The sequence below is a fragment of the Proteus sp. G2609 genome, assembly GCF_963896135.1.
GTDB lineage: Bacteria > Pseudomonadota > Gammaproteobacteria > Enterobacterales > Enterobacteriaceae > Proteus > Proteus mirabilis.
Genome location: NZ_CAWQNB010000003.1, coordinates 1 through 181,716 on the forward strand (window position 1 = coordinate 1; position 181,716 = coordinate 181,716).

Annotated in this window: 153 protein-coding genes, 1 tRNA gene, 1 other RNA gene and 1 pseudogene; 74 read left to right on the top strand and 82 right to left on the bottom strand. The window is 38.8% G+C overall.

All coding sequences use genetic code 11. From position 1 onward, the window contains the following. Positions 1-249 precede the first annotated feature (249 nt). On the top strand, positions 250-816 hold the full coding sequence (gene mrpI, locus AACV01_RS00435) for a phase variation DNA invertase MrpI (RefSeq protein WP_004247323.1): 567 nt from the start codon (positions 250-252) through the stop codon (positions 814-816). 564 nt (positions 817-1,380) lie between these two features. On the opposite strand, the gene AACV01_RS00440 is transcribed toward mrpI, so the two are convergent. The 8 genes from AACV01_RS00440 to AACV01_RS00475 all read right to left on the bottom strand — a co-directional run bounded on the left by AACV01_RS00440 (position 1,381) and on the right by AACV01_RS00475 (position 8,435). Then, positions 1,381-1,701: a helix-turn-helix domain-containing protein gene (locus tag AACV01_RS00440; protein ID WP_004244929.1), complete on the bottom strand. Its 321-nt coding sequence runs from the start codon at positions 1,699-1,701 to the stop codon at positions 1,381-1,383. A 20-nt stretch (positions 1,702-1,721) separates the two neighbouring features. Continuing rightward, positions 1,722-2,570 (bottom strand): MrpH family fimbial adhesin, encoded by an 849-nt coding sequence (locus tag AACV01_RS00445; protein WP_004247322.1) that lies wholly within the window; start codon positions 2,568-2,570, stop codon positions 1,722-1,724. A gap of 18 nt (positions 2,571-2,588) precedes the next feature. After that, a complete protein-coding gene (locus tag AACV01_RS00450) occupies positions 2,589-3,125 on the bottom strand; it encodes a fimbrial protein (protein ID WP_161682283.1) in 537 nt (178 codons plus the stop codon). Positions 3,126-3,135: 10 nt separating this feature from the next. Further along, the gene (locus AACV01_RS00455) at positions 3,136-3,654 is read right to left on the bottom strand and encodes a fimbrial protein (protein ID WP_004244936.1); all 519 of its coding nucleotides are present in this window, start codon (positions 3,652-3,654) and stop codon (positions 3,136-3,138) included. 13 nt (positions 3,655-3,667) lie between these two features. Further along, positions 3,668-4,222: a fimbrial protein gene (locus tag AACV01_RS00460; RefSeq protein WP_046334381.1), complete on the bottom strand. Its 555-nt coding sequence runs from the start codon at positions 4,220-4,222 to the stop codon at positions 3,668-3,670. Between the two features lie 11 nt (positions 4,223-4,233). After that, positions 4,234-4,992 carry a fimbria/pilus periplasmic chaperone gene (locus AACV01_RS00465; RefSeq protein ID WP_081042229.1) on the bottom strand — a complete coding sequence of 253 codons (759 nt, stop codon included), beginning with the start codon at positions 4,990-4,992 and terminating at the stop codon, positions 4,234-4,236. A 48-nt stretch (positions 4,993-5,040) separates the two neighbouring features. Further along, positions 5,041-7,668, bottom strand: coding sequence for an outer membrane usher protein (locus tag AACV01_RS00470; protein WP_004244939.1), 2,628 nt, complete (start codon positions 7,666-7,668; stop codon positions 5,041-5,043). 239 nt (positions 7,669-7,907) lie between these two features. Beyond that, a complete protein-coding gene (locus AACV01_RS00475) occupies positions 7,908-8,435 on the bottom strand; it encodes a fimbrial protein (RefSeq protein ID WP_004244940.1) in 528 nt (175 codons plus the stop codon). A gap of 1,247 nt (positions 8,436-9,682) precedes the next feature. Here AACV01_RS00475 and rnz point away from each other — a divergent pair. Next, on the top strand, positions 9,683-10,600 hold the full coding sequence (gene rnz / locus AACV01_RS00480) for a ribonuclease Z (RefSeq protein WP_023843513.1): 918 nt from the start codon (positions 9,683-9,685) through the stop codon (positions 10,598-10,600). 82 nt (positions 10,601-10,682) lie between these two features. Here rnz and AACV01_RS00485 read toward each other — a convergent pair whose 3' ends face one another. Further along, a complete protein-coding gene (locus AACV01_RS00485; protein ID WP_017628305.1) occupies positions 10,683-11,357 on the bottom strand; it encodes a DUF421 domain-containing protein in 675 nt (224 codons plus the stop codon). A gap of 279 nt (positions 11,358-11,636) precedes the next feature. On the opposite strand from AACV01_RS00485, the gene AACV01_RS00490 reads away from it, so the two are divergent. Together AACV01_RS00490 and betT are read left to right on the top strand one after the other, a co-directional pair. After that, entirely contained in the window at positions 11,637-12,272 is a 636-nt protein-coding gene (locus AACV01_RS00490) for a lipoprotein (RefSeq protein ID WP_020945264.1), read from the top strand. A 368-nt stretch (positions 12,273-12,640) separates the two neighbouring features. Continuing rightward, positions 12,641-14,644, top strand: a complete 2,004-nt coding sequence (gene betT, locus AACV01_RS00495; RefSeq protein ID WP_004244946.1) for a choline BCCT transporter BetT — start codon at positions 12,641-12,643, stop codon at positions 14,642-14,644. 70 nt (positions 14,645-14,714) lie between these two features. On the opposite strand, the gene hpaR is transcribed toward betT, so the two are convergent. Both hpaR and AACV01_RS00505 read right to left on the bottom strand, forming a co-directional pair. Next, positions 14,715-15,152, bottom strand: coding sequence for a homoprotocatechuate degradation operon regulator HpaR (gene hpaR, locus AACV01_RS00500; protein ID WP_004244947.1), 438 nt, complete (start codon positions 15,150-15,152; stop codon positions 14,715-14,717). A gap of 277 nt (positions 15,153-15,429) precedes the next feature. Next, positions 15,430-15,621 (bottom strand): hypothetical protein, encoded by a 192-nt coding sequence (locus AACV01_RS00505; protein WP_004244948.1) that lies wholly within the window; start codon positions 15,619-15,621, stop codon positions 15,430-15,432. Between the two features lie 107 nt (positions 15,622-15,728). On the opposite strand from AACV01_RS00505, the gene hpaC reads away from it, so the two are divergent. From hpaC to AACV01_RS00520, 3 genes are all read left to right on the top strand, one after another. Next, a complete protein-coding gene (gene hpaC, locus AACV01_RS00510) occupies positions 15,729-16,247 on the top strand; it encodes a 4-hydroxyphenylacetate 3-monooxygenase, reductase component (RefSeq protein ID WP_004244949.1) in 519 nt (172 codons plus the stop codon). 623 nt (positions 16,248-16,870) lie between these two features. After that, a complete protein-coding gene (gene dtpB, locus AACV01_RS00515) occupies positions 16,871-18,349 on the top strand; it encodes a dipeptide/tripeptide permease DtpB (RefSeq protein ID WP_004244950.1) in 1,479 nt (492 codons plus the stop codon). 262 nt (positions 18,350-18,611) lie between these two features. Further along, positions 18,612-18,824 carry a TM2 domain-containing protein gene (locus AACV01_RS00520; protein ID WP_004244951.1) on the top strand — a complete coding sequence of 71 codons (213 nt, stop codon included), beginning with the start codon at positions 18,612-18,614 and terminating at the stop codon, positions 18,822-18,824. 90 nt (positions 18,825-18,914) lie between these two features. On the opposite strand, the gene fbaA is transcribed toward AACV01_RS00520, so the two are convergent. The 12 genes from fbaA to AACV01_RS00580 all read right to left on the bottom strand — a co-directional run bounded on the left by fbaA (position 18,915) and on the right by AACV01_RS00580 (position 35,336). Next, entirely contained in the window at positions 18,915-19,994 is a 1,080-nt protein-coding gene (gene fbaA / locus AACV01_RS00525) for a class II fructose-bisphosphate aldolase (RefSeq protein ID WP_046334617.1), read from the bottom strand. A 64-nt stretch (positions 19,995-20,058) separates the two neighbouring features. Further along, on the bottom strand, positions 20,059-21,222 hold the full coding sequence (gene pgk / locus AACV01_RS00530; RefSeq protein ID WP_004247314.1) for a phosphoglycerate kinase: 1,164 nt from the start codon (positions 21,220-21,222) through the stop codon (positions 20,059-20,061). A gap of 102 nt (positions 21,223-21,324) precedes the next feature. Next, on the bottom strand, positions 21,325-22,344 hold the full coding sequence (gene epd / locus AACV01_RS00535) for an erythrose-4-phosphate dehydrogenase (protein ID WP_004244954.1): 1,020 nt from the start codon (positions 22,342-22,344) through the stop codon (positions 21,325-21,327). Positions 22,345-22,602: 258 nt separating this feature from the next. Further along, positions 22,603-24,597 carry a transketolase gene (gene tkt, locus AACV01_RS00540; protein ID WP_004244955.1) on the bottom strand — a complete coding sequence of 665 codons (1,995 nt, stop codon included), beginning with the start codon at positions 24,595-24,597 and terminating at the stop codon, positions 22,603-22,605. Positions 24,598-24,933: 336 nt separating this feature from the next. After that, complete coding sequence (locus AACV01_RS00545) at positions 24,934-25,380, bottom strand: ParB N-terminal domain-containing protein (RefSeq protein WP_004244957.1); 447 nt, start codon at positions 25,378-25,380, stop codon at positions 24,934-24,936. A 2-nt stretch (positions 25,381-25,382) separates the two neighbouring features. After that, a complete protein-coding gene (locus tag AACV01_RS00550; RefSeq protein ID WP_004244958.1) occupies positions 25,383-26,510 on the bottom strand; it encodes an ABC transporter substrate-binding protein in 1,128 nt (375 codons plus the stop codon). Between the two features lie 10 nt (positions 26,511-26,520). Further along, entirely contained in the window at positions 26,521-27,732 is a 1,212-nt protein-coding gene (locus tag AACV01_RS00555; RefSeq protein WP_161682285.1) for an MFS transporter, read from the bottom strand. Between the two features lies 1 nt (position 27,733). Then, positions 27,734-28,891 carry an NAD/NADP-dependent octopine/nopaline dehydrogenase family protein gene (locus tag AACV01_RS00560; RefSeq protein ID WP_161682287.1) on the bottom strand — a complete coding sequence of 386 codons (1,158 nt, stop codon included), beginning with the start codon at positions 28,889-28,891 and terminating at the stop codon, positions 27,734-27,736. Beyond that, positions 28,888-29,904 carry a PLP-dependent cysteine synthase family protein gene (locus AACV01_RS00565; RefSeq protein ID WP_046334620.1) on the bottom strand — a complete coding sequence of 339 codons (1,017 nt, stop codon included), beginning with the start codon at positions 29,902-29,904 and terminating at the stop codon, positions 28,888-28,890. Before AACV01_RS00565 ends, AACV01_RS00560 begins: the two co-directional genes overlap by 4 nt. An 11-nt stretch (positions 29,905-29,915) precedes the next feature. Then, on the bottom strand, positions 29,916-31,319 hold the full coding sequence (locus AACV01_RS00570) for a Y4yA family PLP-dependent enzyme (protein ID WP_060554493.1): 1,404 nt from the start codon (positions 31,317-31,319) through the stop codon (positions 29,916-29,918). 11 nt (positions 31,320-31,330) lie between these two features. Then, positions 31,331-33,442, bottom strand: coding sequence for a TonB-dependent receptor (locus tag AACV01_RS00575; RefSeq protein ID WP_161682289.1), 2,112 nt, complete (start codon positions 33,440-33,442; stop codon positions 31,331-31,333). Between the two features lie 10 nt (positions 33,443-33,452). Then, on the bottom strand, positions 33,453-35,336 hold the full coding sequence (locus tag AACV01_RS00580) for an IucA/IucC family protein (protein WP_161682291.1): 1,884 nt from the start codon (positions 35,334-35,336) through the stop codon (positions 33,453-33,455). A gap of 213 nt (positions 35,337-35,549) precedes the next feature. Between AACV01_RS00580 and AACV01_RS00585 the strand changes: the two genes are divergently transcribed. Next, positions 35,550-36,386 (top strand): HpcH/HpaI aldolase/citrate lyase family protein, encoded by an 837-nt coding sequence (locus tag AACV01_RS00585; RefSeq protein WP_004247306.1) that lies wholly within the window; start codon positions 35,550-35,552, stop codon positions 36,384-36,386. 70 nt (positions 36,387-36,456) lie between these two features. Here the strand turns inward: AACV01_RS00585 and AACV01_RS00590 are convergent, their stop codons facing one another. The 4 genes from AACV01_RS00590 to dnaQ form a co-directional block, all read right to left on the bottom strand. Next, a complete protein-coding gene (locus tag AACV01_RS00590) occupies positions 36,457-37,251 on the bottom strand; it encodes an ABC transporter ATP-binding protein (protein ID WP_060554491.1) in 795 nt (264 codons plus the stop codon). Next, on the bottom strand, positions 37,251-38,231 hold the full coding sequence (locus tag AACV01_RS00595; protein ID WP_237584979.1) for a FecCD family ABC transporter permease: 981 nt from the start codon (positions 38,229-38,231) through the stop codon (positions 37,251-37,253). The genes AACV01_RS00590 and AACV01_RS00595 overlap by 1 nt, the downstream gene beginning before the upstream one ends. A 475-nt stretch (positions 38,232-38,706) precedes the next feature. Then, positions 38,707-38,783, bottom strand: a tRNA-Asp gene (locus AACV01_RS00600). A gap of 122 nt (positions 38,784-38,905) precedes the next feature. After that, positions 38,906-39,664 carry a DNA polymerase III subunit epsilon gene (gene dnaQ, locus AACV01_RS00605; RefSeq protein WP_004244974.1) on the bottom strand — a complete coding sequence of 253 codons (759 nt, stop codon included), beginning with the start codon at positions 39,662-39,664 and terminating at the stop codon, positions 38,906-38,908. A gap of 65 nt (positions 39,665-39,729) precedes the next feature. Between dnaQ and rnhA the strand changes: the two genes are divergently transcribed. Next, positions 39,730-40,209, top strand: coding sequence for a ribonuclease HI (gene rnhA, locus AACV01_RS00610; RefSeq protein WP_004244975.1), 480 nt, complete (start codon positions 39,730-39,732; stop codon positions 40,207-40,209). A gap of 24 nt (positions 40,210-40,233) precedes the next feature. Here rnhA and AACV01_RS00615 read toward each other — a convergent pair whose 3' ends face one another. Beyond that, the gene (locus AACV01_RS00615; protein ID WP_004244976.1) at positions 40,234-40,947 is read right to left on the bottom strand and encodes a class I SAM-dependent methyltransferase; all 714 of its coding nucleotides are present in this window, start codon (positions 40,945-40,947) and stop codon (positions 40,234-40,236) included. Positions 40,948-40,984: 37 nt separating this feature from the next. Here AACV01_RS00615 and gloB point away from each other — a divergent pair, with 37 nt between their 5' ends. Next, positions 40,985-41,740 (top strand): hydroxyacylglutathione hydrolase, encoded by a 756-nt coding sequence (gene gloB, locus AACV01_RS00620; RefSeq protein WP_046334626.1) that lies wholly within the window; start codon positions 40,985-40,987, stop codon positions 41,738-41,740. A 73-nt stretch (positions 41,741-41,813) separates the two neighbouring features. Continuing rightward, positions 41,814-43,148, top strand: a complete 1,335-nt coding sequence (gene mltD, locus AACV01_RS00625) for a murein transglycosylase D (protein ID WP_004244978.1) — start codon at positions 41,814-41,816, stop codon at positions 43,146-43,148. Positions 43,149-43,236: 88 nt separating this feature from the next. Here the strand turns inward: mltD and AACV01_RS00630 are convergent, their stop codons facing one another. From AACV01_RS00630 to dgt, 8 genes are all read right to left on the bottom strand, one after another. Then, a complete protein-coding gene (locus AACV01_RS00630; RefSeq protein WP_161682295.1) occupies positions 43,237-44,874 on the bottom strand; it encodes an alpha-keto acid decarboxylase family protein in 1,638 nt (545 codons plus the stop codon). 184 nt (positions 44,875-45,058) lie between these two features. Continuing rightward, positions 45,059-46,441, bottom strand: coding sequence for an SLC13 family permease (locus AACV01_RS00635; RefSeq protein ID WP_004247295.1), 1,383 nt, complete (start codon positions 46,439-46,441; stop codon positions 45,059-45,061). Positions 46,442-46,761: 320 nt separating this feature from the next. Further along, entirely contained in the window at positions 46,762-48,063 is a 1,302-nt protein-coding gene (gene eno / locus AACV01_RS00640) for a phosphopyruvate hydratase (protein ID WP_004244982.1), read from the bottom strand. A gap of 64 nt (positions 48,064-48,127) precedes the next feature. Further along, positions 48,128-49,765: a glutamine hydrolyzing CTP synthase gene (gene pyrG, locus AACV01_RS00645; RefSeq protein WP_004244983.1), complete on the bottom strand. Its 1,638-nt coding sequence runs from the start codon at positions 49,763-49,765 to the stop codon at positions 48,128-48,130. Between the two features lie 511 nt (positions 49,766-50,276). Further along, complete coding sequence (gene mazG, locus AACV01_RS00650; protein ID WP_020945251.1) at positions 50,277-51,074, bottom strand: nucleoside triphosphate pyrophosphohydrolase; 798 nt, start codon at positions 51,072-51,074, stop codon at positions 50,277-50,279. A gap of 118 nt (positions 51,075-51,192) precedes the next feature. After that, positions 51,193-53,433 carry a GTP diphosphokinase gene (gene relA, locus AACV01_RS00655; RefSeq protein ID WP_004244986.1) on the bottom strand — a complete coding sequence of 747 codons (2,241 nt, stop codon included), beginning with the start codon at positions 53,431-53,433 and terminating at the stop codon, positions 51,193-51,195. A 55-nt stretch (positions 53,434-53,488) separates the two neighbouring features. Then, positions 53,489-54,814 carry a 23S rRNA (uracil(1939)-C(5))-methyltransferase RlmD gene (gene rlmD, locus AACV01_RS00660; RefSeq protein WP_004244987.1) on the bottom strand — a complete coding sequence of 442 codons (1,326 nt, stop codon included), beginning with the start codon at positions 54,812-54,814 and terminating at the stop codon, positions 53,489-53,491. A gap of 387 nt (positions 54,815-55,201) precedes the next feature. After that, a complete protein-coding gene (gene dgt, locus AACV01_RS00665) occupies positions 55,202-56,710 on the bottom strand; it encodes a dGTPase (protein WP_020945249.1) in 1,509 nt (502 codons plus the stop codon). A gap of 119 nt (positions 56,711-56,829) precedes the next feature. Here dgt and mtnN point away from each other — a divergent pair, with 119 nt between their 5' ends. Continuing rightward, positions 56,830-57,537, top strand: coding sequence for a 5'-methylthioadenosine/S-adenosylhomocysteine nucleosidase (gene mtnN, locus AACV01_RS00670; RefSeq protein ID WP_004244989.1), 708 nt, complete (start codon positions 56,830-56,832; stop codon positions 57,535-57,537). Positions 57,538-57,637: 100 nt separating this feature from the next. Next, positions 57,638-58,468 carry a vitamin B12 ABC transporter substrate-binding protein BtuF gene (gene btuF, locus AACV01_RS00675; protein WP_004247290.1) on the top strand — a complete coding sequence of 277 codons (831 nt, stop codon included), beginning with the start codon at positions 57,638-57,640 and terminating at the stop codon, positions 58,466-58,468. 165 nt (positions 58,469-58,633) lie between these two features. Here btuF and erpA read toward each other — a convergent pair whose 3' ends face one another. Beyond that, positions 58,634-58,978, bottom strand: a complete 345-nt coding sequence (erpA, locus tag AACV01_RS00680; protein WP_004244992.1) for an iron-sulfur cluster insertion protein ErpA — start codon at positions 58,976-58,978, stop codon at positions 58,634-58,636. 277 nt (positions 58,979-59,255) lie between these two features. On the opposite strand from erpA, the gene hemL reads away from it, so the two are divergent. After that, positions 59,256-60,542, top strand: coding sequence for a glutamate-1-semialdehyde 2,1-aminomutase (gene hemL / locus AACV01_RS00685; RefSeq protein ID WP_012367503.1), 1,287 nt, complete (start codon positions 59,256-59,258; stop codon positions 60,540-60,542). Between the two features lie 102 nt (positions 60,543-60,644). Here hemL and mrcB read toward each other — a convergent pair. Next, positions 60,645-62,954, bottom strand: a pseudogene (mrcB, locus tag AACV01_RS00690) (bifunctional glycosyl transferase/transpeptidase); the annotation flags it as partial. Positions 62,955-63,085: 131 nt separating this feature from the next. Further along, on the bottom strand, positions 63,086-65,515 hold the full coding sequence (gene hrpB / locus AACV01_RS00695; RefSeq protein ID WP_046334631.1) for an ATP-dependent helicase HrpB: 2,430 nt from the start codon (positions 65,513-65,515) through the stop codon (positions 63,086-63,088). Between the two features lie 85 nt (positions 65,516-65,600). Here hrpB and sfsA point away from each other — a divergent pair, with 85 nt between their 5' ends. From sfsA to fbpC, 14 genes are all read left to right on the top strand, one after another. Further along, entirely contained in the window at positions 65,601-66,311 is a 711-nt protein-coding gene (gene sfsA / locus AACV01_RS00700) for a DNA/RNA nuclease SfsA (protein WP_004244997.1), read from the top strand. 196 nt (positions 66,312-66,507) lie between these two features. Beyond that, on the top strand, positions 66,508-66,963 hold the full coding sequence (gene dksA / locus AACV01_RS00705; RefSeq protein WP_004244998.1) for an RNA polymerase-binding protein DksA: 456 nt from the start codon (positions 66,508-66,510) through the stop codon (positions 66,961-66,963). Positions 66,964-67,048: 85 nt separating this feature from the next. Next, a complete protein-coding gene (locus AACV01_RS00710; protein WP_004252502.1) occupies positions 67,049-67,354 on the top strand; it encodes a hypothetical protein in 306 nt (101 codons plus the stop codon). A 114-nt stretch (positions 67,355-67,468) separates the two neighbouring features. Further along, on the top strand, positions 67,469-69,025 hold the full coding sequence (gene pcnB / locus AACV01_RS00715) for a polynucleotide adenylyltransferase PcnB (protein WP_369946343.1): 1,557 nt from the start codon (positions 67,469-67,471) through the stop codon (positions 69,023-69,025). Beyond that, a complete protein-coding gene (gene folK, locus AACV01_RS00720) occupies positions 69,018-69,515 on the top strand; it encodes a 2-amino-4-hydroxy-6-hydroxymethyldihydropteridine diphosphokinase (RefSeq protein ID WP_004245001.1) in 498 nt (165 codons plus the stop codon). The genes pcnB and folK overlap by 8 nt, the downstream gene beginning before the upstream one ends. A 357-nt stretch (positions 69,516-69,872) precedes the next feature. After that, positions 69,873-70,664, top strand: coding sequence for a 3-methyl-2-oxobutanoate hydroxymethyltransferase (panB, locus tag AACV01_RS00725; RefSeq protein ID WP_004252505.1), 792 nt, complete (start codon positions 69,873-69,875; stop codon positions 70,662-70,664). A gap of 43 nt (positions 70,665-70,707) precedes the next feature. Further along, positions 70,708-71,559: a pantoate--beta-alanine ligase gene (panC, locus tag AACV01_RS00730; protein WP_161682297.1), complete on the top strand. Its 852-nt coding sequence runs from the start codon at positions 70,708-70,710 to the stop codon at positions 71,557-71,559. Between the two features lie 28 nt (positions 71,560-71,587). Beyond that, a complete protein-coding gene (gene panD, locus AACV01_RS00735; RefSeq protein WP_004247282.1) occupies positions 71,588-71,968 on the top strand; it encodes an aspartate 1-decarboxylase in 381 nt (126 codons plus the stop codon). A gap of 201 nt (positions 71,969-72,169) precedes the next feature. Next, positions 72,170-72,802, top strand: coding sequence for a response regulator transcription factor (locus AACV01_RS00740; protein ID WP_004245006.1), 633 nt, complete (start codon positions 72,170-72,172; stop codon positions 72,800-72,802). A gap of 1 nt (position 72,803) precedes the next feature. Continuing rightward, positions 72,804-74,351 carry an MASE1 domain-containing sensor histidine kinase gene (locus tag AACV01_RS00745; protein WP_071425925.1) on the top strand — a complete coding sequence of 516 codons (1,548 nt, stop codon included), beginning with the start codon at positions 72,804-72,806 and terminating at the stop codon, positions 74,349-74,351. 82 nt (positions 74,352-74,433) lie between these two features. Next, the gene (gene uhpC / locus AACV01_RS00750; RefSeq protein ID WP_004247280.1) at positions 74,434-75,771 is read left to right on the top strand and encodes an MFS transporter family glucose-6-phosphate receptor UhpC; all 1,338 of its coding nucleotides are present in this window, start codon (positions 74,434-74,436) and stop codon (positions 75,769-75,771) included. Positions 75,772-75,773: 2 nt separating this feature from the next. Beyond that, complete coding sequence (locus AACV01_RS00755) at positions 75,774-76,805, top strand: ABC transporter substrate-binding protein (RefSeq protein ID WP_004247279.1); 1,032 nt, start codon at positions 75,774-75,776, stop codon at positions 76,803-76,805. 74 nt (positions 76,806-76,879) lie between these two features. After that, positions 76,880-78,958 carry an ABC transporter permease gene (locus AACV01_RS00760; RefSeq protein ID WP_110229789.1) on the top strand — a complete coding sequence of 693 codons (2,079 nt, stop codon included), beginning with the start codon at positions 76,880-76,882 and terminating at the stop codon, positions 78,956-78,958. Positions 78,959-78,973: 15 nt separating this feature from the next. Then, positions 78,974-80,014 (top strand): ferric ABC transporter ATP-binding protein, encoded by a 1,041-nt coding sequence (gene fbpC / locus AACV01_RS00765; protein WP_004245012.1) that lies wholly within the window; start codon positions 78,974-78,976, stop codon positions 80,012-80,014. Positions 80,015-80,194: 180 nt separating this feature from the next. Here the strand turns inward: fbpC and AACV01_RS00770 are convergent, their stop codons facing one another. Both AACV01_RS00770 and dsdX read right to left on the bottom strand, forming a co-directional pair. Then, a complete protein-coding gene (locus AACV01_RS00770; protein WP_004252512.1) occupies positions 80,195-81,523 on the bottom strand; it encodes a D-serine ammonia-lyase in 1,329 nt (442 codons plus the stop codon). 12 nt (positions 81,524-81,535) lie between these two features. After that, on the bottom strand, positions 81,536-82,873 hold the full coding sequence (dsdX, locus tag AACV01_RS00775; RefSeq protein WP_004245014.1) for a D-serine transporter DsdX: 1,338 nt from the start codon (positions 82,871-82,873) through the stop codon (positions 81,536-81,538). 221 nt (positions 82,874-83,094) lie between these two features. On the opposite strand from dsdX, the gene dsdC reads away from it, so the two are divergent. After that, positions 83,095-84,039, top strand: a complete 945-nt coding sequence (dsdC, locus tag AACV01_RS00780) for a DNA-binding transcriptional regulator DsdC (RefSeq protein WP_004245015.1) — start codon at positions 83,095-83,097, stop codon at positions 84,037-84,039. Between the two features lie 71 nt (positions 84,040-84,110). Here the strand turns inward: dsdC and gss are convergent, their stop codons facing one another. Further along, on the bottom strand, positions 84,111-85,988 hold the full coding sequence (gene gss, locus AACV01_RS00785) for a bifunctional glutathionylspermidine amidase/synthase (RefSeq protein ID WP_012367498.1): 1,878 nt from the start codon (positions 85,986-85,988) through the stop codon (positions 84,111-84,113). A gap of 590 nt (positions 85,989-86,578) precedes the next feature. Between gss and AACV01_RS00790 the strand changes: the two genes are divergently transcribed. From AACV01_RS00790 to htpX, 8 genes are all read left to right on the top strand, one after another. Continuing rightward, a complete protein-coding gene (locus AACV01_RS00790; protein ID WP_004245017.1) occupies positions 86,579-86,875 on the top strand; it encodes a helix-turn-helix domain-containing protein in 297 nt (98 codons plus the stop codon). A 305-nt stretch (positions 86,876-87,180) separates the two neighbouring features. Next, positions 87,181-87,738, top strand: coding sequence for an iron transporter (locus AACV01_RS00795; RefSeq protein WP_004245023.1), 558 nt, complete (start codon positions 87,181-87,183; stop codon positions 87,736-87,738). A gap of 65 nt (positions 87,739-87,803) precedes the next feature. Beyond that, the gene (locus AACV01_RS00800) at positions 87,804-88,151 is read left to right on the top strand and encodes a cupredoxin domain-containing protein (protein WP_004245024.1); all 348 of its coding nucleotides are present in this window, start codon (positions 87,804-87,806) and stop codon (positions 88,149-88,151) included. Between the two features lie 2 nt (positions 88,152-88,153). After that, complete coding sequence (locus AACV01_RS00805; protein ID WP_036908341.1) at positions 88,154-88,990, top strand: FTR1 family iron permease; 837 nt, start codon at positions 88,154-88,156, stop codon at positions 88,988-88,990. After that, positions 88,980-89,903, top strand: coding sequence for an EfeM/EfeO family lipoprotein (locus AACV01_RS00810; protein WP_036972075.1), 924 nt, complete (start codon positions 88,980-88,982; stop codon positions 89,901-89,903). The genes AACV01_RS00805 and AACV01_RS00810 overlap by 11 nt, the downstream gene beginning before the upstream one ends. Then, positions 89,890-91,158, top strand: coding sequence for an iron uptake transporter deferrochelatase/peroxidase subunit (gene efeB, locus AACV01_RS00815; RefSeq protein ID WP_036932362.1), 1,269 nt, complete (start codon positions 89,890-89,892; stop codon positions 91,156-91,158). Before AACV01_RS00810 ends, efeB begins: the two co-directional genes overlap by 14 nt. Positions 91,159-91,460: 302 nt before the next feature. Beyond that, a complete protein-coding gene (locus AACV01_RS00820) occupies positions 91,461-92,021 on the top strand; it encodes a LemA family protein (RefSeq protein ID WP_004245032.1) in 561 nt (186 codons plus the stop codon). Between the two features lie 59 nt (positions 92,022-92,080). Further along, positions 92,081-93,046, top strand: coding sequence for a zinc metalloprotease HtpX (gene htpX / locus AACV01_RS00825; protein ID WP_161682299.1), 966 nt, complete (start codon positions 92,081-92,083; stop codon positions 93,044-93,046). 92 nt (positions 93,047-93,138) lie between these two features. Here htpX and AACV01_RS00830 read toward each other — a convergent pair whose 3' ends face one another. The 4 genes from AACV01_RS00830 to AACV01_RS00845 form a co-directional block, all read right to left on the bottom strand. Beyond that, complete coding sequence (locus AACV01_RS00830) at positions 93,139-93,321, bottom strand: DUF2526 family protein (protein ID WP_004245034.1); 183 nt, start codon at positions 93,319-93,321, stop codon at positions 93,139-93,141. 88 nt (positions 93,322-93,409) lie between these two features. Next, a complete protein-coding gene (locus AACV01_RS00835; RefSeq protein WP_161682301.1) occupies positions 93,410-94,639 on the bottom strand; it encodes an MFS transporter in 1,230 nt (409 codons plus the stop codon). Positions 94,640-94,827: 188 nt separating this feature from the next. Further along, on the bottom strand, positions 94,828-95,598 hold the full coding sequence (locus AACV01_RS00840; RefSeq protein WP_004245036.1) for an ABC transporter permease: 771 nt from the start codon (positions 95,596-95,598) through the stop codon (positions 94,828-94,830). Continuing rightward, positions 95,595-96,536, bottom strand: a complete 942-nt coding sequence (locus tag AACV01_RS00845; RefSeq protein WP_004245037.1) for an ABC transporter ATP-binding protein — start codon at positions 96,534-96,536, stop codon at positions 95,595-95,597. The genes AACV01_RS00840 and AACV01_RS00845 overlap by 4 nt, the downstream gene beginning before the upstream one ends. Positions 96,537-97,384: 848 nt before the next feature. Here AACV01_RS00845 and can point away from each other — a divergent pair. Continuing rightward, positions 97,385-98,038 (top strand): carbonate dehydratase, encoded by a 654-nt coding sequence (gene can / locus AACV01_RS00850; protein ID WP_020945227.1) that lies wholly within the window; start codon positions 97,385-97,387, stop codon positions 98,036-98,038. A gap of 59 nt (positions 98,039-98,097) precedes the next feature. On the opposite strand, the gene hpt is transcribed toward can, so the two are convergent. Then, on the bottom strand, positions 98,098-98,640 hold the full coding sequence (gene hpt / locus AACV01_RS00855; RefSeq protein ID WP_004245039.1) for a hypoxanthine phosphoribosyltransferase: 543 nt from the start codon (positions 98,638-98,640) through the stop codon (positions 98,098-98,100). Between the two features lie 158 nt (positions 98,641-98,798). After that, a complete protein-coding gene (gene cueO / locus AACV01_RS00860; RefSeq protein WP_004245040.1) occupies positions 98,799-100,379 on the bottom strand; it encodes a multicopper oxidase CueO in 1,581 nt (526 codons plus the stop codon). A 212-nt stretch (positions 100,380-100,591) separates the two neighbouring features. Between cueO and AACV01_RS00865 the strand changes: the two genes are divergently transcribed. After that, the gene (locus AACV01_RS00865) at positions 100,592-100,942 is read left to right on the top strand and encodes a YacC family pilotin-like protein (RefSeq protein ID WP_004247264.1); all 351 of its coding nucleotides are present in this window, start codon (positions 100,592-100,594) and stop codon (positions 100,940-100,942) included. An 84-nt stretch (positions 100,943-101,026) separates the two neighbouring features. Here AACV01_RS00865 and AACV01_RS00870 read toward each other — a convergent pair whose 3' ends face one another. Beyond that, the gene (locus AACV01_RS00870) at positions 101,027-102,067 is read right to left on the bottom strand and encodes an AbrB family transcriptional regulator (RefSeq protein ID WP_161682303.1); all 1,041 of its coding nucleotides are present in this window, start codon (positions 102,065-102,067) and stop codon (positions 101,027-101,029) included. Between the two features lie 113 nt (positions 102,068-102,180). Here AACV01_RS00870 and AACV01_RS00875 point away from each other — a divergent pair, with 113 nt between their 5' ends. Further along, positions 102,181-102,591 carry a GNAT family N-acetyltransferase gene (locus AACV01_RS00875; protein ID WP_046334638.1) on the top strand — a complete coding sequence of 137 codons (411 nt, stop codon included), beginning with the start codon at positions 102,181-102,183 and terminating at the stop codon, positions 102,589-102,591. Positions 102,592-102,621: 30 nt separating this feature from the next. On the opposite strand, the gene AACV01_RS00880 is transcribed toward AACV01_RS00875, so the two are convergent. The 3 genes from AACV01_RS00880 to AACV01_RS00890 all read right to left on the bottom strand — a co-directional run bounded on the left by AACV01_RS00880 (position 102,622) and on the right by AACV01_RS00890 (position 105,966). After that, positions 102,622-104,421, bottom strand: a complete 1,800-nt coding sequence (locus tag AACV01_RS00880; protein WP_161682305.1) for a hypothetical protein — start codon at positions 104,419-104,421, stop codon at positions 102,622-102,624. 213 nt (positions 104,422-104,634) lie between these two features. Then, a complete protein-coding gene (locus tag AACV01_RS00885) occupies positions 104,635-105,267 on the bottom strand; it encodes a helix-turn-helix transcriptional regulator (protein ID WP_004245045.1) in 633 nt (210 codons plus the stop codon). A gap of 63 nt (positions 105,268-105,330) precedes the next feature. After that, the gene (locus AACV01_RS00890; RefSeq protein WP_004247259.1) at positions 105,331-105,966 is read right to left on the bottom strand and encodes a TetR/AcrR family transcriptional regulator; all 636 of its coding nucleotides are present in this window, start codon (positions 105,964-105,966) and stop codon (positions 105,331-105,333) included. A 235-nt stretch (positions 105,967-106,201) separates the two neighbouring features. On the opposite strand from AACV01_RS00890, the gene AACV01_RS00895 reads away from it, so the two are divergent. Further along, the gene (locus AACV01_RS00895) at positions 106,202-107,413 is read left to right on the top strand and encodes a Tm-1-like ATP-binding domain-containing protein (protein WP_004247258.1); all 1,212 of its coding nucleotides are present in this window, start codon (positions 106,202-106,204) and stop codon (positions 107,411-107,413) included. A 16-nt stretch (positions 107,414-107,429) separates the two neighbouring features. Continuing rightward, positions 107,430-108,257 carry a phosphoenolpyruvate hydrolase family protein gene (locus tag AACV01_RS00900; protein ID WP_004252534.1) on the top strand — a complete coding sequence of 276 codons (828 nt, stop codon included), beginning with the start codon at positions 107,430-107,432 and terminating at the stop codon, positions 108,255-108,257. A gap of 84 nt (positions 108,258-108,341) precedes the next feature. Here AACV01_RS00900 and AACV01_RS00905 read toward each other — a convergent pair whose 3' ends face one another. Further along, positions 108,342-109,241: a diaminopimelate dehydrogenase gene (locus tag AACV01_RS00905; protein ID WP_004245049.1), complete on the bottom strand. Its 900-nt coding sequence runs from the start codon at positions 109,239-109,241 to the stop codon at positions 108,342-108,344. 198 nt (positions 109,242-109,439) lie between these two features. Between AACV01_RS00905 and AACV01_RS00910 the strand changes: the two genes are divergently transcribed. Continuing rightward, a complete protein-coding gene (locus AACV01_RS00910) occupies positions 109,440-110,780 on the top strand; it encodes an MATE family efflux transporter (RefSeq protein WP_020945223.1) in 1,341 nt (446 codons plus the stop codon). Positions 110,781-110,903: 123 nt separating this feature from the next. Here the strand turns inward: AACV01_RS00910 and AACV01_RS00915 are convergent, their stop codons facing one another. After that, positions 110,904-111,545, bottom strand: coding sequence for a hypothetical protein (locus AACV01_RS00915; RefSeq protein WP_161682307.1), 642 nt, complete (start codon positions 111,543-111,545; stop codon positions 110,904-110,906). A gap of 402 nt (positions 111,546-111,947) precedes the next feature. On the opposite strand from AACV01_RS00915, the gene pepT reads away from it, so the two are divergent. The 3 genes from pepT (at position 111,948) to AACV01_RS00930 (ending at position 116,506) form a co-directional block, all read left to right on the top strand. Further along, a complete protein-coding gene (pepT, locus tag AACV01_RS00920) occupies positions 111,948-113,201 on the top strand; it encodes a peptidase T (protein WP_004245053.1) in 1,254 nt (417 codons plus the stop codon). Continuing rightward, positions 113,198-114,565: a C4-dicarboxylate transporter DcuC gene (gene dcuC / locus AACV01_RS00925; protein ID WP_161682309.1), complete on the top strand. Its 1,368-nt coding sequence runs from the start codon at positions 113,198-113,200 to the stop codon at positions 114,563-114,565. The genes pepT and dcuC overlap by 4 nt, the downstream gene beginning before the upstream one ends. A 618-nt stretch (positions 114,566-115,183) precedes the next feature. Then, the gene (locus AACV01_RS00930; RefSeq protein ID WP_049220198.1) at positions 115,184-116,506 is read left to right on the top strand and encodes an L-cysteine desulfidase family protein; all 1,323 of its coding nucleotides are present in this window, start codon (positions 115,184-115,186) and stop codon (positions 116,504-116,506) included. A 187-nt stretch (positions 116,507-116,693) separates the two neighbouring features. Here the strand turns inward: AACV01_RS00930 and yjiA are convergent, their stop codons facing one another. The 7 genes from yjiA to apt form a co-directional block, all read right to left on the bottom strand. Continuing rightward, on the bottom strand, positions 116,694-117,671 hold the full coding sequence (gene yjiA / locus AACV01_RS00935; RefSeq protein ID WP_046335242.1) for a GTPase: 978 nt from the start codon (positions 117,669-117,671) through the stop codon (positions 116,694-116,696). Positions 117,672-117,693: 22 nt separating this feature from the next. Next, complete coding sequence (locus AACV01_RS00940) at positions 117,694-117,900, bottom strand: YbdD/YjiX family protein (protein WP_004245057.1); 207 nt, start codon at positions 117,898-117,900, stop codon at positions 117,694-117,696. A 64-nt stretch (positions 117,901-117,964) separates the two neighbouring features. After that, positions 117,965-120,115, bottom strand: coding sequence for a carbon starvation CstA family protein (locus tag AACV01_RS00945; RefSeq protein ID WP_004245058.1), 2,151 nt, complete (start codon positions 120,113-120,115; stop codon positions 117,965-117,967). A 451-nt stretch (positions 120,116-120,566) separates the two neighbouring features. Then, on the bottom strand, positions 120,567-121,172 hold the full coding sequence (gene recR, locus AACV01_RS00950; RefSeq protein WP_004245059.1) for a recombination mediator RecR: 606 nt from the start codon (positions 121,170-121,172) through the stop codon (positions 120,567-120,569). Next, positions 121,172-121,501, bottom strand: a complete 330-nt coding sequence (locus tag AACV01_RS00955; RefSeq protein ID WP_004245060.1) for a YbaB/EbfC family nucleoid-associated protein — start codon at positions 121,499-121,501, stop codon at positions 121,172-121,174. The genes recR and AACV01_RS00955 overlap by 1 nt, the downstream gene beginning before the upstream one ends. 54 nt (positions 121,502-121,555) lie before the next feature. Continuing rightward, positions 121,556-123,532 (bottom strand): DNA polymerase III subunit gamma/tau, encoded by a 1,977-nt coding sequence (dnaX, locus tag AACV01_RS00960; protein WP_161682311.1) that lies wholly within the window; start codon positions 123,530-123,532, stop codon positions 121,556-121,558. Between the two features lie 227 nt (positions 123,533-123,759). Next, positions 123,760-124,311 (bottom strand): adenine phosphoribosyltransferase, encoded by a 552-nt coding sequence (apt, locus tag AACV01_RS00965; protein WP_161682313.1) that lies wholly within the window; start codon positions 124,309-124,311, stop codon positions 123,760-123,762. Between the two features lie 137 nt (positions 124,312-124,448). Here apt and priC point away from each other — a divergent pair, with 137 nt between their 5' ends. Further along, entirely contained in the window at positions 124,449-124,991 is a 543-nt protein-coding gene (gene priC, locus AACV01_RS00970) for a primosomal replication protein PriC (RefSeq protein ID WP_004247249.1), read from the top strand. A gap of 11 nt (positions 124,992-125,002) precedes the next feature. Beyond that, positions 125,003-125,158 carry a pleiotropic regulatory protein RsmS gene (gene rsmS / locus AACV01_RS00975; protein WP_004245067.1) on the top strand — a complete coding sequence of 52 codons (156 nt, stop codon included), beginning with the start codon at positions 125,003-125,005 and terminating at the stop codon, positions 125,156-125,158. A 12-nt stretch (positions 125,159-125,170) separates the two neighbouring features. Here the strand turns inward: rsmS and mscK are convergent, their stop codons facing one another. From mscK to acrR, 3 genes are all read right to left on the bottom strand, one after another. Beyond that, positions 125,171-128,599, bottom strand: coding sequence for a mechanosensitive channel MscK (gene mscK, locus AACV01_RS00980; RefSeq protein ID WP_161682315.1), 3,429 nt, complete (start codon positions 128,597-128,599; stop codon positions 125,171-125,173). Between the two features lie 124 nt (positions 128,600-128,723). Beyond that, positions 128,724-129,077, bottom strand: coding sequence for a DsrE/DsrF/TusD sulfur relay family protein (locus tag AACV01_RS00985; protein WP_004245069.1), 354 nt, complete (start codon positions 129,075-129,077; stop codon positions 128,724-128,726). 28 nt (positions 129,078-129,105) lie between these two features. Beyond that, positions 129,106-129,750: a multidrug efflux transporter transcriptional repressor AcrR gene (gene acrR / locus AACV01_RS00990; protein WP_004245070.1), complete on the bottom strand. Its 645-nt coding sequence runs from the start codon at positions 129,748-129,750 to the stop codon at positions 129,106-129,108. A gap of 125 nt (positions 129,751-129,875) precedes the next feature. Here acrR and AACV01_RS00995 point away from each other — a divergent pair, with 125 nt between their 5' ends. The 4 genes from AACV01_RS00995 to AACV01_RS01010 all read left to right on the top strand — a co-directional run bounded on the left by AACV01_RS00995 (position 129,876) and on the right by AACV01_RS01010 (position 135,508). Next, on the top strand, positions 129,876-131,066 hold the full coding sequence (locus AACV01_RS00995) for an efflux RND transporter periplasmic adaptor subunit (protein WP_020945214.1): 1,191 nt from the start codon (positions 129,876-129,878) through the stop codon (positions 131,064-131,066). Between the two features lie 14 nt (positions 131,067-131,080). Then, positions 131,081-134,239 (top strand): efflux RND transporter permease subunit, encoded by a 3,159-nt coding sequence (locus AACV01_RS01000; protein WP_041700977.1) that lies wholly within the window; start codon positions 131,081-131,083, stop codon positions 134,237-134,239. Between the two features lie 657 nt (positions 134,240-134,896). Next, positions 134,897-135,259, top strand: a complete 363-nt coding sequence (gene tomB, locus AACV01_RS01005) for an Hha toxicity modulator TomB (protein ID WP_004245073.1) — start codon at positions 134,897-134,899, stop codon at positions 135,257-135,259. Positions 135,260-135,304: 45 nt separating this feature from the next. Then, the gene (locus tag AACV01_RS01010) at positions 135,305-135,508 is read left to right on the top strand and encodes an HHA domain-containing protein (RefSeq protein ID WP_004245074.1); all 204 of its coding nucleotides are present in this window, start codon (positions 135,305-135,307) and stop codon (positions 135,506-135,508) included. Between the two features lie 399 nt (positions 135,509-135,907). Here the strand turns inward: AACV01_RS01010 and ffs are convergent. Beyond that, an RNA gene (gene ffs, locus AACV01_RS01015) (signal recognition particle sRNA small type) lies at positions 135,908-136,004 on the bottom strand. 294 nt (positions 136,005-136,298) lie between these two features. Between ffs and tesB the strand changes: the two genes are divergently transcribed. Next, positions 136,299-137,174, top strand: coding sequence for an acyl-CoA thioesterase II (tesB, locus tag AACV01_RS01020; RefSeq protein WP_012367483.1), 876 nt, complete (start codon positions 136,299-136,301; stop codon positions 137,172-137,174). A 43-nt stretch (positions 137,175-137,217) separates the two neighbouring features. Here the strand turns inward: tesB and amtB are convergent, their stop codons facing one another. The 5 genes from amtB to AACV01_RS01045 form a co-directional block, all read right to left on the bottom strand. Further along, positions 137,218-138,516 (bottom strand): ammonium transporter AmtB, encoded by a 1,299-nt coding sequence (gene amtB, locus AACV01_RS01025; protein WP_046335240.1) that lies wholly within the window; start codon positions 138,514-138,516, stop codon positions 137,218-137,220. Positions 138,517-138,528: 12 nt separating this feature from the next. Further along, a complete protein-coding gene (locus AACV01_RS01030; RefSeq protein ID WP_004247234.1) occupies positions 138,529-138,867 on the bottom strand; it encodes a P-II family nitrogen regulator in 339 nt (112 codons plus the stop codon). A gap of 206 nt (positions 138,868-139,073) precedes the next feature. Then, the gene (locus AACV01_RS01035; protein WP_161682317.1) at positions 139,074-140,861 is read right to left on the bottom strand and encodes a SmdB family multidrug efflux ABC transporter permease/ATP-binding protein; all 1,788 of its coding nucleotides are present in this window, start codon (positions 140,859-140,861) and stop codon (positions 139,074-139,076) included. Then, positions 140,848-142,593, bottom strand: a complete 1,746-nt coding sequence (locus AACV01_RS01040) for a SmdA family multidrug ABC transporter permease/ATP-binding protein (protein WP_017827763.1) — start codon at positions 142,591-142,593, stop codon at positions 140,848-140,850. The genes AACV01_RS01035 and AACV01_RS01040 overlap by 14 nt, the downstream gene beginning before the upstream one ends. Before the next feature lie 55 nt (positions 142,594-142,648). Further along, a complete protein-coding gene (locus AACV01_RS01045; protein WP_004245080.1) occupies positions 142,649-143,110 on the bottom strand; it encodes an Lrp/AsnC family transcriptional regulator in 462 nt (153 codons plus the stop codon). A 157-nt stretch (positions 143,111-143,267) separates the two neighbouring features. On the opposite strand from AACV01_RS01045, the gene queC reads away from it, so the two are divergent. Next, positions 143,268-143,966, top strand: a complete 699-nt coding sequence (gene queC, locus AACV01_RS01050; RefSeq protein ID WP_020945211.1) for a 7-cyano-7-deazaguanine synthase QueC — start codon at positions 143,268-143,270, stop codon at positions 143,964-143,966. Positions 143,967-144,355: 389 nt separating this feature from the next. On the opposite strand, the gene AACV01_RS01055 is transcribed toward queC, so the two are convergent. The 9 genes from AACV01_RS01055 to bolA all read right to left on the bottom strand — a co-directional run bounded on the left by AACV01_RS01055 (position 144,356) and on the right by bolA (position 155,296). Continuing rightward, on the bottom strand, positions 144,356-144,763 hold the full coding sequence (locus AACV01_RS01055; RefSeq protein ID WP_004245082.1) for an acyl-CoA thioesterase: 408 nt from the start codon (positions 144,761-144,763) through the stop codon (positions 144,356-144,358). Positions 144,764-144,974: 211 nt separating this feature from the next. Continuing rightward, complete coding sequence (locus AACV01_RS01060; RefSeq protein WP_004245083.1) at positions 144,975-145,349, bottom strand: ComEA family DNA-binding protein; 375 nt, start codon at positions 145,347-145,349, stop codon at positions 144,975-144,977. 254 nt (positions 145,350-145,603) lie between these two features. After that, positions 145,604-147,481: a peptidylprolyl isomerase gene (gene ppiD / locus AACV01_RS01065; protein ID WP_004245084.1), complete on the bottom strand. Its 1,878-nt coding sequence runs from the start codon at positions 147,479-147,481 to the stop codon at positions 145,604-145,606. 468 nt (positions 147,482-147,949) lie between these two features. Further along, complete coding sequence (gene hupB / locus AACV01_RS01070) at positions 147,950-148,225, bottom strand: nucleoid-associated protein HU-beta (RefSeq protein WP_004247229.1); 276 nt, start codon at positions 148,223-148,225, stop codon at positions 147,950-147,952. Between the two features lie 221 nt (positions 148,226-148,446). Beyond that, on the bottom strand, positions 148,447-150,801 hold the full coding sequence (lon, locus tag AACV01_RS01075; RefSeq protein WP_004245086.1) for an endopeptidase La: 2,355 nt from the start codon (positions 150,799-150,801) through the stop codon (positions 148,447-148,449). Between the two features lie 257 nt (positions 150,802-151,058). Further along, the gene (gene clpX, locus AACV01_RS01080) at positions 151,059-152,330 is read right to left on the bottom strand and encodes an ATP-dependent protease ATP-binding subunit ClpX (RefSeq protein ID WP_004245087.1); all 1,272 of its coding nucleotides are present in this window, start codon (positions 152,328-152,330) and stop codon (positions 151,059-151,061) included. 144 nt (positions 152,331-152,474) lie between these two features. Further along, positions 152,475-153,098, bottom strand: coding sequence for an ATP-dependent Clp endopeptidase proteolytic subunit ClpP (gene clpP, locus AACV01_RS01085; RefSeq protein ID WP_004245088.1), 624 nt, complete (start codon positions 153,096-153,098; stop codon positions 152,475-152,477). Positions 153,099-153,354: 256 nt separating this feature from the next. Next, complete coding sequence (gene tig, locus AACV01_RS01090) at positions 153,355-154,659, bottom strand: trigger factor (protein WP_004245089.1); 1,305 nt, start codon at positions 154,657-154,659, stop codon at positions 153,355-153,357. A gap of 322 nt (positions 154,660-154,981) precedes the next feature. Further along, positions 154,982-155,296 (bottom strand): transcriptional regulator BolA, encoded by a 315-nt coding sequence (gene bolA, locus AACV01_RS01095; protein WP_004245090.1) that lies wholly within the window; start codon positions 155,294-155,296, stop codon positions 154,982-154,984. Between the two features lie 330 nt (positions 155,297-155,626). Between bolA and AACV01_RS01100 the strand changes: the two genes are divergently transcribed. Together AACV01_RS01100 and ampG are read left to right on the top strand one after the other, a co-directional pair. Further along, the gene (locus tag AACV01_RS01100) at positions 155,627-156,205 is read left to right on the top strand and encodes a YajG family lipoprotein (protein ID WP_004245091.1); all 579 of its coding nucleotides are present in this window, start codon (positions 155,627-155,629) and stop codon (positions 156,203-156,205) included. 58 nt (positions 156,206-156,263) lie between these two features. Next, positions 156,264-157,784, top strand: coding sequence for a muropeptide MFS transporter AmpG (ampG, locus tag AACV01_RS01105; protein WP_161682319.1), 1,521 nt, complete (start codon positions 156,264-156,266; stop codon positions 157,782-157,784). A 99-nt stretch (positions 157,785-157,883) separates the two neighbouring features. On the opposite strand, the gene dbpA is transcribed toward ampG, so the two are convergent. Next, positions 157,884-159,257, bottom strand: a complete 1,374-nt coding sequence (gene dbpA / locus AACV01_RS01110; RefSeq protein ID WP_012367479.1) for an ATP-dependent RNA helicase DbpA — start codon at positions 159,255-159,257, stop codon at positions 157,884-157,886. Between the two features lie 355 nt (positions 159,258-159,612). Here dbpA and AACV01_RS01115 point away from each other — a divergent pair, with 355 nt between their 5' ends. From AACV01_RS01115 to AACV01_RS01145, 7 genes are all read left to right on the top strand, one after another. After that, a complete protein-coding gene (locus AACV01_RS01115) occupies positions 159,613-160,374 on the top strand; it encodes a nucleoside-specific channel-forming Tsx family protein (protein ID WP_046335237.1) in 762 nt (253 codons plus the stop codon). Positions 160,375-160,870: 496 nt separating this feature from the next. Further along, entirely contained in the window at positions 160,871-161,821 is a 951-nt protein-coding gene (gene cyoA, locus AACV01_RS01120; RefSeq protein ID WP_004245101.1) for a cytochrome o ubiquinol oxidase subunit II, read from the top strand. 4 nt (positions 161,822-161,825) lie between these two features. Then, entirely contained in the window at positions 161,826-163,808 is a 1,983-nt protein-coding gene (cyoB, locus tag AACV01_RS01125; RefSeq protein WP_004247222.1) for a cytochrome o ubiquinol oxidase subunit I, read from the top strand. Then, entirely contained in the window at positions 163,808-164,419 is a 612-nt protein-coding gene (locus AACV01_RS01130) for a cytochrome o ubiquinol oxidase subunit III (protein WP_004245104.1), read from the top strand. Before cyoB ends, AACV01_RS01130 begins: the two co-directional genes overlap by 1 nt. Next, a complete protein-coding gene (locus AACV01_RS01135; RefSeq protein WP_004245105.1) occupies positions 164,419-164,751 on the top strand; it encodes a cytochrome o ubiquinol oxidase subunit IV in 333 nt (110 codons plus the stop codon). The genes AACV01_RS01130 and AACV01_RS01135 overlap by 1 nt, the downstream gene beginning before the upstream one ends. Positions 164,752-164,762: 11 nt before the next feature. Next, complete coding sequence (cyoE, locus tag AACV01_RS01140; RefSeq protein ID WP_004247221.1) at positions 164,763-165,647, top strand: heme o synthase; 885 nt, start codon at positions 164,763-164,765, stop codon at positions 165,645-165,647. A 173-nt stretch (positions 165,648-165,820) separates the two neighbouring features. Next, on the top strand, positions 165,821-167,191 hold the full coding sequence (locus AACV01_RS01145; protein ID WP_060554464.1) for an MFS transporter: 1,371 nt from the start codon (positions 165,821-165,823) through the stop codon (positions 167,189-167,191). A gap of 63 nt (positions 167,192-167,254) precedes the next feature. Here AACV01_RS01145 and AACV01_RS01150 read toward each other — a convergent pair whose 3' ends face one another. Then, on the bottom strand, positions 167,255-167,746 hold the full coding sequence (locus AACV01_RS01150) for a YajQ family cyclic di-GMP-binding protein (protein ID WP_004245110.1): 492 nt from the start codon (positions 167,744-167,746) through the stop codon (positions 167,255-167,257). Between the two features lie 256 nt (positions 167,747-168,002). On the opposite strand from AACV01_RS01150, the gene panE reads away from it, so the two are divergent. Together panE and yajL are read left to right on the top strand one after the other, a co-directional pair. Further along, the gene (gene panE, locus AACV01_RS01155) at positions 168,003-168,923 is read left to right on the top strand and encodes a 2-dehydropantoate 2-reductase (RefSeq protein ID WP_004247218.1); all 921 of its coding nucleotides are present in this window, start codon (positions 168,003-168,005) and stop codon (positions 168,921-168,923) included. Beyond that, a complete protein-coding gene (gene yajL / locus AACV01_RS01160) occupies positions 168,892-169,509 on the top strand; it encodes a protein deglycase YajL (protein WP_004252560.1) in 618 nt (205 codons plus the stop codon). Before panE ends, yajL begins: the two co-directional genes overlap by 32 nt. Positions 169,510-170,703: 1,194 nt before the next feature. Here the strand turns inward: yajL and thiI are convergent. After that, positions 170,704-172,155, bottom strand: a complete 1,452-nt coding sequence (gene thiI / locus AACV01_RS01165; protein ID WP_004245118.1) for a tRNA uracil 4-sulfurtransferase ThiI — start codon at positions 172,153-172,155, stop codon at positions 170,704-170,706. A gap of 199 nt (positions 172,156-172,354) precedes the next feature. Here thiI and xseB point away from each other — a divergent pair, with 199 nt between their 5' ends. The 9 genes from xseB to rbsR all read left to right on the top strand — a co-directional run bounded on the left by xseB (position 172,355) and on the right by rbsR (position 181,675). After that, entirely contained in the window at positions 172,355-172,618 is a 264-nt protein-coding gene (gene xseB / locus AACV01_RS01170; protein WP_004247215.1) for an exodeoxyribonuclease VII small subunit, read from the top strand. Further along, entirely contained in the window at positions 172,619-173,542 is a 924-nt protein-coding gene (ispA, locus tag AACV01_RS01175; RefSeq protein ID WP_004245120.1) for a (2E,6E)-farnesyl diphosphate synthase, read from the top strand. Between the two features lie 66 nt (positions 173,543-173,608). After that, positions 173,609-175,483, top strand: coding sequence for a 1-deoxy-D-xylulose-5-phosphate synthase (dxs, locus tag AACV01_RS01180; protein WP_004245121.1), 1,875 nt, complete (start codon positions 173,609-173,611; stop codon positions 175,481-175,483). Positions 175,484-175,823: 340 nt separating this feature from the next. After that, the gene (rbsD, locus tag AACV01_RS01185; RefSeq protein ID WP_020945202.1) at positions 175,824-176,243 is read left to right on the top strand and encodes a D-ribose pyranase; all 420 of its coding nucleotides are present in this window, start codon (positions 175,824-175,826) and stop codon (positions 176,241-176,243) included. A gap of 7 nt (positions 176,244-176,250) precedes the next feature. Further along, on the top strand, positions 176,251-177,759 hold the full coding sequence (rbsA, locus tag AACV01_RS01190; RefSeq protein WP_104836246.1) for a ribose ABC transporter ATP-binding protein RbsA: 1,509 nt from the start codon (positions 176,251-176,253) through the stop codon (positions 177,757-177,759). 1 nt (position 177,760) lies between these two features. Then, on the top strand, positions 177,761-178,726 hold the full coding sequence (gene rbsC / locus AACV01_RS01195; RefSeq protein ID WP_004245124.1) for a ribose ABC transporter permease: 966 nt from the start codon (positions 177,761-177,763) through the stop codon (positions 178,724-178,726). A gap of 39 nt (positions 178,727-178,765) precedes the next feature. Continuing rightward, complete coding sequence (rbsB, locus tag AACV01_RS01200; protein ID WP_004247214.1) at positions 178,766-179,656, top strand: ribose ABC transporter substrate-binding protein RbsB; 891 nt, start codon at positions 178,766-178,768, stop codon at positions 179,654-179,656. A 77-nt stretch (positions 179,657-179,733) separates the two neighbouring features. After that, a complete protein-coding gene (gene rbsK / locus AACV01_RS01205; protein WP_004245126.1) occupies positions 179,734-180,660 on the top strand; it encodes a ribokinase in 927 nt (308 codons plus the stop codon). A 4-nt stretch (positions 180,661-180,664) separates the two neighbouring features. Further along, positions 180,665-181,675 carry a ribose operon transcriptional repressor RbsR gene (rbsR, locus tag AACV01_RS01210; protein ID WP_202611845.1) on the top strand — a complete coding sequence of 337 codons (1,011 nt, stop codon included), beginning with the start codon at positions 180,665-180,667 and terminating at the stop codon, positions 181,673-181,675. The last annotated feature ends 41 nt before the right edge of the window (positions 181,676-181,716 follow it).

Consider the following 181,716-nt stretch of genomic DNA (forward strand, 5'->3'; position numbering starts at 1 on the left):
TAAACAATTTGGTGTATTTTGATTGTTTCTCTAAATAGGTGTAAATATCACCTGCTATTCTCCTTTCTCTTACCTATCAATGGTTTTCGTTTTCTAAAAATTGGCAAACTTTCAATAAACTTGTTTAAAATTAACGAGTAAAAAAGAAAGTATAAAAAAAACACAACCCTTTATTGATGCATATTACTTGCTATAGTGATGCTGCAACTGACTTTTGTTGTTTATTATCTAATTGAAAAGGTTACGAAAATGAAGCAACGTAAATTTCTTACACGTTTTGAAGTGAATGCTATTTTAAAGCAAGCTAAGGAAGGTAGGTATCCCGAAAGAGATTACTGTATGTTTTTAATGTGTTTTTTACATGGTTTTCGTGTTAGCGAACTATGTAATTTAACATTAAGCGATATTGATCTAGAAAGTAGAATACTCTATGTCAGGCGTTTAAAAGGTGGGCTTTCAACAACACAACCTATTATTGATGAGGAATATGAAGCCTTATGCAACTGGTTGAAAAGTAGAGAAAACTGGAGAGAATCAGATTCTGAATGGGTATTTTTATCACAAAAAACGGGACCAATTTCCCGTCAACAAGTTTATGGGTTATTACGCCGTTTAGGTAAAAAAGCCAATGTTTCTATTAGTCCACACCCTCATATGTTACGCCACGCCTGTGGCTACGCACTGGCGGATTTAGGCAGAGATACACGTTTAATTCAAGACTATTTAGGCCATCGCAATATTTCCCATACGGTTATTTATACAGCAAGTAACTCAAAACGATTTATCAATATGTGGGAAACGCGAAACTCACAATAGTTCTTTATTAATAGATTACTTAAAAAGTTAATATCAATAATTGAGTACGTTTTATTTTACAATAAGAATATAGATATTTTTTTCTTTTTAATTCAAATTAGGATTTATATTAAAAATTATATCATTTAATATAAATAATCACGATAGTAATCTTAATAAAGAATTAATTAATGATACTTGATTTTAATAAACCCGGTCATATTTGGTGTACTAATTTTTTTTGAAATATAATCATTTTTATTCCAATAGACTCTATCTTAGAAGGTATCCATTTACCCACAGAAAAACATTAAAAAGATTTATCATTAATAATTTAACTTAGTATAAGAGATATATTCAAAATACAATTAATTCTGATTTTTTCGTCTCTTTCTACACATTTATAATGCTCATAAAGCAATCACTACCCATCTAAGCTCGCTTAGGGATAGTGATTGCAAGCCTAATGAGTGCAACATAACTCGACAGTCAATATCGCTATAGCGATCATTAAGGGAAAACATCCCCTTAGCCTGACCTAAATAGGTTGCTTATTTAAGGACTTTTTCTTGTAAGAGGTAAAGGTTAATACAGAAATGCGTCTAGTGCTTTTTTGGCTAAAAGATTGCTTCGTCGACTTAGCGGTTTGCCACTTTTGACCGACGTTGAAGTAATACAGTCCTCAAAAAACCAGTAAATGGGTGTGTTTAAGAACTTAGCTAATAGCACTAGATAAGTAAGATCTATTTTGTTTAACCCTCGCTCATAGCGTGAGAATTGTTGTTGGCTAACCCCTAGTTTTGCCGCCAATTGGCTACCTGTGTAACCTAACTCTTTACGCCTTTTTTGTATGCGCTTACCTACCAGTGCATTGACATCAATATTTGCACGACGATATTTCACCATGATATTTCAACCTTTTATTATTATGGTAACGTTAGAATCAACGCGCCAGAGCCAGAAAAATACCCTGGAGCAACATGTCCATTGGTTCTCAATTTAGAACTCACTTGTATAGAAACCATTTTGCCTTTTGCGACAAAGATAGCCTCTCCCTCTTCGCCAGATTTATCATTAATATATAAATCAGCATATAAGCTATTGTCATTACGTAGTGGGACTTGACGATTATTCATTCCTGTTGCAACAACCTGTAAAGAAACATCACGATTACACGTCACATTCACAGTTTGAGAACGAACCGCATTGTCTAATTCATTTTCCCCCACATTGCCGTAATCCAACTCAACAGAATGGGCTAACACATCACAATGTCCAACAGGAGGGGGAGCAATTGCACAAATAGAACCCGGTAATAAATAGCCATCTTCAGCAAAACCATAAGCATTTGGCTGATAAAATATACCAACGCACTCTTGTATGGTTGATGTATCAACATATCGATGAATGGCAACTCCTGGGCCATAAGGGAATCCTCCTAATTCTTTCATAACAGCAATACGTAGATCTTCCATTCTTCGATATTTATGCCCATCACTTAAAATAGTTCTGGTCGCTGAACCTCCAGACTGGTTAGGCTGATGACGATGATTTATGGTTATATAACAAGGTTTTTTTTTATAACAAGGATTTAAAGCCGTTGGTGGCTCGGGATCCCAACGCTGGATAATAAAAGTGTAATCAGCCCCTGTCCCCTCATTACCTACAGGTTTTGATTCTGTAATATAAGAAAAAATAGCGGCTATAGAGGAAGCTGGATATATCAACATGCTAGTAAATAAGTAAAAGATTAATTGGCGCTTAGGTATAAGCATATAAACCTCAAGTCAACATTAGTCATAATTTAAATGGAATGTAGCAATGGCGCTAAAGGGCCCCCGTTTTATTGATTGATTAGCAATTGCGGTAGGTTCTGCTTGTATAAAAGCACTAAACCTCAATGTGTTATTAGTTGAAAGTAAAGCCATATTTTTCGATGGCTGATTAATGGGTAAGAGGACTCCATCGCTATCTTCTAGACCAATAGCAATACCAGAGGCTCGACTTATTGGACTCAATGCTAGAAAACCTTTCCCTGCCATCGCCTTATTTTCATCACCTTTAAATGTGATGGAAACTTTGTTATTCATAGAGAGATCGCACTCCGATAGATGGATCTCAAATTGCTGGCTTTTAGTTCTTTCTACTCCATGGTAAAAAGCACTATCAGTCACTTTATCCAGCGTGATGACAATAATTTCATCACCGGGTTTTATTACACATGGCTCATCAATTAACTCACCATGAAAACGCATATTAGGATCAGCATTAGCCATAGCTATCACAGCGGCAAAGATTGCAGTACTCAGAGATAATCTTTGTAATATCATCCCGATACTCCTATTGATATTCAGCAAGTAGCGTTGCTGTTGCCTCAAATGCACCTTTTGTTAAGGTACTTCCTGATTTTTTTACAGGCACAGCTAAAATAATCGGCGGTTTATCAGAGGTAATAACAAACCGTTTATTTAAAATAAATGGCTCACTATCTATCGTGAGATGTACGGCTAAATCCGTTATATTGGTTTGTAAAGCAGCCGCATCAAATTGGCTTGCAGAGCCGATAATGGATAAACCTAATGCCCAACCTTTTGCATTTTCTTCACACTGCAACGTGTAATTGACGGTCTTTGTATAATTAATGCCATCGATGCGACTCGTTCCCAGTTGGTGACCAAAATTAACATCAATCATGTCATTGTTTTGGATCACACAAGGAGGGGGAATAAATAGTGTGCCAAATAATCTCAAATTATTTTCGCTGTTAGTGATTGTCGCCTTATTTGCCGTCTCATCAGCCATTAATGAAAATGATGAAAGTAACGTTATGAAAAAGAATATCCTCTGTTTATTAAACATTCCCGTTATCTCCTCACTGATATTCCATGCGCAATGTCGCTGTGGTAGAAAAGTCTCCTCCCACAAGAAGAGTAGAAAAATCACGCACAGGCACCGCTTCCAATACAGGAAAATCGGGATAAGTAAAATTAATTGCCTGCCCTAACTTAAGTGGTTTATTTTGATACAAAATACGTATACCTAATCCGGTAATATTGGTCATTAATGCATTGGCATCAAAAAAAGTACCATTCCCCTCGACAGAAAGTTTTAGTGTATTAATGGGCATTTGTTCACAACTTGGATGATAATCAACCAGACGTTTGTAATTTAAGCCATCAACTCGTGTACTTAGCACATCACCGAAATTCACTTCTACCGTTTTGCCCTCATTGATCATGCAAGGAGGGTGAGCGATAACGTACCCTTTTATATTGATAGGGATCGGATAAATAGGTGTAATAGGCGAATTTTGTGATAGTCCCGTACTTGACAAAACCGGTGTCACAGCAGTTACATTTGTTGTGATAAAAAAGCTCAATAGTACCAATATTGATACAAGACTATTTTTATAAATCTGCTGTTTCATAAATATACCTATTAATTTCCTTGGTCTGTTTCTATCACCTTACATTCACGACCATCGCAGCTAAATTTCAATCTTGGACGACCACCGTAATCATTGATGTAACTTAATACCGGAGAAGCCCCCAGCGTAGAAACCGTTAAATTGAGTTTCTCCTGCCCTCGAGGCGCTACCATGATAGGGGTAAATCCTTCTAAGCTTTTCCCTTTCAGATCCGTTAGACCATCAACAATAGTGATATAATAGGGTGTGGGATTATGCACAACATAACTCTCCCCCTGCTTTGTTAAGGTAATTTTTTCCTGCCATGGATTACTTAAATCAGTTTGGGTGGCATAAATAGATTTTGGTCGATAGAACAATTTTATCCGCGTTTGTAGTGCAATTTGTAATACGTTGGGTTTATCACTACGTGGAGGGATTTCACGTAAATTAAAATAAAAAACACTCTCTCTATCTTGAGGTAGTTGTGCAATATCAGGTAATGATTGCACTTTCACTTGGCTCTTATTCCCAGGTTCAATACGCTGAATAGGAGGTAATACAATAAGAGGTGTTTCTATTTTTTCTCCTTGCTCATTCTCTAGCCAACCTTGAGCTAAATAAGGTAATTCTTTGTTTTGATTACTTATACTCAGACTTACTGATTTATCAGCACCATTAAAAATAATACGTGTACGATCTAAAGCGATTGTCGCACCAACTTGCGACGTAAACACCATTCCAGTTAATAAGGTGGTAGTTACCATAAATAAATGTTTAGATGCCATCATCTTTAATTACTCTTCTCTCTATCAATCAATTATTGTTATTACTTAGCGTTATTTACTAAGAAATGAATGTTGAGGTAATGCTTGCGTTTTATCTGTTTCCAGGAATGATGTTGAAATAGTCGGCTGTCTTTGAAAGCAAGTTAAAAGCAGTGATGTGATCAGTTGTGTATCCGCCAATTTAGGAATGGATAATTGGCATTGGTTTTTACCATCCCAATGTACATACAAGACATCGCCTGAATTAATACCGCTTAAATAAACCTTTCCACCGTCGTTAAAAACACCTAATTCTCGACCATTAAGCGTTGTTACTGTCGCTGCAAATGGCGGAACGCCTCCTTCAGCCAACTGTACTGTTGCCATCGCTTTGTGTCCGGCAATCACATCAAATTGACGATAGCCAATAGCGCCTTCAGTCAAAGTTAATTGATGAATAGAACGTAGTGCTTCAACATTGTCTGGTAGCTGTTTAAGATCGATAGAAGCACTGCCTCGATAATAGTGATTAATATCGGGGATCACCGCCTTGCCAAAAATATTGGTATGAGATATGGCACTAAGACTTTTTACCGGGACATCGGAAACACCTTGAGTATCAATTAACAAACGGGTTGCCCCCGGCATATTGCTACGGTGAAAATCCCCGCCTTTAGTGGTTAATGTTGCCCCACCTTGGAAAGATAAAGATGCCGAAGTATAGTCGCCGTTAATATGACTGGCTGAAGCCGTTACTAAAGCAACATCACCATAATGTGTAAAGAAACCATCCGCCGATGGTTTACCTCGACTACTAACTCCTGCACTTAGACGATAATTATTGTTATCATCAATGCGATCGAAATAGCTGACATTATGTGAGTTACCTTCTTTATTTATGACCGAGTTATAACTTATCGTTGCTCTATCACGCCAAGGCAAATTAATGTTGAAATACACGCCGTTGTCATGATTGCCATTAAAACGATTACGATAAGCGGATAAGCTAATGTTAATGTTTTTAAACTTCCCGATAGCGAGATACTTTGATAAAGAGAAGTTGTAATAGTCGTTATTCGGTCTATCCCAATACCTTTGATGGTTATAATTTATATAGGTACTAAGTCCCCATTGAGGAAATTGTTTACTCAGTGTAAGGGTATAAAGCTCTTTATTATTTTCTTGTGCGCCATAGCGATAACGCCTATCTAAATATTGATCCATACTCATAAAATGACGATCAGAGAATCGATAGCCTGCAAAAGTGATTTGCCCATCTATAGATTCAAAACGCTTTGAATAGCTAATTCGATATGAACTGCCATGATAGTGTTTATTCTCATTAGCGAAGGTTGCCCATGAATGAGTCGTATCAAAAGAGATAGCACCTAACATCATTAGATCTCGTCCAAAACCTAGCGAGGCCGAGTTATAATCCTTAGAAACTAAAGTGCCACCAAAAAGAGACCAACCATTATTCACTCCCCAAGAAAACTCTCCCATTGCAAAAATAGGCCCTTCAGTTTTATGATCTAATCGAGAAGGCTTACCCGCAGATACTTTATATTGAAGGCGTCCCGGTCTTGTAAGATAAGGAATATTGGCTGTATCAATTTGGTATTCTTGTATTGTTCCGTCCTGCTCTTCAATACGAACATCCAAGCGTCCACTTACCGCATCATGCAGATCTTGAATACGAAATGGCCCAGGCGCGATTTGTGTCTCATAGATAATCCGTCCTTGTTGACTCACGGTGACTTTTGCATTCGTTTTTGCAACTCCCGTGATCTCTGGTGCATAACCTCGTAAATTAGGGGGCAACATTTGCTCATCCGTAAGTAAACTTATTCCCGTAAAACGGAAATTATCTAATAGGTTTGAACGTAAGTAAGTCTCCCCCATGACTAAACGGGCGCCCCATTTCGTTATCGCTCGATAAAGATAGAATTGATCCCAATTCCAGTGATTTTCTGTGCTATGCAATACACCAGTAGTGTGCTCATAACTTGCTTGCCAATCTGCCCGAAAACGCCAAACACCTAAATTTGCCCCCGCCGTACCATTTGCGGTGATCTGCTGTTTCTGCTTGCCATCACTAGGCGCTCTGACATTGGCATTAACGTTATAATCAAACAATAATCCAGCAATACCTTCGTCCCAAAAAGAAGGCGATTCCCAATTCGGTGATGAATACTCTAGATAAGCTTGAGGAAGAGTAATAAAAAAAACCCCACTACCTAAATCTGTCCTCAGGCTCATACCTGGTAACGATGCCTCATTAAGGCAATTACCCTTATCTTTCCAAGTTAACTTTTTTAACCATTCTGGTCTGAGTGCAAACTGCTTAACTAATATGGGTGAGATACAAGGTTCGCTTGCCTTGGGATCATCTTTGGGCACAATATAGTCAACACGATAAGTTCCACTTAATTCATTGTTATTAATATTAATAATTAACTCATACTTGCCAGGAGTAATATATCCCGCTCGGGAAAAGCTTGATAAATCAATATTTCCTCGATCTTTTAAGTCAAGAATATCTGAGTTAAATTCAATATCTTTGCTAACAGCAAATGACTCGCTGGCAATACTTGCCATCCCTATAATCACGAAATAGATCAGTGTGGTAGCAGAACGACCTCTGCACTGCTTACTTTTATGTTTAACATTTAAATCAATCGTCTTGAATAATTTAGCCATAAGTAAACCTAACTAATCCATTTAGTGATATTCGAGCCCAAAACAGTCAATTATCGGTAATGCCCCTACGGATGAAATATCACTATGTTTGATAATCCTTTTGTATTTATAAAAAGAGCGCGTTTTACTATTACTCACCATCGATATCTAGCGCGATGACAAAAGTGTCCTAACGATAAGAAAGCTCATCAGTTAACAAAGCCTTGTATATCCTTATACAAAGCTTTATTTGACGACTGTTATTGATAAGATAAAGCAAAAGTGGCTATTGCTGTAAAATCACCAGGAATAGCAGCTTTTGAGGAAGATCCTTGTAAATAAGCGGCAAAATTTAAGTCATTGTTACCGTCATTCAATGTTTGTGCGGCACTTGCTTGACCTAATTTGATTTGTTCACCACCTGCATTGGTGATAACAACAGCTGCATTTTTGGCGATCCCTTCAATACCTAAAGCACCCTCTAAAACATCAGGAGCTTCAGCACCGGTAAAGGTTGTTTTGACTGTTTTATATGTCTCAGTAGAACACTGTAATAATTTGATTTTAAACATTTTTGACGCACTACGGCCACCGTCCTTCAGTGCGCTAGATGACACTTGACCTAATGGAATACGTTGAGCACCTGAATCAGGATCGATAGAACAAGGAGCATCAATAATTGAACCATAGAATTCAACAGTACCATGTCCTTGATCTGCCGCTAATGCAGAGCCCGCAATGATAGATAAGCCTAACCCTAAAACTAAATGCAGTTTTTTTAATTTCATTTTTTTTCCTAAAATATAAAAGATAAATAAAGTATAAAAGCAACAACATTCAATTAAGAAAAATAATCCCATACAGGCGATACACTTCTCTTTTATGAATAAGATACGCAATGAATTTGGTATATCTTGATATATTGTAAAAACTAATCTCTATAATTAATCATCAATACATAAAATAAATAATAATTAACAACCGAAATTAGATAACGCTCATATCAAGTTGGGTTTATTATTCTCTGCCACTTTATTTAAGTCAAACCTGATAAATTTAATTAAATATATATTTATTAATACACTGATATTAATTGGATTTTTTTTCATCTTACGCAAATTATAATTACCCCCAAAATAAGCAATTAGATAAAAAAACCAAAAATAGCATCATAAAAAGAATATTTATAGACTTTTAAATACAAAATACTTAGATATAAAGTGTAAAAAATTGAAGGAAACATATTTTTATAAATAGAAATAAATTTTATTATTTTAATATTATAACAAAAAAACAAATAACCATAAATTTACATGTAAGTACAAAAAAGATACAATATTATAACTTTTATTATTCAATAACGATGATTTTTCAGAATAAAAAACCAATAAATTATTTTTAATGGAATTTAAAACTAAAAGGTTATTTTGAAATATTGCAGTTAAATTTAACAGCATGAAAAACAAGAAATTAATTAGAAAATTGAAAGCATTAACTTGCTAAGAAATAGAAATAGTAAAATTAAATAATGCTGTAACCAAATAATAAAAAAGAACTATATAGAAATTAAACCTTCATAATGGAATATTTTCTGATTAGACAGAATTAATATCATTACATTGTATTAACAAAACAACTTTTTAAGATAAAAATTAAAAACTAAAATTGTAAAAAAAACACAAAAAGTATTTCAATTTGTAAGATATGTTTATTTTTTATTTACTCAAAAAATCATAATTTAAATTTTACTTTTTTTTATTTTTTCAATAAGAACTTTAAACTTTATTAAAAAAAAGAAACAAATTAAGAATATGCCCCATTCATTCTATTTGTATAAAAACAGATACATTTAAATCGTTAATCAGAGAAATTTAATTTTAGTAAATAAAGTATATTATCTTTTATTCACACTATTATTCATATCAACTTTAATGAGAAGATTATCTTAATCACTGTTGCAGAATTTTATTTAGTTTAGATACCATTACGATTAAGATGAATGTTAAAAATTCACCATGGAGATCAGGATTTCATTATGGAACTTACCTTTTTAGGCACTAATGCAGGCGTACCTTCTAAAGATCGCAACGTCACCAGTATGGTACTTGATTTACAAAATAAACAAAAAAGTCTGTGGATGTTCGATTGTGGAGAGGCGACCCAGCATCAAATCTTACATAGCCATGTAAAGCTATCACGCATTAATAAGATTTTTATTACCCATTTACATGGTGATCATATTTTTGGTTTACCCGGACTACTCTGTAGCCGTTCAATGGGGGGCACAGAAAACCCGTTAACCATTTATGGGCCTACAGGCATTAAGGCATTTATAGAAACAGCTCTTACATTAAGCCAATCTTATCTCACTTACCCTTTAGATATTATTGAAATAGAACAAGATGGTTTTCTTTTTGAAGAAGAAGGTATACGTGTAAGTTGTGGCGCATTATCACATCCTGTCCCCTGCTTTGGTTATCGTCTAGAAGAAGACAATAAACCAGGTAAACTCAATGCTGACAAGCTAGAGGCAGAGAATATCCCTAGAGGCCCTTGGTATAAATTATTAAAACAAGGGAAAACCGTTACGCTACCTGATGGACGGATCATAGATGGAAAAGATTATCTAAGCACAGAGATCAAAGGCCGTTGTATTGTGATTTTTGGCGATACACAACCAACGCCTAATGCAGTTAAACTCGCTGAGAATGCCGATGTTATTGTCCATGAAGCAACCTTTAAACATGACATGGCTGATAAAGCCAATAGTCGTGGACATTCAAGTACCATACAGGCAGCTGAGTTAGCCAAAAAGGCGAATGCTAAGCGACTAATTATTACCCATATCAGTAGTCGCTATTCACCTAAAGAAACCCCCGAGCTATTAGCGGAATGCCATACTGTATTTGATAATACACAAATCGCCAGTGATTTTGAGACATTCAAACTTTAACTAATGCCAAATCAAAATAGAGCAACGATAGCGACTCTTGAGATAGTATTAATCGTTGCTTTTATTCTTTCACAGGATATTGCTACTCAGCAGTCGGAATGAAATCGTGTTTGATCTTACCGTCTTGCAAAATGAAATTGACTTTACCATCCCAAAATTCGGCTAAAAAAACATCTTCTGGGTTATCTATATGTTGTTTTTTCATCTCTTCGTTTAACCAATTTTCATCTCGTTCTATCTGCTCAAGTTCAGAAGCTCTGATCACTCCGTCTTTCATAATAATGATAGAGGGCATTTTAGCACCATCACACACCACCGTTATTTGTCCATCAGGTTCAATTTGAGCATAATTAACTTCTTGAAAAGAATGAATTCCTTGAGCATGTAACCTAGAAGTGATATTAAGAATATCAATCTTATTTTTCTTCTCAGTAATGTTTTCCATAATAAATCTTCCCTTTTTAATAATCGGGATCGGATTACCTATCGCTACTGCTCGGAAAAAATTAAATTTTTTACTGATATAATTGAGAAAAGAAATAAAAAATACACCAATCAAAAAGACAATAACATATTGGTAAAGCGGGATTGCATCTGTGTAAATAACCCCTCCCATAATCCCCCCTAAAACAAAATTACCAATAAAATCAATGGGAGTTAGTTGAGAGAGTTGTGTCTTCCCTGAAATATTCATATGAGCCAAAATTATTGTAAAACCAATAATAAACTTGATAACCACAAGCAGATAATATTCCATTTCTTAAGCACCTTTGCAAAACGATTCACACTGTAATTATAAAGCATAAAACATACCATTGAGAGAAATCTGACAGATATTAACCTTACAAATCTAATATATTTGACTAGTGGTAATCACTTAATATACTTAACCTTGTTGATTTTCAGACTCTCACTATACTTATTTTATTGGGAGTTAAGATAATATATAAAATATCAACTCAATAACCTCTCGCTTTTAATACTAGTTATGCGAGATATCATCGATATGTTTTGGATACATTCTCTGGAGAGAAACATGAACAAAAAATTACTGGCATCTTTAATTCTAGCAGGTCTTGTTACCATTACAGCAGGTTGTGATGATTCATCGAAAAAAGTGGATGAAGGTATTGATAAAGCAAAAGAGACAGCAACCCAAGTAAATGAAACGGCTCAAGACAAAGCAAAAGAATTAACAGATCAAGCTAAAGAAAAAGCCGCTGATTTAAAAGAGAGTGCATCAGCGACAGCTGACGAATTAAAACAAGATGCGGCCAAGCTAAAAGAGCAAGCTGAAGATAAAGCTGCAGAGCTTAAAGCACAAGCCGATCAAAAAACCGATGCATTAAAAGAGAGCATTGCACAAAAAACAGATGAACTAAAAGATTCTGCAAGTGCAAAAGCAGATGAAATCAAACAAAGTTTAAATAATGAAAGTGACAAACTGGCTGGTAAAGCAGAAGAAGTGAAACAAAACGCTAATACCACTGCAGATAACTTAAAACAAAATGCTAGCGACAAAGCAGCGCAACTAAAAGAAGATGCAGCTAAAACCAGTGATGATGTAAAACAGCAAGCGCAAGATACTAAAGATAAAGCGCTTGATAAAGCCGATGAGCTCAACGATCAAGCAAAGCAAAAAATTGATTCTCTAAAGGCTGACAATAAATAATTTCATTTCAGAAATTTTGATGTTGAAAAAGCCAGTAATATTTTACTGGCTTTTTTTGTGCAAAAAACAAACAGGAGTTGATCGATTAAGCAAAAAATGTAACCATACTATCCTTTTTTCAACAGGAGAAACCTATTAAAGCGTCAAGACGCTGACTAAAAACATATGATAATGAATTGATTTAATTGTAATTTTCTTCACCTTACGGAAAAATATAATTTATTTCCGTTCTTTTATAAAGCTTCAAGATCATCTGATGTTTTATTCAAATTTTCTTACAAACTTTTCTTTCCTAGCGATACCACTAACATGCTAGATTGCAATATCGAAAAGTCTTGTCTAAGAAAAATAACAAAAATAGGTTAACTATGAGCCAACAAAATGAAATCACACCAAAAAAAATTAGGATGAAAATTAATCCTCCCGTATTTTACACCTCCGCAATACTTATTATGCTCGTCGTAGGGTTTTCAGCGCTATTTCCTGAACTCGCTAATGACAAGCTAGGGCACCTTCAGGAAAACCTTTTCACCAACGCGAGCTGGTTTTATATTTTAGCCGTAGCATTGGTTTTGCTGAGTGTGACTTATTTAGGGCTATCGCGCTTTGGCGAAATAAAATTAGGCCCTGATCATGCTCGTCCACATTTTAGCTATTTTGCTTGGTTCGCGATGCTGTTTTCAGCAGGTATGGGTATTGGGCTGATGTTCTTTGGTGTCGCAGAACCCGTTATGCACTATTTAATGCCACCCACAGGGGATGCGCAGACGATTGAAGCCGCCAAAGAAGCTATGCGTTTGACTTTCTTCCACTGGGGATTACATGCTTGGGCTATTTACGCCATCGTGGCATTAATTCTGGCGTTTTTTAGCTACCGCCATGGCTTGCCATTAACGTTACGTTCCGCCCTTTATCCTATCATTGGCGACCGTATTTATGGCCCTATTGGGCATGCGGTAGATATTTTTGCTGTGATGGGCACCGTATTTGGTGTCGCAACTTCACTGGGTTTTGGTGTTCTACAAGTTAATGCCGGTTTAAACCATCTATTCGATATTCCAATTAATCCAACCGTGCAAGTGGTTTTAATTGTTGTTATCACCGGGCTTGCTACTATTTCGGTTGTCTCTGGATTAGAAAAAGGTATCCGTTTTTTATCCGAGCTTAACCTTGGTTTAGCCGTTATTCTTCTTTTATTAGTCATTATTCTTGGCCCTACTGTATTGATTTTAAAATCGTTTGTTGAAAATACAGGGGGCTATTTATCAGAAATAGTGAGTAAAACGTTTAATCTTTATGCCTACGAGCCAAAATCAAGTGATTGGTTAGGTGGATGGACACTGCTTTATTGGGGCTGGTGGTTATCGTGGTCGCCTTTTGTCGGTATGTTTATTGCACGGATCTCCCGTGGTCGTACTATTCGTGAGTTTGTTGTCGGCGTACTCTTTGTTCCAGCTGGCTTTACCTTACTTTGGATGACCGTCTTTGGTAATACCGCTATCTATTTAATTAAAGATAAAGGTGCAGAAGTTCTTGCGAATATAGTACAACAAGATGTGTCATTAGCACTGTTTGAATTCTTAAATTATTTTCCATTCTCATCAGTGCTTTCCTTTGTCGCAATGCTGATGGTCATTGTCTTTTTTGTCACCTCAGCAGACTCCGGTGCAATGGTGGTTGATACCCTAGCGTCAGGAGGAGATTCAGAAACCCCTGTATGGCAACGTATCTTCTGGGCTGCATTAATGGGTATTTCAGCCATTACCTTGTTATTGGCAGGAGGCTTATCAGCATTACAAACTGTCACCATTGCCAGTGCGTTACCATTTGCCATCGTGCTATTGGCATCAATTTATGGATTAATTAAGGCATTGCGAGTGGATGTTTATAAGCGAGATAGCCAACAGATGACGACTATCGCCCCACCGGCTAGCCGTAATCCTATTCCTTGGCAACGTCGATTAAGAAATATTGCTTATTTTCCTAAACGTTCACATGTAAAACGTTTTATGGAAGAAGTCGTTAATCCTTCCATGGAAATGGTGTCGGCTGAATTAAGCAAACAAGGTATTCAATGCTATATCCATGACGAAGAAGAAGATCGCATCGGCTTTGAAGTGGACTTAGGTGAGGATATGAACTTCTTTTATGAAGTACGATTACGATTCTATACTCAACCCGCTTTCGCGCTAGCCGGCTTAACGGATGAAGAAAAAGATGAAGAGCATAAATACTATCGCGCTGAAATTCATCTCAAAGAAGGTGGGCAAGATTACGATGTCATGGGCTGGACAAAAGAACAAATTATTCATGACATTCTCGATCAGTATGAAAAACATATTCACTTCTTACACGTATTAGGTAAAAGGTAATTTCACCTATTACATAAAAACAAAAGAGATGATGGTATAACATCATCTCTTTTTTCTTGGTGCACACATGTTATTTTTCAGTTGAATGACTATTTTCTGGATTTAACGCTATCAGTTCTTTCAGTAAGATAGACAAATGTTGCAGTTTTTCTGTAGAAAACTTTTGTTCGAGTAATTGGTACCCTTCTTCTATCTTAGGCTGGATTTTATCATATAAATTTTGCCCATTGGTTGATAGAGAAACGAATAATTTACGTTGATCACTCACTGGTTTTAATCGACAAATTAGCTCATCTCTTTCCATTCTAATCAAAATACCTGTCAAACTTGGACGCAGGATACAGGTTTTTTGTGCTAATTCGTGAAAATCGATAGAGCGCTTATCAGCAAGAACTCGGATGATCCGCCACTGCTGCTCTGTCAGATTATGCTCTTTAAGAACGGGGCGAAAAAATCCCATCGCAGATTCCCGTGCTTGCAATAGCGCGATTGTTAATGACTCATGCATAATCAGAAGCTCTTTATTGATAGATAAATTGATGAAAAATCACTCAATCTAGCCGGTGAAAATTATAACTCGTTATAGTTATAAATGAATAATATTCTAAGAATAGACTTTTTATTACAATTAATCATATTAACAAATAAATAAACTTGACTCAATTTCTAACATTTTAGGCTATTTTAGCAATTGATGACCTTAGTACTTTTCTCAGACAAAACTGCGTAATATCCCCAAAAAATAACAGGATAATATGTGTCATTTCGTGTTATTTATCAGCAAACTAGGCTAAATCACCTGATTTACCTATCGCTTTTCTTGACTTATTAGGAATAATAACAACCAGCGATAAGGTTGTCTCACGACTTTTTGAGATAAAGTTAACAGGTTGTAACAAAGAAAGATTGATCTCTTGGCTAATGCGAGGTAGCGTTACGGCTTTAAATTCACACAGCAAAGAAATCAGCAAGATCATTACAACTTTGTGAAGCGGCACTAGTTAGATAAATTCTGATTTTCTAACTAATGGTTATTTTAAGTGAAGACGCCCACAGATGAGAAGTCTGGCAGTAGGAGTAAAAAATGTCTGATGAAAAACAGGCTAACCCACTTTTTCGAGATGCAATGGCAAGCTTAGGTGCTGCCGTTAATATTGTCGCAACTAATGGTGATGCAGGATGCTGTGGTTTAACAGCAACAGCAGTATGTTCAGTTACCGATACTCCACCGACAGTGATGATTTGCATCAATAGTAAAAGCCAAATGAATAGTACGTTTCAAGAAAATGGCAAATTAAGTATCAATATTTTAAATCATGAACAAGAAGAGATGGCTTGCCATTTTGCCGGTATGACAGGTCTGGCAATGGCTGATCGCTTTACCCAACCAGGATGGCAATATGGCGCATTACAGCAACCGATATTAACCAATGCACTCGCTAGCCTAGAAGGTGATATTTACGATGTACGCCAAGTAGGTACTCACTTTGTTTATATGGCAGAGATAAAAAATATTGCGGTTCGAGAAGATGGCGATGGCTTAATTTATTTTAAGCGTCGCTTCCATCCTGTTAAACATAAATTAGTCCCAACCACCGCTTAATTAGCTAATATTAAAAACAAAAACGCACTTTATTATTTTGAAGAGAGTATCAATTTAAATCCTTCATTATTAATAAAGGCGTTTTTATTACCTTTGTTAAATTTTAAATAATTACCCGCACTTCATGCATATTTATTTCATTTTATCCTAAAATAGAGCCATCAGCGTTTTATTAAACTATTTTTAACATCTGTTTGTTATAAAAGAAATTATTAAAATTATAAGAAAACTTTTTCTTTAGAAAATCAATTAGTCACGATATAAATATCCCTTCCACTCTATTTTTATGCTTATATTTTATCAGCTTTATTAAGCTTAAAATATAAACAAAACAGGCTCTTTTTGGTGATTATTTATACCAAAGATCAATTAAATCGCTTTAATTGAAAATAAATTAATGACTATTTTTTTCAATCTGGTATTAATCTTACTAACAGTGTGATCAACCTTTGAGAAGTCATTCTATCAATATATTAGTCTACCGGACTTACTGATCACCATCTTAAATTTGCAAACATCACTCTAAATACAACAGATAATGTTATCAGGGTGTAACATTCATCGTGAATTTGAGTAAATAGCATCGTTGTTGAAAATAAATAATAATTAGGGGCATTAAAGATATGGATAAACCCGCTAAAGTCGGTTTATTACAACAGCCTAAACCATTCTTTATGATTTTCTTTGTGGAATTATGGGAACGTTTTGGTTACTACGGCGTACAAGGTATTCTTGCCGTTTATTTTGTTAGTAAACTCGGATTCTCTCAAGAACAAGCTTTTATTACTTTTGGTGCATTCTCCGCATTAGTTTATGGGCTTATTTCTATTGGTGGTTATGTTGGTGACCATCTATTAGGTACTAAACGAACCATTGTTTTAGGGGCTATCGTATTGGCTATCGGTTATTTTATGACCGGCATGTCAATTATGTATCCTAATTTAATCTTTTATGCTTTAGCCACTATCGCAGTAGGTAACGGTTTATTTAAAGCAAACCCAGCAAGCCTATTAGCTAAATGCTATAAACCTAAAGATCCCCGTCTTGATGGTGCATTTACACTATTTTATATGTCGATTAATGTTGGTTCATTAATCTCCTTATCTATTGCCCCCGTTCTTGCCGATCGCTACGGCTATGCGCTGACTTATAATATTTGTGGTATCGGCTTAATAATGGCCATATTGGTCTATTTTTTCTGCCGTAAAATGGTCGTGAATATTGGTTCTGAGCCAGATCACCTGCCAATGAATTTCAACAAACTGCTATTAGTTATTGCAGGCTCTGTCGCTATGGTCTTTATTTGTGCATGGTTGTTGCACAATGTGATGATTGCTAACATCGTTTTAATCAGCTTGTCTATTGTTGTGGTTATCATTTATTTTCGTGAAGCCTTTAAACAAAAAGACAGAGTGGCACGTAATAAAATGTATGTTGCATTTGTTCTGATGTTAGAAGCTGTTATTTTCTATATTCTCTACGCTCAGATGCCAACCTCACTTAACTTCTTTGCTATCCATAATGTTCACCATACCCTGTTAGGCTTTGATATTAACCCGGTGAGTTTCCAAGCATTAAATCCATTTTGGATCATTATTGCCAGCCCTATCTTAGCAATGGCTTATAGCCATTTTGGCGCGAAAGGCAAAGATTTATCCATGCCGGCAAAATTTACCACAGGTATGCTTTTATGCTCATTAGGCTTCCTAACCGCTGCCGCTTCAGGTATGTGGTTTGCTGATGCTCAAGGTTTAACATCACCTTGGTTTGTTGTACTGATTTATCTCTTCCAAAGTCTAGGGGAATTGATGATCAGTGCATTAGGCTTAGCGATGATTGCCGCTTTCGTACCGCAATATATGATGGGCTTTATTTTAGGTATGTGGTTCTTAACACAAGCGACGGCTTACCTGTTAGGAGGCCATGTAGCAACCTTTACCGCCCCACCTGAAGGTATTACCGATCCACTACAAACACTGCCTATTTATACTGATGTGTTTGGCAAAATCGGTATCGTTACCTTAGTGGTTGGCTTGATTATGTGGGCAACAGTACCTTTACTAAACCGCATGATGAAAGAAGAGAGTAAAATGATTAAGTAAATAAGCAAACACCTTTGCTTATCACAGACAAAGCGCCTAGAAAGGCGCTTTTTTTATCTCTTATAAAAACGCTTAGCGATTAAATCTTCTACAACCTTAATCTTTTATTATTTATGATTAGTGATCTTCTCTTTTTTTCTTTTTTCTGGTTTTAATCTATCTTATAAATAGTACCTTTAATTGAAACTGACAATATTTAGCATTGTCTAATAATCAATATTCATGATTAAAAACCAATGATTGGTAATAGGAGCAGATATTAATGAATGATAAAAATAAGCTAGCAGCCGCATTATTAGCTATTTTTCTTGGTGGGCTAGGAATACATAAATTCTATCTTCGTAAAGTAGGAATGGGGATTTTATATCTCATTTTTTGCTGGACGGGGATACCCGCTATTATCGGTTTTATTGAAGGAATTTATTATCTGTGTATTTCAGACCAAACCTTTAATGACAAATATAACCGAAACTAAATAGCCCAATACCATCGTACCTAGTGCTAACAACCAACAAAAAACCCGCATACTAAGCGGGTTTTTTAGGTGTATTACAATAAAATTGTATTACAGAACATCAATCGCATTTAGCTCTTTAAATGCTTGCTCTAAACGAACAACCATTGATGTTTGACCATGACGTAACCAGTTACGTGGATCATAGTATTTCTTGTTAGGTTTATCAGCGCCTTCTGGATTACCTAATTGGCTTTGTAAATAGCCTTCGTTCTGTTTGTAGAACTGTAAGATACCGTCCCAAGTTGCCCATTGAGTATCGGTATCGATATTCATTTTAACAACACCGTAGCTTACAGCTTCTTTGATTTCTTCTGCAGATGAACCAGAACCACCGTGGAAAACAAAGTTTAAGCTATTGTGTGGCAGATTGTATTTCTCTGACACATAGTCTTGTGAGTTACGAAGAATTTTTGGTGTTAATTGAACGTTACCTGGTTTATAAACGCCGTGAACATTACCAAATGATGCAGCGATAGTGAAACGTGGGCTGATAGCATTTAGTTTTTCATAAGCGTAAGCAACGTCTTCAGGTTGGGTATATAGCGCAGAGCTATCCATACCTGTGTTATCAACGCCATCTTCTTCACCACCAGTACAGCCTAATTCGATTTCTAAAGTCATATCGATTTTAGCCATACGCGCTAAATATTTAGAACAGATTTCAATATTTTCTTCTAATGACTCTTCTGATAAGTCAATCATATGAGAAGAGAATAGTGGTTTACCTGTTTTCGCATAGTGTTTTTCACCTGCATCTAACAGACCATCAATCCAAGGTAATAGCTTTTTCGCACAGTGGTCAGTGTGCAAAATAACAGGAACACCATAGTATTCTGCCATTTGGTGTACATGGTGAGCACCAGAAATAGCACCTAGGATAGCCGCTTGTTGTGGCGCTTCAGCTTTAAGACCTTTACCTGCGATAAATGCAGCACCACCATTAGAGAATTGAACAATAACAGGAGAACGCACTTTCGCAGCTGCTTCTAATACAGCATTAATTGAGTCTGTACCTACGCAGTTAACTGCAGGCAGAGCAAAATTATTTTCTTTTGCTACTGCAAATACTTTTTGTACATCATCACCAGTGATGACACCCGGTTTTACGAAATCAAAAACTTTAGACATGTAATAAGATCCTATATTTGGAACAGGCAGAGTTTTACACTCTACCTGTATGAGCGTGACTTAATTACTGTTTAGCGCGTTCTTCCAGCATAGCAACCGCAGGAAGCTTTTTACCTTCTACGAATTCTAAGAAAGCACCACCACCGGTTGAAATGTAAGAGATTTTATCTGCGATATCAAATAAATCGATAGCCGCTAATGTATCACCACCGCCAGCGATAGAGAAAGCATCACTATCAGCAATCGCTTTAGCAATCACTTCAGTACCTTTACGGAAGTTAGGGAATTCAAAGACACCCACAGGGCCATTCCACAGAATGGTTTTGGCGTTTTTCAGGATTTCAGCTAAACGTTCAGCCGTCACATCACCGATATCTAATACTTGTTCATCATCTTTGATGTCATTTGCTGATTTCAGTACAGCTGGCGCTGTTTCTGAGAATTCTGTCGCGACACGGACATCTGTTGGTACTGGAATATCGCATTTTTCCATTAATTTTTTCGCATCGTCAACAAGGTCTGCTTCATATAATGAACGACCTACAGAATGACCTTCTGCTGCGATAAAGGTGTTAGCAATACCACCACCAACGATTAATTGGTCAGCAATTTTTGATAATGAATCTAAAACTGTTAATTTAGTAGATACTTTAGAGCCACCAACGATAGCCACCATTGGACGCTCTGGTTTATCTAATGCTTTGCCTAATGCTTCAAGCTCTGCTGATAACAGAGGACCCGCGCAAGCGATATCCGCAAACTTAGCAACACCGTGTGTTGACGCTTGAGCACGGTGAGCCGTACCGAATGCATCCATGACAAAGACATCACATAATGCAGCATATTGTTTAGACAGCGTTTCGTCGTCTTTCTTTTCGCCTTTATTAAAACGAACGTTTTCAAGTACAACTAATTCACCTGCATTAACATCAACACCGTTTAAATAGTCTTTTGCTAGGCTAACGGGTGCAGATAATTTCTCTTTCAGATAGTCAACAACTGGTTTTAAAGAGAACTCTTCGTTGTACTCACCTTCAGTAGGACGGCCTAAGTGTGAAGTTACCATAACTTTAGCGCCTTGTTTTAAAGCCGCTTCAATAGTCGGTAATGAAGCACGAATACGTGCATCTGAAGTTACTTTTCCATCTTTCACTGGAACGTTCAGGTCAGCACGAATTAGTACTCGTTTACCGGCCAGGTCTAAATCGGTCATCTTAATTACAGACATGATGAATCCTCTCATTGATTCTCTAAAATTTAGTAATCTTCTGTTCAGTACCGCGCATTATCACATAATGTGCTATTGCTGAGTACCGTCATTAATACATGATTATTTAAAACCAGTTGCAGCCATAGCTAACGTCGTATCAAGCATTCGGTTAGCAAAGCCCCATTCATTATCACACCAGACTAACGTTTTAATCAGATGCTGCCCACTGACTCTTGTTTGTGTACCATCAACAATGGCACTATGAGGATCGTGGTTAAAATCTGTTGAGACTAATGGCAATTCTGTGTAATCCACTATACCACGAAATGCGCCAGTTGCTGATTTTTGAATTAACTTATTGACATCTAACACATTTACAGCATTTTTTACCGTGACACTTAAATCAATTGCTGTCACATTAATTGTAGGAACTCGTACAGAAATTGCCTCGAAATGATCTTTAAATTTCGGGAAAATCCGTGTAATACCGGCAGCTAATTTGGTATCAACCGGAATAATCGATTGTCCTGCGGCTCGTGTACGACGTAAATCTTTATGATATGCATCAATAACAGGTTGATCATTCATCGCAGCATGGATTGTCGTCACTGTACCTGACTCTATACCAAAAGCATCATCCATCATTTTAATAATCGGGATAATACAATTTGTGGTACAAGAGGCATTAGAGACGATGCGGTGCTGTTTTTTCAGTTCATGTTGATTAACACCGAATACCACCGTAGCATCAAGATCTATCGTTCCCGGATGAGAAAAGAGCACTTTCTTTGCCCCTTGTGCAATATGCGCCTCACCATCGGCACGAGATCCATAAACGCCACTACAATCAAGTACCACATCAATACCTAACTCACCCCAAGGTAAGTCTGCAATATCGGCATGATGGAAAAGACGGATTGCATCATCACCCACTTGCAATAAGTCATTATTAACACGAATATCCCAAGCAAAGCGACCATGGCTTGAGTCATATTTAAGCAAATGAGCAATACCTGTCGCATCAGCCAATTCATTTATTGCAACAACGCTTATTTCAGCCCGCTTTCCAGATTCATAAAGCGCTCTTAACACATTACGCCCTATTCGACCAAAACCGTTAATAGCAACTCTAATTGTCATGTAACTTCCTTGATAACTCGTAATTACGCAACCGCCTAGAATAATCGAGCAATTGACTAATCAACAACGATAAATCAAGTAAAACTAAAAAATGTGCGGTCACCGACATTTTTAGCACAACTGAAACGGTTCAGCTTATTGGTATTCAGATTACGAGAAATGAGAGAAAATCGCAATAGCAAAAAAAGGGGGAAGCATAAAAAAAGAGCACATCTGAGAAATTATTCCCAAAAATGTGCTCTTGTTAACATTTATTGATTATTTAAGTAGAGTTTTTGCCTGTGTAACCACATTTTCAACAGTAAAACCAAACTCAGCAAACAGTTCGTTTGCAGGAGCAGATTCACCGAAGCTATGCATACCGACAATCACACCATCAAGACCAACATATTTAAACCAGTAATCCGCAATACCCGCTTCAATAGCAACACGAGCTTTAACCGCTGCAGGTAATACTGCTTCACGATAATCAGCATCTTGTTTATCAAATGCATCTGTTGCTGGCATTGAAACCACACGGACTTTACGGCCTTCTGCTGTTAATTGATCGTAAGCATTAACAGCTAATTCAACTTCAGAACCCGTAGCAATAAAGATAAGTTCAGGTGTACCGTCACAATCTTTCAGGATATAACCACCCTTCTCGATATTAGCCAGTTGCTCTGGAGTACGTGGCTGTTGAGCAAGGTTTTGACGAGAGAAGATGAGCGCAGTTGGACCATCTTTACGCTCAACAGCGTATTTCCATGCTACTGCTGACTCAACTTGGTCACATGGGCGCCATGTACTCATATTTGGTGTTACACGCAGACTTGCCATTTGCTCAACAGGTTGGTGAGTAGGACCATCTTCACCTAAACCGATAGAGTCATGGGTATAAACAAAGATACTGCGGATTTTCATCAGTGCAGCCATACGTACCGCATTACGTGCATATTCCATAAACATCAGGAAGGTAGCGCCGTAAGGAACAAAACCACCGTGTAATGCAATACCATTCATAATGGCAGACATACCGAATTCGCGAACACCATAATGGATGTAGTTACCGGCTTTATCTTCATTTAATGCTTTAGAGCCAGACCACATAGTTAAGTTACTTGGTGCAAGGTCAGCAGAGCCACCCATAAACTCAGGTAAAACTTTACCAAACGCTTCTAATGTATTTTGTGATGCTTTACGGCTAGCAATACTCGCTGGGTTATGTTGCAACTGTTCAATAAAGGCTGTTGACTCTTTTTCCCAATTTGCAGGTAATTCGCCAGACATACGACGTTTAAATTCAGCTGCTAATTCAGGGAATTGTGCTGCATACTCAGCAAATTTAGCGTCCCACGCAGCTTCTTTTGCTTTACCAGCTTCTTTAGCATCCCACTCTTTGTAGATCTCTTGTGGAATTTCAAAAGGACCATACTCCCAGCCCAGAGCTTTACGAGTTTCTGCAATTTCTGCATCACCTAATGGTGAACCGTGAGAATCGGCAGTGCCTGCTTTATGAGGAGAACCAAAACCAATGGTGGTTTTGCAAATTAACAGTGAAGGCTTATCAGTAATTTGTTGTGCGGTTTCAATCGCAGCTTTAATACTCGCTGCATCATGACCATCAATACCACTAATAACATGCCAGCCATACGCTTCGAAACGTTCAGCAGTATTATCAGTAAACCAACCATGTACTTTACCATCAATAGAAATGCCATTGTCATCGTAAAATGCAATCAGTTTACCTAACTGTAAAGTACCTGCTAAAGAGCATACTTCGTGAGAGATACCTTCCATCATACAACCATCACCCATAAAGGCGTAGGTGTAGTGATCTACGATATCGTGACCAGGACGGTTAAATTGAGCCGCTAATGTGCGTTCTGCGATCGCAAAACCTACTGCGTTAGCAATCCCTTGACCTAAAGGACCCGTGGTAGTTTCAACACCTGGGGTATAACCATATTCTGGGTGACCCGGTGTTTTAGAATGCAGCTGACGGAAATTTTTTAGATCATCTAAAGAAACTTGATAACCAGACAGATGTAATAAGCTATAAATCAGCATTGAAGCATGGCCGTTAGATAAAACAAAACGGTCACGATCTGCCCAGTGAGGATTAGTTGGATTATGATTTAAAAAATCACGCCATAATACTTCTGCAATATCAGCCATGCCCATAGGTGCACCAGGGTGCCCTGATTTGGCTTTTTGCACTGCATCCATGCTTAAAAAACGGATCGCATTTGCAAGGGTTTTACGAGTGGTCATTTTCTACTCCAAGTCGGATAAAAAGCATCTAGATAGCTGATTCTCTCAATGCGGGCAAAAAACCGCAATATAAAAAATCCACAAAGGTGGCTATCGTAATCAGTGAAAATCAATAATTCTTTGATTTAAACAGCATTTATTACGATAAACGCGGGAAATAACATTACACCACCACATTGTTGCGCAACAAAAATGAAAAATGACTTTTATTTGCGCAATTAAGAAGTATCTTATTAAACCTTAGCTTGATACGACTAATCAAGCTAAAATTACGTTGCTGTTTTATCCATCAAATCAAATAAATACTAAGCTATTTAATTTTCCCGCTGTTAATGGTCACCTACCAACACCTAACTTGAAAACATTCAGATGATTACTGGCTATTTTTTCAACTAACTGTTCAAGCGGAAAATTAACGGCCGGAAGGCTTGGAGAAAATAGATGTCGAGTGGTTTTATAAGGGAAAATATTACCTTGCTTTAATATCTGCTCCCTTATTCTTAATGGGCTAAACGCTCGTCCATTCTGCCAATCATACACAGTTATGCGTGTATCAGTGTAATCAAGCAACACACAAGGAATATAAGTGAGAGCAAGATGATGAGCGACTTGATACCTATGATTACCGTCCATAATAATTCCGGTCTCTTTTTCAATGGGTATAGGTGTTGTCCATCTTTGGCAACGGACTATTTCCTTAGTTAAAGCTTCAACATGAGCCATGTTGACTTCTTCTGAAGGACGGAGCAAGGCAATGGGATATAACACGACATCATACTCCATATTTACCTCCCCTCTTTTTCCAAATCAATCATATATCCCGGCTGATATGAGATGGGTAGAAATTCTTGATGTAAACGACGGAATGTGTCATCAGGATCAAGATCAGCAAATAATTGGGGATGTATCCACTTAGCTAGCTGCTGGATAGCAATAACATCATAGGGACTATTATAAAACTGATGCCAAATAGCAAAAAATGCGCCACGACGGCGAGCGTTACTATCAACATAAGCAGGGCGAGTCGTAAACCATGCGAGTCGATGTTTAGATTGTTGAATATTAATCCCCGGCCCAAGTGGGATCCACTTTCCACCCGGCACAAATGCCTGAAAATTGCCGCTGGTAATAATCACAATATCGGGATTTGCAACAACCACTTTTTCTGGATTTAGCGTAAAAAAGGTTCCCGGAGCAAGATGGTCGGCAATATTATCCCCCCCCGCTATTTTAACAAAACGGCCAAAACTCCCTTTACCAAAGGTCATACAGCACTCTTCTGAATAACCCCCAAGACGCTCTAAAAATACTTTTGGCAATGCCCCCTGTAATTGTTCAACTCGAGATGTCACTCGTTGTAACTCTTTATCACGGAATGTTAAATAAGCTTCTGCGCGATCTGGTTGGCCAAATAATTTACCAAATAACGTCACTGTTGGAGGAATGTGTGCAATAGGATCATAGCGAAAGTCGACATAAACAATGGGAATACCCGCTCGGGCTAGTGCAGCTTCGTGTCCAGCATCAACAATAGTATTGCGTGCGTCCATATTCATGATGATGACATCAGGTTGCAGATTAATCGCCTGCTCTATATCAAACGTTCCTTGTTCGCTGCCACCAAAGGTAGGGATTTTTGCCAACTGTGGAAATTGTTGTCGGTACTGCTGCCATGTGGCCGGATCGGACTGTATTAAATCTTTTCGCCAAGCGACTATCCTTTGTGCTGGATTTTCTTTATCAAACATAGCCACTAAATAAAGCTGTCGTCCTTCCCCCAAAATGACGCGCTGTACCGGTAATTTGACATTCACGGTTCTGCCAAGTAGATCAGTAACAGGTGTTACAACTTGCTGTGAGTAAGCCATTGATGAATACAACAATACAATAGAAAATATAAATCGTAATATCATGATTAATAACCTATTTTTGGTTAGTGTTTTTTGAAGAGTAACTCATTTTCAGCGTAATAATTAAAGTAATGCAATACATCACCGCCACACACAAAAACAACGTGGTCAACCCAGGCCAAACAAGTATTCCGCCCCCCAGCGCAATACCAACAATAGAGGCAAACTGGCTAATACTTTGCACCAGTCCCAAAATATAACCCTGTTTACTTTCAGCGGTTGAGCGAGATATTAATGCGGTTAGTACTGGCGTTGTTGCCCCAAGAAGAATGCCCCACAAAAAATAAAGTCCGATAAACCAGCTTATTTCTCTTACTGCTGCTAGCAGTAAGGTCACAATAAAACATCCCGCAATGATCCCCACCATTCGATAGAGTGCATGAGATATGTTGTGTGCTTCAAACCATCTTGCCCAGAGGGAGGCTGAGACAATCACACCTGTAGCCTGCAATCCGTAAGCGACCCCTGTTAACCAGTTAGGGGCATTAAATACGCTACTGACATAAAGAGAAAAAGGGGTTTGTGTGATCATGCGGCTCATTAATAACAAACCCAGTACGGTAAGTAAGCCAACAATGACGCTGTGGTTAATTGATGATATCGCTTTTGCTTTATTTGTTGAGGAAGTGACGCAATTGGATGAAGCGTGGCGCGGTAAATCATTCGGTAATATGAAAAAAACCAGTAGTGCACATAACGTACAAATGATAAATGCCCCGAAGTTTATCCAAAAGAAACTCAGTAAATCGAGGATGGCCCCACCAGCAATGGCTCCAGCTAACGATCCTGCATTGGTAGATACTTGTAACCATGCCAAAAGCCGAGTACGTTGTGCTATGGGGATCATGGCAATACCATAAGCTTGAGCAGGTGCAATATACCCCGCACAAGTTCCCTGTAAAAAGCGTAGTAGCAGTATTACCCAGACATCATTGGCAAAAGCGAGCCCCAATTGCGTTAATGCAAGCCCCATCAGTGCACGGATCATCATCACTTTATTGCCAGTTTTATCGCCTATTCGTCCCCAAAAGGTACTGGTTAGCATAACGCCCAACATAGGTGCGATATACACGCCGGTTCCCACGATACTCAGTAGCTCTGTCGACGCCATACTTTCGAGATGAAGCGGCCAAAAAGGGCCACTCATTTCCATGGCTCCCATTGAGAGTAGCTGTACGATAAATAAAAACTGGACAATAAAAATGACACTGCCGGTAACACGCATACTATTTCACCCTTATTATTGGCCAATCCATTGGGATCTGAGGGTGAGGCAAATTTCCTCCCATATAACCACAACACCAATCATATATTTCTCTTATATAGGGTATTGGTACTCGAAGACGTTCCCCAAGAGCAACAAGAAGCGCTAGTCCATAGGCAATGTCTTCCTGAAAAACCCGATGTTGTTTGTCAAAAATATAACCATGGGATTGTGCTGTAGAAATAAGAGGTAAAGGAATACCCTGATAGGCCTTATTCGTTCGTAACACACTAAGTAATGTTCGCGGATCAGCAATTGAGTCCGCATATGCGGCTACTATTTCCTGCTGTAATGGTTGCACGGAACTGAGATTAATCCCCAATACAATTTCTGCTTTATTACATAACGCTTGATTCTCCCTATCACAGCGGGCAAGAAAATAGGCACCCAACTCAGGGCAATCGTTCCACCAACATGGAATGCTCTCAAAAGGCCTATTGTGCCACTGTCCCCATGGACCGATAAGGCCATAGATAACAGAGCTGTGCATAATAGGGTTTCCAGGCGTTAGGGTAATTTCTAGATAATCGGTCAGTAGCGTAATAGGTGAGTCATAAAGTTGTTTGAGGTAATTGAGAAGAAGATTGGCATATTGCGGTTTTTCTCTTCCATGCACAGCTACATAGAGTTGTGATTTTCCGCCCCCCATTCTGACACTTTTTCCCGGTTGCAGATCAAATGCAATATGGGGAACATCTTTCATTCCCCATATAACAATATTGGGTGCATCGCCTAACGTTTTTTCAGCCAGCCAGTCAAAGCCAGCAAAACCGGGAATGGCGCCCACAAAGATGTTTTTATGTTTCGGCAGTATTGGCGCCATACGTTGAAGTAAACTTTCACGTACATGACTTGGTGTCGTAATAATGATGATATCTGCCTTAGAGCACGCCTCATCAATAGCTTCTGTCATCCTAACTGAGCGGGTTTTAATAACTTGACCATCAGGCATCACCGCCTGAAGTTGATGATCATTTTCTTTATATGCTGTCACAGTTTCTGAGCGACTGCTGTAAAGAGTGACGTCAATCGCAGGATTTAAGCTAAATAAAATTGCCGCAAGATGCCCTGTACGACCGGCTCCACATAGTGTTACTCTCAATTTCTCATTTGGGATCATCTGCTATCCCCCAAACAAGTTGGCAAAGAAAACCAATTATCAAGTTGTTCCCAGACTGACTCCGATATTAGATTTCGCTCTTTAAGCCATGTGTCATTAAAAATCGTCTGCAGATATTTTTCACCACCATCAGCCATAGCAAGTGCAACATTTCCGCAAATTGTACTGTTATTAATCAACTCCAGCGCTTTATATACCACTCCCCCTGTAGAGCCACCAACCAGTAAACCAAAACGACGAGCAAGGTAACGAGCCGTTTCAAAAGCACATACATCAGAGACTTGTTCGCCATAATCAATACAACTGTAATCCAACACTAACCCCACTGTATCGCCTTGTGGGGTGCCTGTACCTGATTGATAGTATGGTTTACCGGGTTTTCCGAATATGATGGAGCCTTCCGGCTCTACGGCAATGGTTACAAGATCTGGATTGTGAACCCTTAATCCATGGGCTATCCCTGTCATAGAGCCCCCGGTACCTACACATCCAACCCACGCATCAATTTTGCCTATCTGACTAATAAGTTCACGTACCAGATCTGCATATCCTCCGGCATTGGCTGCATTATCTGATTGATTCATAAAGATAGCGCCGGGAATTTCATTGGCGATTTCAGCCGCCATACGTTGGCGTTCCACAACAGCAACTTCATTTTCACCATAGTCGCCTTTAACGTAGCGGATCTCAGCACCCAAAGCGCGCATGATAGCAATTTTATCTTGGGCAGCATGGTGATCGACCACCGCGATAAATCGAAGCCCAAATTCGATAGCAGCGATTGCCAACCCAATGCCAGTATTTCCTGATGACGACTCCACAATTGTACTACCAGGCTTGATCTTTCCAGATTTCAGTGCCGCAACAACCATATTTCTCGCCATGCGATCTTTCATACTGCCTCCGGGATTATTTTTCTCCACTTTGATATAAAGACGCGTATCCGATTGCAGCAGCGGTAATTGAATGATAGGAGTATTACCAATTAAATCAGTTACTTTGCTAAAAACCATATTAAAAGTCCTTAATTATCAATGGTAAATATAGGTTTTTGATGTGAGTTTATGACCGCAGTTAATCTTGTGGGCAACGGATGCCGATGAAATTGATTTTCCAGTAAATCCATTTGGTAACCTGCGGTATTAGCAAATATCAGTAAATCACCTGGCTTTGGTAGGTGTGCAAAAGCGATCAAACGATTGGTGATAACATCGTCGTCCAAACAGCTATGGCCCGCAATCCAAGCATTTCCAGCAGAAGAAAGTGGCTGATGGTTATTTTGATAAATATGGAGAGGATCACTTAAGAATTCAGAATTAAACCACGTTTCACATGCGCTAAAACTAGTTCCTTCGACAAAAATAACATGTCCGACATGATCATATGGACGAACTCGACAGACACGAAATACACTGATCGCACTTTGATTAACCAAGCTCCTTCCGGGTTCAAGGCAAAGTGTTAATCCCTCCTCAATTAATGCATCACAAACTCTTTTACCTGTGGGATCGACTCCGGTTAGAAACTCAGTGAGCCAGCCTTGGGCATTTATCTCTCCACCATATGGATAGAAAGAATCAGGAATTCGTCGAGTACGATAGTCTTTATGTGTTTGCGTAGAGAGCCATTTCTTATAACAATGACTGTCTACATACTGAACAGGTAACCCTCCCCCAATATCGATAATATAAGGGGAGTAACCCAAAGCACGTGCGTAGCTAATCAAGGGTAAGGTATCAAAAAAAGCCTTGATCCTAGATACCGAAGAGTAACCACTAAGATGGAAATGGAATCCATCAACCTTTACTTGGTCACTATAATTAAGTTTCTCAAGCGCTGTCATGATCTCAGCGGATGACATACCAAAACGACTGATATGATTAGACTCAGGACGAAAACGCAGCAGTATACTTATACGTCCTGATGGACTTATCCACCTTGTAGCAAGGTGAATAAGCTCGTCCATTTCCTCAATAGAATCAATAACAATCCGCGCCCCTTGCACTATTAACGCCTGTAAAAACGCCGTTGTTTTGGCAGGGCCTGTGGCACACAACTCTGTACCTCTACATCCCGCACGAATAGCATCGTTGAGTTCATATAGGCTAGAAACATCAGCCCCAGTTCCCGCAGCAACAGCGGCTTGTAATAATGACTGTGATTTATTGACTTTAACCCCATAATACAAATTGGTTTGTATACCAAATGTTTTGGCGACTTCGACCATGGCATTAACGTTCTGCTCCACAGTATGAGGCCAGACAATATTAAGGGGTGAACCATATATCTGTGTTAAATGAACAAGGGTATCAGGGGATGTCTCCAACCAACGGATAATAACCGGATCGATATAAGGGGGTAATGCTTGGGTTATAGCGATCTGCCAAGATTCATTTGCTCGGTAATAAGTATTTAACAACGAAGACATATGGAACCCTCTTAGAAGTCAACACTTACCGAGGCAAGGAAAGTACGTGGTGCTCCCTGTGCAATAGTGGTATATGACGCGACACCAGACCAGTAATGGTGATTAAATAGATTCTGTACATCAAAACGGAAAGTGGTAGGCGCACCATACACACGTGTTTTATAGGAGGCTCCCATATCTACCGTTGTCCAAGAATTGATAGACTGTGTATTTGCCTGATTGACATATTGCTTTGCGCTATAATTGACATAACTGTTTAATGACAATCCATGCAAAATAGGAAGGTCATATTCCACTCCCACATTTGCTTGTAGAGGAGAAACGCCAACGGGTTTGTTACCACGGATATCAGATTTAGGCGATTTGATAAGTTCGGCATCAATAAGAGAAAGATTGCCTGAGATTTGTAAATTATCCAGCACCTGCGCAGAAAGATTAACTTCAACGCCTCGATTTCGCTGCTCACTATTAGCATTGAATATATTATCAGTGCTGTCGATAGCACCACTAGGCTTGGTTATCTGGAAAAGAGCCAAGCTGCTTTGTATTCCCGCGTTATCATACTTAACTCCAACTTCGTACTGTCGCGAGCGGTAAGGACGCATCACTTGGCCGGCATTTTTTGCAAAACTCGGCGCTATATCACCTTTGCTTAACCCTTCAATATAGTTGGCATAGAGCGAAACAGACTCTAAAGGATGGTATACCAGCCCCAACATTGGCGTCACTGCTGATTCATCATAAGTGGCCGAACGCTGTCCATTAACCATAAAGTTATCGGCCTGCACTCTTTGCAAACGTATCCCAGGGATAATATCTACACTGCCATTCAATATGGTCATGATGTCCGAAACGGCAAGACTAGTTAATTGACTAGAAGATGCTTTGGGAACGCTTGCTGGAGACGATGGTAGGGTAACATCGACTTCTGATGGTGAATAAATATTAGAAATCACCTTTTGTTTTCCTACATTACCCGCAACAGCAAGACGGTCATGATAATAGCTGGCCTGTAATGTCATCTGATGATCAATAGCGCTCGTTGAAAAGTAACTTCTGACACCGGTTTCAAAAATATAACGATGTACATTAAAGCGATAATTAGTAATTGTCGATTCAACATCTCCATTGTCGTTAATAATCTTTGGGGTTTGCTCAGAGATACGTGAAACGATTGAGCGACCACCACCAGCATTCATGAAAAGTGTTAGATTATCGTTAAGCTCGTATGAACTGTGCAGTAATACGCCCTGATCGCGGGTGTTCCACCACATCCCTTTTTGGGCAATATTGCGTCGACCATTAGGGGCCTTAGGAACATCGATACCCGCTAAGACAATAAAAGGACGATTAGGTGATTTGACATATTGATATTGATCGAATAAATCAACTGAAACGGTGAATCCATCTTTTCCATAGTCAAGAGCGAGTGCACCTAATGCCGTTTTTTTATGAGTATTATCAAGCGCCAGATCTCCACCACTACCACCACCATTAAATCGGACGCCCCACATTTCACCGTCTGGGGTTACCCACAATTTACCTACATCTATATAGGCACCAAGTTGATTATCAGATCTCCAAGTGGTAGTAATCTGTTTAGTTCCCTGACGAGTAGGTCTTTTCGTCACCGCGTTAACAACACCGCCAACCCCGCCATTGGGGGAGATACCATAAAGCCCCGCCCCAGGCCCTTTTAGTAATTCTATTCGCTCTAAATATTGAGGTAATAACTGATAATTTGGCGCTACACCATAAACACCATTGAGGGCAACTTCACCAATATTGCCTTCCCCGATAGGGAATCCTCGGATCATAAAGGAATCAAGAATACCACCTGACGGAGATGTCACTTGAACGGATGGATCATCTTTTATTACATCGCCAAGTGTTTTAGCCTGTCGTTGCTCAATATATTTCGAGGTATATCCCTTAATACTAAATGGAATATCTTGGATATCTTTATTTCCCAATAAACCTATGTTGGCTTGTTGTGATAACCTACCTTTAGTTTGGGGGTTAACGCGCTCTGCGTTAACAATAATTCTCTCTTCCGCGCTGACGAAATCAGGAATTAAACTTGCTGCAATAGTCAATGCTAAAAAATGTTTGTTTGTGATCATTATTATTCTCTCAGATCTTAGAGTTATCTACTTGTTCACCAGCTAACGGATTGTTAAGTCCATGCTGAAGACGGTAATCAGTATATTGCTGTAAATGCATGCTCATTAATGAGCGGGTATACCAAGGGTGGTGGAGAAAATGTTCACGCTCTTTGTGCCAAAAATCCGCCTCTACTCTGGGTTGAAGTGCTTTAAACACAAGTTCAAGCTCTTCGCCGATCACAGTCCATATGCGGGTATCAGGGATGTCATAAAGTTGAGTTAAACAAAGCGCAATTTCATGTAAATGGCTGACAAGACAAGCATCTACAACGAAGGTTCTGACAGGTTCAATATCATCTTCAAACACCGTGGGTAAAATGCCGGGCCATATATAAGGTTGAAGCTCATAACCTTGCTGACGCAGTGCTGGAGCCCAACTGCGTCCATCACCAAAATCACGAATAAGCATGGTGACCGCACGACCGGAATCATCAAACAAAACTTGCGTATTTTGTTGGTGTGCCTCAAGGGCAATGCCATAAATTAAATACATCGCTAAAACCGGTTTCAGTATGACTTTGGTATAATTACGAAACCATGTTTCAGGTAAGTCGCCTGATAATGCGATCAGCTCGCTGATAAGGGGTTGGGGTTTATGTGGGAGTTCAGTAAATAATGATGCAACTGTGATAGCGATTAAATTATTGTTTCTTTCCCATGCTTGCGTATCACGAAATACAACCGAGAGAAACTTACCTTCAGCGTCATCCATACGCACGTTATGACGGAAATGCCACGCCACTTCTTCTCGGAAAAAGTCCAGCTTGCCATCAAAATCCTTATCCACCCGCAAAATATCCTCAATAATCGTACTAATACGTGGCCCCATATGAATAGATTTGGCTTGAAGGCTGCGCATTTCGCTAGTCATCCAGATAGCAACAGGTAATTTGATAAAGGGTGATCTAGATGCGGTAGGAAGCATGGTTCTAAACGACATGGATGCCGCGGTCTCAAGTTGAGGGCCTAATGGTAGAAGAATGCCTTCATCTATTTCTTTTGAGAAATGCGCAATGATCCAGTGTTCAAGATGCCAAGGATGCAGAGGAATAGGTAACCATTTTTGTGGGTTTTGGTGTTGACTTGTAAGCCACTCACACCATTTATTCCAAACGGTTGGAAAAGCCGATGAAAACCATTGATGGATATCCTGAATATGGGGCATCTTCTCACAATAAACCATATCGCTTTGTATGGCTGCGATACGCAGATTAACTCGTGCACCAAATTCAGCTGATAGTGCGACAATATCATCATCGCTTAAACCGGGTCTAGACTTCCAAGTTGGGTAATAAGAATGACCTTCAAGAGCGCCCCACTGATCGAGAAAAGTTGCACCATCACGCCGACTGTAATGACGAGTTATCCATTCAATAAAACAAGATGTTCCCTCTTGTGCCATCTCATTAGAAATCATATCCCGCCACTTTGACCGATGTGCTCTAGCTAATCGATCATTATGGATACTGTTTGCTACATCTTTATTGAATTTTGTCATTCCCTCCGTTGTAGGGGTGAAACTAAGTTCGTTTTTCAGTATCCCCATAAGTTCTTCATGGGATTGCACCATTCGGTGGCGGCCATCCATTGATTTAAGGATAATATCACCGCGATTAATAACTGTATTTGCAGGAAAAACGGTCGTTTGATTAAATTGAAGGATATGTATCCCATCAGAAAGCGGGTACTTAACGTTATTTTCATCATTGAAAACTTGCAGTTTATTATCATCCAATAATTTTTCTGCAAAAAGACAGCGAATGATACGAGCAAGGGCATTACGTGTTGAAAAATCTGTTTGTATAGCAGTTTGTTGCCCTGCAATACTCTTTTTCTCTACCGTCTCCATCATTTTTCTCCCAAAGAAATAAGGCTTAAACAATTAATTTAAATTTATCTATCTTGGGGGGTTACTTAACCTTTTTTTACTTTTTCGAGCGTCTTGAAAAAGGTTGATGAGTAAGCTACCATCAGAAAATGATGATGTAAATAATAATCAATCTCATTCTCATAATTATTCGTTTTTATGGAAGATACATTATATTTATTACTAAGGTAGGTAAATATGAACGAAGAGATTAGCTATCTGTTTGTCCCTGCTAATAAAAAAGTTATGATTTCCAAAGCGTTAACTTATGGTGCAAATGCGATCATTCTTGATCTTGAAGATGCGGTTCATCCTGATGAAAAACCGCTCGGACGTGACAACATTCAAAATTGGCTAACGACAATAAATAACACCATCATTAACACCAGTATATATATCAGAATAAATCATCCTAAAGAGAAAGAATTTAAAAACGATGTTGATCTATTAAATTCATTAAATGAAACGCTAATGACAGGAGTAATGATCCCAAAACTGGAAGATGCGGAAATACTTTCCTATATAAAATCAAAACTTCATCTGGCTATATCAAAGCGACCATTTATAGGCATTATAGAAACAGCGCGTGGAGTGCACCATTGTGAAGAGATTGCCAATAGTGGTGTAACGAGATTAGCATTCGGCTCATTAGATTACTCACTAGATATTGATTGCCAACAAACAGCAGAAGCGTTGCTATACGCAAGAAGCCGAATCGTTATCGCTTCACGCATTGCCAACCTTATCTCCCCTATTGACTGTGTCACCCCTGAATTTTGCACACCTAATACATTATTAATGGATGCCAACCATGCTCGCGCTCTTGGGTTTGGCGCTAAACTCTGTATTCATCCAGATCAAATAGATACTGTTAATAAGGCATTTAAACCTACTGAGGAAAAAATTAAATGGGCGCAAGAAGTGGTTAAGCAATCAACAGCCAGTTATGCTTTTCAGATTAATGGGGAGATGATTGATTTACCTTTAATAAAACAAGCCACGCGTATTATCAATGGTAAATATAAACCAAATTGAATCTATCAAAGACCACCCAAATAAGTATAGTCATCATATCAAATACAATTATTTGAGTGGTTTAAAAATGCTATATATCATTTATCATCCCATCAATTAATACCTGTGAATGGCCTCTAGAGCATCGTTCAATACGGGCGCTAACGCGATAAACATCGGCGAGTATTTCTGGTGTGATCACCTCAGTTGGTAAACCATTGGCAACTAACTCCCCATTTTTAAGCATTAATACATACTCTCCATGGCGTAATGCAATATTAATATCGTGAACAACAACCACAGTAATCATATTACGTTTCTTGGTTTCTCTCGCGATTAATTCCATCACATGAAACTGATAATTAAGATCGAGTGCGCTGAGTGGTTCATCTAGCAATAATAAACTTGGTCGTCGAATTAGTGATTGAGCAAGCCCCACCAATTGTTTCTGCCCACCGGATAATTCGTCAAGATATCGCATAGCTAAATGTGAAATTCCCAGTTGTTCTAATAGATCTATAACTTCACCATTCGCTGAATGAGAACGATGTTCACCTAAAGCTCGTCTTGCAACCAGAATTGACTCCAAGACACTCAAATGAACACCCGCAGGTAGAGTTTGTGGCAAATAAACCACCTGCTCTGCTCGTTTAGAAAAAGAGAGGGAGAGTAATTCATCATCACCAAGAAAAAGCTTTCCTTGTGCGCTATTAAGCCCAGCAAGCGCCCTTAACAACGTCGATTTACCACTGCCATTAGGCCCCAAAAGAACAGTAATTTTCCCTCGTGGAAGCAGTGAGACCGTTAATTCTTTAATTATTTCTCGCTTCGCATATCCCGTAGAAAGCTTTTCAATACGCAACCCAGCATTCAATCCCGTATTCATTATATTCTCCCGCGATGACGCAAAATGATACTAACAAAGAAAGGGATACCCACAAGAGAAGTCACAATTCCCACCGGAATAATCACACCAGATAAAAGGTTTTTGGAGGCTAAAGAAGCTATCGATAATACCAATGCGCCAATAAGGGCACTTGCGGGCAAATAAAAACGATGATCTTCGCCAACCGTCATCCGAGCAATATGAGGTGCGACTAATCCAATAAAACCTATTGGGCCAACAAATGCCACCGCCAAGGCAGAAATGATGCTAATACGAAGTAATGTTGTTAGGCGTAAGCGTCTGACGTTGATCCCAAAGCTCATCGCACGATCTTCCCCTAGACGAAGAGCTGTCAGTTTCCAAGCATTCATCAATGACAAGGGGAAGATAATCACTAATACAACCAATAAAATGTATAACTTATCCCACGATGCCCGATTAAGGCTACCCATTGTCCAGAACACTAATCCCTGAAGCGTATCTTCGTTAGCGATAAATTGCATAATGGAAACGGCAGCATTAAAAGTAAACACTAACGCTATGCCAAAGAGAATAATTCCAGAGGTAGAAACTCGCATCCAACGTGAGATAAAGTCCAGTAACAACGTTGCCAGTAATGCGAAAATAAACGCATTAACTGAAATAAACCACTGAGCAGGAACCCCCGGAATACCAATTCCTAAAACAATCGCTAAAGCAGCACCAAAAGCAGCGGCAGAAGAGACGCCAAGCGTAAAGGGACTTGCCAGCGGGTTATTGAGTATAGTTTGCATTTCAGCACCCGCTAACCCGAGTGACATTCCAACGATAACCGCCATAAGGGAGTAAGGTAGCCTGATATCCCACACAATAACCCGAGTACCAGCATCGGCAATTTCTGGCGATATTAGTGTATTCCACAGTTCAGTCAGCGATAATCCTGAAGGCCCTAAAGTAAAATCAAGGATCAAAACGCTACATAACACGCCCCCTAATATCATTAAGTAAAAGAAACGACGAAGTATCTGTCGCTGATATTCCTTCACTACCCTTGCTTTTGTTGTTTTACTTGAGTGTTGTTTAGACGCTCTATTTTCGCTCATTGAATGTTAGCCTGTTAGTTACCCCACGCTAGGTATAAGCGATATTATAGCAAGCTAATGCGAATTAAAACTATAACGATAATAGTTACCATTCTCAATAATAAGATGTAATAGGTAAAATAAAGCTACCAGTTGATATGAATTGCTCTTATTTAATAGGCAAATAATAGTGGCGTTATAAATGGAGGTAGAAAACAGAGACAAAAGTAATAAACTTAGATATCTGTAATAGAAGACGTGAGTGTCGACAGAATACTGACTAAATAAGTTAATGATACTATTTTTATTTTAGGCAAAAAAAAACCGCATCAGCATAAAGCGATACGGTTTCTAATTATTTTGATGTCAATTAATACATCAAAATGATAAATTCTGGCGGAACGGACGGGACTCGAACCCGCGACCCCCTGCGTGACAGGCAGGTATTCTAACCAACTGAACTACCGCTCCGCGTATCCTTTCGGACGAGATGAATATTACGAATCTCTTACCTTGTCGTCAACTATTTTTCTAACAAAAAGATGCGTTTGGATAGTTTTTAATCTCAACACTCTATTTATATCACTTTACCTTTATGCAGTTTCATCATTCGAAGCAGGAGCTGGACGCCATAAACAGTGGCCTCCTTTTTTCACCACTAAATCTAACCGAGCTTCGTGCGCAACTAACTCTTCTGCAGAGGCTTTTATTACTCTTAATCCACGCACTGGTCGTACAATACGTTGTATATCATCCCCTTTTTGCTCTTCGTTCGGTTCACCTTCCATTGAAAAAGCTAATGCGGTTTGCCCACCGGTCATAGCTAAGTAAACATCAGCGAGGATCTCGGCATCTAATAATGCGCCGTGCAGTGTTCGTTTGGAGTTATCAATTAAATATCTGTCACATAACGCATCTAGATTATTGCGTTTGCCAGGAAATAACTCCCTTGCCATAGCAAGGCTATCGGTTATTTGGCAAAAAGTTTCTGTGAGAGGAATATCACGGTTAAGCTTCTGAAACTCATAATCCATAAAGCCGATATCAAACGAGGCGTTATGGATAATTAATTCTGCACCACGAATATACGCTAAAAACTCATCTGCTATTTCTGCAAATGAAGGACAATCCTCTAAAAATTCGTCACTGATCCCGTGAACTTCAAAAGCTTCAGGATCAACCAGTCTTTCTGGTTTTATATAAACATGGAAATTTCGCCCAGTTAAGCGACGATTGATAACCTCAACGGCACCAATTTCAATGATATTATGGCCTTCATAGTGAACGCCCAGTTTGTTCATACCGGTTGTTTCGGTATCTAGTACAATTTGTCGTGTGATTGGAGTGCTCATAATCCGTTTTTATGTCAGACTTAGGGTTAATTTTTCGTATTACTTAAAAAGGATAAGTCGCCTTTATGCACAAGCAGGTAGAAATATTCACCGATGGTTCATGTTTAGGCAACCCAGGTCCTGGTGGTTATGGTGCAATTTTACGCTACCAACAGCATGAAAAAACCCTTAGTGAAGGTTTTTTTATGACCACCAATAACCGCATGGAACTCCTTGCTGCTATCGTAGCATTAGAAGCGTTAAAATTCCCTTGTAAAATTACACTGACTACGGATAGCCAGTATGTCAGACAGGGAATTACCAAGTGGATACATAGTTGGAAAAAACGCCAATGGCGTAAAGCAGATAAAAGCCCTGTGCTGAATGTTGATTTATGGAAGCGTCTTGATAAAGCCATTGAGCGTCATGAAATTGAATGGCATTGGGTTAAAGGTCATGCAGGCCATGACGAAAATGAACGTTGTGATGAACTGGCCAAAGCGGCCGCGCAATCTCCCACAAAAGAAGATACTGGCTATCTAGAAAGTCAACAAGATAAAACCTGAGAGTAATAACGGCAGATAGTGATATTAATCAGGTCGATTACGTGTAGCGCCTAAAACTCTGCCTTTTACACTCATACGCGGTAATGCAAACTTCATCGCGGTGGGTGTTAAAGGAAGCGTTCTTTTACGTGCTAATATTAAATTTAAACATCCCCCGACATGATAGCGCTTACCATCACGTTTTACAGGACGGGAAAATGGCATAATCTGGAAGTTCTGTTGTGTTATCACTTCATAATTAAGCACACTTAGCCAATCAACTTGGCGACGAAGTGAAAACATCCGACAATAATAGGGCTGTTTATGCCGTAAAATAGGCGTACATTTTCCTATACCTAATAGGCTGATAGGATTAAAACTTGATAGGATGATCCAACCGTCATCCACTAATACACGATCGGCTTCTCTTAATAACCAATGAGGATCTGCACTGTAATCTAAAACATGAGCCATAAGACAGACATCAACCGATTTATTTTCAAATGGCAGATAATTGAGAGACGCCATAACATCTGTGTTTGTCGTCGTTGTAGTCACGTTAACTTGATGTGAGACCATACTGGATTTAGTATCGAGTTCAGCACTAAGTTGACCTAATTTAAGCATATGAAAACCGTATATTTTCGGCCACCAATTTTGTAATCGCAATTCAATTGCCATACGGTAATATTCTCCCCAAGGAATATTACGCCAAGAGCTTGGCATACAAATTGGTTTTCCCGAACGCGCTGCTTTCATCGTTTAACCCTTTTATATTTATAAGTAAGGTAACTTTATGGAGCTTATCAGAATTCCCGCTTTATCCGATAACTACATTTGGCTATTAAGTAATGAAAATAGTGAATGTGTGATTGTCGATCCTTCCCAAGCCAAACCGGTTATAGACATCATCTCACAACGTTCATTAACACCTGTCGCTATTTTGTTAACTCATCACCACGAAGATCATGTCGGTGGTGTTGCTGGGTTGGTTAGTAAATATCCTAACATTGAGGTTTTTGGTCCACAAGAAACACAAACTAAAGGCGCTAATAAAATTATTCATGATCAAGAACACATTATTGTTGATTCTTTTTCTTTTTTCGTTATCGGAACACCAGGCCATACATTAGGTCATGTCGCCTACTATAGTGAACCTTATTTATTTTGCGGTGACACGCTATTTTCCGGCGGTTGCGGACGTTTATTTGAAGGTAGTGCACAACAAATGTTTAGCTCATTACAAAAGTTAATGGCATTACCTGATAACACCTTAATTTGTTGTGCCCATGAGTATACATTAGCTAACTTGACCTTTGCGCACCATATTATGCCAAAAAATCCTGATATTACCGATTATTTAAACAAAGTTACTGAAATGCGCCATCATTTGCAACCAACAGTGCCGATAACACTGAAAAATGAAAAGAATATTAATCTTTTTCTAAAATCTGACGATATTGATTTACAAAGAATTTTAGGTATAACTTCTAATACTTATGCTCCAATAAAGACATTTACAAAATTAAGAGAATTAAAAGACAACTTTTAGTTCCTATCGGTTGTTTTATTTGGGAACACTAGTATTATTTAGGGCAAAAAACACACAGGACTAATTTTCGAACATGAAGACAAAAGTGATTTTGTTCTCTATATTGCTATTGGCGGGTTGCCAGCAATCTAAGAGCATAAAACCCGATTTGTCTGCGATAACACCCACATCTTTAGGGACTTCAACTTCTTACCAACCACAATATGATATAAAAACCAATTTGTGGGGTTATGTAGTAAGTGAATTAAAAATGGATATCCCTGACAATGAAAGGATTTCGCAGCAAGAAACTTATTTTTTAAATAATCCAAAACATATACAAACCGTTGCATTACGTGCAGAGCCTTATATGTATTGGATTATTGAGGAAATAGAAAAACGTAATCTACCGATGGAGCTTGCACTGGTTCCGGTGGTGGAAAGCGCGTTTAATCCTCATGTCACCTCTTCAGCTAAAGCGGCGGGCTTATGGCAATTTGTCCCTGTCACAGCTAATTATTATGGTCTAGCACAAAATCAATGGTATGACGGTCGCCGTGATGTTGTCGCTTCTACTAATGCAGCCTTAGATTTGCTTGAGCGCCTTTACATTATGTTTGATAGCGACTGGCCTTTAGCATTAGCCGCTTACAATGCGGGCGAAGGTCGTGTTATGCAAGCGATAAAAGCTAATGAGAGCAAAAACCTACCTACCGATTACTGGTCACTTTCATTACCCAAAGAGACCATGAATTATGTGCCTAAAATTCTCGCCTTAAGTAAAGTTATCCGTGACAATGAAGCCGATATCACCTTCCCGAAAAGTAACTATCGCGATAAATCATTAGCCGCAATTGATATTGGCGAACAGATAACATTAAGCAAAGTCGCTGAACTTAGCCAATTACCTATTACAACCGTAAAAGACTATAACCCTGGCTATAAGCGCGGGATCACCGCACCAAATGGCCCTCATGTTATTTTACTTCCTCGTAATAAACTTGCGCAGTTCCAAAATGCGTTTGCTGACGAAGCGATTTTAAAGACCATCCGTTTAGCAGTAGCTAAAGCCAATCAGTCGATTAAGCAAGAAGGCATTTATAAAGTCCGCTCCGGTGATTCTTTTTATGCCATTGCTCGACGTTATAATATGAGCGTAAAAGAGCTACAACGACTCAATGGATTAAGTGCAAAGAGTACCTTATTAGTTGGGCAAACATTAAAAATTCATAATGCAGGTAGTGTGAACAATCGTCCAACAAGCAAACCAACCGGCGCTTCACCAAGTTACTATAAAGTTCGTCAAGGTGACTCTTATTACAGTATTGCTCGTCGTCACAATATTAATCTTAAGCAATTAATGAGCTGGAATGCTGATATCAAGATGTTAAAACCGGGAACGCAATTAACGCTTTACTTAAAAAAATAGTTTTTAGCGCCTTGATAAACAGTTAACGCCATCTAACTATCGAGCGGATAGTTAGATGGCTGTTTACTTTATAATATTTTAATACCCATCATTTATACTGATTAAGCAACGCAATAAATTCACTGATTGGCTCCGAATAGTCATGTTTATCCATATCAAGTTCAACAAGGCACAGTTTATCTTGATGCACTTTTAATAAAGGTAATACGGTTTCTAACGCTTCTAGACTATCCACTTTCACACTATAAGCATCACAATTAAATAGCTCAGGTAACTGTGAGTAATTCCAGTTTTGGATATCATTAAAGGTATCTTTAGGCCCGTAAAAGATCTTTTCAAATGCGTAACCTTGATTATTAACAATAAAAATAACGGGATTGAGTTTTAAGCGTAATAAAGTAGAAAGCTCTTGTGCAGTCATCTGAAATGCACCATCACCAATAACAACAAAGGCACGTCCTTGGTTTTCTAATGCAAGAGTAACACCTAATGCGGCGGGTAAAGTATAACCAATGGATGCCCAAATATTACTGACCACTAATTGACTGTTACCAGAAAATATATGATTAACCGCACATAAAAAAGCATTACCTGCTTCAGCAAGAATAACCGAATTATCATCAAGGACTTTATCTAACAGAAGAGGAATAGAATCTATTTTTATCAGTCCTTGCCAATCAGGCGGTACTATTTTTTGCGGTAGTAACGCTATGTTGTGGGGATAAATATAGTCAAGGGCTAATAAGGCGTTAGGCATATCGAGTAAAGAAACGCCATAAATCTTCTCTTCCTCTATTAAGCTATAAGTATCATAAAATTGATAGCAATTTTGTGTGGGAACGTCGAAGGTAAATCCCGCTGTATTAACTTCATCCCAACTCACCCCAAGACTAATAATTAAATCAGAATTTATAATATAATCTAAACCTTGTGGATTAGATAATTCACCAAATAATATTCCACCATACTGTTGACGCCCTTCATCAACACCCCCTTTACTTCCCCATACAGTAAAAAACGGCAGATTAGTTTTTTCTAATAAATTCTCAACTTGTTTTCTTAATTGGTAACGTGATACTTGTTCGCCAATAATAATACATGGTGATTTTGATTGCTTAATTTTATTTTCAAGAAGAGTAATAACTTTATTTAAATCATCGGGATTACTTTGAGGTAATGTTAATTGTAATGGTAACTTTGGTTTATTAACTTTCATCACACCGACATCCTCTGGTATTAATAAATAAACCGGATATCGATAACGCCACAATGTTTCTAATACTCTATCAATTTCTTCCGTCGCATTGTGATATGTTAATACAGCCGTCGTTTTTGAAATATGACGATACATTTTTTCAAAGGCATCAAACCTACCCGTCGCTAAACAATGATGTAATGTTTTTCCTTTCTCTTGCTTTGACTGAGAAGGCGCGCCAACAATATGAATAATAGGAACCTGCTCTGCAAAGGCGCCAGCAACACCATTTATCGCACTTAACTCCCCCACTCCATAGGTTGTACACAGAGCAGAAAAACCTTTGATCCGTGCGTATCCTTCACAAGCATATGATGCATTTAATTCATTACATGCTCCTACCCATTGAATATCTTTATCATTATCAACAACACCAATAAAAGGTAAATTATAATCGCCGGGAACACCAAAAATAGTTTTAATTTCTAACTCTTTTAATCTTACTAATAAATAATCTAAAACTGTAATCATACCCTGTACCTACTATTTTTATTAGAATAAAGAATGAAATTAAAGTATAGGTACAATTTGTTTTTTTTCTAATTTAATAAAATTAAAAAAATTAGAATAATTAAAATAAAAAAACTAATTTAATTAAAATAAAAAAGGTACCTATTTTTATAGATACCTTTTATTTATTAATTAGTAATTGTAATTATAACCAGAAGAACCAAGCAAAGAGAGAGATAACTAAGATACACACAAGGTTAAGTACCCCACCTACACGTACCATCTCTGTCTGTTTAATATATCCGGAGCCAAATACAATCGCATTGGGTGGCGTTGCCACTGGTAACATAAAGGCACATGATGCACCGATACCAATAATCATCGTTAACGCCATAACAGGCATACCTAAAGCTTGTGCCACCGTTGCAAAGATAGGAACAAGTAACGCAGCGCTGGCGGTATTACTGGTGAATTCAGTTAAAACAATAATAAAGGTTGTTACAGCAAGAATAATGACAAACCAATGGCTGTTACCAAAAGTATCTTTCATAAAATCAGCCATAACCAAACTTGCACCAGAAGATTGTAAAATTGCGCTCAGTGTTAAACCACCACCAAACAGCATTAATACGCCCCACTCTGTATTTTCCTGAATTTGGCTCCAACTTGCTACACCCGTCACCCCGATAACAATAGCGGCACTGACTGCAATGACGGTATCTAAATCTTTCACACCACCGAAAGCGCTACTGATAAAGGAGCTAAAGATCCAGCAAAATACCGTTACTAAGAAGATAATCATGGTAATAACACGTTTGTTATTCCACTCTAACACTTCTAATTTCAGATCAAACTTATGTTTTAGGTTAGGACGTAGCATCAGATACATCACAATAAACATGATAGGCAATAGCACTAACATGATTGGAACACCGTACTTCATCCAAGTAATAAAATCTAAATTTAGTTGAGCAGCAGCAATTGCATTTGGCGGGCTACCCACCAACGTACCTAAACCACCGATACTGGCACTATAAGCAACACCTAATAGTACGAAGACGAAAGTATTACGTTCTGAACGAATATCTAAGTTAGATAAAATGCCTAACACTAACGGTAACATCATTGCCGCAGTTGCCGTGTTACTGATCCACATTGAGAGTAATGCCGTTACCCCAAAAAGTAACAAGACAGCAATGGAGAGCTTGCCTTTAGCAATCATCAATAAGCGGTTAGCGATTAAGCGATCTAATCCTTGAATATGAAGCGCTGTTGCTAATGCAAATCCTCCGAAGAATAAGAAAATAATCGGATTAGCAAAAGATTTTAGCGATTCATTGGTGTTCATTAACCCGAGCACTACCGCAAGGATTGGAATAAACAACGCTGTAATAGTTACGTGAATAGCTTCTGTCAGCCATAACACACCCACAAACACCATTAACGCTAAACCTGCATTAGCTTTTGGATCGTAGGGTAAAAATTCTAGCAATAACAGCAGTAGTACAACGTCGATTGCTAAAATAATTAACCCTCGTTTGTTTATCGGGCTTGATTTCGCCGATGGGGCTAAATTGGACGCATCCATGATAATACTCCACATTAGCTGACGTGAACATTAAGTTCACTAAGCCATAATTGTTAACGAAATAGGTTATATGTGAAATATAAAAACATTTCACTCCATTGAAAATGTGCAAAAGTTATAATTGGGATCTGATCCACGAGAATTAACCGATTTATTAATAAAAGAGTAAAAATTGAACACTATTTTCTCTTACGCATCACACTTTTTATTCCATTGTTCTAGTGTAAATATCCTACTTTCCCTATCTAGCGCCAAAAAAAATGGGTGAACAATACATTCACCCATTTAAAATTAATAAATCTTTCTAATCGAAATTACGATTATGCTTGGCCTTTAACTTCTTTCAGACCATTGAAAGGTGCTTTGCTACCTAATGCTTCTTCGATACGGATCAGCTGGTTATATTTAGCAACACGGTCAGAACGGCTCATAGAACCTGTTTTGATTTGACCTGCTGCTGTACCTACTGCTAAATCAGCGATAGTTGCATCTTCTGTTTCACCAGAGCGGTGAGAGATGATAGCAGTATAACCTGCGTCTTTCGCCATTTTGATAGCAGCTAACGTTTCTGTCAGTGAACCGATTTGGTTGAATTTGATCAGGATAGAGTTAGCAATACCTTTATCGATACCTTCTTTTAGGATCTTAGTATTAGTTACAAACAGGTCGTCACCAACCAGTTGGATTTTGTCACCAAGTACTTTAGTTTGGTATGCGAAACCATCCCAGTCAGATTCGTTTAAGCCATCTTCGATAGAAACGATTGGATACTGTTTAGTCAGCTCTTCTAAGTAATGAGTGAATTCTTGTGAAGTGAAAGTTTTACCTTCGCCTTTCAGTTCGTAGTTACCAGTCTCATTGTTATAGAATTCAGATGCAGCACAGTCCATAGCCAGAGTTACATCTTTACCTAAAACATAACCCGCAGCTTCTACTGCTTCTTTGATAGCCGCTAATGCAGCCGCATTAGATTCTAAGTTTGGCGCATAACCACCTTCGTCACCTACCGCGGTGTTCATGCCTTTTGCTTTCAGCACTTTTGCTAAGTGATGGAAGATTTCAGAACCCATACGAACCGCTTCTTTCAGAGTAGGCGCGCCAACAGGTTGGATCATAAACTCTTGGATATCAACGTTGTTATCAGCATGCTCACCACCATTGATGATATTCATCATTGGTAAAGGCATTGAGTATTGACCGTGAGTACCGTTCAGATCAGAAATATGCTCATACAAAGGCATACCTTTCGCTGCAGCAGCTGCTTTTGCGTTTGCTAAAGAAACAGCTAGGATTGCGTTTGCACCAAAGTTTGATTTGTTTTCAGTACCATCTAAATCGATCATGATTTTATCGATATTAGCTTGGTCTTTAGCATCTTGACCCAAAAGAGCTTTAGCGATTGGTCCATTAACAGCTTCAACCGCTTTCAGAACACCTTTACCTAAGAAACGTGACTTATCGCCATCACGTAATTCTAAAGCTTCACGAGAACCTGTTGATGCGCCTGATGGAGCCGCCGCCATACCAACAAAACCACCTTCTAAGTGAACTTCAGCTTCAACTGTTGGGTTGCCACGAGAATCGATAATTTCACGACCAAGTACTTTAACGATTTTGGACATACGGTTTTCCTCTGTACAAGTTAAATTTCCGAGAAGAGAGATACGCGCTCTCTTCTCACATATCCTATTTTAGCAAGCCTTTTTGGTAGTCAAAGGCTGCTTTCACAAAGCCAGCAAATAACGGATGGCCGTCACGTGGCGTTGAGGTAAACTCAGGGTGGAATTGACAAGCAACAAACCAAGGATGATTTGGATTTTCAATAATTTCCACCAGCTTGTTATCAACTGAACGACCTGCAATACGTAAACCCGCATCTTCGATACGTTTTAACAGTAGATTATTCACTTCATAACGATGACGATGACGCTCTGTAATGGTATTTTTACCATACAGAGTACGCACTAAACTATCGCCACTTAAATGACAAGGTTGTGCACCAAGGCGCATTGTTCCACCTAAGTCACTATTTTCTGTACGCACTTCAAGATTGCCATTCTCATCACGCCATTCAGTAATAAGCGCAATAACTGGGTATTTACAATCAGGTGCAAACTCTGTGGAGTTAGCATCTTCCATATTGGCAACATTGCGTGCAAATTCAATCATAGCCACCTGCATACCTAAACAGATGCCTAAATAAGGGATTTTATTTTCACGTGCATATCGAGCAGCCATAATTTTGCCCTCAACACCACGTTCACCAAAACCACCTGGAACTAAGATTGCGTCTAACCCTTTTAGGATTTCTACACCACGAGTTTCCACATCTTGAGAATCAATTAATTTGATATTTACCGCAACACGGCTTTTGAAACCACCATGTTTTAATGCTTCAATCACTGATTTATAGGCATCTGGTAATTCAACATATTTACCAACCATACCAATGGTAACTTCGCCTTCAGGATTGGCTTCTTCGTAGATAACCTGTTCCCATTCAGACAGATTTGCCACTGGGCAATCTAAGCTGAATCGTTTACAGATATAATCATCTAATCCTTGCGATTTCAAGAGTGCAGGGATTTTATAAATGGAATCGACATCTTTTAATGAGATAACCGCTTTCTCGGGAACATTACAAAACAGTGCAATTTTGGCGCGTTCATTAGCTGGAATAACGCGATCTGAGCGACAAATTAATGCATCTGGTTGAATACCAATCGAGAGTAACTCTTTTACAGAGTGTTGCGTTGGTTTGGTTTTTACTTCACCCGAAGCCGCTAAATAAGGCACTAATGTTAAGTGCAGATAGAAAGTATGCTCACGCCCTACTTCTGCCGCCATTTGACGGATAGCTTCTAAGAAAGGAAGTGATTCGATATCACCGACAGTACCACCAACTTCAACTAACACGACATCATGACCTTCACCGCCACGGATGATGCGTTCTTTGATTTCATTAGTGATATGAGGAATAACTTGGATAGTCGCACCAAGATAGTCACCACGACGCTCTTTGCGTAGCACTTCTGAGTATACACGGCCGGTCGTAAAGTTATTACGACGCGTCATTTTCGTGCGAATAAAGCGCTCGTAATGGCCTAAGTCAAGATCAGTTTCAGCTCCATCGTCAGTGACGAAGACTTCTCCGTGTTGAATTGGGCTCATTGTACCTGGATCGACGTTAATATACGGATCTAACTTCATCATGGTGACATTGAGTCCACGGGCTTCTAGTATAGCCGCTAAAGAGGCTGCGGCAATGCCTTTACCCAGAGAGGATACGACCCCGCCGGTCACAAAAATATAATTCGTTTTCATGCTGAACCTGAAAGTTTAGGTGTATTTGGATGATGGATATAACTGGACGGGAACACAGTATACCCGAACCTTATTTTCGCTACAAACATTCTTAGTTGTATAAAGTTCTTTTTCATCACATTACTTATCCGTTTAAACACGAAAAAACAGTAAAAATTCAATCAACTAAACCCGTGAAAATATTTCTCAAGCATTTTAGCTTAATCCTTTCAGCTAAGATATCACTTTTAGAGAATAGATGCTTTATTTTTTTCACGATATAAAGTGTAGCAGGTTTCGTGACATATCTTTTGCTTATGATCATGCTTTTAATTTTTTTGAGGTTAATCACACTTTTTAGCAAATCAAATGCAACAACGATATTTAAAGCCACCTAAAATAAAAAAAGCGAAATTACCTTTTATAATTTCGCCTTTTATAATTTTTTATAAAAAGTGAGTAAAAACAATAAGATTTCATCTATTATCTTTCGCACTTAATGTCACAAAAACAAATAATGATGAGTCATTCTTCACTCAATTTCTTTTTCCTTCGCTTTTTGCCAACCGATCTCCATCTCTTCTAATGAAGCATTTTCTATGTTTATACCCTGCTCTGTGAGCATTTTTTCAACAAACCTAAACCGTTGCTCAAATTTACGACAAGCTCGATTAAGTGCCTGCTCTGGCTTCTGTTTTAAATGGCGCGATAAATTAACCACAGAAAAAAGCAAATCCCCCAACTCATCCTCAATACGTTGATCATCTCTAGGGGCTTTTTTCACTTCTGCCATCACTTCATCTATTTCTTCATACACTTTATCTAATACAGGAGAAAGCTCGTGCCAATCAAAGCCAACGGAGGCACAGCGCTTTTGCATTTTCTCTGCTTTCATCAGTGCCGGTAAAGTAGCAGGAATATCATCAAGTAATGAATATTGTGCTTTCGCTTCACGCTCTTGAGCCTTGATTTTTTCCCAACGATGTTTTTCAGTCGCTAAATTATTTTCATTTTCTGTAGCAAAAATATGTGGATGACGACGTTCTAATTTATTGCTGATAGCTTCGCAGACATCATTAAAATCAAATAATTGCTGTTCTTGCGCCATTCTGGCATAAAAAACGACCTGATAGAGTAAGTCCCCTAACTCCTCTTTAAGTGCGCTAAAATCTTTGCGGGCAATGGCATCTAGTACTTCATAGGTTTCTTCTAATGTATAGGGGGCTATGGTGTCAAAGGTTTGTACCCTATCCCACTCACAGCCTGTTTGAGGATCACGTAATTGCGCCATAATGGCTAATAAACGTAAAATTTCACGGTTTTCTGACATTATCTGGCCTTGTATCCTTGTATATAGAAGTGATCGTTATGTCGAGTTAACAAAATTTCGTAAAAAAATGCCAAGACACATTGTGCTTGGCATTTTATCCGTTAAGGCGACCAATGTCTTAATGAGAAAAGCGTTTGGCTTCTATGACATCAGGTAATTGATTGAGTTTCGCTAAAATACGCCCTAATACTTGGAGATTATAAATCTCAATATTCATATCAATGGTCGCTATTTGTTGCTTCACATCACTGCGGCTACTAACTCCCAGCACATTCACTTTTTCATTAGCTAAAATAGTGGTGATATCGCGTAATAAACCACTACGATCATTAGCCACAACCCGCACCACTAATGAATAACCACTTGAGTAATTCTCACCCCACACCGCATCGACAATACGCTCTGGTGCGTGAGAAAGTAACTCAGCTAATTGATCACAATCTGCACGGTGAATTGAAATACCACGTCCTTTGGTAATAAATCCAACGATATTATCGCCTGGAATAGGTTGGCAACAACGTGCGATATGATGCATTAAGTTCCCGACACCCTCGACCACAATACTGCCACCACCTGACGTGGTTGTTTTTGGTGTAGCCGTTTTATTTTCTAATGAGCGTAACGCCTCTTTGTCTTCATCTTCCGCTGTGGCTTTATTCAGCTTACTTTGTAAGAAATTGACTAATTGATTGATACGGATATCACCAACGCCTATGCCTGCCAGCACTTCATCAAGACTATGGACGTTATAACGAGCAATCAGCAGCTTTTCTGCTTCTTTCATATTGATATCAAGCGGCGCTAATTCATTATCTAAGATTTGGCGGCCTGCAATAATATTTTTATCGCGATCTTGTTTACGGAACCAATTGTGGATCTTCGCTCTTCCACGACTGGTTGTCACATAACCAAGATTAGGATTTAGCCAATCTCGGCTTGGATTAGGGTGTTTTTGAGTAATAATTTCAATTTGATCGCCCATTTGTAGCTGATAGCTAAATGGAACGATGCGCCCGCCGATTTTAGCACCAATACAGCGATGACCAACATCACTATGAATATGATAAGCAAAATCTAATGGTGTCGAGCCTGCAGGTAAATCAATCACATCCCCTTTTGGCGTAAATACATAGACGCGATCATCAAATACTTGACTACGTACTTCATCTAGCATTTCACCAGAATCAGCCATCTCTTCTTGCCATGCAATTAATTTACGTAACCACGCAATACGATTTTCATAACTTCCCGTCCCGCCTTTGGTTGTTGCACCAGTAGCACCTTCTTTATATTTCCAATGCGCTGCAACACCTAATTCAGCATCTTCATGCATCTGACGAGTACGTATTTGGATCTCAACGGTTTTACCTTCAGGGCCAAGTACCACCGTATGAATAGATTGGTAACCATTTGGTTTTGGATTGGCAACATAATCATCAAATTCATCGGGTAAATGACGAAAATGAGTATGTACAATACCTAAAGCGGCATAACAATCTTGTAGGCGTTCGACAACAATACGTACCGCACGAACATCAAATAGCTCATCAAAGGCGAGATTTTTTTTCTTCATTTTTCGCCAAATACTATAGATGTGCTTGGGACGTCCGTAGATATCGACTTCAATATTCTCTTGCTGCATATAACCACGCACCGTACTGACGAAATTATCAATATACTGTTCGCGATCAATACGGCGTTCATGCAGTAAATTTGCAATTTGCTTATATTCATCAGGATGAAGATAACGGAAACAGAAATCTTCAAGCTCCCATTTTAATTGTCCAATCCCCAATCGATTGGCTAATGGTGCATAGATATTAAAACACTCTTTTGCCGCTAAGACCCGTTCATCCTCAGTGGCATCTTTCACTTCACGTAAATGGGCAATTCGCTCTGCGAGTTTGATAACTACACAACGAAAATCTTCCACCATAGACAATAACATACGGCGTACATTATCGACTTGTACTGAGCTAGTTTCGTTGGTATGTGTCGCTTTAAGCTGGCGAATAGCATCCATCTCCATTACGCCACGCACTAAATTCCATATCGCCTCACCAAAATGTTCAGTGATAACTTCCTGGTTAATAAGATCTTCTTCAGCAAGTGGGAAGAGAAGTGCTGCCCTCATGCTATCTTTATCCATACTGAGTGTCGAAAGAAGTTCAACCATCTCAACACCGCGCCATAGCAACAGTTGCGCATCTTCACGGCCCAGAACAGTACGATGACAGTATTCCCAGGTTTGCATGATTTCACTCCCCGCATTCGCATGAGTTAAATTCAAGCTATTAACCCATTTATCAACGGCAAACTCCCCTGCAGGTGTTAAGTGAGCACTTCTAACTGCAACCATATTCTCTCCCTACTCGATATAAATCTTATCTGCGACTTATTGAGTGGCTATCTGTTTATTTGCGAATAAACAATGCCATTGATTCCAGATGCCCTGTTTGTGGAAACATATCCAACATTCTTAACTGGGTTAGCTGATATCCGGAATCTAATAATATCTTACTATCTCTGGCTAACGTGGTCGGATTACAGGAAACATACACAATTTTTTCTGCGGATAACGTCACAATATGTGACATCACTTGTGCAGCTCCCGCTCTTGCGGGATCTAGCAGAACTTTATTAAATCCTTCCTGTGCCCAAGGCATAGCAGAAAAATCGGCGGATAAATCAGCATGCCAAAACTGAACATTATCTAATTGATTAAGTTCAGCATTTTTTTTCGCCATTGCCACCAGTGCAGGAACACCTTCGACACCAACGACTTTATCAACACGCTTTGCCATAGGTAATGTGAAGTTACCCATGCCACAAAACAAGTCTAGTACGCGATCGTTTGGCGATAAATCGAGCCATGCTATCGCTTGAGCAACCATCTTATGATTTATTTCATCATTAACTTGAATAAAATCCGTTGGTGCAAAGTGTAATTTTAGACCCTCTATCTGATAGAAGGGTTCCTTCTCAATCGTTGTTAATTGTGCGATCTCACCATTATCACCCGCCAGATATATCATCACTTGAGCGTGATGAGAAAAATCATCTAACAATTGCTTATCACCCTCAGATAGCGGTGATAAATGACGCAAAATCACTAATGGCCCATTATCTGCTAACACTAATTCCACATGACCTAAATCACGCACGACAGAGAGTTGCTTTAAACACTGCCACAGTGGCAATAACAGTACATTAAGTTGTGGTTTTAATACTGGGCATTGGGTGACCATCACTAAGTCATTAGAAAGTGCTTGGCGAAATCCCATTACCAAACCCTTTTTAGGGTGATAACGTAACCCTAATCTTGCTCGACGCCGATAGCCATACTCCGCACCGGCAATAACAGGCTGTGCTGAAATGACCACATTAGTTTCACGTTTAATAAGATGTGATAAAACCTCAGCTTTAGTGGTGCGTTGCCAATCAATAGGCACATGTTGTTGCTGGCACCCACCACAATGTTGATAGTACTGACAGGGTGGTGTCACTCTTTCTGGGTTTGTGGTTAACCGTGTGATCACTTCTCCCTTGGCAAACTGGCGTTTTTCTTCGGTCAAACGAATGCGTGCAGTTTCTTGTGGAAGTAATCCTTTAACAAAAATGGTTTTGCCCTCAGCATGAGCAATACCTTGACCGTTAGCATCCAATGCATTAGCGGTTACCGCCAAGTTTTTTACCTGTTTTTTAGCAGGACGTTTTTTAGGGGAATAAAACTGCACCATAGTATTAAATTTTATGAATCTATTGCGGATTAACTCTAAAACAGCCTAGTTTGACATTTTCACTCCGCAAACAGAATTAAGTGTTTACTAGACCATTTAGAATAAGATATGAGGAGAGTATACCATCGAACAAGTTATTTACTTAACTGATATAAGCAATATTTTTATGAAATCGAAAAATATTTTTATGCTAACAAGTAGAAGTACTCTTTTATATAGATTTAATATTATTCTATAACTAAAAACTATTATATATAACGTTTACATTGAATATATTTACAATTAATAACAAATATTTTCTGTTATTTTAATAACGCGTAACTATCTCTAAGAAAAATCTAAAAATTATCATTAATCAATATGATAGATATTTCAATCGATTACACATTAATCACATACCATTAATTTTCTATATTCTTCATATGCATAATGGTCGGTCATACCACTGATATAATCTTGTATCAATCTTGTACGATAATAAAACTCTAAGGTTTTTCCCTCTTCACTATTAATATCGTAAATTTTTTCTAATGCTTCATTATAAGCAAGCTTATGTTTAATCGAAAGCTTATGATATAAACGCGTCTCAATAACATAATCAGGATGTTCATTATATTTATGTAGTCTTAGAAAATCATCGGTCGATAATAAAAGCAATGGCTTATAAATATCCAATAACCCACTGATCACTCGATAGCCCTTCATTTCAAGCTCTTCAACTTCGGGGTGACTAAATACCCACTTTTGCGCCACTCGTTTTAACGTTGCCAATAAACGATGTTCAGCACTCTTTCCTTCCAGTAAAGCATGGTTAAAGCTGCCTTCATAAACTTGAGGTAAGTTTTTAATAAAGCGATAGGCGGTGTAAGGTACTAATTTTCCGGTAATATAGACGCGCAAATACATAAAAAATTGATCTTGCATGCTACGCTTAGCTTCATTTTGATCAACTTTCTTAAAAGCTCGATTAACAGTGATATCAAACAGATCACCTTCTGTTACCGCACCACTTTCACTCCATGCATTTTTTAATAACTGCACTAAGCGATTAATATCAAAAATTCCTTTTTCTACCGCATCATCTAAATCAGCAATACAATAAGAAATATCATCTGCCGCTTCCATAATATAAGTCAGTGGGAAACGACAAAAATCTTTCATTGCAAGTTTCTCTTGTACTTCCTTAACAAATTCAGCTTCAGACCAGTAATAACCTGGTTTTTTCATTAAATAGCTAAATTCTTTCGGCGTAGCACCTTGCCAATAAGCTGGACGTGTATATTTTAAAACACAGCCAATTTGCGCATAGGTTAAATTGAGTTTTAACAAGTGATGCGCCATGCGAATTGCCTGAGCATTGCCTTCGAAATGGCATAAGTCTTGACGCAAAGTCTGTTTTAATTCATTTAAATGTCGGTCTGCTGAATAGCGAATAGGTAAAAAAGGACAATTATCAAATTCTATGGAAGCATCAGGTGCTAACACCTTACGAAACCAATGTTTAATTGCAGCTTCACCAAAATGACCAAAAGGAGGATTGCCAATATCGTGCATTAAACACGCCATTTCAATTAAACTTTCAACGCTATCAATCCGTTCATTTAAGCCATATTCTTCTAATTTATTATGCTTTTTTAGTTCGCCGATTATTTGCTTAGCGATATAACGGCCTATTTGTTGTACTTCCAGCGAATGGGTTAATCGACTTCGTACCGCCGAATTTTGCTCTAATGGAAATACCTGTGTTTTTTGTTGTAACCGACGGATCGCCGCTGAATTAATAATACGCCCACGATCGCTTTCAAATTGGCGCGAGATCTGCATTTCATCATCAATATCGATATCACTGCTGTTATATTTGCGTTGATAATTTAACTTCAGTTTAAAATCGATCATTTCTATCCTCTTTCTGGTATCGATGAAACGAATTCGCTGCGTTATATCGTGTTTTTGCGATAAATGATAAACTCTTGGTTAACGCTATATATTATTAACCTACAAGGGAGTATGACACAATGAGAGTTGGCGTAATAGGTGCAATGGAACAAGAAGTCAAACTTCTGCGTGAACAAATTGAAAACTGCGAAATAGTCTCTCGTGGTGGTTGTGAAATTTATACTGGCAAAATCAATGGTGTAGATGTTGCATTACTAAAATCAGGCATTGGTAAAGTGGCAGCCGCCATCGGTACCACACTATTACTTGAACATTTTCGCCCTGATGTTGTGATCAACACTGGCTCTGCAGGTGGGTTAGATGCAAAATTAAATGTTGGCGATATTGTCGTATCAACAGAAGTACGTTATCACGATGCCGACGTTACTGCTTTCGGTTATGAACCGGGTCAAATGGCACAATGCCCGCCGGCATTTATTGCCGATCCCAAACTGGTCAATATTGCTCAAGAGTGTATTGGATCACTAAAATTAAATGCCGTGCGTGGATTAATCTGTAGCGGCGATGCTTTTATTAATGGTGCCGAGCCATTAGCGCGTATTCGTCGTACTTTTCCAGAAGTCGTCGCTGTTGAGATGGAATCAACCGCTATTGGACATGTTTGCCATCAATTTGATACACCTTTTGTTGTTGTTCGCGCCATTTCAGATGTGGCAGATAAAGAATCGCATTTAAGTTTTGATGAGTTTTTATCTGTTGCCGCACAACAATCAAGCTTAATGGTCACCACTATGCTTGATAAATTAAAAACAGAGACTCAGTTTTAATTTATTTAATCGATAAGCCACTTAACAAACCCGTCTCTCTTTTAACTCAGCAGGTAAGATAAAAATAGACGGGTATATTTGACTATAAAGACGAGAAAAAATGCGTTTCTTAAACACTTTTGCACTGCTGCTAAGCCTGATATTGACACCTTGTTATGTTATCGCAGCCACTCCCGCACAACGTGTTATTACTTTATCCCCGTCTGCCACGGAAATGGCTTATGCCGCAGGTATGGGAGAGAATATGGTTGCGGCGAGCGCTTATTCTGATTATCCACAAGCAGCAAAAGATCTCGTACAAGTTGCCGACTGGCAAGGCATTAATGTAGAACGCATTTTGCTATTAAAACCTGATTTAATTATTGCATGGCCAAGCGGTAATCCTCAACGACCGCTCGATCAGTTAAAATCATTGGGTATCCCTATTATTTACTCCGATCCACACAGTATCGAAGAAATCATTGACGATCTTACCCGACTTTCTTCTTACAGCACTCATCCTGAAGTCGCTTTAGCAAGTGCACAAAAATTACGTCAGCAATATCAAGAATTACAGCAAAAGTACGCTTCAACGACGCCTCATCAAGCGAAGAAAAAAGTCTTTATTCAGTTTGGTATGCAACCCCTATTTACGACATCAAAACATTCATTACAAAATGAGATTACCGAACTTTGTGGCGGTGAAAATATTTTTGCGAATAGTGCAGTTCCTTGGCCACAAGTCAGCCGCGAGCAAGTGATCAGTAAAAAACCTGATTTGATTTTATTTAGTGGTAAACCAAACCAAATTGCCGCAATACAACAATTTTGGCAACCTCAATTAGATATTCCTATTATCGCTATTGATGAAGATAGTTTTAGCAGACCAGCACCACGTATTATTTATGCGGCTCAACAGATTTGTGAGGCTATCGCAATCCACTCATTTTAAAGTCAATTAACTATTTAAATGAAGATTGAAGAGGTTAACAAACAAGAGTCGTATGCAAGCTGCAACACAACCAATAACATGCAGTGAGCGGAGCATATATAAAGATGTGGGGATGACTAACGCCGTGGCACGGCGGTGTAGCCACGACGTCAAATAATATAAAAATCAGATACTAAACGATGAACCACAACCACAAGTGCTTTTCGCATTAGGATTGGTGACGATAAAACGTGAGCCCTCAAGGCCTTCAGTATAATCAACACAACCACCCACTAAATACTGCAAGCTCATTGGATCAATAACTAAGGCAACGCCTTGTTTTTCTATGGTCATATCACCTTCATTCATAGCATCATCAAAGGTAAAACCATACTGGAATCCGCTACAGCCACCACCGGTGATATAAACACGTAGACGCAGATTTGGGTTTTCTTCATCCGCAATTAGATCTTTTACTTTATTTGCAGCCGCATCTGTAAATTGTAACGGCAGAGCCATATCATCACTCATTGTTCACTCCAGACTGGATAATCCAGTAAAAAACAGCCAGCAAAAATTGATGCTTCTTGCTGATATAATGTGATGATTATCTAATACCTGCTCTTAACCTTCAAGTTTGTTGTGGACAAAATGCACTTTTTGATACACAACTTTTCTTTATTAATGAGTACCAACTCGAACAATAACAATGATAAATCAAAATGTTGTTGTCGTGTATTTGGCTTCATCTGCACTGTGCTTTAGAATAGGCGTTAATCTTACGCTCACCCATCATTAGGAGTCTGACATGAGCAAGTCTGAAACGCTTTATAATCTCGCACAACAAGTGATACCTGGTGGCGTCAATTCACCGGTTAGAGCATTTAACGGTGTTGGTGGCACACCGCTTTTTATTGAACGTGCTAATGGTGCGTATATTTATGATGCCGATGGACGTGCTTATCTTGACTATGTCGGTTCATGGGGACCGATGGTATTAGGCCACAATCACCCCGCTATTCGCCACGCTGTAACTGATGCGGTGCAAAAAGGCCTAAGCTTTGGTGCTCCTACGGCTGCTGAAGTGGAAATGGCAAATTTAGTCACTGAGTTAGTGCCTTCGATGGATATGGTTCGTATGGTGAACTCAGGTACAGAAGCCACCATGAGTGCCATTCGCCTTGCTCGTGGCTACACGGGTCGTGACAAAATCATTAAATTTGAAGGCTGTTACCATGGACATGCAGACTGCTTATTAGTCAAAGCAGGATCTGGTGCATTGACGATGGGACAACCAAACTCTCCAGGCGTTCCTGCTGATTTTGTTAAACACACTTTAACTTGTACTTACAACGATTTAAATTCAGTACGTCAAGCATTTGAAAATTATCCGGAAGAAATCGCCTGTATTATTGTTGAACCCGTTGCCGGTAATATGAACTGTGTTCCACCTAAAGCCGATTTTCTACCGGGATTACGTGCATTATGTGATGAATTTGGTGCATTACTGATTATTGATGAAGTAATGACAGGTTTTCGTGTCGCATTAGGCGGCGCACAAGCTTATTACGATGTTGATCCTGACTTGACCTGTTTAGGTAAAATTATAGGTGGTGGCATGCCTGTAGGCGCCTTCGGCGGACATAAAGAAGTGATGTCTCAATTAGCCCCTATCGGTCCTGTCTACCAAGCGGGAACATTATCGGGTAACCCCATTGCGATGGCGGCGGGTCTAGCTTGTTTGCAAGAAGTTTCACAACCGGGAGTTCACCAAACACTGGATGAACTTACTACTATGTTAGCGGATGGCTTACTTGAAAAAGCACAACAAGCAGGTATCCCTATGGTAGTAAACCATGTAGGCGGTATGTTTGGTTTATTCTTTACCGATGCCAAAGAAGTGACTTGCTATCAAGACGTAATGAACTGCGATGTCGAACGCTTCAAACAGTTCTTCCACTTAATGTTAGAAAAACGTATTTACCTCGCTCCGTCGGCTTTTGAAGCTGGCTTTATGTCTATTGCTCATAGCAAAGAAGATATTCAACGTACTATCGATGCGGCTGAATACGCCTTTAGCAAAATGAAAGCGTAATCTTTCATTACTTAAATAGCATTTATTGCTGGTATTGCTGGCAAAAAAATATCCTCCGCGATTGCAGGAGGATATTTTTTATCTCAATAGTATTGCGAATAATTACTCAGAAAACAGATCGCGTAACCATTTAGGCGCCGCACTATCGTCGCCGTCGCTCTCTTGTGGTAACGGTGTACAGAGGCTATCAGGATCTGCTGTCCACACAGGTAATGTACGCACGCCGCCACCATAACAAACAAAGTTACCTTCAGCATTAATCGACATCTGTGCTATATCTTCTGGTACAGGTGGATTTAATGTTAATGGTGTTTGATTTTCTAAATAATGACGATAAAGGATCAATGCCCCTGTCGATCCTGTTAAGTTAGTTGGGCCATTATTATCACGTCCCATCCATGCAATAGTGACTTCTTTACCATCAATACCCGCAAACCAGCTATCACGTAAGTCGTTGGTGGTTCCGGTTTTACCTGCAAGGTTATATTGACCAAATTTAGGTTTTAATGCTCGTGCTGCTGTACCTGAATTAACCACCTGTTGCATACCAAACAGTGTCATATATGCTGCTTGTGGAGAAACCGTTGTTTCTGCTTGCGGGTAGCTTTGATAAAGCACCGTACCATCTTGGTTGATAACAGAGCGCAATGCCGATAATTTAGCGCGATTACCTAAACTTCCGATTGTTTGGAAAGTTTGCGCCACTTCCATTGGAGTTAAGTTTAGTGCGCCAAGTAACATCGCTGGTACTTTTTCTAAATTTTCTGCTGGGGCACCTAGTTTGATCCATGTTTTGATCACTTGGTCTAACCCAACTTCTAAACCAAGATTAACCGTTGGTACATTACGTGATGTAGCAAGAGCATCCACCAACATTAATCGCCCTTTATAACCACGATCGTAGTTACGTGGTTGCCATGGTTTTCCTCCCGGAATAGGCACTGAAATAGGTTCATCCGCCAACCAGGTATTTAAACGAAAACGCTCAGGCTCACTTAATGCGGTTAAATAAGTTGCCGGTTTTGCTAATGAGCCAATTGAACGGCGTGCGGACATGGCACGATTAAAACCGGCATATTGTGGTTGTGAACCGCCCACTAACGCCCTAACCTCACCACTGAGGCGATCTACAACAACCATCGCGCCTTCGAGATCGTTGATTTTGCGTGTTTTACGTAAATCAGCGACTCCCGTTTCTACCGCTTTTTCCGCTGCATCTTGTGAAACAGGATCAAGCGTTGTAAAAATTTTAGTCCCCGATAAATCTTTAACCTGATCACCTAATTTAGTTTGTAGCTCTTGACGAACTAACTGCATAAATGCCGGTTGCGGCGTTAGCGCTTCGCTACGAGGTTTTACTCCTAAAGGACGTGCGCTTAATACATCATAAAGCTCTTGATCGATAATTTGTTGGGTCTGTAATAATTTTAGTACCACATTACGGCGCTCTAATGCAGCCTTAGGATTGCGCCATGGATTGTATGCAGAAGCCCCTTTCACCATTCCAACCAATAATGCTTGTTGGTCAAGACTTAGTTCATCAACAGGTCGACCAAAATAGTAAAGGCTAGCCAGTGGAAAACCACGAATTTGCTCATCACCACTTTGCCCTAAGAACACCTCATTAAGATACAGCTCTAAAATACGATCTTTGCTATAGCTCGCATCCATGATAATCGCCATATAGGCTTCATTAAGCTTTCTTTTTAGCGTTCTTTCATTGGTTAGGAATAAGTTTTTTACTAATTGCTGCGTTAAAGTACTTCCCCCTTGTACCGCTCTACCTGCGGTAAAGTTCGCTAACACCGCACGACCAATAGAATAAATACTGATGCCATCATGCTCATAAAAACGGCGATCTTCCGTAGCAATTAATGTATCGACTAATAGTTGAGGAAATTTATCTCTTGCTAAGAATAGACGCTGTTCACCATTAGCCGATTGCATCATAGTGATAAGCTTAGGATCGAGGCGGAAGAAACCAAATTGACGCTGATTATTCATATTGGTGATACTCACCAATGAGTTTTGTTCAAAGGTCAATTTCGCTAAAATTTGCTCTTCGCGACCATCTGGAAAATCAAACGGTCGACGTAACATCTCTATAGTGCCATTTTTAACCACAAATTCCCCAGGACGGGTGATTTTATTGACATGGCGATACTGCATACCTTCCAGTAAACTTACCATCTCTTTTTGGCTATAGTTCATGCCAGGTTCTAAATTGACAGTACGTCCATAAACGGCAGCAGGCAATTCCCATACATTACCGTCAAGGCGCTCTTTAATTTGGGAATATAAATAAACACCATAGATGCCGACTAAAACCGCAACCACAATGGCGATTTTAACAAATAACCAAAACCAAGAACGCCTTCTATTGGTTTTCTTTACTGGTTTTTTCTTTCTACTCATGAACAGTTTCTCTCATTAAAACCTCTTCACCACACCCTTAGGGTAAAGAAGCCTAACATTGTCGCTATTTTTCCAAGCTATCCCACAGGAAAGCTCTCAAATTGTTATTCAGCACGTATATATACGCGCTAACTCCATTTTTTTACACGTCGAGTGGGGGCCGTTGTTGCGGGTGAATCTGGCCACAAATGTTTGGGATATCGCCCCTTCATCTCTTTTTGTACTTGTGTATAGCTTCCGGCCCAAAAAGTAGCGAGATCTTGTGTTTTTTGGATAGGTCGCATAGCCGGAGAAAGTAACTCCATCACTACAGGTAATTGCCCTTTTGCCACAATAGGACTTTGTTTTTCACCATAAACCTCTTGGATCCTGATAGCAATAATCGGCGGATTATCTAAATCATATTTAATCATCACTTTAGTGCCCGTTGGGGCAATATAGTGTGTTGGGAACAGCTCTTGCAATAATTGTTGCTCATGCCAAGTTAACTGATTTTTAATTATCCCATTAATATCCATTTGTAGCAGTGCCTTAAGTGATTGGGTATCGCCTAATTCAGGTTGTAACCACAATTCTAATGAGTCTAATAAAACGGCTTCATTCAATACAGGTAAATTGGCCTCAGGGCACCACTTTTGCGCTAAAGCAAGGCGAATAAACAGTTGCTTGCTCGCTTCACTTAAGGGTAGAGCACTTAATCCTTGTTTACGTAACCAATTTAATAATGCCGTTTGCATTTGCGCTTTATTAGGTTTATCTAATGGCATTTGGCTAACGGTTAACTGACCTAATTGGCGCTGTTGCCACGCAAGAAGTGTACCGCGCTTTTCATCCCATTCAACGGTGGTATTATCTTGTATCAATTCCGGAAAGATAGAGGATACTTCATTAATATCAATAGGTAAGGCTAATAAAATTCGCACATCCGCATAATGTGCATTTTGCAACAACAATGGTGCTAAAATCCACGGCGATTGGCTCATTGGTTGAGTATTATCCATCATTGCGCCTTGTCCATTAGCGAGGCGAAATCGACCTTGATTATCACGGTTTTTGGCTATTCTATCTGCAAATCCGACACTCAATAGTGATGCTAATAATTCTGGGCGACATTGCCCTTTGCATTGCTGTAATAGCTGTTTTTCACGCTGTGACCATTGATGATTTTTCTGTTGGATCAGCCATTCAAGATTAATCTCTCTGTCTCTTGGTGGCTGTTCTAAAATGGCACACAACCTTGCTGCGGTAGCAAGATGATGCTCACTTTTTTCACTAGCATAATCTAATATTGCCGCCAATCGGGGATCGATGCCCCACTGTGCCATACGTACTCCCCGCGAGGTTAATCCCCCTTGATTATCAATGGCACCTAATCGTTGCAATAATGTTTTAGCTGCGTTTATTGCTGCTGGTGTAGGCGTATCTAACCAAGAGAGTTGGTTTATATCACGACATCCCCATTGCAATATTGAAAGCCATAACGAAGAGAGATCACTAGATAAAATTTCAGGTACTTGGTGAGTTGCCCCGCGCTCAGCTTGCTCCTGACTGATTAAGTGCCAACAAATTCCGGCTTCAAGACGTCCTGCCCGCCCCGCTCTTTGCGTTTGTGAAGCTTGACTTATTCGTTGGCGCAATAAGCTTGTTACACCACTTTTTAAATCAAATTGGGCACGTTTTTCAATGGTACTGTCGAGCACCAAGCGAATACCTTCGATTGTTAAACTGGTTTCTGCAATATTTGTTGCTAATACAACTTTGCGATATCCCTTTTCTACAGGCTCTATGGCCTGTTGCTGTTGTGCTAATGAAAGTGCCCCATAAAGTGGAAAAATTAAGGTGTGTTTATCCACTTTGTCAGCTAATAATTGCGCGACTCTAATAATTTCTGCACTACCGGGCAGAAAAACAAGTAAAGAGCCCGTCTCTTGTGTAAGCAAACGTCGCGCCATCGTGGCAACTTCTTGTTCAAAAGGCAGGTGTGATTGAATAGGATAATAATGCCGTGAAACAGGATAACTACGCCCTTCAGAGCTAATCATCGGCGCATCCGGCAATAGTGAAGTTAATTTTTGATTATCTAATGTTGCAGACATCACCAAAAGGCGTAAATCATCACGTAATCCTGATTGCACATCTAATAGCAGTGCTAACGCTAAATCTGCTTGCAAACTCCGCTCATGAAATTCATCAAGTATCACTAAACTTACACCTGTCAGTTCAGGATCTTGCTGTAACATACGTGTCAACACCCCTTCGGTGATCACTTCAAGCCGCGTCTGCTGACTCACTTTACTTTCAGCACGCATGCGATACCCCACCGTTTTACCCACCTCTTCATTGAGTTGACTTGCTAAACGATAAGCGATGCTTTTTGCCGCAATACGCCTTGGCTCTAATAAAATAATTTTGCCATCAAATATATTTTGTTGAAGCAAATACAGCGGCAGTGCGGTTGATTTTCCCGCCCCTGTGGGGGCGTGAAGTAAGACTTGGGGACATTGTTTTAATGCAGTAACAACAGATCCTGCTACCTCAAAAATTGGCAATAGATGCACACAAGCTCCATAACTGATTAACTTTCTCTGTGGCTCATTGTAGCATTAGCCCTTTATTAAAGGACGTATTTTCACCGGGGTGATTATGAAATTTGAACAACCACTACAATCTGCCACTTTATTAAAACGATACAAACGTTTTTTAGCAGACGTAGTGACGGCAAATGGTGAAGAATTCACGCTCCATTGTGCTAATACGGGTGCGATGACGGGATGCGCAACTCCAGGTGATACGGTTTGGTATTCCACGTCATCGAATGTCAAAAGAAAATATCCTCATAGTTGGGAATTAACCCAAACTCAATCAGGTGATTGGATCTGTATTAATACCTTAAGAGCTAATACGATCATTGCCGATGCGATAGAAGCTGGCGATATTCCAGAATTATCTGACTATGATGAGATAAGACGCGAAGTGAAGTATGGTAGTGAGAATAGCCGTATTGATATTTTACTTAAGTCAAATCATAAAGTTGACTGCTATATTGAAGTGAAATCGGTCACTTTATTAGATGCTGGAATGGGCTATTTTCCTGACGCTAAAACAGAGCGAGGTCAAAAGCACCTTCGAGAGTTGACCGCTATCGCAAAATCGGGCTTAAGGGCTATCTTATTTTACGCTGTCCCCCATACTGGCATTACACAAGTGTCTGTTGCTAAAGAGATTGACCCTAAGTATGACTTATTGCTAAAACAAGCATGTGATGCTGGGGTTGAAATTTTATGTTATCGCATCAATATTAGTGAGTACGATTTAACAATTGGAAAGCAATTACCTTTTATTTCAAAAGGTTAATACGTTCTCATGGTGTTGGTTAAGTATTTTTTAACTAAAATGGCCTTTTTACTTGCGTGCCTTCACATCATGAGAAAACTTATTAAAGGAATAATTGCTATCCGCGCGGGCATCTGCTATTTATAGCGCCCTATTTTTTTCCCTTCCTATTTAAGGTGGGGGATTATTCAGAAAATGCGTATGTAGGAGAAGCATTATGCAAGAAGGGCAAAAGCGTAAAACATCGTCCATGAGCATTCTCGCTATTGCTGGCGTTGAGCCATATCAGGAAAAACCGGGCGAAGAGTACATGAACGAAGCCCAATTAGCGCATTTTAAGCTAATACTTGAATCTTGGCGCAATCAGCTCAGGGATGAAGTCAACCGTACCGTCACTCATATGCAAGATGAGGCGGCCAACTTCCCAGATCCTGTTGACCGTGCTGCACAAGAAGAAGAATTCAGTCTTGAGCTGCGTAACCGTGATCGTGAACGTAAACTCATTAAGAAAATTGAGAAAACACTGAAGAAAGTTGAAGATGATGACTTCGGCTTTTGTGAGTCTTGCGGTGTTGAAATCGGCATCCGCCGTTTAGAAGCTCGTCCAACAGCCGATCTCTGTATCGACTGTAAAACATTAGCTGAAATCCGTGAAAAACAGATGGCTGGCTAATTAATGAGTATAGCCTCAGTACTTAGGTGCTGAGGCTTTAATCTAAACGTTAATACCCAAGATGACAATGTGTATTAGGCATTTAGTGCCATTATTAATAAACCAACTTTGTTTTGGTGGTTTGGTTACAGCATTGGCTCGTTATCTTCAAGCTGACACAAATTATGAGCGTTGGCGCTTTCACATCAATAATATCATCCTCCAATTAATACTTCTTGATACAATAACTCAGACTATTCGCACTGTGATGACGATGTTTATTCACATAAAAGAGAAGTTATTTGCGTATAATTCTATCACTATAGCTGATGGCCATAAGCAAGGAACAATATTGATGGAGCACATTTTCTTACCTCGTCAACCGTTGCTGTCAGGCAAGATTATTCGTTAACATTATGATGAAGATGCACAATAACCCACACAAAGCATTCTCAAAAAATGTTCAGTAGGCTATGATTAGCCGCTTAATTTTTTAATTATTAGATTTAATTATTCGAGGTGTCATATTTTTAACCGAGTAGCGCATTTCTGCCGTAATTTGCTAGGACGACAAACAACATCGTCAGATACAGAATCGGTAGCGAGTGAAAGGCCTGTCACTGCATCTGACCGACCTAAAAAAGAAACACAAACGACTGTGCGTCGGCGTCCTGCCCTATCCGCAGACCGTCCCCGTAAGAACAAAAGTAATAACGAAAAGGCGAACGGGAGTGATTTGCCAATGACTGTGATCCCAAGAGATCAACACCCGATTTCGCGTAAAGACATCAGTGATAACGCACTAAAAGTTCTTTATCGTCTGAATAATTCAGGCTTTCAGGCTTATTTAGTGGGTGGTGGTGTACGCGATCTATTATTAGGGAAAAAACCAAAAGACTTTGATATTGCTACCAATGCAACGCCAGAAGAAGTCCGTCGATTATTTCGTAATAGCCGCTTAGTAGGTCGACGCTTTCGTCTAGCGCATATTATGTTTGGCCCCGAAGTGATTGAAGTCGCTACTTTCCGTGGCTCTCATGAAGATCATGAAACATCCGATCGCAATCAGTCACAACAAGCACAAAGCGGTATGTTGCTACGCGACAATATCTTCGGATCGATTGAAGAAGATGCCATTCGTCGGGATTTTACCTTAAATAGTCTCTATTACGGCGTCGATGATTTTGCTGTACGTGATTATGTGGGGGGCTTGGCTGATCTTAAATCAGGTACTATTCGTTTAATTGGCTCTCCTGAAACTCGCTATCGTGAAGATCCGGTTCGGATGCTAAGAGCTATCCGCTTTGCCAGTAAACTGGATATGCGTATCGCACCGGAAACTGCAGAGCCAATTAGCCAATTAGCACCACTATTACGTAATATTCCTTCAGCACGCCTATTTGAAGAATCGCTGAAATTATTACAAACAGGACATGGTTATAAAACCTATCGGTTAATGCGCCATTTCCAACTTTTAGAGCCTCTTTTTCCATTAGTTGCCTCAAGGATCACTGAGCAGCAAGATACCCCAATGGAAAGAATGATCGAACAGGTGCTAAAGAATACCGATTATCGTATTAGTAAAGAAATGCGCGTAAATCCGGCATTCTTATTTGCAGCAATGCTATGGTATCCCTTAGTGGAGCATGCCGAAAAACTGGCTCAAGAAAGTGGACTGTCTTATTACGATGCTTTCTCAATGGCGATGAATGATATTTTAGATGAGCAATGTCGTACTATTGCGATCCCTAAACGTATCACCACCACGATGCGTGATATTTGGCAATTACAGCAGCGTTTACCTAAGCGTCAAGGGCGCCGAGCCAATAAACTGCTTGAGCATCCTAAGTTCCGTGCAGCATTTGATCTACTGGAATTACGCGCTAATGTACAAAGAAATCCTGATCTGGAAGCATTAGCCGCTTGGTGGGCTGATTTTCAGGTTTCAAACAATACACAACAACGCTCTATGGTCTCTGAATTAGGTCCAGGCCCGGTACGCAAAAGAACACGTCCTCGTAAACGTCCTCGTCACCCTAATGCAAAAAATAATGCACCAAGACAAGAGAACAAACATGAGTAAGCAACAACAGCGTGTGTATATTATTCTGGGCAGTAATTTAAACTCACCAGAACAGCAAGTAAAATCGGCGATAAAAGCGATTAGTGAAATCCCTAATACTACACTGATTGCCCAATCACCTTGGTATCGCACACGCCCTATGGGACCTCAAGATCAACCCGATTATCTCAATATGGCTGTCGCCGTTGATACTACTTTAGCCCCAGAAGAGTTGCTCGACCATACACAAGCAATTGAACTTGCCCATGGTCGTGAAAGAAAAGCAGGTAATCGTTGGGGACCTCGTACCCTTGATTTAGATATCATGTTATTTGGTGATCAAGTTATACAGACCGAACGTTTAACTGTGCCTCATTATGGACTTAAGGTGCGTGAATTTATGCTTTATCCATTGGCGGATTTAGCACCTGAACTTTGTTTCCCTGATGACGGAGAACGATTAGCAGACAGATTAGCGCTCGTACCTAAAAATGGTATGGAAAAGTGGTGATACCACATAATAAGCGTGTTTGATGTTAATGGTTGATGCTGTTGACTGACAGTATCAACCCCGTTCACAACTCTCTTGTACTGTTCCTTTATCGCGTTATCCCTCCCCATAAGTGATAAAATACGCCCTTCCCTCCCGCCTGTTATATCACCATTTCTAATTCTTGGATAAATATCAAAATATTTTTTATTTCTATTTTTTATTATTCAATTCACGACTTTTTCTTCGTTTTTAGTACGTAGATGCTACAATCAGCAGTTAATGTTTTTTATTTATGTCATATTTTCTTTAATAAACAAATAATTAACTGACATAAATAACTCAATTTACACGCAACACGCCATGGAGTTTATTATCATGAAGCCGGTTACGCTATCTACGCTCAATCGCTATAAACAAGAAAAGAAAAAGTTTGCCACTATCACGGCTTATGATGCTAGCTTTGCTCGTCTATTTGCCAATGAAGGTATTCCTGCCATGTTAATTGGTGATTCACTCGGTATGACACTACAAGGTCATGACAGCACATTACCTGTCACCGTTGAGCAAATTGCCTATCATACCCGTTGTGTAAGAGCAGGCGCCCCTAACGCTTTCTTAATTGCTGATATGCCTTTTATGTCTTATTCCACTCCAGAGCAAGCCTGTCTTAACGCAGCTATTCTAATGCAAGCGGGAGCGAATATGGTCAAAATTGAAGGAGGAAGCTGGCTTATTCCTACAGTCAAAATGCTCACTGAACGCGCAGTGCCTGTTTGTATTCACCTAGGCTTAACCCCTCAATCTGTTAATGTGTTTGGTGGCTATAAAGTACAAGGTCGAGAAGAAGCTGCTGCAGAGCAACTTAAACAAGATGCTATGGCGCTTGAAACCGCAGGAGCACAACTGGCTGTATTAGAATGCGTCCCCGTTTCCGTGGCAAAAACTATTACCGGATCACTCAATATTCCCGTTATCGGCATTGGTGCCGGTAATGTCACTGATGGACAAATTCTTGTTATGCATGATTTATTAGGTCTAACACCTAATGCCCCTAAATTTTCTAAAAATTTCTTACAAGAAGCTGGCTCCTTACCCGAGGCTGTCAGACTGTATGTTCAACAAGTTGAACAAAAACTGTTCCCTCAAGAACAACACTCATTTAACTGATTTATCATTTAAATTCATTAAAATAGTTTAAAGGAGTCACGCTATGCTAATTATTGAAACAACGCTTATCTTACGCCGCGAAATTAAGCGACTAAAACAAGAAGGTAAACGCATTGCATTGGTTCCGACCATGGGCAACCTGCATCAAGGTCACCTAAAACTGATAGAAGAAGCGCGTATTCATGCTGATGTGGTTATCGCCTCTATTTTTGTTAACCCAATGCAATTCGATAGAGAAGCCGATTTAGCAAACTATCCACGAACCCTACAAGAAGATTGTGAGTTACTGCGCGATAAACATGTTGATATTGTCTTTGCCCCATCAGCGAAAGAGATGTACCCAAATGGGATGGAAAACCAAACAATTGTTGAGGTTCCAGTACTTTCTTCTGTGTTAGAAGGCGCTAGTCGCCCAGGACATTTCCGCGGTGTAACAACCGTTGTAAGTAAACTATTCAACCTTGTACAGCCTGATGTCGCGCTATTTGGTGAAAAAGATTATCAACAACTGCAGATCATAAAAAAAATGGTCAGTGATTTATGTTTTGATATCAGTATTATTCCAGTCCCTATTGTGCGTGATAAAACAGGATTGGCATTTAGCTCTCGAAATCGTTTGTTATCAGATAATGAAAAACAACAAGCCCCTGTGCTTTATCAAGCTATGCAACAGATAGCCGAGCAATTAAAATCGGGAAACCTTGATGTTAACCAACTATTACAAACTGCCAAAGCAACCCTTGAACAGCAAGGCTTTCGTGCTGATGAATGTTTTATTTGTGATGCACAAACACTAGCACCACTAAGCGAAGATAGCCGATGTGCCGTTATTTTAATGGCAGCTTGGTTAGGTAACACTCGTTTAATCGATAGCCAACAAGTTAGCTTAGTCTAATGAATAATTAAAAATAGGAAACACAACAATGCTACGCACCATGTTACAAGGCAAACTTCATCGCGTAAAAGTCACCCAAGCTGATCTTCACTATGAAGGCTCTTGCGCGATTGATCAGGATTTTATGGATGCCGCTGGTATTCTTGAAAATGAAGCCATTGATATTTATAACGTTGATAATGGTGAACGTTTCTCTACTTATGCCATTTGCGCAGAAAGAGGGTCTGGTATTATTTCTGTCAATGGCGCAGCCGCTCGCCGTGCTGCTGTAGGTGATCGCTTAATTATTTGCTCTTATGTTCAAATTCCAGATAGCGATGCGCGTAGCCATAAACCCAACATTGCCTATTTTGAAGGTGACAATGAAATGAAACGCATTGCTAAAGCCGTTCCCGTTCAAGTCGCTTAATCTGCCAATCCCCCTTACAAATGGAGGTTCCCTGTTTGTGAGGGGGTTAATTCTGCCCTGCTAATTGTCTCGATTCAATACGCTAAAAGCGAGAGACAAAGCGCAAAAGCGTGTTTTTGCTCCCTTTTTTCTCGCATAACTTCCTGTAGCTTGTTATAAAACAGATAAATATTACCTAACAATGCTTAGCCTAATAAAAATATGATAAACGTTGCTCTCATCGATGATCACATTGTTGTGCGTTCTGGGTTTGCACAACTGCTAATGCTAGAGCCGGATATTAATATTGTCGGTGAATACGCAAATGGCCAAGAAGCTTGGCCCTATTTATTAAATGATAATATTGATGTGGCGGTGATGGATCTCTCTATGCCTGGAGAGAGTGGACTACAATTACAAAGTCGATTAAAACAAAAACGCCCTGATTTTCGGACAATTATTTTAAGTATTTATGATACCCCCGCATTTGTACAAAGCGCTTTAGATTCCGGTGCCCATGGCTATTTAACTAAGCGCTGTGGTCCACAAGAGCTCGTTCAAGCAGTACGTGCTGTGTATCAAGGGGGCTGTTATCTCTGTGCTGATGCCATGAAAGCACTTCGACAGACACCTGAAAAAGAAGATGCTTTACATAGTTTAACCCCTCGCGAAAGAGAGATTTTTAATCTGCTAGTACAAGGTATTAATGTTAAAGCTATCGCCGTACAACTGAATCTCAGTCATAAAACGGTGCATGTTCATCGAGCCAATATACTGGGTAAATTGAACTGTGAAACAACCATTGATTTAGTCCATTTTGCATTAAACAACCAGTTAATCACCGGAACACTCTAACATGCAAAGAGGCGCACGTTTTTTTCTTCAATCTCTCTTTTTATTGTTGACCTACTCTTTACTCTGGTTGTCACTTTGGGTGATCAGTTTTTATCTTAGTCATAATGGTCAACAAGCCGCACTTTTTTTACCTCAAGGCTTACGGCTAGCATTATTTATTTTACTTTGGCGACGTTTTTGGTTGCCGATGTTATTGGCCGAATGGGGGCTTTATTACTGGCTAACTCAACAGCAATTAATTACCCATGTAACTCTTTATCTCTCACCTTTAATCAGCTTATTGGTCGCACTAGAAGTACAACGGATCTGGTGGCGTTACCCACTTTATTGGCAACGGTTAACCTTACTTATCGCAGCGGTCGGATTTAATAGCCTATTACAAGCCTTCCTACTCAGTTTTTTTCTCACGACGTCCACCAGCGCAATATTTTTGACCTCAATAACAGGTGGTATTTTATTGGCTCCCTTTGTTTTTCTACTTTATGAATATTTACGTGAATTACAAAGTCGAGCATTAATCGCCGAAATCACCCCTGAGCCACCATTGCGTACCTCCTTATTAATGTGGGTATTTCTCTTTTGTCTTATTGGATTAAGTGCACAATTTTTTCTTACCCCAGAAATTGAACGCTTATTAGTTATTCTGGTGTTTATTCCTAATGTTTTTATGGCTTATCGTTATGGTTGGCAAGGGGGCGTATTATCCGCGTTGTTAGGCAGTTTAATGATTACCTTTGCTAGACAAGTAAATGGTGCTTTTGCCGATTTGCATGAATTAGAGATGTTTTTAACAACCCAAGCCTTAATTGGTATTGGTTTAGGTATTGCTATTAGTCGCCAGCAACAACTTGCCAATAATTTACGTCATTATCAGATACGTTTAGAGCAAGAGTTACAAGCACGCCGAGCGTTGATGGAACAACTAGTACATACCGAAGAAGATGTTAAAAAAGCCATTGCTCGTGAATTACATGATGAAATTGGACAAAATATTACAGCTATTCAAATTCAGTCAATGTTAGTAAAAAGAAGTGCAGATAACGATAAAACACGTCAGTCAGGCGAGCAAATTGAGCGATTAGCCCAACAAATACATCAATCTACCCGACAACTGCTACGCCAACTAAGGCCGCCTATTTTAGAAGAGATGTCATTAGAGAAGGCACTACACCATTTAATTGATGAGTTCTCATTTCATGAAAATGGTATTCACTGTCATTTTCATTATGCTCTTGAAACAGAGCCTGAAAGCGACACCATTATTTTTACACTCTACCGACTAGTGCAAGAACTACTCAATAATATCAGCAAACACGCTAACGCCAGTGAGATCCACATTTCGCTTACTCAACATCAAGCACAATTACGACTGGTTGTTCATGATAATGGTATTGGCATTTTGCCTACACAACCTAATAACGGTTTTGGGCTACGAGGTATTGAAGAGCGGATCTGCGCATTGGGGGGAGAATGGGAAGTAATTAGTCAGCTTGGTACTAAAATAATTGTTAACTTACCCACAAATTCAATAGAAAAGCGTGAAAACTAGGAATTAGTCTTAGTCATCTACAACCTTCTCTCATTCTTTTTAACTGCATTTTTCTTACATTGGCAATATCAGAGAGGATGTTATGTTAGGTAAAAATTCGGCATCAATAAATAAGACCTATGATTTTTGGCGTAAAAATTTAATGTTGTCGATGATCATTGGCTATGCCACGTTTTACCTGACTCGTAAAAGCGTCAATTTTGTGATGCCCGTTATGCAAACGGAACTGCATCTAGATAAAAGTGATATTGGCTGGATAGCCAGCCTGTTTTATCTCACTTATGGTCTATCAAAATTTCTCTCTGGTATTTTCCATGACCAATACGGCTACCGTTGGTTTATGGGCGCAGGTCTGGTAATGACAGGGGTGATGAATATTATTTTTGCCTACTGTTTATCCTTTCCTGCCTTGCTTTTAGTCTGGGCACTTAATGGTTTCTTTCAAGGATGGGGTTGGCCCCCTTGTGCAAGGTTACTCACCCATTGGTATTCACGTAATGAACGCGGTTTCTGGTGGGGATTATGGAATATCTCCATCAATCTTGGCGGGATGAGTATTCCCCTTTTAACCGCTTGGTTGGCAACTCATTTTAGTTGGCAAATAGCCTTAGTTATTCCCGGCCTAATAGGTATTGTTATGGGTTTATGGCTTTGTATGCAACTAAAAGGAACACCAGCAGAAGAAGGGTTACCCACAGTAGGTGTATGGCGGCGCGATATTTTTGAATTACGTCAAGAGCAAGTATCGCCTCCGACCCCTATGTTAACCATTTTGAAAGAAAGCATCTTATTTAACCGAATGATCTGGTTACTAGGTTTTTCTTATATTTTAATTTATCTCATTCGTATGGCGATAAATGATTGGGGAAATATTTGGTTATCAGAAACCCATGGCGCTAACTTGTTAAGTGCTAATGCCATTCTTTCTCTTTTTGAGATGGGTGGATTGTTAGGCGCGTTATGTTCAGGCTGGGGCTCGGATTTATTATTCCGTGGCCAACGAGCACCAATGATATTGCTGTTTTCACTCGGGCTTTTTATCGCAGTAACAGCACTTTGGCTAATGCCAATTCATCATTATGCATTGCTTGCAGCCTGTTTTTTCAGTATCGGTTTTTTTGTGTTTGGACCACAGATGTTAATCGGACTTGCTGCCACAGAATATTGTCATAAAAACGCAGCAGGTACGGTAACAGGCTACTTGGGATTGTATGCCTATTTAGGGGCTGCAATAGCAGGTTGGCCATTAAGTCAGGTCATGGCGCATTATGGTTGGACTGGGATGTTTGTATTATTAACCAGTGCTGCGGCCTTAATGGGACTACTACTAATGCCATTGCTGATCGCTGATGTCAGTAAACGTGAGCATTTAGTTGGCCCACTTTCATTTTCCGATGACGACACATTTAAAAGGTTCTGAACATGAAACTGAAAACTCTCTCTACACTTGTTGCCGCCGGCTTAGCTCTTTCTACGGTAAGTTTATCCACCAGTGCTGCGGGTCGCTTAGTGGTTTATTGCAGTGCCACAAATGCGATGTGTGAAGCTGAAACTAAAGCTTTTGCTGAAAAGTATGATGTTAAAACCACTTTTGTTCGTAATGGCTCCGGCAGTACATTAGCGAAAATAGAAGCAGAAAAACGCAATCCGCAAGCTGATGTTTGGTATGGCGGAACAATGGATCCTCACTCACAAGCGGGTGAAATGGATCTGCTAGAGCCTTATGTATCCCCCAATCTTGATCAGATCATGCCACAATTTCGTGATCCGGCTAAACGCAAAGGAAACTACTCTTCTGCGGTTTATGTCGGTATTCTAGGTTTTGGTGTCAATAAAGATCGTTTAAAAGAGAAAGGTCTACCTATTCCGACCTGTTGGAAAGATTTAGTCAAACCTGAATACAAAGGTGAAATTCAAATCGCTGATCCACAAAGTTCGGGCACTGCATACACTGCATTAGCAACTTTCGATCAATTGTGGGGAACAGAGCAAGCCTTTGATTATCTGAAAAAACTAAATACCAATATCTCTCAATATACTAAATCAGGTATTGCACCAGCGCGTAACGCCGCCCGTGGTGAGGCCGCGATTGGTATCGGCTTCTTACACGACTATTCACTCGAAGTTGAAAACGGGGCACCACTAGAGCTTATCTCACCTTGTGAGGGCACAGGTTACGAAATTGGCGGTGTCAGTATCATCAAAAATGCCCGTAATATGGATAACGCTAAGTTATTTGTAGACTGGACACTCTCTAAAGAAGCACAAGAAATTAGTTGGAAAGAGGGTAAATCTTACCAAATTCTCACCAATACCACGGCTGAGTCTTCCCCGATGGCTTTGAAATTATCAGACTTAAAACTGATTAACTACGACATGGATAAATATGGCGATAGTGATGTTCGTAAAGAGCTGATAAATAAATGGGTTACCGAAGTAAAAATGGGTAAATAGCCTATCAATAGGGCGAGAGATGCTCTCGCTCTTTTTTTTACATAATAATAATGAGCTTTACTGTCGGGGGATTTATGTCTCACACACTCACTTTGTCTGAAAAAAAGAGGTGGGATCCCATATTTTTATGGATCCTGATTGCATGGATGGCATTTATATTAATGCCTTCATGGAGCCTTGATTATGGTCTATTTGATTCTACCGCAGATGAATTACTTACCTCTTATGGCTGGAGTAACTTAAATATCAGTCTGCTCTGGTTTTTACTTCCCAGCATACTATTAATTCGTCCTTTACATCCTGTAGGGCGAGAAAATCGTATTCGCCATTATTTTGATGCAAGTTTTGCCTTTTTCTGCGCCTTTATCACTATTGTTACCGCAACGATGGAAGGTCGTGGTCTGGGTTATTCGGTTATCGTGCTATTTATTTCATTAGGAATGATAGCCAAGCATGCTTTAACACGCTTAGAGTGGTTAGGGGGTGATAGCTTTGTGATTGGCTCATTAATCACAGTTGTCGCCTTAATCGGTGTTTTTATTATCTTTCCAAGTGTCGCTATCTTTATTCCGATGTTTCAAGATAGTGCTGGCAATTTTGCCCCCTTTGAATTTATTGCCATTCTCAGCCAAGCCCATATTGTTCAGGTGATGATCAATTCAATCTTACTGTCTATCGCAGTTGGTATTGGCTGTACTTTTTTTGGTTTGATCCTCGCCATTTATACATCACGTATTGCAGTAAGATCAGCGATTATTGGTCGAGTATTTTCTATTTTACCTATTGTCACTCCCCCTTTTGTTGTGGGTTTAGGTGTGACCTTGATGATGGGACGTTCAGGTTATATCACTGAATTTTTGGCAACTTATGCAGGTTTAGAAAATACCAACTGGTTATATGGCTTTACGGGAATTTGGCTTGCACAAGTACTTGCCTTTACCCCTATGTCTTTTATGATCTTAGATGGTGCAATTAAAACTATCCATCCGTCATTAGAAGAGGCTTCTTATACCCTTAGAGCTAATCGCTACCAAACATTCTTTCATGTTTTTATGCCGTTACTAAAACCAGCATTAGCCAATGCCTTTTTGATCGTTATAGTGCAATCATTGGCTGATTTTAGTAACCCATTGGTGCTAGGTGGCAACTTTGACGTGATTGCCACTCAAATTTATTTCTATATCACCGGCTCTCAACTTGATTACCAAGCAGCAAGTACGTTAGGTGCTTCACTGTTGGTATTCTCATTATTAGTGTTCTGCATTCAATATATGTGGATTGGCAAACGCTCATATGTCACGGTGTCAGGTAAATCCTATCGTGGTGATGTTCAACCATTACCCACCTCCTTAGTAACCTTTGTCACTAGCGTGTTGGGTATTTGGGTTATCTTTAATATCTTACTCTATGGCAGCATTTTCTACGGTAGCTTTACGGTTAACTGGGGAGTGGATTACACCTTAACCTTTGATAACTTTATTAAATTATTTGGTCAAGGGATGAGCGACGGCGCATGGCCATCATTACTTGATACCTTACTTTATGCGGGTATCGCAGCACCTATTACCGCTATTTTAGGGCTTTTGATCGCCTATATTGTCGTGCGCCAAGATTTTAAAGGTAAAAAGAGTATCGAATTTACGACTATGCTCTGTTTTGCCGTTCCCGGTACTGTTGCGGGTGTCTCTTATATCTTGGCATTTAATGATTCGCCGTTTTATTTAACAGGAACGGCAGCCATTGTGATTATCTCAATGACCATGCGTAACGTACCCGTGGGAATACGAGCAGGTATTGCAGGATTAGGGCAAATCGATAAATCGTTGGATGAGGCGTCATTAAGTTTAAGAGCAAATTCAATGCGAACTATTTTGTATGTGCTATTGCCTTTATTACGCCCCGCGATTTTATCCGCTTTAATTTATAGTTTTGTCCGCGCGATAACCACCGTCAGTGCGATTGTATTCTTAGTCACCCCTGAAACTCGCGTTGCTACCGCTTATATTTTAAATCGTGTTGAGGATGGTGAATACGGCGTCGCAATTGCCTATGGCTCGATTTTAATCATCGTGATGTTGGCTATTATTTTCTTATTTGACTATTTGATTGGCGAAGCCCGTGTTTCACGCTCTAAAGCCAAAAATGCACAGTAATACGGAGTATAAATCATGACACAATCACATTTCGTTGAACTGAAAAATATTGTTAAGCGTTTTGGTACAAACACGGTAATTGACACTCTCAGTTTATCTATTCCTCAAGGAAAAATGGTTTCGTTATTGGGGCCATCAGGTTGCGGTAAAACGACAGTACTACGCTTAGTAGCTGGATTAGAAAAACCAACAGAAGGTAAAATTTTTATTGATGGTGAAGATGTTACTGATCGCTCAATCCAACAACGTGATATTTGTATGGTGTTTCAGTCTTACGCCCTGTTCCCTCATATGTCCTTAGGTGACAACATTGGTTATGGCTTAAAAATGTTAGGTCGCCCAAAGGCAGAGATCAAACAGCGAGTGGCAGAGGCTCTAGCCTTGGTAGATTTAGCAGGATTTGAAGATCGTTTTGTCGATCAGATTTCAGGCGGTCAGCAACAACGAGTGGCATTAGCTCGTGCTTTGATCTTAAAACCCAAAGTGCTGTTATTTGATGAGCCATTAAGTAATCTGGATGCTAACTTGCGCCGTAGCATGAGGGAGAAAATTCGTGAATTACAACAACAGTTTAATATCACCTCCCTGTATGTTACCCATGACCAAAGTGAAGCTTTTGCCGTTTCCGATATGGTGTTAGTGATGAATAAAGGCAAAATAATGCAATTAGGTTCACCACAAACTTTATATCGCCAACCGGCCTCTGAGTTTATGGCAAGTTTTATGGGAGATGCCAATCTCTTCCCTGCTACTCTAGGGGCTGATTATGTTGATATTTTTAATTATCGCTTACCTCGCCCCGAGAACTTTAACAGCAACAAAACCGAAATTAGAGTGGGTGTCAGACCTGAAGCTATTACCTTATCTCAACAAGGTGAAGCTTGTCAGCAATGTACAATAATCCATGTCGCCTATATGGGACCACAATATGAGGTGACTGTTGCATGGCAAAATCAAACATTGTTATTACAAGTGAATGCAACCCAACTTCAACCTAATGAAGGTGATAGCTATTATCTACAAATCCATCCTTATGGAATGTTTATCTTGGAATAATGGCTTTTATTTTAGTGAGTGAGGCACCCAATGGGTGCCTCTTTTTTTATCGTTATAAACTACAGCATCTTCCCCTGATGTGACATCCTGGTGTAAATACAGAAGTGATATTACAGATAAGCTTATAATCTTATCCTTTTGTTTTATAATGTTATTATTTGTTTTATTGTTATATGGTTGCTATTCCCCTTGCGCAAGATATTTTTGCATTTCATCAGTTGGCACCATACCGCCCCCCGTCGCCCATACTAAATGCGTCGCATTGTGCATTTTTTGACTATCAAGTGATAAACCTTGTAGATAATCTTTAGCTTGAGAAACATGAATAGCCCCTGTCATTCCTGCTAAAGCGGAAGGCTCTAACTGGATCCCTTCTTCTTTGTTTAACAAGCTCAATAAGTTATATAACTCTTGATCATCAATGGTGTAATAGCCATCAATCAAACGCTCCATTGCCCGTCCAACAAAGCCAGAGGCTCTACCTACCGCCAAACCGTCAGCTGCAGTAATATTGTCGATACCCACTTCTTGAACAGAAATACCATCATGTAACTGGGTATAGACCCCAAGTAACATACAAGGAGAATGAGTTGGCTCAGCAAATAGACAATGTACTGCATCACCAAATGCCAGTTTTAACCCAAAAGCGACACCACCAGGCCCTCCACCTACACCACATGGCAGATAGACAAACAGAGGATGTTCACTATCGACCGGAATATTAAGCGTTTCAAATTGATGTTTTAAACGCAATCCAGCGACGGCATAACCCAAGAATAATGTTTTTGAATTTTCATCATCAATAAAGAAACAACGAGGATTTTTTTCTGCCTCTTTACGTCCTTGTTCAACTGCAATACTGTAATCTTGCTCATATTCCACAACATTAACACCATGAGCGCGTAGCTTGTCTTTTTTCCATTGACGAGCATCCGCAGACATATGAACACTAACGCTAAAGCCCAGTTTTGCACTCATAATGCCAATCGACATTCCTAAGTTACCCGTGGAGCCGACGGCAATACTGTATTGGCTAAAAAATTTGCGGAATTCATCAGAAAATAATTTTTCATAATTATCCTCTGTGGTCAGAAGCCCGGCCTCTATGGCTAATTTTTCAGCATGAGTGAGCACTTCATAAATCCCCCCGCGCGCTTTAATTGAACCAGAAATAGGTAAGTGGCTATCCTTTTTCAAACGCAATTGTCCCTCAATAAGGGTGTTATAGCGCTTTTCTAGTGCCTCTTTCATTTGAGGGATATCCACAACGGCTGATTCGATGATCCCCTCAGTTGATGCGGTTTCTGGAAAGGCTTTCATTAAATAAGGTGCAAAACGTTGTAATCTTGCCTGTGCATCCATCACATCATTTTGCGTTAAACCTACATAAGGAAGTCCCTGGTCAGTTGAGGTAACATTGGGGTTAAACCAAACCACCTCTTTTAAATCCACTAAATCACGTACCAGTGGATAATCATTTTTTAATTTATTTATATCTATCGTGGTCATCGTCATTCTCTTTTATATGACAAAAGAAAGCATAAAAGTGCCCCCTAATGCCACAAATGAAGCAATAAAGGTCGCGATACTATAAAAACGGAAAGTTTCGCTTAATGTGGCATTACAATACTGTTTTACTAACCAAAATAGGGAGTCAGTGACAATCGTACAGCCAATAGCCCCAGAGCCAATTGCCAATGTAATAATTTCAGGGCTAATATCTGGATACATTGGCATTAATGGTGCAACGATAGCGGTCGCACCCATCATAGCAACCGTTGCTGATCCTACTGCTGCATGCAGAATAATCGCTACTAGCCAAGCTAATAAAATAGGATGCATATCCAAATTAGAGAGGATCACCGCCAATGAATCGCTTAAACCACTCCCTTTTAAAATGCCGTTAAATGCGCCCCCAGCACCAATAATTAACAAAATATTGGCAATAGAGCTAAAACTATCTTCTGTTTTTTTCAATAGGGTACTCATGCCCATATTACGGCGAATACCTAAAATATAGTAAGCAACAAAAGCAGCAATAAACATTGCAGTAATCGGGTTACCAATAAATTGTAATGCAATATAAACCGAAGTGCCTTTTTCCATATTAAGCTCTGCGGCGGTCTTAATCAGCATCAGAACAATAGGTAATAAAACCGTAAATAATGTCGCCCCAAGTGAAGGTAAATCTTTTTCTTGACGAATTTCCATATCAGAAAATGCTTCTGGTACGGTTTTAAAAGGTAAGCGCTCACCCAATACTTTTAAGAAAAGAGGCCCGCCTACTAATGAGGCTAATAATCCAACAGCAAGACCGGCAACGATCACCGTTCCCATATCGGCCCCTAACTCATTAGTGACAAAAAGCGCTGCAGGGTGTGGAGGAACAATACAATGCACGGCCATTAATGCAGTACATAAAGGGATGGCGAGTTTTAATAATGAGGTGTTTGTTTTTTTAGCAATAGAGAATGCTAATGGAATAAGTAGCACCACCCCTACTTCAACAAACAGGGTAATACCACAAATCAGTCCCACCAATACCATAATAACATCCGGTGATAACCAACGGCATTTTTGTAAGGTGATACCGATGCGCTCTGCCGCCCCCGATATTTCCATCATTTTACCGAGAATAGTACCCAAACCAATAATGGCGGCTAAAAATCCCAGCGTTCCCCCAATCCCATTTTCAATTGCACTGACCATTTCTAATGGGTTCATTTTCATTGCCATACCGACAAAAAAACTGGCAAGTAGTAGTGCTAAAAATGGATGAAACTTAAGTTTTATTATAGTAAAAACAATGAGCAAGATACTTATAATCAGAGTACCTAGTACCCATAGTGTCGGTTCCATAGATCAATCCCTAATTTTTATTTATTGTTAAACATATTGAATATTAATCATTCGATACTTACAAATGATGAAAATAGATACTAAGATGAATTCAATTAAGCCAAATAGGTGATCAGATGCACAAATATTTATCATTTAGATTTCATCTTGGCTATCTTTCACCTTAACATTAACTTGATTATTACCTTACGTTACTAATAATAATTAAATGAGAATAAAAAATGTTTGGATCTTCTAACGTGATTTTGAGAAATAAGCGCTTATCCAGTTATCAATTAGCACGACTTCACACTTTTGAAGCAACAGGACGGCATTTATCATTCGCTTTAGCCGCAGAGGAATTGTCCTTGACGCCTAGCGCGATCAGCCATCGTATTAATACACTAGAGAAAGAATTAGGGATAAAGCTATTTAATCGCTTTCATCGGCGTATTGAATTAACCGAAGAAGGTGAACGTATTTATTGGGCATTGAAAAAAACACTTGAAGATATTAATCAAGAGATTTTAGATATCTATAATCAAGAAATATCTGGCGTATTAACGGTGTATTCTCGCCCTTCCATTGCGCAATGTTGGCTTGTACCTCGTATTTCTGATTTTACTCAACGCTATCCTTCTATTGAATTAAACTTACTTACTGGCAATGACGATATTAATTTTCGTGGTTATGGTATCGATCTCGCTATCTATTTCGATGATAAACACCTGAAAAATCTCTATTGTGAAGATTTAATCTCAGAATCAATTATTCCTGTTTGTAGCCCTGAATATGCTGCTCGCCATGAATTAGTAGGTAATATCCATCATCTTGCTAATTGTACTTTGTTACATGATAGACAAGCTTGGAGTAATAACTCTGATTTTGATGAATGGCGCGCTTGGAGTGAATATATGGGATTAGGATTATTTCCAAATAAAAGTAATATTTGTTTTGATCGCTCCGATTTAGCTGTTATTGCTGCCGTTAATCATTCCGGTGTCGCAATGGGGCGTAAACGCTTAATTCAAAAACAACTCGCAAATAATGAATTAATAGTCCCTTTTGATAATTGTGAGTTTTTTTGTGCACAACGCTATTATCTGGTTACCCGCGATGAAAAGAGTAACGCTAAAGTACAGCTTTTTATTCAATGGCTGAAAAAACAGATCTTACAAGGGATGTGATCTGACAAAATAACAAAGAGATCGATTTAATCTAAACCGATCTCTTACTCATTAAAATGATGGTGATGAAATTAATCCGCTAAAAAGTGTTTATCTTCAAGGACAATTAATGGCTCAATATCACTGTCTTTTTTTATCACTAATGTCGGATCAGAGCGTAAGCAACAACCACCATAATGTCCATCTACCGTAAAGGTACAAACCTGAATATATCGGTTAGACACTTTTGGTAAACACCATAATTCTTGATAAATATTTTCTTGATGTTCGAATTGACCACTGGTTTCACCTAATACATTTTCTTGGTGATCAACTAAACCAATATTACTACCACAGCGCCCAGCAATAGGTTTAACCGCATAACCACTCTGCGACAAACGTGGGGTTAAAGTGAACTCAGTATCAAGTAGATAAGGATTATCTGGGAAAAGTTGCCATAAAATAGGTAATATCGCTTTATTACTTGGAATAAGTGTCCAAAGAGGTTCAAAAACCGTGATTTCAGGGCGTAAAAGGACATCAACTAAACGAACTTCTCCCGCCGGATCACCAATACGAATAGGAATAAGTGACTGTTGTTCACTCTCTTCTCTTAGTTGATCTAACGCGGTTTCCCAAGCCCATGTTTTCCACACACATTCAACAATACGTTTATCACCATCAATTAACTGACCACGACTATTCCAATGCAGCTCTTTTAATCCACGCAGAATTTTGCTGCTATAACCGGCTTTAGTCAGCGCTTGTTGCATAAATCGAGCATGATAATCTTCTTCATTATCATCATCTTGAAGAATATGTACAAATGGCTTCGCATCACTGTGTTTCCATGCATCTGATAACGCATCTAATAGACGTTCACCCGGGTTATAACCTGCTTTAATGCCACCCTGTTTAGCCCATTTTTCAATAATTAATCCGGCTTCAGTATGGCAAGATGCAGAATCAGCGTTATATTCATACACCTTGATACCGCGCTCATCCATACAAAAATCTAACCGTCCAGTGATCATTTGATGACGTCTATTTTGCCATGATAGGCGGATACGGGGCCATAACACTTCAGGGATCGCAAATAAACGCAGTAAATTATCGTCTTTCAGCACTTTTTCCGTTGCATGCAGATACATCAAATGCATTTCATTGCTAGCACGTATAAGTTCATGCTCAGCACTTTCTGAAATGGTGAAATATTCATAGCTGTCTTGATTAATCGTATGACCGTGCTGTGCTAGCACATAGGCTTTTTCTAACGGATCGCTTTCATCTAGCCATTTTCCAGCAAATTGCCCCTTGTTGGCTAATTTGGCCTCATGAATAGCTAACAATTCAGGAGCAACTTTAGGTTGAGGTAAACTGTAGGCATTAGGTTCTGTTTGGATCATCCAACCTAGCAAGGTGGTATTATCAAAGGTATCTTCGATAAAATAGCCATTATCACTCACTTTAAGTGGTAACTCTCGTGTCCATTGTTGACCTCGCGGTAACCTAGTGTGGATCACATTTTGTTCTGCAATACGGATTTTATCTTCTAATACTTCGGTAATAACCGCCACATGACCGGTGACTTTAAACTCTCCCCCTTCTTGCCAAATAAGCAACGCTCCTACCGTCGGTGGCTGTTTGCTGCCATTTGCAAAAGCTTGCAAGGGTAAAATATCGTCATCAATCGTTCTTCGTAAGAAACGTAACGAGAAGATCTCATAGGCCATTCCCACATCAGTAAAAACAACCCCGTAATGTAAATAGAGAAAACGGCGTGCAAATTCAACACATTGCCACTTATGCCCCATATACTCATTACCAATATAACTACGGAATGAATCATTGGCGGCATAATCTTCTTTATCTATACTGCTGTAATCTGAAGAGTAAATCGCAACACCACCAGGTGCATAACCGAGTAATGTTCCAAATGGTTCATGACGAATGATCTCTTTTACATTCATAATCTCGACCTTGACGATAATTAGATAATGACTCTGTAATACTTATAATCACCATGTATTATAAGTAACCATCTTAACGCTATCGTCTATCTGATGTGAATGTAAATTTATCAATTTAGATAAAGTAAAAATAATCGAGTTGATTCGATGACATAAAGCTGATTGCGGATTTGACCTGACAAAAAAACTCAAAAATAGTCTGTTATAAATAATATATAACGCCTATTTTTGAGTGTAATCAGTCAAAGAGGTGTTTATCATTTGTTATTCTCCTTTCTTATTTACTCCTTCTCAATCATAAATGCGAGTCTATATAAGTAGAAAAATTGCGTTTATACAATATATAGCACTCTCTATCAAAAAAATGCCGTTTTTCATTCTGCCAAAGTAATTTTTTTTAACATAGGATAAAAAATTAATTATCAATAATAATTTTGTGACTATAAATAATTTACTCAACTAACCGATAACAAAAAGTATGAATTTGACTCATTCAAGTAGGAGAGCTTGAGCTCGTTAAAATTCAGCTTAAAAAACATTGATATTTAATGAAATATTATCAGTAGTTGATAGGAGGAAAGAGGTCACCAATGTCAAAAGTTTATCCTATTTCTCAAATTATTGGACATAAAATTCGCCAACAGCGCCAACACTTGCGTTTATCCGCTAAAGCAGTGGCTGAAAGAGTCGGCGTTAGCCAACAGCAATTTTCACGCTATGAGAATGGGCTATGTAAAATTGATGTTGATATGCTCTTCCTTATTGCTAAAGAATTAAATGTTACACCAACCGCTTTTCTTCCTTCACCGCTTAATGAAGATCCTATCGCTTCTTCAAGCGCTGTCACCCAATCTAAGCTATTTTGGAGCGCACAGAGTCAAATTTAATGATCTAATATGGAAATCAGTGATTGCTTATCTTTGTCAGATAGTTAATAAGATTTCCATCTATTCTCTTTAACACTATGATTTTACTTAGTATTAAAAAGCAAACCTATTGAGTATATTTATCTGTCATTTCTTAATAACAAAATTTTTTCTTTTAAAAAAGAGTTAGTTAATCTTATTTTTATCCTTTCCCACTTCAAATTAAACGATATTTTTCTTACATAAGTTTCTGCTATTTTTGCTACAAATCATGTTAATCTTAATAAGAATAATAACAATTATCATTCAATACATAAGGATTAAACATGAACTCTCGTTATGTGCGTGCTCTCACGTTGTTATCATTAATTCCCACTTCTGTCTTCGCTCTTGAGTATCCCGTAGGTCAACCAATCATTAAAAATGGCATGGAAATTCAAGGTGTCTATCTACAACCTATCACGATGGACACAGAGGAAGGCCATCATGCAATGAAGCACCTACCTGCTGATAAAGCTGATATCCATTTAGAAGCAGATATTCATGCTGTTGAAGATAATCCGAATGGTTTTGCTGAAGGTGATTGGATCCCTTATCTCACTGTTGAATATACCGTGACTAAATTAGATGCACCGGAGAAAAAACAGCAGGGAACTTTTATGGCCATGGTCGCCAGTGATGGTCCTCATTATGGTGAAAACCTAAAATTAGATGGCAACGGCCAATATAACGTTACCTATAAAATTTACCCGCCTTCTTACAATAAAGATGTCGTTTTTGGTCGTCATATCGACAAAGAGACGGGGGTAGCCGCTTGGTTCGAGCCTTTTGAAGTGTCATGGGATTTTAACTATAGCGGTACTGGTCGTAAAGGCAGTTACTAATTAGCTTAATTATTGATAGCCCTGTGTATAGGGCTATCTCCTCTGTTTTGTTAAGTGAAATTTCAATGATTAAACATCTCTATCAATACACGCTATTACTGCTATTAATGATAGCAAGCTCTACTTTAGCCGCAGAAAAATACACCGTTGAATTAGAAATGAAAGAGGGGGAACTGATCCCTCGAGTTTTAAATGTTCCTGCTAAAACTCCTATACGGATCAAAATTCGCAATACCGGTAGTAGCCCCGTTGAATTTGAAAGCACTCAATTACGTAAAGAAAAAGTATTAGCGCCTGGGGCAAGTTCTGTCGTTGTGATTGCGCCTCTAAAACCTGGACGTTACACCTTCTTTGATGATTTTCATCTGTCTCACCCTCAAGGTGAAATCGTTGCGACTGAAAAGGCTGAATAAATATGGGACAAGTTCTATTTGTTGTTTGGCGAGAAAGTTTTGAAGCTCTGCTGGTGGTAGGGATCATTTATGCATGGATAAAACGCTCTCCTACCCCTAAACAAGGTATGAAATATCTCTGGGGGGGAGTAATAGTAGGAATATTACTCTCTATTCTTTTAGCTCTTAGCATTTATGGGGTATTTAGCTCCTTAGAAGATATCTGGCAATCTCTGTTTATGGTTATGATGGAAATTATTGCCTGCCTATTAATTGTTCAGATGGTCTATTGGATGAACAAACAAGGTAAATCACTAAAAGCCAATATCGAAAACGAATTGACACAAAAAACGCAACAACAAAGTGTCTGGGGGATTTTACTGATCATCGCCATTGCCATTGCGAGAGAAGGTAGCGAAGTGGTTGTTTTCCTATCAAGCCATATTATGGCTCTCACAGCACAAACCGCGTTGCCTTTCTTGATTGAAGTATTCATTGGCCTATTGATAGCTGGACTAACTCTATGGTTATTTTTGCTAACATCAAAAATGATTTCTTGGCGTAAATTCTTTGTTATTACCGGATTTTTACTGCTTTTCCTCGCCGTTTCCTTGCTATTAAAAGCAGTAGAAGAGATAGCTAATCTACTTATTGAAATGGATATTGAATTACCTGACTTTTTGATTTATCCACTATGGGATCTTAGCCATATTCTGGATGATTCAAGCATTTTTGGTAATTTCTTAGTTTCATTCTTTGCTTATCGCTCACAACCCATCGGTTTAAGTGTTGTTACTTTTATTGTGTTTTGGTTGGTGGTCGCACTGTTATTTAAACAAGGGGATCGCCATGCCAAATAGCGCCCTATTGAAAGGTGATCATATTGTCATCTTGCTATTGATATCGCTATGCTCTTTTTCTGTTTCTGCAAAAAAAATCATTCAAGGCATTACTCAAGATAGTGAAAATATTGTTGTTGCTAAAGGGGATATTCCCACTCCTGAAAAATTTACAACCAATATTCTTAACTACCGGCAGAAAGCTGTTGATCAGTTGACCTTCGTTGAAACTGCATTAAAAAATGTCATTGTTAACAGTGAAAAAAATCAACTGACTGATGCCCAACTCGCCTATCAACAAGCGCATTATCACTATGAGGTGATCCGCCCGATTATTGCATTGTTTGGCGCTACTGAACGCCTATTAAATAATCGGGCTGATTTCTTTCTTGAAAGAGAAAACTCGCCCCGTTTTAGTGGATTTCATTTGGTTGAATATCAACTCTTTAAATTAGAGGATGTGCAATCGTCAGCCGAGTCAGCCAAAGCACTGTTAAGAGGCATTAGTGATCTAAAAAAACGCTTAGCGATTGAAGATATTCCCATTGCTAAATTAGTGCAATCTGCAGGTGATAGTTTAGAGCTGATTTTAACCGACAAATTAGCCGGCATTGAAAATCAATATGCAAAAAGTGATCTGGGTGATGGGTATGCCAATTTATACGGATCACGCCTAATCATTGAGTCGCTATCTAACCATATTCCACTTCAGGAATATCAATCACTACGCAAACAGTATGACACTATTAGCAAACTATTTTTAAAATATCAGCGAGATGAAGAACTATTTCAGCCTTTAGATACGCTTTCTGATAGTGAGAAAGCAGTGCTCTTTGCACAAATAACACAATTAGCGGAGCAAGTTGCACAATTACGTAACGTGCTCAATATTGATGTCTATTATTACTATAAAGAAGCATATGGTGAAAAATAAAACTCTGTTTAAATCACTTCTCACAATCCCCGTTAACCACCATAAACGTACAACGTTAAAATGGTTAGGCGGTAGTTTACTGCTTGCCAGTATGGGCGCAAATGCCATCGAAAAAAACAAGTGTTCACCAACACTTCGTTATCAACGTGCTATTAATTACTTAGGAAAACATCAAGCTGGGGTTATCACGCCAGAACAAAAGCATGCTTCATTTATTGCACTTGATTTAACAGTAACAACCCCTGAGGAAGTAGAAAAAATTTTCCGAACCTTAACACAGCGGATTGCTTTTTTAACACAATCTCGTGAACTTAAAGAAAGTCATAATCCTCACCTTCCCCCCGCAGGATCCGGTATTTTAGGTAGCCAATTATATCCTGATGAATTAACCATCACAGTGGCGTTAGGGGATAGTTTTTTTGATAATCGGTTTGGTTTTCAAGCTCATAAACCCAAACGCCTTGAAGCAATGAAACCCTTCCCCAACGATCGCTTAGATCCTAAATGGTGTGGCGGTGATCTGTTACTTCAGCTTTGTGCCAATAGTCAAGAAAGTATCATTTATGCATTAAGAGATATTTTAAAATATCTTTCTGGGCAAGTGCATGCACGATGGAAAATAGATGGTTTTCTACCTGCTCGTGATATTGATAATCAACAAACGCCAATTAATTTATTTGGTTTTAAAGATGGCACAGGTAATGCCCCTGCCACTGATACTCATTTAATGGATGATTTAGTGTGGATCACCGATAAACAAAATGAACCGCAGTGGTGCTTAGGAGGTAGCTATCAAGCGGTGAGACTTATTCGTTTTGCCTTGGAATTTTGGGATAGAACACCTCTTGAAGATCAGGAGAATAACTTTGGCCGTCATCGTGCAACAGGCGCGCCGATAGGAATGAAGCAAGAAATGGACTCACCTGAATTTGCACAAGATCCTCATGGCGACAGGATACTCTTTGATTCCCATATGAGACGAGCTGAACCCAGAACCCCCGAACGTTATAGCGCCAAACTGCGTCGTCGCAGTTATAGCTACTCATTAGGGCTAACGCCGTCAGGGCAATTAGATATGGGGCTTGTCTTTGTCTCATTTCAGAATAACCTTAAAAAAGGCTTTATTGATACGCAAAAGCGTTTAAATGGTGAACCGTTAGAGCGCTATATAAAACCTTTTGGTGGGGGTTATTACTTCGTATTACCCGGCGTCACACAAGCAAGCGATATATTAGCTAAAGGACTATTTACTTAATTTTTGCTATTTTCAAATACGTTTACTTTTCCAGTAAACGTATTTGTTGACATCCTCCACGCCCTAAAGGACGTGGAGGATGTCAATTTCCCTAACATAAGTCCTATTTATTTTGCCCCAAATTTATTTGGGGCTTTTTTATACTTCAAACAACATTCTTTTTAAGATATTAAGTGACATATCAATATTCTTTTTCTCTTTGATAAAATAATCATCTAGCTATCTTGAATAATAATAGGCAAAATTAACATCAATGAGTTAGCTAAATTCCCTGTTTATTATTAGAAAAGAGAGCGCTTCACATGACTGGATTAATTATTACCATCGCGTTATTAGGTCTTATTTTTTATTATTACAACCGTATTATCTCTATGCGTGAAGCGGTTATCTCAAGTGAAACAGAAATATCGGTACAACTCGACCGTCGTGGTAAAGTGTTTGATAGCTTATTAGCTACAGTAAAAAAATATCTTAGTCATGAAGCCGATGTTTTTACTAAAATCACCGAATTAAGAGCCAAAACACAAAGTAGCAATAACCAAGAAGCAAAAGCGGCAGAAGATGAGCTATCAAAAATTGTTTCAAGTGGTGCGATTAATGTCGCTGTTGAAAACTATCCTGAACTAAAATCAGATACTATCATGGCTAATTTACAAGAAGAGATTGTCTCAACGGAAAATAAACTCTCTTTTGCTAAACGTGGCTATAACCGTACCTTAGAGCAATATCGTGCGTTTATCGCCTCTATCCCTGCGGTATTTATTGTGAAGATTTTTCCAAGTCTCGTGATTAATAAAGAATACTGGCGTCTTGATGAAACAGCGATTAAATCAGAAGAAGCGCGCCGTATTAACTTTGATTAACACCACGCACCATAGCTTATACATAAAATAATACGGTAGATATTATTGGAGAATAATAAATGGATTTCAGAAATGTACTGCGAAAAAATGCCATTCGCACTCGGTTTGTGATAGTCACCTATTTACTATTAATGCTAATGATCGGCTTATTAGTTGATAGCGCGATAGGTGCCAATCCTCATTTAAGTTTAATTGATAATATGCTGGCATTTCTGACATTCCAATCACTGCCTATTGCTTCATTGATTATTGTTGCCATTTCAATTGTGTTGCTGGTTATTGTTCACTTTAAAGGGCATAAAATCATGTTGACGGGCATGAAAGCACGATTAATTAATCCTGAAGAGCCATTAAATGCCCAAGAGCGACAATTATTAAATATTGTGGAAGAGCTTAGTTTAAGTGCGACTTTGGGCTATATCCCTAAGCTTTATATTTTAGATACACCAGAAGCCAATGCCTTTGCTGCCGGCTGGTCTGAAAAAAATGCCTTTATTGGTGTCACTCGTGGGTTATTAAATCAACTTAATCGCCAAGAAATACAAGCCGTATTAGCCCATGAAACAGGCCATATTATTCATGGTGATACCCGTTTAACACTGTATGTGGGTATTTTAGCAAATGTTATTTTAACGGTAACAAATATCTTTGGTAGCCGCTTATATATAGCCTCTGGTAACCGTGGTGGTAAAAGTAATGATGCCGCCAGTAAAGCACGATTGATTTTAATTGTACTCAACGTTGTTTTACCCATTATTACTCAAGTGCTCTATTTCTATTTATCGCGGACACGTGAATATATGGCAGATGCGGCAGCGGTTGATCTCACCCAAGATAATCAATCAATGATCAATGCACTAAAGAAAATTGCAGCACAACACGAAACTGAAAATTTTGAAGATGGCTCTACAGGACGAGCATATCGCAAAGCAGCCTTTATTTTTAATAAGGGAGACTCTCTTTTTTCAACCCATCCTTCGATTGAAAATAGAATAGCAGTACTCGAAGGGAAAAAGACTTTTTAAACCAACAGATTAAAACAAAAGCGTTTATCCATTATTATGGAATAAATACATGAAATAAACGCTTTTTGATTATTCTATCATCATAGGATTGCTTAACGCTGTTTTTCACCATGATGAAAAATAGCCGTGCGTAGACGCTCTTGCTGTTCATAACGCTGAGCAAAGGCTATTGTGTTATCTTTACCTAATTCCACCAGCAATTCGTTCATCGTTTGTATGCTAGCACTGGCAATGGCCTCATCAACCTGCTTAATCACTTCCTCATAATGAGACATAATTATTCCTCTTTTCCTATAAAATACTTATTAACTATCATATAACAAGAAAGGAGACGTTCTGTATTTTTAGTCATAAAAAAAGTGATTAAATAGAATTAAGTGGTCTATTTTTGGTTTCTTTACCTAATAACATAACCGCTAATATCGCTATCACAATGGAAAGGCTAAAAATAAGAAAAATAGTGCTTATTTCAAATTGATATTGCACTAAATAGCCTACCATCAGTGGCCCTAATATTCCGCCAATACGGCCTATTGCCGTCGCCGTTCCAGCGCCTGTAGCTCGTATACCATCAGGATATTGTTCTGGGGTATAGGCATATAATGCCCCCCATGCACCTAAATTAAAAAATGATAACAACATACCAAATACTAATAGTGTGGTTGTGGAATCGGCTACGCTAAAATAGTAAGCGCTAATCGCTGTGCCTGCTAAATAGGTGATTAACACAAACTTACGACCATAACGTTCAATAAACCATGCTGCGGTAAAATAGCCCGGTAACTGAGCGAGTGTCATAATCAACACATATTGAAAGCTTTTAATTAAACTAAAGCCTTTTAACATTGCGACACTCGGTAGCCATAAAAAAATGCCATAATAAGAGAACACCACACAAAACCATAATACCCACAACATCAGTGTTGAACGGCGATATTGAGGTGACCAAATCAATGACATTGATTGGCGAAGAGATAAACGATTTTGTAATAATAACTGCGTGGAACTGGGTTCTGGTAACTTTGAACGCAAATAGAGTGCATAAACTGCGGGTAGTGCGCTCAATAACATAGCCATACGCCAGCCATAATCAGGAATAATAAAATACGCTATTAACGCGGCAATTAACCACCCTACCGCCCAAAAACTCTCTAATAAAACAACAATACGACCACGTTCATGGGCTTTAACACTTTCACTCACCAATGTAGAAGCAACGGGTAATTCTCCGCCTAAGCCCATACCAATAAAAAAGCGTAAAATTAATACCACCATTAAGGAGCTTGCTAATGCAGTTAAACCGCAACCAAGGCTAAATAGCAGCAACGTTAAGATAAATACCGGTTTACGACCTTTTCTATCGGCCATAATGCCAAAGACAAAAGCGCCTACGGCCATACCGATAGAATTAATACTGCCAATCCAACCTAATTGCGCTGCTGTTAATCCCCAATCTTCTTTTAACGCCGTTAATAAAAAAGCGAGAAGCCCCACATCCATTGCATCGAAAGTCCACCCCATTCCGGCAATACATAACAATTTACGACGAGAAAGTACCGTTGGTTCTTTTGCTGTTTCGCTTGCCACTGCCATGCTCTATCCTTTACCATCCCAAAGTTATTTGTTTAGTATACTAAACAAAGAAATTAAACTTGTTAATAGCAAAAGACAAATTTAAATAAAATTTAACATAACTGAATGAAATTTAGCTAAAAAAAATCGGCATCTGTTGTTGCAGACACCGATTTTAATTTTTATTACCTTAAACACTAATCTGTAGATTAGCTTCTTAAACCGCGACCTTTTTCAATTAAGTACCAGGCTACGATATAAAACACGGCAATAAACAGGCATAGTACCGTGATTGTCACCGTTAATGACACATCAGTGATCCCTAAAAAACCATAACGGAAACCGCTTATCATATAAACAATCGGGTTTAATTTAGAAACACCTTGCCAAAATGCTGGTAATAAGGAGAGTGAATAAAACACACCACCTAAATAAGTTAATGGCGTTAAAACAAAGGTGGGGATAATACTAATATCATCAAAGGTTTTCGCAAAAATGGCATTCAACAATCCTGCGAGAGAAAAAACAATCGAGGTCATTAATAATGTCACCACAACCATTGTCCAAGAGTGTATCTCTAGTGGTACAAAAAATAGTGAAACCAGAGTGACCAATATCCCAACACAAATACCACGGGCGACACCACCCCCCACAAATCCGGCAATAACAACATGGGTCGGTACTGGCGATACTAATAATTCTTCAATACTACGTTGGAATTTAGCGCCAAAAAATGAAGAGGAGACATTAGCATATGAGTTTGTGATCACCGCCATCATAATCAAGCCGGGAACAATAAACTGCATATAATCAACACCGCCCATATCACCAATACGCTTACCAATTAAGTTACCGAAAATAACAAAATATAGCGACATCGTGATAACAGGAGGAATTAAAGTTTGTACCCAGATACGGCCAAAACGGGTCACTTCTTTAATCCAAATCGTCTTGAGGGCTACCCAATACAACTGAATCATTCCCTCTCTCCTTTTTCTGTTTCTGTATGATCTTCATTAACTAAATGCACAAATAACTCTTCAAGGCGGTTAGCTTTATTACGCATACTCAAAACTTGAATACCTTGTGCATTGAGCTGAGCAAAAACCCCATTCAATCCTTGCTCTCTTTTCACATCAACTTCTAGTGTTGATGTATCGACTAAACGATACTGGTAATTTTGTAATTCAGGTAACGGACTTTTTGCTGCTAAGTCCAAAATAAAGGTTTCAGACTCTAATTTACTTAATAAACCTTTCATACTGGTGTTTTCAACCAGTTCACCACGCTGAATAATACCAATATTCCGACACAGCATTTCTGCTTCTTCAAGATAATGTGTGGTTAATATAATAGTGGTGCCCTGTGCATTTAAATGTTGTAAAAACGTCCACATTGAACGACGTAATTCAATATCTACTCCCGCCGTTGGCTCATCGAGGATCAGCAATTTAGGCTCATGCATTAATGCACGAGCAATCATTAAACGCCGTTTCATTCCCCCAGATAAGAAACGTGCTCTATCATCTTTTTTCTCCCATAAATCTAATTGGGTTAAATATGTTTTTGCACGCTCTAATGCCACTTTACGTGGTACACCATAGTAGCCAGCCTGATTAAGGACAATTTGTAATACGGTTTCAAAAGGGTTGAAATTGAATTCTTGTGGCACTAATCCGAGTTGTCTTTTAGCATTAACCATATCGGTATCAGTGTCATAGCCAAATACTTTGACTTTACCACTGCTCTTATTCACCAAAGAGCTGATAATCCCTATGGTGGTCGATTTTCCTGCACCATTAGGGCCTAATAGCGCATAAAAATCCCCCGCTTCTACGGTTAAATTAATTCCTTTAAGCGCTTTGACACCATTATGGTAAGTTTTCGTTAACTCGGTTAACTCCAATGCATAAGTCATAAGTGGAAATTACCTTTTATCAACTGCATTATTCAGCATTGACTGAGCTGAAATCAGAAATAGCTATTCAACTAAGCCTTACTCCCCTGAGTGCAAATCAGGATAGATATAGAAAATGGGCTTAGTTCAATAGGATCAAAATGGAATAAGATATTCTAGAGAAAAATAAGACGTAAATAAACCGTTTTACAGATAATGCCTCAAACAGATAAATAAATTTTATTTAACTATTTTAATGATCAGCAGAGCGAACACTGCAATTACTAATCAATAAAAATGACGATTAATTGTAGCTATTTTCCAGTATTAATCTCAATAAAAAGCCAATAATAACTAAATGTTATTATTTAGCCTGTTTTATAGCAATAAATTTATTGGCCTTATTACTCAATCTGACTGATAGATATTATCATGCTCTTTATTACCTCAAATAATTTATCAATAAAAAAATGAACAGATACTGTTAACAGTTTTTATCCTCATCATTCGCCAGTCTAAAAAACATTAATATTTTTTATAAAAAAATAATTACTCTCGATTATTCAAAATAAGAATAATCGAGTTAACAATCAGTTATCTTTTCACACATTTGATTTACATCAAATAATGTGTTGATAAATTCATTAAACAAATACTGTAAAAAGTTCTATCTTATTTGAAAGCGAAAATAGACAAGCAATTAACTGTCACTTGGCTCAAAAAAAGCCTTCTGATTCATTCAAAAGTAATGGTATAAAAATACCCTTTCTTTATTGAGCTTAAACATCCAACAATAACATTAAAGCTATTTCGTGTTGGCCTACTGTCAGCGCAAATGGTGGGAAACTGAATTTACAGGCAGTCACATCATGATGAGAAAAATTGAAGAACTGTTAGCCAACAATAAACAATGGTCAGGTTCTGTTACAGAAGAAAACCCGCAATTTTTTAAAGAGCTGAGTAAAGGCCAAAAACCTCATTTCTTATGGATTGGTTGTTCAGACAGCCGCGTCCCCGCTGAAAAATTAATTAATGCCGCCCCTGGTGATTTATTTGTACACCGCAATGTGGCAAACCTTGTGATCCACACCGACTTAAACTGTCTTTCTGTTATTCAATATGCCGTTGATGTCCTACAAGTTGAACATATTATTGTTTGCGGTCATTATGGCTGTGGTGGTATTGAAGCTGCTATTGAAGGGACTGAACTGGGCTTAATTAATAACTGGTTACTGCATATCCGTGATATCTGGTATAAACATAGCTCCATGTTAGGTGAACTCGCACCACAAGATAGATTAAATTTACTCTGTGAACTTAACGTGATAGAACAAGTTTATAACCTTGGTCACTCAACTATTATGCAAGCCGCATGGAAACGTGGACAAAAAGTGATGATCCACGGTTGGGTTTACGGTTTAAACAATGGTGAATTACACGATTTAGATATCACCTCAGACAGTCGTGAAAAACTAGAACTCTCTTATCGCCAAGCTATTGCAAAATTAAGCCATCCACGTTGATTTTCTAATATTAAACCCGCCAAAGCGGGTTTTTTAATATACGATATAAATCAACAAGATTATTCATCTAGTAGCGTTACGTGACCAATATAAGGTAGGTGACGATAACGTTGTGCATAATCAATGCCGTAACCTATAACAAACTTATCTTCAATAGAGTAGCCAATCCACTCTACTGGCACATCCACTTCACGACGTGATGGCTTATCAAGTAGCGTACAGATAGCAATAGAGGCAGGCTCACGTAAACTTAAAATCTCTTTAACACGGTTTAAAGTATTACCTGAGTCAATAATATCTTCAACAATCAGAACATCTTTACCACGAATGTCTTCATCAAGATCTTTAATGATTTTAACGTCTCTTGTTGACGTCATTCCATTACCGTAACTTGATACTGTCATAAAATCGACTTCATGTGGCACTTCAATTTCACGACATAAATCCGCCATAAAAATAAAAGAGCCTTTTAATAAGCCAATTAAGACCAAATCGTGTTTTTCTTGACGAGAACGATAATGTTCTGTGATTTCACGACCTAATTCAGCAATACGCTGTTTGATCTCTTCTTCAGAGATCATGACATCAACAATATGTTTCATGATTTATTTCGATTGGGTTAACGGGGAAAGCAACCGATTGTACCAGAATTTCTATCATCATGCGACGTTGTCAATGAAGGAAAATAAGGGAATAAAATATTAGCTTTACTCCCTTTGCAAACTTTTATCGCTAATTTTGTTACTTATTACAGTAAAAATTATCGACTCACCGTAAAGCCCGCCATCATTCCTGTATCTTCATGTTCTAATAAGTGACAGTGAGCCATAAATGGGTGTTCCTTTGTCGCTAAATGGTCAAATTTTACAAGGATCTCGCTAATTTGCCCTTCCACTCTGACAATATCTTTCCAACCTTGGCGATGTTTTTCAGGTTTACGACCATTTTCCGATAAAATACGAAACTGTGTTCCGTGAACATGGAATGGATGTAACATCATGTCGCCACGACCAGAAACCAACCAGCGTTCATAAACCCCTTGTTTAACATCAAATGCAGGTTCGGTCATTGAGAATGGGATCCCATTGATGCTATTTGCATTATAAATATCAACATCCGCAGAGCCATGACCACAATTCATGCCGCCCCCCATCATGCCATTTCCATTGCCCTGACGCATATGACTCATACCGTGGTGAATTCCCGCTAACGCTTTATCACCGTAACGCTCCGTTAGCGCCATCATACCTTGCATATCTAAACGCATATCCATACGTAAATGTAATGAACGTGTCGCAATATGACTTAGTGATGGTAATGCAGGAATTAAGGCTAATTGATCAGGTAAAATACCCACCGCTTTTTCTGCTGAAGGCAGTAGACGTAATACAGGTAATACATTATCAAATGGCGCTAATACCATCCCCATTTGTCGGACAGGTAAAGTGACAATATCGAAATCACGTCCATCTGAGGTATCAACCAGTACTTCAAAACGCTCCCCCATTAAAATAGGGAGTTCTGTCACTTTGACTGGTTCCGCTAATAACCCACCATCGCTAGCAATTACATACATTGGTCGGCCATCACTGGTGGCTAAATTAAGACTACGTGCATTACAACCATTGAGGAAACGTAATCTAATCCAACCTTTTGGTACAATGTGTTGCGGTTGAATCGCACCATTAGTGAGCATCATGTCGCCAAACCAACCTACTGCAGCACTCATCACATCAAGTTGATAGTCAATTTGACCGTTACTGTCTAAGCGTTTGTCTTGTAAAATAACCGGTAAATCATCCACTCCCCAGCGGTGAGGTAACTTTCGCTTGGCCGTTTCGTCATCCTCGATGATCACTAATCCCCCTAACCCCATTGCCACCTGTTTTCCGGTGATCCCATGAGTATGGGGATGAAACCAACATGTCGACTCCGCTTGATCTGGCGTAAAAGTTACTGTTCGTGATTTACCCGGTGCGATAGTCGCTTGAGGACCTCCATCTTGTTCACCACTTATCTCAAGACCATGCCAATGCACCGTTGTAGTCTCTGGTAGCGTGTTATTGATCTCAATAGTAACAGGTTCACCACGTTTTAATTTTAATGCTGGGCCTAATAAGCTACCGTTATACCCCCAAGTAGTTGTACTTGCTGTAGCAGTAAACTGGGAAACACCTTGTTGGATATTAAGAACAATCTTTTGTTGTTTGTCTGGGCTAATTTGAGGTGGAATAGCGAGTGAAGGCGTGTTAGTTTGGGCGAATGCGAGACGGCTCCAACTTGGTAATAGTGTGACGGCGCTTAATGTTGCCCCTAATTTTAAAAATTCACGACGTTGCATAATGTATTCCTTTGAATAAAATCAATTACTCTATATTTGTCATAATTAGGTAAATAAATTTATCGATAAACTATTGAGCAATGCTAAAGTCTCCCCTTACTGGAAGGTCAAATAGAAACCACACAAAGCAACGGGTCTTTGCAAAACTTTTAACTTAATTAAGTCAAATAACAAATCTTGTGAAATCATCACATATAGGAATGTCACCACTAATGAAAAAAATGTTCGCTTTGTTCTGCACTGTTATTCTTTCTTTTGCCACGCTTTTTTCTTCTAGTGCAAAAGCACTCACTTATACTCAAGCAGAAGACTTAGCTGATTTAACCGCGGTATACCTGTTTTTAAATAATGATTGTGGTTATGAGCAGATCTCAAAACAAAAAATAGAACGAGCGCTGATTATTTTTTCACAATCTCAGCAGTGGGATGTCTCTAATTATTCAATGCTCCCAATGAGCAAGCTTAATGAAGATAGTTATCAGGATTTAAAAAATATACAAATTGCTCATAACAAAAAATGTCAACTACTAGCCCAAAAATCACTTAGCTTACTAAACTATTAATTGTATAAAAAAGCCACTCTATCAAACTGATACAGTGGCTTTTCAATTTATTATATCTGTCGATATCTTACTGTTATTGCTATTTTACTCACGTTTTCTTTTCTGCTTTCGTTCACTGTAAAACAAGGCAATAGAAGGAATACTTTGAATGATCAACATACGCAATATATGATTCGACATCACAAAAGCCGCATCGACATTCATAGTGATCGCGGCAAATGTCATTGCTTCCATACTTCCCGGTGCCCAAGCTAATACTAACGTTGTCCAAGGCACCCCTGTTAAATAAGCCGCGCTCAATGCAACGATCACCGTTAAAATAACGTTGATAATGACCACCTGCACAGAGGAAAAAGCATTTTTAATTAACGAAGCAAAAGGAAAAACCACAAAATGTGCGCCAATATTCATCCCAATTAACACCATGCTGAGTTCATTTAATAGCATTGGAAAAGCAATCGGCTCACTGACAAAAGATTGTACCAATATTGCACTGCCTAATGATGTCAACATAAACGGTGCTGGAAAATGAATTCTCTGTAATAAAAGCCCAGATACTAGCCCTAACGCGACAATTAATAATAACCACATCGATGACAACAGTGTCATTTCAGGTAATGTAAACTCCGTAAGAGTTGCTTTATCTGAGCCAACAATAAATCCAGCCATAATAATCAATACGATTAAACGAATAGTATGAGAAATAACAATTTTTTGTGGTGGTGTTTTGGTATGATCTGTTAAAGCAAGAATAGCCGCCATCGCGCCAGGTACAGCGCCTAACATAGCCTCTTCTTTTGTCCAACCAATATGACGATGAAACCATAAGAAACTGACAACAAATTGAATGGCTAAACAAATAACGAGGATAATCAAAAGAAGCACTAAATTATCCGCACTCCCTAAATGTACTTGATTAAACATCAATCCAACAGAGGTGCCTAAGGTCAGTTGGATAAAAGTCAGTGTATGCTTAGGAACAGAGAGCCGCCATTTAAAACGATAAGCAATAATAACCACGACGATTGGCCCAAACATCAACGCCATCGGTAGACCAGATAATGTTAATAACCCACCAATTAGTGCACAAAACAGAATTCCCGGTAGTTTTTTTAAAAATGACATGTTGTGTTATCCAGTTTTTTTAATTATGGTATTAATCCTATCACTGGTATAAATATTTAATAAACAAATAATGATAATTTAAATATTATTTTTATTAATATTAAGAGCTAATTATGTCATTAAAAATTACTACCGCCCCGACGACGAATGAAATCAACGAAATTTATGAAGGCTTATTAACACATAACCTTCAGTATATTCAGATGGAGCAATATACGCCCTTAGCCGTTTTTAAAGAGAAAAATGGTAAAAAAATAGGTGGGATCACTGGTGATATATTAGGTAATTGGCTACGTATTCGTTATCTATGGGTTGATAAGGCCTATCGTGGTAACAATATTGGTACAGAATTACTGCAAGCAATGGAGAATACAGCTAAAAAGAAAGGTGCCAAATATGCTGAGGTGGATACTTTTAGCTTTCAAGCCCTGCCTTTTTATCAAAAGCAGGGATTTGAAGTTTTTGGCACCTTAGAAAATTATCCGATTAGTGACAAAAAATATTATTTAAACAAAGTATTATAAATATTTTACACTATAAAATATTTATTTTTCTTATAAAAGTGAAGACACATAGTTGTCATTTACCATTTCAACGACATATTCACCTAGTTCTTCCACAAGAGAAACTGAAGCTTGTTTTTCCTCTTTTTCTAATTTATCTAGTTCTTCCACAAGAGAAACTGAAGCTTGTTTTTCCTCTTTTTCTAATTTATCTAGTTCTTTTTCATCCTGAATATAAATTAAATTATATATTCCTTTCCCTCTTAATTTACCTCGTTCTATCTCTTTCAGAAGAGGAATTAAAGTATATATTTCGTTCGATTCTAATTTACCTAGTTCTAACCCTTTCAGAATAGGAATTAAAGTATATATTTCTTTCAATCCTAATTGACCTAGTTCTATCTCTTTCAGAATAGAAATTAAAGTATATATTTCTTTCGATTCTAATTTACCTAGTTCCATCCCTTTCAGAATAGAAATTAAATTATATATTTCGTTCCATTCTAATTTATCTAGTTCCATCCCTTTCAGAATAGAAATTAAAGTATATATTTCTTTCCATTCTAATTTATCTAGTTCTATCTCTTTCAGAATAGAAATTAAAGTATATATTTCGTTATCTCCTAATTTACCTCGTTCTATCTCTTTCAGAATAGAAATTAAAGTATATATTTCTTTTCCTCCTAATTTATCTAGTTCTATTTTTTCCAGAATAGAAGTTAAATCAGATATTTCATCGCCTTTAACATATTTATTTAATTTTTCCTGAATAATTTCACTTACTTCAGAAAGATTACGTTTAGAATTCATATTGTCATTATTAGTATTATTAATTCCATCAAAACTATCCCACTCAAAATCCCCCACAAAATAAGCGACATTATCATCTGTACTTTTATCCATTATTATTTCTTCACCACCATAAAACTTATTTATATATTCTTCAATCCAAATATTTTGCACTTTATTAAGTGAATAGCTATATACGCAATCAATATTCGCTTTATTAAGAATTTCACTCATTATACTTTCTTCATAAAGAATTACATTCATTATTTTCCGTAACTTTACTGGAAATTCTTCTTTAAGATTCTCTACCTCTACCATAAGAGGAAGATTATATTTTGAAACACAGACTAGAAAATTTATTTTAGACAGAAATTTTTCTTTCTCCTTATTACTTGAAAAATTAGCTAGTATTCTTTCATTGCTATTTTTAAATCGAGTTTCATTATCATATCTTATCAACACTTCATTAAATATTTTTATAACATCTTCTTTTTTTATTCTTTCAACTCTTTCCTTAATAATATTCTCAAATTCATCCGCCAGATGATTATAATTTCTATTTGATGAACTTCGGCAAAAATTCTCCGCTCGTTGCAACTCATTTAAATAATTGAAAAAACTATATCTATCTTTAAAACTTGAATTTTCATTCTCTATTAAAGAGAGAAAATGGTTTAGGTTATGATATTCAGCTGTAATTGTAGCTATCTCAGCTTTTTCCCTATCTACATTATCTTTTTTTGTTAGTTTATTATTAAACTCATCAATCTTACACTTTAAATCTTTCACCTTATTCTCTAAATTAGTACGTGTTTCATTATATCTATTTAAATTCCCATCTCTATTACTTATTCCCATTCTACCGGTTTGGCTAATTGCAAAAAACATTGTAAATCGTTCCATCATATGAATAACTTTTTTTATAAAACTGGGCTTAGCCGTTGTATTAGAAATATCCTCTATTTTCTTTGCAAAAGTTACATAACATGATCCTAAATAATCTTTCTTAGTAGATAACTCTATTCCCTTATTAAATACACCTACATCATTAACTCTATTCATTTTATTGCCCTTACATTAATAAATTAACTGTTTATTTTATTCTTTTTATCAATTTATACTTACAAAAATAACACAGTAGTAATTAATTAATCATTTACAATAAAAATCACATTTAATTTAAAATAGAAATAAAAAAAGATATCAAAAATGATATCTTTTTTTAGTTTAATGATTTGTATTCCGCTGTAATTTAAAAAATAACTTATCGTTTAATCATTCTTTTAAATCGTTATACACTGTTGCTCTTGAAACACCGAGGTATTGCGCAGTAATCTCCATTGCTTTGCGAAGTGAAAGATAACCTTCATCCTGTAAACACAATAGCAATTCGCGTCGTTGATGCGGTTTCAATGCTCTTGGTGTCACTGAATAAGTTGCAGAAAATTCATCAATACGTTTTTTCAACGAATCTTCTGTTACTGAGCTAAAAGTTTCAATGATATGATTTCCCTCTTCAAGAGTCGAAAATTGATTTAATACCATTTGTAAACCTTTAATCATCGATATATCAATATTTAAACATAAAGCAGCAACATAATTGCCTTGTTTATCTTTAATACCAATCGATGTACTTTTAGCTGTTCTACCATCAGGAAACTGATTAGGATAGTTTGCAACAATTTGTGGAAAATCAGACGATTCAATCCTTGCCATACCTAGCTCAGTTGCTCTATCCCCCACTTTTCGACCTGATAGATTATTTTCAATCACCATAATGGTATTTTCACTATCGGTCAGATCATGAAGTACAACTTCACAAAAAGGCGATAATGTTTTACCAATGCCCTGTGCAATATATTTTAGTTGTTCTACCAGCCACTCTTGGTCTGCAGTTTTGTGTGACATAACGATCCTACAATAGCTAAAACGTAAATGATTTATACAATTTTAACCGATTTATTCAAATAATTAATCGTTATCTATCGGAAAATCTGACTTTGCCTGATTTAAAATAGCTTTAGCCATCCATTGGGTCATATCAATGACCTGCTGATCATCCATTTTCCAGATATCTTTCATTACCAAAAAAACTTCAGAACCATAAATAAGTGAGAAAGCTTTTATCACTTTATCCCACATTTCTTGCGGATAATGCGCTTTTAATGGTTCGATGACTTTAAGTAAGATCTCTTTACGATGACCACGAATAAATCGTTTTTCTGTATATTCGCTTGATTGTCGCTCTTTAGCCCACTGCTGTAATGAAACCTGCAATGCGCCACGCAACGCCCCTTCATGTTTAAACATTTGTGGATAAGCAAGATTGAGCAACGCAGTAATGCGCTGTTGTGTATTATCTTCTGGAGTGGGCTGCCATGCAATGATCGGTGCTAAACTTGCATCAACAGTAGCACTAATTAAATCACTTTGAGTGGGAAAATAGCGATACGCCGTTGCCCTTGAAACACCAGCATGTGCTGCAAGCTCTGATACGGTAGGTAACATCCCTTGTTCAAAAAGTTGCAATGCCGTTGTCACCAATAATTGGTAGGTTCTTTTTCGAGTACCTGACATTGTATCTATTTCATTACGACTAAAACTCATAAAAATTCCTTCGCTATTACTCCACTTTTCGTGGCTACTATACTGATTTTAAGAACTATTCTTAATACGATTAAAGTTTACTTTAGGCGATTGAGTCTACCTAAGCGACATTTAAAAGAGAAAAAATAAAAATAATGAGACATGTGTCTCAAAATAATGCTATTATAAATGAAACTCAAGTCTCATTGTGATTATAATCTACACGTCAATAATCATAAAAGGTAAGGGAAGGCTTATGAAACAGTATGCTGGCTTCATTTATATTGCGACTACGCTTGATACTAAAAGCGCTGAAATTTTTTATGTCAGTGAATTAATAAAGAAAGCAGGCCTTCCTGTCAAAACCGTAGATTTGACAACCAAACCTACAGCATTAGAAAGAGAAGCCGACGTCACAGCTGCACAAGTTGCTAGTTACCATCCTGATGGAAAAAACGCCGTGTTTTGCGGTGACCGCGGGAAAGCTATCGCAGCAATGTCCGTCGCTTTTGAACGTTATTTAACCCACTGTGACGATGTCCTCGCTATTTTAGGATTAGGCGGTTCAGGGGGAACGGCATTGATTACACCAGCAATGCAATCTTTGCCCATTGGTGTACCTAAATTGATGGTATCGACTATGGCTTCCGGTGATATCTCCGGATATATCGGCGCTAGCGATATTTCAATGATGTACTCCGTAACAGATGTATCCGGCTTAAACCGTATCTCTCGTAAGGTATTGAGAAATGCGGCCAACCAAATTGCCGGCGCTGTTTATTTTTACCAAGAAGAAAATAGTGTTGATAAACCGGCTGTTGCATTAACGATGTTTGGTGTAACTACGCCTTGTATTCAACAACTAACTAAAAAACTTGAAAATAATTATGACTGTTTAGTTTTCCATGCGACAGGGAGTGGCGGTAAAGCCATGGAAAAACTGATAGACAGCCACTTACTTCATAGTGTTCTTGATCTAACAACAACCGAAGTATGTGATTATTTATTTGAGGGTGTCCTTGCTTGTGATGAAGATCGTTTTGGTGCCATCGCCCGCACTAAAACACCTTGTATCGTCTCTTGTGGCGCGTTGGATATGGTGAACTTTGGTCGCCCTGCTACCGTACCTGAGAAATATAAAGATCGTCATTTCTATCACCATAATTCGCAAGTCACCTTAATGCGTACAACACCAAGGGAAAATCGTCAAATGGGGATCTGGATCGCTGAAAAATTGAATCAGTGTGAAGGCCCACTGACGTTTATTTTTCCACAGGGCGGTTTTTCTGCTTTAGATATTGAAGGGGGGCCATTCTGGGATCCTCAAGCAAACCAAGCATTTTTTGATGCATTTATAACAACATTTAAAGAGACCGAGACTCGTCAATTAGTCATCAGTCCTTACCACATAAATTCTGCTGAATTTAATCAGCAAGTTTATGATTTACACCAGGAACTTATTTGCTAACCACGGAGAAAGAAGTATGACTTATTCACGTGAAGTATTACTCAAAAAATTTAATGACATGATCGCACGTAAAGAGCCTATTATTGGTGGCGGTGCGGGAACAGGTCTTTCCGCAAAATGCGAAGAAGCTGGCGGTATCGATCTGATTGTTATCTATAATTCAGGTCGTTATCGTATGGCGGGTCGTGGCTCTCTGGCAGGATTATTAGCCTATGGCAATGCCAATGAAATTGTTATGGATATGGCAAAAGAAGTATTGCCTGTTGTAAAACAGACACCTGTGCTTGCCGGGGTTAATGGTACAGATCCATTCTGCAATTTTGATAAGTTTTTAGATGACGTTAAAGCCATCGGTTTTGCTGGCGTACAAAACTTCCCAACCGTTGGTTTAATTGATGGTAACTTCCGCGCTAACCTAGAAGAAACAGGTATGGGTTATGCTCTTGAAGTAGAGATGATCCACAAAGCACATGAAAAAGGCTTACTCACAACACCTTATGTTTTTAGTCGTGAAGATGCCATTGCAATGACACAAGCCGGTGCAGATATTATTGTTCCTCATATGGGTTTAACCACGGGTGGCAATATTGGTGCAGAAACAGCCGTTACTTTAGATGATTGTGTCGCCCTTATTAACGATTGGGCAAAAGCAGCAAAATCCGTACGTTCTGACGTAATTGTACTTTGTCATGGTGGCCCTATAGCAACACCAAAAGATGCGCAATATATCCTTGATAACTGTCCTGATTGCCATGGTTTTTATGGCGCAAGTTCAATGGAACGTTTACCAACAGAAGTCGCTTTAACTGCAACAACAAAAGAGTTTAAAAATATTAAACGCTAATCTCAAATCATCAAGTTTGCCTAAGCGTTGATCCTATTGCCCACATCATGTGGGCAATATTTTATTTGCAAGAAGCCTAACTGATTACACCAGTTTTGCGATTAATGTATTTAAATCCCCTGCTAAAAAATCAACGGGGGGAATTTCAATCACAGTATAGGCACCCGCTTGTTGTTTCATACTTGCTCTGGCTGCAGAAACCATAAATTGAGATGTTAATGCTGGATTATTAATATGCATAGCATATTCAAATAATTGATTGTGTGTTTTACCTGACACCCCTTTATGGGTCATTTGTACTCCGTGACCAACATCTTTTAAGCTATCAACACTATCAACTTGTTTAATATGTGTTTCATCAGATGAGAAATAGCTGTCGGCCTTAATGGCTTGCTCAACCTGTGCAAAGTTAGCACCCGTTTCTAATTCAACATAAACCATACGCCGATGAACACCAGTACCTAATGGAATAGTCATTGATAGTGCATCTCTTACACCATCAATAGCTTTAGCGGCAACACTATGCCCCATACTCATACCGGGACCAAAATTAGTGTAGGTAATACCTTTAGGTGCCATAGCTAACATTAAGGTACGAATAATAGAGTCTGAACCCGGATCCCAACCCGCTGAAATCACTGCAACACGGTTATGCTTTTTCGCTACCTCATCCAGTTCTGTTTTTAATGCAACGATATCACTGTGGACATCAAAACTATCAACGGTATTAATACCTAAGCTCAATATCGATTTAGCCAAATCTTTAATGGCTCTCGTTGGTGAACATAATAAAGCAACATCCACCTTACCTAAGCTTTTAATATCATTTGTTACTGTTATATTTCGCAGTTCATCTGGAATATTTTGACTATCACGGCGAACCACCCCCACTAACTCAAAATCAGGTGCTGCAAGTACTGCATCTAGTGCAAAGCGCCCAATATTGCCATAGCCCACAATAGCGACTTTTATTTTAGTATTCATTTATTTCCCTGTTCTCGTTGTTAATCATTATTGAATGATAATAATGTTTAATAATCAACGAATAAACCATATAAAAAGTTTTTTTGCTACTGGTTCATCAATTTAGCTATTCCCTTATTCATAAAGCATGTAAAATCGCTCCACTTTCCTCTGTTTATATTTACAACACTATTTCACTCGTTTTTAAGAAGGTTTTCAATGCATCAATCTGATGTAGCGGATCGCTCACTTTTTTCCCTTAGCTGGCCTATTTTTATTGATATTTTTCTTCATCTTGCCACGCTATTGATTAACACTTACATGATAAGTCATGTCTCTACTGCCTATTTAGCTGCAATGGGCGTAGGTAACCAAGTTTTTGATCTTTTTATCACCATATTTAACTTTATTAGCGTGGGATGTAGCGTTGTTATTGCTCAATATTTAGGCGCCGGTAAGCGCGATAAAGCCAGTCAAGCTATTCATATTTCTATCGCCTTTAACTTTTTGCTGGGCTTTAGTAGCGCCATTATTATTCTCTTTTTTGGCTACAACATTCTAAATGTAATGAATACGCCAGAGCATTTAGTACAAGATGGCTATAACTATCTCCATATTTTGGGTATTTGTCTTATTCCTGAAGCAATTTCAATTATCTTAGCAGCCTGTTTGCGGGTTTATGGTAAATCGAAAGCGGCGATGTATGTGACGTTAATTGCCAATATTGTCACTGTTATCGGCAATATGATTGTACTATATGGTTTCTTTGGGCTTCCACAATACGGTTTAGTGGGTGTTGCATGGTCAACGGTTGTCGGTCGTATTATTGCCGTTGTCTTATTATGTGGTCTTTTATTCTATGGATTAAGAATTAAATTCGATATAAGACTATTAGTGATTTGGTCTAAAAATATGTTAGCTAAAATTCTACATATTGGTTTACCTGCTGCAGGTGAAAACCTAGTGTGGATTCTACATTATATGACCGCCTCTGCCTTTATAGGATTAATGGGAGAAGTTCCTCTTGCCGCACAAACACTCTATTTCCAACTGTCATTATTCTTAATGTTATTTGGCATTGCGATTAGCATTGGTAATGAAATATTAGTCGGTCATTTAGTGGGAGCAAAACGATTTGATGAAGCATTTACACGGGGTTTTAAAAGCCTAAAAGCAGGTGTGCTATTTACTATTGGTGTGGTGATTATTTATTGGTTTATGCGTGATCCTATTTTGTATTCTATCACCGAAGATCAACGCATTATCGACCAACTGTTACCTTTATTTATTTTATCGGTCTTTTTAGAACCGGGGCGTACATTTAATATTGTTATGGTTAATGCGTTACGTGCAGCCGGAGATGCTAAATTTCCACTCATTACTGCTGTTTGCTTTATGTGGGGTATTGCTATTCCTGTTGGCTATTTCCTTGGTATAAAAATGGAAATGGGGTTAATTGGGATTTGGATAGGTTTTCTTTGCGATGAGTGGCTACGAGGCTTAACGAATGCATGGCGTTGGCGCTCTCGTAAATGGCAAGCTAAGCGCTTAGATATTTGATGCTCTTTCAAGGCCTAATAATATGATTAGGCCTTGAGAAACTGGCTATAAATAAGTTAACTTGCTACATTATTCATTAATGTTTTTAAATTTATTTAAGCTTTATAATTCATACTTACCATTTTATTTATCACCCTTTTTTACAAGATTTTTATCTTTAGCCAGTGAACGACTAATCGTCTCATTTATACTATTTGATAAAAAATATTCATAAGTATTAATATTCCCAAATTCATATTTTATTTTATCGTCTGACTTTAATATACTATCGATGATTGATGCTAAAAAATTATTTTTAATCTCAGTTAAAGATGATTCTTTAGTAGATGATAAAATACTTTTAGAGTGAAGTTTTAAATTTTTCTTAAATTGCAGAACTTCTTTTTTCTCTAATGTAGGTTTTTCTTCTAAAACAGAGATAATATCATTAATGATTAAATTCATTATTTCATCAACTTTAAACTTTTTGTGTACTTCAGATAAATCTCCAAATTTAGCATTATCATCTTTCATTGAGTGAGGGGTGTTTATTACTTTATTATCTAATTGTAGATTTTCATTCTTTTTCATATTTTCAATATTAGAAATATGAACTTTAAATTCTGAATTATTTGAAGTTTTATGAAAAAATGGTTTTATAAAAGAGGATATTGTATTATAACAACTTAATATAGCTGATTTCAATTTTGTATTAAATTTATAACTCTCATTATTAATGCTTTTTAGCGATGATAAAATATTTTTAACATTTTTTGAAATTTGCATATCTGCTCCCTAATAGATTTAGCAGAATTAAATATTATACTTTCACTAAATTCTATCAATAAGTAATTAATTTTTAGTTAATTACTCACTACTATCTTCATAAATAATTTTAAACATCAAAAACCACTAAAAAAATCAATAGATTACACTAGAAAAAACTTATTTTTGTTTTTTCTAAAAATAATTATACTTTAAAATATTTTCATAATTAAAAACAGTTTTTTAATAATGAAAAAACAAAAATTAAACATTGATTAACATTAAAATTTTCTTGTAAAAAAAATTATTTTTTTATAATTATTTAATGCTTTTTTTGTGATAAAAGTAACTGTTGTTCATTCTCAATAATGAGACAACAGAATTTTATTAAATAAAATACAAAAAACACAACGGAGTCTAATCATGAACATTGTTGATCGGTTTATTTCTTACACCAAGGTGAATACTACAACAAATAGAGAAAATGGCGCAGCGGGGATTATGCCTTCATCGGAAGGTCAGCGAGTCCTCGCTTTACAATTAGTCGAAGAGTTAAAGGCGTTAGGTGTTGAAGATATCAAAATTCGCGATACCGCCATTGTTACCGCGACACTACCTTCTAACCTTGATTATGAGGTTCCTACCGTGGCTTTCTTTGGTCACTTAGATACCAGTGCAGAACAAACTAATGATACTAAAGCACAAATTTTACCTTATAAAGGTGGCGACCTTTGCTTAAACAAAGAACTTGAGATTTTTTTACGTCAAAGTGAATTCCCTGAATTAGAAAACTATATTGGTGACGATATCATCGTAACAGATGGTACTAGCTTATTAGGCGCTGACGACAAAGCGGCTATCGCCTCTATTATGGATATGTTGCAATATTTTAAACAACATCCAGAAGTCAAACACGGTACAGTTAAAATTGGTTTTGTACCCGATGAAGAGCAAGGTTTACGTGGTGCAAAAGCCTTTGATGTAACAGAATTCGGCGCAGACTTTGCTTATACCTTAGATTGTTGTGGTATTGGTGAACTTGTATATGAAAATTGGAATGCCGGTGATGTTGAAATAACCTTTATCGGAACCTCAGCACACCCGATGTCAGCAAAAGGTAAATTAAAAAATTCACTGTTAATGGCTCATAAATTTATTGCGATGTTACCGGGTGGTGAAGCACCGGAATATACCGAAGGTCGTGAAGGTTATTATTGGGTAAAACAACTGGCGGGTAATAGCGCACGTACTGTATTAAAAATGGATGTGCGTGATTTCACAGAAGCAGGCTACGCCCATCGTATGGCATTTTTAAAACAACTTTCAGAGCAATGTGAAGCGTTATGGGGTGAAGGGACTGTTGTTTGTAAGCAAGCCGATCGTTATGCAAATGTCTTTAATAGTCTACAAGGTGAAAATCGATATCCTATCGATATTGCTATTGATGCTTATAAAGCCAATGGTATTACCCCTCGTCCAATCCCTATGCGGGGTGGCTATGATGGAGCAGCATTATCGCAAAAAGGATTACCTTGCCCTAATATCTTTACTGGGGCGCACAATTTCCACTCTATTTATGAATATCTTCCCGTTAAATCGCTTTATGCTGCCAGCGATGTATTGAAATCTGTCGTTAAGATCACCGCAGAACGTTTTGCACCCGGAGCTAAAGCATGATCCAAATTCTTGCGGTCTTTATTGTCGTTATTATTGTCGCTAGAATGATCTTAAAAGGATATAAAGCCGAGCCGGTTTTGTTAGTTGCTGGTTTAATCTTAATGGCACTAACAATGATATTTGGTTGGGGAGATATTCTGCCTAAAAATGTCAAAACAACCGGTATTAGCTGGCTAGATCCCTTTGAGGTTATGCGTGATCTCTTTAGTAGTCGTGCTGCAGATTTAGGTCTGATGATCATGGCACTCATGGGATTCGCCCATTATATGGATCATATTGGTGCTAATGAAGCTGTTGTACGTGTTGCAACTCGCCCATTGAAAAATATGCGCTCACCTTATGTGTTGTTATTTTTCTCTTTTTTACTCGCGAGTATTTTGCAACTTGCTATTCCGTCAGCCACAGGATTGGCCGTTCTACTAATGGGTACCATGTTCCCCATTATGATAGGACTAGGTTTATCTCCAGCATCTGCTGCCGGTGTCATTGCAACTTCATTAGGCGTTGCTTACACGCCAACAGCGATTGATGCTATTCGAGGTGCAAAAGCGGTTGACTTAGGCGTGGTTGAGTATGTGCTTTACTACCAAGGGCCTGCGGCGATTGCAACTGTATTGGCTGTTGGTATTACCCATATCTTCTGGCAACGCCATTGTGATCGCAAAGCGGGCTTTGTACCCCAATTAGGAAAAATAGCAGAAGAAGCCAAAAGTGATAAAAATATCCCCGGCTTTTATGCCTTACTGCCAATGTTACCTATTATTATGGCAGTAAGTTCATCAAGCCTATTTGTTGAAGGTATTCACCTTGATGTCGTCACTATTGTATTAATTTCAATGGCAATTTGTATGCTGATTGAAACATTACGCTTACGTGATTTTAAATCAGTGTGTGCAGGCTTCCAACATTTTCTAAAGGGTATGGGTTCTGCATTTAGTAATGTTGTTGGGCTATTAGTCGCAGCGGGTGTTTTTGCTCATGGTATTAAAGTCAGTGGTGCAATAGACAGCCTGATCGTTATGGCGGAATCTGTTGGTCTACCACCATTTGCAATGGCATTAGTGTTCGCTATCGTGACATTGGCTGCCGCAATTATTATGGGCTCAGGTAATGCACCTTTCCTTGCATTCGTTGAACTTATTCCACAAATTGCCCATAGCATGGGGGTTAATCCCATTGCAATGATTTTACCTATGCAACAGGCATCACATATGGGACGCGGCATGTCTCCTGTGGCAGGCGTGATCATTGCGGTTTCCAGTGGAGCTAAATTGCAACCCTTTGATGTGGTAAAAAGAACCGCTATTCCTCTTATGGTTGGTTTTGTTTTCCACTGCGCCATTATTGCTATATTTTATTATTAAGTAACTCGCCTGAAGCATTTATTTGCTTCAGGCAATTTACAAATATTCACCATCTAAAAATTAATAGTAACTATTTTATTGTTAATCATTTTAAATAAAAAATAGTAAAGAATATTTTAATTATTATTTTACTATTATCTACATCATGCAAATAGATAAATATATTTATAAAAAAACCTCAGATTATTCTTATACCAAAGCTGCAAAAAGTCATAATATTCACTATGTTAAATAATGAGTGTAAGTGATGCTATCATCATCACTGGTTGGTCATTTATTTAACTATTCTGAGTTAGCCCACATTAAGTATGATATTATACTAACAATAGAATGAGTCATTCATTCTATTGTTTTTTATTTATAATCATCAACTATCATTAAAGAAATTATTTTGTTCGATTTGATACTATTACTGCTACATCAAATTCTTCAATAATCCACACTTATCCAAGATAAAATATTACTAATTTAATATCTGTAAATAGTATTTTTTTCTCAAAATTTACACCCGCTTAGGAAATTCAGAAAACATTTTCTCCAATAGATTCAGTATGATCAAAGCATCAAAATTACAATATAACGCCTTGAATTATTAAACTATTTATTGGACATAATGCAATGAAAGAACAATTATCTTCCTACTGGAAAATATTAATTGAAGCTGTTAAGCAACAAGTGAAGCCAGCTTTAGGTTGTACCGAACCCATTTCACTTGCATTAGCTGCTGCCACTGCAGCTCGTTATCTGCAACATAATATCACCCGTATTAGCGCAGAGGTTTCTCCTAACTTAATGAAAAACGGAATGGGAGTGACTGTACCGGGCACGGGTATGGTGGGATTATCTATTGCGGCTAGTTTAGGAGCTGTTGCTGGAGATAGTGAAGCAGGTCTAGAAGTATTAAAAAATGCCACACCAGAACAAGTTGAGTTGAGTAAAAATCTATTAAATTCAGGCATTGTTTCCGTATCAATAAAAAAAGCCTGCCAAGAGGTGCTTTACTCTGAGGTTACCGTTGAAGATGGTGAAAACAGTGCCACCGTCATTATTGCAGGTGATCATACTAATATTGTTAAAATTATCCATAATGGTCAGGTGGTGCTTGATAAATTATCATCACAATCTGAACAAACGGCCTCACCTTGCCAAATTAAGCAAGCCTTAACCAACACTAACACACGAGAAATCTATCAGTTTATTACTCAAGCTCCTGTAGAAGAAATTTCTTTTATTTTGCAATCGGCGCAATTAAATGACGCATTATCAAAAGAAGGCTTGAACAATACTTACGGTTTGCATATTGGTCAAACCTTACAACGCCAGCAACAACGTGGCTTGTTAGCTAAAGATCTGCTTTCTGAAATTATGATCCGCACTTCAGCGGCTTCTGATGCACGTATGGGCGGTGCCGTACTCCCCGCAATGAGTAACTCAGGTTCAGGAAATCAAGGTATTGCAGCTACAATGCCTGTTGTGGTGGTTGCTGAATATTTACAGGTTAATGAAGAAAAAATGGCAAGAGCATTAATGCTTTCACATTTATTAGCCATTTATATTCACCACAAATTCCCGGCACTTTCCGCACTATGTGCCGCAACAACCGCATCAATGGGAGCTGCTGGTGCTATTGCGTGGTTAATGGAAGAACGCTATGAACCCATGGCAATGGCAATTAGTAGTATGATTGGCGATATTAGTGGCGTGATTTGTGATGGTGCCTCTAACAGTTGTGCGATGAAAGTGTCGACAGGAGCAAGTGCCGCTTATAAAGCGGTATTAATGGCGCTAGATGATACCTGCGTGACTGGTAATGACGGCATTGTCACTCATGATGTTGATATGACGATCGAGAATCTTTGTGCATTAGCTAGTCGAGCAATGCAACATACTGATGTACAAATTATTGAAATTATGGAATATAAAGCTGTTGCTAACGGCTAATTAGTATAAAAAAAACACCCCATAATGGTTATTATGGGGTGAAACATAAGATCCTAGGAACAGGATCCTCCTCAAGTCCAGGAGCATGATTAATATTCGTTACTGCTATTTACTGCTTACTACTTACTACTTACTACTTACTGCTATTACATCACTACCAACAAACACTTTTCTCAAACAATCGCTATTACTCATATTCTTTAGTGTTATGCATTAACGCATCGAAACTGGCTTTTATTTCTTCTTCTGGCAGATGAATACCAATAAAGACTAAGGTGCTTTGACGAGTTTCATTCTCTTGCCAAGGTCTATCCCAATCAGCGCTATATAATCGTTGCACTCCTTGGAATAACAATCGGTTAGGACTATCTTTAATATTTAATATCCCCTTATAACGTAATAAGTTATCAGCAAAGCTCAATAACAAAGACTCCATAACATCAGAGACTGCTTGTAACTCAACGGGATAATCAAAATTTAGTACAATAGACTGAATATCATCTTGTTTTTCCGGCTGAAAACGAAACAGGGGTTGCTTGACCTCTAAAGTATCATTCAACATAAAGCCTTTTACGTTAAATAATAGTGCTAAATCAATGTTCCCATTGATCACCGTATAGGTAGGCGCTCTAGCATTAATACGTCTTAAACGAGCAAGTAATTGTTGGCTCGCGGGCTGAATATCTGTTTTAGTTAATAGAATGCGATCCGCATAACCAATTTGAGATTGAGCAATAGCAAATTGATCTAATTGTTGCTGAGCATGGATTGTATCAACCAGTGTAATAATGCCATCTAATAAATAGCGTTGGCAGATCACTTCATGAGAAAAAAATGTTTGTGTGATAGGCCCCGGATCAGCCATCCCAGTACACTCAATCACTAGGCGATCAAACACAATGTCACCACGATCAAGACTATCGCAGAGATCGAGCAAAGTATCTTCAAGCTCATTCGATTTACTACAACAGATACAACCATTGGTGAGTGTTTTTATTTGTGTTGCTCTATCACCAATAATTTCATCATCGATAGGCACTTCACCAAATTCATTTTCAATCACCGCAATTTTATAGCCATGCTCCTCATTGAGCATATGGCGTAAAAGCGTTGTTTTTCCCGATCCTAAAAAGCCAGTCAATATTGTTACTGCAATAGGTTCCATTATTTGTCTCCTTTACAGATTATTAGCAACAGCGGAAACCACCTTTACCATCACCGCCACCATAACGGGCTTCCTGACGTTCACGGAAAAACTCGTTATAGGTCATCACTGGTTTATCAGGATGGTTGTCCTTCATGTGCTGCACATAGTTATCATAATCAGGAATACCTATTAACATACGAGCGGCTTGTCCTAGATATTTTCCAGCTTGCCCTAAATTACCAAACATAAGTTTCTCCTAAGCCCCGCACTCATTAAGTGAGTACGGGGGTTTTTAGCCTATTCGCCTAAGATTAATGACCTGAAGATATCTTCACATCTTTTGGCATAGGTACATATGGTGTTTCTTGTGCTGACTCTTTCGGATTTTTACGTGCTTTCATTGCGGTACGGATACCGTAGAAAATAATGCTGTAAACAACCACTAAGAACAGAATACTTAAACCTGCATTGGTGTAGTTATTAATCACAATGTGGTTCATATTGGTGATTTCTGCGGCAGTAAGATCTGCCCCACCGGCTAAGATTTTCGCTTTGTACTCATTAGCAAGATAGAAGAAACCTTCCATTTGCGGATCATTACTGAGCAGTTTTAATCCTAGCGCCCATGTTGTACAAATTAATAACCATACCGCAGGAATAACGGTTACCCAGATGTATTTCGTTCTCTTCATCTTGATTAAGATGACCGTACCTAAAACAAGTGCAACAGCCGCTAACATCTGATTGGAGATCCCAAACAGTGGCCATAAGCTCTTAACACCACCCAGCGGGTCAACAACACCTTGGTACAATAGATAACCCCATAAACCGACACAACCTGCTGTACCGATAACACCAGCAATAAAAGAGTCTGTTTTCTTCAAGTATGGGATAAAATTACCTAGTAAATCTTGCAGCATAAAACGACCAGAACGAGTTCCTGCGTCTAATGCCGTTAAAATAAAGAGTGCTTCAAATAAGATCCCAAAGTGATACCAGAAGCCCATATCTGCCGCAGGTAAAATTTTATGGAACACCATAGCAATACCCACCGCTAATGTAGGTGCACCACCAGCACGATTAAGTACAGAAGGCTCACCTATATCTTTGGCGGTTTGTAAAATCTCATCTGGAGAGATAACAAAGCCCCATGAGCTAACTGTCGCAGCCGCGTGTACGGTAACATCTTTTAATTGATCCATAATCATTGCGGTATTTTCACCCCCTAACTCATGCAGATTTGGCATTGTAATGCCTAATCCGGCAGGCGGTGTATTCATCGCAAAATAGAGACCTGGTTCAATAATAGAGGCAGCCACTAATGCCATGATCGCAACAAATGATTCCATTAACATTGCGCCATAACCGATAAAACGCGCATCCATTTCATTGGCGATCAATTTAGGCGTTGTACCTGATGCAATCAGTGCGTGGAAACCAGAAACTGCACCACAAGCAATAGTAATAAATAAGAATGGGAATAGAGCCCCTTTCCATAATGGTCCTGTACCATCAATATATTGGGTCATCGCTGGCATTTTTAACTCAGGATTTAGAATAACAATCCCGATAGCTAAACCAACAATTACACCAATTTTTAGGAAAGTCGCTAAATAATCACGAGGGGCTAAAATCAGCCATACTGGCAGTAAAGCAGAGATAAACGCATAACCAATCAACCCAAAAGTAATAGTGGTGTCTTTAAAGGTTAATGCTGGTCCCCAGTAAGGATCACTCGCGATAACGCCACCAAACCAAATAGCGGCAATCAGTAAAACAATACCAATAACAGATACTTCACCCACACGACCTGGGCGAATATAGCGCATATAGATCCCCATAAATAGGGCAATAGGTACTGTTGAACAAACGGTGAATACTCCCCAAGGACTTTCTGCTAATGCTTTCACTACAATCAGGGCTAGCACTGCAAGAATGATGATCATGATAAGGAAACAGCCAAACAACGCGATAGTTCCTGGAACAGGCCCCATCTCTTTCTTTATCATCTCACCGAGAGAGTTACCATTACGGCGCGTCGAAATAAACAGCACCATAAAGTCTTGTACGGCTCCAGCAAGTACCACCCCAGCTAATAACCACAGTGTACCGGGTAAATAACCCATTTGGGCAGCCAATACTGGCCCGACAAGCGGTCCAGCACCCGCAATAGCGGCAAAGTGGTGACCAAAGAGGACATAACGATTAGTTGGAACATAGTTCAAACCATCATTATTAATTACTGAAGGAGTGGCTCGAGTAGGATCGAGCTTCATTACTTTTTGAGCAATATAAAGACTGTAATAACGATAAGCGACTAAGTAGACCGCAACAGAAGCAACAACTATCCATAATGCACTGACGTGTTCACCACGGCGTAGTGCAACCACTGACAGACAAAAAGCACCAATAATCCCGAGGATCACCCAAGGTATGTGCTTAAGAAATGTATTTTTGTTCATGAGACACCTTTTTTTCAGGCAAGACCGAACAGCCAAAGAGTAGTACGGGACAATTGATAATAATTTGAGCGAATATGAAAATAATGACCCGCAGTGACATCATATGAAGAATGTCTGATGAATAGTATTATTAAATCGCTAAACGGTTATATAGTGAGTTAAGCGGTCTATTTTCTCAGTTGAGTGGTTTTACTGATGTTAAAAGGTATTTTTTTTGTGATCGAGATAACAAATTTATGACTATCAATAAGTTAGAAAACTATTAATTCCATAAAAAATCTCTTTTATTACACAAAAAAGGGAGATTTAGATCACAAATAAGCAACAAATAGTCATTATTAATATAATTGAGGCAATATTAACAATATCAGTCAAGGTGATAGTAAAATCAAAAAAAAAAGCACCTCATTATATTGATAACAAGGTGCTTTTTTATTAAATCTTTTGTGTATTAATAGTGGATCTTCTGGCGTCCCGCGATAGAGTGTGACAACGTGGTACCATCCACCATTTCTAATTCACCACCAACAGGCACGCCATGTGCTATTCTGCTAGCAGCAATATCATATTGAGCGCATATCTCAGCAATATAGTTTGCTGTAGCTTCACCTTCCACCGTAGGATTGGTGGCTAAAATCACTTCTGATATAGGCTCTTGGCTTAGACGCTCTTCAAGTCTATCTAAGCCAATATCCATGGGACCAATGCCATCTAGCGGAGATAGATGTCCCATTAACACAAAGTATCGACCCGCAAACTGCCCTGTCTGCTCGATAGCATGAATATCTGCTGGACTTTCCACTACGCATATCTGACCATTTTGCTGACGTCGAGCATTAGCACAGATCGTACAACGCTCTTCTTCAGTAAATGTTCGACAATCACAACAGTGACCAATTTCAGACATTGCACGCGTTAATGCTTGTGCAAGTCGCATTCCTCCGCTTCTATCACGTTGAAGCAGATGAAAAGCCATTCGTTGCGCTGATTTTGGTCCGACGCCGGGTAAACAACGCAACGCTTCCATTAATGATTCAAGAAGAGGGCTAGTTTGCATTAGAATGGCATCTTAAAGCCTGGTGGCAATTGCATACCGTTAGAGACTGATGCCATCTTCTCTTTTTGTGTCTCTTCAATACGACGTGCAGCATCATTAAAGGCGGCAGCAATCAGATCTTCTAACATCTCTTTGTCATCTTCTAGCAGACTAGGATCTATTTCAACACGACGGCAATTATGAGCACCATTGATAGTGATCTTCACTAAGCCAGCACCAGATTCACCAGTGACTTCTAAGTTTGCGATCTCTTCTTGCATTTGCTGCATTTTTTCTTGCATCTGTTGGGCCTGTTTCATCAGATTGCCCAAACCACCTTTTCCGAACATAATTGTCTCTCTTTGTAAAAGCTACGCTGTATAGAAATATACAACATGTTGCGATTAAACAGGCCGGATACTCTCTTCATCCAATTCAGCATCAAAATAGTGCTGTAATGTCTGAATGGTTTTATCCGTAGTAATCGATTGACGCGCTAGCGCCAACTTCTCTTCATAAATGGCTTGTCGCCATTCTAACGGCGTTTTAACCGTTAGATTATCATCTTCTATAATTGTGAGTGAAATTGCTTTTCCATGCAATTCACTTAGCGCATTTGTCAGTGTTCGTAGTGCATTTGCTGAATTTAAATGTTTCTGCTTACTGCGTAAATGCAAAATGATCGTTTCTTCACCGACCGTCTCTTTATAGGCATTTAACGCTAACTGCTGCACTAACTTCGGCAATGGCATTTTAGCTATTTCCGCCGCCCACTCGTCCCGCTGTTGCGATTCTTGCGCAATTTTAGCGGCTAATTCAGGCGTTTTTTCATACTCAAGAACTTCTTTGATCTCTTTCGGTGAAGAGACCACGGGCTCTGTTACTTGTGCCTGTGGATTTTGTGGCTTCCATTGATAAGCTTCTTTTTTCTTTTTCTCGACTGCAACAGATGACCGTTTTTCATTAACCCTTTGCTGGCGTTTTTCACTGACGGCTGCTAGCCGCTCTAATGCACTAGCAGCCGGCTTAGCCTGTTTAGGCGTCGCCGGTTGAGGCTTTTTTGGTGGCGTCTCTTGCTCAGCTCCCCTTATGGCTTGCCGTGCTCTTAGCAGTTGTGCCGCAGGGCTATTTCCTAATGCAGCACTGTTTTCTGGCGACGGTGATACTTTGGGTGTCGCCGTTGCCATATTGCTTCTCACTTGAGGCTCCGATGTTTCAACTCGCTGTTGATTCGGCTGTGATGCTAAAGGCAATGTTTGCGCTAAAGGAGCCGTAGGGATTTCATCAATGACAGTTTTAGGATGAAAAGCAAGCGCCCTGAGAAGGGTCATTTCTACACCCATACGTCTGTCTGGCGCATAAGCCAGCTCTTTTCGCCCAACTAATAAAGTTTGATAATAAAGTTGTAAATCTTGTGGCGACACTGATTTGGCTAATAAACGTAAACGCTCTTGTGTAAATTGCTCTTGGGGATTATTTTCACTCGGCAAAAGTTGTAACATCGCAATTTGATGTAATAATGAGAGCGTTTCGACTAAAAAGTTTTCCCAATCCGTTCCTCTTAAAGCAACCTCATTAACCAACGACATCACTTGTTGGCCATCTGCTTTTACTAAAGCTTCAATCAGTGCTAATGGTTGTGCATCATCAATCGTGCCTAGCATACGACTAACGACTTCTGTACTTACAATACCTTCGCCACTCGCAATTGCTTGGTCGGTTAGGCTTAATGCGTCACGCATACTTCCATCTGCTGCACGGGCAATTAATTGGCGTGCTCGCACATCATTTTCAATGTGTTCTGCGGATAGTACTTTCTCAAGCTGTGTCGCTATTTGGTCAACATCAAGTGCCCGCAGATGAAATTGCAAACAACGAGATAAGATAGTAACAGGTAGTTTTTGAGGATCTGTGGTAGCCAACAGGAATTTAACGTGTTCAGGTGGCTCTTCTAACGTTTTAAGTAACGCATTAAAACTATGACGAGAAAGCATATGCACTTCGTCAATAAGATAGACTTTAAAACGACCACGAGCCGGCGCATATTGAACATTATCGAGTAGCTCTCGCGTATCTTCAACTTTCGTTCTTGATGCCGCATCGATTTCTATTAAATCAACAAAACGCCCTTGCTCTATCTCAAGGCAATTAGCACATTTACCACAAGGTTTACTGGTTATGCCTGTTTCGCAATTCAGCCCTTTAGCAAATAGACGGGCGATCGTCGTTTTTCCAACACCGCGAGTGCCAGAAAAAAGATAAGCATGATGCAACCTTTGGTGATCAAGACCATTAGCCAATGCGGTCAAAACATGACGTTGACCGACAACATCGTTAAAAGTTTGTGGGCGCCACTTTCGGGCAAGTACCTGATAGCTCATTGATTCCGCTAAATATGAACAAGATTTATCTCTATGCTAACACAGGGATAGCCTATTGAGCGAGATCTGTAGGAAACAAATGAGATATTGATGAAATTATCCGCACACTTTAAAGCGGTGACTATTGTGCGGGCCCAATGTATTGGGTCATACATTTTGATACACCCGCACGATGATAAGTATTTACCAACAAATGCATTAAGCATCTGATTGACACTAAAAAAGCATTAATGCCCTGGGAAATTAACTAATGTGAAGCTATGGATCCCTTCTTTTTCTAGACGTTCAATACCGCCTAAATCAGGTAAACAGATAATAAATGCAGCTTCTGTTACAGTTCCACCTAAACGACGAATAAGACGAGCAGTCGCTTCGATAGTACCACCAGTTGCTAATAAGTCATCAACCATTAATACTTTATCTTTATCCGTAATGCTGTCTTTATGGATCTCTAATGTATCTGTACCGTACTCTAGATCATAAGTTTCACTAAGCGTCTCACGAGGCAATTTACCTTTTTTACGCACTGGCACAAAACCCACACCTAAACGTAAAGCAACTGGGGCACCAAATAAGAACCCGCGGGCTTCGGTACCTACAACTTTAGTGATACCCTGACCTTGATAGTGCTCAACTAATAAATCAATCGTTGCCTGATATGCCACGGGATTATCCAGTAATGTCGTAATATCACGGAATAAGATCCCTTCTTTAGGGTAATCAGGAATGGTTTCAATGCTGTCTTTAATAAATTGCAGTTGTTGCGCGTTAGCAGTCATAATCAGTGCCATAATAAAAAACGAAACGATAGAATCTATGCAATATGCCGTTAAAATGCAACAGAAAGCCAGTGAACAACTCTTTTTTGTTGCTTTAAGTCAATTCATGTTTTTAGCAAAACAGGTACAAAGCCCAAATGAAAAAAACAGATCCATTGAGTTTGTTTAAAAAACAGATCGACAATCTCGCCGAAACCTTAGCGCCAATTGCAAACAAAAAAATTGCAGCACCTTGCTTCGACACAGCACTATTTCACCACCGTAGTGATTCTCTTGGTGGTTATATGCAACAGATCCGCGATAATTTTACTCAGTTAATAACTTGTGTTGAGGCACAACGTAGCCAGCAAGTTAAGTTTCTGGCAACACAAATCCTACAACAAATTGAAGCATTAACTCGTGAATTATCGACACAAACACTAAGAAAGCAAGAAAACCAGCTTAGTCAACGCAAAAAAAGTGTCGATTTATACCAAAAACTTGCCCAACATCAGGATTACGAGCGCCGATTACAGTCGATGATCCAAGATAGAGAGCTTGCTTTAACTCAAGCACAAGGCTTTGTACGCCAACAAGAATTACAAAAAGAGATCGCAGCTCTTGAAAATCGCCTAGCACGTTGTAAAAGTGCCCTAGTTTCTATAGAAAAGAGTATTGAACGACAAGAAGATAAATATTAATCGGAGCCATAATGGAATTAAAAGATGCCCCTAAATCAGTTCAGTTAGCGGTTGATTTGATTTACTTATTTGAAACCAATCATATTGATCCCAACACCGTACTTGAGGCACTGGAAATTGTGCGAGTTGATTATGAGAAAAAACGAGATAATCAAACCGCTAACTAAACATCTTACTACTTAATTAAATGGCGTATTCGCTTCAGGTGTTGAACCATCAAGAGGACCTTTTTTTATTTCTTGCACTTCTTCCCCTCGTTTATTATGCAGATACACTTCTAATTGGTTAAACGCGATATTGATATCATTTTCATTGCAAAGCTTATCAATAGCGCGGTTGACTTCGTCGATAGCAGTATTTCTATCCCCAAGCGTTCTAACATAAAAACGTAATTCATGATTTAGCGTGCTAGCCCCAAATTCGGTAAACAGCACCACAGGCTCTGGCTCAGTCATCACTTTGGGATTATCTTTTGCTGCTTTCATTAAAATGGTTTTCACTTTATCCAAATCAGAACCATAAGCAACACCGACTTGAATGATAATACGTGTGACAGTATCAGATAATGTCCAGTTGATCAGTCGTTCAGTCACAAAGGCTTTATTCGGGATAATAACCTCTTTGCGATCAAAGTCCGTTACCGTGGTTGCTCGGATACGAATACGACTCACTGTTCCAGAATAAGAGCCAATTGTCACCGTATCACCAATTCTGACCGGCCTTTCAAATAAGATAATTATCCCTGAAACAAAGTTAGCGAATATTTCTTGTAAACCAAACCCTAAACCAACCGTTAAGGCTGCCGCCAACCATTGTAGTTTTTCCCATGCTACGCCTAATATCCCCAGCGAAACAATTGTACCTATCGCAATAATAATATAGGTCAGAATAGTCGTAATGGCGTAAGAAGCGCCTTGCTGTAATTTAATTCTTGAAAGAATAAGAACTTCGAGTAAACCCGGTAGGTTTCTTATCATAAACCAAGAGATAGCCATAATGGCAAAAGAGAGGAGTAAGTCCGCAACCGTCACAGCTTTAACCACATTACCTAACTCTGTAGGCAAATTATAATGCCAAAGCGTAATACCATCTAAGTAAGTAAAGATTGTAATAAAGTCAGACCAAATACCATAAAAACTGGAAGCAAAGATAATAAATAAGATCATTGTGGTTAATCTTAATGATTGTTGATTTATCTGCTCCATATCCATCGGCGGCTCTTGGATTGGCTCAAGAGTGTTATCGTCCCCCTCTTTTTTCTCTTTAAGCATCGCTTGTCGGCGCTCTAGCGCTCGACGATACGCCAGTCGTCTTGCTGCAACAGTAAGACCGCGTAAACTCGCGTGGTAAGCAATAAACCACAACATAAGTAGATATAAACTATCAATCCAACGATTGGCTAAACGTAGTGCGGTGTAATAATAACCAAAAATAACTAACCCCATTAAAAGTAAAGGCGAGAAAGTTAATAAGGTGATAACCACTGTTCTCACAACATGATTACCCTTTTCTTGCCACATTTCACGACAAAAAGGTAATGCACACAGACTAATAAAAAAGAGTGAAATAATTGTCACTAATTGACCAATCACATCGCCAACTAACAATAATGGGTTATTAATACCATAAGCGGAAAGTAAAATAATTGGCAGCATGGGGAGCGATAAACGTAATAAACGTTTACGATTTTGTTGTACTCGCTCTAGGGGGATATTAAAGTGATTAACGGCCACTCCATTATCCGACATTAAACGATAAGACCACTCAAACATCAGCCAAAATACCGCAAACTGCCAAGTAAAAGACCAGATAAACTCTTGTTGCACATTAAAGCTATTAATAAGCCAATATCCTATCGCTAACACAATACAAGAAAGGGGTAATGTTTTTAAGAAAACAATCCCTAAAGCCAATGGAGTATGTAACTGCGTATCTTTATTAAGCTTATTAATATCAGCACTTAATTTATCAAACTGCTTATCAAATTTTTTACGTTGCCAAACCAGTATGCTACTGAACAAAATTAGCGCAATCAGTACAGGATATGATTTTTTAGCCCCGGTCAACAGATTTTCATTTGACCAGTTGAGTTTAAAACTTTGAAATTCAGCCACTGCCTGATCTGGAAAGGTTGAGAACCAACTGAGGTTAATCGGTTTATTACTGCTTACCCAGAATATTTGTTGCGCTAAGGTGTTTTCTAATGAACTCACCACACTACGTAGCTGTTGCTGATCCATCTGTAAATTAATAGATTCAGAAATTTGGCTACCCAGTTGATTATTGAGCTTATCCAGTAGATCTCGTCGCGCATCAATCAGTTGTAATAATGCATTATGTAGCTCTTTTAGCTCATTTTTATCAGTAATTTCCGGATGTGCGGCTTGGTACTCTTGCATTAATTGGTCGATATAAAGATTCGGCTGAAAAATCTGATCTCTTTGTTTATTGATTTCAAACTGTTCTAAACGTAAGTCGGCAATTTTATCCGGTAACTTATTGATAAAGATATCATCAGGTAGCTCAATTTGCTCTTCAAACAGAATACGAGAGAGCAACAGACTCCCTTTCAATACATCAATTTGCTCTTTAAGATTGCGCTCTGATTGGATAGCTCTATCTAGGCGGTTTTTGACCATTAAACTATGACGATTTAACTCATTATTATTTTGTGTAGTAATAATCAGCTTATCGCTGAGTTTTTTATTAATATCAGCTTGAGCTAAATAAAAAGCGTTATTTTTAATCGCCTGATTACTCAGCTCTGCCGTCTGCGCCTCTTTGGCAACCTCTTCTGAACTGTCTAAACGTTTATCACTTAAGATCTCTTGCAGTAGTTGAGCATGCTCTTGAGAGAGGTCAATATACGCTGAACTATAATCACGCTGTAATTGTAATAAGCTTTGTAGCTGTACATTAGATTGCAGTGTTCGTTTTTGAAAACTGTTTTGTTGTTGCAAATAATATTGTTCTAATTGTAAAAGTTGCACAGAAGAAGATCGCATTTGAGCTTTATCTGCACTGCTTTTATTTAATGCAATTCGTATTTGTTGCAATCTTTCTGAGTTATTAAATAAGACAGATTGCGCCCTTTCTGGTTGCGTTTGTAAAACAATAAGCTCATTACTGTAATTAGCTAAATCTTCCTGTGCTTTCGCTAAGGATTGTAAAACCTCTTCTAATTGCGACTCTAAAGTTGCAAGCGGTAGGCTCTCTAAAGATTGGCGGTAATCATCAACTTCTTTGTTCGCTATTTTCTGTTTTAATTGACTTAATTGATTTTGAATACTGCGTAGCTTTTCTGGTAATTGCTCTACTGTCTTATTATAGTCGTCTGCTTTTTTCTCTAATTGTTGAATATTATCAAGAAGTAGCAATGCCTGCTCTAGATCACCAATAGTGAGTTTATCTTCGGCACTTAAGTCACTACGTTTATTTAATAAATTAAGCTGGTTTTGAATACTTTCTTTGGTGGGTAAATTATTGCTGACTGTTTCTGCTTTAGCCGGGGTAAAAAGTATATTTCCTAACAAAACAAAGAGGATAGAGACAATAAATATTGTCGAAATAAAATGATTTAATCGAATAAAAACGTTAGATCCACGCATATTGAGCAACTTGTTCAATGAATATTGAAAAACTGCCTCTTAGTATAATCCAATTACTTGAAATTGGCAGTGTCATTAGAACAAGTCGCCTAGATGTTTCTCCCCTGAGAAAACAGAATATTGATCAGAAAGTCAAAATCTTATCCGCGTCGAGAGTCCATTGTGCTAAGTCCACCAATGTCCCAAGTTCAGCACCATCCACTAAAGGTAATTCACTGATACCACGAGTATCTGTACAGGTTTTGCATAACTTAACAGGGACGTTTTGTGCCGTTAAAATTTCTAACATTTGTTGGAGGTTGTAACCTTCTTTGGGTTGCTGATGAGCCAGTGCACCGGTTACCGCATCAGACATTAAAAAGATATTTAATTGCGTTTCTGGATGTTGCTCTTTTAAAGTAATAGATAAACGCAGTGCGTTAAATAATGATTCATTACCGTATGCTGCACCATTTGCAATCACTAATACTTTGCTCATGAACTTCTTCCTTATGTTTAAGAATAAATTAAGATAGCGCCGATATTCTCATATTGACGCTATGCTTAATCATATCAATAAAACTATCAACCAAATATTGACTTTCCTCTTTAATAGAAAAACTTTCTGGTGAAAATAACCAATTTTCAGCAAGCCCTGTCATCATAGCTCTTAACATAATCGCGGCTCTTCTTAAATCAAGGTTGGCAGGAAGTTGTTTTTTTTCGATACAGCGAGATAAAGATTGCTCTATTCTAGAGTAATCGGCTGCACATAATTCTCGGCGGATTTCAACAATTGGTGTCATTTCACCAACAAATTCGCACTTATGGAAATATATTTCTAGAAGTGCATTATGTTTCGGATCTTCGACAATTGATGTCAATATGTAAATAAGCAATTCTCTTAATACAAATAGTGGATCATCTGGATATTTTGATTGATACTCTAATTCTAATGATTCTATTTTTAAGTCGGTGAGTTCACACGCTTCAGTAAATAAATCCACTTTATTCTTAAAGTGCCAATATATTGCACCTCGAGTTACTCCGGCCTCGGTTGCAATATCTGAAAGTGATGTGGCAGAAACACCTTGCACAGTAAATAGCCTAAGTGCAGCATCAATAATCTGCTGTCTTGTCTCTTGTGCTTGGCGTTTAGTTTTTCGTGCCATTATTCCTCGATTTTGACTGAAGTTAATTTACATACATTCATGTATGTTTGTACTATACATCGCAATCATTCATCAACTTAATTATTTTTTATCCCGGGAAACAACTTTTGAATAGAGGTTTTCTTATGCGAAAAAACAGAGGGGTTTTGCCTCTGGCTCTGTTAGTGCTTTCAGGCAGCTTGGTTATTGCTGGATGTGGCGACAAAAATCAGTCTGCTGGAGGTCCACCTCCTGCTCCTGCTGTAGGTGTTGTTACATTAGATGCGAAACCACTGACTATCACAACAGACTTACCTGGTCGTACATCTGCTTATCGTATCGCAGAGGTTCGCCCTCAGGTTGGCGGCATCATCTTAAAACGCAATTACACCGAAGGTAGTTATGTAGAAGCAGGAACATCTTTATACCAAATCGATCCTGCTATTTTTCAAGCTACATTAAACAGTGCTCAAGCTGATTTAGCAAAAGCGAAAGCGAATGCTGAAATTGCTCGCCTAACTGTAGAGCGCTATAAACCTCTACTCGGCACCAATTATGTCAGTAAACAAGATTTTGATACTGCAACATCTCAGTACGCTCAAGCTGTTGCTGCAGTAAAAGCAGCTGAAGCTACAGTGACTAATGCAAAAATTAATCTTGAATATACCAAAGTCACCGCACCAATTTCTGGCCGTTCAGGTAAATCAACGGTAACAGAAGGCGCATTAGTTGCACCTGGTCAGCAAGTGGCTTTAACAACTGTTCAGCAAATCGATCCGATTTATGTCGATGTGACACAATCGAGTGAAGATTATCTGAAATTAAAAAATGAAATTGAAAGTGGCATTATTCGTCAAGAGCAAGGCAAACCTGTTGTTCACTTAACCTTAACTAATGGTCAATCCTACGCTCAAAAAGGTCATTTAGAATTTTCTGATGTGACCGTTGATGAATCCACAGGCTCTATCACTATGCGTGCAATCGTACCTAATCCTAAAGGTGAATTACTGCCTGGTATGTTTGTTCGTACAAAATTAGAAAATGGTATTCGTCAAAATGCTATTTTGATCCCACAACAAGCTGTTATTCGTACTCCTCGTGGTGAAGCAACAACCATGGTCGTTAATAAAGACAACGTGGTTGAAGTGCGTACTATTGAAGTATCACAAGCAGTTGGTAATAAGTGGCTAGTGAATAGTGGTGTTCAGGTTGGTGACCGCGTTATCGTTTCGGGGCTACAAAAAGCAAAACCTGAAATGAAGGTTACGCCACAAGAAGAAAATTTAGATGCAACAGCATCAACTGAAAAATCTGAACCAGCGAAGGATCCTCAATAAGGAGTCGATGATCTATGCCTAAGTTTTTTATAGACAGACCAATATTTGCGTGGGTAATTGCCATAATTACCATGCTTGCTGGTCTTTTGGCACTCATCAAACTGCCTGTTGCACAATATCCAACGATTGCACCGCCAGCAATTTCCATCTCTGCGGTCTATCCAGGAGCTGATGCAACCACGGTACAGAATACTGTAACCCAAGTTATCGAACAAAATATGAATGGTATCGATAACATGGTTTATATGTCTTCAACCAGTGATTCTGCAGGTATGATGAATATCACGCTGACCTTTGAAGCTGGTACTGACCCTGATATTGCGCAAGTCCAAGTGCAAAATAAATTGCAATTGGCAATGCCTCTTTTACCTCAGGAAGTACAACAACAAGGGATTAGTGTCGATAAATCTTCTAGTTCATTCTTAATGGTTGCAGGTTTTATCTCTGGTGATGGCTCGATGTCACAAGATGACATCGCCGACTATGTAGGTGCAACAATTAAAGATCCATTAAGCCGTGTCACAGGGGTGGGTGAAACGCAGTTATTTGGTACACAATACGCAATGCGTATTTGGTTAGATCCAGATAAACTGGTGAAATATAACATGACCACACTTGATGTTATTAATGCGATTAAATCGCAAAATAACCAAGTGGCGGCAGGTCAATTAGGTGGTACGCCACCAGTGCCTGGTCAGCGTTTAAATGTATCTATCATTGCGCAAACTCGACTTAATACACCTGAGCAATTTGCTGATATTCTGATGAAAGTCAATCAAGACGGTTCACAGGTTAAGCTAAAAGATCTGGGTATTGTTGAGATGGGGGCTGAAAACTACAGCACGATTGCTCGCTTTAATGGCTTACCTGCAGCAGGTATTGGTATTAAACTGGCAACAGGTGCTAACGCCCTTGATACCGCAACAGCAGTACGTGCGGCACTGGCTGATATGGAGCCATTCTTCCCTTCTGGATTAGAGGTCGTTTATCCTTACGATACAACACCATTTGTTAAGATCTCTATTTTTGAAGTGGTTAAAACGCTCGTTGAAGCCATTATGCTGGTGTTTGTAGTCATGTATCTGTTCTTACAGAACTTCCGTGCTACATTAATTCCAACCATTGCTGTGCCCGTCGTATTATTAGGGACTTTCGCCATATTGTCCGCGTTTGGCTATTCGATAAACACCTTGACGATGTTCGCGATGGTACTAGCCATCGGTCTACTGGTTGATGATGCTATCGTTGTAGTAGAAAACGTTGAACGTGTGATGCAAGAGGAAGGACTGTCACCTAAAGAAGCGACACGTAAGTCTATGGGACAAATCCAAGGTGCATTGGTGGGTATTGCCCTCGTGTTATCTGCGGTATTTATTCCAATGGCATTCTTTGGTGGTTCAACGGGTGCGATTTACCGACAGTTCTCAGTTACTATTGTATCAGCGATGGTGCTGTCTGTTTTCGTGGCATTGATTTTAACCCCTGCACTTTGTGCAACATTGTTAAAACCAATCCCGAAAGGCAGCCATGGTGTACAAACAGGTTTCTTTGGTTGGTTTAACCGCGTTTTTGAAAAAAGTAGTCACCACTATACAGACAGTGTTTCTCGTACACTGCGTGGTACAGGTCGTTACTTACTGATCTACGTCTTACTTGTTGCTGCTATGGCAATTATGTTTGTGCGTTTACCGGCGTCTTTCTTACCAGAAGAAGACCAAGGGGTGTTACTGACAATGGTTCAGTTGCCCGCTGGATCAACCCAAGAGCAGACACAAGACGTATTAACACAAGTCAATGACTACTTTAATACTAAAGAAAAAGATGTGGTTAAGTCGGTCTTTACCGTCAGCGGCTTTGGTTTTGGTGGTCAAGGTCAAAACATGGGGCTTGCTTTCGTCGTATTAAATGATTGGGATGAGCGTAAATCAGACCAAGACAAAGTCCCTGCTATTGTCGGTCGTGCTAACCAAGCTCTTTCTCAAATTAAAGAAGCCTTTGTTTACTCCTTTAATATTCCAGCAATTGTTGAGTTAGGCTCTGCAGGTGGTTTTGAATTCGAGTTAATCGATAATGCCAACCTGGGACACGAAAAACTCATGGAAGCAAGAAACCAATTGCTTGGAATGGCAGCACAAGAGCCACAAATGTTGACGGGTGTGCGTCCTAACGGTCAAGAAGATACCTCTCAGTATCGTCTTTATATCGACTTAGAAAAAGCACAAGCTCAAGGTGTTGCGGTCAGTGATATCTACTCAACATTAGGTACGATGTTTGGTGGTAGCTACGTTAACGACTTTATCGACCGTGGTCGTGTGAAGAAAGTTTACGTTCAAGCAGAATCACAATTCCGCATGTTGCCACAAGATATTGCTAATCTTTATGTTCGTAACAATGCGGGTCAGATGGTGCCTTTCTCATCCTTCATTGATACTAGTAAAGATCCTTGGTTATATGGCTCACCACGTTTAGAGCGTTATAATGGTTTACCAGCTGTCCAGATCCAAGGTAGTGCAACACCGGGACAAAGTAGTGGTGATGCAATGCTAATGATGGAACAACTCGCCAGCAAATTACCAAGTGGTATTGGCTACGAGTGGACGGGTATGTCATACCAAGAACGTCTATCAGGTAACCAAGCGCCAGCACTGTATACTATTTCATTAATTGTAGTATTCCTTTGTTTGGCGGCACTCTATGAAAGTTGGTCAGTGCCTTTCTCAGTTATGTTAGTCGTACCTTTAGGGGTCATTGGTGCATTAGCATTTACTACATTGAGAGGGCTTGAAAACGACGTTTACTTTAAGGTTGGGCTACTTACCACCATTGGGTTATCGGCGAAGAACGCCATATTGATTGTCGAATTCGCCAAAGACTTAATGGAAAAAGAGGGTAAAGGGCTAGTAGAAGCGACGTTAGACTCCGTTAGAATGCGTCTACGTCCAATTCTAATGACATCGTTAGCCTTTATGCTTGGGGTTATTCCTCTGGTATTAAGTAACGGTGCAGGCTCCGGTGCGCAAAACTCGGTAGGTACAGGGGTATTCGGTGGTATGATTGCCGCGACATCCCTTGCTATTTACTTTGTTCCTATTTTCTTCGTTGTGATCCGCAGAAGGTTTGCGAAGAAAAACGAAGACTTAGAGCACCCAAACTATCCGCACCAAACTAAGTAATCATTATGCTATACCGCAGCCAACATAATTTGTTGGCTACCCATCAAAAAGGTCGCTTGGCGGCCTTTTTGTTTTATTTTAATTTTACGTGTTAATCCCGCCCCTTTATATTGTTATCAATTAAAGAAAAACATATCCCCAATCAATAAATCAGTTTAATTTTTTTCTTATATATGACTTTTTGTCAAATTTAACGCACTATTTTTTATTAATATCAGCTTATCACCAAGACTATTTAGCGATATAAGACATTTTTAGCAAACAAATACTAGGATAATCATCAAGTTAATTATCCTTACTTTTACGCTTCTCAACTAAATTTTTACGAAAATAGACAAATTTCTATCGCTCAGATAGTGACTTATGCAATAATAGTGCTATATTAAGCGTACAGTACTTTTATTTTGTACACTTTTTCAACTTGCATTGAATGTAGTTTCGTATTTAAATACCTTTTTCAAATTACACCATTACTATGTAGAAATAATAAAAACAATTATTAAACATTATTGGTATATGAATAAAATATAAAGTTGCTGTTTATTTTAAGATTGTTTAATTAATTCATTACTGAATTAAGCCGCAAGCTTCATTAATAGCTAATTTATCAGTATTAATTATTAGTGTTTCTTTAGCATAATTCAGTCACAATAAGCTATGGACGAATATTCACCAGAAAAAATAGATTTAGCTGAATTGTCATTTTTATGTGAAGAGCTATTACAGCAAGCATTAAGCTCATTAGATAAAGGTACCGCAGTTTGGAACAATGATCTAAGTAGCACAAAAAGCGTTGACCTTAATGCCCTAATTGATCACATTATGGGTTTTAGTTGGCTGTTTAAGATAAAATATCCTGATAAACACGCTATTAACACTTTAATGGAAGAGTGCATAGAAGAGACTTATCGGTTATTCGGTAGTGACTCCATTTCCTACTCGGAATTGAATAATTGGAAAGAGTTAAACTATTCACTGTTAACGCTTATCGATAAAAATCCTAAAAGTTATATCAAGTAAATTAAATTACCTTTAGTTTTATTTAAATTATAGAGAAAAGACAACATGACTAAAACAGACTATCTAATGCGTTTAAGAAAATGCACCTCAATCGAAACCCTTGAAAGAGTGATTGAAAAGAACAAATATGAACTGACCGATGATGAGTTAGAGCTATTTTATTCAGCTGCAGACCATCGTTTAGCAGAGCTAACCATGAACAAACTTTATGACAAGATCCCAGCATCTGTTTGGAAATTTGTAAGATAATCGTATTAGCAAGTAACCATTAGTATCCTCTTATTTTTACTATCTCTTTATAGTAATTGGGTTAATAGTTCTTATTTTTAGGTATCGTTTTATTCATGCTTTTTTAATAAGTAAAATGATTACACACTATCATGCCGTGCTTATAACGGCATGACGGCATAATTCTTACAACTTCTCTTATTATTCATCTATAACGCGAAGGCGATAATAGGTGAAAGGTATTCTGTTTCTTATTAATTCACCAAACCCATATTGAGAGTAAATATAGTTAAAAAAACTATTAATTAAACAATATGTAAATAGAAATATGTTTAGATGCAAACGTTCAACGATACGATTACGATGAAGAAAGTAACTGGATAAAAAATAGCGGGATTGCAATGCAGAAATTGGGTGGGGCCTTGCCAGCGACATCCCGGCACACACGACACCTGCCATGGCTGCTTCCTTCCGGACCTGACCGAGTTAACAAGTTAGTGTTGCGGGAGAACCAACAAGACCCCATAGATTGTCTTATTGCTAAGACGATATGCATTATCTTTTAAAGCTATCCAAATAGCAAGGAAAGCCAGACCAAGTGCTGATAAATTACTCAATAAGGCCTTATTCTTTGCCAAATTCTTTCAATTTATGCCCTCTATTAGCTAACATCGCGATTGATCCCCTATCAAATAAGGTGTTACGGCATTTTTAGCAAAATATAAACAGCAGATTATTTTTTTATCCGATAGCGGATTGTATATAATCAAAACTATAAAACATAATCTATCCGATGATATATAGGTAAACTATGAGCCAGGCATTAAAAAAACTTATCAACTTAATGGAGCTTGAAAAAATAGAAGAAGGCCTATTTAGAGGTCAAAGTGAAGATTTAGGTTTACCACAAGTCTTTGGTGGACAAGTTGTTGGCCAAGCTCTTTATGCGGCAAAACAAACAATTGCTGATAATCGCTATGTTAATTCATTTCACAGCTATTTTTTACGACCTGGTGATAGCCATAAGCCTATTGTTTACGATGTGGAATCTATCCGTGATGGTGGCTCATTTAGTACTCGTCGCGTCAGTGCTATCCAACAAGGTAAGCCTATTTTTTATATGACCGTCTCTTTCCAAGAGTTTGAAGAAGGCTTTGAACATCAAGATATGATGCCTGAAGTCCCTTTTCCAAATGACTTGATCTCTCAAGATGAGATATTGAAAAAACTTGCCCCAAAATTACCCGAACCTCTAAGAACACTCGCATTAAGAGAAACACCTTTTGAAGCACGCCCCGTGCAATATTTTAGCCCGTTTGGTTATGAGAAAGCACCTGCGGAACGTTATGTTTGGTATCGTAGTCGCGGAGAAATGCCATCTGATCCTTTCCTACACCAATACTTATTAGGTTATATCTCTGATTTTGATTTTTTACCCACCTCACTGCAACCTTATGGTTTAGGTTTTATGGATCCGAGTTTACAAGTGGCTACCATCGATCATTCCATGTGGTTCCATCGCCCATTTCGTGTTGATGACTGGTTACTTTATGCTATTGAAAGTCCATCAGCCTCAGGTGGTCGCGGATTTGTGAGAGGAAAAATGTTTAATATGAGTGGGCAACTAGTTGCCTCTTCTGTTCAAGAAGGTGTTATCCGTCAAAAACGAATAAAATCTAACAAATAACGCGGTGAGAATATTCCCCCCTCAGTTGAGGGGGAATAGACCATTACTGCTCGTACGCTCTTTCTCCATGAGTGGTTATATCTAATCCATCATGCTCTTCTTCTTGTGAGACACGCAATCCCACTAGCTTATCGGCAATTTTAAAGGCAATGTAAGCCACAACACTTGACCAAATAAGCGTAATCACAACACTAAATAATTGAGTTAGCACTTGCTTACCTAACGTCATATGCTCGCTATAACCAATGCCCCCTAAAAATGAAGCCGTAAATATCCCCGTTAATAAACAGCCCGCAATACCACAAGTACCATGAATACCAAAAACATCACAGACATCATCTGCTTTTAACCAACGTTTAAGAACCACAACCCCCCAAAGCCCGATGATGCCAGCAATAATACCAATAACCAAAGCACCAATAGGGCCTACGGTTCCCGCGGCTGGGGTAATAGCAACTAATCCCGCAATGCATCCTGAACAACTACCTAACATAGAAGGTTTCCTTCTCACTAGCCATTCAGCAAATGTCCACGCAAGAACTGCACCTGCGGTAGCTACAACTGTATTTAAAAACGCCAATGCAGCAATACTATTAGCGCTCCCTGCAGAGCCTGCATTAAAACCAAACCAACCAATATAAAGTACCGCTGTACCAGTAAAGACCATAGGTAAATTATGTGGTTTAATCGCAGTATGTTGATAATCACCTCGTTTACCTAGTAAGTAAGCACCAACAAGCGCTGCTACAGCGGCATTAATATGGACAACCGTCCCTCCCGCAAAATCTAATGCTCCATCATCGATAAGCCAACCACCTTCTCCCCATACCATATGGGCAATGGGAATATATGAAAAAGTAAACCAAATAACAGTAAAGATAAGCAGTGCTGAAAAACGAATACGTTCACCTAATGCGCCAACAATCAGGGCCACGGTGATCACCGCAAAAGAGCCTTGAAATACAACATGCACATATTGATTAATTGCACCAGCAACAGAATCGACTGAAATATTATTTAGGAAAGTAAGTGACCACCCACCCCAAATCTTATTTCCAGCAGTAAACGCCAAACTATAGCCAAACATAATCCAAAGGATAATCACTACACTGAAAATCAACATCACTTGCGTCATTAGTGATAATACATTCTTACTGCGTAGTAACCCGCCATAAAAGAGTGCGATACCGGGAATAGTCATAAAAAACACCAATGCACTACAGATCAGCATAAAACTGTTGTCCGCTTTATCTATGTCTATTGTGGTGGCTCCGATAGCTAACTGAGGTAATAAAAAGTATGTAAGTGCTAACGTAAAAAAATAACTAATAAATCGTTTCATTTGTTAGCTCCTCTACAAGGCTTCTTCACCAGACTCTCCTGTACGAATACGGATCGCCTGCAATAACTCTAAAACAAAAATTTTGCCATCTCCTACTTTACCAGTATCAGTAACTTGGCTTATGGCTTGTAGCACAGGCTCTAATTGCCCATCACAAACCGCTAATTCTATTTTTACTTTAGGAAGAAAGTTAACCTCATACTCAGCTCCCCGATAAAGCTCGGCATGTCCTTTTTGTCGCCCATATCCTTTTACTTCACTGATTGTCATTCCGTTAATCCCAAGCTCAGAGAGTGACTCTCTTACATCTTCTAATTTAAATGGTTTAATAATCGCGATGATATATTTCATATAATTGCTCCATACGGTTTTAGAAAGCGCCATACTGATAGAGCAAGAGATATGCCAATAGTTATTTCATTGATAAATAAATAAAAAATAAATATCACTCACTAACTTAGTGCAATAAATGCTCTTATCATGTCCACAATGCTAAAAATTGGGGCAATAAAAAACCCAGCATTGGCTGGGTTAGGATGAATGGAATTTAGATTATATCACTCAACAACGGCTGGCTCTTGAACTTGTAATGACTCTTTAACTTGTTGTAATTGGTACATATTGTAATAGCGACCTTTTTGTGCCAATAGTTGTGCATGTTTACCTTGCTCAACAATCTCACCACGATGAAGCACTACAATTTCGTCAGCATCGATAATGGTTGAAAGGCGATGAGCGATAACAATTAATGTGGTTTTTTCTCTTATTTCCGTAAGGGCTTTTTGAACAGCTTGCTCTGTACCCGAGTCGATATTTGCCGTTGCCTCATCTAAGATAAGAATACGGGGTGGAAATAATAATACTCGAGCTAATGCTAATAACTGTTTTTGTCCCGCGGATAAGCGACTACCCTGTTCACCTAAGGGGGTTTCTAAACCATCAGGTAATGTTTTTACCCAGCTATTTAATTGTACTGTTGCTAATACTTGCCATAAGTGAGCTTCAGAGCAGTGACGCCCTAAAGTAATATTGTCACGCAAAGTGCCTGATAATAAAACAGGATCTTGCTGTACCATCGCAATACCGCTTCTTAATGCCTGATGGGAATAGCATTCTAATGGATGGTTATCTAAGTAGATATGTCCTTTCTGCCATGGATAATTTCCCATAAGCAAACTGGCTAAGGTACTTTTTCCACTGCCAGTATGCCCCACAAAAGCGACAAAGTGGCGAGCAGGTATATCAAGGTTAATCTCTTTTAATACCCACTGCTGTTTTAGATACGCAAACCACAAGCCGTCAATGGTAATATTCCCTTGATTAATGGTATAGCTTGCATTGCCATATTGCTGCATCGGGGCGTCCATTAACTCAAAGACTCGTTCACCGGAAACAACCGCTTGTTGTAATAAAGATTGTTGAGACGTCAGAGTAATAAGAGGTTCATTAAGACGACCTAAATAGCTGATAAAAGCATAAATGACCCCAACACCAATCACGGCACTACCTTGATATCCAAACAGTATCAATAAGCCACATAGCACCAATGCAGAGAGCATACTGAGTAACGGGCGCAATAATAACCCGTCAAGTTTTAGTGCTTTCATACGTGCTTGATAATGTTGCCAGCTATCATCTGACATTCTCTTACCGAAGCGAGCTTGTTGACGAAATTGCTGGATAACCGACATACCATTAATCACTTCATGAAAGCCATCATTAATATTGGCAAGATAATGACGCACATTGCGGACAATCGGTGTACTTAGCCGTTGATAAAGCATCATCACACCAATAACCGCAGGGAAAATCGTCATCGCCACCAATGCCATTTGCCATTCGAGTAGAAACATAGCGATTAACATCACAACCACCAATGCTATAGCACGAAATAGAGCAGGAAAGACGTTAACAAATAGATCTTTGATAGTTTCTGTATCATTGGTAACACGAGAAATCAGCTGTCCTACAGGCTGATTATCAAATGCACTTAATGGCTGTTTTAGCGCAGCACTCATCACATCTGCTCGTAACTGTTGTACCACCCCAACAGCGGCATAATTAAAGACGATTGTTTGGTAATAGTGCAATAGTGCCGCAATAATTTGTAATAGAATAAAAGCAGCAGCAAGACCTAATGCGCCTCGCCATTCAACTTGATGAGTCGCTACTTTAGCATCAATAAAATAACTAATAAGTAAAGGTCCACCCACTTCTGCAATAGCTGCCACCCATAACATCACCACACCTAATGTCATCGGTTTGCGATAGGTTTTGCCATAAGCTAATAATCTTTTTAAGGCCGGCAATAACGTTTTAATGGATTTATTATTATTTATCGTCATCTAATGCGGCCTCGAGTTGTTGATAATGGTACATATCTTGATACCAACCTGGCACTGCAATAAGTGTTTGATGAGTACCTTGCTCTATGATTTCGCCTTGTTTTAATACCAATATATTTGTTGCATCAACCAGTGCAGATAAACGGTGAGCACTAATAATAATGGTTTTCTCTTTACGCCATTGAGCCAGATTTTGTAAGATCTGGTATTCAGTTTGTCCATCAACGGCTGATAACGCATCATCTAATAACAAGATTTCCGCATCTAACAGTAAAGCTCTAGCAATGGAAATACGTTGCTTTTGTCCCCCCGAAAGCATGACCCCTTTTTCACCAACTTGAGTCAGATATCCTTCGGGTAAATTTAAAATATCATCGTGAATATTGGCGATTTTGGCTACTGCCTCTATTTCTTCTTTGGTAGCATCAGGGCGTCCTAAGGCTATATTTCCGGCAATCGTATCCGAAAAAAGAAACGGTGTTTGGTTGACAACAGCAAGTCTTCCCCGCCATTCATCCAATTTTAATTGGTAAAGGGGGACAGATTGAAAACGAATATCCCCTTCACTGACATCATATAAGCGCTGGATCAGCGCTAACAAAGTGCTTTTCCCCGCTCCAGTCATACCGCAAATACCCAACATCTCACCAGGAGAGAGTGTAAAATGAATGTTTTTTAGTACATCAACTTGCTGTTTGGGGTAATGAAACGCTTTAATATCTACCGCTAAAGTTCCTTTTTGATGCATTGGTGATAATTGACCATCAACCATAGCCGGTTGCTCATTGAGTAATGCATTGATCCTGCTATAAGCCGCACTACCACGCTCAACAATATTAAACATCCATGCCAGCGCTAACATAGGCCAAATCATTTGCCCTAAATACATTACAAAACTGGTTAATTCTCCCAATGTCATCGTGCCATTGAGAACAAAATAACTTCCTCCCGCCACAGCAAGTAAGTTAGCAAAACCAATTGCCATAAAAATCGTGGGGTCAAACAATGCATCGACTTTTGCCACTCGCATATTTTGTCGACCCGTCTCTTTTGCAACCGTTTCAAAACGTGAAGCATGTTGCTGTTCAAGACCGAAAGATTTGATCATACGAATGCTACTTAAACTTTCTTGCGCTTGATTATTCAATGAAGAAAACAGTGCTTGTGCACTTTTAAAGCGGTGATGTAGTTTATCGCCATAGCGTTTAATTAATATTGCCATTAATGGCATAGGTAACAATGAGATAAGTGTCAATTGCCAACTTAACTGAATACTCATCATCACTAACACAGCAAGTCCCATTACCATAGAGTCAACAAGGGTTAACACCCCTTCCCCTGCGGCAAAAACGACTTTATCAACATCATTAGTGGTACGTGCAATTAAATCACCCGTGCGATAACGTTGATAAAAAGCCGATGATTGAAGACTAAGTTGGCGATAGATTTGCATACGTAATTTCACTGCCAGTTGGTAAGAAGCACCAAATAACCACAGTCGCCAAATATAACGTAATAAATAGACAGCAAGGGCGATCAATACCATGATCCCGATCCACCCCATAATTTGCTGAAAAGACAGGCTATGGCTATCAACACCATCAACAATAATCCCGACGATTTTCGGAGGGATCACTTGTAGAACGGCTATAACCATCAATAAGAAAATAGCACCGACATAACGACGCCATTCGCTGATAAAATACCAACTGAGCTGTGAAAATAGAGCCACGCCTTAAATCCTAAGGTTGTACAAAAATAAAAGTGCCAGTTGGTAAAGAGGGATCTTATTCAGGTATCGGCATTGCCGTTGTGTATTTAATTTTTTCCATTGCAAAGTTAGAAGTTACGTCAATAAGCCCAGGAACGCCGTTAACCATGCGTTTGTAAAATTGGTCATAACTTTTCATGTCTACAACTTCAACATGCATTAGATAATCACACTCACCCGCCATTCGATAGAATGTCAGTACTTCTGGCATTTGCTTAACGAATGATACAAATTGTTCATACCACTCGCTATTATGTTGCTGTGTTCTTATCATAACAATAACTGTTAAGCCAAGCCCAATTTTTTCGCTGTCGAGTAATGCAACACGTTTACGAATATACCCTTCATCCTCGAGTCTTTTCAATCGTTTCCAGCAAGGTGTTGAGGTTAGGTTAACCGCCTCTGCCAAAGTATTCAGTGAGAGGCTTGAATCTTCCTGTAATAGCGTTAATAGTTTTCGGTCAATCTTATCTAACATAAATACTCCTTTAACATATGCCCCTACAAAAAATAGTAATAATCTACCCCTGCTATAAGAATAATCTCTTACTGATAATTTGGTGATAACTTGTCATAATATCTGCAATATTATGCGTATTAATCCTTAAAAAATATCAATATTCAGGAGTATTCTGATGAAAAAAACGGTCGTTGTCTTTAGTGGTGGACAAGATTCGACAACCTGCCTAATCCAAGCACTAGAGCAGTATGATGAAGTTCATTGTATTACATTTAATTATGGACAACGTCATAAAGAAGAAATTGAGGTAGCACAAAGAGTCAGTCAATTATTAGGTGCAACCGCACATAAAGTTTTGGATGTCAGTTTACTCAATGAACTCGCTATCAGTAGCTTAACACGTGACAATATTCCTGTGCCTGATTTTAAACAGAGTGAACAAAGCGATATTCCTAGTACCTTTGTACCTGGTAGAAATATTTTATTTCTTACATTAGCCGCCATTTATGCTTATCAGATTGGTGCTGAAAGCGTTATTACCGGCGTATGTGAAACTGATTTCTCAGGTTATCCAGATTGTCGCGATGAGTTTGTTAAGGCTCTAAATCATGCGGTAAATTTAGGTATTGCTCGTGATATTCAGTTTATCACTCCGTTGATGTGGTTAGATAAAGCGCAAACTTGGGCACTCGCTGACTATTACGGTAAGTTAGATTTTGTACGCCACAACACCTTAACTTGTTATAACGGTATTCAAGGTGATGGTTGTGGTCAATGTGCAGCTTGCCATTTAAGAGAGCGTGGACTTCATGGCTATTTACAAGACAAAAATGCCATTATGGACGCCATGAAAAATAAAGTTGGCCTTAAATAATCTGTCAAAAATGTGTTAGCTTTGTTTTCTGTGCGTTTACCCCCGTAGCAGTTATTTTTAATTCGCGGCCTGTTAGGTTGCTAATAAAATCGTCGAAGCCGTGATAACTAATTAACCAGTTTTACCCTGTTTTCCCCTGTGATTTTCTCCGCCCTGAAAACAACAGAGCGGGGAATTACTCTATACTAAAACCAATTGACCTCCTCCATGCCCTAAAAGATGTGGCTCCCTACAGCGGTTCAGACCACAGTCTGACTCACCTCGGTGGGTTCCTGCTTCAGCGAGTGGGCTGACTACTCCCTCCCTTACACAGGTAAGTACGATATATCCTGCCGCTAATATGTTACGATCACCGATAGAATTAGACGGTTAACTGGATAACATCAATGCTAATCAGCAGACTGGCGTACATACTCCAATTTTTCTCGTAACTGATCTGTAAGTGTTAATGCTTTTTTAGTATTGATATCAACGAGTACAAAAGTCACTAATGCATCTGAAATCAATGCACCATCTTGTTTTCTCACTATTTTTTGAGACAACACGCCACTTTTAATACCGACTTCTGCAATATCACAACTAATGATTAGTTCATCGCCTAAATTAGCAGGCAAACGATAGTTGATATTAATATTCGCGACAACGAGTGCTAGACCATGCCGTTTAAACCAAGCGAGATCTAAGTGTTGTTCAATCCAATCCCATCTTGCTTGTTCTAAAAATTCAAGGTAACGCGCATTATTCACATGCTCAAAAACATCTAAATGGAATCCATAAACTTTAATTAATGTACTCATATGACTTTATTACCTCTTGATATCCCTAACAAACTTTAGCTAAGAGAAATTTCTATGTAATATCTTAAATATAGTCAAAAATATCAAATAGGGTATATTTCATCCGATTATTTATCACCCAAATTAAAATACCATCTGATCATTAATATTATATAAAGGCAATTCTGTACCCCTTTTTGATCACAAAAAAGGGCACAGTATTATCGAGTAATTAGTTGATAATAATTAGATCTTTATTTTGTTCAATAAGCTTCATACCAATACCAAAGACCTTAGCGAGATCATCAAAAGAAGCAAAACGCCCCACTTTTTCTCGATAATCGATAATGGCTTGCGCTTTTGCTTTTCCGATCCCTTTTAGCGTCATTAATTCATCAAGTGTTGCACTATTAATATCCAACTTTCCTTGTGCACTAGCGTTTACCTCACTGACAGCACTCTCTTTTTGATCCCCTTTTTCAATCAACATGGTTGATGTTGAAGGCGATATATCATCGGCATAAGAGAGTGGTGATAACCCTAAACCTAATGTTAAACATATTGATGCCATAAATGCTGATAGTGTTTTTTTATCCATTTTAATCATCTCCTTTTTGTAAAAATAACTGTATATTCAACAGCAAACAGCGATTACTGAATGCCATCAAATAATGCCAAGCCTTAAATAATTCAGCAATTAGCAACTATATGAATTACGAGAGAGTAAGAAAAATAAATTGAATAAAAAAATAGAGTTACAAAAAATGACGTGACTGCTCGCAATTTCTAATCTTGAATATAATTTTCGCCATAAAAAAACCCAGTCGAAACTGGGTTTTTATTCAATCAATCTAAGATAGTTTATTGATAATCTTTATCAAAAATCTCGATTTTTGCTTTTTCTCTTAAATCGCTGAGCATAAGTTGTAAAGCTTCTTCTCCCATTTGGGCGCGATAGAGATTAGTCATAAATTCAAGCTGTTCTGCCGTTGGCTTACCATCAGTGACACTATCTAGTTGGATTAAGACCACTTTTGAACCCGGTACATTAGACATACCGTACTCTTTTTTACCTTCTGCTGGTTTTGGCATAGCAAAAATAGCACTTTGTATCGGATCTGTGGCTGATGAATGAACCACGCTTTCTACCTCACCAAACGAGATATTTGCTTCTTTCAATGCCGCCTCTCCTTTACCTTCTTTTAAGGCTGCAAGGAGTTTCTGAGCTTGCGCATTCATCGCTTGAGAAGCTTTTTGCTGTTTGACCAGTGTAATAACCTTGTCACGTACTTTATCTAATGGTTGGGTTGATGCAGGTTTATATCCTTCGACACGAACAATATAAGCACTATCATTACCAAGGGTAACCATATCTGAGTTCATGCCTGTAGGGCCATTGTCATCAACCAGTGAACCACCAAAGATAAGCTGTGTTAACTTTTCGTTATTCAAGGCTGCTGGTACATTGTTTTCATCAAACCAATCTGTATTGATTACAGTGACGTTCCCTGCTTTTGCTGCTGTCGCTAGCGTGTCGTTATCATTCGAAGCGGCTTGACTCACTTTTTGCTGCAATGCGAAGAAATCATCAATGGCTTTGTTTTCACGCATTTTTACTAATAAGTCAGCTTTAATGTCATCAAAAGGTTTTACCACCGAAGGTTTCATATCATCAAGACGGAAAATAGCATAACCGTTGCTGATTTTAACTGGCTGTGAAATTTGCCCCTTCTCAGTCAAACTCGCATTTGCTAATTCTGGTAGCTCTTGGCCAATAGTGATCCAGCCTAATGAACCATTTTGTTTAGCAGAAAAAGTATCAATAGATTTTTCTTTTACTAAAGTGACGAAGTCAGCGCCATTTTTCAACGCGTCTTCAGCTTCTTTCGCAGCGGTTTCATCTGCTAAGACAAGTAGACTGTATTTTTTTTGTCCGGGGACAGTAAATTCACTGATATTACTATCGTAATAAGCTTTAACTTCATCATCTGAAATAGTGATGTTGCTTAAATCTTTTTGGGCTTCTAACTGAATATAGCTCACTTTAACTTGTGCTGGAGCGATAAACATAGAGGTATTTTGGTCATAAAAGGCTTTTAATTCTTCATCTGATACCGTCTCTTTTTCAAGGAATGGTTGAATATCTAATGAAGCGAGACGCACATTACGACTTTGTAGCATTAAGCCGGCAAAGTCTTTAACTTCGCTCTCTAAAGCAAAGTCAGTGCCTTGAATAGAATAACGTAATTGTTGATTAATCAGATTTTGACGAATTCCTTCAGCAAAGGCATCAGCGTCAATATTATTCGCCGTTAATAACTCAACGTATTTTTTGTTATCAAATTTACCATCAGTTTGGAAATAAGGTAGCGCAAAAATCGCGTCTCTGATTTGCTGGTCGCCAGCAGAAATACCTAACTCTTGAGCAAATTGATCCAGCAAAGCTTGGTTAATCAGCACATTCAATGCTTGTTGGCGGATCATTTTTTGTCCCTCATCTGATGATGCGAGGGAAGCAAAATTGTCACCCATGTCTTTTTGTAGTTGTGCTCGGCGTTGTTGATAAGCTTGCTCTAACTGAGCACGACTTATTTTATAACCGTTAACTTCAGCGGCATCATTAACACCAGAACTAAAGAGATATCCGCCCACACCAGTTAGGACGAAAGAGAGGATGATCACAGCTAATAGTATCTTAATAAAAGGATTATTAGCAGTTGAACGAATGTTGTCCATCATAACGAGACTAGGCTCCGTTTGGTGAAAAAATTATTTTTTATTGGTGTTACACGACTATTTTGAGCACAGCTAATTTAACATGCTCATCGCTGGCTTAATATCAAAATGTCGCAACACGCGACAATCCTTAGAAATAGCCAATCCCGTATAAAATTTGAGTCTTAACACACATCTTACAGATACAAAATAAACAGCTCTAATTGACTCATTGGTCAGTTAAGTCTTTAGCTAACCATGAGATGCTTTTATGTTGTCTATTTCAGTTATAGAACAACGCGCTATTCTATCAAATGACTACTTTAGTTTCACGTCTTATCACCAGAGAATACTCGGTTTAATCCCCTTTTCTGTGATAAAAAAAGAAAAGCGCATCCTTTAAAGATGCGCTTTATTTCTTAATCGATTCGTTTTCTGTTTATCCATAACGTCAACCCAATAACACATTAGGCAGAAAAACGATTTACTCAATTATTGATTTACTGCGTCTTTTAGACCTTTACCCGCACGGAATGCAGGCACTTTGGCCGCAGCAATTTGAATCTCTTTACCTGTTTGTGGATTACGGCCAGTACGTGCTGCGCGATCACGTACGGTAAATGTACCGAAGCCCACTAATGCAACGTCATCACCTTTTTGTAAAGATTCAGTGATTGAAGCTACCATTGCATCTACAACACGACCCGCTGCCGCTTTAGTGATATCTGCATTCGCAGCAATTTTGTCGATCAGTTGAGTTTTATTCACGCTTTTCATCCCCATAATTTATGCGTTATTTTTTACCATTAATGGCAAATTTTGCAAACGTCGTTATATCAAGCCTTTTTATATATAGCAAGACTGATAAAACAGGACTATTAATTAATAAACCCCATTAAATTAACGACACAAAAAAAGACTGGCAAGCTTTTATTGCTTATCCAGCCTTTTTTTTAGTGAAATATTATGATTCACATCACGATTTAGTGTTATTTGTTAGTCACTACTTCGATGCCAAATGGCGATTTCTCTAGGGCTAACGTTAAAACTTCCTCAATTGTTTTCACTGGGTGAATATCCAGATCAGCAACAATGTTTTCAGGAATTTCTTCTAAATCACGTTTATTTTCATCAGGGATAAGAACTGTCTTAATTCCGCCACGATGTGCCGCAAGTAACTTTTCTTTTAATCCACCGATTGGCAATACTTGACCACGTAAGGTAATTTCTCCCGTCATTGCAACATCTGAACGAACTGGATTACCCGTTAAACTGGAAACCAACGCGGTACACATTGCAATACCCGCACTTGGACCATCTTTTGGCGTCGCGCCTTCTGGTACGTGTACATGAATATCACGTTTTTCATAGAAGTCGCCATTAATGCCCAGTTTGTCAGCTCGAGCACGAACCACAGTCATCGCTGCTTGAATCGACTCTTGCATAACTTCACCTAACGAGCCAGTGAAGGTCAGTTTACCTTTACCCGGTACACTTGCCGTTTCAATCGTCAGTAGGTCACCACCAACTTCTGTCCAAGCAAGCCCTGTAACCATACCAATACGATTTTCTGTATCAGCACGACCATAATCGACTTTACGTACACCTAAATAATCTTTCAGATTATTTTCATCGATTTCAATATGCTTGATAGTACTATCCATCAGCAGTTGTTTAACCGCTTTACGACATAATTTAGAAATTTCACGCTCTAAGCTACGCACACCCGCTTCACGCGTATAATAGCGAATAATGCCCATAATCGCGCTGTCGTGAATTGTTAGCTCATTCTCTTTCAGTGCATTACGTTCAATCTGTTTTGGTAACAGATGCTGTTTTGCAATGTTGAGTTTTTCATCTTCGGTATAACCCGATAAGCGGATCACTTCCATACGATCGAGTAATGGCGCCGGAATGTTCATGGAGTTAGATGTCGCCACAAACATAACATCGGATAAGTCGTAGTCTACTTCAAGATAGTGGTCATTAAAGGCGATATTTTGTTCTGGATCTAACACCTCTAACAGTGCTGAAGCTGGATCACCGCGCATATCTGATGACATCTTGTCGATTTCATCTAATAAAAATAGCGGGTTTTTAACACCAACTTTGGCCATTTTTTGGATTAACTTACCAGGCATCGATCCAATGTAAGTACGACGGTGACCACGGATTTCAGCTTCATCACGCACCCCACCTAATGCCATACGTACATATTTACGACCTGTCGCTTTCGCGATAGATTGACCTAGCGACGTTTTACCTACCCCAGGAGGCCCTACCAAACACAGGATTGGCCCTTTAATTTTGCTGACACGAGACTGAACCGCGAGATATTCAAGAATACGCTCTTTCACACGTTCTAAGCCATAATGATCCGTATCAAGTACTTCCTGCGCTTTCACTAAGTCTTTTTTCACTTTGCTACGGCTATTCCAAGGAACTTGTACCATCCAATCAATATAGCTGCGGACTACTGTTGCTTCAGCAGACATTGGCGACATCATTTTTAATTTCTGAAGTTCAGCTTCTGTCTTTTCTCTCGCCTCTTTGGGCATTTTCGCCGCTTCAATTTTGCGTTTTAACGACTCCATTTCATCAGGTGCATCATCCATCTCACCTAATTCTTTTTGGATCGCTTTCATCTGCTCATTGAGGTAGTACTCACGCTGGCTTTTTTCCATCTGCTTTTTAACGCGGTTACGAATGCGTTTTTCAACTTGTAGCAGATCGATTTCTGATTCCATCATCGCCATTAAATACTCTAGGCGTTCTGTTACATCAGACATTTCAAGCACAGCTTGCTTATCTTTTAATTTCAAAGGCATATGCGAAGCAATGGTATCAGCTAACTTCGCAGATTCTTCAATCGCATGCAATGAGGCTAATACCTCTGGCGGAATTTTTTTATTCAGCTTGATATAACCTTCAAACTGATTGATCGCCGTGCGATTTAGTACCTCTTGTTCACGCTCATCAACAACGGGCGTGTCTAGATATTCCGCTTTAGCTTGGAAATACTCACCATTATCAGATAATGTGGTAATTTTTGCGCGGCGAATACCTTCAACAAGCACTTTTACGGTTCCGTCAGGCAGTTTCAGCATCTGTAAAACAGAAGCCACTGTCCCCACAGAAAAAAGATCATTAACACCTGGTTCGTCAGTAGATGCATCTTTCTGCGCAACCAGCATAATTTGTTTGTTGTCGTTCATCGCAGCTTCTAAGCAATGAATAGATTTTTCACGACCAACAAACAACGGGATCACCATATGTGGATATACAACGACATCACGTAATGGCAATACAGGTATTTCAATACGTTCTGGACGCTCAGGATTCATAGAGCTCTCTCTTCGTTTTTAGCTTAACGCTTTTACAGGTAATTTTATTCGCATCTCACCAAATAAAATTAATTCTACGGATTGTCAAAATATATAAGGGCAGTTTTCCGACATTCAATAGCATTCCCTATTAAAAAAACAAAATGAGGGAAAATTCCCTCATTTTTATTGCGTTGGCACGCGTTATCCTATTTTTTTGCCCTAAAAGGGAGAAAATAGATAATATCAGACAAGAGGTATTGCTGATTTTCGCTATATTATTCACCCGATGCCTGATTTTCAGGTTGACTATATATAATCAGCGGTTCAGATTTCCCATTGATTACATTTTCATCAATGACCACTTTCTCTGCATTTTCAAATGAAGGAAGATCGTACATTGTATCAAGTAATGCAGCTTCTACAATGGAACGTAAACCACGCGCCCCTGTCTTACGCGACATCGCTTTTTTAGCAATCGCGGTTAACGCATCTTTACGGAACTCTAAATCTACACCTTCTAATTTAAACAATGCTTGATACTGTTTAGTCAGGGCATTTTTAGGCTCTTGCAGAATTTGAATTAACGCATCTTCATTGAGCTCACCTAATGTTGCAACAACAGGCAAACGACCAATAAATTCAGGGATCAAACCAAATTTAATCAGATCTTCTGGTTCAACTTGCGCTAATAACTCCCCTTCACTCGCTTTCTCATTTTGGCTTTTCACTTCTGCACCAAAACCAATACCTGAATGGGTATTTAGACGTTGAGCAACTACTTTATCCAGTCCGGCAAAAGCACCACCACAAATAAAGAGGATCTTCGAAGTATCTACTTGTAAGAATTCTTGCTGTGGATGTTTACGTCCGCCTTGAGGAGGTACGGAAGCTACTGTCCCTTCAACTAATTTCAATAATGCTTGCTGTACACCTTCGCCAGAAACATCACGTGTAATTGATGGGTTTTCAGATTTACGAGTGATCTTGTCAATTTCATCAATATAAACAATACCACGTTGTGCTTTTTGCACATCGTAATCGCATTTTTGTAGTAGTTTTTGAATGATGTTTTCAACATCTTCCCCTACATAGCCCGCTTCTGTTAGCGTTGTCGCATCGGCCATGGTAAAAGGTACATCAAGATAACGTGCTAACGTTTCTGCTAATAATGTTTTACCACTACCTGTCGGGCCAATCAGCAGGATATTACTTTTCCCTAGCTCAACACCATCGGCTTTATCGCCATTACGCAGACGTTTATAGTGATTATAAACGGCAACTGCCAATACTTTTTTCGCCAGCTCCTGACCGATAACATAATCATCAAGATGTTTACGGATTTCATGTGGCGTTGGCAATTCACTGCGTTCATGATGAGGTGCTAATTCTTTTATTTCTTCACGAATAATATCAACACAAAGGTCGACACATTCATCACAAATATAAACCGACGGGCCAGCGATTAATTTCTTTACTTCATGCTGGCTTTTACCGCAGAAAGAGCAATACAGAAGCTTCCCAGAGCTATCTTTGCGCTTATCTGTCATCAGTTAACCTCACTTAGTTATTCCTCTTATCAGCGAATAAGAGGAAGAAAGACTTTTTTATCTAGAGATTAATAGCAGCTTTCTTTATATCAATCTATAACAAAGAAAACCTGTTAACTCCATAGCTATTACAACGGAATATGACTAGCTGCGTTGTGTATAAACTTTATCAACTAAACCATATTCTAACGCTTCGTTAGCGGATAAGAAACGATCACGCTCAGTATCTCTTTCTATTTCTTCAATAGATTTCCCCGTATGTTGAGCCATTAACTCATTCATACGCGATTTCACTTTCAAAATTTCTTGAGCGTGGATTTGAATATCTGTCGCTTGGCCTTGGTATCCACCTAAAGGTTGGTGGATCATGACACGTGAGTTAGGTAGACAAATACGTTTACCTTTTGCACCTGCAGATAATAAAAATGCACCCATTGAACAAGCTTGTCCCATACAAATAGTGCTAACATCCGCTTTGATATATTGCATTGTGTCATAAATTGACATACCTGCAGTGATCACACCACCCGGTGAATTAATGTACAGGTTAATATCTTTTTCTGGGTTCTCAGCTTCTAAAAACAACATCTGAGCAACAATGAGATTGGCCATATGATCTTCAACTTGGCCAGTCAGGAAAATGATACGTTCTTTTAATAAACGTGAATAAATATCGTAAGAGCGCTCACCTCGTGAAGTCTGCTCTATAACCATCGGCACCAAAGCCATATTAGGTGCGAATTGTTCCTGGGTGTCGTTAAATGACATATCTGTCTCCTATTGCATTCTTATTGGTGCCAATGACAACAATTTTACTTGAGATAATTGATCATGACCATTGCAAATGATCCAATCTCTCACAAGACATTCAAGGCGCCTCGCGAGGAGTGATAAAATGACTATAGAATTATCTGGAGATAATCGCTCAAATTTCAAGACAAAATTTGATAAATATACACAAACTGAAAAAAACCCGTGGTTTTTACCACGGGTTTTTGCTTAAAACCGATATCGCGGTTAAAAATTAACCCATCTGAACTTCATTCATTAGTTCAGTGAAGTTAGTTTCTTTTTCCGTTACTTTAGCAGTTGCTAAGATTTTTTCTACCGCTTGCTCTTCTAATGCTAAATTACGGATGTTATTCATCAGTTGTTCGTTCTTATTGTAGAACTCAACAACTTCTGATGGATCTTCATAAGCTGAAGCCATTTCGTCGATCAACGCTTTCACACGCTCGTCTTCTGCTTTCAGTTCATTACTATTGATCACTTCACCTAACAGTAATCCAACGATAACACGACGTTTTGCTTGTTCTTCGAACAATTCACGTGGTAATTGCAGAGCTTGTTTTTCATCACCACCGAAACGTTGTGCTGCTTGACGTTGCAGAACTTCAATTTCGCTATCTACCGCAGCTGCAGGTACGTCAACTTCGTTAGCTTTCACTAAGCCATCGATAACTTGTGATTTAACACGTGTACGGATCGCATTTTTCAGCTCACGTTCCATGTTTTTACGTACTTCGGCACGTAAACCATCAACTGAACCATCTGCAATACCGAAGCGTTTGATGAACTCTTCAGTTAATTCTGGCAGTTCACGCTCTTCCACTTTTTTCAGGTTGATAGCAAATTGTGCTTTTTTACCTTTTAAGTTTTCAGCGTGGTAATCTTCTGGGAAAGTCACATCGATAGTGAATTCTTCACCTGCTTTATGACCGATAAGACCTTCTTCGAAACCTGGGATCATACGACCTTGACCCATTGCCAGTACGAAATCTTCAGCTTTTCCGCCTTCAAATTCTTCACCGTCAATAGAACCATTAAAATCAACAGTTACACGATCTTCTGCCGCAACTTCACCTTCTTTATCTTTCCACTCGGCTTGTTGTTTACGCAGAGTTTCTAACATGTTATCAACGTCTTCGTCTTTAACTGTCACGATAGGTTTTACCACTTCAATGCTTTCCAGATCTTTCAGTTCGATTTCTGGGAAAACTTCGAATTCTACAGAGTATACAAAGTCTTCACCTTCTTTGTATTGCTCTGGTTTGTAATCAGGTGCACCTACTGGGTTAACTTTGTTTTCGATGATAGCGTTGATGAAATTACGCTGCATCAGATCACCCAGAACATCATTCAGAACAGACATACCGTAACGTTGTTTAACCATAGACATTGGTACGTGTCCTTTACGGAAACCATCAATGCGAACAGTTTTAGCAGCTTTTTTCAGTTCGCTGTCTACAGCTTTTTGGATATCAGCGGCTGGTACGGTGATTGTGACACGACGCCCTAGGCCTTGAGTCGTTTCAACAGAAACTTGCATCTTGTTACCTCAAAATAAGTTTTAGTGCTCGGTCTACTTTAAAGGAAGCTAATCTACGGCAAGTAGTATTAGACTTAATACTCCTTTCAGAACCGGGGCCGCCACATTTAAAAAAACGAGGATCCCTGATATCAGAAGCATCCCGAAACCTTACTGAAAATTAGACGCGACATTATAACGATCTAGAGGGGTTGAGTCGAGAAAGAGCCGTTTTATTCCTCAATTTTTTCATAAAAACAAGGTTAACACTGCTTTTTAGCCCCATAAAGAACAAAAAATACGCATCTTAGTCATCATTTACTCACGATTAACAATCTTCTTATTAATCTTGTTGGCTTCCACCACGACATCCTGGAGAGTGTAATGCTTTATCTTGTTGTTCATCCCACTCGCTCAAGGTAAAAGTGTGCAGAGCTAAAGCATGAACGCCATTATCTAATTCATGAGATAACGTTTGATAAACATCACGATGACGTGACACACTGCGTTTATCATTAAATAAGTCACTCACAATAACGACTTTAAAATGGCTCTCCGAGCCTGCAGGTACATTATGACGATGGCTTTCGTTAATGACTTGCAAAAAATGGGGAGAAAAGCGTGAAATCAGCTTATTCTCAATATCATCACGGATCATCTCAGTCCTTATAACATAACAATCAAAAAAAGAAGTTATCTGTTAGTTAAGTGAATAAATAACTTTTCGTAATACAGATAAATGGCTTTCTTGTCTTAAACATTACCTATGATAATCGCTTATTTTTTCTCTTGAGTAAAATGCTCACCTTAACAAGAGAAATGGCATGAGTTATAAATCTGTTCTTATCACAATAAAACGTATTGATAAAAATCAGATAATTTCGTTCATTAAAGGGATATTAGCTACGCTTTTGCAGTGGTATGATAGGCAAAATAGCCACCCTTATCTGCTGAGAAAACGGCAGAATTACTTAATCGAGACACTATCATGATAAAAAATTTACTTTGTGCCGTGTTTGCGCTGACACTGCTAGCAGGATGTGCAACACCAAGCAATAAATTATCGATTGAGCCAGTGATGTCTGTACCACCATCAGATCCAACTATGCGCCCAATTACACTTAGTATCACCAGCCAAGATAAACGACCTTCGAAAAACTTAGCGGAAATGAGTCGTAATGGTAAGTTAGAGGTTTTAGTACCTACACGTGATTTAGCTTTTCTAATGCAAGAAATCGTTCAAAAACAGATGATGGCACGTGGCTATACTTTTGGCTCTCCAGCCGCAGCTGACGTAATTGTGGTGATAAATAAACTGAACGCAGATATTAGTGAAGGAAGTCTACGCCATAATATTAGTGCTAAAGCCGATATTTCCGTTGTTGTCAGCATGCCTAATGGCAGTACAAACACCAAAACCTATCGTACTAGCTACAATGTACAAGGCCCATTTGGCGCATCCAATGATAAAATAGCGGCAGCGATTAATAATGTTTTATCTGAGCTTGTCAGTGATATGGCAAAAGATCCTTCCGTCAGCCAATACATCAAATCTAACGCTCGTTAATTAATAAAAAAACGGCTTGTAAAGATAGCAAGAAACAAGCCGTTAAAAGGAATTTTGCATGCTTCAAGCCGCCTTTAAACAGACCACTTGGTATAAATCTTTTATTTTACTGTTACTTGGTTTCACTTCGGGCTTACCCCTTGCATTAACAGCAGGAACCTTACAAGCATGGATGACAGTAGAAAATATCGATTTAAAAACGATTGGTTTTTTCTCATTGGTTGGCCAAGCTTACGTGTTTAAATTCCTCTGGTCGCCGTTTATGGATCGCTATACACCTTCATTCTTAGGTCGCCGCCGAGGATGGATGTTATTAACACAAATCGGTCTTGTGTTAGGTATTGCGGGTATGGGCTTTTTAAACCCTAGCCATCATTTATGGTGGTTAGCCTCGTTAGCCGTCATCGTCGCTTTCTGTTCTGCCTCACAAGACATCGTCTTTGATGCCTATAAAACCGATATCTTAAAAGCCGATGAACGAGGCACAGGTGCAGCAGTCTCTGTGCTGGGCTATCGAATAGCGATGCTGGTTTCTGGGGGCATGGCACTATGGCTTGCAGATAAATATATTGGCTGGCAAAACATGTACTGGCTAATGGCTGCCTTAATGGGTATTGGTATTATCGCCACGCTATTAGCTCAGGAGCCAGAAACTGCCGTCAAACCTCCACGTACACTCTATGAAGCCGTTATAGAGCCTTTATATGAGTTTTTCTCTCGTAATAATGCATGGTTAATTTTACTACTTATTGTGCTATACAAAATGGGCGATGCCTTTGCGTTAAGCTTAAGTACCACATTCCTTATTCGTGGCGCCGGATTTGATGCAGGTGAAGTGGGATTAGTCAATAAAACGCTTGGATTGGCAGCAACCATTGTCGGAGCCTTATTAGGCGGTTTATTAATGCGCCGTTGGACTTTATTCAAAGCGCTGATGATCTTTGGTATTTTGCAAGGGGGGTCAAATATCGGCTATTGGTATTTAGCTATCTCTGAGCAAAATATTTATAGCATGGGAGCGGTAATCGCTTTCGAAAATATTTGTGGTGGTATGGGAACGGCGGCTTTCGTTGCTCTACTAATGACACTATGCCATCAATCTTTTTCAGCAACACAATTCGCCCTTCTTTCCGCCTTAGCGGCTATCGGCCGAGTCTATGTCGGTCCTGTTGCAGGCTGGTATGTAGAATCCCATGGCTGGGAAGCGTTCTATCTGTTCTCTATTGTTGCCTCTGTTCCCGGTATTCTTTTGCTGATGATCGCTAAAAATACACTCACTTATACGCAAAAAACTAGCGAATTCTTACAACGAACATTATTTATTAAACAATACCGTTTAGCGATTTATGGTTTACTCTTTGCCGTATTACTATTTTTGTGTAGCTTAATATTACTTATTATTAATTCGCTACCCAATTTAGAGATGTTTCAGTCAGTTGATTTTATACAATCTATTAATAATGAATTATTAAGCGAGCTTACTTCTACACTCTTCTTATATGGTGTCATTATTGGCGCCGTTAGCTTAATTATCGGGACTATTTTAGATTACTTGGCACTGAAAAAAACGGCTAATTAAGTTACTTCAATCTATCATCTATTCAAGGACAGCCTAGGCTGTCCTTTTTCTATGTTATCTCTTTATGCTCAAACAGAAAATGATAGGTGATATAACAAATTATCTAAACAGTCTGACTTTTACTGATTTACCTTTAATTTTACCTTGTTGAAGGCTTTTCCATACCTGTTTAGCAATGGACTGTTTTACCGCTACATAGGCATGAGTTGGATGGATATTTATCTTACCAATATCTTCTCCACTAAACCCTAAATCTCCAGTTAATGCACCAAGGATGTCCCCTGGACGCATTTTTGCTTTTTTACCGCCATCAATACATAGTGTTGCCATTGTCGCAACCAATGGTGTGATTGATAAACCTGAAGGGGCTGATTGCCAATCCAGTTTTATATTCAACATTTCTTCCAGAGCATTGGCGCGAGGGATCTCTTCTGGTGCGCAAAAACTAATCGCTAAACCACTTTCTCCCGCTCTGGCTGTTCGTCCAATTCGATGTATATGAACTTCCGGATCGTGTGATAATTCATAATTAATCACCATTTCTAGCGCTTTGATATCTAAGCCACGCGCAGCGACATCTGTGGCGACTAACACTCGACAGCTACCATTAGCAAAACGGATCAATGTTTGGTCGCGCTCTTTTTGCTCCATATCGCCATGTAACGCAAGGACACTTTGGTTGCTTTCGGTCAAAGCTTCATACACATCTTGGCAATCTCTTTTGGTATTACAAAATACCACACAAGAATTAGGTTGATGATGACTCAAAAGCTTTTGTAATAATCCCAATTTGCCATAACGGGAGATCTCATAAAATTGTTGTTCAACCGCTGGCAATTCATCCGGTGAATTAATCTCAATAGTGACAGGATCTTGTTGAATTTTTCGACTAATTTTAGCGATTTCATCCGGCCAAGTTGCAGAAAAGAGCAAAGTTTGACGTTGTGTCGACATTTGAGAAATGATGTCGCTAATATCATCAAAAAATCCCATATCCAGCATTCTATCTGCTTCATCAAGTACCAATGTTTTTACATCAGCAAGTGTGACAGTCTGCTTGTTTAAATGATCTAACAAACGCCCCGGAGTCGCGACAATAATATGAGCAGCATGAATTAATGAATCCCGTTGAATGCTAAAAGGCACCCCACCACACAGAGTCAGAATTTTAATGTTAGGCAGAAAACGAGCCAGTCGACGTAACTCATTAGCGACTTGATCAGCTAATTCTCGAGTTGGACATAATACTAATGATTGAGTATTAAATTGTTTTGCATCAATACGTTGCAATAAACCTAAACCAAAAGCTGCTGTTTTGCCACTTCCGGTTTTTGCTTGGGCTCGAACATCTTTCCCGGCAAGAATAGCAGGTAAAGACGCTTCTTGGACGGGAGTCATCGTTAAATAGCCAAGCTCATTAAGATTAGTAAGTTGCTCAGCAGGAAGTGCATGAAGATCAGCAAATGAGGTCACAATAAAATTCCGAATTAATAAGAAAAAAACAGTTATCTGCCATGATACTATCCCTTTTTTATGGTGTCGTGAGATATTTCGCCTCACCTTCGTCATTTCTGTTAATTAAAACTTATTGCCATCATTATTCTTCTTCTCTCACTCTATATTCTTTTCATTAACATACCAAAATAATAAAAACAAACTAATCAATACTAAACTTCCGATAAACAAAATCCAGATCAATATTCTAGAATGTGATCATATTTTAGATACAAAACACTATAAAAAAACACTTTATAAATTATAGTATCAAAAAAAACAGTGAGAATAATTCACACCACAAACAATACAACAGAAAAACTAATTATACATTATGATAAGAAAATCAATTTTATTGTTTATTACAACAACATGCACTTTACCTGCACAGGCTAATTATCTCGGTGGATTTGCTAATATCAGTATCAATTATCTTGACTGGACGACACATACCACCCATAAAACAGGCCAAACTTCCCATAAAGATGATTTTGCTTATTTAGAACTTGAAGGGGGAGCCCACTTTTCATGGGGTGAGTTTTATGGCTTTTTTGACTTAGAAAATCCTTTTAATAATCGACAAACACAGCCCGGCGATAATCAGCGCTATACCGTCAAAGGAACTAGCCGTATTTATTTAGCTGACAGTGGATTAAACCTTTATGGCCATGTATATGGTACTTGGTCACTGCCCGGAAAAGAATATGGCGGTAATTTCCATGAGGTTAATACACTTTATGGTATTGGGTATAACACACAATTAGCAGATATCTGGTTTAAACCTTTTATAGCTTTACATTATGTCGATCAAACTTATTATTCAGGAAATAATGGCTATGTGGTTGGTTGGGTTGCCGGTTACGATTTTAACCTGATAAATCAAAAATTTAGCATCACAAATTGGCATGAGATGGAGTTTGATCGTAATAAACGTTATGGCAATGGCGGAAAAAATGGCTTTAATGGAGCTGTCGCTATTTGGTGGCACCCCACCGCTTCCATTACTACAGGCATTCAATACCGCTATGCTTATAAAAAGTTAGGAGAAAACTTTTTACAAGATGGTGTGATCTATAGCTTAAAATATAACTTCTGATGGCTAATTGTTAATTTTTGTGACAGCGAATCACTTTTTATTCGCTGTTTGTCATTTTTAGCAGTTAATAAAAAAATTTCTTCTATAATAGAAATATTCAACAAACAATCAATATGCGATATAAAAAATCATATAGCGATTAAATAAAGATACGAAACATCAAGATAAAACGAAATTTGCTTTCTAATACTCCTCAGACCTGTATTGTGTTTACTTTTTAGACAAAAAACGTTTTCTTACACTTTTTGCTGTAATTTTTTTTGTAAAAATATGTATTTATTTTAAAAACATGCTACTTTATGAAATTATAGTTAATTCACAATAATTAAATTAACATTTATTTAATAGTTTAATTACTTGTGATCACATTAACACAAAAGACTAACCAATCACTTACTTACCATTACAATTGTTTACACTGTCGCAACCTTACCGTAAAATGTCCTTACTGATACTGATGAAACAACAATAGAACCTTTATCATTTGGGTCGTTGGATGAGACTTATGAAATACATAAAAAGTATTGGGACACTCTCGCTATTAGCAGCCGCTGTTCTTTTAAGTGGTTGCGATATGGCGTTAATGAATCCCAAAGGCGCTATCGGCGCTGAGCAAAAAACATTAATCCTCATTGCGCTTGGTTTAATGTTGATTGTTGTGATACCGGTAATTCTGATGGTGATTGTTTTCGCTTATCGCTACCGTGAATCCAATACTAAAGCAACTTATCGCCCTAATTGGGCTCACTCAAATAAAATTGAGCTTGTCGTGTGGACCGTGCCGATTATCATTATCGTGATATTGGCAACCATCACATGGAAAACAACCCATGAACTTGATCCCTATAAACCACTAGTTTCAGATGAGAAACCGGTTACCATTGAAGTGGTTTCAATGGACTGGAAATGGTTGTTTATCTATCCAGAACAAGGTATTGCAACCGTTAACGAACTGGCTTTCCCAACCAATGTTCCTGTTAATTTCAAAATTACCTCTGATTCTGTCATGAACTCATTCTTTATCCCGCGCTTAGGTGGACAAATCTATGCCATGGCTGGAATGCAAACCAAACTTCACTTAATTGCTAATGAACCAGGTGAATACCAAGGTATGTCAGCAAGTTATAGCGGACACGGTTTCTCTGACATGAAGTTTACCGCCATTGCGACACCTGATCGTGCAGGCTTTGATGCATGGGTTGCAAAAGTAAAACAGTCATCAGATACGTTAAATACCACCGCTGCATTTGATGAACTTGCTAAACCAAGCCAGAAAAATCCAGTGACCTACTATTCAAGCGTGAAGCCGATGTTATTCCAAGAGACCATCTCTAAATTCGGTCATACAGGTCATGGCGCTCACACCGGTAGCAATCAGACTGAACACTCTGATGCAACAATGAATATGAACATGAGCCACGCGGCACATGCAGGAGCAGAGGAATAAAGGCATGTTCGGAAAATTAACTCTCGATGCAATCCCGCTACAAGAACCCATTGTTGTCGTAACCCTAATCGGCATCATTCTTGGCGGTCTTGCTGTTGTTGGCGCTTTAACCTATTTCCGTAAGTGGAAATGGCTATGGAGCGAATGGTTAACCAGTGTTGACCATAAAAAAATTGGTATTATGTATATCATCGTTGCAATGGTCATGATGTTCCGTGGCTTTGCCGATGCCATTATGATGAGAAGCCAACAGGCACTCGCCTCAGCGGGTGAAGCCGGTTTCTTACCACCTCATCACTACGATCAGATTTTTACCGCACACGGCGTTATCATGATTTTCTTCATGGCAACACCTTTCGTTGTCGGTCTGATGAACCTTGTTGTACCTTTACAAATTGGTGCGCGTGATGTGGCATTCCCATTCCTAAACTCACTGAGTTTCTGGTTCTTTGTCGTCGGTGTACTGCTTATCAATATCTCTTTAGGTATTGGTGAATTCGCACAAACAGGTTGGTTAGCTTACCCACCACTTTCGGGCTTGGAGTACAATCCTGGGGTCGGGGTCGACTATTGGATATGGAGTTTACAGATATCCGGTATTGGTACGCTTCTGACGGGGGTTAACTTCTTCGCCACTATCCTGCGTATGCGTGCACCAGGCATGACAATGATGAAAATGCCAGTGTTCTCATGGGCTGCATTATGTACTAACGTACTGATTATCGCTGCATTCCCAATTTTAACCGTCACTATCACACTACTGACGTTAGACCGCTATCTTGGTACACACTTCTTTACCAATGATATGGGCGGTAACATGATGATGTACATCAACCTTGTTTGGGCTTGGGGTCATCCAGAAGTTTATATTCTTATTCTGCCAGTCTTTGGTGTGTTCTCTGAAGTTACCGCGACGTTCTCTAAAAAACGTCTATTCGGTTATACCTCTTTAGTCGGTGCGACCGTTGTTATCACCGTCTTATCATTTATCGTTTGGTTACACCACTTCTTTACCATGGGCTCAGGTGCCAACGTTAATGCCTTCTTCGGTATAGCCACCATGATCATCGCTATACCCACAGGGGTTAAAATCTTTAACTGGCTGTTTACCATGTATCAGGGCCGTATCGAGTATAAAAGCCCTATGCTATGGACAATCGGTTTCTTAGTCACCTTCTCAGTAGGGGGAATGACTGGGGTACTATTAGCGGTTCCTGGCGCAAACTTTGTATTACATAACAGCTTGTTCTTAATCGCTCACTTCCACAACGTCATTATCGGTGGTGTGGTGTTCGGTTGTTTTGCTGGTATGACTTACTGGTTCCCTAAAGCATTTGGCTTCACGCTTAATGAAAAATGGGGTATCCGCGCATTCTGGTTCTGGTTTATCGGTTTCTTTATGGCCTTTATGCCACTGTATATCCTTGGCTTTATGGGTATGACTCGCCGTTTAAGCCAAAATATCAACCCAGAATTCCACCCAATGCTGATGGTTGCTGCTGGTGGTGCCGCTCTGATTGCTCTTGGTATTGTTTGCCAAGTTATCCAAATTTACGTCAGTATCCGCGATCGCCACTTAAACCGTGATTTAACAGGTGATCCATGGGGTGGACGTACTCTGGAATGGTCAATTTCTTCTCCTGCACCTTTCTATAACTTTGCCGTTGAACCGCAAGTGAAAGCTCGTGATGAGTGGTGGGATCAGAAAGAAAAAGGTACTGCTTATCAGCGCCCTGCAAAATATGAACCTATCCATATGCCAAAAAATACCGCAGCAGGCGTCATTATCTCTGCATTTAGCTTAGTGTTTGGCTTTGCCATGATCTGGCATATCTGGTGGTTAGCTATTGTTGGGTTCGCAGGAATGATAGTCACTTGGATCGCGAAAAGCTTCGATACAGATGTTGATTACTATGTCCAAGTACCTGAAATTGAAGCCATCGAGAATAAGCATTATGAAGAACTGAAAAAAGCAGGTGTGAAATAATGTCAACTCAAACTTTAAATAACGCAAACGCCCATGAGCATCATGGGCACCACGATGCAGGAGCGACGAAAGTTTTCGGCTTCTGGATCTATCTAATGAGCGACCTTATCCTGTTTGCCAGCTTATTCGCCACTTATGCGGTGCTTGTTAACGGGATTGCTGATGGTCCTTCTGGTAAAGAAATCTTTAGCCTGCCTTTTGTTTTAGTTGAAACCTTCTTACTACTGTTTAGTAGTATCACTTTTGGTTTCGCCATGCTTAGCATGAATAAAGGTAGTGTTAGCCAAGTCAATCTGTGGCTATTCGTTACCTTCTTATTCGGTTTAGGCTTCGTGGTAATGGAAGTGTATGAGTTCCATGAACTTATCGCTGAAGGTTATGGCCCAGATCGCAGTGCATTCTTATCGGCATTCTTTGCCTTAGTATCAACACACGGTCTGCACGTAACAGCGGGATTAGTTTGGATTATTATTATGATGATCCAAGTATCACGCCGTGGTTTAACTGATGTTAATCGCACCCGTTTAAGTTGCTTAAGCCTGTTCTGGCACTTCCTTGATGTTGTCTGGATCTGTGTGTTCACCGTAGTTTATCTGATGGGAGCGATGTAATGAGTCATCCAAATACTTCTCCTTCAGGCGCAAGCCACGGCAGCATGAAGTCCTATCTGATTGGCTTTATTCTGTCCGTTATCCTCACCGTGATCCCATTTTGGATGGTGATGGAAGGAACAGCTACAACCTCAACTATCTTATGGACAGTCGTTGGTATGGCTGTCGTACAGATTGTTGTTCATTTAGTCTGTTTCTTACATATGAACACGTCCTCAGAAGAGCGCTGGAACGTTATCGCATTCCTATTCACCTTGTTGATTATCGGCATTGTTGTGATTGGCTCACTGTGGATTATGTACAACCTGAACATCAATATGATGATGGATTAAGAGTTGTCGCTATGATTAAGCAATACCTACAAGTCACCAAACCAGGAATTATTTTCGGAAATTTAATTTCTGTGATAGGTGGTTTCCTTCTCGCCTCAAAAGGCGAGATTGACTACCCCCTATTTTTCGCGACTCTACTTGGGGTGTCTCTGGTCGTTGCTTCTGGTTGTGTTTTTAACAACTATATTGACCGTGATATTGACCGTATCATGGAAAGAACGAAGAATCGTCCATTAGTTCAAGGATTAATCGACCCGCAAATTAGCCTTATTTATGCCTCAGTATTAGGTATTGCAGGTGTTGTGCTGCTCTATGTAGCAGCCAACCCACTTGCAATGTTTATCGCTGTATTCGGCTTTATTATTTATGTTGGGGTTTATAGCCTCTATATGAAACGTAAATCTGTTTATGGCACACTGATCGGTAGTTTATCAGGCTCTGCACCACCGGTTATCGGCTACTGTGCTGTTAGCGGTGAATTTGATGCGGGTGCAGCAATTTTATTACTTATCTTTAGTTTGTGGCAAATGCCTCACTCTTATGCCATTGCGATTTTCCGTTTTAAAGACTACCAAGCAGCCAATATCCCCGTATTACCTGTTATTAAAGGGATCTCAGTCGCTAAGCGCCATATTATTCTCTATATTCTAGCCTTTATGGTTGCAACGCTGATGCTAACTTTAGTGGGATATGCAGGGTATAAATACCTGATTGTTGCCTCTGCAGTCAGTATCTGGTGGTTGGGCATGGCATTATCTGGTTATAAAGCAACCAATGATAAAGTGTGGGCAAGAAAATTATTTATATTTTCTATCATTGCCATTACATCATTAAGTGTAATGATGTCTGTTGATCCCACCAGTTCAACAGAAACGGTTCTCGCTTATCTGAGATAATGTAATTTCAATTGCAAAAAATGCTAATGCCAGTCAATCATGACTGGCATTTTTAGTTTAAATATCATATTCAGCCTTATCAGTACAATTTCGTCTTTTTTTGTATCCCATTTATTGATTAACCTCGTGACAAAATACTATTACAATGAGGTATCAGTAATACGAGGTAATCCATGAATGATAATAAAATGACTCCATTAGAGCGCAAAGCGACATGGGGACTAGGAGCTGTTTTCTCTCTTCGCATGCTTGGCATGTTTATGGTACTTCCCGTTTTAACCACCTACGGACTGCAACTACAACATGCGACAGAATCGCTAATTGGATTAGCTATTGGTATTTATGGATTAACTCAAGCAATCTTCCAAATTCCTTTTGGATTTTTCTCAGACAAATTTGGCCGAAAATCAATGATTGTTTTCGGCTTAATTATTTTTATTGTTGGTAGCCTTATTGCTGCTTTAAGTGACAGCATTTATGGCATTATTATCGGGCGAGCATTACAAGGTGCTGGAGCTATATCTGCCGCAGTGATGGCTCTGTTATCTGATCTAACCCGCGAACAAAATAGAACCAAAGCAATGGCCTTTATTGGCATTAGCTTTGGTATTACGTTTGCCTTAGCCCTTGTTTTAGGGCCAATACTCACACATATTTTTGGCTTACAAGGCCTATTTTGGGGCATTGCCCTACTCGCTTTCGGCGGGATTATGATCACCCTCATTACCGTACCGAATAGCGAACATCATATACTTAATCGAGAATCAAGTTTTGTACGAGGAAGTGTCAAAAAAGTTTTATTTGATGCGCAATTATTAAAGCTTAATGTCGGGATTTTTTCACTACACACTTTATTGATGGCCGCTTTTGTCGCACTTCCTTTGATCATGCATAATGCCGGATTAGTTAATGAGAAACATTGGGTTGTCTATCTAGTCACTATGCTGATTGCCTTTATTTCAGTATTACCCTTTATTATCTATGCAGAAAAAAAACGTAAAATGAAACAAGTGTTCTTACTGTGTATCTTTCTGCTGATTATTGCTCAAGCTATCTTTATGATTTCAGGAACTAGCTTGTGGCTAATTATTTTAGGTATTCAGATATTCTTTATTGGTTTTAATATTATGGAGGCACTGCTACCTTCATTAATTAGTAAAGAAGCACCGGCAGGTTATAAAGGCACGGCAATGGGGATTTATTCCACCAGCCAATTTCTAGGTGTAGCATTAGGTGGTATTTTAGGTGGATGGCTCTACCAACATTACGATGCTCAAGCAGTCTTTGCTGGATGTTTATTGATTGGCTTAGTTTGGTTTGCCATTAGCTTAACATTACGTCAACCACCTTATGTTAGTAGCTTACGTATAGAATTGCCGGCACATTTATCAAAAGCTCAACAACAACAATTAGAGCAGAAATTTAAGCAACAACCTGGTGTTAATGAAGTGGTAATTATGGCACACGAACAAAGTGCTTATATTAAAGTGGATACCAAGCAGACACCAAGAGCGACATTAGAATCGTTAGTGCTCGGCGTTTAAACCTCATATACCCTGTAAATGCGCTGAATAAACCAAACAGCGCATTTTTTTATACTTTCGTCATTAATCACGAAAATTGGTAAATTGGAAAGGCTGACCTAATTCACCCTCTCTAACTAATTTCATCACAGCTTGCAAATCATCACGTGATTTACCTGTTACTCGTACTTGCTCACCTTGGATCTGTGCTTGTACTTTTAATTTGCTGTCTTTGATCATTTTAACGATTTTTTTCGCTAAAGGAGTATCAATACCTTGTTTTAAGGTCGCTTCTACACTGTATGTTTTTCCGCTGTGAGTCATCTCTTCAGGGATATTTAAAACAGCACCATCAATCCCTCTTTTTGCCATTTTCTCACGCAGAATATCTAATAACTGCTGCACCTGAAATTCAGATACACTAGTTGTTTTTACTGACTCAGTTTTTTCGTTTAATTCAAAACTTGCTTCAACATTACGAAAATCCCAACGAGTAGTCAGTTCACGTTGTGCGTTCTCTACCGCATTGCGCACTTCATGTAAGTCAACTTCAGATACGATATCAAAAGATGGCATTCGTTCTTCCTCAATAAATAAAAACAGCCTGAATAATAGCTGTTTTTCACTCAGCAAAAAAGCCATACTCATGTCATTACTCTTGACTTTCCATATAACAAAGCAGAGATAGCTTCAGCAAGTGAAGATAAACGATGTTATAATTTGATATAGCTCTCAATTTGCATTGATAAAATTACCGAACTGTTAATAATATTAGGTTAATGTTAGATGAATAATATGGAGCGCCTGTTTACCATTTAGCAGGAGAAAAATGATGAAAATAACCGTATTAGGATGTGGTTCAATTGGTAAACTTTGGATTGCAGGATTAACGCAACAAGCCCATGAAGTACAAGGATGGTTAAGAATACCTCAACCTGATTTTGACGTTAACGTTGACTCCATTAATGGTATCCCATTTCAACAACGCATTATAGCCAACCAAAAAACATGGCTACAACACAGTGAGTTACTGCTTGTTTGCTTAAAGTCTTGGCAAGTTTCAGACGCGGTTAATGCACTTATCCCTCACCTCTCTGCTGATTGCCCGATTTTACTGATCCATAATGGTATGGGAACACTAGATGAACTCACCCTACCTGAAACACCGACTAAAAGAGCGATATTACAAGGTATAATCACTCATGGTGCTTATCAACAAGATCAAAAAGTGCTCCATACAGCAGAAGGGATCACCCACATTGGCCCACTAAATACAACAGCACGTCAATACGGTTATTTAGCTGAAATTTTACATCAAGCTTTACCGGATGTAGCTTGGCACAATGATATTCATACTATTAGCTGGCTAAAATTAGCCGTAAATTGTGTTATCAACCCTTTAACGGTGTTTTATCAATGTCGCAATGGTGATTTATTAAAATACCCTGAGCATATCCAGAAAGTCTGTGATGAAGTTTATCAGGTAATGGAGCGAGAAGGTGTTATACCTACCTCTAGATCACATTTACATGGTTATATTATCGATACCATAGAGCAAACTGCTAATAATTACTCATCTATGTATCAAGATGTGAAATATCAACGCCATACCGAAATCGATTATATCACAGGCTATCTATTACGTAGGGCATCAGAGCAAGGACTCGTGTTACCCGAAAATAAGCGACTTTTTCAATTTATAAAACAGAAGGAAGGCAATTATGACCATATCCGCACTCATCTGTCTAGCTAATGGTAGTGAAGAAACAGAGGTTGTTACCACCGCTGATTTACTCGTTAGAGCTGGAATTAAGGTCATACTTGCTAGTGCTGAAGATGATGTTGATGACTTAGTGATCACCTGCTCACGAGGGATCAAATTAATTGCTGATGTCCCATTAGTTCGTGTTGTTGATCACCATTATGATGCCATTATTTTACCCGGAGGATTAATAGGTGCAGAAACCTTACGAGATAGTCCTCTTGTTGTTGAAAAAGTACGCCGCATGCACAGTGAAAATAGACTAGTTGCCGCTATTTGCGCAGCTCCTGCGATCATCTTAGAGTCTCATAACCTCTTTCCAATAGGCAATATGACAGGTTTCCCCGGCTTAAAAGATAAAATCGAACCTAAAAAATGGGTTGATTATCGGGTTTACTTTGACGAAAGAGTCAATCTGATTACTAGCCAAGCCCCTGCTACCACTATAGATTTCGCACTTAAAATTATTGAGCGCCTAAAAGGTAAAGCAGTTGCAGCTGATGTCGCTAAACAACTTGTATTACCACCAGGTATTTATAATTATCAAGATGAATTTACTGGGTTTGGGGATAGGTAAATAATAATTGCTAACATATTATATTGAGCAAAAAAATAATATTTTTGCTCATTTTTATTCAGATATTCTTTATATTAGATCTATTTTCAGAATGATAACATTACTACAATAATAGAATTTAGTTATTTTAGTAATAGAAAGGTATAATATTCTGGGTATTGATATTTCTGAAAATAAAACTATTAGTTTTAACGCTCATCATGAACGAAGAGTAATTACTTCCATTAATAAAAATCCCAAAATTAGTATAATAGGTAAAAAAAATAAAATAACAATATATAGTATTTATCAACGAACTAAATTTGGTGATTATGAACGAGATGGTAATCCTCTAATATATTCATTAAAAGGTATTTTTAACTATACAATAACAATCAATGAACTATATAAATTCAAACCTTCTTTTTTAGCTATATTAAATAAAATAAGAGATAAAATAGTAAATCAAAATATTATATTTATCGCTATGCCTTCATCTAGTACAGTTCCATACCTATTGGCTAGGAGGGTTTCTCGTCATTTCAAGTCAACACTCTATAATGAGATATTTATAAAATGTACAGTAGAAGAAGTTATAAATCGTTATGCTAACAGCACAGTAAATAAAAAAGAAAATCATATAAAATTACTAAACAGAACGTTATCTGAATTACAATCTTTACCTCCCAATACGATTTTCAAAATGAAGCACATCCCTAATAAAATTAGGCATTATTTCTCTCCTTGGAAAATAGATCCAAACTTTAATATTAGAAAATTAAATAATTATAATATCATTTTAATTGATGATTTGCTTTCAACAGGAACAACATTAAATATGGCAACTATCGAGCTAAATAATTTAGGATTTACCTGTTCTACTGCAATATGTCTTCTAAGTAATCTTTGAAATTGCTATTTTTTTCTATTACTATATATTTATAGGATAAGATCTAGATGATAGTTTTAGATCTAAGAGCTAACATACACCCTTAGCTCTATAAATATGAAGCATTTTGTAAAAAATGTGGGTTCGCGCAAGCACCTTGATGATGGTCTAGCTATAAGAGCAAAGTAATCATCTGGAGAATGGCAGCGACATTCCCCAACATTATTGTTGTATAAAAAACAAAAGCCACTAATTTTAACTACTTAGTATGCAAAGTAGTTTAAGATAGTGGCTTTTTTATTAATAAAGCACAGTCGGCCAATATATTACTTCTTACGATACACTTTTACGTTATTAAAGCCTTGTTCACGTAAATATAGTGCTTGTAAACGACTCATCATACCTCGCTCACAATAGAGCAAATAAGTTTTGCTGTTATCTAAATCACCAAATTGTGTACTTAATTTATAAAATGGTAATTCTTTAACATCTACACCCTCTAATTTTAATGGTGAGTTTTCTTGCTCTTCTGGAGAGCGAATATCCAGTACAACGTCATTCGTTGCAAACTCAGAGACCATTTCAACTTCTGTTACTTGCTGTACCGTCTCTTCAGCAATACGGCGAATATCCATATTCTTAGCATTTTCAACAACACTATCGAGAATAGAAAAATCAAATTTTTCTTCTTCAGCTTCGATTTTGGCTTTAACCGCTTTTACTGTAGGATTCTTGGAGATAACACCACAAAACTCTGGCATAGTACGAGCAAAATCTTCCGTACCAATTTGGCGAGCGATATTAATGATATTTTCTTTATCGTGTGTGATAAGAGGACGCAGAATTAAGGTATCCGTCGCATTATCAATTAAACGTAGATTGGTTAATGTTTGGCTAGAAACCTGCCCTAATGCTTCACCTGTTACAATAGCTTGTACGCCATAACGTTCAGCAACACGAGATGCCGCACGCACCATCATACGTTTCAGAACAACCCCCATCTGGCCATCATCAATTTTCTCTAAAATTTCTGCCACAACGGGTTCAAAATCAACGGCAACAAAATGTACTTTATGAGAGCGTCCAAAGCGGTTCCAAAGATAATGTGCAACTTGTTTAACGCCAATTTCGTGGGCTGAACCACCAAGATTAAAAAAGCAGTAATGAACACGACTACCGCGGCGCATCAACATATAACTTGATACACCAGAATCATAACCACCAGAGATAAGTGATAATACATCTTCTTGTGTACCAATAGGGAAACCACCAATACCTTCATAGCGAGCATTAACTAGGATCAGCTTATCATCTTCAATTTCTAGATTAATGGTCACATCCGGACGAGTTAATTTTACTTTTGCACTTTCAACGTGTTGGTTAAAACCACCACCCACATAACGCTCTACTTCATTAGAAGTAAAACTGTGTTTACCACGGCGTTTAGCTCTTACGCAAAACGTTTTGTTTTCAACTAAATGACCAAAGGCAGCAAAGGTCTGTTCAAAAATATTATGTAAATCGGTATAGCTATGCTCTTCAACTTGTAAAAAGTGATGAATACCTGGGATACGAGTTAGCGCATCACACACCGCTTCGCTTTTACTTTCGTCTTTACTGACAACCACAATGTTGTCCCAGTGGCGAACAACCGTGATATCATCACCTAATGTACTTAATACATTGCGAATATTACTGGTCAGAATTTTGATAAAACGTATACGAACAGATTGGCTTTTGATCGTGATTTCGGGGAATAATTTAATAATAAACTTCATAGTCAATGGTCATAGGTTATTAAGTAGAGACATAAACTACAGTGATATTAATTGACTGGAGTTTATAAAAGTCACAAAGTATATCACCAATATTTAGGCCTCACCCGCAAAAATCGCTGACTGAATAAGAAATTTTCTTCTCAATTGTAGTAAGATGATCACTATTATTCAGCTAACATGCTTTATCATCAAAAATATTATGGCTAAAAAAACGACATCAATTAACCAAGACACCACGCAAACTCCAAGTTTTGAAGCTTCGATGCAAGAACTTGAGCAAATAGTTAACCGCTTAGAATCAGGTGAATTACCTTTAGAAGAGGCCCTTAATGAGTTCGAACATGGTGTTCGTTTAGCTCGTGTGGGACAAAAAACATTACAAGATGCTGAACAACGTGTTCGCATCTTACTCAAAGAGGATGATGACGCTACACCTGATGATTTTATCCAAGAGGCTGAATAATTGAGTAACGCAACTTTATGTACGGATGCGTTCCGTCAAAAATTACATTCTGCACATCAGCGTGTTGATGAAGCACTCAACCAAGCGCTACAGACGTTGCCTTTTTCTGATATGCCACTCAGCCAAGCAATGCGCTACGGAGCACTCTTGGGGGGGAAACGTTTACGCCCATTTCTCGTTTATGCGGTAGGAGAAATGTTTAACGTACCTGTTGCTAATCTTGATGTGCCAGCAGCCGCTATTGAGTGTATTCATGCATATTCACTGATCCATGACGACTTACCTGCAATGGACAATGATGATTTACGTCGAGGAAAACCCACTTGTCATATTGAGTTTGGCGAAGCCAATGCCATTTTAGCGGGTGATGCATTACAAACCTTGGCCTTTGAAATTTTAGCCAAAAATGCGATGCCTGATGTCGCCATTGCCGATCGCGTAGCCATGATTGCTGAATTAGCCACAGCCAGTGGTTTAGCGGGTATGTGTGGTGGACAGGCACTTGATCTTGATGCCGAAGATAAATCAATTGATCTTGTTGCTCTTGAGAAAATTCATTTACATAAAACAGGTGCGTTAATTCGTGCAGCGGTTCGCCTAGGGGCACTTAGCGCAGGGCAAAAAGGGCACGATGTGTTACCTGCACTGGATAAATATGCCCACTCTATAGGCTTGGCTTTCCAAGTTCAGGATGACATTTTAGATGTTATTGGGAGCACTGAAGAGACTGGAAAGCGACAGGGAAGTGATCAAGAAGCTGGAAAAAGTACTTATCCGGCTCTACTTGGTTTAGCACAAGCACAAAAGAAAGCACAGGAATTGTATAACGAAGCATTGGATGCCTTAGCGTTTCTTGAACAATACGAGTACGATACCTCTACGCTAAAACAATTAGCGAATTTTATCGTAGAACGGAAAAACTAATAAAAAATAAAAAGAGCAGCTTACCTGCTCTTTCCCTATTACAAGTCATTAATTAATAGGCATCACATGAGCATTGATATCGAAAAATATCCCACATTGGCGTTGGTTGAAACACCCGAAGATTTACGCCTATTACCAAAAGAGAGTTTACCTAAACTCTGTGATGAGCTAAGGCTATATCTTCTTAACAGTGTCAGCCGCTCAAGTGGTCACTTCGCCTCAGGTTTAGGTGCTATTGAGTTAACGGTTGCGCTTCATTACGTTTATAAAACTCCCTTTGACAATCTGATTTGGGATGTGGGCCATCAGGCTTACCCTCATAAAATATTAACGGGTCGTCGTGATCGCATTGATACTATTCGTCAAAAAAACGGCTTACATCCCTTCCCTTGGCGTGATGAGAGTGAATATGACAAACTCTGTGTTGGTCATTCATCCACCTCTATCAGTGCTGGGCTGGGTATGGCTGTTGCTGCAGAGCAAGAAAACCTAGGCAGAAAGACTGTTTGTGTGATTGGTGACGGTGCAATTACTGCAGGAATGGCATTTGAAGCCATGAATCATGCCGGTGATATTAATCCAGATATGCTAGTGGTACTTAACGATAATGAAATGTCGATTTCAGAAAATGTCGGGGCACTAAATAACCACCTTGCACAACTTCTATCTGGCAAACTGTATACCACGCTACGTGAAGGTGGCAAAAAAGTCTTTTCTGGTATTCCCCCGATTAAAGAATTACTGAAAAAGACAGAAGAACATATTAAAGGCATGGTTGTGCCCGGCACCATGTTTGAAGAGTTAGGTTTTAACTATATTGGTCCAGTTGATGGTCACGATGTTATTGCTTTAGTACAAACGCTCACGAATATGCGCGATCTAAAAGGGCCGCAACTTTTACATATTATGACCAAAAAAGGTCGGGGTTACGCTCCCGCAGAGCAAGATCCAATCAGTTGGCATGCGGTACCTAAATTTGATCCAAAGACAGGTACTTTACCTAAAAGCCCCAATGCACGCCCGACGTTTTCAAAAATTTTTGGGGACTGGTTATGTGAAGAAGCCGCCACTGATGAAAAATTAATGGCAATCACCCCTGCTATGCGTGAAGGCTCTGGTATGGTGCGCTTTTCTAAAGAGTACCCCGCACAATACTTTGATGTCGCAATTGCGGAGCAACACGCCGTCACCTTCGCTGCTGGATTAGCCATTGGTGGTTATAAGCCGATCGTGGCTATTTACTCCACCTTCTTACAACGCGCTTATGATCAAGTGATCCACGATGTGGCTATCCAAAAACTCCCGGTACTCTTTGCTATCGATCGTGGTGGCATTGTTGGTGCGGATGGTCAGACCCACCAAGGAGCTTTTGATCTCTCTTTTTTACGCTGTATCCCTAATATGATTATTATGGCACCTAGCGATGAAAATGAGTGTCGCCAAATGTTGCATACAGGTTACCATTATCAAGAAGGGCCTGTCGCTGTACGTTATCCTAGAGGTTCAGGGGTTGGTGCGCCATTACAACCGCTGAGCGAACTTCCTATAGGAAAAGGTATTATTCGTCGCCAAGGTAAAAGTATTGCAATTTTAAACTTCGGAACCTTATTACCCGAAGCCTTAGATGTTGCAGAAAAACTGGATGCAACAGTTGCAGATATGCGCTTTATCAAACCACTAGATAAAGAACTGATCCTTTCTCTTGCCAAACAACACGACATACTGGTCACCTTAGAAGAAAATGCCATTATGGGTGGCGCAGGTAGCGGCGTTAACGAGTTATTAATGCAAGAGCGTTGTTTAGTGCCCGTACTCAATTTAGGGTTACCTGATCTTTTTGTGCCACAAGGTGGACAAGAAGAGATCAGAGCCGATTTAGGACTTGATGCAACAGGCATTGAAAAATCGATTAAAGCTTATCAGGCTCATTCTTTGAGCTAATATTTCAAAAGTCTCTCTTGCTTGTAAAGCCGGAGAGACTATTGATAAGGTTAATAAATTCTGACTTTATTTTCTTGTAAAAACTGCCCTTATTTCTTTTCTTTTTTAATTATTTTCAAATCTTGTTAAAGATCACTTTTTAATGAAATTAACTGTAATTTATCAATTTTAAAATTGAATCCATTCAGCGTTAATTGATTCAATCAGTTAGATTTTTCCTTTTTTCTTTCCTTTAACGAAACGTTTCGATCACCTTCACAATATAAATAAATCCAACTTGTTTTCCTATTTTCATTTCCTACTATGTAGAACAGCGAAACGTTTCGCTGAGGAGGCAAAGATGAAAAAAGGTGTATTACTTAATAGTTCAATTTCTAGCGTAATTGCACGTTTAGGACATACTGACAAAATAACGATTGCAGATGCTGGATTACCCATACCCTCCTCTGTTGAGCGTATCGATCTTGCTTTAACTCAGGGGATCCCTGACTTTATGTCAGTGTTACAAACGATCACCCATGAAATGCAAGTCGAAGCCGTTATGCTTGCCATAGAAATTAAAAATATAAACCCACTTCTTTTTAGTGAGATAACCCGTTATTTGCATTTATTAGAACAACAACAAAAAAAACCTATCGAGATCATTTATGTCACTCATGAAGAATTTAAAAAACAACTTCCAGATAATAAAGCGGTGATAAGAACAGGTGAATGCTCTCCTTATGCCAATATCGTGCTGTTTTCTGGTGTAACTTTCTGAGGCCAATATGGAAGCATTACTTGAATTAAAAAATATTGATAAATCATTTCCAGGCGTAAAAGCATTATCTGGTGCGACGTTACGAATTTATCCTGGCCGAGTGATGGCACTTGTTGGTGAAAATGGTGCAGGTAAATCCACACTAATGAAAGTGCTAACAGGTATCTACCAAAAAGACGCAGGTGAAATTATTTATCAAGGGGAACGTTGCTCTTTTAATGGTCCTAAGTCTTCTCAAGAAGCCGGAATAGGTATTATCCATCAAGAACTCAATCTTATCCCTGAATTAACCATTGCAGAAAATATCTTTTTAGGTCGCGAGTTTACCCGTGCATTTGGTGCCATTGATTGGAAAAAAATGTATGCAGAAGCGGATAAATTACTTGCTCGCTTAAACCTTCCTTATCGCAGTCATCGCTTAGTTTCTGAATTATCCATTGGTGATCAGCAAATGGTTGAAATTGCCAAAGTACTCAGTTTTGGCTCTAAAGTGATTATTATGGATGAACCGACAGATGCATTGACAGACACCGAAACTCGCTCTCTGTTTAGTGTGATAACTGAATTAAGAAATCAAGGTTGTGGCATTGTCTATATCTCACATCGATTAAAAGAAATTTTTGATATTTGTGATGATGTCACTGTGTTGCGCGATGGTCAATTTATTGGCGAAAAGCCCGTTTCTTCATTACAAGAAGAGACACTTATTGAAATGATGGTAGGCCGTAAATTAGAAGATCAATACCCTCGCATCCATATTCCTGCAGGAAAAACTAAACTTAATGTCTCTCACTTAAGTGGTGCAGATATACATGATGTCAGCTTCTCCCTACATGAAAATGAAATTTTAGGTATTTCAGGGTTAATGGGCGCAGGCCGTACTGAATTAATGAAAATGATTTACGGTGCATTGCCAAAAACACAAGGTAGCGTGGCGTTAGAAGGTAAAATTTGTCAGATCAAAAAGCCTGCAGATGCACTTGCCCAAGGTATTGTTTATATCTCTGAAGACAGAAAACGCGATGGTTTAGTGCTAGGTATGTCAGTAAAAGAGAATATGTCACTGACGGCGCTACCTTATTTTAGTCGCACTATGGGGATCTTAAATCATAAAGAAGAGCAATTAACTGTCAGTGACTTTATTAAATTGTTCAACATAAAAACCCCGTCCATCAATCAGATCATTGGTTTTTTATCAGGCGGTAATCAGCAAAAAGTCGCTATTGCTCGCGGACTAATGACTCGTCCTAAAGTGCTTATTCTTGATGAGCCTACCCGCGGTGTCGATGTGGGGGCGAAAAAAGAGATTTACCAATTAATTAATAAGTTTAAACAAGAGGGATTAAGCATCATTTTGATCTCTTCAGAAATGCCAGAGGTAATGGGAATGAGTGACCGCATTTTAGTTATGCATGAAGGTCGTATCAGCGGTGAGTTTTCTGCCAATAATGTCACACAAGAGATGCTAATGGCGGCGGCTGTTGGTAAACAATATGCTGCTACAGTAGGAGTTTGAGATGAGTACAAAATCAATACCAGCGTCAAAACGATGGTTCTCTAAGGCTTGGTTATTAGAACAAAAATCACTCATTGCCTTATTGTTGCTTATTGTCGTGGTTTCAACACTCAGCCCGAATTTTTTTACCTTAAATAATATTTTTAACATCCTACAACAAACCTCTGTTAACGCGATTATGGCTGTGGGTATGACATTAGTCATTTTAACCTCTGGTATCGATTTATCGGTAGGTTCATTACTCGCTTTAACCGGTGCTGTTGCTGCTTCTATGGTAGGGGCTGATGTTAATGCGTTAGTGGCTGTTGTCGGTGCTTTAGCATTAGGAGCCGCTATTGGTGGCGTTACAGGTGTCATTATCGCTAAAGGTAAAGTGCAGGCATTTATTGCCACATTAGTGATGATGCTGTTATTGCGTGGTGTCACGCGTGTTTATACTGATGGCAGTCCAATAAATACAGGATTTAGCGATAATGCCGACCTATTTAGCTGGTTTGGTATTGGACGCCCCTTTGGGATCCCCACCCCTATTTGGCTGATGATGATTGTCTTTTTAAGCGCGTGGTATGTATTGCATCACACACGCTTGGGTCGCTATATCTATGCCCTTGGAGGAAACGAAGCAGCAACCCGTTTATCTGGTATTAGTGTCGATAAAATCAAAATTATTGTTTATGCGCTTTGCGGTTTATTAGCGGCCCTTGCCAGTGTCATTGAAGTTGCTCGTCTTTCTTCCGCCCAACCAATGGCAGGCAATGGTTATGAACTGGATGCTATCGCCGCTGTCGTCTTAGGTGGTACCAGTCTTGCTGGCGGTAAAGGACGCATAATGGGCACACTTATTGGTGCGTTAATTTTAGGCTTTCTCAATAATGCACTCAATTTATTAGGCATATCATCCAATTATCAAATGATAGTCAAAGCTGTTGTCATCTTACTTGCCGTGCTGGTTGATAACAAAAAATAATACGCTTTCTCTTAATCCGAACCCCGACAGGAATATATTATGAAACTAAAAAAAATAGCAACGCTTCTCTCAGTGGTTGCTCTAAGCGCTACCATAAGTGCCAATGCATTAGCAAAAGAGTCTATCGCCCTCGTTATTTCAACGCTCAATAATCCTTTCTTTGTCACCATGAAAGACAGTGCACAAAAAGAGGCGGATAAATTAGGTTATGACTTAGTCGTGCTTGATTCAATGGATAATCCAGCCAAAGAATTGGCAAATGTGCAGGACTTAACCGTAAAAGGCACCCGTTTAATGCTCATTAATCCAACGGATTCTGATGCTGTAGGTAATGCCGTGTTAATGGCAAATAAAGCTAAAATTCCTGTAGTAACCCTAGATAGAGTAGCCAATAAAGGTGAGGTTGTTAGCCATGTTGCTTCTGATAACCGTCTAGGAGGAAAAATGGCAGGAGATTATATTGCGGAAAAAGTGGGTAATGATGCCAAAGTGATCCAACTAGAAGGGATCGCCGGAACCTCCGCTTCTCGTGAGCGTGGAGAAGGCTTTAAACAAGCTGTTGATGCTCACAAACTTAATATATTAGCAAGCCAACCTGCTGACTTTGACCGTACTAAAGGCCTTAATGTTATGCAAAATCTATTAACCGCTAATCCTTCAGTGCAAGCGGTATTTGCTCAAAACGATGAAATGGCATTAGGGGCATTGCGTGCATTACAAACAGCAGGTCGTACCGATGTCTTAGTCGTTGGCTTTGATGGCACAAATGATGGCATTAAAGCGGTTAACCGAGGTGTTTTAGGTGCGACTATTGCACAACGCCCCGATCAAATTGGTATTATTGGTATTCAAACCGCTGATAAAATTCTGAAAGGGGAAAAAGTGGATCCCACTATTCCTGTTGAGCTTGAATTAGTCACTCAAAAATAATCACCCATCTAACCACGTAGTACTTTCGCTGCGTGGTTAGTTTCGTTATAAACTAGGTTTTCAAAGGATAAAAGGCTATGACAACTCCCCGCCTTGCTGTTTTAGGTAGTATCAATGTTGACCATATTATGAATATTGCACAATTTCCCAAGCCCGGAGAAACCGTGATTGGTCATGACTATAAAATAGCATTTGGTGGTAAAGGGGCAAATCAAGCCGTCGCTTGTGGACGTAGTGGTGCCGATATCACGTTTATTGCCTGTGTGGGAGATGATGCTATTGGTCGCGAAATCATCGCTCAATTAAAAACAGATAATATTGATACTGATGCAATTCGTATTATTCCCAAGACACCTACAGGTGTAGCAATGATCCTAGTTAATGAACAAGGCGAAAATGTCATTAGCATTGTTGCCGGAGCAAATAGTGCTCTCACTCCAAGCCATTTGCATCAGTATCGTCATATTATTGAACAAGCAGATGCTTTATTAATGCAATTAGAATCCCCTCTAGACACTGTCTTTGAGGCAGCAAAACAAGCCAAAGCACATCAAACAAAAGTGATTTTAAATCCCGCTCCTGCACAGCCGTTATCTGATGAATTTCTGAGTTTTATTGATATTATTACGCCAAATGAGACAGAAGCCGAAATATTAACCGGTATTTCTGTGCATGATGAAGTGGGTGCAGCTAAAGCGGCTAATATTTTGCACAGTAAAGGCATAAAACACGTTTTAATCACTTTAGGCAGTCGTGGCGTATGGTTTAGTGAACAAGGCACCGGTATGATCATTCCCGGTTTTCGTGTTGAAGCAGTTGATACTATTGCCGCAGGTGATACCTTTAACGGTGCATTTGTTACAGCGATATTAGAAGGTAAATCAGCTCATGATGCGATCCGTTTCGCCCATGCAGCCGCGGCAATTGCAGTGACACGTCATGGCGCGCAATCCTCCGTCCCTTGGCGTGATGAAATTAAGTCATTTTTAGCAGAGCGAGCATAATATTTTGGCAACAATGAAAGATGTCGCCCGTTTAGCGGGTGTTTCAACATCCACCGTTTCCCATGTTATCAATAACAATCGTTATGTGAGTGAAGGTATCCGCGCAAAGGTTAATCATGCAATAGCAACCTTAAATTACGCCCCTTCAGCATTAGCTCGTAGTTTAAAAATGAACTGCACACGTACCATAGGGATGTTAGTTACCGCCAGTAATAACCCCTTTTATGCTGAAGTCGTTCGAGGTGTTGAACGAAGTTGCTATGAACAAGGCTATAGCCTCATTTTATGCAACACCGAAGGCGACTATGAGCGCATGGATACTAGCCTTGAAACCTTGCTACAAAAGCGTGTCGATGGGCTGTTATTAATGTGTACTGAAGCCCGCGCACCATCAAGTGAAGTATTAAATCGTTATCCACGGTTACCCATGGTGATGATGGATTGGTCTCCATTTGAATACAGTAGCGATATTATTCAAGATAACTCCCTATTAGGGGGAGAATTAGCCACGAATTATTTAATTGAAAAAGGTTTTACTGACATCGCCTGTATTGCGGGTCCCCAAGATAAACTTCCCGCTAAACATCGCCTACAAGGCTACTATAATGCGATGCAACAAGCTGGGTTACCCATTCGTAAAGAGCTGGTTTTAACCAGTGATTTTGAGTTTGCGGGTGGCTTTAGTGCAATGCAAAAACTGCTCTCACTCCCTATACAACCACAGGCCGTATTTACCTGTAATGATGCAATGGCAGTCGGTGCTTACCAAGCGATTTATCAAAAAGGACTACGTGTACCTGATGATATTTCTATCGTCGGTTATGATGACATCGATTTAGCCTCTTATATGATCCCCCCTTTAACGACTATTCATCAACCCAAAGATGAATTGGGCAAACTTGCTGTAAGCCAATTATTACGTCGTATGGAAGATATTGAAGCACAAGCCAATCTATTAGTGTTAACACCCAAACTGATTGAACGAGGCTCGGTGTTGACATCCTCCACGCCCTAAAGGACGTGGATCCCTACTGCGTTCAGACTGATGTCTGAATC

Excerpts from the sequence above, each read along its gene's own strand:
- mrpI (WP_004247323.1), top strand. The coding sequence starts at position 250 with ATGAAGCAACGTAAATTTCTTACACGTTTTGAAGTGAATGCTATTTTA.
- AACV01_RS00440 (WP_004244929.1), bottom strand. The coding sequence starts at position 1,701 with ATGGTGAAATATCGTCGTGCAAATATTGATGTCAATGCACTGGTAGGT.
- AACV01_RS00445 (WP_004247322.1), bottom strand. The coding sequence starts at position 2,570 with ATGCTTATACCTAAGCGCCAATTAATCTTTTACTTATTTACTAGCATG.
- AACV01_RS00450 (WP_161682283.1), bottom strand. The coding sequence starts at position 3,125 with ATGATATTACAAAGATTATCTCTGAGTACTGCAATCTTTGCCGCTGTG.
- AACV01_RS00455 (WP_004244936.1), bottom strand. The coding sequence starts at position 3,654 with ATGTTTAATAAACAGAGGATATTCTTTTTCATAACGTTACTTTCATCA.
- AACV01_RS00460 (WP_046334381.1), bottom strand. The coding sequence starts at position 4,222 with ATGAAACAGCAGATTTATAAAAATAGTCTTGTATCAATATTGGTACTA.
- AACV01_RS00465 (WP_081042229.1), bottom strand. The coding sequence starts at position 4,992 with ATGATGGCATCTAAACATTTATTTATGGTAACTACCACCTTATTAACT.
- AACV01_RS00470 (WP_004244939.1), bottom strand. The coding sequence starts at position 7,668 with ATGGCTAAATTATTCAAGACGATTGATTTAAATGTTAAACATAAAAGT.
- AACV01_RS00475 (WP_004244940.1), bottom strand. The coding sequence starts at position 8,435 with ATGAAATTAAAAAAACTGCATTTAGTTTTAGGGTTAGGCTTATCTATC.
- rnz (WP_023843513.1), top strand. The coding sequence starts at position 9,683 with ATGGAACTTACCTTTTTAGGCACTAATGCAGGCGTACCTTCTAAAGAT.
- AACV01_RS00485 (WP_017628305.1), bottom strand. The coding sequence starts at position 11,357 with ATGGAATATTATCTGCTTGTGGTTATCAAGTTTATTATTGGTTTTACA.
- AACV01_RS00490 (WP_020945264.1), top strand. The coding sequence starts at position 11,637 with ATGAACAAAAAATTACTGGCATCTTTAATTCTAGCAGGTCTTGTTACC.
- betT (WP_004244946.1), top strand. The coding sequence starts at position 12,641 with ATGAGCCAACAAAATGAAATCACACCAAAAAAAATTAGGATGAAAATT.
- hpaR (WP_004244947.1), bottom strand. The coding sequence starts at position 15,152 with ATGCATGAGTCATTAACAATCGCGCTATTGCAAGCACGGGAATCTGCG.
- AACV01_RS00505 (WP_004244948.1), bottom strand. The coding sequence starts at position 15,621 with ATGATCTTGCTGATTTCTTTGCTGTGTGAATTTAAAGCCGTAACGCTA.
- hpaC (WP_004244949.1), top strand. The coding sequence starts at position 15,729 with ATGTCTGATGAAAAACAGGCTAACCCACTTTTTCGAGATGCAATGGCA.
- dtpB (WP_004244950.1), top strand. The coding sequence starts at position 16,871 with ATGGATAAACCCGCTAAAGTCGGTTTATTACAACAGCCTAAACCATTC.
- AACV01_RS00520 (WP_004244951.1), top strand. The coding sequence starts at position 18,612 with ATGAATGATAAAAATAAGCTAGCAGCCGCATTATTAGCTATTTTTCTT.
- fbaA (WP_046334617.1), bottom strand. The coding sequence starts at position 19,994 with ATGTCTAAAGTTTTTGATTTCGTAAAACCGGGTGTCATCACTGGTGAT.
- pgk (WP_004247314.1), bottom strand. The coding sequence starts at position 21,222 with ATGTCTGTAATTAAGATGACCGATTTAGACCTGGCCGGTAAACGAGTA.
- epd (WP_004244954.1), bottom strand. The coding sequence starts at position 22,344 with ATGACAATTAGAGTTGCTATTAACGGTTTTGGTCGAATAGGGCGTAAT.
- tkt (WP_004244955.1), bottom strand. The coding sequence starts at position 24,597 with ATGACCACTCGTAAAACCCTTGCAAATGCGATCCGTTTTTTAAGCATG.
- AACV01_RS00545 (WP_004244957.1), bottom strand. The coding sequence starts at position 25,380 with ATGGAGTATGATGTCGTGTTATATCCCATTGCCTTGCTCCGTCCTTCA.
- AACV01_RS00550 (WP_004244958.1), bottom strand. The coding sequence starts at position 26,510 with ATGATATTACGATTTATATTTTCTATTGTATTGTTGTATTCATCAATG.
- AACV01_RS00555 (WP_161682285.1), bottom strand. The coding sequence starts at position 27,732 with ATGCGTGTTACCGGCAGTGTCATTTTTATTGTCCAGTTTTTATTTATC.
- AACV01_RS00560 (WP_161682287.1), bottom strand. The coding sequence starts at position 28,891 with ATGATCCCAAATGAGAAATTGAGAGTAACACTATGTGGAGCCGGTCGT.
- AACV01_RS00565 (WP_046334620.1), bottom strand. The coding sequence starts at position 29,904 with ATGGTTTTTAGCAAAGTAACTGATTTAATTGGTAATACTCCTATCATT.
- AACV01_RS00570 (WP_060554493.1), bottom strand. The coding sequence starts at position 31,319 with ATGTCTTCGTTGTTAAATACTTATTACCGAGCAAATGAATCTTGGCAG.
- AACV01_RS00575 (WP_161682289.1), bottom strand. The coding sequence starts at position 33,442 with ATGATCACAAACAAACATTTTTTAGCATTGACTATTGCAGCAAGTTTA.
- AACV01_RS00580 (WP_161682291.1), bottom strand. The coding sequence starts at position 35,336 with ATGATGGAGACGGTAGAGAAAAAGAGTATTGCAGGGCAACAAACTGCT.
- AACV01_RS00585 (WP_004247306.1), top strand. The coding sequence starts at position 35,550 with ATGAACGAAGAGATTAGCTATCTGTTTGTCCCTGCTAATAAAAAAGTT.
- AACV01_RS00590 (WP_060554491.1), bottom strand. The coding sequence starts at position 37,251 with ATGAATACGGGATTGAATGCTGGGTTGCGTATTGAAAAGCTTTCTACG.
- AACV01_RS00595 (WP_237584979.1), bottom strand. The coding sequence starts at position 38,231 with ATGATATTAGGGGGCGTGTTATGTAGCGTTTTGATCCTTGATTTTACT.
- dnaQ (WP_004244974.1), bottom strand. The coding sequence starts at position 39,664 with ATGAGCACTCCAATCACACGACAAATTGTACTAGATACCGAAACAACC.
- rnhA (WP_004244975.1), top strand. The coding sequence starts at position 39,730 with ATGCACAAGCAGGTAGAAATATTCACCGATGGTTCATGTTTAGGCAAC.
- AACV01_RS00615 (WP_004244976.1), bottom strand. The coding sequence starts at position 40,947 with ATGAAAGCAGCGCGTTCGGGAAAACCAATTTGTATGCCAAGCTCTTGG.
- gloB (WP_046334626.1), top strand. The coding sequence starts at position 40,985 with ATGGAGCTTATCAGAATTCCCGCTTTATCCGATAACTACATTTGGCTA.
- mltD (WP_004244978.1), top strand. The coding sequence starts at position 41,814 with ATGAAGACAAAAGTGATTTTGTTCTCTATATTGCTATTGGCGGGTTGC.
- AACV01_RS00630 (WP_161682295.1), bottom strand. The coding sequence starts at position 44,874 with ATGATTACAGTTTTAGATTATTTATTAGTAAGATTAAAAGAGTTAGAA.
- AACV01_RS00635 (WP_004247295.1), bottom strand. The coding sequence starts at position 46,441 with ATGGATGCGTCCAATTTAGCCCCATCGGCGAAATCAAGCCCGATAAAC.
- eno (WP_004244982.1), bottom strand. The coding sequence starts at position 48,063 with ATGTCCAAAATCGTTAAAGTACTTGGTCGTGAAATTATCGATTCTCGT.
- pyrG (WP_004244983.1), bottom strand. The coding sequence starts at position 49,765 with ATGAAAACGAATTATATTTTTGTGACCGGCGGGGTCGTATCCTCTCTG.
- mazG (WP_020945251.1), bottom strand. The coding sequence starts at position 51,074 with ATGTCAGAAAACCGTGAAATTTTACGTTTATTAGCCATTATGGCGCAA.
- relA (WP_004244986.1), bottom strand. The coding sequence starts at position 53,433 with ATGGTTGCAGTTAGAAGTGCTCACTTAACACCTGCAGGGGAGTTTGCC.
- rlmD (WP_004244987.1), bottom strand. The coding sequence starts at position 54,814 with ATGGTGCAGTTTTATTCCCCTAAAAAACGTCCTGCTAAAAAACAGGTA.
- dgt (WP_020945249.1), bottom strand. The coding sequence starts at position 56,710 with ATGATCGATTTTAAACTGAAGTTAAATTATCAACGCAAATATAACAGC.
- mtnN (WP_004244989.1), top strand. The coding sequence starts at position 56,830 with ATGAGAGTTGGCGTAATAGGTGCAATGGAACAAGAAGTCAAACTTCTG.
- btuF (WP_004247290.1), top strand. The coding sequence starts at position 57,638 with ATGCGTTTCTTAAACACTTTTGCACTGCTGCTAAGCCTGATATTGACA.
- erpA (WP_004244992.1), bottom strand. The coding sequence starts at position 58,978 with ATGAGTGATGATATGGCTCTGCCGTTACAATTTACAGATGCGGCTGCA.
- hemL (WP_012367503.1), top strand. The coding sequence starts at position 59,256 with ATGAGCAAGTCTGAAACGCTTTATAATCTCGCACAACAAGTGATACCT.
- sfsA (WP_004244997.1), top strand. The coding sequence starts at position 65,601 with ATGAAATTTGAACAACCACTACAATCTGCCACTTTATTAAAACGATAC.
- dksA (WP_004244998.1), top strand. The coding sequence starts at position 66,508 with ATGCAAGAAGGGCAAAAGCGTAAAACATCGTCCATGAGCATTCTCGCT.
- folK (WP_004245001.1), top strand. The coding sequence starts at position 69,018 with ATGAGTAAGCAACAACAGCGTGTGTATATTATTCTGGGCAGTAATTTA.
- panB (WP_004252505.1), top strand. The coding sequence starts at position 69,873 with ATGAAGCCGGTTACGCTATCTACGCTCAATCGCTATAAACAAGAAAAG.
- panC (WP_161682297.1), top strand. The coding sequence starts at position 70,708 with ATGCTAATTATTGAAACAACGCTTATCTTACGCCGCGAAATTAAGCGA.
- panD (WP_004247282.1), top strand. The coding sequence starts at position 71,588 with ATGCTACGCACCATGTTACAAGGCAAACTTCATCGCGTAAAAGTCACC.
- AACV01_RS00740 (WP_004245006.1), top strand. The coding sequence starts at position 72,170 with ATGATAAACGTTGCTCTCATCGATGATCACATTGTTGTGCGTTCTGGG.
- AACV01_RS00745 (WP_071425925.1), top strand. The coding sequence starts at position 72,804 with ATGCAAAGAGGCGCACGTTTTTTTCTTCAATCTCTCTTTTTATTGTTG.
- uhpC (WP_004247280.1), top strand. The coding sequence starts at position 74,434 with ATGTTAGGTAAAAATTCGGCATCAATAAATAAGACCTATGATTTTTGG.
- AACV01_RS00755 (WP_004247279.1), top strand. The coding sequence starts at position 75,774 with ATGAAACTGAAAACTCTCTCTACACTTGTTGCCGCCGGCTTAGCTCTT.
- AACV01_RS00760 (WP_110229789.1), top strand. The coding sequence starts at position 76,880 with ATGTCTCACACACTCACTTTGTCTGAAAAAAAGAGGTGGGATCCCATA.
- fbpC (WP_004245012.1), top strand. The coding sequence starts at position 78,974 with ATGACACAATCACATTTCGTTGAACTGAAAAATATTGTTAAGCGTTTT.
- AACV01_RS00770 (WP_004252512.1), bottom strand. The coding sequence starts at position 81,523 with ATGACCACGATAGATATAAATAAATTAAAAAATGATTATCCACTGGTA.
- dsdX (WP_004245014.1), bottom strand. The coding sequence starts at position 82,873 with ATGGAACCGACACTATGGGTACTAGGTACTCTGATTATAAGTATCTTG.
- dsdC (WP_004245015.1), top strand. The coding sequence starts at position 83,095 with ATGTTTGGATCTTCTAACGTGATTTTGAGAAATAAGCGCTTATCCAGT.
- gss (WP_012367498.1), bottom strand. The coding sequence starts at position 85,988 with ATGAATGTAAAAGAGATCATTCGTCATGAACCATTTGGAACATTACTC.
- AACV01_RS00790 (WP_004245017.1), top strand. The coding sequence starts at position 86,579 with ATGTCAAAAGTTTATCCTATTTCTCAAATTATTGGACATAAAATTCGC.
- AACV01_RS00795 (WP_004245023.1), top strand. The coding sequence starts at position 87,181 with ATGAACTCTCGTTATGTGCGTGCTCTCACGTTGTTATCATTAATTCCC.
- AACV01_RS00800 (WP_004245024.1), top strand. The coding sequence starts at position 87,804 with ATGATTAAACATCTCTATCAATACACGCTATTACTGCTATTAATGATA.
- AACV01_RS00805 (WP_036908341.1), top strand. The coding sequence starts at position 88,154 with ATGGGACAAGTTCTATTTGTTGTTTGGCGAGAAAGTTTTGAAGCTCTG.
- AACV01_RS00810 (WP_036972075.1), top strand. The coding sequence starts at position 88,980 with ATGCCAAATAGCGCCCTATTGAAAGGTGATCATATTGTCATCTTGCTA.
- efeB (WP_036932362.1), top strand. The coding sequence starts at position 89,890 with ATGGTGAAAAATAAAACTCTGTTTAAATCACTTCTCACAATCCCCGTT.
- AACV01_RS00820 (WP_004245032.1), top strand. The coding sequence starts at position 91,461 with ATGACTGGATTAATTATTACCATCGCGTTATTAGGTCTTATTTTTTAT.
- htpX (WP_161682299.1), top strand. The coding sequence starts at position 92,081 with ATGGATTTCAGAAATGTACTGCGAAAAAATGCCATTCGCACTCGGTTT.
- AACV01_RS00830 (WP_004245034.1), bottom strand. The coding sequence starts at position 93,321 with ATGTCTCATTATGAGGAAGTGATTAAGCAGGTTGATGAGGCCATTGCC.
- AACV01_RS00835 (WP_161682301.1), bottom strand. The coding sequence starts at position 94,639 with ATGGCAGTGGCAAGCGAAACAGCAAAAGAACCAACGGTACTTTCTCGT.
- AACV01_RS00840 (WP_004245036.1), bottom strand. The coding sequence starts at position 95,598 with ATGATTCAGTTGTATTGGGTAGCCCTCAAGACGATTTGGATTAAAGAA.
- AACV01_RS00845 (WP_004245037.1), bottom strand. The coding sequence starts at position 96,536 with ATGACTTATGCATTGGAGTTAACCGAGTTAACGAAAACTTACCATAAT.
- can (WP_020945227.1), top strand. The coding sequence starts at position 97,385 with ATGATGAGAAAAATTGAAGAACTGTTAGCCAACAATAAACAATGGTCA.
- hpt (WP_004245039.1), bottom strand. The coding sequence starts at position 98,640 with ATGAAACATATTGTTGATGTCATGATCTCTGAAGAAGAGATCAAACAG.
- cueO (WP_004245040.1), bottom strand. The coding sequence starts at position 100,379 with ATGCAACGTCGTGAATTTTTAAAATTAGGGGCAACATTAAGCGCCGTC.
- AACV01_RS00865 (WP_004247264.1), top strand. The coding sequence starts at position 100,592 with ATGAAAAAAATGTTCGCTTTGTTCTGCACTGTTATTCTTTCTTTTGCC.
- AACV01_RS00870 (WP_161682303.1), bottom strand. The coding sequence starts at position 102,067 with ATGTCATTTTTAAAAAAACTACCGGGAATTCTGTTTTGTGCACTAATT.
- AACV01_RS00875 (WP_046334638.1), top strand. The coding sequence starts at position 102,181 with ATGTCATTAAAAATTACTACCGCCCCGACGACGAATGAAATCAACGAA.
- AACV01_RS00880 (WP_161682305.1), bottom strand. The coding sequence starts at position 104,421 with ATGAATAGAGTTAATGATGTAGGTGTATTTAATAAGGGAATAGAGTTA.
- AACV01_RS00885 (WP_004245045.1), bottom strand. The coding sequence starts at position 105,267 with ATGTCACACAAAACTGCAGACCAAGAGTGGCTGGTAGAACAACTAAAA.
- AACV01_RS00890 (WP_004247259.1), bottom strand. The coding sequence starts at position 105,966 with ATGAGTTTTAGTCGTAATGAAATAGATACAATGTCAGGTACTCGAAAA.
- AACV01_RS00895 (WP_004247258.1), top strand. The coding sequence starts at position 106,202 with ATGAAACAGTATGCTGGCTTCATTTATATTGCGACTACGCTTGATACT.
- AACV01_RS00900 (WP_004252534.1), top strand. The coding sequence starts at position 107,430 with ATGACTTATTCACGTGAAGTATTACTCAAAAAATTTAATGACATGATC.
- AACV01_RS00905 (WP_004245049.1), bottom strand. The coding sequence starts at position 109,241 with ATGAATACTAAAATAAAAGTCGCTATTGTGGGCTATGGCAATATTGGG.
- AACV01_RS00910 (WP_020945223.1), top strand. The coding sequence starts at position 109,440 with ATGCATCAATCTGATGTAGCGGATCGCTCACTTTTTTCCCTTAGCTGG.
- AACV01_RS00915 (WP_161682307.1), bottom strand. The coding sequence starts at position 111,545 with ATGCAAATTTCAAAAAATGTTAAAAATATTTTATCATCGCTAAAAAGC.
- pepT (WP_004245053.1), top strand. The coding sequence starts at position 111,948 with ATGAACATTGTTGATCGGTTTATTTCTTACACCAAGGTGAATACTACA.
- dcuC (WP_161682309.1), top strand. The coding sequence starts at position 113,198 with ATGATCCAAATTCTTGCGGTCTTTATTGTCGTTATTATTGTCGCTAGA.
- AACV01_RS00930 (WP_049220198.1), top strand. The coding sequence starts at position 115,184 with ATGAAAGAACAATTATCTTCCTACTGGAAAATATTAATTGAAGCTGTT.
- yjiA (WP_046335242.1), bottom strand. The coding sequence starts at position 117,671 with ATGGAACCTATTGCAGTAACAATATTGACTGGCTTTTTAGGATCGGGA.
- AACV01_RS00940 (WP_004245057.1), bottom strand. The coding sequence starts at position 117,900 with ATGTTTGGTAATTTAGGGCAAGCTGGAAAATATCTAGGACAAGCCGCT.
- AACV01_RS00945 (WP_004245058.1), bottom strand. The coding sequence starts at position 120,115 with ATGAACAAAAATACATTTCTTAAGCACATACCTTGGGTGATCCTCGGG.
- recR (WP_004245059.1), bottom strand. The coding sequence starts at position 121,172 with ATGCAAACTAGCCCTCTTCTTGAATCATTAATGGAAGCGTTGCGTTGT.
- AACV01_RS00955 (WP_004245060.1), bottom strand. The coding sequence starts at position 121,501 with ATGTTCGGAAAAGGTGGTTTGGGCAATCTGATGAAACAGGCCCAACAG.
- dnaX (WP_161682311.1), bottom strand. The coding sequence starts at position 123,532 with ATGAGCTATCAGGTACTTGCCCGAAAGTGGCGCCCACAAACTTTTAAC.
- apt (WP_161682313.1), bottom strand. The coding sequence starts at position 124,311 with ATGACTGCTAACGCGCAACAACTGCAATTTATTAAAGACAGCATTGAA.
- priC (WP_004247249.1), top strand. The coding sequence starts at position 124,449 with ATGAAAAAAACAGATCCATTGAGTTTGTTTAAAAAACAGATCGACAAT.
- rsmS (WP_004245067.1), top strand. The coding sequence starts at position 125,003 with ATGGAATTAAAAGATGCCCCTAAATCAGTTCAGTTAGCGGTTGATTTG.
- mscK (WP_161682315.1), bottom strand. The coding sequence starts at position 128,599 with ATGCGTGGATCTAACGTTTTTATTCGATTAAATCATTTTATTTCGACA.
- AACV01_RS00985 (WP_004245069.1), bottom strand. The coding sequence starts at position 129,077 with ATGAGCAAAGTATTAGTGATTGCAAATGGTGCAGCATACGGTAATGAA.
- acrR (WP_004245070.1), bottom strand. The coding sequence starts at position 129,750 with ATGGCACGAAAAACTAAACGCCAAGCACAAGAGACAAGACAGCAGATT.
- AACV01_RS00995 (WP_020945214.1), top strand. The coding sequence starts at position 129,876 with ATGCGAAAAAACAGAGGGGTTTTGCCTCTGGCTCTGTTAGTGCTTTCA.
- AACV01_RS01000 (WP_041700977.1), top strand. The coding sequence starts at position 131,081 with ATGCCTAAGTTTTTTATAGACAGACCAATATTTGCGTGGGTAATTGCC.
- tomB (WP_004245073.1), top strand. The coding sequence starts at position 134,897 with ATGGACGAATATTCACCAGAAAAAATAGATTTAGCTGAATTGTCATTT.
- AACV01_RS01010 (WP_004245074.1), top strand. The coding sequence starts at position 135,305 with ATGACTAAAACAGACTATCTAATGCGTTTAAGAAAATGCACCTCAATC.
- tesB (WP_012367483.1), top strand. The coding sequence starts at position 136,299 with ATGAGCCAGGCATTAAAAAAACTTATCAACTTAATGGAGCTTGAAAAA.
- amtB (WP_046335240.1), bottom strand. The coding sequence starts at position 138,516 with ATGAAACGATTTATTAGTTATTTTTTTACGTTAGCACTTACATACTTT.
- AACV01_RS01030 (WP_004247234.1), bottom strand. The coding sequence starts at position 138,867 with ATGAAATATATCATCGCGATTATTAAACCATTTAAATTAGAAGATGTA.
- AACV01_RS01035 (WP_161682317.1), bottom strand. The coding sequence starts at position 140,861 with ATGACGATAAATAATAATAAATCCATTAAAACGTTATTGCCGGCCTTA.
- AACV01_RS01045 (WP_004245080.1), bottom strand. The coding sequence starts at position 143,110 with ATGTTAGATAAGATTGACCGAAAACTATTAACGCTATTACAGGAAGAT.
- queC (WP_020945211.1), top strand. The coding sequence starts at position 143,268 with ATGAAAAAAACGGTCGTTGTCTTTAGTGGTGGACAAGATTCGACAACC.
- AACV01_RS01055 (WP_004245082.1), bottom strand. The coding sequence starts at position 144,763 with ATGAGTACATTAATTAAAGTTTATGGATTCCATTTAGATGTTTTTGAG.
- AACV01_RS01060 (WP_004245083.1), bottom strand. The coding sequence starts at position 145,349 with ATGATTAAAATGGATAAAAAAACACTATCAGCATTTATGGCATCAATA.
- ppiD (WP_004245084.1), bottom strand. The coding sequence starts at position 147,481 with ATGATGGACAACATTCGTTCAACTGCTAATAATCCTTTTATTAAGATA.
- lon (WP_004245086.1), bottom strand. The coding sequence starts at position 150,801 with ATGAATCCTGAGCGTCCAGAACGTATTGAAATACCTGTATTGCCATTA.
- clpX (WP_004245087.1), bottom strand. The coding sequence starts at position 152,330 with ATGACAGATAAGCGCAAAGATAGCTCTGGGAAGCTTCTGTATTGCTCT.
- clpP (WP_004245088.1), bottom strand. The coding sequence starts at position 153,098 with ATGTCATTTAACGACACCCAGGAACAATTCGCACCTAATATGGCTTTG.
- tig (WP_004245089.1), bottom strand. The coding sequence starts at position 154,659 with ATGCAAGTTTCTGTTGAAACGACTCAAGGCCTAGGGCGTCGTGTCACA.
- bolA (WP_004245090.1), bottom strand. The coding sequence starts at position 155,296 with ATGATCCGTGATGATATTGAGAATAAGCTGATTTCACGCTTTTCTCCC.
- AACV01_RS01100 (WP_004245091.1), top strand. The coding sequence starts at position 155,627 with ATGATAAAAAATTTACTTTGTGCCGTGTTTGCGCTGACACTGCTAGCA.
- ampG (WP_161682319.1), top strand. The coding sequence starts at position 156,264 with ATGCTTCAAGCCGCCTTTAAACAGACCACTTGGTATAAATCTTTTATT.
- AACV01_RS01115 (WP_046335237.1), top strand. The coding sequence starts at position 159,613 with ATGATAAGAAAATCAATTTTATTGTTTATTACAACAACATGCACTTTA.
- cyoA (WP_004245101.1), top strand. The coding sequence starts at position 160,871 with ATGAGACTTATGAAATACATAAAAAGTATTGGGACACTCTCGCTATTA.
- cyoB (WP_004247222.1), top strand. The coding sequence starts at position 161,826 with ATGTTCGGAAAATTAACTCTCGATGCAATCCCGCTACAAGAACCCATT.
- AACV01_RS01130 (WP_004245104.1), top strand. The coding sequence starts at position 163,808 with ATGTCAACTCAAACTTTAAATAACGCAAACGCCCATGAGCATCATGGG.
- AACV01_RS01135 (WP_004245105.1), top strand. The coding sequence starts at position 164,419 with ATGAGTCATCCAAATACTTCTCCTTCAGGCGCAAGCCACGGCAGCATG.
- cyoE (WP_004247221.1), top strand. The coding sequence starts at position 164,763 with ATGATTAAGCAATACCTACAAGTCACCAAACCAGGAATTATTTTCGGA.
- AACV01_RS01145 (WP_060554464.1), top strand. The coding sequence starts at position 165,821 with ATGAATGATAATAAAATGACTCCATTAGAGCGCAAAGCGACATGGGGA.
- AACV01_RS01150 (WP_004245110.1), bottom strand. The coding sequence starts at position 167,746 with ATGCCATCTTTTGATATCGTATCTGAAGTTGACTTACATGAAGTGCGC.
- panE (WP_004247218.1), top strand. The coding sequence starts at position 168,003 with ATGAAAATAACCGTATTAGGATGTGGTTCAATTGGTAAACTTTGGATT.
- yajL (WP_004252560.1), top strand. The coding sequence starts at position 168,892 with ATGACCATATCCGCACTCATCTGTCTAGCTAATGGTAGTGAAGAAACA.
- thiI (WP_004245118.1), bottom strand. The coding sequence starts at position 172,155 with ATGAAGTTTATTATTAAATTATTCCCCGAAATCACGATCAAAAGCCAA.
- xseB (WP_004247215.1), top strand. The coding sequence starts at position 172,355 with ATGGCTAAAAAAACGACATCAATTAACCAAGACACCACGCAAACTCCA.
- dxs (WP_004245121.1), top strand. The coding sequence starts at position 173,609 with ATGAGCATTGATATCGAAAAATATCCCACATTGGCGTTGGTTGAAACA.
- rbsD (WP_020945202.1), top strand. The coding sequence starts at position 175,824 with ATGAAAAAAGGTGTATTACTTAATAGTTCAATTTCTAGCGTAATTGCA.
- rbsA (WP_104836246.1), top strand. The coding sequence starts at position 176,251 with ATGGAAGCATTACTTGAATTAAAAAATATTGATAAATCATTTCCAGGC.
- rbsC (WP_004245124.1), top strand. The coding sequence starts at position 177,761 with ATGAGTACAAAATCAATACCAGCGTCAAAACGATGGTTCTCTAAGGCT.
- rbsB (WP_004247214.1), top strand. The coding sequence starts at position 178,766 with ATGAAACTAAAAAAAATAGCAACGCTTCTCTCAGTGGTTGCTCTAAGC.
- rbsK (WP_004245126.1), top strand. The coding sequence starts at position 179,734 with ATGACAACTCCCCGCCTTGCTGTTTTAGGTAGTATCAATGTTGACCAT.